The organism is Pedobacter cryoconitis (genome assembly GCF_001590605.1).
Lineage (GTDB): Bacteria > Bacteroidota > Bacteroidia > Sphingobacteriales > Sphingobacteriaceae > Pedobacter > Pedobacter cryoconitis_A.
In genome coordinates, this window is record NZ_CP014504.1 from 3460119 (window position 1) to 3690804 (window position 230686).

A 230686-nucleotide genomic window follows, 5' to 3' on the forward strand; every position below is an offset into this window, starting at 1 on the left:
GAAATGCGAATCAAGCACCGATGGGCAGCATTAGATGCCGAAAATGAAGCGATAGAAAAGGCGAAAAAAGGGAACTATGATTTCCAGTCCAGCTTTCTCCCTAATGGGGATACCCTCAAGCAATTACTGGCCAGAAGCAGATACGTTTTGTATAAACGTGCTGAATATTGGACTCAAAGTCAAAAAGAAAGAGCAGATCTGTTATTTGAGCGTTATCCGGATCTGAAGCAGGCCTATGATTTAAGTATGAACCTCAGCAATATCTTTGAAAAAACTACCGATAAAGTGTATGGTTTGGCCAGGCTGGCCAGATGGCACGAAAAGGTAAGGCAAGCGGGATTTAAAGCTTTTAATACCATTTCAAGAACCATTGAAAATCACTATCAAACGATCTTGAATTATTTCGACAACAGATCTACCAATGCTTCTGCAGAATCTTTTAATGCCAAACTCAAAGCTTTTAGATCCCAATTCAGGGGGGTGAGAAATATCGATTTTTTCTTGTTCAGACTATCTCGGATTTACGCCTAATTTAATTCAGCCCCACAAGTTTTGGTATTGATCCTCTTTTACTCTAACCAACTGAGCTATGAGAGGCAAATATCGTTTCCTTCCAAACAAAAAAGCCGCTTTTCGATGAGAAAAGCGGCTTTTTACGAGTGGGCCATGATGGGCTCGAACCATCGACCAAAAGATTATGAGTCTTCTACTTTGACCGTCCATTAAAGGACAAAAATCATCATTTCTAGCTTACAGAAGCAATATAATCACTTTTTTTAAAACTTCAAAATTTTGCTCCGTAACGTATTTGTAACGGTTTATTCAGAAAAGATGAATAATTATGATACACACTAAATTGCTTTTTGTGGTTAAATACTCCTGTTGAAATATACAGCACTTCTTGATTTCTATAGTTAATTCAAATATTCAAAAATCAAGAGTTATTGAAAAACATATTTAAGTGTTTGCTTAAATAAGAAAACTACTTGTATCTTTATCACTTTATTTAATCCTAAAAAAGGAAATTATGGAAAACAATCAATCGTGTATCAGAGTGTTTGCCGACAAGGTTCAAATAGACAATTGTCGCGAAATACTTCAAGACAACAACAAAGCATTCAACGAGTTGAGCGGACTTTTAGCATTGGCAGGAAACGAAGTAAGGCTGAAAATCTTATTTCTCTTAGAAGAAGAAAACGAACTCTGTCCTTGCGACCTTTCAGACATTCTCGGAATGAGTATCCCAGCCGTTTCACAACATCTCAGAAAACTAAAGGACGGAAACGTTATTGAAGGGAGAAGAGAAGGACAAACCATTTTCTACTCTTTGAAACAAGAGCAACTGACCTTGCTTCGTCCATTTTTTAAACACATCATAAACAATTCAAAAAAGGAGACAGTATGAACAAGAAAAACAACAGACTTGTTGGAGCGGGAGTTCTTTCGGCAGTAGCAGCATCACTTTGCTGCATAACACCTGTATTGGCTCTTATTTCAGGAGCATCAGGAGTGGCATCTACATTTTCGTGGATGGAACCAGCAAGACCTTATCTTATAGGTATTACTGTTTTGGTATTGGGCTTTGCTTGGTATCAGAAACTCAAACCACGAACAGCCGAAGAAATTCAGTGTGATTGCGAAGAAGACGAAAAGAAACCTTTTATGCAGACCAAAACATTTTTGGGAGTTGTAACCGTGTTTGCAGGCTTGATGCTCGCTTTTCCAAACTATTCACACATTTTCTATCCTTCAAACGACAACAAAGAAGTTGTAATCGTCAATGCCTCGGACATCCAAACCGTAACTTTTGATTTAAAAGGAATGACTTGCAATGGATGTGCTTCACACGTACAAAATGCCGTAAATAAGTTGCCGGGTATTGTTAAGATAGATGCGAGTTACGAAGAAGCAACTACCAAAGTGGAATTTGACCAAACCAAAGTGAGCTTGGCTCAAATTGAAGAAGCCATCAACGGTACAGGTTACAAAGTGGTTGGCAAGAAATAGTATTTTTTTGTTTTTTTTATTTAAGAATCTTATTAAATAATTACACAATGAAAAAGAATTTGATTTTATTGAGTGCTTTGTTCCTAATTGGAATTACTCAGGTCAAAGCCCAATGTTGCAAACCGAATGACAGTAAAGCACAAACAGAAAATGTAACACAACAAGTAGGTAAGACCGTGAAACTGAAAATTACGGGGATGACTTGTGCAGGTTGTTCCAACCACATTTCAAATGCCCTTAAAAAAGTGGACGGCATTAATGAACACAAAGTGGAATATCCGGCGATTTGGCAACTATTCAATACGACCCGAAGAAAACAAATCCTGATCCTATCATTAGGATAATTGAAAAAACAGGCTATAAAGCTGAAATCATCAAAGAAACTCAAAAAAAGAAAGCGTAATGAACAAAGAAACCATAAAACTTGACATCACAGGTATGACCTGCGACCATTGTGCCACAGGCATTGAAAAACTTCTTTCAAAAAATGAAGGAGTAACAGAAGCTAAGGTAAACTATCCGAAGGCCAGTTGCGAATGTTCTTATGACCCTTCAAAAACCAGCAAAGAAGAAATCATCAACACCATCAACGGCATGAAAAACTATCGTGTAAAAGGTGAAATTTCAGAAACAGGAAGTTGTAACAACAACCATTTTGACCTGATTATCATCGGTGGTGGTTCGGCAGCATTTTCAGCAGCCATAAAAGCCGAAAGTTTAGGATTATCAACCTTAATGGTAAACGGTGGATTGGATTTTGGCGGAACTTGCGTAAATGTAGGTTGTGTGCCATCTAAGAATTTAATCCGTGCAGGAGAAAATGCTTATCACGCTACACATTCCAACTTTGCAGGTATAAAACCAAAAGGTGTTGATATTGATTTTCCACAAGTTATCAAAGACAAGAAAAAATTGGTTGCCGTACTTCAAGAAAAGAAATATATGGATGTGGTGAGCGATTTTATAAATTTAAAAATGATTACAGGTTGGGCGGAGTTTAAAGACAACAAAACAATTGTTGTTGATAATAAAACAGAGTATACAGCTTTGAAATTTATCATTGCCACTGGTGCCACTACAAATATTCCAAGCATTGAAGGATTGAATGAAATTGGCTATCTGACCAATGTTTCGCTTTTTGATTTAGAAGAAAAACTCGAAAGCATCACTATTATGGGAGCAGGTTACATTGGTTTGGAAATAGCTATGGCATATAATCGTTTAGGTGTAAAGGTACGTATTATAGAATTTACAGACCGAGTATTGCGGAAACAAACCCCTGACATTAGTGAAGTATTGGAAACTCAAATGCGAAAAGAAGGTATTGAGCTCCTCCCTAATTTCCGTGCTGTTAAATTCGAGAAAAAAGGAAGTGAGACAATCATTCATTGCAAATGTCCGGACGGTTCTTTTACGCAAATCACAGAAAAAGGGAGAATAGTAGTTGCGTCAGGAACAAAACCCAATACACAAAGGCTGGGATTGCAAAACATAGGCATAGAATTGAACAAAACGGGTCATGTTTTGGTGAACGAAAAAATGGAAACTAATTTACCTAACATCTATGCAGTAGGCGATGTTGCCAATACACCTGCATTTGTTTACACAGCCGCCTTTGAAGGAAAAATTGCTGTAGAAAATTCTTTTTCAGGAGCTGAAAATAAAGCAGATTATACTTCCTTGCCTTGGGTGGTTTTTACTGACCCACAAATTGCAGGTGCAGGTTTAGACGAAGTACAGGCAGAAGCCAAAGGCATTCCGTTTGAAATTTCAAAATTGGAACTTAAAGACGTACCGAGAGCCATAGCAGCAAACGACACAAGGGGTTTTATCAAACTCATTCGCAACACCGAAACTGACAAATTGATAGGTGCAAGAGTAGTTGCACCTGAAGGCGGAGAACTTATCCAACTATTAAGTATGTCAATCAAACACGGAATAACTGTAAAAGACTTGGCAGACAGTTTCTACCCTTATCTGACTTTGGGAGAAGGCATCAAATTAGCAGCAATAACTTTTGGTAAAGACGTATCGAAATTGAGTTGCTGTGCAAGTTAATATTTAACAATAACGGAAGTTTGCCTATACAATATCAAAATCACTCAAATCATTATTCCTCAAAGTGGAAGAACTGGCTTCTGTTTCAGATGAAAGTGTGCTATCCAAAAGCTCGGCAATTTTTCGGGAAGCACCTTTGATGGAATTTTCCAGCAGGCTGAATAATTCGGCACCCTGCAATCTTTGAACTATCGTAATCGCCATTTCCTTTTGGGCTTGCTCCAAATTTTCCTTTTTGGAATAACGCCCCTACGGAGCTTGGTTCGTCATAGGTAACCCCTTGAGCAAGACTATCATCGCCACCGGATATTCCGTACCTGTTCCATTCTTCTTCCTCTTCCTTTAAATCAGGCATATTTCTGAAAACATCGTCCATTGCCAAAAATTCAGTTCCTTTCGTGGAAATCATACCCTCTAACTTTAACGGTTTACCTTCCATTAAGATTTGTTTCTGGGCATCCTCTAATTTCACGCCCTTAATTTCATCGGGAATTTTTATGAAATCTGTCCGTAATGCAACAAGTTCATTGGTAAGCATGTCCACACTGATAATAGATTGTAATGATTACCATGATTTTGTCGCATTTCCATTTGTTTATGATCTTTATGTTCCATAATACTGTGATTTTATTGTCTTTAATTAAAAACTAGTCGATCTTGGCACTTCTAAGTCTTAAAGAGTTTAGAATAACGGATACTGAACTGAAACTCATGGCAAGCGCAGCTATCATTGGTGATAATAAAATCCCAAAAAATGGATATAAAAGACCTGCTGCAACTGGTATACCTAAAACATTATAACCAAGAGCGAAAAATAGATTACCCTTTATATTGCCCATTACTTTATGGCTCAAAAACCTCGCTTTTGCAATTCCATTGAGGTCTCCTTTCACTAATGTTACTGCTGCACTTTCAATGGCGACATCTGTTCCTGTACCCATAGCAATGCCAATATCTGCCTGTGACAAGGCAGGGGCATCATTTATACCATCACCTGCCATAGCAACCTTTTTACCTTCAGCCTGCAGTTTTTTGATTTCATTTAGCTTGTCCTCTGGAAGCATTCCTGCTTTAAAACCATCTAAATTCAAGGTTCGGCTAACGGCTCTTGCTGTATCTTCATTATCGCCAGTGAACATGATTACTTTTAAACCTTCTTCCTGAAGCTTTTTGATAGCGGTTGCACTAGAGGGCTTGATTTTATCTGAAATAACCACAAAACCAACAGCTTCATCCCCGACGGCCAAATAAGAAACTGTCTTTCCTTGTTTTTGCGCAGACTTAACTAGTTCTTCCAATTCGGGATTAATCTTGGCTTTAACGTGTTCCATTAGTTTCTGGTTACCTAAAGCAAGTTTTTCGTCTTTTAAAGTACCCGTTACACCTTTACCTGTTACAGCTTCAAAATTTGAAATTGGTTGAACTTTTACTTTGTTTTCTTCCCCATAACGTAATGTCGCCTGTGCTAAAGGATGTTCACTGCTACTATTTAACGCTACTATTCTTTCAAGGACTTTCTTTTCATCAAAATCCGGATTTGCACTAACGACCTTTTCAACCGATGGCTTTCCCTCTGTAACCGTTCCAGTCTTATCAATGATGACAACATCAATGACATTCATTTTCTCTAAGGATTCTGCATTTTTGATAAGCACACCAGATTGTGCGCCTTTTCCTACACCTACCATTACCGACATAGGCGTAGCAAGACCAAGCGCACATGGGCAAGCAATGATCAATACTGCAATAGAATTAACGAATGCATAAACATAAGATGGTTCAGGCCCATAGATTGCCCATACCACAAATGTAGCTATTGCAATCAACCCCACTACAGGAACAAAATATCCTGAAATCTTATCAGCCATCTTTTGAATGGGGGCTTTCGATCGGCTTGCCGAGTTTACCATTTCGATGATCTGGGACAGCAAAGTTTCCGAACCCACTTTTTCGGCAAGCATTACAAAAGTTTTATTACCGTTAATTGTACCTGAACTTACGTTATCTCCCGTCTTTTTTTCAACCGGGACAGGTTCACCAGAGATCATGGATTCATCAATTATGGCTTCTCCTGTTTTAATACTGCCATCAACAGGTATTTTTTCCCCAGGTTTCACCCTTAATAAATCTCCCTTTTGGATATCGTCAATGGAAACTGATATTTCTTTATCTCCCACAACCTTTGTCGCCGTATTAGGCGCTAATTTCAATAGTTCTTTAATGGCACTATTAGTCTTACCATGCGCTCGTGCTTCTAAGAGCTGCCCAAGCAATACCAGGGTAAGAATAACTGTTGCAGCTTCAAAATAAACGTAGACTGTACCATGGTGGGTTTTAAACTGATCTGGAAAAACATCAGGAAAAAGCAGGGCGACAAGGCTAAAAAGCCAAGCCACCCCCGCACCAATTCCTATCAACGTAAACATATTTAGTTTCCAGGTTATTAGCGATTGCCATGCACGCTGAAAGAACATCCATGTTGCATAAAAAACTACCGGAATGGAAAAAGCAAACTGAACCCAGTTCCAATATTTCAGTTCCATCAAGTTAAACAACGGATTATTTGGAATCATTTCCGTCATTGCTATGGTAAAAATGGGAATAGTAAAAATTGTAGCAATCTTAAATTTACGCAACAAGGTGTCATAAGTTTTATCTTCCGCTTCCAAGTTCACGCCCGTAGGTACCAAGTCCATCCCACATATTGGGCATGAACCTGGTTGATCTCTAATAATTTCGGGATGCATAGGGCAGGTAAATTGTGTTGTTTGTTTTAATTCAGGCTGTTTTAGTAAATCCATCCCACAAACAGGACAATTTCCTGGTTTGTCATAGGTTTTATCCCCTTCACAATGCATAGGGCAATAATATACACCACCAGTTTCATTTTTATGAGCCTTTAATGGGGCATTATCATGATGGGAATGAGCAGAAGCAGAATGTTCCTGATGGTCGTGATTATGTATTTGTTTATCCTCCGCAGTCTTATGGAATCCAGACATGTGAATCTTGTAATTTCCAGCAACCGAAAGAACTTCCTGCAACTTTTCGGTTGGAATGTGCTTATCCATTGTGATTATTGCTTCAGCAGGCTCCAAAGTAACCTTAGCAGAAATCCCATCAATTGCATTCAAGGCATTCTCAACTTTAGTTTGACAACCTTGGCAGGTCATTCCGGTTATTTTATAAGTATGTTTCATAAGGTGATGATTTTAATAAGTTAATAGTTTAAGGTTAGTCCGGCACCATAGCCCATGTCACTATCATAGTGGGTAGATAGACCAAAATATTTTGTAACTATATATCTAAAACCTGCCATGTATTCCTTATCTGTGTTAACCATAAATTGAAAGCGTAATCTTTTGGAGATAGGAACATCTTCTCTCATCAACTGAAATCTAACATTACCTTTATGATCAACAGAAGCATCAGCTACAACTAACATCGGCAAAGTGTATTGCACCCCTAAATGAAACACCTGTCTAAAGTTTTTGGTATTTTTTTGTCCAAAAAGGTTGTCTCCGGGTGATAATGATTGTCCAAAAATATTTTTGTCCATTAGATCAATCGTTCTTTTACGAAAATCCCATCCCACATAAGGGAAGAGCCATTGATTTCGCCCGATGTACCTTCCAAAATGACTTTCGCTTTCATAGCCCATTTCTTTATCAAAGCCAATTCTCCATTCGGTTGTAAAGCGGTAGCGTGTGTTAGCCAACATAATCTCACCATCACTACCATTTGTTTCTATTCCAATTCTTGCCATTGGATGAAATTCCCTATCATCACTGAACAATTTGCGTTGCGCTAATTTAGGGTTAGGGATTTCGGGATTAGGTGGCGAGTTTTCATAACTGAATACCCTTCCCATTCCACTCATCATGTGGTAAAGGATATGGCAATGAAAAAACCAATCACCTCCAGGTTCTGTAGCCGCAAATTCGATGGTATCCCTCTCCATTGGCATAATGTCTATGATGTTTTTCATAGGTGCATTTTCACCTTGTCCATTCACTACTCTGAAATCATGACCATGTAAGTGCATAGGATGACGCATCATACTATTGTTGAATAAGATGATCCTCACATTTTCGCCTTTCTTAATCAGGATTTTATCACTTTCTGAAACCGTTTTGTTATCCAAAGTCCATACATAACGATTCATATTCCCTGTGAGATCAAACTTTAACTCTTTCCATGGGCCATTAGGTAAAGTTGTTTTCTTTGGATCACGGAGCATTCCATAATTTAAAGTAACGATGTCGGGGTTATCAGCGGCCATGTTCATTCCTGCCATGCTTTTATCGTTTGGCATTTGCATACCTGACATCGCTGCTTTTTTATTTTCTACCTTAGAATTCTCTTCACCTGTTACTTCCGGATACATCACAGTATTCATGTCCATGACCTGATTCTGCATTTTCATGCCTTCCATTTCTACCATGTTACCGTTCATATCCATCATGTCATTCATCATTTTCATTCCGGCAAAATATTTCAGTTTTGGTAGTTTCTGAGCCGGGACTTTTTCTCCTTTACCCAACCAGAGTGATGCCGATTTTGTACGGTCTTCAGGTGTCACCAGAAATTCGTAACTCTTATTTTCTGGAATGGTTACTACCACATCATACGTTTCGGACACAGCTATAATTAATCTGTCCACTTCTACAGGCTCTACATCATTTCCATCCGTAGCTACAACAGTTATTTTACCACCAGAATAAGTCAACCAGAAATAATCAGATGCCCCACCATTGGCAATTCGTAGCCTTACCTTATCACCTCCTTTAAACTGTGGCTGGACATTCTGATTCTTGCCGTTGATCAAAAATGTATCATAATAGACATCACTCACATCCATCGCATTCATACGCTTCCACTCATTAGTCACTTTGGTTTTGAAATGTCCTGTTCTGATCGCCTCCGCATAACTTTGGGTAGTTCCTTTTTTAATTGCAAACCAATCGTTTGCATTCTTCAGACTTCGGTGTACTTCCTCTGGTTTCATATCAGTCCATTCACTGATGACCACTGGAAGAGTTGGAATCTCCCATTCTTTTCTTTTGTTCATAATGAAAGCACCGTACATTCCAATTTGCTCCTGGAGTTCGAAATGACTATGATACCAGTGTGTACCATTCTGAACGATGGGGAATTTATAGATATAGGTTGAATGAGGTTTAATAGGCATTTGCGTAAGGAAAGGAACCCCATCCATTTTGTTTGGTAAAAATAGACCATGCCAGTGCAGGGATGTCTCCTCATTCAGATTATTATGCACATATATCAATGCCGTATCACCTTGCGTAAATGTTAGAGTTGGCATTGGTATCTGTCCATTTACAGCAATTGCCCGCTTTGTTTTCTTTCCATAAGTTACTGTTGTATCTGCAATGTAAAGATCATAGCGAACAGTACGAGGCGGCGCACTATTTGAAATGGTTTTAATTGGCCCTAAATTTAACTTTGCCCTTTTGATGTTTTCCATTGTGGCAGTATTATCTCCCATGTCCATCCCCCCCATGTCATCCATTCCGTCATTCTTTTTGGAATGATCTTTTACAGGCATTTCCATTTGGTCATGCTTAGGTTTAGTCGCCTTAGCTTTTTCCGGCACCAGTTTCATTCCACACTTAGGGCAATTGCCGGGCTTTGTCGCATGGATTTCAGGATGCATCGGACAGGTATAGGTTACCGTTTGCGTTGGTTCATTGTCTCCTTGTTTTTTCATCGGCATATTCATATCACCCATATCTGATGCCTTTACAGGTTGGGACTTTTGATCTGGGACAGAAACCTTCTGTTTAGGAGCTGTTGTTTTTTTAACAACTAGCTTCATACCGCATTTTGGGCAATTTCCAGGTTTACTAGATTGTATTTCCGGATGCATGGGACAAGTATAAATAGTCTCTGCCTGCTTATTACTTTCTTTTTTTGGCATTTTCATTCCTTTCATCTCCTGGGCAGAAACCGTAGAGTATAGAATCAATAAAAAGGCCGTTAATATGTTTTTCATTTCTTTGGTGATTAAGGGTTAGTTAAAGATTCTTTTTGTTTAAACTATCCTTTGAATTTTGAACCCAGCTGATAATTAACGATTTCTCCGCTTCGCTCAAAATGGCATTTCTATGGATCAAGGTATATGACGACAAGGGCATAGTGCCATCTTTTAAACTGTTCTCTATGGAGCGTAATTTACTCTGCTGTCTTCTTGGAGTATAGGTGCCAAATTCATTAAAATTTAATTCTTCTTTACCAGATTGTATATGGTAATCCATAAACCAGTGGAAGGGCTGCACATAAGTATACCATGGATAGTCGGTATTATTACTATGGCAATCATAGCAGGCTTTCTTCAAGATTCCCTGTACATCAGGTGGCATGGTAACCATTTTGGAAATGTCATTTGGCATAGCCTGCCCACTTTTATTGCGGGCAGGGTGTACAAACTGGATAATTATAAGGATTACCAATAACCCAAGAGGTAATTTCTTTATGCCGTTCATGGCTATTATTTTAATTCTTCTTTAACAGTACCGCAAGTTGGCATAGCCTTTCCAAGATAAGGGTTTTTAATATCCTTCACTTCGCTCAACCAGATTGCCCCCTTATTGTTATTGTACATCGGACAGTGGTCAACATATAAAGGTTGATTGGTTCCAAGTAGTTTAACAAGGTCGTACATATCCTTACTCAACATATCAAAATGTTCTCGCTGATGCGCTATGTTTCCTGTATTGGCACCAATATGTTCAGCATGCTCTTTAGCATCATCTTGTATATCAGTATAGGCTTTACTTTGTTCTGGTGTTAAAGATTTCTTATCAAAAGAAGCGAAGCCAGCAACCATTTCATTTCCTGCTGCTGCTGCGTCTTTATCATTATCATTTGTAAAGGCATTTTTTAATTTTAGATATGAACTTAACAATGCGGCAGTAGAAGTGCCTTTTTCTGAAGATTCTGTTACAGCGGACTTAGTTGATGTAGCCTCTGAAGTAGCAGCAGTTTCAGTTTTATTACTACCATTAGAACAAGCAGCTAGAAATAGTAAAGAAAAAGCCATGCTATAAATTAATGTTTTCATCTTATTTTAATTAAAATATTTTTAAATGGTTGATTACCTACTTAAGGACAAAAGCGTATTTCCGTTATCCTTTAGTAGAATTATTTGATAAAATCTGAGAGTCAATTGTACAGTCACGACCCCAGTAAAGGTGAGGCTGTACAATCAACAAACAGAATTACTTTAAAGTTTCCTTTACTTCCCCGCAGGTTAACATTTGTTTACCGAAATAAGGATTTTTAATCGCTGCGTTATCAGAAAGCCAATAACTCTTTTTCATTGGGCAATAGTCATAATAGACTGGGTCTTTAGTAAGCTTTACAGCTTTGGCCAGCTTGAAAAGATTAGTAGAAAAATTAGCGAAATGCTCTCTTTGATGGGAAATCTCTTTTGTTTCCGAGATATGCTTGGCATCAAATGCAAGTTTATCCTGAAATCCCATGAAAGCAGTCATTTCTGCCTTTGGCATTGATTTCATATCTATACTTGCTAAAGCTTTAGAAAACTCACTTGCTTTTGATGCAGCCGCTGTTGCATCGGAGTTTACTAACGCATTTTTGATGTCGTAGTAAGAAGTTAATAATGATTGTGTCTGGCTGCTTTGAGCAAAACCAGGTTTGATCCATGCAGTTGCAATTAAAGCAACTACCAAAAATATCTTTTTCATGATGTAATAATTTAATGTTTATACTTATTCTTAGTCATAGCAATAGCTATGTGAATGTATTTGTAGACGCTAACAGCAGTAAGCTTGCTGTTTAGCAACTCACATTAAATCTTATATCTGAAAACTTTGAATGACAATGCGAATGTCCTCGTTAGGCGGCCTTTCTCTATGGTCTACATAGACGCTTTGATCAAGTTCAACATCCGTTACGGGAACTAATAAGGCATAAGAATAATCAGGAAGCCAAATTATAGGTAAAACTACTTGCACCTTGCCATTTTCAGGAACTAATTTGCTTTGAGTAACCAAATCATTTACTAAAGTTTTACAACAAGGATCTTCCTTTGAGAAATTCTGACCAGATATTGGGCTAGTTTTGTGTTCATGCCCATCTGAATGATGGTGATTATTCGCCATATGAACATGATGAGGAGATTCAGAATGAAAATGATCTTCATGATGATCCTCCTCCATTCCTAAAGCACAGCCAAAACCTACAACAGTATTGAGCAAAAATATAACTAACAGAAAGATAGCTTTACTTTTCATGACTAGGCAAATCTAGTATAAAGATGCAAAAATAAATTTACATAATTCCGAGCTTTTTTTACATCTATTGGTTTCACATTAAAGTTCGTCTAAGCAAAAAAATCGTGATATACGGTTTATAATAATCTATTTTGAGGTAAAAAATAACTTCTATCAAGCTTGAAACTAGTGAATAAAAAATATTCACTAGTTAAATGATCTTATAGCAACTCGTACTCTCCCTTTAATCTCAAGGTAACTAAGATATCTTTACCTTCTTCATTTCTGAAATACCATCCATGTTTCCCTTCAAATGGGGATAGAAAAGTACCTACCATGTTATTTGAATAAGCAATGGTATAGCTATCAAAATAAGTATTCTTACTTGGTTTAAGCTCCTTTGGTTCACCATGAAAATCAAAATAAAGGTCTCCTTTACTAGTTAACCACTCGTATTTCAATTGCCCATATTTCAACATCCGTATCTTATATTCAATACCCTTTCCGGCAGGAATGGTTACCCTAACAGTATCTTCCCTATGTGTATATTGTTGTACCGGAGCAGGTAGGTCGGCCTCCGCTGGCCTTTTTACATCTGGCCCTGAACCGGCCTTTTCCAATTTGATAACAGGGTTGTTTTTTTTTACCGTCATTTGAGACTCTTCACCCATACCATTATCTGGAACATATAGTTTTCCAAAACCAAAAGCCTTCCCTGTTCCTAATGGGTCAAGACCGTATTCAGCAGGTAAGATTGCTGTAACCAATAAGATAGCGGCGACTACTAATGCTATCAATACCGCCTTTATAATTTTACTTTTTTCTATGATTTGATGACTCATTTCTGCCATTGTATGTTTTATTTAAGATGTAAAATAACCTGTTAACTGAAACCCTAATAATAGGAACCCTGCTGCCATGAGCATGGTATTTGTAAAAGTGGAAAATTTCATAAAGCTTGGGTATTTACGCCACACGGTAATCAACGTAAGAACCAGAGCGAGGGCAATAAACTGACCTATTTCCACACCAATATTGAAACCTAGTAAATTGGTAAATAAACCCTCCTTACCGAAATTAAAGTCCTGCAACTTACTCGCCAGACCAAAACCGTGAAATAAACCAAAGATCAGAACTGCTGCTTTAGTGTTTGGCTGTTTACCAAAGAAACGTTGAAAACCTCCAAGATTGTCAAATCCCTTGTAAACAATAGAAAGTGCGATAATTGCATCTATAAGATAAGCATTGATAGCAATATTACACATCACTCCAAGTAACAAAGTGATACTGTGACCTATGGTAAAGAAGCTGACATAAAGCAGGACTTCTTTTGGTTTATATAGAAAGAAAATAACCCCAACCAGGAAAAGCAGGTGATCATATCCGGTAAGCATGTGTTTGGCTCCGATGTAAAGAAAAGGGCCAAAGGCTACGCCGTTATTACCTGTTAAAAAGGTTTGGGTATCACCGTCTACACCATGCGCAAAAAGCTGGTTGCTGACACCACATAAAATGAATAGTACAGCAAGCGTAATTATTTTTTTAAAATTCATATTTTCCATTTAAAAACAGGTCTACCCTAATCTGAGATCAGGATAGACCAATTTTGTGATTAATTAGTGTTTGTGACCATGAGCGGCCTCTGCGCTATCCATTGCTACCGTATCTTTAGCTACAGTTGCACTATCAGTCTTAATAGCTGTAGTATCTACTGCTGGTGCCGTTTCTGTAGCTGAAGAATCTGTAGTTGCTTCTTTCTTAGTTTCATTTGAACAAGCCGCAAATAACATCGAAGACATGGCTGCAATAATTAGTGTTTTTTTCATTTGATTTTTTTAATGATTAATGGATTATAGAATTTATTGTTTATTTGTTTTTGATATAAGAAGAAGCGCAATCGCCAATATCCCCAATGAAATGATGCCCCCATAAAGGAAGTCATTTCCTGGGAAATAGCTTCCGGTGAATCCAGCAATGGGGTAGGCAATCGCCCACCATAAGTGGGAAAAGGCAAAATGAGAGCCGAATACTTTCCCTTGTTCCACTGAGGCTATATTTTCTCCTATCAACGTTTCGGAAGGCATCTCTGCTAAACTTTGACCTAATCCGGCAAACAGCCAAAGGACTAACAAAACAGTATAGCTGACATAATTTGCTCCTGCTATAGCTAGTCCAAGTAGCAATACACCGACGATCAGCGATACACGTCTGCTTTTAGACTTATCCAGATTGCCCGCAACAAAAGCCGCTACCGCTGCGCCGATACCAAAGGCAGCCATAGCCCAACCGTATTGTTTATCACCGAGTAAAAGCCCGCTTTTGATATGGCCAACTGTGTTTACTAAGATTTGTGCCCCTGCAATTGCAGAAATAAATTCAATGGCCAGGGCAAATCGGATCAACTTATTTCCAAAGAGTAGTTTTGCTCCTTTGACTACATCTGCCCATGCAGATAAAGGCTTCTCTGATATTGGATGAGCAGGTCTACTGATCAGTTGAGCTGGAAGCATCAGGATCAATATACCTGCAAGAATAAACGATGCGGCATCAACAAAGAATATATCCCTTGGTCCAAACCATACGGCTATAATTCCGGCTAATCCTGGCCCAAGTACTCCTAACAATTGAAATGTTGCGGTAGATAGACCAATCGCCTGCCTGTAATTCCGTTGGTCAACAACCTGTGGAATTATGGATTTATAAGTTGGCGTAAAAAAAGCATTGAACACATTTAAAAGAAAAACCAGCACATAAATCTGCCATTCGGCATTTACAAAAGGCAAACAACAGATAATTGCCATTCTGATAAAATGTGTGATATACAATATATTTTTTCGGTCAACCCGATCCGCTAGTACTCCGGCAAAGGGGGAAAAAATGATGAAGGCAACCACTCTAAGAGTTAATGCAGAGGCTAGAATTACCGCTGAATTTTCCTTACCAAACTGATAGGATAACAATGCAAGCCCTACCCAGGTAAATGCATCACCTAACAAACTGATAGTTTGTGCGAAATACAAGATAGCAAATGCTTTATGTCTTAGTGCCTGAAAAGGCTCCTTTAACACCGTTATGAGTTTTGCCTGTGCCATTTATTCCTCTACATTTTTCATTGCTGAAAGAAGGGTGTAAGCTCCTTTAAGTACAACAGCAGAATTATGGTCAAAATCCTCTGGCAGGATAACCTCTGTATATCCTTCCTGTTCAATACCTTTTTTCACCGGGATCATTTTGAATGTAGATCCTTTTGCATCTGAAGAGGTAATCTGAATAAATATGTAATCCAGACCATCGGATTGCACAATAGCTTCGTGAGGTAAGGCTGGTACAGACTGATTTGTAGTTTCAATCATTGCTTTGGCATACATACCCGGGAACAAAGCTGCGTTTTCGGTATTAAGCAAACGGCAATGAACAGGTACAGTCCCCTCATTACCAGTCGATTTTCCAATCAGAAAAACTCTCGCATTGCGATTGTATCCGGTTTCATTCGCCAATGCGAATTTAATTGATTGACCTACTTTAATTTTAGAAGCATCTCTTTCGTAAACATTCAATGCGAGGTGCATTTGACTTTTATTGGCCAATTCAAATATTACGTCCGTTGGATTGACATATTTTCCGGTAGTTGCGTTGTTGAGCGTTACATATCCGTTAATAGGTGAATACAAATTACTGGTTTTAGAAATCTTTCCAGATTGAAGGCTTTTCGCATTAATCCCTATCAGCGACAGTTTCTGCTCCAACCCATTCATTCGCGCCTGGATCATTTTATATTCAGAATTTACCTGCTGAAAAGTTTTTGCCGAGTTTACATCTTCTTGCCTAAGTTGTTCCTGCCTCTTGTATTCCAGGGCTAAAAACTCAAAACGGCTTTTGCTTTCCAAATATTCCTGCTGAATATCAATAAATTCAGGATTTTCAATGATGGCAATCACTTGTCCTTTGCTGATTTGTTGACCTAATAATAAACCAGCGCTTTTGATATACCCTCCTAAAGGAGCAGATATGGAAACCATATTCTCTGGGGGTACATCAATAGCACCATTTGCTTTAATGACATCACTCAATGAACGCATTTCTAATTTACCTGTTTGTAGTGCGGCAACTTCGTACTGATCTTTAGACAAGGTTACTTCATCACTAGGTTTAGCGGTCGCCGCCTCCTCTTTCTTTTCTTCTGTGGAAGCCTGATTACAGGCTGTAATGGTTAAAAGTGACAGCGTGAAAGCTGCGATATAATTAAGTGTCTTCATTTTGCTATTTCCTATTTTTACTTTTTACCTGTGATATTTTCTATATCCAATAGATTCTGGTTATAAGCAAAAAGCTCATCCAGGTAATCAGATTTAATTTTAATGGCTAAGGCTAAACTTTGTAAGTATTGCAGGTAAGCAATTTCACCCCCTTTAAACCCTGCTTCTGCATTCTTAATGATCAGATCAGCTTGTTTTAACGCGCCTTGTTCATAATAGGCCAGTGTGCTGGCATGTTTCTGACTCTGTTGTAAGAGCTGACTAAAATTGCCCTGCAAAATACTTTGCTGATCCTGTAGATTTGCTGATGCAATCTGCTGACTTACTTTAGCCGCATTTACCTTAGCCCTGTTTCCCCCAGGCAACAATGGAATACCGACACCTACCTGAAAACCACTAAACCGATCCGAGCCCGTATAGTTCTGTGTCATCCCGTTAAAGTTTTGCAGCCCATTAAAAGACTGGTTGAAATATCCAACCGAAAAATCAGGCAATCCTTTTGCTTTTTGAACCTGTGTTTCCTGTTGCTTAACCCTCAATTCCTGTTTCAAATAATTCAGGTAAGGATTACCCGCTAGTATGGCGCTATCCTGATTAACCTTAACAGGCTTTCTCTGAAGTTTATTTTCAAGAACAATAATCTGCTGGTCGGTATTGAGCAATGTTTGCAGTTCTTTTTGAGCAATATGAATGTCTGCTTCAACTTGTCTACCCGCATTTTTAAGTTCCATTAATTGGGTTTCCGAGGTTACCTTTTCCAATCGGTTACTTTCTCCTGTACGGTAACGCAGGTCACTCGCCTTTAGCAAATTGGTATATAGGCTATCCTGATAATGTATCAGGGTCTTTTTTTCGTCCAGATATACCAGCTTATAGTAAACACTTTTAACCTTATTAATCAATATCAATGCCTGAACATCAAATTGCCCCTGTGCCTTGGTTACATTCTCTGATGCTAACTTGGACTGTCCTGAATAAACGGTTGGAAATTCTATTTTTTGGCTGACACTAATGTGGTTGTCCCTTGTATTACTATTGATCTGTCCCTGCTGATAGATCACATTGGTGCGTTCAAGCGTAAGGCTGCCTTTTTTTAGTTCCTTTTGATAATCAACTCCAAATGCCGCAGCCTTAACACCATTATTATTTTTCAAGGCTAGATCAATCGCTTGTTGAAGGCTCAACTTTTCTACCGGGCCATCTTGGGCAAAAGCACCAGAAGGCATGAACAAAATAGATGACAATGCCAGAATAATAAGTGTGTTCAAGGCAGTACCTGCTTTTGGTTTGTTAAATTTTTTCTCAAAAAAGATATATAACACCGGGAGTACCAACAGCGTAAGCAATGTAGCGGTAAGCAGACCACCGATCACCACTGTGGCCAAAGGACGCTGAATTTCTGCTCCTGATGAATTAGAGATAGCCATAGGAAGAAAGCCCAATGAAGCAACAGCCGCAGTCATGAGTACGGGGCGTAACCTTATTTTGGTTCCTATGAGTACACGTTCGTTAATATCGGTCATTCCTTCTTCTTTTAAGCGGTTAAACTCAGAGATCAAAACAATTCCATTTAATACTGCAACACCAAAGAGTGCAATAAAACCAACACCTGCTGAAATACTGAAAGGCATATCCCGGATCAATAAGGCAAAGACACCACCAATAGCAGAAAGCGGGATGGCGGTAAAAATAAGCAATGTCTGTTTGATAGAATTGAACGTAAAATAGAGTAAGCAAAGGATGAGCAACAACGCCACCGGAAGCGCAAACGCCAATCGTTTGTTGGCTGCCTGAAGGTTTTCAAATTGGCCGCCATAGGTAACATAGTAACCAGCAGGAAACTTTATTTTCTGATCAATCTTAGCTTGAATTTCTTCTACAATGCTGGCCACATCACGGTCACGGACATTAAAACCAATGGTGATCCTTCTCTTGGTATCGTCCCGTTGAATTTGATTTGGGCCATTTTTAAATTCCACTGAAGCGACTTCCTCCAAAGGAATTTGCTGACCTGTTGGTGTAGAAATATATAGTCCTCTAACATTACCAATATCCTGTCTATCTTGTTTGTCTAAGCGTACAACCATATCAAACCGTTTTTCCCCCTCGTAAACCAAACCTGCGGTTTCACCTGCAAATGCGGTTTTAATGGTTCGGTTGATCTCTTCGATATTTAATCCATATTGGGCAATTTTATCCCGGTTAAACTTCACCTGTATCTGAGGCAAACCCGTCACTTCTTCTACATAAGTATCATACACCCCCTGAATAGGCTTGATCAGTTTACCGATCTTTCCTGCCTCAGCGGTCAGTACATCCAGGTCTTCTCCGTAAACCTTCAGCACCACATCCTGTTTTGCACCAGTGATCAGCTCATTAAAACGCATCTGGATAGGCTGCTGAAAGCCAAAGGTAGCCCCTGGTATTACCGCAAGCGCCTTCTGCATCGTATCGGCCAGTTCCTCTCTGGTCTTGGCACTTGTCCACTCGCTTTTATCCTTCAGGATCACCATCATATCACCCGCTTCAATGGGCATAGGGTCGGTTGGGATCTCTCCTGATCCGATTTTATTCACCACCTGTTTGACTTCAGGAAAGCCAAGAATGATCTTTTGCGCCTTTCTGGATACCTCGATCATCTGGTCAATAGAACTTCCGGTCAGCACCCTTGTTTCCACTGCAAAATCTCCTTCATCCAATTGAGGGATAAATTCCCCGCCCAAACGATTAAAGGTTATTACGCTGATCACAAAAAGAACAATTGCCGTGATGACCACAACTGCCTTGTGCTGAATAGCCTTTTTAATTAGCGGACTGTATAATCTCTGGAAGTAATCCATCATTTTATCTGAAAAATTACGCTTGTGAGTAGTGTTCTTGCTTAAACCTAAAGCGGCCATCATAGGCACATAGGTAAGTGACAGAATAAATGCACCTAGAATTGCAAACATCACCGTTTCTGCCATAGGCCTGAACATCTTACCCTCAATACCCACCAATACCAATAAAGGCAGGTATACAATCAGGATTATGATTTCCCCAAATGCGGCACTTGTTCTGATCTTAGAGGAAGCCTGATAAACCTCTTCATCCATTTGCTGCTGATTGAGCCGGGCAATTCCTTTTGCGGCAAAGCTTCCTATGGCAATACGGTGAACGATACTTTCCACTATAATTACTGCCCCATCCACAATAAGTCCAAAATCTATCGCCCCCAGGCTCATCAAATTGCCCGAAACCCCAAACAGGTTCATCATACAGATGGCAAACAGCATAGATAATGGAATTACAGAAGCCACTACCAACCCCGCACGTAGGTTCCCCAAAAACAGGATTAAAATGAAGATCACAATCAATGCTCCTTCAATCAGGTTTTTGGATACCGTACCAATCGCATTATCAACCAACTTTTTACGATCTAAAAAAGGCTCAATAGTTACACCTTCAGGTAAGGTCTTTTTGATCTGCTCAATTCTTTCCTTCACGTTATTGATCACCTCAGAAGAGTTGGCACCTTTCAGCATCATCACAATACCTGTAACTGTTTCACCTTCTCCATTTCGTGTTGCAGCACCATAACGCACACTGTTTCCAAACTGAACAGTAGCCACATCCCGGATTAGTACGGGGATTCTGTTATTGATTTTGATCACGATCTTTCCAATATCGTCCAAACCACCCACTAAGCCTTCACTCCTGATAAAGTAGGCATTTGGTGACTTATTAATGTAAGCACCTCCAGTATTTTGATTATTGGTTTCCAGTGCTTTAAATATGTCGGCAATACTGACATTTACACTACGCAGGCGATCAGGATTTACAGCAATTTCATACTGTTTGACATAACCACCAAAGCCGCTGACCTCGGCAACTCCCGGAGTACCCAATAACTGGCGTTTAACGATCCAATCCTGAATGGTACGTAATTCAGTGGCATCGTATTTCTTTTCATAACCTTTTTTAGGGTGGATCACATACTGGTATATTTCACCCAGACCTGTGGTAAGAGGAGCCATTTCAGGCTTACCCACACCTTCAGGAATTTGTTTGGCGGCATCATTTAAACGTTCTCCAATCTGCTGACGTGCCCAATAGATGTCTACATCTTCTTTGAAAACTACAGTAACTATGGACAGGCCAAAACGGGAAAAGGAACGGATTTGACTAATGCCAGGAATGCTGGCCATTGTTTGCTCTACCGGAAAAGTAATTAACCTTTCGGCTTCCTGGGCGGCCAGACTTGGGGTGACAGTGATGACCATAACCTGATTGTCTGTAATATCAGGTACGGCATCAATAGGTAATCGGGTAATGGAATAAGCACCCCATGCAATCAATGCAAGGGTAAATAAACCAATAACAAGCTTATTCTTAATAGAAAACTCTATGATCTTATTGAGCATTTTGAAAGTTTATTGTAAAAAATCAGAAAAAGAGATTGCATAGGCAATCTTGTTCATTTACTTCAACAGCAAATAATTCCGGTAATTAACAATAAACAGGGGGGCCTCTTAGTGAAGCTGCATCTATATGAAATAGCGCAGGGGGATGCTCAGGTGGTGGTGTACAATACTGTTGAACAATTACAATGGGTTCCTGTGTAAAATTATACAACACCAAAACCAAATTCACAGGTACACTGACATCTAAGTGCTGGAAATCTAATTTCTGAACAAAGTCACCATCAAGTTTTACATTATCAAAAGGGGTCGCTGAGCGGTCTTCATGATGATCGTGGTGATCTCCGGCATACTCAATTGCTTCTTCATCATGATGGTGCGAAATGAGGTTATGAGCCAATAAAAGGCTGAACGCAAAGCCAATAAAAACACGGGCAATCCATAATCTCATGTTGCAAATATATACTTAACTGTTAGAAATCCTGTGCAATTGTATAAATTGCTATCGAAATAGAAATAATTTAACTCAGACATTGCAGGTGAGGCCTGAAAAAAATGCTATAAAAGCCGTCACTGGAAGCACTCCAAAACAAACACCACAAGCAAAAAAAGGTCATGGGCAATTTTCTTGATTCTTTTGACCTTCTAGTTCTTTATTATTATTTCGTTCAAAGCAGATCTCATCAGTACAACAATTATCCTCTAGGTTGCAGGGAACACCAGTTAAAAAGAGTACATAAAATGAAAAAAGGCAAACGAACCATTTCATGGTTTCAAATATATCAAAATTTTAATTCCATTGTATGTTTTTTTGCTTCAAACGAATTGCCCAACTGAGGTCTTTAATCATATATGCTTTAAGTTCTGCACCAATAGTTTTTCACAAGCAATTTCACTTAGAATTTCTGCTGTTCTTTCGTCGTAGCTAAGCTCCCTTGTTCCATCAAATGCTTCTATTAATTGAACAGTAAGTATGGTTCCTAGTTTTAAATTTTTACTGTTTAAAAACTTCAAAAAAACATCAGAAGAGTGAATAACACCAGATAATTGAATAGTTTCTCCAACTTTGCACTCACTTAATTTTCTTTGATCAGGAAAATCTATTTTTCCATTTTTATCAGGTATAGGCGCACCATGAGGATCAAATTTTGGGAAATCGAGGGCTTCATCCATTTTATCAAATAAGGCATTTGACTTTACATGCTCAACCTGTTCTGCTATCTCATGCACTTCATCCCAGCCAAACCCCATTTTTTCCACTAGATACATTTCAGTAAGACGGTGTTTTCGGATAATTGATGCAGCTTCTTTCTTTCCTGTCACCGTAAGGATTACTGGCTTATAGGTTATATACCGAACTAAATTTTTATCTGCTAGACTCTTCATCATGCTAGTCACAGTTGGCATCTTTATTCCTAAAAACTTACTCAATTCATTCACACCAGTCTCTCCGTTTTCATTAGCCAAAATGAAAAGCGCTTTTAGATAGTTTTCTTCTGTTTGGGAAATCATAGAACAAAGTTAAACATAAAACCTTTCCGAATCATCTAATAAAAAATCGAATAGTCGAATTAATTTTGTTAGTGATATCTAACTTTATATATTTGCATATTGAAATATTAAAATTAGACCAATGAAAAAATCTTTACTTGTTACATGTATTTTAGTTGGACTTGTCACAATTATACAATCCTGTTCTAAGCTGGAACCAGCTTCGCCTAAAGACGAGAACTTATTAGATGGGCCGGTTGAAGGGTTAAGTTATGAGGAAAGCCGAAGATTTCTATCAGGAGATGTAGCATTTAATGACGAAATCTTTACTCCTGAAAAAGGCTTAGGGCCAGTTTTTGTAGCTACAAGTTGTGGAAGTTGCCATGCAGGGGATGGCAAGGGACATCCATTTACCACACTTACCCGTTTCGGACAAATTGACGAAACAGGTAACAAGTTTCTAAATCAGGGTGGCCCTCAATTACAGAATAGAGCTATACCTGGATATATGCCAGAACAAATACCCTTAGGAGCTACCTTTTCTAAATTCACACCTCCTGCTAATACTGGATTAGGTCTTTTAGAACTTGTTTCTGATGCAGACATTCTGGCAATGGCAGATCCAGACGACAATGACAACGATGGGATTTCCGGAGTTCCAAACTATGGTAACCTGCCGCAGTATATAATTCCCTTTGCTAATGCAATTCAAAAAGATGGAAAATATATCCATCGATTTGGTAAAAAGGCTGCTGCTTATAGTCTATTACATCAAACTGTAAATGCATATAACCAAGATATAGGAATTACTTCAAGTTACGATCCGGTAGATGTTTATACTCATCTTACCATTGATCCAGAGATTTCGACCCAAACCGTAAATGATGTTGTGTTTTATTTGCAAACGCTTAAAGCCCCCATTCAACGTCAGCAAAATGACTCTGAAGTTAAAAATGGTCGGGTAATATTTGACAGGATAAATTGTTCAGGTTGTCATAAACCCACTTTAAAAACAGGCATATCCACTACAAAGGCACTGTCTAACAAAACTTTCCATCCTTATACTGATCTATTATTGCATGACATGGGAGCAGGACTTGATGATGCTTATACAGAAGGGACTGCAAAAACTTTTGAGTGGAGAACACCACCACTTTGGGGCTTAGGTCTTTCACCAAACTCTCAAGGCGGACAATATCACCTATTACATGACGGGAGAGCAAAAAGTATTGAAGAGGCTATAACCTTACATGGTGGCGAGGCTGCTAATGCAAGAAATGAATATATCCAGCTTTCAGCGGCTGATAAAAATGCACTCATCAAATTTTTAAAGTCACTGTAGCCATGAAAAGAAAAGATTTTATAAAAAACTGTGGTTATGCTTGTTTAGCAGGGCTGGGAATTCCAACCCTGCTAGAAAGTTGTAGTTCTTTACAGATTTTATCAGGAGAAATTGCTGATGATAATTTGGTTGTCCCTATATCAGATTTTATAATCAAGTCTAATAAAAAACAATTTAAGAAATATATCATTGTGACCAATGATCTGCTAAAATTTCCTATATGCATATACCGCTTTAATGAAAACACGTATTCCGCTTTATGGATGGAATGCACTCACTTAGGAGCAGAATTACAAGTATTTGGAGACAAACTGCAATGTCCCGCCCACGGTAGTGAATTTAACAACAAAGGAATAATGCAAAATGGCCCGGCTGATACCAACCTGCGAACATTTGCAATCGTTATCGAAACGAATCAACTAAAAATCTCCCTTAAAGCGATATGAAAAAAGTAATTACTACACTCACAATTATATTAATTGGATACTACATAGCAGAAGCTCAAATTGACCCGAAACTTCTTAAAAGATCAACATTAGACACAGCTAAACAATCCTTAAATATGGATGCCGTTTACGAACGACCATTCATCACTGTGGGGAAATTACCAGTTTCTTTAGGGGGGTATATGGAAGCAAACTGGCAACATTCAGGTACAGATGGTGTTTCCGAGGGACATCAATTTCAGTTTAGAAGAATGACGCTATTTGTTGCTTCCACTATTAGCAAACGCATTAAATTTTTATCTGAAATTGAATTTGAACCAGCCGAAAAGGAAATTGCAATAGAATTTGCCGCCCTCGATCTTGAGCTTCATCCCCTATTGAATTTAAGAGGTGGAATGATTATGAACCCAATAGGTGCCTTCAATCAAAACCATGATGGGCCAAAATGGGAATTTACGGATCGTCCGATTGCGATGACACAAATGTTACCTGCAACATGGAGTAACGCCGGATTTGGCATTTATGGAAAACACTATAATACAAATTGGATGTTTGGTTATGAAATTTATGCATCCAGTGGGTTTGATAATTCGATTATTGCCAACAAAGAGAATAAGACCTTTTTACCAGCTGCAAAAGAGAATACTGAAAGGTTTGAAGAAATGGCCAGCGGTCAACCGCTATTGACAGGAAAAATTGCAGTCCGACATAATAAAATAGGAGAAATCGGATTATCCTATATGGGCGGGATATATAACAAATGGCTAGATGACGGGATTGTAATAGACGACAAAAGAAGGTTAAATATATTTGCTATTGATTTTAACACCACTTTGCCTAACCTTAACACTTTTATTACCGCAGAATGGGCATGGATCAATATAGATGTTCCCACAACATATTCGCAACAATTTGGTAATAAACAACAAGGAGGATATGCCGACATTGTACAGCCAATATTAAAAAGAGAAATTCTGGGTTGGCAAAATGCCACCATCAATCTTGCCTGCCGCTTTGAATATGTTGATTGGAATGTTGGAAAATTCAAAGAAACAGACGAAAATATTGGTGATGAATTATGGAGCATAATGCCTGGGATTAGCTTTAGACCAAGACCACAAACCGTTCTAAGGGCTAATTACAGAATTCAAAGTCAAAAGGATTTGTTAGGCAACCCACCAACCAAAACTGCCGCAATACAATTTGGAGTATCAACTTATTTTTAATTGGAACTTTGAAAATGAAATAGCCAAAATCAATTTACATTATTTAACAGGGCGAAGTACGCATACGCGCCAAAAACCATACTTGAATCGAAATGGTATAGAAGAATAAAAAAATAATGTCTAAGAAAGTAATTGACATTTTTAAATTCTTCTTTTTGTCCCCACGATTTGACTTCGCCGCCATGTTGTTTTTTCCTACGAGTTTGTTACACCTCTACAGAATTTCAGCAACACGATTTGTTTTCTTGTATTGGGGGACATGGAACTGTCCCATAGCTACAGAACACACAGCAGTCTCCATCTTGAGGTTTTAATCTTGTCTTGCATTTTTCGCATTCATAGAAGTACTGGCAAGAATCTGTCGGCATTATCTCCATTTTTTGATGTTGGCAAACAGGGCAAGTTATGGTAGATTCTAGTATTATTGCTTTAGTTGTCATTGGTTGATTTATTTATGATTTTATAACCTGTTTCTTTCTCTACTGCCTCTTCCAATTGTGCTAAAGAAATCTGCGTAGAATCAAATTTTACAACAGCTTGTCCTTCCCCATAAGCAATGCTTTTGGAGTTCCTAGCAAATAATATCCGGATCTCTTCAATACGTCTTCAAATTACACGATTTATCCTACCTTCAACAATAGATGCAAAAATTTTATTTTTCTCTTGTAATACTGAATTATATTTTTATACATTTGGAAAAAATATTTTTTTGTGAAAATAGTTAACTGGCTTATTGTTATTATCATCCTTGTCATGAATTTCGTGCCTTGTAAGGATATGAACAATTCCAGAGCTACTGTAACAAATAGAATTTCTAAAACTATAGCAGACGACGGCCATTCAAAATCTGATCTTGATTCCTGTTCTCCATTTTGTTCTTGCTCCTGCTGCAATACACCTATACCAATCAATCAAGTTGTGCATATAAAAACCATATCCTTAATATTGAAAAAGGAATATGTTGATTTATATTCGGCCAATGCAGCTTCCGTTTCTCTTTCCATTTGGCAACCGCCTCAATTAAGTTAGTTAAATCATCATGTTATTGCTTGCGGTTCATTTCTCATGAAGTGTTGTCGACTATGCATTAATTAGTTTTTTATCTAACATAATTTTAATTCGATGCTGAAAAAAATCATTCAGTTTTCTATACAGAACAAGCTTGTTATTGGACTGTTTACCCTTGCATTAATTGCCTGGGGTATTTATTCCCTTAAACAGCTTCCTATAGATGCAGTACCTGATATTACAAACAATCAGGTGCAAGTTATTACTTTAAGCCCTTCACTGGCCAGCCAGGAAATAGAACGCTTAATATCCTATCCGGTAGAACAGTCCATGTCTACTATTCCTGAAATACAGCAGGTTCGTTCCATATCAAGGTTCGGATTATCCGTAGTGACCATTGTGTTCCACGATGACGTAGATATTTACTGGGCACGTCAACAGGTTAATGAAAAGTTAGCTGAGGCTAAAAATAATATTCCCGGCGGTTTGGGAAACCCTGAGATCTCACCTATATCGACTGGTCTTGGTGAGATATATCAATACGTGATCCATGCCAAGCCGGGATTTGAGAAAAAATATACTGCACTTGAACTTAGAAGCATTCAGGACTGGATTGTAAGAAAGCAACTTTTAGGCACACCCGGCATTGCAGAGGTGAACAGCTTCGGCGGCTTATTAAAACAATATGAAATTGCGCTGGATCCTGATAAGTTAAGAAGCTTTAACTTAAGTATTAATGACGTCTTCACTTCATTAGAACAGAATAATCAAAACACGGGTGGCGCTTATATTGATAAAAAACCTAATGCATACTTCATCCGAAGTGAAGGATTCGTAGGCAGTATCTCTGATATTAACAAGATCGTAGTTAAAAATAGTCCAAGTGGTATACCAGTACTAATCAGGGATATTGCAAACGTCCAGATTGGCAATTCTATTCGTTATGGGGCACTTACCCGTGCTACACCTGAGGCACAAGGAGAAGCGGTTGGTGGTATCGTAATGATGCTTAAAGGCGCCAATGCAAATAACGTAGTAAAACAAGTTAAGCTCAAAATAGAGAGGATCAGCAAAACACTTCCTGAAGGGGTGGTCGTAGAACCATTCCTTGACCGGAGCGCTTTGGTAGATAGAGCAATGGGCACAGTCGCTAAGAACCTGATTGAAGGTGCGTTAATTGTAATCTTTGTATTGGTACTGTTCCTTGGAAACTTCCGGGCCGGACTGGTCGTTGCCTCAGTGATTCCGCTGGCGATGCTGTTTGCCATTTCCATGATGAACCTGTTCGGGGTATCAGGAAACCTAATGAGCCTGGGTGCAATTGACTTTGGTCTGATCGTTGATGGAGCCGTAATTATTGTAGAGGCCACGATGCACCACCTAGGCATGCGTAAAGCAGGCAGAATGACTCAGGAGGAAATGGACAAAGAAGTATATGAATCTGCTGTAAAAATCAGGTCTGCTGCTGCTTTTGGGGAGATCATCATTTTGATCGTTTACCTCCCTATCCTTGCATTGGTAGGTATTGAAGGTAAAATGTTTGGCCCGATGGCCCAAACGGTTTCCTTTGCAATCCTGGGTGCATTTTTACTCTCTATGACGTATGTCCCTATGGTATCTGCATTATTTTTGAGCAAAAACCCAACCCACAAAAGAAACTTTTCTGATCGTATGATGGATTTCTTCCACAAATACTATCACCCAATGATCAAAGGTGCATTAAAACGCAGAATGGCTGTGACGATTACCTCTATCGCATTATTGGTTGTCAGTCTATTCGTCTTTAGCCGAATGGGTGGAGAATTTATCCCAAATCTGGAGGAAGGTGATTTTGCAGTTGAGACCAGATTACTAACAGGAAGTTCCCTATCCCAGACGATTGATAAAGTGAACCAGGCATCAGCCATTCTAGTGAAAAAGTTTCCGGAAGTAAAAGAAGTGGTTGGCAAGATTGGCGCTGCTGAGATTCCTACGGATCCGATGCCGATGGAGGCTTGTGACTTGACCATCATCCTAAAAGACAAAAAGGAATGGACAAGTGCTAAGACCCGCGAAGAACTAACTGAAATGATGAGTGACGCCCTCAAAGAGGTGGCGGGTGTGAGTTTTGGCTTCTCCCAGCCCATTCAGTTACGCTCCAATGAACTTATATCTGGTGTCAGACAGGACATTGGTATTAAAATATTTGGTGATGACTTGACTGCATTAACGGATTTTTCTAAAAAAATCGGGAGCATTGTTTCTTCGGTCGAAGGTGCCAAAGACTTATACCTGGAGCAAGCCGAAGGTCTTCCCCAGATAGTAGTTAAAATAAACAGAGATCGAATTGCACAATACGGATTAAGTGTAGAGACTGTGAACCAGGCTTTAAATGCAGCATTTGCCGGACAATCAGCGGGGCTGGTTTACGAGGGAGAACAGCGTTACGACATGGTAGTTCGCCTGTCTCAGGAAAACCGTCAGGGTATTGATGACGTTAAGAATGTATTTGTTACTGCACCAAATGGCAATCAGGTACCATTGGAGCAACTTGCTGATGTAGAGTTTAAAATTGGCCCGAACCAGATCCAGCGTGAGGACACCAAGCGACGTATTATTGTCGGTTTAAATGTACGCGGTCGCGATATTGCCAGTGTGGTTGAGGAAATACAGACTAAAATAGAGCAGCAGGTTAAGTTGCCGGCCGGTTATTATATTACCTATGGCGGTCAGTTTGAAAATCTTAGAGAAGCAACCAAAAGATTATCAGTAGCAGTACCCGTAGCTTTGTTACTCATCCTGTTGTTATTGTATTTTTCTTTTGGTTCTATTAAACAGTCCTTGCTGATCTTTTCTGCCATCCCAATGGCCGCTATCGGTGGCATCTTCGCTCTACTGCTAAGAGGCATGCCGTTCAGTATTTCGGCGGGTGTTGGTTTTATTGCACTTTTTGGGGTTGCTGTACTTAACGGGATCGTGCTGATCACTGAATTTAACAGGCTCAAAAAAATAGGAAAATATACCTTGAACGAAATTGTACTGAAAGGAACAGAGCTGAGGTTAAGGCCAGTACTAATGACTGCCACTGTGGCTTCCCTTGGATTCCTGCCAATGGCCATTTCAACAGCCGCAGGTGCGGAAGTACAAAAGCCTCTTGCCACAGTTGTGATTGGCGGTCTGCTTACCTCAACAATTTTAACCCTTATTGTATTACCCGTGTTATATACTTATTTTGAAAGCTGGAAGGGCAAAACAAAGTCTATTCCTGCGACTGCAATTGCAATCATCATCAGTTGCCTGTTGTTCTTTAGCCCAACTGCAAAAGCGCAGATACCTGGACAAACTTTAACCATGACCCAGGCGATTGAAACGGCCATTAAAAACAACCAGGCAGTAAAATCTTCAGGATTGCAGATTAACCAGCAACAGGCCTTAAGAGGAAGTTCAACTGACCTGGGCAAAACAAGTTTCGATATCCAATATGGCCAGTTTAACAGCATACGAAAAGACAATAATTTCAGTGTATCCCAAAGTATCCCAAACCCTGGGGTATTCAAAAACCAGAGAGGTCTATACGATGCCCGAATCAAAAGTGCCGAAATTAATCTGGCTGTTACCCAAAAAGAACTGAGTTATCAAGTGAAAAGTGCATATACGCAACTGGCATACTTTGTTGCATTACAGGACTTATATAAAAGCCAGGATTCTGTATACAGTAATTTTGCAAAGGCAGCATCATTGCGCTACAAAGCAGGTGAAACCAATTTATTGGAAAGTACCACTGCCGAAACCCAATATAATGAAGTGTTAAACCAGATGAGTAAGAACCGATCTGATATTCTCGCCTACACAGCTGAGCTGCAAAGACTGCTCAATTCACAGGATATTATTGAAATTGCGAAAGACCAGTTTAAGCAAGACGAATACAATAACTTGGCATTAGACAGTGCAATTTCAGCTAATCCTCTGCTTGCGTTGCAAAAACAGCAGATTGTTGTCGCAGATAAGGCTCTTGCATTAGAAAAAGCACGTTCAGGCCCTGATTTTACCGTCGGTTATTTTAACCAGTCAATTATCGGAACGCAGAATGTCAACGGAAATGACCAGTATTTTAGTGGCAGTAAAAGGTTTCAAGGCGTTCAGGCCGGCATTTCCCTTCCAATTTTCTTTAAACCTTTTTCATCACGTATCAAAGCAGCAAGAATAGAAAAGCAAGTTGCGGAAAGCCAATTTAACTTATTTGAAACTAATCTTCAAGGGCAGTATAAACAGGCATATCAGGATTTACAGAAAAACGCAAGAAGTATTGACTATTACAAAAAGAGTGCTTTACCCAATGTGAATCTAATTCTAAAGCAATCACAAATCGCTTTTCAAAATGGTGAAATTGGTTATGTAGAATACTTGCAGGCCTTACGTACTTATTCAGAGATCCGGTTTAATTACCTGCAGGCCATCAATCAATACAATCAATCAGTTTACACACTTCAATACCTTATGGGTATATAATCAATAAGAAATGAAAAAGACAATTCATAATATCACACGTATCACTTCAGTACTGCTCTTGGCTATTTTAATCGCCTCTTGTGGTGGAAATAAGAAGGAAACTGAGGCAACAGCAGCCCCGGCAGAAGAAGCCCATGAGGAAAATGAGAATTCAGTGGAGATTACCCAATCACAATATAAAGCAATTGGTGTGACCTTAGGCTCACCTGAATTGAAGTCATTAAGCGGACTTTTAAAAGTTAATGGTTACATCGATGTTCCACCGCAGAATTTAGTAAGTATCACCACCCAAATGGGCGGCATAGTAAGGTCAACACCACTTTTGCAAGGCAGTAGCGTTAGCAAAGGACAAGTGATAGCTGTGCTTCAAAACCAGGAATATGTACAGCTTCAGCAAGATTATCTGGAAAGCAAAAGCCAGCTGGAATTAGCCGATTCGGAGTACAAACGTCAGCAGACGCTTGCAAGTCAGAATGTAAATTCACAAAAAACCCTGCAACAGGCAAAATCCCAGTATCAGATCATCCAGGCCAGAGAAAATGCATTAAAGCAACGCCTACGCCTGATCAACATCAATCCCGGCAGCTTGTCTCCTACGAATATCAGAAGTGAGATAAATATCTACGCACCAATCAGCGGTTATGTGACCAAGGTAAATGTGAATAGCGGGAAATTCATAAACCCTAATGATGTCATGTTTGAAATTGTAGACAATTCAAACCTGCACGTTGAGTTAAAGGTCTTTGAAAAAGATGTGGACAAAGTGAAACCGGGACAAGGCGTAAGATTTATCTTAGCGAATGATCCCGATACCATTCAACAGCGGGCCGTAGTTCAGCTGGTAGGAAAGGAAATTGCAACAGACAAAACCGTTACTGTACACGCAATTGCCAAAGGAAGCAAAAATTTTATTCCGGGTACTTATTTAAAAGCTTATATCGAGGCCGGTACCACCCAAGCTATGGCCTTACCACTCAGTGCTGTAGTTGATTTCCAGAATAAAAAATACATTTTCATTGCAAAAGCGGCAGGAAAAGAGGCCGGCCATGCAAAAGAAAAAAATGAAACGGGACATAAGCATGATTCAAAGGAATCAGAGCATGAAAAAGAAGCTGAAGGAGAATCCTTTCACTTTGAGATTCTGGAAGTTACTACTGGAACCAGTGATGGCGGATATATACAGTTGGAATTGCCAAAAGGTATGGATCTTAAAGGAAAGGTTGTTTTAACGGGAGCTTACGATCTGCTATCGAAATTGAAAAATAGCGAAGAACATGAGGGGCATTAGAAAATACTCAAAAAGAACTAAGTAAATAGAATGAAATTATGTGCAGCAAATCTGCGCACATAATTTCTATGTACCCTAATTTAAAAAATGGCTTATGACTTTTAACCCGTTGAAAAGCCGGTATGCGGTACTTTATGCGTTTGCGGTGTTTTTCATAACCGCATCGATATCGCTACGTATTGCTTTTATTTATGTCTCGCTTAAAGATACCGAATTGACTTTAAAAAGCGCCTTAAGTATATTTACGAAAGGTTTGATTTTTGACTTTGGAGTAGTTTTATATTTTGGCCTCTTGTATGCAATTTATCTATTATTACTGCCTCAGAAGTTAAACCGCTCATCTTTTAATAAGGTTGTCAGTTATATAATTGTCTTTTTAATGATCTTAATCTCTGTGTTCTCCTTTTTTGCGGAGTTCACCTTTTGGGGAGAGTTTGAAAGTAGGTTTAATTTTATTGCTGTTGACTATCTGATCTATACGCATGAGGTTGTTAATAATATCAATGAATCTTACCCTTTGCCCTACCTAATTTCTGGTGTAGTTGCCATTACTATTGCAGTTATGGTTCTACTGATCAGGACCAACAATTTTAGTGACAGTTTCAAATCCAACACAAGGTTCAAATGGCGACTTATCCATTCGCTGATCATGGGTTTATTGATTGCTGTTTACGCATTGTACATAAACAATAGCTGGGCGGAAAAAAGTGAAAACCGATATCAGAATGAACTATCTAAGGCGGGAATTTATTCCTTCTTTTCGGCTTTCAAAAACAATGAACTCAATTATGAACAGTTTTATTCACTATTGAGTAATGAGCAGGCTTTTGCCATTACCCGGAGTTTACTTAAGGAGTCAGGCTCCAGATATACAGGTAACTTACAGTCGATTAGAAAAAACATCAAACCGTTAGGCGGTGAACAACAATTACCTAATGTAATCATGGTTGTACTGGAAAGCTTTAGCGCAGATTTTATGGGGAAATTTGGGAATGAACGGAAAATTACCCCAGTATTGGATTCTCTGGCAGATCATAGCTTATTCTTTACGAATATGTATGCCACCGGCACAAGGACAGTACGGGGAATGGAGGCATTAACACTGGCTGTACCCCCAACCCCCGGAAACAGTATAGTCCGGAGGGAAAAGAATAAACAATTGAGCACTATTGGCAGCATTTTCAGAACCAAAGGCTATCAAACAACGTTCTTTTATGGAGGCGACGGTTATTTCGATAACATGAACCAATATTTTGGCAGTAATGGGTTTGACATTGTGGACAGGGGCAGGAAACTCGCCATTGGTGATGATTACAAAACAAGAAGAACGATGATACCCGACAACGAGGTCAATTTTGAAAATGCCTGGGGAATCTGCGATCAAGATTTATTTGGTGCAGTACTTAAGGATGCCGATGCAAAATTTACGGCTAAGCAGTCATTTTACAATTTTGTAATGACCACCTCCAACCATAGGCCGTTCACTTATCCTGAAAGAAAAATTGACATTCCCTCTGGTTCTGGCAGAGACGGCGCGGTAAAATACACTGATTTTGCAATTGGTCAATTTCTAAAACAGGCCAAATCAAAGCCATGGTTCTCCAATACCATATTTATTTTTATAGCGGACCATTGTGCAAGTAGTGCCGGTAAGAACGAGATCGATGTAGCGAAATATCATATCCCCGCATTAGTCTATAATATACCGAATAGTAGGCCAACTCGTATAGATAAGATCTGTTCGCAGATAGACCTTTATCCCACTTTATTTTCCTTACTGAACTGGTCATACATCAATAATAATTATGGCAAAAATGTACTGGACAGTACTTATGTTCCCAGGACAATGATTGCCACTTATCAGAAGTTGGGTTTTATGAAGAATGACAGTTTGGTCATTTTAAGTCCTCGCAGGAAAGTTGAATCCGCTTTTTACAACAGATCAACAAACGAACAAAGGAAGGAAAAAGTTTCTCAGCAACTGATCAATGAGGCGATTGCCTATTACCAGACAGCCTATTATTTATATAGTAAAGGAGGGCTAAAAGAGTAACCTCTCGGCCGCTCAAAGTTTCAACACTAACATCAATCCCATAGTTATGAAAACAGACAAAAAAAATGGAAATCAACCAAAAACCCTACCTGTGAAAAACGGGGCTAAATCAGCGAGCACCAAAGTCGGGGCCGTTGGTAAATCGGATAGTCATGTCGAAGAAAAAGGGCATGAACACAGCGGAGTTTTCGGAAAAAATACAGAGCTGATATTTTCATTGATTTGCGGAACTGCTCTGGGAGCGGGCTTCGGATTATCTTATGTGGCAGGTATGCCTGAACTGGTCAGTCTTATCCTTTATATAATTGCCTATTTCTTTGGGGGCTTCTTTACGGCCAAGGAAGCAATTCAAACCATAATGAAAGGCGGGTTTGAGATTGATTTCCTGATGCTGGTTGCTGCAATCGGGGCTGCCATATTGGGTTCATGGATGGAAGGTGCCCTGTTGCTATTCCTTTTCAGTTTGGGACATGCACTGGAACATTACGCAATGAGTAAAGCACGTAAATCCATTGAGGCGCTGACCAGCCTAGCTCCCCCAACTGCATTGGTGGTTAGGGATGGCAGCCAACAGGAAATTCGTATTGAAGAATTGGTTTTAGGGGATCTCATTGTCATCAAACCCAACAGTAAAATACCGGCGGATGGTGTGGTTATCAAAGGCGAAGGAAGCGTAAATCAGGCACCGATAACCGGGGAAAGTGTACCGGTCGACAAATCGCCTGTTCCTGATCCAAATAAAGATTACACCAATGAAAAAAGCATTAAACCCCAATACCGTGTGTTTGCAGGTACCATAAACGGGGCAGCTGTTCTGGAAGTTAAGGTGATCAAAGAAGCCAAAGATTCAACCATTTCCCGTCTGGTAAAAATGGTCAATGAGGCGGAGAAACAAAAATCTCCAACTCAGTTGTTTACAGATAAATTCGAAAAGTACTTCGTGCCAGTTGTACTGGTACTGGTGGCAGCGCTATGTTTTGCTTTCCTGGTGATCGACGAACCATTTAGCAAAAGCTTTTACCGGGCGATGGCTGTATTGGTGGCCGCTAGTCCTTGTGCGCTTGCCATTTCCACTCCAAGTGCGGTATTAAGCGGTGTCGCCCGTGCTGCCAGAGGTGGGGTTTTGATTAAAGGCGGAAGACCACTAGAAGACCTGGGATCTCTGAATGCTATTGCTTTTGATAAAACCGGCACGCTGACTGAAGGAAAACCTCAGTTAACCAACGTGATCCCGTTAAACGGGATTTCTGAGGAGGATTTACTGGTCGTAGCCATTGCAGTAGAGAAACTAAGTGACCATCCCCTTGCAGAGGCTATCGTCAAAGGAGGTCTTGAAAAACTTAAAAAGCAATCTATTCCAGAGGCCAGTAAAGTGAAAGGCATCACAGGACGGGGCGTACAAGCGGAAGTTGGCGGTAAAAAGATACTCATTGGAAATAAGGCATTGTTTGAAAAAGACAATGTACCAGCGGAGATCATCAAACAAGTGGAAGACCTGGAAAAGGGTGGTCACACCTCTATGCTGGTCAAACAGGATAAGGATTTCATAGGTATTCTATCTCTGATGGATGTACCCCGTAAAGAGGCTAAAAATGTGCTGAAAGAACTTTCTGCGTTAGGTATTAAAAAAATGATCATGCTGACAGGGGATAACCAGCAGGTGGCTGAAGCTGTTGCTAAACAGATCGGCATCACTGATGCGATGGGTAACCTCATGCCAGAGGATAAAGTTAAAGCTGTCCAAAAACTGGATAAATCGGAAAAAATGGTGGCTATGGTTGGTGATGGTGTTAATGATGCTCCGGCAATGGCCAAGAGTACGGTAGGTATTGCTATGGGAGCTGCCGGATCTGATGTCGCTTTAGAAACCGCAGATATTGCCCTAATGGGAGACAAGCTGGAAAGTCTGCCTTTTGCAATAGGCTTAAGCCGCAAGGCAAAGGGTATCATTAAGCAAAACCTTTGGATTAGTCTGGGTGTAGTGGCAGTTTTGATACCGCTTACGATTCTGGGGGTGACCTCTATCGGGCCCGCAGTGATGGCACATGAAGGTTCCACCTTAGTCGTCGTTGGGAATGCACTTCGCCTCCTTGCCTATAAAAACAACCAAAAACAAACCATTAAGTCTGGAAGAAAGAAGAAAGCTTAAAGACAATATCATTCCCTAAAGCCTTATGGCTGGCCATCGTTTTCCGTGCATACGACGGTGGCCAATTGGGAATAACGGATCTATTCTAGCAAACGCTACAAAGATGAAGAATCCAAAAGTTTAACCTGATTATCCAATGAGAATACTAGATACCTATTTTCCCGTTATGGTGACGGTTACGGTTTTTTCTGCCCTGCTTATTGGATTTATCCTTGCAGACCATCACATTTTAAGCGACATCGTAGAAGTTGACGAAACCATTCTTTTTTGGGCAAACGACAACCATAACCAATTTATTGCTAAGCTCATGCTACAATCAGGAAACTTCTATTTATTAATTCTCTTTTATGGTTTCCTGGTATTAATGACACTTTTTTATGATAAGATGAAATTTATGCAGGTACTAGTTTTTATCGGGTTGTATGTTGTGGTTTGCAATGGAATGATCTTCACGGTCAACTTATTGTTTGCACACCTGCGTCCATTATATATGGAAACTATGGCTGGTTCCATGCAAGTAAAAGCCGTCGGGATTGGCAAACAGTTTGGTTGTCTTCCTATGTCTTCAAGCTTAGCGGGAATTGCCTATTTCAGCTGTCTTTATTTCAAGAAACATTACTGGCCGCTCAAAGCAATGGTTGTCGCCTGGGCAATTATCAACTTGTATACTAATTTACATAGTGGTTGGAACTACCCACACGAAATCCTCATTGGGGTAGTAATCAGTCTCGTTATTGCCCATTTTACTTTTAAATTATACCTCTATTATTTAAGAAGGGGAAAATTAACATGGTAGACCGTCTAAGAAAAATAGCCAATTACATCAACCAAGTGGATGCACATCACAAGTTGTATACTTCAATAGGAGTTTCAGTTCTGTTTTTTGTAGCTACTACAGGTAAATTTAAAGATCCGATTCATTACATGCTGACTTGGCTAGCGTATGTTATGAGTACATTAATATTGGCATGGATCACCATTCTAAGCTCCCATCCTGCCGATGTAAAGCATGAGGCTCATGCTCAGGATTCCAGCCGGACAGTGATTTTTTTCTTTGTAATCGCAGCGGCATTCGCCAGTCTATTGGCTGTGCTTTTACTCTTGGAAAATGCCTCATCCCAAACCGAAAAGGAATTTTCCGGAACCGCTATAATCCCTCTTGCTTGCGTTGCAGGCTCTTGGTGGCTCCTACACACCGTATTTACATTGCGCTACGCCCATCTTTATTATTGCGATTTGGACCATCATAAGGGAGGAAAAAACATAAAACCGGAAGGCTTAATATTTCCAGATGAAGAAGAACCCGACTATATGGATTTCACTTACTTCTCTTTTGTTATTGGAATGACCTTTCAGGTTTCAGATGTGCAGATTACTTCTAGAAAAATAAGACGGCTGGCCTGGATGCACGGCATTTTAGCTTTTGCCTTTAACACGTTTATTGTCGCATTAACAATTAATATTATCGCAGGCATTACACAGAAATAAATCAAAATTTTAATACTAAAAAGAAATATTTATGACGTGGACATTAGAAAACTTTCCGCTCGAAATGCAGGATCTGAAACCAATTATAAGGGAAAAAGCGATTGAGATCGCTAACAAGCTAAAACAGGAAAGAACGGTTAATGAACTGGCCATTGTTGAGGAAGCTATAAAACAAGCTGAGGAATGGTTTTTAAATCTTGAGGGATAACCTATGGATTTAATTGGAAAAATGGACTTGGAAAATGAATTAAGCATTGCTTTACGACTTTTGATCGCCCTTCTTCTTGGTGCATGGATTGGATTCGACCGGGAAAAACACGGAGGTAGTGCCGGCATAAGGACCTATGCTGCTGTTTGTTTGGGTGCAACCTTATTTACAGCCATTGGACAGCATTTAAATGATACGGCTGCTGTCTCCAGGATAATAGCTAATGTAATTGTTGGCATTGGCTTTTTGGGTGCAGGAATTATTTATAAAAATGATAAAAGGAACCAGTCTCAGGGGTTGACCACCGCTGCTACAATTTGGTGTACAGCCGCGATCGGTGTTGCAGTTGGGTTGAATATGCTCATTATCGCATTTGCCTCATCGGCGGCGATTTTCTTTTTATTAATCCTTCACCATCAGCAATGGTATTTAAAGTGGAAGAAGAAAATGCAGGAATATCATAAGAATGAAGACTTAGACGATTGAGGGATGAAGTCGAATGCACATAAAAATAAACTGGATAAATCGGTGAAAAACACAATAAATATGCCTAGACCTTCACTTAAACCTAAAACAAAAAAGAAAAAAAAGACTATTAGGCCAGGGCTTTATTCGATGATTTTTTTCTGGATACTGGCAGTTTTACTCGGAGCTGCTATTATCATGAAAATGATCCATTTTTTTAACACCCATTGGTAGTCGTAAAATCAGATCAAATAATTTAAAAAATGAAAAACCACATTACATATACTATTTCAATCCTTTTGATGTTTTGGACTACAAGTTTATTCAGTCAATCTCCTCCGGTAGTTTTCAAATCGATATCTGATACATCAGGTAAAAAGAAAGCAGATCAACAACAAAATTTTAAAAACCCTGTTCGTGTATCGTCAATCATCATTCCTTCAGTTGCGCTAGCTTATGGATTTGTAAAGCTGGGAAACAATGCGCTGACAAATTTGGACGTTGAGGCAAAACATGAATTTTACAGCGAACATCCCCACAAGCAATTTATAGTCGACAACTACCTTCAATTTGCACCTGGGGCAGCAGTGTTTGCACTTAATGGATTAGGCCTTAAAGGTAAAAATAGCCTCTTAGATCAAAGCGGGGTTTATTTATTGTCCAATATCATCTTAAATGCAACTACCCAAAGCCTTAAGGGGATCACCGCTGTCACTAGGCCAGATGGAACTCCGAGAGCATTTCCCTCCGGCCACGCAGCGGAGGCATTTGCCTCGGCTGAATTTCTTCGCAGAGAATATGGTGACCAATCGGTCTGGTACACGATCTCAGGCTATACCGCAGCTGCAACAGTAGGGATTTTGAGAATGTACAACAATAGGCACTGGTTTAGTGATGTGGTGGCGGGAGCTGGACTTGGTGTACTGTCAACCCAGGCCTCGTACTGGTTATACCCCAAAATCAAAAGAATATTCTCCAACAAACCTAAAAATAATGCACTAATTATGCCGACTTACAGATCAGGTACTTTCGGACTCGGGATGGTGAAAACATTTTAATCAATTAGGTGATATGCCATGTCAATCTAAACTCGGTGTCATTAGACAAGTTCCTCCAAAATTGAAAGGAGGTAAAGCACCTAAAAAACGTGAACAAAAGAAAAGAAAAAAATATGCGATCACTTTAATGGATATTATATTTTATTTTTTCTTTATACTGATCATGTCGGTCGTTGTCTTTGGTGCCTATGCGCATATTTCAATTTATTACTTGAAATAGATGATCAGTGATATATAAAATTAGCAGTCTGCAAATTAATATTTCGTGGTTTAAAGGAAAAGCCATTCCGAACTCACAGGTTATCGTTGAAAGGAAATCCGTATCGTCTTGAGCCAACTTTGGAACTCGTCCCTCCCTTGCTTCAAAGCAAACTTTTTTTCCGTAATTATTTAATCCTGTTACATCAATTCCATGTTGAAGAGTAGCTTAGAAAGCTCAATGTGTGCTTGAAAAAAAACGGCTTCTATATAATTTCCTAATTTTTTATTTTGTCCATGTATGAAGTTAGAAGAAAAAGCCATCGAGATAACTTTGCAATCTCCTAGATCTGTATGAATATGTACCTGATCTATATCCAACCCCTAAGCGATAGCACAAAACATAAGAAAGAAAGCAGCTTAAAAAGGCTGCTTTTATCACTTTTTATCTCTAAAGAAGGTATTTAAAACTTTCAGGATCACTAAAAGTAGAAAAAGCAGAAAATGCATTAAAAATAAAATAAGGCCGTTTATCACTTTCAATGGTATGACCCCTCTTTCTTTTTTATATTTGCAGTATTGATTTACAAGGTAATCAAGTGCAGTAAGCACCATTACTAAATCGCTACCGATAAAGTTTCCCACTCTTGTAAACTACTCTTTATTAGCTACTTTTGGTTATAATAATCTTTTTACACAAAAAAGAAGGCTAGATAGCCTCCTTAAAACTTTATCTTTATGCGATGGTGAACGTCGGTATAATTGAATTCCAGTTTGTCCTAAAGCGACCTGCCTTGTGACTTGTTGTGTTCGTTTGTATTTTCCGCTGAATTTATACCATGTTGCCCAATATCCTGAACCAATGGTTTTACATATTGGTCTGCGAAAAGTCCAGCGTTTTTTAAAATGCTTTCAGGGATGTTCGTATTTAAGATCTTAACCCCATCCTTTAGCTCTTTGAATATGTTTTTTGCGATGGTGTTGGTTACGCTCTCGGGGCCTTTGGGATGAGACAACACTTGTTTAAGTGGCACACTGTAGGTTTGGACGCTCCATGAATTATCATTGGGTTTGCCAAATACAATACCTTTTTCCATATCCTTTGCCACCTTCTTCTGGATTTTTTCCAACTCTTTTTTACCTAAGTAATCATTAAGTAGGTCATCAATGTGGTGTTCAAGTGTCATAGGTATAGAAAATGCCTCCATATAATCATCTTTAGGATAATGTTTATCAGGAAGTGCTTTCGCATATTGCTCTGCCTGATGTATAAGTTCTCGTCCCTCTTTATTATCTCCATCGTAATAGGTCGGGCCTCCACGACCATCGTTTTTTGCGGTTCCTACACGTTTGCCTTCGATGTATAGACTCGCCTGGAAAGCAAGTGTTTCTTCGCTAAAGGATTCGTAGTACTTGATATTTTTTAGTTCAATGTTCATAGTGCTGTTGTTTTAAGATTCTCTTTATTTGGTATCGATTTTATTAGGTTAAATTTTAAGCACGGCAATAGAGCCTGGTCCGTAGGAACCAGGCTCTATTGCTGTTAGTTATCTGCTTTTAAGATTCTTACACGTAGTACTTAGTGGTTAAATCAGATTAAACTGTTCGCGAAAAGAACAGTAGCCGTTTTTAGGTTTGTGGGTGCGTATACCTGAGCGTATGCCAACAACTTTTTCAAAACGGTTTAGTGAAAAAGAAGTGGCAGGGATATTGAATTTGCGTTTGCGATAAGTAATCTGTATTAGATCGTCGGTGACCTTGAAAAAAGCGTCTTTCCCCGACTTCCACAATGCGACTTTACAATCTGTGACCCTGCCTGTAAGTTCGGCATCAAATAGCGTATGCACCTTTGCGTTGACAAAGTGTTGTTTCAGAAAAGATATTTGATCCGCACTGGCCAACAACCCTAAAGAAGCAAATGCAACACTGCCTGGAATCTTTAGCCAATCTGGTCGTTTTTGGCAGAAACAAAGAATATCAGTTGCTGAATGGCTTAAAAACAAATGCCTGACCTGTGCGGGTAATCCCTCATACACCAACCACATTCCAGTAGAAACAGGTACAAGGTGCCTCTCGTCCGACCAAAATTCTATCGCTGTATCCCGTTGATTATCCTGATAGGTAAAAAGGATAGTGCCATCCTGAACAGTTATGCGGCTCACAAAAAAAGCCAATGTCTCCGGGTTAATAGAAAGTGGGCACGGATCGGCTAACAAACCCATTAGCGAGATGAGGTGCGCCCGTATCCTCGACTATATTGTGAACCTGTTTCATAGTCTTTATGCTCGCCCACGGTCATTTCCTTTTCTCTTTTAGGTTTTCCTACCATACTATCAGCTAGGGCCTGATTATAACCTTTGGTGTATTCTTCTTTTTGGCCGTCCTTATTCCCGGCAAGGTTGCGAATACCACGGAGCAGTAAATAAGAAATACCGCCGTCCATTAATACCGAAAGTATCAATGCCTTTCTGTCTGACCTGATCCCCTTGCTGTCGGTCGCGCTGTGCTGGATGCGAGTGCCTTCGTCCAATTCTATTACATCTCCGCGTTGGAATGCTTTCTGCTGTTCCTCTGACATCACTTGCCCGTTGACTTTTATAGGAGCTTCAACCTGCTCAGGATGGTAGGAGACAAATTCTCTGGTTTGCTTGTCGTATTCGATAATCAGCATCGCCAGTTTTTTATCGGCCTGCTCATAAACTTTCTGTATCGATTGTAGTTTACCGTCCAGAAGTACCCTGGCTTCTTCCTCACTGAGCAATGGATGTGGTTTGACCTCCTTATAGATGGGGTGCAGGTTCAGCGTGACGGTACTATCAGGGTTGCGATTAAGAGATAGTTTGGCATCCAGTTGTCGGATTTCAAAACCATCCATTTTTAAATGAAACATGCTGCGCATGTCTGTTCTTCGTCCTGCCAGCAAGGCGTCGACATCTTCACTGCTTAGATTCAACTTACCTTCCTGGTAAAGACCGAGCTTTTCGAGTTCTTTAATAGGCAACTCATTTTCCTTGATAAATGTTTCCATAATTAACAGATTGAAATTTTGTGATGATTTAGCGTCTTGCCACATTAGCAATTGCTGTGTCAGCTTCCTTAGAAATGGAAGTATCAGTCCCATCAATTGTGCGGGTTTTGTCCTGAGATTGCTGTTTTACCTGAAGCAAAGAACCGTACAGCATATCATTTTTAGAAAGCACAAAGTTGTGTCCTGTGTTCAAGTCCTCCATGCGTAAACGACCCTGTTTCAGATGACCATTTACTTTGTAAATTGTATTGTTATAAGCAATTTCGTCGCCTGATGACAGATATTTAGAGTTTGTCTGGTTTCTTGATGCCTTCGACTCAGGTATATTTTGCAACTCAGTTTTAACTTCCCTTTTTTGTTCTAAACCTGTGAGGTAATTGAGAATTTTCTCAGCGTCAGCAGCAGCGGCATGTATTTCAAAGGGTGTGTCCTGCAAGACCTTAATCCAACTATCCACATAAGCGGTGTGCTGTCTGGGGTCATGTCCAATCCGCAATTCCTGACCGATCAGCAGAGAAGCGATTTCTGCACGTAATTCCTCACGGGCATATGCTTCGGAGCCAAACTGATTCATTATACTACGGTCCAACCTGTCCTTATGTCCAGTCCAATGGCCCAGTTCATGAAGAGCCGTTGCATAATACTTATCTGGAGCATCAAACTGTTCTTTCAGCGGCATAGTAATCTGATCCTTGAACGGGCTGTAAAATGCATCTTCTCCGGCCCGATGGATGATATCAGCGCCAGAACTCGCAATCAGTTTTTCTGCTCGTTCTAAGGGATTCCAACCTAACTCTTGGATGTCTGGTTTTTGCAGGTTGGGAATCCCATTTACCTGCGCAGCATTGAATACCCAGGCGGTGGTAATGATTGGGCGATCCAGTTTTAAGGAAATCTTGATGGGTTTACCATCATCGTTCAACATAGGTTTACCACTTTCATCCCTTTTGGCCACTAAATCAGTTGTTTTAACAAACTGGATCAGAGAAGCCTTTTCACCTTTCTTAACACTCCACTGGTTGGCGGATGCCTGGTTAAAGGTTATCCATCGAGGATCTTCATAACCGTTAAGCAACAAGGAAAAGGTATTAATACCTTTATAGCGGTTTCCGGTGACGGCATTGTAAGGGAGCTCAAAAGATGGAAGATTATCGCTGTTCCAAGGTTTTTGCCAGGGAGCAGTTCCGGCTTTCAGCTGTTCAATGAGTTTTTCGGCCACCTGTATGTGCATAGCCTTAATCTTATCATTCGCCATCTTCTCCTACCTCCTGAGGGTCATCTTCTTCTGGCAGTTCGTCTGCATAGTCTACGCCATAAATGGCCGCTTCTGCGGCTGTAAGGCCAATAGCCTGGCCAGCTGCAAGTGTATTTAATTTATCTTGCAGGGTTCTTAAATGTTGTTCCATAAGTAATTAATTGATAGTTTGGGCTAACTGTTCGGGCAGTAACAGTGACCTTAAAAAATGTAATGGGTTGATGTATTTGTCCTTAAACCTAATGCTGAAATGCAGGTGTTCTCCGGTCACCCGGCCTGTTGCTCCGGTGACACCTATGATCTGACCTGCTTTTGCAGGCTCGCCTGGTATGACCAAGATCTGGGAAAGGTGTCCGTAAATACTTTGAAAGTCTCCATGAGAAATTCTCACATATTTGCCCAGCATTGGATTAAAACCTGTATCCGTTACAGTTCCGTCCAAAATATTTAGTACCGGATCACAACGGGCAGCAAAGTCAACGCCTCTATGCAGGTCATACTTATTAGTCACCGGATGTACGCGGTATCCAAAACCAGAGGTCACACGTAAATTTATTAACGGTAAGCTACTACGATATTGGTCACTGATTTGTGCTATAGCTACAGCTGAATGAGTCAGTAAAAAATGGACAACGACATGCAACACGAATATTCGAGGGTTCATCGGCTACGAGAAGATTGAATTTCGATTTCATCTGCTAGCCCACGTTTGATGAAATCCTCCAAGGTAACAAGGGAATTTTTGCCAACTTCCTCAAAGCCGATGGCCCACCGAAGTGCTTCTTCAATTGCTCCTGTTTGTCCAATAGTTTGCAGTCTGTAAATATCCAGTAGTATCCTTACATCTTTAGGGTCTAGTTCGAGTAATTTTGTCTGTATAGTTGCCAAAACCATTTCTTTTGGTTGTAAGGAAAGTAGGGCGTTAGTACTATAAACCCCAATATTATTGTAAGGAAATTGTACATGCACTTCATCATTTTTGAGATTGATTTGAGCAATTAACCCGACCTGACCTTGCATACGCATTGGATCATCAGTTAATGGATGTACCATTACTGATTTGTTCAAAAGTTCTTCCATTTCTAATTTTTTTAGCGCCTGTGAATAGGACGTTGTTCAACCTCAACCTGATTATTGTTGACTAAACCCAATTTATCTTGAAGTAAATTCTGGCTATGGGCTCTAACTGCATTATTTGTAGTTGACATTTCAAGAGCAGTTTTGTGGTTTATTGGCAAGATTGACTGTGCCTTCAAACTGATTTCTAAAAGCGTTTTAAAATCTTCCTTTGACAGTTTTTGCAAATTTGAAATTGCATTTGTGCTTATTTCATCAGATTTTTTCAAGACAAATAAGGCGTTACTGCTATATAGTGCCTGTTGTCCTTTTTCAAAGCTTATGTAAACATTGTCTCCCTCAATATCTATATCTGTTATCATACCAATCTGACCCTGCTTGCCTGCCGGGTCGTTTAGTAATGGATGCACCTGCGCATAAGTGCCAAGAAGTTGTTCCATAAAATATAGTTGTTAGGTGATTAATTTGTTATTTGTTAAAGGTTTGCTTCATTATTCCTTTAGGCTGAGGTACACCAACTGATGTCTGAGCAATTCTGAACTGTTTTACAACCTGTTGCACTTCCTCATTAATCTTTTGAAAGTTCTGCCGGAGTATTTCCTCTTTTTTGCCTTTGAAATCGTAATAGATTGGCAAGGACCGATAGCTTTGTTCTTCTTTTTTGATGGACTCTACATCCAGATTTACCCGACAGTTTACTGCCGAGGGCTGGTATTTCCCTGTATAGGTTTCAACGGCATCTGAGGCGATCAAACCCACCATTTCGCCAGCTCGCAGATTCGCGATCTTACCAGCAGGGATCAAAGGTTCGAGTTTTTCACTTAGGGAAACAGAGACCTTCGTCCGGTCGATACTCAGACTTTCACCTTCCTGTTTTACCTTGCCAAATAACCGTTCCAACCAATCTAATGTATCCTTATTCTGGACAGATCCAGAGAGCACATTACCGACCACGGAAGTAATCGTAGCAGCAGTTTCCTTACCATATTGCTGCTGAAATTGCTGGAGGCTTTGGATTCCGAGTACTGAGGCAACCAAATTACTTCTGGCTTGACTTAAAACCTGTTCGACACGAAAAATGTAGAGGCTGGGCGCTTCGTCAATGACAAGTCCAACGGGTAAATTGCCTTTAGTGTTTACCAGTTTCGTTACCCTATTTAGCACAAGGGAATAGCAGGTTGAATTAGTACTTTGTGTCAAAGGATCGTTGGCGAGCACCAAAATTGACGGGTTTTTAGGATCACTTATTTTTAGCTCGAAATCATCCCCGCTGAATACCCAAAAAGTTTCTTTCGTTGCCAATCTGCTGATAAAGATTTTAAGTGTACCTACTTGTCCTTCTAACTGATCGAAAGCTTTGGCCTGATAAGCACTTTTAAATGGGGAAAGTAGTGGTACCAGTTCCGGTTCAGAAAAAAGTGCGGTGAAAATGTCATCATAGGAAAGATTTAAGAACGAAAGAACATGCGGAGGGCTTGAATAACGACCATTTTCGTAGCTGCTGAAAAAATAAATGCATGCGGCCAGAAAATTGATAGCGGATTGTGTAAAGAACTGGTCACTGCCTCCCGAACGGTCACCTTTTTTCATGGCCTCAACTAAGGCTTCCGCTGTTTCAGAGGCATCGGCAAGTGTATTGAGGTATTTTCTTTTCCAGGGGTTTACTCGTTCGCTTTTTTCAACTTCATTTAGATTGATAACGTGGAATTTATAATCAAGGCATTTTCCTTTTTGTTTGGCCAATAAATAATGGTGATAGGCAACCTTGGCTAAATCAGGGTATTTTATATCATAAATGCATAAAGTGAAAGATTTAGCGATGAATTGCTTTATTATTGGGATAATAACAGAAAAAGTTTTACCCCCACCAGGAACTGATATTAAAAGCAAGCTTCTGAATAAATTTGCCAGCGGAATGAATCCTTTATGTACCTTCTTTTTGTAATAGAACAACATTGGTATATTCACCGAATACGGTGTCTCAATCGGTTTGATGGGTTGCATAAAGGATTCTCCCTCAATGTTCCATTTATCTGTACCGAGTTTTGAACTGATGATCTTCGATACATTATCCATAGCGATATGGATCAGTAAGGTTCCGAAAATTGCGGTGACGATGTACAGCAGATCAGACCAGCCAGCACCCATCCAAATGGCCGGTGTATGTTTTCCCTGAAACAAGATTCCCGAAAAGAAAACGATAAGACCAGCTACAAGTGGATAAACAATATGATTTTTGGGATTGAGGTCTTTGTTTTTTCTGCTGAGCGTACCTACTGAAACCAGGCAAATCAACAGTAGAGTAAATAGTTTGCTGTAAATGAGCTGGTGGTAAAATGGTAATCTGGCAAGCCTGATTACAAAAAAGCGTAGGTTAAATTTGTCCGTATAATCCTGTGTTAAAAATTTACTGGCGTAAAAAAACAGGAAAACTTCGATCAAGACGGACAAATAGATACCAAATTGCAGGAACTTGTAAAGGCTCTGCTGTTCCTTGGTTTCTTCCATATATCAAGTTTTGCTTTTAATGGATAAAGGGAGCTCAATGGAGACTCCCATTATTTGGACATTTTATAAACTGTCTGCTTTCAGAATATCACTGTATTTCATTTCTAGGGTAAGCACCCTCCCGGAAATCTGTTTTTCAGTCAGTTCAATATTTAGCAACTTATTACCCGGAAAGGTTACCTTTTTCAGGACATAGATATTTCGGTATTGCTTCTTAAATATGCTGTTTGGATACAGTTGCCATACAGGCTTGATTTCTACAGATTGTAGGTTTGTTGCTTTTGTGATCTTTTTATCTTCGATTTTGAAGCGCTGTTCGTCCACATCGTAAGGCAAGTTGCTATTGTTAAAATAGGTGATATCAAGAAATATGTGATCACCTGCGGCATATACATGGTTCAGTTTGGCCTTTAAACCGAAAGCCTTTGCCTTTCGCACCGACTTACCAGATGGTTTCTGTAGAATCTGAATAGCAAAATCCTGCATCTGCCTGGTTGTTAGTGAAATTCCAGGGACGTCCAGCGGCTGGGTATGTTCCGGTAATATATTCACTTGTGTGGGGACGATAAGTGATTGGTCATCCACATAGCGCAGGTTATATTGAGCAATAAAACTTTCGCCAACAATGGTTACTACACCAGGCCCATCTAAGGGCATCTTGACATCTGGAATTATCTTTAAGCGCAATACATTCTTTAAAGGCAGATCGCCCGCAACTGCGTGGGTGGATATGTCAACATATTGAAGGGGTTCGGGAGAAATAAAGTGCAATGAAATATCCCGACTGATCAGAATATCTGGTAGATCTTTGCGGTATATTCCTGCTGGGATTTGTGCATAAAGCCCCTGGGTCACCCATAAGATGGCCAATAAAAAAAAGATTAATTTTTTCATAAAAAATACGGGTTAATACTTGTTCTGATTGTTTTTGAGTTCTTGCGGGTCAATAAGATAGACCTGGGTGTTATATTTCAGTTTGGCTTTATTGCTACGGATCAGTTTGCTAACCGCCGTTGTAGTAGATTGAAACATTTTTTGAAGCATGCTCATGACTAGCTGGTTATTGTTTTCAGCTTGCTGTTGAATAGTCATACCCTGACTGGCATCGCTACCAAGTACTTTTGAAAATTCACGGAATGCAGATGCGGGGACATAAAGCCCAGGCAGGCCGTCATTATCGTAGATGTCAAGTCTGACAGGTAGTATATTGTTATTTTGAAAAATGGAGCTAATTGATAGGTTTACCCGTTGACCGCTAAAACCTGTTATCTGGGCATATAGGTATGTACCTTTTTTAACTAAAAACCGACCTGCGGTCATGTCATCTAACAGACGGATACGTAGACGCGAACCTGCATAGCCAGTGATGTCCTGATCTACTATGGCACGGATAAAACTATCTTCTCCATTAGCTGAAATGGTATTGAAAAGTGCCGTGGACGCCGAAGTTTTAGAAACGCTGAGTTTTTTTTGATTTTTAAGCTCCCGTTCAGCAAGGGCCATCGCTTTTTCTCTGGCTTGTTCTGATTTGTAATCGGGGTCGTTTGCTTTGCCCATGCTGTCGATCAGTGACATTTGTTCCCGAAAAATTTTCATGGGGTCAGTTTGTCCCTTATTACCAGGCACCTCTGATGTGGTAGGTGCCGATTGTTGATGCTTTAATTTGGAAAGTGCAGTTGCCAAGTCTCGGTCTGTATCGTAAGTTTTTGGTGGCTGTGTTTTAGGGACTGCGTTGGGAAAGGTTGAATGTGATGTGCGTGGTTCTTCGGCTGTGTTACCATATTTCCTTTTCATTTCCCGGTCGATGGAATCCAACATCCTTTTTTCCATTTGATTGTACAGGTCTGGAACTTTTTGCCTGTTGGTTTGTTCGTCTGCGATCCCACCGACTGCTGTGTAACCATCGGCATCTTTGTATTGCTTACGGTAAGCATCCAACTTATCTTCAATACCTTTGTTTTTAACCTCTTCGGAAACATCCACCAATGTTTCCTGTAGCGTATTTCCATTTTGTTGTACGGGTACATCTTTTCCAAAGCTGCTTTTCCATGCGTAAAAAAATAAGCATAGGAAAGGAAGTAGGATCAGCGGTAGCACATATCGCGGTTGCTTGAAATTGATCTTCATAATTAGGGTGTTGGTTTAATATTTAGCTCATTATGGATGATTTCCAACTGCTGAATTGCATCTTTGACAAAAAGGCTATCGGCAGCAGTCAGCTTTTCTTTGTGCAGTACTGTGTTGATCTGATTTTGCAGATCAAGCACTTTCTGAAATGCCTGCCCGGCACCTATGATCTGTCCGAACCCCTGGGCTACATTGGTGCCTGAACTGGAAAGCGATGGCAATGACTTGGGTTCCTTTACCCTCATAACCGTAAAGGCGAATACGCCTGAAAACAGTATAGACGCCAGCATGAGGGCAAATATTTGCGTTGGGTATCTGGAGCTGACGAGTTTCCAAAGAGCCGACAAGCGGAGAAAGTACCCTCCGAACTCTTTTCTGAGCTCGTATAAAAGATTTGGGCGGGGTTTAAAATGAGTTTTTCTGTACATTTTCAATGTCTTTATTTTCCAATGTTTTCCAACGGGTAATAAGTACCGCATGGGGATTGTTATCAGAGCGGATTTTCAGGTCTTTTAGATAACCTTCAGTGACGAGCGAACGAATAATCGTGGAGCTGCGACGGTCTATCTTCTGGCGACCGTAGTAACGGAAATACTTAAGCCCCTCATCAATAAAAATTGAATCGGTCTGAAGTGTCAACACAGCACTGGAGGAGAGAATTGAATTGAAAAATCCTTTTTCTTTAAGGTTGTTATACTGAAGTGCACCACTTTCATCAACCAGGTACATTGCTCTTTTCATCTGATATTCGATATACTTATCATCAGGCGTAAGTGAAAAGAAAAGACTATGGAAAAGGTTGACGTGCGAACGATATTCCGCAGCGCGGTTCATTTGAAGATCAGTTTGCCTGGCTAGCAGCGGAACGCTGTTTGCATCTAGCACGTAGACGCTTCTTCGAGCGTCTGCAACCTGTTTGTAAGCAAACAGGGAAACGATCAGGACGATGACAACGGCCAGGATAAAACTTCCTGCGGACAAAAATGTGGCAAGGCGTACTTTGGCTTCGATATTTTTTACAATCATTATTTCATCATTTTGCTTAAGATTCTGGACATATTTGAAGCACCTCGACCCATCGTGGAAGCAGCAGAACTTATCCCGGATGTAGACACGATCCATGTACTAATGCTGGGAACTGCTAACATGGTAAGACCTCCAATCAAAAAGGTTACTATTACCATCCCGAAAGAGAGTAGGCCATTTCCGGCAAGCCACCCAAGTTTTTCCAAGCGGTCGGCAGAGGTGCCGACAAGCTCTTTGTAGCGGCTTATCTCCGCTTCCATAGCATAATGCTGGAATAAAGAAGCGACGTAAAGAACTAGAAAACCGATACCTGTATAAAGATTAACCGAAATGAACCTTGCAACCCATGTAGTAAAACTGTCCCTGAATGCAGGAAGGATGCTGATTGCTACTGAGAATGGCCCCAGTATAATCAGTATCGTAGAAAAGATAATCTGGATAATGAAGATGAGATATACACAGATCCGAAGTATCCATAAAGCCAATGTTTCCAGAATGGAAGTGGCAAGGAGTTGCAGACCGACTTGCATGCGGTTACGTAACTCTACTATTGGGTTCCATACCTCAGCAAAACCTTCCTTAACCGTAGACTTCACCGATTCCCAGGCATTCTGGTACCAGGTGTCTGCCTCCTGTTTGGCTGTTTCGGTTTGGGCCTGCACAGTGAGCAGATTATCTGCTACCTGTACCATCAGCTGGGCTCTTTCCAGTCGTAAGTTATTCACTTCTGTTTGGCTGCTATTAAACATAATCTCAGTCTTATTTGCAATTATATCTGTGGGAAAGGAGACCACTCTGGTAAAAGGAGACCACCAAAGAATTACCATGACCAGGCCGAATGGACGAAGCAGTGGCATAATTTCCATTTTTTTATCACCCGACATCATTTCATATGACTTAACGGCAAAAAAAATGAGCATGAAAATGGCCGATAGTGCCTGTGCATCTGCAATAAATGCATCATAGTGCGTCCACAGTGTATTTTTCATTTCCTTTAAAAAATGCATCATACCTTCTTCGTAGACCCCGTTGCCTTGCAAAAAATTGAAAGTTTTTTTAAATGAGTCTGGCACATTTCCGGAACCTGATTGCATAAAAAAACCGGCAGTGCCGGTCAGTAAATTGGTTATGTTCATCATGTTAGAGTTTGGATTTCCTTAAAATTTCGTCAGCGATTTGCTGATCGGTTCTGAAACCTTGCCTTTCTACAATGGGCTGGTCCCTGGACTTCATTTTGTTTGTAGATTCACTAAGAGCTAGGAATTTTCTGGCGTACTGTTTTTTTGCCTCCCAGGAAGTATTTAACCGACGATATTCCAAAAGCAGTCTGTGGTAGGTCAGTAGCCTTGAACCACGGTCAAGTGTTGTAGTCATTGCACCGTCCAGGCGTTCCTTAATTCCTGAGGACTCTTCGCGATACCACTCGTAAACGCCGTTGCGAACCAGGTAGTCAATTTCTTTTGCGGGAATTCCAGACATCAAATTTGCATCTTGTTCGTTTAAAAGAGGTTCAAATTCATGACGGTAGTATAGCATCCACAATGGATCGGCAGTAGAAAAAACAGCTGAATAGTTTACCGCTTCGGTTATTGCAGTATTTCTTAAAGTATCAGCATGCAGTTTATAGGCGTTTTCGGTATTTTGCATGGCCGCGGCAAAAGCCAGACGCTGAGTTTGTGGTCCGATAGGTCCCAATGGACGGAGGTCTTTTTTAGGGTAGTTCGGGTGCCACGCCCAGGTAAGCCAGTAGTTTGGATTAAGTCCTAAAAAGCCGCTGGTTGGGGTAAATTTCTTCCTGTCCCATTGTTTGAAAACCATACGTTCTTGCTGGTTAACAATAGACTGGTCTCGAATGATACGCTGGGCTCCTGCAGAAGCGGCCATCCCCAAAATAAGTATGGCTAGAATATAATGTTTCATCGTTTATTGTTTTAAAATTTGATAATTACGGATGATATCATTGGCCATCCGAGTATCTTGATTTATAAAATCTCTATAAGGATTAGCCGTTTTTAACACCCCGTTCATTTTTGCCCAATACATAGATCTACCCATACTATAACATAGTGCCCTCATGACTTTTAATTCCAGGATGACCTTACGTAGTAAAGCATCTCGTTTCTCGTAGTCCATCAACACATTGCCGCCTGCTTTTAAAATAAAATCAGATACTTCGCTAACCAGGTTAATTCCACGGGATTTCAGTTGCCTTGCAACATCCTCGGCAAACAGCAATAAATAGGGCTCGCTGCCTGCAATAGAGATCATGGTATTGCTTTCCTTAATAATCTCTGTACTGATTCGAGCAATCTGTGTGGCGGCTATACCGCTTCTCAATGCTTGATTGACCTGGGTAAGTGAATTATAAATCAAGTTCTGCACCATCACCACTGAAGAGATATTCAGATTGATGTCATCCAAACGATTGTTAATGGTGCCTAGATAATTGTTATGGGTATTTTCTGCTGCCAAACGCACGCTGCCGTTCTCATTAACAATCGCAAAATGACCGCGGTCGAAAACTAATTTTTGCGCATTTGAACTTTCTATACAAACGAGCAGCAAAAAACCTGCGATAAATAGTTGGCACCTCATGGCGTTGTGGCTTTAAGAATAGAGGCATTACGTAATATATTATCAACAAGCTGTTTATCTTGCTCAATAAAATTGGCAAAGGGGTTCAACGAGCGTTTTCGGTTAGCATGGAACATGGCCGTGGCCAAACCTTTACTAGCCCCTTCTATCAAGCGGAGTTCAGTTAATGCATGTGAAAAAAGAATTTTGCGGTCGCTTGCTTTCATCTGGTTGATGTCGCCGATACTTAGGGCCAGACCAATAATATAATTCACCAACATTCTCGCTCTGTCTGCAAGGTCTTTTTCGGTCTGGAACGCTAGTGAAATCAGAATAGGATTATCACTAGCCAGCTGGTAAATTATATTTTGCTGTCGGATGATCTCTGAAACAACTGGGCTGGCTTCCAGTCCGATCTGTGCGGCATCAATAGCCAGTCCCACAGTATGAAAACGGCTTTGTAATTCCCTGTACTTCGTCTTAAGTTTGCTCATTTGTGTTTTATTTACCTCTTCGTTTGCAGAAGTAACTGCCTGTTTATTTTTAGCTTCTTCCTGTCTGCTATTTTCGCTTTTACTTTCGGCTACCAACTGATGAATTAGTTCTACATTGAGCTGGCAAAAAGCATGTTGTAGTATCCCGAAAAGCAGGAAGATTAGGATAATCATTCCTTTCATTTTTTTAGGTATTTAGCGTTTCTGATGATATCATTAGCAATCCTTACATCAATATTTATATAACCGGAATAAGGATTAAGAGAATTAAGAATACCACGCTGCTTCGCCCAAAACATCGTGCGATGCATTCCATAAGCAACACCCCGTAAGATCATCAGTTCGGTCCTGATGCGGTTTAATAATTTTGCTCTTTCGCCAGAATCCATCAGGTTGTTTATGCCACCCTGCAATACAAAGGAGCTGACTTCCGCAGCCAATGCCGTTCCCCTTCGTTTGAACTCGCGAGCACCACCTTCAGCAAAGAGCAGCAGAACCGGGTTACTTTGAGCAATTGAAATAGCCTTGTTTACATCGGAAACAATATCCATGCTGATGTCGGCAATATCCTGAATGGCCAATAAGGATCGTACGGCGGCAGATACCTCACTTAACCCTCGGTAGATTTGTTGCTGCAAATCATTTACGATGACCAGCTGGCCAGTTACTGCCAATTGACCACGTTGGATCAATGTAAGGTTATCATTCGTTCTATTGAGCTGCCCGTTGATAATTCCTGAGTGTGCAGCCATAGCACCCGCCGTGGTTGGGTCCACATAAATCTGGGCAAAAACAGGACAGGCTGTAATAAAAAGTCCTGCAATTAGAAGTGATCGTTTCATACAAAATCGGGTTTAAAATATTCAGTTGAACTTGGGATGGGTATACCATCCTTATTAATCTGGCGGATAAAGGCATCCAAAGGCAATCCGCTTTTTTCCATATCGGAGACAAAAGCTTCCAATCCGCTTTGATAGGTCCCGTAGGTGCGGGTATAGATTTCCACCGCACTTTTTTCGGGTTTTTCGGTAGTATAGGCCAAATACTGAAAAATAGAGACCTCCACGCCGTACACTTCCCCCGAAGCACCTCTTCGGATATATACCTCTTTAAAGCGCCCCCTGTTATCGGTGTTGCTCAGATTATTAATGGTAAATATCTTCTTTTGCTCGATTTCAGTAATGGCCAGGAGTTTGCCGATCTCCTTGTAATTCTCTTTGAACTTGCTCTGGTCTAGCAGGCAAATGGTATCCGAATTGTTCAGTATACTATCCTTGACCACTGCATTGCCGATAATATCCCCCAATTCCTGGGTGACCACGATGGCCTCGCCCCAAAATTTACGGACAGTCTTATAGAGGTACAAAATGTACCCTGCCATTAAAGGTGAGGCGATTGCCTTCCACGCCTCTTCAATTATGAGGGCCTTTCGCTGATCCTTACGATGTCTCATCTTCTGGATGAACACATCCATAATGATCAGGGTCACTATGGGAAACAGAATACGGTTCTCCTTAATGGCATCAATTTCAAAGACAATGAACCGCTCGGAAAAAAGGGATGCGTCGGCAGGCTCGTTTAGGATACTTTCAAACTCTCCGCCACGGTAAAATTTCTTTAACACGTACCTGAACTCGTCCAGGTCGAACGCAATCCTTTCCTCGATTTTGATCTCCGGTATTTTCCCGAGTGCGAACTCGTAAAAACTATTAAAATCAAGAGCGGTAATTCCCGTCCGTTCATGCCTGATACTGCCCAGTTTCTTTTCCTCGTTTACTGCGGAAAAATATTTTTGATTGAAAGCAGCCTTAAACGGAGTCGTATCAGGATCTTCCGCCAGCAAGACTTCATCTAAATCACTGATTTCCAGGTTAATCAGATTATCATCGATCACATCGGAGTCCATATCAAAAAGAGGGTTCTCCTTCATGCTTTCAAAGACACGTTTGCGTATGCTGAAAAGCTGTTTATGGGATAGGCCGGGATACCCCGGATTGAAATATCGGCTATAGTAGGCGGAGATTACATTGGAAATGACATCACGCTCAACCGAGCTTATGGTTCCTTCGGCACCCTTCCACAACAGGCTGACCAGAGTAATCAGAAAATCCTTTTTTTCTATATTGTATTCACTTTCAGCAATGGCAAAGGGGTTCATCGTAATCGGCTTGCTGTCCGACCAGGTAATGTACTTGCCCCGGAAATAATCGCACATCCCGGAATAGGAATGCCCAGTATCCACGATCACCACATCCATGTTATAGAGCATATACTGCTCAATCAAGGCGTTCATAAAAAAACTCTTCCCACTGCCTGATGGGCCGAGCACAAATTTATTTCGGTTATTGATCCGGTTGGTGCGCATGGGCAGGTCTGCAGGGTCTATCCCCACGGGAATACCTTGGCGGTCGGTAAAGCGAACCAGGAAGTCCGAGGGTTCATCTTTTAACAGAGATTCCTTAAAAAAGAAGCAGAGGGCAGCATCGGCGGTTGTCAAAAACCAGTCGTATTTTTTTAGTTCTACACCATTGCCAGGCAATGCGCAGCGGAAAAGTTCTAACTGATTATAGGCGTTTCGTGATGGGATAATTCCCTGTTGAAAAAGTGCTGCATCAATATAATTAACAGCCTTCCTGATTTGTTCTTCCTCTGCACATACGATCATGGAATAATGGGCATTGACGAGCATTTGATTTTCTCTTGCTACATCAACCAGCAACATATCTATATCCTCAACGCAGATGAGGTTGGCCGGATCGGGAACGCCTGAATGGCGTTTACGTTTCAGCTCTAGTTTATTGAGTGTTAGCTGTTGTGGTGGTATCTCTAACAATTGGTTATAAATGATAACACGATATCCAGGAACCTGATGTAAAAAAGAAAGGTTATCTACCGGAAAATCCCGCATTCCTTTGTTATCCTGCTTTTCGGTGTAGGGGCCTAACTTTTCCGGTAGATCCACCGAATCGGTATTGACCATGCTGATACAACGGATGGCCAGATTACCCAAATTCAATTGTTCATCCCCACAACGCATATTATTAAGAGTGGTATGGGACGAGGCAAACTCCATGCTAAGCACCTTACTTATGTATCGGTTGATTTCAACCTCATTCAAAAAGCTTGGGTTGAATCCGGCATTGGCTAGCAGATCTGAAATTTTAATCACGTTCTGAAAGAAATCTGACAATACTTTTTTATCATAAGTATAGAAAGCACCGCGTTTAACCTGCTTGGTAATAATCAGGTAGGATTTAATGTCTGTATATTCTCGTCCTTCAAAATGTGCGTGATACTTCTGTTGTAAAAATTCGCTCTGATTTACACCCTTATATTTCCTACGGATGAAAACATCCTGCTTTTGTATTATGTGTCCTTCGCCTAGAATCTTAATGATGTTTAACAATACACTTTGATAAACATTGTAAGCATCAGGGTCGGCGCCGTATTGCAGCACCGGGTTACTAATGTGCAGGATCATGGAGAAATCACCATTCTCGCCATACAATAGCTGTAAGCCATTATAGGTATCGATCCCAGCAAAAGGAATTTTAAATCCTGTTTTTCTTTCTCGCTGCATAGTTTAGTTTTAAGTGGACTGGATGGATAAAAATCCCTGTGTTTCGGGTTTTGGAGTGGAGGCCGTCTTTCTGTCGAAAAAAGGTATAGGTGAGCCCAGCTGAGATCAGGGCAATGGTCAAAAAACCACCTAAGTACATACTGGTGAGGGCTCCAATAAGGCCTCCGATTATCAGACCTCCAACTAAGGAACCTAATCCCCAATAAATGAATTTTCCTTTGAACCCCCGGTAAATAAGGGGCTTTTGAAGCCCCTTATAGATTGCATACTTAGCGATCATTATACGCCGAAAAATGCTTTGATTACCACCGATACGAGTACCAGGAATAAACAGGAACCGCCCCAGGACATAAGTTCCTTGTTGATGTCCTGGTCCCCCGCGTTCCATTTGATGTACACGCGAACCCCACCGATCAATCCGACTACCGCACCGATAGCCAAAATCAGCGTAGATACTGGATCTACGTAACTTGTCAGGGAAGAAGTGGCGGCGTTTATACCGATGGAACCTCCGCCTTGGGCAAACGAAGATTGAGCCGCAAGCATTGAAAATGCAGCGATTGCAAACAGTTTTTTGTTGTTTACTGTCATGAATTGAGAAATTAAATGGTGAATGAAAAATTGAAAAGGCTGTTTAATGCACCCCGAACAGGGCTTTGAGGGCTGCCCCGATGATAGAAAGGAAGAGGCAGGAAAAGAACCAACCCATGACCTGGGCGTCTATATGATGTTTGCCGGATTGCCAATTGGCATATACCCGAAGACCGCCCAGTATGCCACTGATGGCACCGAGGACAAGAACTAAGTCAGAAAGGCTGAAATACCAACGATGCATTTCTCCACTGACCTCATAAAATTCACTGATACCTGGCGGTGACTGGGCCGTTGCCAAAAAAGGCAGGGCAAAAAAAAAGACAACCGGAGTTGTCTTTAAAAGTGGATACTTGAATTTCATCGTTGCCTTAATAAGGTATGGCTTTGGTGTACTCGATGACCTCGGACTGGGCCAGAGCGAAAAGTTGTTGAAGTCTTACTCCTCCAGTGCTAATAAGTGGGCCAGAAGATATAACCTGCCGGCTTTTTGGTTCGGGTGCTACTTCATCAGAGCCGACCTGTTTGGGTTGTGTTTCTTCAGAGAATACGAGTTCGTCCTGGCTCGTGTCTGTGATCGGTTGGCCTCGTGACTTTATCATGTCAAAGAGGATGTTAAACAGGTAATAAAGGGAATATACAGCGGCAATGCTGAGTAGAAATTGTGTCCAATTCATAATTTGATGGTTTTAATGTTTTCTTTGACGTATTCTATAAGTTCAGGGTGGGTACGAAGAAAATGTTGCAAGCTGAATGCGATTAGTTTGTTCATATCAATTGCCTTGGCAATTTTCAATTGCTTCAACAGGAATACAGTGCGGTCATCCAGGCGGATCAGCAGTTTTTCCCTTCCTGTTAGTTCAAAAGCCAGGATACTTTCAAACAGGGTATCGAGCTTTGCGTCTGGGGGCTTTTTAGTTAATTTGTTTATAGGTGTTTGCTTAACCGCAGACTTGCCGTCCTCTATTTCCTTATCGGGATGTCCATCTTTTTTAATGGTTTCTCTTAGCTCATCGGCCAATGATTTAATCTGGCTCATGTATGGTCCTCCCAATCTAGGTACTGGTTATAGATCAGATCAAGCAACGGCAATACGACTGGGTATAAAATTAGTGGTGTTTGGAAAGTGCTGATCCGCTGAAAATCCACGCGGTCAGCAAGGCTTGGAGCAACCACCCCAAAACGCCGCAGTACATTTTCAATTTCAGTCTTTGTTTCATATTTCACTGTATTTTTAACACGGTTAGGAATAAATATGAATGGGGCCTTATCATTGATCTTCCGTAGCACCATTGCAAACAGTAAGGTCGAATCCACAGAAAATTCATCATAGGCGAAAGGACAAAGGATAAGGTCACATGCAGCAAACAAAGGCAGCAGTCCGTCATCATCCATTTTTCCGGGGAGGTCGATCAATATGATTTCGCCAGATCGGTTGCTCAGTGCATTGTGTAGGGATGGAAAATGTTTAAGATCAGCTGGAACAATTTCATAAAGTGGCTCATTTTCCAAAATTTTTGCCTTTTGAGCTTTTGTGGCCAACGACTGTTGATAATCCATATCCAAGACAGTGACGTTACGCTTTTTGATTTGAGTAAGGTAATTGGCCAAAAGTAGCGTAAGCGTACTTTTGCCCGCACCACCTTTTTGATTGCCTAATAGTATTAGCATAATAATAGTTTTTTAAGTTCTTTTAGGAGGTGTTATTTGAGAAAGGTTAAAGAACCAGGTCGCTTTAAGTTATCGGGTATTGGTTCTGGCTTTACGCTTACGCTGCCTGTTACGACCAAGTATAGCTTCATCGTCGATGTCATCGGCAATTTCCAAATTGATTTCTGGGAACGAGGTTGTAGGAGTTGGTTCTTCTGTAAATCCTGAAACCTCTGAAGACTTGTCTGGGGGAATTGAAGAATCGGTATCATCTTGTTTGACCGTTTCGCTTTGTAGGGTTGGGATTATATCATTATTAATAAAATCCCCGGCTGACTGATCTGGTGCAACATAAAAATCGGAATCTCCCAGTTTGACAGTTTCACTTTCGACAGGTGACTCATTTTCTTGCTGAAGATCGCTTAATGGCTTAATAAATTCGGCAATTGGCATCAGTTCGCCACCTTTGTAAACGGTCTTTCTTGAATGGTCTATTACAGTGTAACCATAAGGAGGCAATCCCGGCTTTCCATGATAAAGGATCTGTAAACCAAACTTTGAAGAAAGTACTTCTGCGAGCTCTGAAGTATATCCTGTAGGCTTGGCTGTAGTGCCTCCGGGGAGTGGTGTTGTTAATGGAACAGCAACTGGACTATGACTTATTCGGTATTTTTCAGTTATTGCTCTTAGCTGTGCTAAGCGATCGATGTTTTGATTGTAAAGACTAATCTTAGCATCAACTTCAGAAACATCAATGTTTCCCTGCAACTTACCATACTTAAAAAGCTGATATTGCCCTCCCGTCAATTTCAGGGAGTAACCTTGGCATTCCAATAGCATCATAAACTGAGGACGGGTTGAAAAATTGTAACTCATTGCCTTTTCCAGGTCTTTGTTTACTGTCTCTTTTTCATCGAGCCCCATTACTTGATTTAAAACCTGGTAAGCGCGGATTTTTTCGTAGCTGTCATTTATCTTTTTTCCATTTTCATCTACGCGGGTGGAGACAATATGAATATGATTATTGTCCGTGTCTTTATGAAAGACCAATAAGTAGGGCTGGTTTTCATAACCCATCCCTTTTAACCAAGCAGTAGCGATTTCAGTGAGTTGTTCCTTGCTATGTGATTTTCCTTTACAGGAAATGACCGCGTGGAACTGCGGTAATTTAATCCTTGCGCTTGTTTTCGATCGAGCTTCGAGGTAATTAATATAATCTTTTGGTTTGAGATGTTCCAAGGCTTGCAAGGCACCGAAATTTTCCACCTTCATCAATTCTCCTTTATCGTTTTCTATTTTGGTTGTGTTGTAACTTACGCCTCTAAACGTAGCAGAGGGCAGAAGGATTTTTACAATCATGGTTAACCTTTCATTAAGCGGATAACTTGGCGAATACTTTTTTCGAGCTCCTGCTGTACGTGGATGTATTTGCCTAAAAGACTATTAAATTCAGTAGAAATACTTTGACTTAGCATGCCCTGTTTGTGAAGTATATTAGCGTGCCTGGCTAATTGATTTATATTATTACCTGATCGGCCAAGTTCTGTTCCGATGTCATCCAGTTGTTTCATCAGTTCTTTACTGTTCACAAGCATTTTGGTTGCATTTTGTAGTACCCGAATGCGAACTATATCGGCACGACTGATACCTAGTGATTTTTCTAACTCTATGAGTTGCTGCAATTCCTGCTCGCTTAATCTTAATTCAAAACGGCGGGTTTTAAGTACAAACCCCTTGTCAGTAGGCTTCTTGCTGTTCCCCATAGTTAATAATTAAAGCTTTTGCTCAATGGATTGGATAGCACGGAATATTTCTAGTGCGACTTGGGGTACAATTGCATTACCGTAAGCTTTTACACTTTCGGCTCGCCAAGCTGAAAAGGTAATTCCGTCCAATTCGCTGGGAAGCCCATCATTGCCGCCACAAAACGGGGGTTCAACTGGCCATGTCTCCCAGCTGGGAATTTGGTGTTGCCAATCTGCGCTGTGGTGGGTAAAATTCGGATCAGACGTTCCAATATGGAGGCTGGCAAATCTCCCGGTATCCGTTTGTACCGTTTCGATTGGGTTTGAAGTGTGTAGTAGACCAGAAAATCTGTCAAAGATACCTGACCTCCGTTTCCCTTTTCGTTTTTGCGGTTCGCCAATTGTCTGCCTTCCTTTACCTGCGCTAGTGTTACCCCCATATTGCTGATCTCTGTCGCTGTTGGAGTGGGCAACAAACCAGACCCGGTCTCTCTGGTGCGGGGCGTTAAGGGCAGCAGCCGGAATACAACAAACGACTGGTGTGCCATCTTTAAGCTGCGGTAATACATATCCTGCTGCGCTGATTTCTGAAATAATGCTTCCGATAACTCTTCGCTGGAGTCTGATAATGGTACTGTCCGCTTGCTGGTTACTGTCCTGACAAAAAAGCTCAACCGCTTTAATTTCCATTTCAGAAAGACTGTCTGGTTCGAGAATGCTGAAGAGGCCAGCAACGTTTTCAAGAACAATCCACTTGGGTCGTGATTCTTTAATAATTCGGCAAGCCTCTGGGAAGAGATAGCGGTCATCCGCTTTGCCCTTTCGCTTTCCGGCCTGACTGAATGGCTGGCAGGGAAATCCCCCGGAGATGATATCAACGTGTCCTCTAAACTGAGCTGCGCTGAATTGAAAGATGTCGTCATAATGATGGGTATTTGGCCAGTAATGTTTTAGAATGGTTTGGCAAAAAGAATTCCTTTCGCAGGAAAAAACATTCTGCCATCCCAGCCAGGTAGCGGCGATATCAAAACCACCGATTCCACTAAAAAGGCTGCCGTGTCTAAACATAGGCGGCTTCTTTAAATTCGTGGCTAAGCGTTGGTAGAAATGGGCACGGCGAAGCCGTGACGACCTTCGTCATGATAGAATTGCTTAACAGCATAGGCTAAATTTTAAGGGTTAGAAATTGGATTTGGGAGATTGTCTTTGGGCGGTGGTATGAACGCTTTGCCGGAAAAAAAGGGAGTTGCGACCTTTTTTCTTCCTTAACTGCCTTTCCCCAACGGGGTTAGGCAGCTTAAGGCAAGTTCGTTTTTGTCCACAGACCAGCCGAAGGCGGGCTGTACGGACAAAAACACAACTTGCCCAATAACAAACAAAAAAAGGCAGTTATACCATTTCGATGAAAATTGGGACGAATGCAATGAAATGTGGGGGTAATTCCAGGATGTATAAACAGCTTGTTGTATAGACAGAATCCTTTATTGTTGCATATTGGTTTAGATGCTTATAAGTATACACAGATAAATAACCATAAACATATATGTCTATATAGGTATTCAGGGTACTGGCTAGTTATTTATAAACTTTCCGTATATACAGATAGATAAATAAACATACAAAGGGATAAGTGTAAATCAAGATTGGTAGATAAATATATATTTGTTTAGCTATATATATAGTGAGCCATATAGGTGGATAGACAGGTAAATATATAGCTGTCTTTAGGAATAATTGCATATCCATAATGTTAGATAAAGGAGTAAACAGATAGATAAATAAACAGATATCCCTATAAGTGGATATGTTTATTTTTGTATATATAGATAACTTAACTGGAAATCGTCAGCGTTTCCTTCCCGTACTATAACTTGCGGTTTCGACTGGAATACTTTCAACTAAGCGTTTAGAACTATTGAGATCGTCTTTTAACTTTTCATTATAATCCTTATAGCCTGCATACTCATATGAACGGTCAACCGCATGGGGTATTTCTTTCTTTAGTAGTTGGGTGCAATTTCGGCCAGGATCATCGTTATCAAAATACACATCTACAGTATGGAAATTCTTAATTCGATCAAGGGCATAACCTAGCATCGTAATCGCGTTAAGTACAATAATTGTGGGTTTTAAATTCGGGTGCAGTAACTGCCAACTTAAATAGTCCATATACCCTTCGAAAACTGCAACATGATCTGGATTGCCCTGGATTACTGAGATGCCTTTTTGACCTATGGTACTTTTAAAGCCCTTTGCGTTGCCAAACTCCCAGGCACCATGTTCGTTCTGCCAACCTACAGCATAGTAAGCAGAGGTATTTTCGGCATTATTTATACGATTGTAATAAACTTCTTTCACCTGTTGACTTTTAGCTATTTCAAACAGCCCCCTGGAATGAAGATATTGGGTAAGAACGTAATTGCTACCCAACTCCCGGACGTTGGTCAAACCCCATTCGTAAGTTCCTTTTTCTGGATCTTTTGGATAAATTTTGGGAGGAACGTATTCAGGAATTAAAGCAGTATCCATGTCACAAACTTGCTGTATCTTGTTTAATACTTCAACAAAGGACAGATCTGGCCAATATGCCGTACCCAGCTGTACAATGCCACCCTTAAAAATACCAGTTGCATTTGCACCACCCCAATCTTTCCAGCAGTTTCCTGCATCCCATACGGTAAATGATGGTGTGTCCTTTTTGGTTTCTCTCAGCATACTATGATAAAAGTGTTCTTTCCCGGTCTTTCTGACTGGATGGTGACCCAGGCGAGCCAAAAAATCCACAATAGAAATATCTTTCAATGTGGCAACATCGATATAATTTGGCATGACAATACAAATTGGTTAGGGATTGTTTACTTTAAAACTTTCGTTCATAATAAGAACTACATTCTTGAATTTTTCAGCCCTTTTTTTTGCAGCAATTGAAAACTCTGGAGAGTTCAAAATCAATATGCTGGGACCAGGTAACTTGTTTTTATATTTCCAGCTGAGATAATTAAGATAGTCATCAAACAGTGCCAGACTGTTTTCTTTGCCTGGAATAAAAGTCATGCCTTTACGACCGAGGCTGCCGGAGAAATTCTTACTAATCACTTCCCATCCTCCATTTTCATTTTGCCAGCCAGCGGCGAAAAAATCCTTACGTCGGTGTTTTTCATCCACGACATAATAATAAACTTCTTTAAGATGGCCGATGGTCATCTCCCATAAACCTTCTGATTTCAAATAGTCTGTTATTTCAGTATTGCAACCTACTGGTCTTGTTTCCTGAATATGATAAAACGGGATTTTTATCGCTCGTCTTTTTCTACCAACGGGCTGTAAGTTTGTTGAAGCAGACAGTTGCGGATAAGTTGTGAATAGCTGGCTAATCTTCTCTGATATCTGGTCCGAATTAAGTTCTGGCCAATAGGCCAAACCAAAGTCAATAATGTTACCGCTTTTCTTTGTTGAGCGGTCGTACCAAACATCCAATTGGGTGTTTACAAGAAATGTAGGTTTAGCTTCGTCAGTTCTTAAAACATTAAGATACAACTGCTCGTCGCCATTGCTTTTGGTCGGTTTGTAGCCGAGGCAAGCTATAAGCCTGCTTAGTGTGACCTGTTCCTTAATGGAACCCGCACTTAAGAATGAAGTTTTCATAGTTTATTGATTGGAATGGTTTCAGATATAGAGTAGAGCGTCAAGCGATTTTCGGATTGTTTCGGCTTCGATACGGTCAATACGCCAAGCTGCCGAATAATTGCCGTCCTTTCTGCGGGTAAGTAGTCCCTGATCAATCCAATGTTCGATATTTGCCCTTCCATAAATCCGGTATGCCTCAGACTTATTCATGTACTGCTTAATTTTTCCGGTCCTGGCAAGGGCGAGCTTGGCGCCCATTTCCGCGGCATCACGTAACAGAATGCTGAGCTGGTGATCAGTTAATAGAATATTCATAAATAGAAAGTTTTATGAGCGATAGAAAAGGGCATAAAATATCCCTAAGAGAACCGGCAACGGGGAACGAACCCGTTGTAATTCGCTTTGCCGGTTTGAAAAATCGGGACTACTAGCGTCGTGTCCTACGACACGGGCCACTTGGGAATTATGCACGATAATTCCCTCGGCCTGCCAATGCGTTTTCAGATTTGGTGCTTGATCCGCTGTTTTTCTCTGGTTATGTTTGCCAGAAAAAATCAACGAATACCTAACCTCACCTTCGCAAAATTTCCCGGTTCTTAGGCGGGTTAATGCTTCATCCCTGTACGTCAAAGACCTTTCGGAAAAGAAGAAGTTTACCGCTCTGCCACAGGCAGGTAGGTGATCCGGTTGCTGGATGCAGCTATTGCTTCCAGTTTTGTCCGGTCCAAGTATTTTCGGGAAGATCTTTCTGGACAATGGGTCGGACAGATCAGTTTTTCGCTGATCCAACGATCCACATTGCCACGGCCAAAAAGCCTGTAAGCTTCGGCCTTGCTGACCTGGGTCTGTAAATGCCCGCTTTGCATTAAGGCGTTTGAAGCGCCTTGCTCGGTAGCATTTTTTAACAGGATAACCAGGTCTTTCAGCTTCATAAGAGTTCCTTTAATGTTGGTTTAACTATCATTTCCGAGACAAAGCAAGAATTTAGAGGAGGGCAAAAACAGGGACAGGGGGTGACTGAAAAACGGTCACCCCCTGTCTGGGATTTGATGTACTTTAATTATAAAAAGCCTTTTAAGAACCTTTATAGTTAGAAAGGTTATAATTTTCGTTCAGCCAATTGAGCATTCCGATTAGATGTGTTTTTAGTTTTTGTGCTGTCGCAAACTCTACATCTGTAGATTTTTTTCTGAGGCTTTCTGCCGATATAAACGGTGCTTGCGGTGTAGAAAAATGGGAAGCAAAAAAAGTAAACTGGTCTCCAATATTCTCTTTAGCCAAAAGTCCCTTTTCAACGAACAAACGGATAAATAGCCCAAGTTGAGCTACAGATAAAAATATTTTTAAACGATGGGTCGATTTAGAAAACTGCTCATCCTGGCTAACAACTCTACGTAAATTGATTAGTTGCTTAAGATGTCGTTCTTTATTAGCAAGGAAAGTTTTAAAATGATCATAAGTTGAGGCATGACAAGGATACATTTTTATTGTACTTCCAGCCAATCCATTAAACCTATCCTGTTCTGCAATAATGGTTAACAGTTGATCGTGCAGATTTGGGATATCTTTGAGCTTAGAATTTAGCTCGTTGCTGTAGAAATCAAAAAAAATCCTAGAGTTAAATTCATTTATAAATAATATATCGATCAGGTCTGAAGTATCTGCTAAGTCAAGATTAGCAATTTGTCTGCTTAGGTTCCAGGTATAGTCTATCTCATATTGATTGATTTCTTTTTTGTTTATAAATAGAAAAAATTCCCTTTCAATCAGATCATATAATTTTTTTTCTATGGGAGAACGTTTTAAGATGTTTAAACTATTTTTGATAATTGTTTTAATTTCCATTTTCAAACCTGAATAATGGTAACGCGTAAGGGGCATTTTTGATCCTACTTTTGGTTCGGATTGTGCTACCGCTGCAATTGTTTTCTCTAAAGCATTAAGTATATTCAAATAAATTAACCTTAACTCCGATGATGTTTTCTTGTGCTTACTTGCTGATGTTAAACAGAAAAGGTACCCGTAAATTGTATTGCTTAGGTTTACCAATAACCTAAGGTGTACAGCAGTATGCCTTCGTGATAATACTGTTCCATTAAAAGCCCATTCTGTGTAATTTTTCAGCTGATTTAAAAAACCATTTTCTAATTTTACAAGGTCTTCTTTGTTGATTTCATTTTTAATTAATGTTTTGGGATGTAAGACTTCATCCACCCATTGTGAGATTTTAAATTTCAAATTCATAGTACAGGGTTTTAGATGTTAATTTCTCCCAAGTTGAAAAGCTCAACTATATAAAAAAAGTGTATTAGGTGACATGCGAAAAGTGTCATATTTGCCCATAATACATGTTATTGGTCATTTTAACCCAGTATTTACCTGACACTATTTATTGTTTTTTTTCTGAAACAGTATACTTACATTAGCATTATGATGTAAAAGAAATTACAAACGAAAATATATTAGCGACAGCTATTTAACCTTGGTACAAGAAACCGACTAAACTTCAAAAAGACACAAGGGAGATGAATGGACTGATCAATCACATCATCGCGTGGCGGTTAGCTCTTCCTGTGGATAGGTTCTAAGTCGGGCCTCTTGTACGGATACGTCTAATTGCACACGCTTTTTTAAATTATGGACGACGATATAAATTTTATATACCTACCAATAAGTGGACTTGAAGTAAGTGAGTACTTCAAGGAAAAATCCAAGCAAATGGGTTTTTATACAATTAAAGAAATAACTGATTTGGGATGGGGAAAAGTTCTGAAAATGGAGAACTTTTGTTACGACTGGTTCAATGAGTTAGTTAGGCTACTAAAGAGCAAAGGTTTATTAGATCTTCTTGAAACAAAATAGCTATAAATCCTAATGTCCATACTTTAAGTTGATCCTTGAAGTTTGTATCAATAAAATTTATAAGTAGAACTAGCGAAAACCGTATTCTTTTTACGATCCTTTCAGGAACATCATTTTTAGGCCCAAATATATTTCTCATATATTGAGGAGATGGTTTTTTTGTACGCGCAGTTCTAATGTGCCTTTCTGTAAAGGTGTAGAGGTTAGATTTAAACTTGGTTTTTATTACATGCGATTCAAGCATAATCCTAATCAGAAAGAAAAGTTCCTCTAGTGTTGCATTGATCTCAAAATAAAAGTTAGGAATTACACCATTCTTTGTGTTTTGGTAATTGGGAAAATGAACAGCTCTCATCCGTTCAATAGTTTCCAATTCTCTCCTAATAGAGCCACTTATTGACTCGCCAATTGGCATTACATCTTTATTATACCCATGTTTACATTCAGGTCGAATATTCTCAATTGTTTTCAGTAAAGCAAGAAGTTCTAGCTCCTGATCTTCATAAGGCATATTTTGAGACGCAACCTTTGCTGAATATTCTAGCATGAACTCATAAAATGCAAGCGGGTTGAAATCATATCCTATAAGCAACTTTATGATTTTTAAAGTATTATCTCCTTCCTTTGGCAAATTGATAAGTGAACTCAGTTCGTTCGCAAGGTTGACCATATAATTAAATTGATGCCAATCTTTTATCTTTGGGTTACTGGTGTCATAAAGAAGCCCTAGGTAATCTGTGATAATTTCAATAAGGCTATAGTCAACATTATTTTGCTGTAAATTCCAAATGATCAAGTTACTTTGGTTTCGTGCTGCTTCATTGGTATATATTTTCCAAAGTGAAATATCAGCAGTCAGGTCAAAGTATTCTGAATGAATATTTTGTAAGTAATCTAAAATTTCGATTGTTTCTGGCCCAATTTCCCTAAACAGTTTTATATTTTTCAGCAAAGAAGCACAATCTGTCGTTTCATTCTTTTTGAATAAAGCAAAAATATCGTTGGAAAATGTAGTCAAATTCTTTTGCAGGCCCTTTATGAAGATAGAGAGCTTATCGGATGTATCTTGTTCTTCTATTTGCTCTTCAAGGCTTTCTCGAAAAGTGCTCCAATTCGTTCTGAATATTGTTGCGTGGTTTTCATCAATGCCTTTTGCAAAATTGAGATTTTTAAGTTCACCTAAAATTTCGGTAAAACTTTTTAGTTGTGAGATTAATTTTTGCAAAACAGTTTCCTTTCACAGTGTTTTCTTAAGCGTTAGACATCTGTACCAAACCAGACAATGTAGACCAGCCTTAAATATTTGGTATGACATTGTTATTGTATTAGTAAATATCACAAAAATGTGGAAAAATTGAAAATTTATTTTTGTCAGGTAAAATCATCCTTTAAGGCACTATAAAGCCACATATTTTTACAGTATGACACTTTTGAAAAAAGATTGTGTCAGGTATTTTTTCAATTAAATGTTTGTTAATTGCCAAATAATTAACGATCATTTAACATGGATGCTCTAATAACGAAACTAGAATCGCTTAATTCGGCCACAAAAAGTACTGTAGATCTGCTAAAGACACTCTTCATCAAAACAGAGTTTAAAAAGGGATGGATGTTTGGGAATGGCACCTGGCAATCTGTGCCAATGCTATATTATATTTCAAGTGGGCTGGTTAGAGGATCAGTTGAATTTAAAGAGGACAGTTATACACTTTGGATGCTTGAAAATGGCTTTTTAATCCCAAGCAATGGCTTCCTTTCGCAAAAAGGTACATCCGAAACCATCGAGTTTTTGAAACCTACACAAGCTTACGTATTAAATCTTATGAGGGCAGAAAAGCTGGCTAAGGAAGATCTAAATCTCTATAAGATGCTTTTAGAAATTTATGAAGGAAATCTTTTAGATGGCCGTAAAAGAGAATTAATGTTACGCATTCCCAATGCGAAGAACCGGTTAGAATATTTTAAAAAGAATAACCCTGAATTGGAAAAGGTAATGACTGATGAACACTTAGCACAAATGCTCAGAATTGATAAAAAGTATTACTATAGCGTTAAAAAGGCGCGCTAAAAAGATTTCAAATTTTCTATTCTTTTTTTTATCAGCGTCCTGATTTGAAGTAAATATTCAAATAACTGTTAATATAATGGAGGTTTGCCAGATGGTATCCTCCATTTCTGCATAGAACCGATCAAAGCAAATTAACCTGTAGCCAAAATCACACAACTGTTGATTTTTCTCAACGAATTACACAACATTTGGCAAACCAAGCTTATAAAACCGTAATTATTTGTTAATATTGACGGAATTTCATAATCCGGATCTCATCCAGATTATAGTATAATAAGCAAACTTATCCGTAAATTAACTGAATATGGCACAAGCTGTACCTTTAAGTGACGATGAATTGTTGCTGGCATTCCAGCAAGGAGAGCTACGCGCTTATGAGCTGATATACGAGCGGTACTGGCAGCAGCTTTACCGGCATGCAAGGGGGTTGCTCGGTAACGACCAGGGAGCCGAAGATGTGGTGCAAGAAGTATTTACCACGCTTTGGATTAAAGGAAGGGATGCTGGAATAAATCCCCCATTGGGTGCTTTTTTATATAAAGCCACGCGTAACCGTGTACTTGACCTGATCAAGCATTTTAAAATAGAGGCTAAATACCTATCACAGGTAACCGAGCTATTTGACCAGCCTTCGCCATTGCCTGATGGTTACCTGATGGAAAAGGAACTGGCCGATAGGATTGAAGCAGAAATCCAGCATTTGCCAAAAAAAATGCGGGAGGTATTCGTAAAAAGCCGTAAGGAACACAAAACCCATCAACAAATCTCAGAAGAACTCAGCATCTCAGCTAAAACAGTAAAAAGACAGGTTAGCAACGCGTTAATCATCCTAAAAAATAAGCTTAGCAGTTTGCTGTTCAATTTATTTTAATTTTTTTATTTAAATCTGCATCCTGGTGTAGAGCTAATCGTTATCCACATAATAATCCCCATTAGGATTATTGCTATACATGGATAAATTAGACAAAAGAACCCAGCAACTACTTGATAAATACCATCAGGGCAAATGCAGCCCTGAAGAAATGCAACAGCTAGTGCAAGTGTATCATTTCGCTTCTTTATCAGCTGATCCTGGAGATATCAACAACGAGGCGCTTTTAGAGACAGGCAAAAGGATTTGGTCAAAGCTCCCAGCTGCGCAGTTACTGAAACCTCAGCTCCGCAGAACAGTACGATTAAAACAATGGGCGGCAGCAGCCGCTGCGATAGCAGCAATTGTATTTGGCATCTGGTTTTTTACCGGTAGGCCAATCGTAAACCGTAATTCGCAAATCGTACATCAAAAAGATATAAAGCCCGGCAAAAACACTGCCACTCTAACCTTGTCTAGTGGCAAAACCATCAACCTGAGCGACACCAAGACCGGGGTGGTAATTGATGCTTCAAACCTGAGATACGATGATGGTAGTCTGGTTAATACTACATCTACCACCCCGCCCGTTGGGCACTCCTCCTTAGCAGGCGGGGAGTTGCAGGGTGCCGATCGTTCAGGTGCAAATTGGTATGATGCAGGTAGGCGCTTTGCAGGTAGGCTCTCTGCAAGCTCTCCTCCTTTTGAAGGAGGAGTACCCGAAGGGGGAGGTGGTAAAATGCAAAACTTTACTTTAAGCACGCCCCGCGGGGGAACCTACCAGGTAAAATTACCTGATGGATCAAAGGTATGGCTTAACGCAGCATCCAGTTTAACTTATACCGCACCACTAAATAGAGCCGGTGTGCGTAAGGCTACTTTAACCGGTGAAGCTTATTTTCAGATTGCAAAAAACAAAGCCCATCCATTTATTGTAGAAACTGGTAAACAGCAGGTTGAAGTGCTGGGTACCCACTTCAATATCAATAGCTATGCAGATGAACCCGCTATTACCACAACACTGGAAGAAGGCTCAATCAAGGTGAACAGCGATGGTTTCGCCAAAATTTTAAAGCCAGGTCAGCAATCTACCGCAACCGCTAATAACATTACGGTGAAATCCGTTAATGTGAAAAATGTAATTGCCTGGAAAGATGGGGATTTTCTTTTTGAAGAGGAATCTTTGGGTAGCATTATGCGTAAAGTATCAAGATGGTATGATGTAGAGGTTGTGTTTCAGAATGTTGATCAGCATGAACTATATGGCGGTGGGGTGTCGAGGTATGATAACATCTCAAAAGTACTAGAGAATTTAGAATTAACAGGGGGCTTACATTTTAAAATTGAAAGGAGGACGATAATCGTTATGAAATAGATTTACCATATTATGCCTAAGTCAAACCATTTTGTTAAACCATCCTTTACTTTACCAGTAAAGAATCAGATCCCGGCAAACCGGAACCTGATTAAAATGTTTTGATCGATCATCCCAAGGGAATTATTTAATGTTTAACCCGACAGCCTGAAAATTTTCGACGATCTGAAGGCTGTCGCAACTCGACCAAACCCAAATTTATGAAATTTATTCATCTATTTAGATGCAATATTCCATATGTCGCATCTAAAAACATGTTGCGTATTATGAAATTAATTATTGTCATCATGACAACCCTATTGATGCAGGTAAGTGCATCCACCTCTGCGCAACTAGTCACACTTAAAGGGACCAATATCCCTCTCAAACAGGCTTTTGAAGAAATCCGTAAACAAACAGGGTACATTGTGCTCTATAAATTGGAGTTAATCAAAAAAGCAAAACCAATTGTGCTTAATCTCTATAATGTACCGCTTGAAGAGGCCGTTAAAAATATGCTGGCTGGTCAAGATCTAGACTTTTCGATCAGAAATAAATCGGTAATTATCAGAAAAAAAGAAGATTCCTACTTAGAGAAAATAATCAACAGTTTCAGCAACATAGACGTTCGCGGCACTGTAGTGGATTCAGAGGGATCCCCCCTACCAGGAGCAACAATCAAAGTAAAAGGAACTACAAATAGCATAATTACTAATGCAAAAGGTGAGTTTTACCTGCAAAACGTAGATGACAAGGCTTTGCTGGTAATTAGCTACCTTGGCTATGAAAGTAAAGAAATACCTGCCGCTAAAGAATTGGGCAATATACAGCTTACTATAGCAACTGGTGAATTAGATGAGGTTAACGTAATTGTTAGTACGGGTTACCAAACCTTACCCAAAGAAAGAGCAACAGGTTCATTCGTACAGATTGATAACAATTTACTTAATAGATCAGTAAGTACAGATATCATTTCAAGGTTAGCTGATGTTGTACCAGGCTTGACTTTCAATACAGTTGGAACGAACTTTAACAATCAGACACAGATTAGTATTCGTGGTCAAAGCACAATTTCATCACGTACTGATCCGTTAATTGTCATCGACAACTTCCCGTATGAAGGTGATATCAAAAACATTAATCCAAATGACGTTGAATCAATTACCATTCTTAAAGATGCAGCGGCTGCATCGATATGGGGATCAAAAGCTGGAAATGGCGTAATTGTAATAACTACCAAAAGAGGACGATTTAATGGGGTTCCAAAAGTGTCTTTAAACTCTAATTTCACAGTTGGCAATAAACCCGATTTGTATTACTTACCAAGTATAAGTCCATCAACTTATATAGATATTGAAAAGGAACTTTTTGCTAAGGGTTTTTATGCTAGCCGCGAGGCTTCTGATAATAAAACCTCATTGACCCCTGTTGTAGAACTACTAATTGCCAAACGCGATGGCAAAATATCTGAAAGTTTGGCAGACGCTAAAATTGAATCGCTAAAGGATTTTGATGTCCGCAATGATTATGAGCGTTATCTTTATCGGCAAAACGTCAATCAACAATATTCATTAAACCTCAATGGGGGTAGCCAATATCAGCGTTATTTTATTTCAGCTGGATTTGACAAGAATTTGGCAGCATTAAAGGGGAATGATTTTGGCCGTATTACATTAAATGCAAATAATACATTTAGCTTACTTAAAAACCAGCTGTCCATAACTTCCCAAATTTATTATACTGAATCCAGTAGTAACCAGAACAATAACCAAGGATTAAATACAACAGCATATAATAAGCTATATCCCTATGCAAGATTAGCTGATAATAGTGGTAATCCTCTTCCTATTGCTTTTGACTACCGTGAAAGCTTCACTGATAATATTGGTAGTAAGGGATTACTGAATTGGGAATACAAACCCTTAGATGAACTAGAATTTGCAAATAACAAAACAAAAGTATCTGATTACCGCATAAATAGTAACATAAGTTATAAAATCGTTCCAGAATTGACTTTAGGTTTATATTACCAATATGGAAGAAATATTAGTTCAGGAAGAAATAATCAATCAGAAAACACCTATTACGCTAGAGACCTAATTAACTCATATACAATTGCAAATGTTGATGGTTCACTAACTAGACCAATACCTTTAGGTGGCATCCTTGATGTAAATAATATGGATGTAACCAGCCATAATGTTCGTGCTCAAGCAAACTATGATAAAAACTGGGGCATGCAGCATGTCTTAACTGCGATATTGGGTACTGAGTTATCTGATAAACACATCCTAACAAATTCCTATCGTTTTTATGGTTATGATGATGAACATGCATCCAGTTTACCAGTGAATTATACTAGCAACTTTACTTCATTTGTTAATCCATCAATTGCATACTTGAAAATTCCCAACAGAGACGGCCTGTCTGACATTAGTGATCGTTTCTTATCTTACTATGCAAACGCTTCGTACACATATAATAATAAGTACACAATTTCGGCTAGTGGACGTATAGACAGAAGCAATCTATTTGGAGTTAATACAAACCAAAAAGGTGTTCCACTTTATTCTGCTGGACTTAGTTGGGATTTTGCCAGTGAAGATTTTTATAAAGCAAGTTGGTTACCATACTTAAAATTAAAATTGACTTATGGATATAACGGAAATATCAACAAGAATTTGTCGGCTTATACAACAGCCAATTATTTTGGCGATAACTCATATAGATTACCTTATGCAATCATTCAAAACCCGCCTAATTCTGAGTTACGTTGGGAGCGTGTGCAAGTCACTAACATTGGGATTGATTTTGGCACAAAAAATGACGTTCTGAAAGGAACATTAGAGTATTTTCTTAAACGAGGCATAGATTTGATTGGAAATACTCCTTATGCGCCTCAAACTGGTATCAGCACATTTACTGGTAATACGGCAAATACGAAGGGTCAGGGTATTGATGTTAATATTAGCACTAAAAACATCAACAGGAAAATTAAATGGAATACTGACTTTCTGTTTAGTTATATAGATGATAAAGTTACCCGCTATTTAGCAAAAAGTACAAATATCTATAACTATTTAAACTCTTACAGCAATGTGCCTACAGAAGGCAGACCTCTTTTTGCAATTTATAGCTTTCGATCAGTGGGCCTAAATGCATCAACTGGAGATCCACAAGGGTATCTAAATGGTGAAGCAAGTACCGATTATTCGGGAATAATTGCAGCCGCAACATCAGAGAATTTGGTTTATCATGGTCCCGCGCGCCCGACTATCTATGGAGCAGTCCGTAATACTTTTCGGTATAAATCCTTTTCAATTTCAGCCAACATTAGTTATCGTTTTGGGTATTATGTTAGAAGAGAATCCATAAATTTTGATAACATCCTTAATGGAAATGGTGGCCATTCAGATTATTATCTCCGGTGGCAAAAACCCGGTGATGAGTCTTCCACTCAAATTCCATCCCTACCTGTTTCAACTAACGCTAATCGGAATACTTTTTTCGCCTATTCATCAACTCTTGTTGAAAAGGGAGATCAAATACGCTTTCAGGATGTCAATATCAGTTATGATTTGTTTAAAGATGTATTGCCAAAGTTGCCTTTTTCACATGTACAGCTTTATATCTATGCGAATAATCTTGGAATTATATGGAAAGCGGCAAAATCAAATTTAGATCCAGATTTTCAAACACGTTATTCCTTACCACCTGTTAGAACGTATGCGGCAGGCATTAAAATAGATTTTTAATTTTTATTCAGAAGATTATGAAAAGAAAAATATTAATTTTTACTTGTTTAGTCATGATTATAGTGGGTCTACAATCATGTAAAAAGGATTTTCTTGAAAAAAAACCAAATAAGGCATTACTTATTCCTACTACCTTGGCGGATTTCCAGGCACTACTAGATTATCCTGATGTTATGAATATGGTTACTGGATTAAGTAATATAGCTAGCGATGACTTTTATAGAATTGATGCCAATCTGCTAACACTTGAAGCGCCAGAACGCAATAGTTACTTATGGAATGTTGATATTTTTGAAGGTTCCTCGACTAAGGACTGGAATACTCCTTACCAGGCTATCTTTTATTCAAATGTCATTTTAGATGGGTTAAAAAAGTTAGACCGAAATGCTGCTAACATTCAAGAATTTGATAGAATAGAAGGAAGTGCTTTGTTTTTCAGAGCTTTGGCCTTATATCATTTAGCACAATTATTTGTTGAACAATATGATGAAAAAACAGCATCATCAGAATTGGGATTACCTATCCGATTAACTTCCGATGTAAATATTATTTCAGGCCGAGGTACCTTACAGCAAACTTATGATAGAATTTTGCAGGATTTTCAAGAAGCAGCATTACTTCTTCCTGAAAAAGGTTCGGCTCCTAATCGCCCCAACAAGTCAGCTGTTTTTGGTTATCTTTCTAGGGTTTTTTTAGTAATGGGAAATTATGTCAAGGCTTCTCAATTCGCTACATCTTATCTCCAAATCAATAGAGAATTAATAGATTACAATACACTTAATGCAAGTGCGGCCCGTCCAATGCCTAATGCAAATATTAATTCCAATGTTGAAGTCCCACTTGTAATCTCTTTAAATGGTTATTCCTATAGTTCTTCAACCACAACTTACGTAAACCCGGTATTATATAATTTATATTCCGATAACGATTTGCGTAAAACATGTTTTTTTGCAAATCGCGGAAATGGAAATTTTAGTTTTAAGGGTAGTTACCTTGCTTCGGCTACATCTTTTGGAGGACCTGCAACCGATGAAATGTATCTAACCAGAGCGGAATGTTTTGCCAGAGATAATAAATTAACGGAAGCGATGGATGATCTTAATACGTTGATGAAAAAACGATGGAAGAATACGGTTGCTTTTCCTGAGTTTAAAGCAACAGAGTTGAAAGAAGGCGTAAAGATTATATTAGCTGAAAGAAGAAAAGGATTATTAAACAGAGGTATTCGTTGGGTAGATTTGAGGCGTTTAAATAAGGACCCAAATTATGCCGTTACTTTAAAGAGAACACTAAATTCTTCGAATTATATATTAGAACCAAATAGTAAAAGATATACTTTCCCTATTCCAAATGATGAGATAAATTCTAGCGGAATTGAACAGAACCCACGCTAAGAAATTAATAGTCAAAATTGTTAAAAAGATCAATGCAGTTGTAAAAACGAACTAATAATCACTATATTTTTTATGAAGGTAACCAACTATAAAAGTCGTCATAACCTATTACACTTTCGTGAAATAATTAAGCACTTATTCTTCTGCCTAGTTATAATGCTGAATGGAAGTCTTGGCATATTTGCACAAGAAAACAAAGCCATTGATATAACAACTAAAGGTATACAGATTAGCCAACAGGTTCCAGATATAATCATTACCAACATTCATAACTACAAGACAAAAACGGCAAAGATTTCAGATTTCAAAGACAAACTGCTCATTATTGACTTTTGGGCCACCTGGTGCAGTCCCTGTGTGGCCATGATCCCCAAAATGGACAGCTTGCAAAAGGCTTTTGGCAATAAGATTCAGTTCCTTTCTGCAACCTATCAAAGTGAGAAAGAAGCTCTACCTTTCCTACATAAGTTTGAAAAGCAACAAAAAAAGCATTATGACCTGCCTGTCGTGTTTGGAGATAAAGAACTGCATAAGTTGTTTCCTCACACAACTTTGCCACATTATGTTTGGGTTGACCAAAATGGAGAAGTCAAAGCCATCACAGAAGGAAAAGAAGTCACAGAAGATAATATAAGAAAGATGGTTTCAGGTAGTGCTGAAATGACTAAAAAAAGTGATTTTAAAATTGCTTATGATAAAAATAAGCCTTTCCTAATTAATGGTAATGGTGGTGACGGAACTGGTTTACTTTACCACTCCACTCTAACTAGGTACATAGAAGGCTTGGAACTAGCCGGAGATTTCACATTGGATAGCCTAAATGGACGAAAGATATCCATTAGAAATGCAAATTTAGCTTGGCTATATCAAGTAGCATTTTCTGAAAAGGGAGCAGTATTCAACGAAATGAATACAGTAATGGAGGTTGATGATGTTTCAAAATTAACATCATCGTTGAGTGGCAAGGCTTATCGTGATTGGTTAAAAGCCGGCAATGGCTTTTGTTACGAACTTATTGTTCCAATGTCAAATATGAGGGAAAGTAATAAAATTATGCAACAAGATCTCTCTAGGTATTTCAGGCAATATTCTGCCTCTATTGAAAATAGAGATGAAAACTGCCTTATACTAAAACGAACTTCCAGTATAGACAAGATAAAAAGCAAAGGTGGGAAAGCGAACATCGACTTAGATCGGTTTGGGTATCATCTAAATAATATAACAATCGGAAACCTCTTCTACAGATTGAACTTTACTCAAAGAACTCCACTTTTTTTAATTGATGAAACAGGCTACAATGGAAAAGTAGATTTAACAATTCTTGCAAGTTTACCTGATATTTCTGGTGTAAATAAAGAACTTGAAAAATACGACCTAAAAATAGAGGAAGCAAAGAGAAAAAGAAATATTTTAGTTATCAAAGACAACCTTTAAGCTATTTAAAAACTAATGGCTGCTAACTAATAAATTCAATAGAAATGATGGAAAACTTTAAGGTAATAGAAACAAAGAGATGGAAAAGATAAATTTATACCCACTTTCATAATACAGGTGAGCAAAAAATTATCGGAGGTTTGCCATCTGGCAAACCTCCATTTTTGCATGAAACCGATCATAGAAAAACATCTTTATTAATTTACCCTATGTGAAATAATTTCAATAACATTGTCAACATCTCGAATGTGGCCATCCCCCCGAACAGGGCAATGCTGCCCTAATAGCTTCCCTTATACTGAATATATACTCCTACGATTTTGAAAAACACACTTTTTGTTAAGTCTATTAAAGCAAAATGAATTAAAATGGAGAGTAATAGAATAAATCTGAAAGAAGTTAAACTATCATCCATAAGTATATCCGTCTGGAAAAAGATCTTACAAATAAAATTAACAATTTCTCGCCAGTTTTATTAAACCTCCATTAACACAGGATGATCGCTATTTTTGTTTCTTTTCACACCAAATCAAGGTTAGATTCCTCACATTAAACCCGTTTGAAATATTCCTAAGGTTTTCTTTTTTGCCTATAGTTTTATAGTCAATCGTCATCTAATTTTACATATCAGCTAATCAAATATGAAAAAGGAAGATGTTTTAAAAGTCGCTGCCATACTCATTGCCTGCCTGCTTGCTTATGCAGCTATAAGTAAATTGGTAGATTATGAAAAGTCAAGTTGGGAAATGAGAAACCAGGTATTTCCAATTTGGGTAGCTTCCATACTTACGTGGTTGATACCGGCAGTTGAGTTGGCACTGGCGGTTCTACTAATTATCCAAATTACAAGAAAAAAAGCCCTATGGGCATCTTTGATTCTTTTGTCATTATTTACAGTTTATATTGGAGTAGTAATGACAGGTGTTTTTGGCAGAGTACCTTGTAGCTGCGGTGGTATTTTAAAAAACATGAGCTACGGAACACATCTAATTTTTAATCTCTTTTTTGTATTACTCGCCTCATTGGGTCTTGCTGTTGACAACGGTTGGACAGGATATAACAGATTGTTAAACCTCAAAAAAAGAAAGGACTCCATACAAAGCAGTGTTTAGATCATACCGCAGAACCAGGGTTTTATCTGCAAAATGAAAAACTTAATAAATCATCCCGAAGACCTGAAGCCCAAGCGGTCCGAAAGAAAGAATCTATTGCACTAAAAATAAGGGTGTAATAACAATAATTTCAATTATGGAAAAATTTAAAAATGCGCTTAAAAGCGTGAATAAATTCGGAATATTAGCAATCGCACTTGTAGCGTTTGCAACAATGGCTTTCACACCTGCAAAAAATTTAGCAGTGAAAAAATGGGGTTATAATCCTTCTACCTCTCAATGGGTAGAAATCACGGGTTTAGAACAATCAGACAGAGAAAACACCAGAGATTACAAATGTACCTCAAGTTTAAACAATTGTTCGGCTGAATTTGATGCGTCCCAAAATCCTAATATCGATGCAAGTTCTCCACAAAATATAGTTCCAGGAACTTTTGCATTTGAATAATTAAAAAAAGTCAAAGCCAAATATAAAAAGTATATGGCTTTGACTTTAAATTATTTATTCTCTGGTATTTTGCTCAATTCCACTACCATCTATTTCATTTTGAGGTATTGGGAATGTATATTTTAAGCTTTGTGGTAAAATTATTATAGTTTGATTATTTAATTGTCTAACTAAAGTCTTTGCATACAAACTGTTTTGATTTAATTTCCTCAAATCCGTCCACCTTGTTCCCCTGCTAATTAATTCTTTTCTTCTCTCCATAAAAATAATTTCTAATGCTTGTTTTTGGGTAGAAGCAGTGTAAGAGATATACTTACCAGCTTTCCATCTTGTTTTCAAAAGTAGATTTAAGTCATCCATTGATCCGTTTAAATCGTTTTCCCACGCCTTACTCTCCGCTCTTATAAGATACATTTCATCTGTAGCCAAACCAGAAAATAAGTAGGCAGTGTTTGTATAAGTGCCTTTAAATGTGATATTTCCATTACCATAATCACGCAAAAAAATTAGACTTCTGAGGTCATCAACATGGTAGCTTTTTATTATCTCCGGATTAACATTCAACGATAAAGAAAATACGAAAGAGTACCCTTCCATAAATCTCTTATGGATAATTTCAACATTATTTGATGCTATTGGTCTTGGTCTAGTGGGAATTAAAGTGTTAAAATCCATTAACTCAGGAGATTGTTTAATGCAATAATCTGAGGCTTCTAATGATTGTTTATGGTTTCCAATTGAGTTATATATTCTTGCCAATAACGCCTTAACTGCAATTTTCCCCGGCCTTGTTAAAATAGCCTGTTTTAATGGGACAAGATTAAATGCTTCATTTAGATCAGCTATAATTTTTTGATAGCAACCGTGTAAATTTCCGCGGCCTGGCCGTTCGTTGACATCTGAACTAAGTTTCAAAGGTATTCCTAAAGTATTTGATGCATCCACTTCATTATAGGGCTGAGCAAATTGTTGGGCTAATTCATAAAACGCAAAAGCCCTTACGAATAATGCACTACCTCTAATTATATTATATTCACTTCTATTTGTGTTATTATTTTCAATTTTTTTTAGGCCATCCAGAACTACGTTTGCATAAAAAACCTGTCGATAAGCTAAATTCCAATCGAAAGATGGTTCACCCTCAAATATATCACTATTCCAGGTATATGAATTTCTCTCAGCTGGTGAATCAAAGGATATCAGAGTTTGGTAAGATAATTCATAGTCATCAGCTGAAATTGCATGTAACCCAATACCTGTATTTATAACATTATCATTATCAAGTAGCGCCTGCATATCCGCTAACGTAGTAGGAATTAATAATTTTTGATCAGGTTTTATCTCTAAAAAGTCCTTTTTGCATGAAATTAAATTCATTATTAGCAGAAGGATTAATATTAAATATATCTTTTTCATAATTTATATTTTAAAAATCAACTTTTAGTCCCACAGCTAAAGTGAATGGAGTGTTGCCAAATTGGTTTTCTGGATCTTTCACTCTATCGGTTGCTTTCCAGATGATACCGAGATTGGTAGCATACAAATAGATTAAGGCAGAATTAAATGGATATCGATTTTTTTTTGATTTTAACAAGTTGTAATCCAGACGCAAGTCTTGAAACCTGATGTTGTCCGCCTTTTCAACAAGAATTGTTGAAAAGGTATAAAGTGCATCACGATTGCCATTACTTCCAAGAGGAATTGATGGAATATTTGTAGTAGTTTCATCTCCGGGGTTTTTCCACCTTAATGCGTAGTCATTGCTATTTGAGTTTAAACCATAGGTGTTTCCATATCCTACTGAACTTCTTCTGAAATAATGTCCAAACTTAAAACCAATATTAAAACTCAATGAGAAATCTTTGATAGAAAAGGTGTTGCGTAAAGCGCCAAAGGTTGTTGGCCTTAATGAGCCACTGAAAATCATGCTTTCAGTAGTTGTTCCATTTAATATGGCCAAATAATCATTGCTAATTTCTCCATTTAAAAACCCTTGTGGATCACCGGTTTCTGGATTTAATCCAGCCCAACTATAACTATATAACGAAAATAATGGTCTTCCAGATAAAGGTAAAAAGCTTCCCGAACGTATATAATTATTTGCAGAAGAAGTCAATGCATAGCCTTTAACCTTTTCATTTAAGTGACTATAGAAGAAATCGGTACTCCATTTAATAAATCCAATTGTATTTTTGGTTGACAAATTTAGGTCAATTCCATTTGTTACCGTTGAGGCTACATTTCCCCTAAATAAACTAATGCCGGATGACGGCGGAAATGGGGTGTCACCAATAAGGTCTACACCTTTTTTATTGTAGTACTCAAGGCTACCACTTATGCGATTGCCTTTGCTTGAAAAGTCAACCCCCATATTGAATATCTTAATTCTTTCCCACCTCAATTCCGGATTTGGCGGATTAATAATAGTTGCATATGGTAATTGATACAGGTTAACACCGGAAATTGAAGCAGTAGTATAAGCTGATACAGACTTGTTTACACTTCCATTATATCCGTAAGTTGCCCTGATTTTAAGTAACGGAATTAATTCACTAGAGTAAAAACTTTCATTATTTATATTCCAGCCAACTCCTGCCGACCAAAGTGGAACTCCTTTTTGGTTTGTTTTTACTCCGAAGAGATTACTCTGATCAATGCGGCCACTAGCTGAAATAGTATATCTTCGGTCGTATGAATATGAGGCATTTGCATAATAGGATCGAAAACGGTCATTAAATATGCCAGTATTATCAATATTAGGAATCTGCGCTTTTCTTGAACTATCGTAATAAAATGGAAAGGTGTTAGTTACATAATTTACCACGCTATTGTTTGCGTGTTCAATATCATATCCATAATATCTATAAGTTCTACTGTCTGTTCTGGTATCACGTATCTCATAACCTCCTATTGCATTAATCTCGTGAATAGTATTGAAGGCTTTGGAATAATCAATCTGACCTCTTAGTGAATGATTTATTGAACTTTGTTCGTTCATATCTAAAATTCCACCAAGAGGTATCGGTCGTATAATATTACTTCCGGTAATTTGGGTGTAACGATTAATCAAATCTCTTGTGAAATAGCTGTCTTGGCTTCTGAAATTTCTTCCTGTGGCTGAAATATCTGTGTACTGATAAAGAATTGAAGCTGACAAACCCTGTAAAATGTTATACTTAAGGGCTGTACTTAACCTTATGTTTCTCCGTTTGGTGGTATTATCTGCAATATTTATTTCATCAAGCGGTGCATAATTCCAATCTAGCAAACCACTTTGGCTCGCTGAACTTATAAAAGAAGTATTGAAGTTTTTGACTAAAGGTAAAGCATTACCATGTTCGTCTGATAATTGAGCATAAGGATAGATGTAACTTCCAGCTGTAGTACCGTTAATGATATCGCTAGGACCACCGTTATTATTTTTGGTGTTGTTATAAATAAAGTTCAAGGAATTATTAATTTCCAATTTGTTGTTAAAAAGATTAATGATATTACCTGCACTAATTGATGCTCTATTATAGTCGTTATGCTGTAAGTTTTCTTTGTTTCTGTCCAATCCCCCTGATACAAAAAAGGAATTATTTTTACCACCACCTCTCAAATTGAGTGAATATTGCTGATAAACACTTTTTTGATATATGTATTTATCTAGATCCTTTCGTATATCATTTTGTTTTAGCGCTTCTATTTCTGCATCAATTTGTGTTCCTAATGAGGGATTATTGCGTTTTTGCAAAAGAAGTTCTACAACGGGTGTTAATGGTTGATATCCTGTTGTGATAGTGGTGTTATAATAACCCTCACTAAAAAGACGCTTTTCAATATTAATGTAATCTGATGATAAAATCGTATTCCTAGCATATAAATCTGGAATAGCACCGATAGTAACATTTGAATTAAATGATATTTTTACTGGACTGTTCAGTTTACCTTTTTTGCTCGTAATCACAATCACACCATTACCGGCCCTTGCCCCCCAAATAGACGCTGCTGCTGCATCCTTCAATACCGTGATGCTTTCCACATCATTTGGATTAATATCTTGAAGATTACCATCAAAGGGAAAGTTGTCAATAACAATAAGGGGGTCGGCATTGCCAAAAATCGTGCTCTGCCCTCTGATACTAAGTTGGCTATTGCCTGTCTTATTAAAAGAAAGTCCTGGGACTACATCTCTTAAGCGGTCAATTATGTTTGTACTAACACTTCTATCTATTAGTTTATTGTCAATCTGAACAAAAGAACCTGTTGCTCTTTCCTTAGGCAAAACCTGATAACCAGTTGATACTACGACCTCCTGTAATGCATTTTCAGCCGGTACAAGTTCAATTAGAAGATGGGTTTTAAGAGGATGTATTATTTGTTGGGGCTGGAACCCAATGAAAGAAACGTTTATCGTATCACCCGAACGAACATTCAAAAAAAAATTTCCATTATTATTACTAATGGCAACTCTGTTGGTTCCTTTTATTTGAATAGATGCTCCGGGAATAGGGTTTTTATCTACAGATGATATAATTGTTCCCTCAATGGGTGTTTGCGCCGACACATTCCCTATAAAAACGTGCAATATTAAAATGAATATATATTTTTTCATTATTAAAGTTCTTAGATCAATTAGTTGGTTGATTTTTGTTTATCTTCTATAATGAGTACATCCGTGATATAATCGTCCACTTCGAACTTTAAGTCATATTTGGAAAGACTTTTGTTTAAAGCCGTTAAATCGGAAATTTTTGCGTCAATCTTTAAATCAACTGTACTGTCGTAATTGGTACCATCAACAATTGGATAAGGTGAGTTTTGCATATACAAAACTTCCAGTCGCATTGCTATAGTAGACAAGCGGCTGTTCTTTACATCAAAACCAAATGGAGAGAATTCAATACTAGGCTGCCCACCACGGCTTTTTATCTTATCTGAATTTGAAGTTCTTTTGAGTACCAGACATTTTACTTTTCTTTTTTCAGCTTTGGAAATGTATTCAGGAAAGAAATTGCTCAAATCATTTTTCATTATTTCAAACATCCTAGCGGAGAGGTTAGGAGGTACTATTAGCTCATAGCAGTATCCATTTCCTTTTCTTAACCAATCCATATACTCCATTCCATTCTTTTCACTTGATAGTGAATTTTTATCAGAAACATTCAAGATACATCTGCTTGGACTATAGTATTTGTCGTAACCGCCATAGGCCATTCTGAAAATTAGTACTAAGGGAATGTTACTTGCAATTATCTTTCCCTGAGAATTATTGTTTAATGATGTTCTGCTATAATTCGGGGAAATCCCTTCTGTAAATTTTGTCAATACCGAGTGATACAGCAAGTTTGAGCCATCGCCACCATTACCGTTAATTAAAAATGGTTTGGACCTGTCGTAAGCAATTTTGAAGTCGCTCTTCTTTGCTATCTCGGCATTGCCAGATAACATTTTAGAAATGTTTGCTATAGTAACTTCCTGACTTTCTGTTATTGCTTTAACCTTTCCGTCAGCACCAACCCACACATAGTGTGGTAAGGTGGTATGAGGGAATTGCTTGTGCAAATCCTTATCGGCCACAACTACAGGGACATTATAATGTCTTTTGTGTTGCTCTTCCAATTTGGCAAGAAATGGCATGGCTTCCTTTTCGATCTGGTAGGTAACAGAAAGGAACTGTATCTTATCGCCAAATTGCTTTTGTAGGCTGTCCATCTTTGGGATCATAGCAATACACGGACTGCACCAAGTTGCCCAAAAATCAATGATTAGAAGCTTTCCTTTGAAATCCGAAATCTTAGCAGAATTAGTTTTGTAATTATGGATACTAGTAATAGTAATATCTGGAACCTGCTGGCCAATCTGGATACCTTTGGTCGTAACATCAACTACTTTATTGTCTTGAGCCTTAGCATTGTAACCCCCTATGATAAGGGTAAATAGACAGATAAATATATATGTTTGCTTATTGGGGAATGGCAATACCATTCCCATACGATGTATATCGTTCATTTTTTTTATGATTTTTATAATTTGATTAAGGAGTTAGGTTGCTTAATTGAAAAAAGCAAACGGCAACGGTGAAAAAACTATTAATTATTAACTTCCTAAATTGTGTTGCCGTTTGCTCAAGACGATTGCCTATTCAGGATGGCAAATGACCAGGCTGATTAGAATAATGAACCTACTGGTAAGTATTTGTATGTTTCTCCTGCAGTGGTAGTGAAAGACAAGGTTGAAAAGCAACTCGCAAAGACTGTTTGGAATTAAAGCAATCGGGTGGACCGATTGTTTTTTAACATTTACAGCAAGGGTTGGATCAGCAATAAAATTGCTGACCCGTTTAGCCGTTCCTAATCTGACCTTCCTTTGCTGCGGTGTGTTTGTTGGATTACGCGTGAATAAAAAATGATGCCCGATTAACCGGACCCATGGTAAATTCCGGTAAGCCTCTGGTAAGGATTGTTTAAAGGTTGGGGGGCTGGCGTGTTTTTTGGTTGTGCAGTTCATTATTTCCCTTGTTTGAGTTAATTAACCGAGCGGTCCTTAAACGCCAAATATGGGTATGGCATCCTAAAACCCGCTATTAGTCCCTGCCAGGAAAATAACGAGCGGAGTGCCGATACCCATTTAAGGCCGCATTCCACTCTAACCATGCTACTAAACTTGGCAGGGACTATAAACATGGTAAAGTAGTATAACTAAAAATCAGCGTTCTAACTATGGTGGTTCGGGGCAAAAATGACCACGCAGGCACTTAATTGCCCTGAACAATGATTTTCGTATTTGTTCTGGCGGTTGGTTATTTAATTCGGCCAACAGTTCTATTGGCTTACCTATGAAAAAAACATCAAAAAACACCGCATAATCATTGCCATTAATTACATCGAAAAATGTTCCTTTGCGATATAAAGCTGTAATTGGTGTGTTCGAATTGGCAATTTCATCGCGTACTGACTGCTGCAATATTTTGAGCAAAAAAAGAAATAGCCGCCCATTACTAGGGTCGAATTGATCTATTGTATTTCGGGCTTTTTCCACAACCCTTTCAAAAACTGCAAACTTTATTTCGTTTACTTCAAACACGTCTGCAATTATTCCATACATGATTGGATTGTACTTATCCAATAATTGATTATTATCCGATAAAGCCGAGTTGGTTACTTCGTCTTTCATGTCAAGGTTTAAATTATTGTAGTTAAATTTTATTTGGTTCAGGCTGAGGTAGAAAAAAAACGAGCGAAGCGGCACACACGCTCTCCTATATTATTTGTGGCCGCTTGCTCGTTATGACATAGTTAAACCGGGCTTTTTGGCATTAATGCAAATAGCCGATTAAAAGGATAAAAAGATGAAAGTTTACGTAAATGAAAAGAAAATTCGGGCCATAGCCAATGTTGATAGCTAAAGGGCCTAAAAGAATGAATGATAATGTTTCTTTCCATTGCTCGTCATATTTAAACGAGTCTTTTTTGGCTATATAGAGCACTATCGCTAGGGTTCTAAAACCACCTCGCCAGGCTTTCGACGGCCTTGAGAATGATTACAATAGAACCCGTAGCATATAGTGTGACCGAAAGTACACAAAATATCGCTACAGGTATAATCTATTGTCTCTTCTCTTGCACTTTGTCGAAATTTGGCGAGTGAGACTCTTTATTATAATACCTGTTATATCAATCTGACTTAATCAATTGATATTCAATATTCAAATATAAATAATTAATTTATATAAATGCAACTATTTGCGGGTTTTTAAATCATTTAGATAAAGAGATTGGCTTCATGAAACATTTTGATGCTAACCTTACAAGAGAAAATATATTTAAATGTATTAGTTATAGCGGCCTAACGGACGAAAACTTTGCAAATATTATAGGAATATCATTAAGAAAATTTCAATATATTAAAGCTAAAAAGTTTGAGTTCACTATTAAGGATATAGAAAAAGCTTGTACATTTTTTAAAATCCCATTTGACAAAATTACAACTACTTCAATTGTTCTACTCAATAACTATAGAGAGTCACTTTTAGATTACCACATAGATAAACTTGAGTTTAAAAAAATACTTCAGGATAAGCCTTCGATTTCATTTGCTATTGAATTTATTTTAATCCATGACTCATCCTTTTTGGATATAAAATTAGAAATCAAGAATATTAAAGCCATACTTGATAAATATGGATACTCTTATACTAGTAGCTCTTTAACCAACGAATTGAAAAAATCGAAGTTCATTAATTTTGAACCCCATCCCCTTAAAAAAGGAACTTTTATCTATAGTAAAAAGTAAATAGTTTCAAACTGATCTTGAAATTTGAAATACTTAAAATAATAGTATGATACATTTTTATTTCCAGGCACCCAACGTATCCGATTGGCTTACATTTATTGTAAGCGTTCTCACGTTTATTGTAAGTGCTGGCACCCTTTATCTTGGTTACCGGGCCTTAAATTCCTGGCGTAACGAAAGGCGATACAATGTTGCCGTCAATGCCCTTGCTATTGCCAATAGGGGCAGATATTATGTGGAGGCTTTGCGTAGTCCAGCACAATTTGAAGGTGAACTTGATGATAAGGTACAGGAAATTTATAGGGGAAAAAATGTTCCGGAAGAAGTCTTACTTATAGAATCAAGGCGAAAAAACTTTGCCGACCTGCTGAAAGAAATATATTTAAACAATGAAATCGCTTTAATTGAGCTTGGTGAAAACCATATTATACATAAATACTTGCAAAAAGTAATAGAAATTGATAATGATGTTTTAAAGGCAGCAGATAGTTACGCAAGGCTTAAAATTATGATTAGTCACGAAGAAATTGAGAGTGATGAAGTAAAGAAAAAGCTTATAAAGCTGCGCAGACGTATGTTTCAATTTACAGACGATCAGCATCACAAAGAATTATCAACCCTTCATGAAAAGCTCATTATTTATAGAACAACGATTAGTTCTAAACTATTCTAAAGCGAGCAGATATAAAAGTAATTATTTGTAGAATATAACTTTAAAAGTTACGTTGTATTGGTTATAACACAAAAAGTTGTTAATTTTGTTTATATTGATAAATATATCAGTTATTAAATGTTACAGTTATGCAAGCATTAAATCCAGTTCACCCCAAAAAGAAGCTTGTACCAAAAGGTGCCCGTTTAAAATGGACGCCATTGGTTAAGGTAGAGTCTGTAAGCCTACAGGGCAAAATAATTGTTGGCAAGGTGGTTAAAGGAAATGTAGGTGTAATAAAAATAGAAGGAAATAACATTAAACACAAATTTTTGATTCCTTGACATTCGATAAATATCCAGGCTACGAGCTTAAATTTATACAAAAAAGAAATTGCAAAGATGGGTCAGCCCATCTTTTTTCATTAATATACAAATTCCGTTCTCCTGTAACCAAACTGGATTACGTACTTACGGCCGATTATCATGAGGAAGATGTATTTGCAGTTAAGTTTTATGCTAAAATGCACCGCAAAAGTGAGTTTAAATATTCTTTAATTGTAAACAGAGGCGATTTGGGCAATATCCTGATGACCTGCTTAAAGGTAATACCATTAATATTGCAAGAATACCCCAATGCATCATTTGGTTTTATTGGCTCACGCTCTTACGATCGGAAATCCAAAACATTGGAGAACTATCAAAATACACAACGATATAATGTATACACTTATCTTGTTAACAAAACCATTGGTCATAAAACCTTCCAACACTATCAGTATGATGAACTGAGCGGGTACTTACTTGTAAACCGAAAAAATTTATGGAACATTCAGGTAAAGGAAAGAGCGATTGCCAAAATGTTTGCTCTTACCTACAACAACCTGCCTGATGTGGTATAACCTTTATCAGGTTTTACTAACCTCTCACTGAATTAAAATAGTTAACCCGGCATTGGAAAAAACTTCTGATGTCGGGTGCAGAATCAGCTAACATTTCTCTTTATGACTTTGATTTACCTAATGACATAGACAGATTAAAGAGAATATCAAAAGTCGTTAATAGCAAGAAAGATCCTAGATTTAAAAAATTAATAAGGTCGATGATAAAAGCCGGTGCACCTGAATATTCTAAACTTGCCCTTTGGGTCAGCTATCTTAAGGAAAAAAATTACCAGGTTAATATAAAAGAACTTAAAGAACTCTATTATCATTAATATTAGATTTATTAGATAGTATAACGCTACTGCAAATCAGTAGCGTTAGTCAATTAGACAAGGCTAAACCTTCATATTTCGCAGCACATAAAAAAGTGTTTAAACGAGCTAAAGAACTATTGTGGATTTTTTTTTAATTTCATTTCTTTGATTTTTGCTCTGGCCGCTTCGTTTGCTCTTTCTAAAAAAATGTTGCTCCGCTTTAGAATTATACCCAATTCATCAGACGAAACATCAATGTTGCCAGTATAACGAACTTTAGTAAAGCCTTCCGCAAGTGTTGTGAACAGTTCTAAATCTTCGGCGTTTGTTCTTGGAAATATTTCCTCTGGAAAACTTAAGAAGCTACAGCAAAGATCCATTAAATGACCAAGACTATTTCTATTTGGTTTATAATCAATAAAAACTTGTAGTAGGCCAAGACATAGCTGTTCTAACCCTTGATTGAACATGGACAATTGGGCTGGTAGAGATTCACCACTAGACAGGTCATTTGCAGATTCAATAAAGCTTTCGGCATTGTTGTATCTGTTGTACCAATCCACCAAAAAACAGTCGAGTTCGTTTTGGGAATATTGCTCTATGTATTGTATTTCTCCAAGGAGTTCGGTAAGATCATCACCATTGGAGAAAAGAATCAATCCATTTTTTAAAGCGCCAAGAAGAAAACGCTGATGCATTTCCAATCCTTTTTGGACTTGTTTTTTTGTAAGGACAATAAAGGAAAACTTGTCAGTGTTGCGTTCGGAGTTATTCATTCCCTGGAGATTGTATAACTCTTGTTGTAAATCATTTTCTGTAATAATCAACAAGTCATATCTTTTTCTTATTCTGCATGTTTGCTCTGCAACTATGAGAAGCTCATTCCTATCGATAGTGCATATCTTTTCTCCAAAACAAATAATGAATTGCACACCAGGAATGTTTTTGATTTTGTCAATGGTAGATTCATCATTTAATTCAGTTCCATCTATTTCAGGGGGTAAACCTTCGGGTTCGGTTGTTTGTCGTATTTCTAAAGTGGGGATTTGACCAGAAAGGATAATTTCCTTTTCTACAGATAAGAGTGTACGCTCAAAGATTTGCAATGTTGCTTCAGTAATTAAGTCTGCTTTGTGCTTAATTTTCATTAACTTTTCTTTATTAATGGCAAATCCAGGTTCGTATCTGACCTCTAAATAGGCCGAGTCCAACTGATCTAGTAAACGGCTTTCTGTTTCATTATTAACATCGAAGACATTTGATAATTCCTGGTGAAATATTGAAACATATTTTTGATGTAATCGTATAGAGTGGGTGACCTTATCTTTTCCCATAGTGGCAATTTCAATGGCCCTATAGGACAATTCTATTTGCTGATGCAGCATAAAAGCGGCCAACGCAGTATATCCATTTTCTATACAAGCTGCGGCGGTTTCTTTAAATTCGTTTACTTTTTTGATTTCGTGCTTAAATGATTTTTTGGCATCCATTATCATCTTTTCTACGTCTAAGTCATCGGAGAACAATATGTTATTGCAAGCTGGTCGGTTATAAAATTGACGTTTTGGACCACAAGCATCGTAAAAGAATAAATTTCCTCTCTTGATGGCTTCCTTTACATGTAGTAGATGATTAACCAGATAATTGTATTCAGGGTAATCCAGCATTATTGCATCTACCAAGGGCATTATTTCGCTAATGTGCTTGGTATACATATTAGAGACAACCACAGTAATTAAATTTCGGTCACCTGCTATTGTATCATTGATCTTTACGTAAATCTGCTCAATCATGGCAATATTGATCAACTTGCTGGTTATGGCAATTAAATCGCCATTTTCTTTTATGGTTTTATAGTTTTCATCCATAACTTAAATGATAGCTTAGGTGTTATTTTGAATTTATTCTAAGTTTTGTTTTTCTGGCCTTAACATCGATAATGGCATCTTTTTCGCTCATTTCAGTTATAATTTTCTTGCGCCAATCATCATAATGAAATACTAAAAATTGGTATCTTTTTTCACGGCTCGGTTCTCCTTTTAACTGTTCTATTAGTTCTTTTAGCTTCTTTATGTACTCTTTATGCACATTTTGAGCCGGTAAAAGTCTTTTATTAAAAAGATGATTATGTGCAACCACAAACTCAGTCGCCATCATCTTAGTATCTTTGGAGGTACTATTATTTTCTGGATTGCCTTCGAGATTAAATCCTGCAAAAAACAATGAACTATTGAAATAAGGGAGCGAAACGCTATCGATGAATGCTTGAAGAAGTTCCTCAGGTTTCAAATACAATATATCACAGGCAATTTCGAACTCGGAGTCGATGTATATATTAATGTTCATATTCTACAATTGTGTAATTTGGTTCATTTCCTTTTAAATCTTTTCTTATGGACAAACACTTATCTCTCCATTTACTAATTTCCTGTCTTAACAGTTGCTCGCATTCTGGCTGTTCTATTTCCATTTGAGCAATTAAGCATAGCCTTTCATGGAAATTTTCATCATTGATTGCGTCAATTAGATCTTGTGTTTCCTCCGTATCGCAGGTTCCAGTATTTTTAAGAAAGAAACCTGTGCGCATTCCCTCGGGGTCCTCAGGATGTACACTCATTTGCCAGGGCAAGGAAATACCATTTAAATAATATTGTATAACTCCTGCTGGTTCGCAACTCATCAGCATGCACATAAGTTGAAAATCTTTAGGAAGCCGAATTTTTATAGTTGTTTTCATTTTTCGCCCTTTGGATATATACTGGCATGCCAGTCTAAGATTATCTTTTTATAAGAGTTTGAATTTGCACCAATACCATTAGCGATTAATTTCACGACTTTCTTCACTGGCTCAACATGCAATTTAGCTTTATCAGCTACCCGCATACCGTCAGTATTTAAAATGGTATTATGGTATTTTTTAAAGATTTGGGTAGCCTGAGAGTTGGGAGACTCATTATGACTAGTAATAAAGTTATAGAGGGTGACATGCTTTATAAAAGCATCTATTGTATGCGCTAACTCAATGTTGAATAGTTCGCTGACCGTTCGAAAATCTTCCGGCAGATTGAGTTCTATGGTAGTTTTCATAGAGTAAAATTTTAGTTTTTTTGATAATGGTTAGTTACCATCAAAATTCAGTAGCTATTTGTGAATTATAAAATCTTTAGGTAACTAAAGAAATCCAAGAAAATGTATGCTTATAATGTTGTAAATCACATATTTCACCATCTTTTGGATGAAAAAATCAGTTGATACATAAAATATTCCCTTTACATGCATTTTTTATACAGGAATATTCTGCCGATTTTGTATTTAAATTGAAGATTTAAACCCTAAATTTGTTTTATGCCCACGATAAAAAAGGAAATTAAAGTACATCATGGACGCAACATCAAGCGTTTCAGAGACATATTAGATATTAAGCAGGAAACAATTGCTCATGAGCTTGGTGACAACTGGAACCAGGGTATGGTGTCCAGATTGGAAAAAAAGGAGACAATTGATAGACCAACAATTGAAAGAATAGCAGCTATTATGAAAATAGAGCCTGATGCAATTGAACGATTCACTGAGGATAATGTCATTCACAACATCAATTCTTTTTATGACAACAGTACTTTTAATTTTCAATGCACCTTTAATCCGGTTGATAAGTTTTTAATTGCATTGGAAGATAATAAGTCACTTTATGAGCGACTTGTGTCAAGTGAACAGGAAAAAGTGAAGATTATGGAAAAATCAAACGTTATGATTCAGGAGCTTATTAAAAACTTAAGTAAATAATTTCCCCAAAAAAATAGGGAAATATAACCTTCAGTAAAATTTACCACGTATAAAATCGTGGTTTAGATATTATATCTCTATGTTTGTTAAGAGAGCGTTAATTTGACGGGGGATTGTATTTTTATATGACCTCCGTCTATTTCCATACTTTTATAGTTAGTAAATTTTTGCCAAACAAAAATATCACAGAGCACTTATTTGTGTTTGCTTTTTTTGGCTTGCTCAAACGCTTCATCGATCATCTGGGCAATAGAGGCTTTAATACGCTCCATACCTTCATTTGAATTAAGATCAATTTCGCAAAACTGTTCTTGTTTGCTTTTTCTATATAGCATAAGTAAGTATATTCCTGCTACAAGTAAAGCCGTTCTGGCACGAATGTCAATATCTGTGTTTTGAAAATCGCTGTCTGTTAATTTAAGAAAAATACTGCCGATCCTCTCTCTTTTTGCATTTATATCTGAGAGCAATGGATTATCCTCACTGAGATGCCACATTAAAATATTTTGCTGCTCTTTATTTATTGAAAAATTCTCTAATTGTCCCAACAATAACGTTTTCATAAGTTCATTCGCATCACCGTTGGTATATTGTTTAACCAATTTTTCTGCTTGATCTTCATAAGCCAGGTAATAATCTTTTCCCTTAATGTAGGTTTCGATAAGTTTATCCACTGTTCCAAAACAATCGTATAGTGTCTTCCTATCGACATTGGCTTTTTCAACAATTTTAGCGATCCTAAGTCCTGTATAACCCTTTTCCTTAATAATTTCGCCTACAGCGGTTAATAATTTGAGTTTTGTACGTTCTTTGTCCCTAATTGGTCCTGCATATTTCCTACTTGGTTTGTCCATTTTTCGACTAATTCCCCTATTAAATTTGCGAATTTTACATGAAATATCCAATTGAATTAATGCAGTTTAAAAAAGAACAGGGAAGTTGATGCTGAACTACTTCTTTTTAAACACGTGAGTAGGTATTAAATTACTCAGTAAATGTGGTATAGCCCGTGTTTTGTATCTTTACTTGATATAAAGTATATTTGATTAATAAGTTGTTTCACTGGCAATTAATTAACGTTTTATTATTTATGAAGATATCTCAATCTATGGGTAGGTTAATTGACAGGTGGCCCGGTAAAATCTCTGGTCTCACATTGCTATGTATGTTTTTCATTAGTAATGTACAAGCACAACTTCCAATAAAGATAGTTGATGGAAAGTTAATTAGGGATGATGGAACTTTTGGAAAATTCCAAACCCAAAAGTATACACCTTTGGTCGACAGTTTAAATAAAAGCTTAAAGTTAAATCCAAAAGACACTACAAGTCTTTTTATACGTTCAACCCTTTACTTGTTTTCCAATGATGTGCAGTCAAAACCGAATCAGCGTGAAAAAGGTACTTTGGAAAATCTTATTCTAGCAAAGGACATGGTTGAAAATGCCGTTTCCTATGGTATGCAGGATATTCGTTTAAAAATTTTGCGAGCTCAGATCTACAGAGAGCTGGTATATAGGTTTACTGGTGACGAATCCTGGATGTTTGACAGTAAACAAACCGCAGTTCGCAGAAAGCAATTTAATAGGTATAAGGAGTTAGTAAATAAATACTATCAAGAGCTGGCTCTTTCTGATTCTAGTCGCGCTTACGATTATAATAAGTTGAAAGTAACATACGTATATCCTTTGTAGATTAGGTTTTTTAAATAAGAAGCCCCAATCTATTTATAAATAAATTAGGGCTTTCAAAATTAAATTGATTTATAGGTATTTGTAAAACTGGGTATGAAAGGCAACAATTAAGCCTATAATAGCCAATATTTACGGCTATTTTTTTCCAATTCGATAAAGGAATAGCATCCAAACACCGAACGCAACCAAGAACGCTGGTAAGGGGTTTTCCATGGTTGTACCAGCCAAAAAAGCTCCGGTTCCAATTATGCAGGTCAGGAAGAACAAAATTAGGTTTTTCATGATGTTCAAATTTAAGATGTTAAATTAATTAAATGCCCGTGCATGGTTTATCAAAAAACCACACAGATGTTTTGTTATGCCGCTTCTTTTAGTAATCTTTCTTTCTTCTTTTTCGCGGCTTGCTTCATATCCAACCGCCTTAATAAGGTTACTACCTTAATTTGTACATCGTCTACGATATTCCAATCTTTTTCGATATAGATATCGGTTGTACTATGCTCGCTGTCTACATGGTTTAATGCCTGAGCTACATCGTCTCTGCTCATCCTACAGGAATTACGGGCTATAGTAGCAAAACTATGTCTTGCCCAATAGAGCGTAAGTTTTTCTATTTCCGTTATCTTTCTTAGCTGTTTCATTCCCATTCCCAGTGCTTTATTGAGGCCATTAGAGTCCACATATCGGGTAGAAAGCTTTTCTATATATTTTTCCAACAATGGTCTGGCTTCATCAATAATTTTGATACTGATAAAGGCATCATCCTTTCTCTGATCCTCGGTTTTTGATCGGTTATAATCTATTCTTCCGTTTCTAATATTTCTTTTTGTTATATGATAAAAATCTACTGCATTCATCCCGCATAGATAAAACGAAAGCATGTAGAGTTCCTTTGCCATTTCTGCCCGGCTTCCTGGCTTTGTTTCACAATCACGGATAGTTCTTATTTGATCCAAAGTATTGTTTCTCTTTTTTGTTAGGGGAGTAGAACCAATTTTATACTTTTTAAAGGGATAATGCTTTATACGATAGATACCGAGGTCTTCATTATTGTACATATTTCGAGCAGCATTAAAAAGAGTTCGTAAATCACGCATATGGTTATAAAGACCACTATCTGACAAACCTTTGCTTGTTGTTTCTTTGGTGATATTCTTCTGCCCACTTTGACGAATCATTGTTCGTTCACTTCTCAAATAACGCTCATAGGAAACAAGCATGTTTGAATTGATTTCCGTTATGGATACCGCTTCTCTTTTAAAATAGTCAATTAAGCTATTACGTATTACGCGATGATTGTGAGCAGTACCCTTTTTTCCTTCCTTGTCGCTTTGAGCAATATGTTCCGAACAAAATTTGATAAAATCTACATCAGCATCTTTTTCGCGTAAATATTCGCTTAAAGATTCTACATTGAAGTAGTTGAGCTTTTCACCCAGTTCACTAATAATTCTTCGATAGCCTTTGAGTTGGTCATCGACTAGATCACTTACAAAACTGTCCTTGATTTTTAGTTTTGCTGTTAACTGTTTCTTGACTACATAGTGAACAGTATCGAAATACTTTCTTTGGCTTTTGTGATGGACGCAGATTTTCACATTGTAGGTTCCATCTGTTTTTTTGTGGTGTTCAAACACCTTGGCGCTAACGGTTGCCATAATTCTTTTAGGTTAGCACGCAGAACCGTAACTATTTCGTAACGATTTTACGTGGAGTTAAACAAAAAATTATGTAAAACCTGCTTTCAAGGCGATTCCTGAAGGCATAGTTGCTGGCAGTAACCAGCACTAAAAAAAATAAAAAAACCGTCCTCAAATTTCTTTGTAGAACGGTTTTATAGTGGGCCCAGCTGGGCTCGAACCAGCGACCAAGAGATTATGAGTCTCCTACTCTAACCAACTGAGCTATAGGCCCATACGCATTTTTTAGCTACCTGCGTGAGGCAAATCTAAACAAAATTTTTAAGACCTTAACATCTTTTTTTTCCTCAGAAAATTTTCGAAAATTTTCTAAACTTTTTTCAAAACGTCAAGCTTAAAAAGCTCATTTTCAATTCATTAGCCCGTAGATTATGAGTCTTCTACTCTAACCAGCTGAGCTAATGGCCCGCGTAAAATCTTATTAGATTTTGCGAGTGCAATGTTACATATTTGTATCGAATTTTAAAAATAGTTTGATGAAAAAAATTAAAAATATAATCTTCGATTACGGAAATGTCATCTTTGAAATAGACTTCAGAATCACACAAGAATCTCTTAAACAACTAGGTATACCAAATATAGAAACTTTTTTCGGGCACTCAGGACATCATAATTTATTTAACGAATTAGAGACCGGAGCCATCACTCCTGCTCAATTTAGAGACGGAATCAGAGAAATTGCACAAAATTCTGAACTAACCGACCAGCAAATTGATGCTGCATGGAACAGTTTATTGATCGGTGTACTCCCTGAAACGCACAACGTGCTGCTCGAAGCAAAGAAAAACTACCGGACTTTTCTTTTGAGTAACACCAACCAGATCCATTACGACTATATTATGGATTATCTTCAAAAAGAACATAACGTGCCTAACAATGATCACCTGTTTGAGAAAACCTATTACTCTCAGCTGATGAAATTCCGTAAGCCACATGTAGAAATATTCGAACAAGTCATCAAAGAAAACAATCTTAATCCAGCAGAGACGTTATTTATAGATGATACCCCAGGTCATTTGGAAGGTGCGAAAAAAGCAGGATTACAAACCTTACTCATGACAGAAAAACCAGAAAACCTGGGCACATTCTTAAAAAGTAATGGTATATTAATATAGATGAACAATACGCAGCAAATGCCCGATCATAAATACAAAACATTAAAAGAATTCTACCCGTTTTACCTGCAGGAACATCAAAATACCACAAACAGGATATTACACTTTACAGGAACAGCACTTATTGGCCTCTGCTTTATTACAGCCATGCTTTTCCACAACTTCATTTTCTTCGCACTGATTCCAGTTGTCGGGTATGGATTCGCCTGGACAGGACACTTCTTTTTTGAGAAGAATAAACCCGCCACCTTTAAATATCCATTGTTTAGCCTGGCAAGTGATTTTTTATTATTCGGTGACTTGATGATGGGCAGGCAGCCCTTCAAAGTTAAATAGCTGATATTGATAATACTTATAAATCTTAATAGACAAAATCTATAGCAGTATAGAAATTAGGTGTTGGGATACCGTAAAAATACGAGCTACTTTTAGCCAGGAAAAATGAAATAACCATGGAAGAAACGAACAAACCAACGCGCAAATTAACTACCGCATCCGGCAGACCTTATGCTGAACATGAAAATAGTCAGTCTGTAGGCAGAAGAGGCCCTTTATTATTACAAGACTTTGTCTTACATGAAAAAATGGCCCACTTTAACCGGGAACGTATCCCTGAAAGAGTGGTACATGCCAAAGGAACAGGCGCATATGGTACATTGACGATTACCCATGATATATCAAAATATACAAAGGCAAAGATTTTCAATCAAATTGGCAATACCTGTAAAATGTTTTTACGCTTCTCTACTGTAGGTGGCGAAAAAGGAAGTGCTGACTCTGAAAGAGATCCGCGTGGCTTTGCGCTTAAATTTTATACAGAAGACGGTAACTGGGATTTAGTAGGCAACAATACGCCTGTTTTCTTTATCAAAGACCCTAAAAAATTCAGTGACTTCATTCATACACAGAAACGCGAGCCAAGAACTAACTTGAAAAGCCCGACGATGATGTGGGATTTCTGGTCATTGAACCCTGAAAGTCTTCACCAGGTAATGATCCTGATGTCTGACAGAGGTACACCATTCTCTTATCGCCATATGGATGGATTTGGTAGCCATACTTATTCGATGATCAATGCTGACAACGAACGTGTATGGGTTAAATTCCACTTTAAAACTCAACAAGGGATCAAAAACTTTACGGGGCCCGAAGCAGATGCGATGCGTACACAGGATATGGATCACTCGCAACGTGATTTAGTAGAAGCAATCGACAACAAACAATTCCCAAAATGGACGATGAAAATCCAGGTGATGACAGAAGAAGAGGCAAAAACCTTTAGATGGAATCCATTCGATCTTTCTAAAATATGGCCACATGGTGAATTTCCACTAATTGAGGTCGGTGAAATTGAATTGAATCAAATTCCAAGAAACTATTTCGCACATGTGGAACAGGCGGCTTTCGCTCCTTCCAATTTGGTTGATGGAATTGGTTTCTCTCCTGACAAGATGTTACAGGGCCGTATATTATCATATGCAGATGCCCACCGTCACCGTTTAGGTGTAAATTATGAGCAGATCCCTGTAAATGCCTGCCCTTTCATGGTCAATAATTATCACCGTGACGGACAAATGCGTGTAGATGACAACGGAAATGAGGAACCTAACTACTATCCAAATAGCTTTGGTGATGTCATTCCTGATGAAAGTTATAAAGAACCAGCCTGGGAATTAGAATCTAATGTGGCTGACTGGTTTGACAGAAATGAAGGTCCAGGCGATAATGACCATTATACACAGCCAGGCGATTTATACCGCAAAGTAATGAGTGATGCAGATCGCAAAAATTTAATCAGTAATATTGTTGGTGCGATGAGCGGCATTAGCGGCCCTAGAAAGGATCAAATCATTAACCTGCAGCTTTGCCATTGGTTCAGAGCTGATATAGGCTTAGGGATGGCTATTGCAAGCGGATTAGGCATTGACGCTAGTCAAGCTATGCAGCAACAAAAACACCAGGCTTAATTTCAGCCAGACCAAACCTTTAAACAGCAAAAACCGCCTTATAAATCAATATAAGGCGGTTTTTCATTTATAATTTCAGGAAACTAACCGTTTCTTCTTTGCTTTTCTCTTGCAATCAGATCAAGTTCTCTGCTGGTTTGTCCGGCAACCGAAGTATTCTCTTGTGCACGTCTGAATAAATACGGCATAACAGCTTTAACAGGGCCGTAAGGCACATATTTAGCCACGTTATACCCTGAATCAGATAAATTAAAACTCAGGTTATCACTCATCCCTAATAACTGAGCGAAATAAACATGAGGGTGACTATGACTAATTTGATGCGCATCAAGCAACTCTGCCAATACCCTGCAACTTGCTTCATTGTGCGTACCACAAACTACACCGATCTGTTCAACATGGTCTGCGCAATAAGTAATAGCCGCATTATAATCTCTGTCTGTAGTTTCTTTATCTGGCTGGATCGGAGAAGAATAACCTCTTTCGGCCGCTCTTTTACGCTCTTTTTCCATATAAGCACCACGAACAATTTTAGCTCCTAAAATAAAGCCTGCCTCTTTAGCGACCAGGTGGTCAGCTTTTAAATGTGCAAGTTTATCATGACGGTACAATTGATAAGTATTGTAAACAATCAGCTTCTCTTTATTGAATAAGATCATCATATCTAAAGCCAGCGCATCGATCGTATCCTGAATCCAGGTTTCTTCCGCATCAATCATTACAGGTACATTTTTTTCAAATGCTGTTCTGCAGATCCGTTCACAACGATGTTTTACTTTTTCAAATTCAGCTTTTTCTTCAGCAGAAAGCGCAGCCTTAGCATCCAGTTTCTCCAATAAGCCGAAACGTCCGATACCTGTTACCTTAAAAACAGTAATTGGTACGCGTTTATCTCCCGCAGCCCGGTCTATCGTTCTGATAATCTCTGCACAGGTAAAATCAAATACATGCTCCTCTTCTTCTCCTTCTACAGAATAATCTAAGATCGTACCTACTTTCCCATCAGCCAGCAAAGCGATTGTACGCTCACACTCTGCGATAGTCTCCCCACCGCAAAACTGTTTGAAGATAGTAGATTTGATAATCCCCTGAATCGGTAATCCGATGTTTAAAAATAAATTCGTCACAGGCGGGCCCACCTGAGTCAAAAAATTGCTACTCATTATTTTGAATAACCAGTAAGCACTGTTTAGTTCTGATTTTGATTTATTACGAAAAGCTATCTCCGTATTGTCAAAATTTAGTTTTTTCCCTGGGGATACTTGCATTTGGATTGATGTATTAGTCAAACGGACGCAAAAATATAAATTCCGGGACTATCATTTGCAAAACCCTTTATAAATAATTGTAAATTTGCAGTACAATGATAGAATTTAAATTAGAAGGCGAATTTATTCCCCTTATTTCTTTGCTAAAAGCGACCGGACTTGTTCAAAGTGGCGGCGAAGCGCAAACAGTAGTAGAAGATGGCCTGGTGAAGTATAACGGCAATGTAGATTACCGCAAGCGTTTAAAAGTACGTATCGGTGATGTTGTTGATTTTATGGGCAACCAAATTAAAATAGTATAATGAATAAACTGGAAAGTGCTGGTCACAACATATATTTTGATACCAGGTTAGCACCATTGGCAGAAATCATTGAAAACGGAAAGTACAGCAATGTATTTGTTTTCGCAGACCGCAATACAGCTGAACTTTGTTTGCCTGTGTTCAGAGAGATGCTGGATGATTTTAGTGGATTTGATCTGATCGAAACTGATCCGGGAGAAGAGAACAAAAACATTGATTTTTGTATCGGTATCTGGAAAACTTTACTTGATTTTGGCGCAGACCGCAAATGCCTGGTTATTAACCTTGGTGGTGGTGTGATTACGGATATGGGTGGCTTTGTAGCCTCTACGTATAAACGTGGGGTAGATTTCATCAATATCCCTACCACGCTGCTTTCGCAGGTTGACGCTTCTGTGGGCGGGAAAACTGGTATTGACATCGATAATGTAAAGAACATGGTCGGTACTTTCAGTTTACCACAAGCCGTATTTATTGAAGCAGAATTCTTGAAAACAGTACCCCAAAGGGAAATGCTTTCAGGATTTGCGGAAATGATTAAACACGGATTAATTGCAGATCAGGAATACTATTATCAATTAAAAGCAGCTGACTATAAAAATATAACAACTGCAGCTATACACCGTTCGGTAGAGATTAAAAATGAGGTCGTAACCGCTGATCCGCAGGAAAAGGGCTTACGCAAGATCTTAAACTTTGGTCATACCATTGGTCATGCTGTGGAAAGTTATTCGTTAAGCAAAGATAAAAAGCCACTTACCCATGGAGAAGCAATTGCTATCGGCATGATCTGTGAAGCCTATCTTTCTCATAAAAACAGTACGCTGACTGCAGAAGAACTGGAAGAAATCCGTCAGTATATCTCCAAAGTTTATCCTGCTTATAAAATTAAAGAAAAATCGTTCGCCCAACTTTCTGTATTCATGCAGAGTGATAAGAAAAATGAACATGGTAATGTACTGTTTTCATTATTGCAAAGCATTGGAAAATGTACTTACAACTGTAGAGTTTCAGAAAGCGACATCGTCGAAAGTTTGGAATATTACAATTTAACTTATGCTAAATGATCCTAGAAATATAACGCTTTCCCTGTTGTTCGGCTTACTGATTGTCATTTCTATAGTGGAAATGTACATCAGTTACATGCACGACAGGAAGTTATATGCCAAAAGAGATACGTTGACAAACGTATACCTGATGGGCCTGGCTTTTTTAATCAATATATCGACTAAAACTGCCACGTTCTTTTTATTAAATTACTGTTATCAGTTCCGCCTGTTCGAAATCAAAAATATTTTTGTTTACTGGATAGTGCTGGTACTTGCACAAGACCTGTTGTATTGGGTATTACATACCTCAGGTCATTATATCAGATTTTTCTGGGCGATGCATGTGACACATCACTCGTCTGCCCTATTTAACCTGACTACAGGGTTCCGGTCCACCGTTTTTGAACCATTGTACCGGGTGTTCTTTTATTTGCCACTTGCATTTATGGGTTTCTCAGCAATAGATATCCTTTTTGCCTACCTGGTTACGCAGTTGTATGGAAATGCAGTCCATACACAGGCAGTCGGAAAATTACATCCGATTTTAGAATACTTCCTGGTTACGCCGTCTCACCACCGTGTACATCATGCCAGTAATATCCGCTATCTGGATAAAAACATGGGCATGGTCTTGATTATCTGGGACAGGATGTTCGGAACCTTCCAGGAAGAACTTCCTGAAGATAAAGTTGTCTATGGTTTGACACACCAGCCAGAGGATACGGGCCCGGTTAATATCGTTTTTCATGAGTTTAAAGCTATGACAGCAGATGTGAAACACGCCCCGGGATTTAAAAATAAACTCAGGTATATGTTTTATCCTCCGGGATGGAGCCATGACGGAAGTACACAAGTCGCGAAAGTGATGCAACAAGAATTAAAAGAGGCTGAAGAACGCGAAAAGCTGATTAAAGCTTAAGACTAGCTAACGCTGGTCATAAAAAATAAGGCCGCTGTAAATCAAATTACAGCGGCCTTATTTTTTATTAATTGTCCAATATTTATACAGTTTGACCAGGCAATCCTGTATATTTTTCCAGAGGCTATCAACAGATATTTATGGATTAAAAAAAAGTTCGCATTAATAATTATTATATAACGCCTTAATCAACACTTAATCGATATTTACAACATTATTTTTCAGAATTACGCAACAAAACGACTTATCTAACTGATAAATAGATCATTATTGGCTTTATATTTGTAGATTAGAGTTCAGGAGTAAAAAACATTCTCTGAATTATTTAACAATTAATCTTAAAATTATGGCTTTCAAAGCACAATTAACATCCATACCAGCAGATTGACTGGTCTTGTTTTCCGGTTCTTACCAAACAATTAATTGGTCAGCATCAATAGCATTTGCTAGGGATGAAGTTAGCGTATTCAGCCAGCAACCCCATTAATACTTGCAGGCTATTAACAACCAAAAAACATGGATGATCAAACAAAGAAAAATCGCGTTATCAAATACCCATGCATAAAAATGCTTGCGGTTATTTTAATTGCAGGCCAGAGCCTGGCCTGTAAACAGCCTAAATCTGAAAATATAAAAGACAGTCAACTGACGACAGTTGTTAAACTGCCGGTCAATGATCAGGTAATTATCTACATAGATAGTATTGCCAGTAAATTTGACAATCAAAAATTCAATGCTGAACAGCTAAAGCTACTTACTGATAGTTTTTCAAGCTATTTTCCAGTAGGAATTTATAAAGATGATCATTCAGTACCAGACAGTAGCATAGCTGCCGATATCAATATAAGTTCTGCTGTTGATCAGTATGATTTCGTCAATCTTTCTATACCAGAAAATATAGGCACAAAACTTTCCTTTAAACAACTGACTGCACATTTTGGCCCGGTAACACCAAGAGATACGATGTTCCCTGCTCCAAAAATGCCTTTTCCGCTTATTATTGAACTAAAAAACCATTTCCCTAATCAAAAAAGCCATGTATTTCTGAATATACAGGCTTCTGATAGCCCGGAATCAATCACTAATCAAATATCATCCATTAAAATAGTCAGATCTAAATAACCGGAGGAATATTTATGGCTTCTTACTCCATTACAAAAATAAATGAATATGATGCGCATGGCGGCCCTTCCAGCGAAAAACCTGGTGGAGATGGCCATGCAAAAACTGCTACCCGCGAAGGCCGTTATGTGATCAATAGTATTGGTAAACACGTAAGTTATGGCAAGTATGCGTATTGGTCAGGTGTAGCATGGGGTACAGAAATGCGTTTGGACGGGGACATTACCATGGTCAAAAATGGAGGTGCCTGGGTTAGATTAACAGACGTTAATGCACAATGGGGCAAATACAAAACCCAGCAAAAACAGGTGACCGAATACATCAGGCAGCAATACACAGCAATTTCTAACAGTAAAGCCTTTCCAAACCGCTGGATTTTTAATGATTTTGGCCATACCTCGGTTAAATATTTCAAAGACAACAATCACAATTGGAAACTGGACGGCAAAGAACAGGTCCTTGGCGATTTTATTCATACTACCCCACCCGATGAATACCTGACCAGTATCAATAAGGGCTCACAAATAAAACTGTCAGAATCTCATGGCTGTATCCATGTCAAACCACTTGATATTGATACGATGATTGGCAATGGTTATCTGAAAAAAGGAAACACCATTGAAGTGCATAGTTATACAGAACGAATGATCCCGGTTAGTTTAACAAGGAGCATTGCAAGACCACCTTTTGAAGTGCATTTTTATCCTGGCTTATTCAAAATCGCGATTTACCGGGTGAGTATAAAGAAATAAAATATCTATAAAGCATTTACAAAACGACTACCATGGAGAATAAAGTAAAAGTAGAAATCAATATTGAAGGTACACCTATACCGACCTTTTCGAGTTTCAATTTATATCAGAAGTTCAATGAGCATCACACGTTCGAACTTCGCTTTAATCAGGATCAGATTGAATTGCCAGGATCAGTTTCGCTGAACCGTTCCAAAGATTTTATAGGTAAAAATATAGCGATAGAGTTTGGCACTATACCAGGTAAAGGAAATCGTTTTTCGGGGATTATTACCAAAGTTGAAATTGCGCAGTCCCATGGTTTAATGGGCGATATCGTTCTTTCAGGATTTAGTCCGACTATCTTAATTGACCGTGGCCCTGATCTGGGATCTTACCTGAATAAAGACCTTAAATCAATCATTGACCAGGCGACAAAAGAAGTCCCTGTCAATGACCTGAATATGAAGGTAAAGCCGAGCCGCACCTCACCTATTGATTATTTAATTCAATACCGGGAAAGTGATTTTGAATTCATCAACAGGCTTGCTGCTCAATATCATGAGTGGTTTTTCTATGATGGGACAACACTGGTTTTTGGAAAGCCAGACGATTTAAAACAAGTAAAGTTGATTTATGGGCGGGATATCAGTAATATTCAATACGGGATACAAATTGCCCCGCTGAAGTATAAAAAGTTCTCTTATAACCCAAAACAAGACGAATTACTAGCTGCCAGTGGCGAAGGTCAGCGTTCCGGATCGCCGGATATGGCCCATGCAATTGCTGCGTCCAATAATGTTTATAGCAAAGCTTTTAATCAGCCACTGGTTACCCGCGTTGATAGTAAAATGGAGATTGACACTTTTGTGAAAAATGAACAGGATTCGCTGATCGCTGGTCTTTTGCATATCAATGGCACGGGTGATAATCCACAGGTAAGCTTAGGCTGCGTAGCTGACATTAGCATGAGCACCAGAAAGTTAAATGATTTTGCAGTAGAAGATTTTGGAAAATTCCTGGTTACTTCTGTTTACCACCATGTAGATGGCGTAGGTCATTATCAGAATTCTTTTGAAGCCATTTCTGCAGATACCGACCGTGTTCCTGTAAAGGATTCGACGAAACCACAACCTGACATACAATTGGCCAATGTGGTAGAAAACAATGATCCTGCTGGCAATGGTAGAATCAAGGTTAAATTTAAATGGGAATGTGGTTGTAATGATGTCACTGAGTGGCTCAGGGTATTAACGCCAGATGCTGGAAGCTCCGAAAAGGTCAGCAAAAACAGAGGTTTTGTTTTTATCCCTGAAATTGGTGACCAGGTAGTGATCGCTTTTGAGGAAGGAAATATTGCGCGTCCGATTGTAATGGGCAGTGTATTCCATGGTAAAAGTGGTAGCGGAGGCAGTGGAAGTAATAATACCAAAAGCCTGACTTCTAAAAGCGGGCATACGATTACCCTCGATGATGGAGGTGGCATGCTGATGAAAGACAAAACGGGATTAAACCATGTTTTGATTGATGGTAATAATGCAATTACAGTTACTTCTGACAATACGGTCAAACTGCAAACAGGGAACGTAATGATCATTATGGATAAGGCAGCTGATAAGATTATTATACAAGCTAAGAATATAGAAATACGTGCAGCAGATGATTTCAAGCTTACTGGTGATGGTGCTCCTGTGAAGAACGGAAGTATGGAGTTCGAGACTAAGTTATCAATCTCATCAAAAAATGAATTATCGATGAGCGGAGAAAGCAAAATCAATGTAAATGGTGAAAATGTAAGCATAGTTGGCAGCAATACAGTTATTGATGGTTCACCAGTAAAAATCAACTCTTAACTTTATGGATAAACTATCAGAAAAGAGTTATCAGTTGGTTGTCAGGGGAAATGTAAAAATGCTGACCATGATGGATAGCTTTTCTACAACCGGAACTTATGTGCTTTCACATTACGGAAAAAATGCATTTAAGCCTGACCTGCAGGAATATGTACTGGAAGAGCGGGACGTGAAGTTAACGGAGTATTATGACCCCAATACATATCAACTGATAGAATATGTAAATAAGTTAGCTTATATCTACAGCAGGCAGCATATCTGTATCAACAGTGGCGGTGTAATCAAAGGGTTATTGAACATGCCTGAGATCAAGACGAAATGGGATAAGCTTAAAAAGGAGCTGATGCAGACCAATCCTATTGCTGCTTTTGAAATTATCAGGCATAAAGAACGTGAACTGGCCAACCCTCCGGAGTTAATTGAAAATCTGGAGAATACACATTTCATGCATTTGTTTTTATATGCGTTTAATTATACGGCCGATGGAGTTGTTTATGAACAGAAAAAGGAGGAAAGAGATCGGATGGGCATTGGCTTTTTAATTCCGGTGAATCAAACTTATACTTCTGAAACGACTGATAATGGCTATAGTATTCATGTGGAGTCTTCATTAGATGAGAAAGGTAAAATTGATAAGCAGATGATATCAAAAGTAACTGGCCAAAAGGAATTTGACATGAAACATTATACAAAGGCCAGTTTCAATTATGACCATACCGGGGTGTTACAATCTGCGGAAATGAAGGTATTCGAGCAAATAAATAATGACTATAAATCAGATTTATATTTAAATCTGGAAAGCATATAAGTTATGGCTGACGAGGAATTACAATGGTTAACGGAAAAGCATTATTTAGTTTGCCCTAAAGGTGCAATGTTCAAACAGATGAAAGTAACCAGCCAAGAGCAGGTTACATTCAGTGGCAATCTTGCGGCAACAACCGAGGATAAGATGATTGGCAATGTATTTATCTGTTTGGGTAGTATGGCATTTATGGCGGGGGCAATTGCAGGTTTGCTAGTTGCTGCTTTAGCATTACTTGCTGTACCAGTAGCAGGCTGGGCATTGGCTTTAATTATCGGCGGTGCTTTATTACTCGCTATAGGTGCTGGTTATATGAAGTGTAAAACAAATGCAGCGGCAAGGATTTGGGTCAACTCCTCTCCTAATTTGGTGATACATCATCATGAAGGGTTGGTTGTTGGTCAAAGTCAGTTAAGCTGCCCTCCGGAAGGTGCGATGATTGATATTAAAGCCACTTTCTGGGAAGCGATGATGAGTACCACGATGAATAATGTGGGGCATATTGCCAACTTTGCTTTTGGATTTTTAGCGGGCAGAGGATTGGGCAGCATGGCGGGAACGTTAGGTACACAAGGTATCAGAGCTGCCGGTGCAGAGTTTTTAACGATAGCGCGAACAGAAATGGGATCCATGTTTAACCCGGCTTCTTTGTTTGGTAAGATGAGTTGGTTTTGCAGAGGAATGCGCGGATTTGGTATGTTCGGCGCTTATAAGGGCCAGGCTGATATCTGGACAAACGATGAGATGAGTGTTACGGACAAGTTATTGGCGAGTGGTCAGGAACTGGTCTTAGCAATTTTTGCAGCCAAAGGAGCTTCACTGGTTTGTTTCCCTGCAGGTACTACGGTACATACAGGAAATGGGGTGATGGCTATTGAGGACATCGCTGTTGGGACATTAGTCTGGACGCTGAATGAAGAAAACGGACAAAGAGAGTTGAAACCGATTACAGCAACACATCGCCGCACAACCTTGAGTATGATGGTTGTTGAATTGGGAAATGGAACTATATTTGAAGTAACACCGGAGCATCGTTTCCTGGTGGAAAATGAGTGGCGCGAGATCCAGTCGATTACTGCGCTGGATGAACTGGAAGGAATTGACGGGGAAAGGGTAAGGATTAAGAATATCGGGTTGATCAGCAAAAGCGCTGTGGTTTATAACTTCGATGTTTTAGACAATGAGAATTACTTTGTTACCGAGGATGGGGTACTGGTACATAATGGGTATGCGAAAAAACTTGATGATGACTCTTATGAAATAGGGGTTAATTATAAAGAAGGTTGGACTCCTCAACAAATAGCTGAAGCTGATGCAAAAATAAAAGCGCTAAACGAGTCTGGAGATTTAATTATATCAACACCTAATAGAGGTAGTAAATCTGCAGCAGATATGTATAGAGATGCCGGATTTGAAATACCTGCTGGAAAAGATGTAGATCATATCAAGGACTTACAATTTGGTGGCCCGGATGCCGTTACAAATATGAATCCACTTGATTTTAGTGTGAATAGAAGTCTGGGACCTCAAATTTACCATCAAACTAAAAACCTGCCTTTGGGCACAAAAGTATCTAAGATTATTATATCACCTATTAAATAATTTATGAAAGAAAGCAAAAAAGTATTAGATACCAGATCAGGCATGTGGTGTATCTGGAACCCAAAAATTGCAAAGGGAGTAAATTCATATGAAGATTGGGAAGAAAATTTTTATGAGGACGATTCTCTTTTAGAACTCATAAAGGAAAAGCTGTTCGTTCCAATTAATTTGCAAAACAATGGAGCTTTAGAATTCATTATTCGAATAGCGCCACAAAAAATATTGAGTGAAAGAGAAGCTAAATATCTTTTAACCACGTCCAACAATTATTTGATTGAGTCTGATGGGATTCTTAACGTTAGTGGAATAGAATATATCGAAGAGACTATAAATGAGTCTCATGTAGCTCAAGTTGAAACAGCGAAAAATATTTATCTGGTAAGTATTGATATCATAGACTGGAAAAAAGAACCTGGAATGACAAAGGAAGATGGATCTCCTGCGGATGGGGCTTTACCTGATCTTATTGTTCATTTAAACACTCTATCAAATGATGTTGTAATAAGTCATAAAATCGAAACATTTAAAAAGTAGCTAATCTGGCCTGTAAGATATACTTATCAAATGATTGAAATTCATCAAAAGATAAAAAGCCTGGGAGATATTATTTTTCGGAAAAAAAGAGAAGAAAGACATAATACCCATCACACTTTAGAATTTATCAAAAGTGTGATGGATGCTTTACCCGAACAACGGGTGATAGATTTCATCAAGGAATATGGATTCTCTACTTTTAAGAATTATGTGATGATAAAGTCATTTGAGAAATCTTCTTTTTTATCTAGCGGAGAGATAAAATTGGGATTAATCTTTGGTTTTGGAGATGGAACAGATAGCGTAAAAGATGCTATTGATACTTACTTTATAGAAGAGCAATTGAATTGGAAGTTTTTCCCTTTATTCGAGGGATATCCCGGAGATATCATATTTTATTCTCTGGAACCAGAAACAAGAGGCAAAATATACTATTGGCATCATGAGGGAGATATCAATGCAGATAAGTCATTGATAGCAAACTCATTTGAAGAGTTTATTAATAACTTATATCTCAAACAAAAAGAGGAGGAAGAAGAAGAGCCAGAATTATCTGCAGATGAACTCGCTTCAGTTAATGAGCGGAGAAAAAGAGTAGGTCTTCCTCTTATTGTTAAAAATAGAAATGAGATTACCTGATTAAGTTTTCAATAAAAAACATGGATACAACCTGGAAGTTCGTAAAGCCCTTAAAAGACAAATCATCTATTCTTTTAGTTGAAAAAGAATGGGGCATAAAACTTCCTGAGATTTTTATTGAGCTGGTAATAAACTATAACTCAGGCGTTCCGGAAAATACAGCATTTAATACAGAGTTTTCAACAGGTAAGAGTTCTGGAGAACTGTTAAATTTTAATCTTGATAGTAAGGATAATGTATTAGCTGAATATAAGAACATTGAAGACAAACTGCCACCTGATATTTTTCCTTTTGCTGCCGATCCGGGGGGAAATTATATATGCTTTGATTACAGAATGAATAAAGAGAATCCACAAATAGTATTTTGGAATCATGAAGAAAGATTTATAATTGAGGGCGATCAGATAGTAAATCCGGATGTTGAAAATGAATTCGATTTACATATTATAGAGCCAGTTTCCAATGATCTCGAAGGATTTTTAAATAAGTTATATACTATTAAAAATGATGAAGATAATGATTTTGAAGGATTTGAATTGTTATAAAAAACACATGTAGAAATACGCTTTAAATGGAATTTGAACAGACTTCACAGAACCTTTCTCTAGAAGATTTAAGAGATTTTGAAACCAAAATCAATTTAACATTACCTGAAGATTTTAAAGAACACTATTTGAAGAGCAATGGTGGTTATCCCCCTTTTGAACATGTCAAAGGAATAAATCACTTATTCACAATAAACGGATTTATACCAATAAAACATGGAACTGCCCCAATTGAAGAAACGATTTCTGATTATAAAAAAAGTGGAATTACCTTTGGCCCAAAAATCCCTTTCGCCTTTGATAATGGTGATAACATTTATTTAATCTCTTTAGATAGCGAGGACTATGAGACTATTTACCTGGTTGAATCCGAATTTTTGAATATAAAGGAAAAACAATATTATAAAGTCTCGAACAATTTCACCGGATTTCTAGCGAGTTTTTACAACGAATAATATCCTAATGTAAAGAGTTTATCTTAACCACTACTCCATCTTCCAGGTTCGGAAACCCCTGAATTTAAGCTCTTAATCGATAACGATTATCGCTGTTACAATTCAACTTCAATCTTAAAAAACTAAAAATCAGCCTTAAAAACTAAGCCTTCATGTTGTCTCGTATGCCCATTCAACACCGTTAAGCCACCATAAATAATTTTTTTTAAATTAAATTTGACAAATTAAATTTTGTTGCTACATTTGAAAAAACAAAGATTAAAAATACAGGGTTCTGTTTTCAGAAGCCAGCAAAGAAAAAAATGAGAAACATCACTACATATTGGTTTAGCTACTTCTACTACTTTAGTAAGAGCCGGGACTGATATGCAATCAAAAAAATCAACATAAATTGTATATGAAAAGTCCCGGCATCCTGCCGGGACTTTTTTTGTTTAAAGCAAAAATTAACGCAGGAGATTATAAGATGAAAAAAGTAACAAGAGTAGCAATACAAGGTATTAAAGCCTCCTTTCATGAAGAAGCTGCTTTCAAATTCTTTGGTAATGACATTAAAACTGTCGAATGCAATTCCTTTAAACAAACATGCGAAGTGCTTGAAGCACGGGAAGTTGACTACGTAGTGATGGCGATTGAAAACTCTATAGCTGGTAGCCTTTTACCAAATTATACCCTGATCAGAGAATATAATTTTGCAGTGACCGGAGAGGTTTATCTTCCTATACAATTGCATTTAATGGCCCTGCCAGGAGTGAAATTGGAAGACGTAAAATATGTAACCTCCCACCCTATTGCTATTCGTCAGTGTATCGATTTCTTTGATGAGTTTCCACACCTTAAGGTAGTGGAAAGTGTAGATACAGCCGCTTGTGCAAAAAAGATCAGAGACGAGCAATTAACTGATACTGTTGCGATTGCAAATACACTGGCTGCCGAGCTTTATGGCTTGAACATTATAGAAAGAAGAATTGAATCTAATAAAAAGAATTACACCCGTTTCCTGATCCTTCAAAACGATAAAACAGAAGATTTGACTGAAATTAATAAATCCTCCATCTGTTTCCAGGTTGGTAACCATGTAGGTGCACTCTCTAAAGTGCTGAACATCTTCGCAGAGCAAAATGTGAATTTAAGCAAGATCCAGTCTATGCCTGTTTTAGGGAAAAGAAGTGAGTATTACTTCTATGTCGATATGGAATGGACAGAAAGCGAGAAATATGACATCGCTATCCGTAAAGCACTGAAATACACAGTAAACTTTAATATAATGGGCGAGTATCTGAAAAACGATATCGTTTAATACAACATCAACAGCATTTAAAATATTTAATACATACCACACACACATTAAATCCCCCTCATCATGAAATTAAACTTAAACATTCAGCCATTATCGAGCTGGATCAACGTTAAAAACGAGCCGCTTATCATCTCTGGACCATGTAGCGCAGAAACTGAAGATCAATTGTTATCTACTGCACATTTATTAGCTGCAACTGGTAAAGTATCTGTATTAAGAGCTGGAATCTGGAAACCACGTACCCGTCCGGGAGAATTCGAAGGAATCGGAAGTATCGGTCTGGAGTGGTTGAAAAAAGCTAAAGCTGAAACCGGATTACCTACAGCTGTAGAAGTAGCAAACGCTAAACATGTGGAAGAAGCATTGGCAGCGGGCGTTGATATCTTATGGATCGGTGCAAGATCAACTGCAAACCCTTTTACAGTACAGGAAATTGCTGACGCTTTAAAAGGTGTTGATATCCCTGTATTAATCAAAAATCCAGTAAATCCTGATATCTCACTATGGATTGGTGCTTTAGAGCGGATCAACAATGCAGGTATCACTAAATTAGGTGCAATTCACCGTGGTTTCTCTTCTTACGAGAAAAGCTCTTTCCGTAACGAACCAATGTGGGAACTTGCGATTCAATTGAAAACGCTTTGCCCTGAATTGCCAATTATTAATGACCCTTCTCATATTTGCGGAAACCGCGAATTAATCCCTTATATCTCTCAAAAAGCATTAGACCTTGACATGCAAGGATTAATGATTGAGTCACATATTGACCCTTCTGTAGCATGGACTGACGCTAAACAACAGGTTACTCCTGCTGCTTTGGAAGAACTGATCGCTAAATTAAGTTTACGTGATCCAGAATCCAACAACGAAGCGTTTGCTGATAAATTAGCCGAATTACGTAAGCAAATTGATAAAATTGATGATGTAATGCTTCAGAAATTAAGTGAGCGTATGGCTATCGTTGAAAAAATCGGTCAGTACAAAAGAGATAGCAAAGTAACCATCTTACAAGTTAACCGTTGGGATGAAATCCTTAAAAAAGGAACTGCTTTTGCTAAAGCCCTTAAATTAGACCTTGGTTTTACAGAGAAATTCTTAGAATTAGTTCATGCTGAGTCTATCAGAAAACAAACTGCAATCATGAACGAAGGCAAAACTGAAGAAGAAATCGTTGAAGCTGCTGCTGCAAAAGCTTAATCATCTGAGTTTTCAAAAGCTTTTCTTAGTCATAGATTAGGAAAAGCTTCCGAAAATTCTGAATACAAAAAATTAACACGAAATGCTCCAATGAAGAAGAATGCACTTGTTTCCTTTAAGGGACAAAAAGATATCCAGGCAACGATAAACCTCACGGGTTCAAAAAGTGAGAGCAACAGGGCATTAATTATTGCTGCAATCAGTAAAGGGTTAGTCAAGGTAAATAATCTTTCTGATGCTGCTGATACAGTGACTTTGAACAGGATTTTGACGGAACTGGGTACAACTGAACCTGAAGGAAGAAGAACGGTAGATGTTGGCCATGCTGGCACTGCAATGCGCTTTTTAACGGCTTATTTGGCTACAATTCCACAGCAATTTTTGCTTACAGGATCTGCCAGAATGCAGGAACGCCCGATTGCTATCTTAGTGGACGCTTTAAAAAGCCTGGGTGCGGATATATCTTATGCTAAAAATGAGGGTTTCCCTCCTTTGTCTATCAATGGAGGTTTAAATAATGTACGTGCAGAGGTTTCTATCAAAGGAAATGTAAGCAGTCAGTATTTATCGGCCTTGCTGATTATTGCGCCAAAATTGCTTGCTGGCCTTTCGCTGAATATTGAGGGTGGATTAACTTCCAGACCCTATGTAGAAATGACGCTGGCTTTATTGGCTTCAGCTGGGGTTTCACATAGCTGGAAAGGCGATAATATCTATATAGGCCCGCAGCAATATCAGGCGGCAACCCTGACTGTTGAACCTGACTGGAGCGCTGCATCTTACTGGTACAGCATTGCTGCACTAGCTGATCAGGCGGCTATTGAACTGCCTAACTTGAAAGAGGAAAGCTTGCAGGGAGATAGTAAAATCCAGGAAATCATGATTGGCCTTGGTGTGAATACACAAAGAACCGCAAATGGCATAGCTTTAAAAGCCAATAAAAACGAAGCACAAACTACAGCTATTCTAAACTTAAAAGACTGTCCTGATCTGGCACAAACTATTATTGTTTGTGCTGCTGCTAAGGGATTAAACCTTGCTTTTACTGGCTTGGAAACGCTTAAAATTAAAGAAACCAACAGAATTCTGGCCTTACAAAATGAGCTGGGTAAAATTGGCGTTACTTTAAATGAAGAAAATGAAGTTTATACGTTAAACTGTGAAGGATTAAACTTCCCGGAAAAGGTAACTTTCGCAACCTATGATGATCACCGGATGGCTATGGCCTTTGCGCCTTTAAGTTTGCTGATTAAAGAAGTAGAAATTGAAGATTTTCAGGTGGTAGAGAAGTCATATCCTGATTTCTGGAAACATCTGCAAAAAGCAGGTTTCACGGTTCAGGAATTAGCCTGATAATTAGAATAGTTTACAAAAAAAATTAAAAACATGGCAGGAAATACCTTCGGACACTTATTCAGGATTTCAACTTTTGGAGAATCACATGGCGAGGCTATTGGCGTTATCGTAGATGGCTGTCCTGCCGGATTGCCTATTGATCTGGAGTTTATCCAGTCAGAGTTAGATAAACGCCGTCCGGGACAATCAAAGATAACCACACAACGTAAAGAGAGCGACACGGTACAAATCTTATCGGGTATTTTCGAAGGACAAAGTACCGGTACACCGATTGCGCTTTTGATTCCGAATGAGGATCACCGTTCAAAAGATTATGAGCATAATAAGACTGTTTATCGTCCTTCGCATGCGGATTATACTTATGATGCTAAATATGGTATCCGCGATCACCGTGGTGGCGGACGTTCCTCTGCCAGAGAAACGGCTGCCCGGGTAGCGGCAGGTGCGATTGCCAAGTTGTTACTTCAACATTACGGAATTGGTATTTTTGCGCATGTTTCTGCTGTAGGTACTATCAATGCACCTAATTTAGCAGCATTGCCAATTGCTGAATTGCTGGCACAGCGCGAAGAAAATATCGTGCGCTGCGCAGATCCGGCAACCGCAAACGAAATGATCGAATTTATAGACAGTGTCAGAAAAGATGGAGATACTGTTGGTGGAAAAATCAGTTGTATCATTCATAATTGCCCTCCAGGATTAGGAGAGCCTGTTTTTGATAAGCTGCATGCCGATTTAGGCAAAGCGATGTTAAGCATTAACGCTGTACATGGTTTTGAATATGGCTCAGGATTTTCAGGGAGTGAGATGAGGGGATCAGCACACAATGATATCTTCCTGACAGATGGAGCAATACCAAAAACACTGACTAATTTCTCTGGTGGTATACAAGGAGGAATTTCTAACGGAATGGAAATCAATTTTACAGTAGCTTTTAAGCCTGTAGCGACCATTATGCATAATCAGCAAACGGTTAATGCTGCTGGTGAAGCGGCAGAGATTAAAGGTAAAGGCAGACATGATCCTTGTGTAGTGCCCAGAGCAGTTGTGATCGTTGAGGCGATGGCAGCTTTAGTGCTTGCCGATCAGTTATTAAGAAATAAATCAAGCAGGTTATAAGTTAGAAACCTGTTTGTACGGACGCCCTGTTATCTAAAAAATAACAGGGCGTTTTTTTATGTTAAATCTTTCACTGAGACTATTTTAATTTAAATTAAATGAATAATTATTTCTATTTTACATATACCTATTTATACCATCAAATCTATCTACTATGAAACCATCATGTGCAGCACTACTCTTATCGAAACGAACAGGACTGGCAAGCACATGATAGCTTCATAACCATTAAAAAAAAATCTATCTACTATGAAAAACAAAAACAGCGTGGCAATTTTGTGCGCCACATTTTTAGTCGTTTTGGTATCCTGTCGTAAGGATAACCTGACCAACAACAGTCAGGATGCGCTCCACCCAAAAGACAAACTTTATTCTGTACAGGAAATTAATGCAGTAATTCAGTCCAGTTTACAGAAAACCGGAGATTTTAAATGGAATGAGCAAAGTGATGAATTGTTATACAGTGCTGTTATCCATGGGGATAGCCTGCTGTCTGTCGGTTATGGAAATCCACAGTCTAACACCATTACTCAAAGTAACAATGCTGAAGCTCAAATGTCAAACATCAGTGTATCTGAAGCAAAGAAAGCCGGAGTAAATATAGACGGCATTAAAAGCGGCATTTTACAGCAGGTAAAGACTGCTGAGGCCAAAGAGAACGTGCTGCAATATGAAAGCCCTGTGTTGACCAATATGGTGGTTAAAATAGGAAATTTAAGTACGCTTCAGGAGCTGCGTAAATCTAAGGCTATCCGCTATGTGGAACCTGCTGATTACAATAAGCATTTATTAAAGAGCAGATCTGCTATTGCTACAGAAAGCCTGAGCTCTGGTGGAGGTGGCGATCCTGCTGAGCTTCCGGGCTGGTTTATCCAAGGCAGCGGAGAGCCTTTAATCCCTAAGAGTTACGGAGATCAGAAAATCCCGGATGCCTGGAAAGTAAGTACTGGAAGAGGTATCACTATTGGCTTAATTGATAACGGGGTTTATCAAGCTCAAACCGCATTCACTTCACAGGAATTTGGTGCAGGGAGAACGATTGCATTATTTGGTACATTTAAGGGCAATTCCAGTTCAAATGATGGCGTATATGCAAATAAAGATGATATGAGCGCCGATCATGGTACTGCTATGGCTTCTTTAATTGCTGCACCGAAAAAGGTAAACCTGCCTGTCGGAATTGCTTATAACTGTAATCTGGTGAGCTACAGGGCAACTGATTTTGTCGCATTATGGGCCTCTAAACAACAACAGGGCGTGTCCACTGCTTTAACCAGGTTAGCTGATGATCAAAATGTAAAGGTGATATCGATGTCTAATGGCTGGATCTTTAATATATCAGCTTTAGCTGACGCTGTGAAATATGCAAAAAGTAAAGGTAAACTAATCTTTGCTGCTGCCGGTACCTCTATTAAACCAATTAATCTGGGCTTCTTCGTGATTGATATCCCTAAAAGTGTGGGAGTAATATTTCCGGCTTCCATGAACGAAACTGTTGCGGTTACAGGCACCGATTACAGCACAACAGGAAACCTGGTGAGTTGTAAAGAGTGTCATGAAGGTAATAAAGTTTATTTTACAACCACTACTGCAACTTCAGCAGGCATCAATAACGCAGTAGCAGTTTATCATGATACCCCGGGTCAATATGGTTTCTCAGGCTCTTCTTCGGCGGCTACAGCAATTAATGCTGGTATCGCAGCACTGGTTTGGGCTGCGCACCCATCGTGGAATGATAAACAGGTTTTACAAAGAATGGTAGAATCTGCTAAATTATATCCTAATAAAGATTCAAAACTGGGCTATGGCCCGATCAATGTTTTAAAAGCTGTTCAGCCTTAAAAAAACCGCTATAAACAAAGCCTGGTCCTTTCCTTAATCTTCAAAGGGGAACCAGGCTTTTTCTTGAAAAAATGAATTTCAAATATCGGATCCTGAATTAGAAAATTGCAGGGTATTTTGCTTCATTATGTGCATTCATCATCTGGTAAATTGTTTCTACTACATCATCTACTGATGGTTTAGTGAAGTAATCCCCGTCAGATCCATATGGAGGACGGTGAGCTTTGGCAGATAATGTTTGTGGTTGTGCATCTAAATGGTAATATCCACCCTGATTCTCTAAAATCTGTTGCAGGATATAAGCTGTTCCGCCACCCGGAACATCTTCATCTACCACTAATAATTTATTCGTTTTCTGTAAAGAAGACGCGCATAAATGGTCTGTATCAAAAGGAAGTAAAGTTTGAGGATCGATGATCTCTACTGAAATTCCGTAAGCTGCCAGTTCTTCAGCTGCTTCTTCTACAATCCTTAAAGTCGAGCCATAAGATACCACAGTAATATCTGTTCCTTCTCTTACAATTTCAGCTTTTCCTAAAGGTACCGTATACTCCCCTACATTATCAGGCAACATCTCTTTTAAGCGATAGCCATTCAGGCATTCAATCATTAAAGCTGGTTCATCTGCTCTGAACAACGTATTGTACATTCCCGCAGCCTGTGTCATATTACGAGGCACACACAGGTGTAAACCACGTAGAGAGCCTAAGATCATACCAATTGGTGAACCTGAATGCCATACCCCTTCCAAACGGTGCCCGCGGGTCCTGATAATTACCGGTGCTTTTTGTCCGCCTTTGGTACGGTAAGACAAACTAGCCAAATCATCACTCAAAACATTCAGTGCATATAACAGATAATCCAGGTATTGAATCTCTGCGATTGGTCTTAAACCACGCAAGGCTAACCCGATACCCTGACCTGCAATAGTCATTTCTCTGATCCCTGTATCAGTAACTCTTAATTCACCATATTTAGCCTGCAAGCCTGCAAAACCCTGGTTCACATCACCAATGTTTCCTAAGTCTTCACCAAATGCCACTAAACGCTGATCGCGTGCAAAGTTAGCATCAAAACAAGCATTCAGTAATTCGCGGCCATCTACCATTTTACTATTATCCTGGTAAGATGCTGGCACAATATTCACTAAAAAAGGGCTTTCCTTACCGTCTGTAAATAGTTTGGAGTTGTAACGTTCTTCGTTGTTTTCTTTCTCTTTCTGATACCAGCTTAGTAACTGGTTTCTTTCTTCAGAAGGTTGATTTAAGGTTAAGCGAAGTGCTTTTCTTGCAGAAGAAACAACTTCTTTGCGCTGTGCATCTGGTGTGCCGCCCAGCGTACCTGCAATTTTTGATAAAGCCTGGCTGGAATCAGAAAGGTTATTGATCAAACTGATCACCTGATCCTTTTCTGTTTTAATATCCCCAAGGAATTCATTCCATGCTTCTTTCTGCGCTTCACGAACCAGTTTTTTAGCAGTATCTTCTAATACAGCTAACTCTTCTTCAGTCACAATAGCAGATTCAAGCATCCAGAGACGCATTTGACGGATACAGTCAAATTCCTTTTCCCACTCTAATCTTGCTTTGTCTTTATAACGTTCATGAGAACCTGAAGTAGAGTGCCCCTGAGGTTGTGTAACTTCAGTTACATGGATCAAAACAGGCACATGTTCATCACGGCAGATCTGAATGGCCTGCTGATAGGTTTCACAAAGCGCAGGATAGTCCCAGCCTTTTACTTTATAGATTTCGTAACCTGCGTTATTTTCATCACGCTGGAAACCTTTTAATATCTCTGAGATATCTTCTTTGGTAGTCTGATATTTTGCCGGAACAGAAATTCCGTAAGCGTCATCCCAAACAGACATCGCCATTGGAATTTGTAAAACCCCAGCTGCATTGATGGCTTCGAAAAACACGCCTTCAGAAGTAGAAGCATTTCCTATGGTACCAAAGCCAACTTCATTTCCATTCACGGAGAAGTTTTTCAGGTAATTTAATTCCGGATTTTGTCTGTATAATTTGGAAGCATAAGCTAAACCTACTAAACGAGCCATCTGGCCGCCTGTTGGTGCAATATCAGAAGAAGAATTCTTCATTTCTGTTAAGTTTTTCCATGAACCGTCTTCGTGAAGTGAACGGGTGGAAAAATGGCAGTTCATTTGACGGCCTGCAGATGCAGGGTCTGCTTCTACGTTTGGATTAGCGTATAATTGAGCAAAAAATTCCTTAATGGTACATATACCTGTAGCAAAAGCAAAAGTCTGATCGCGGTAATAACCAGAACGCCAATCGCCATTTTTAAAGGCTTTAGCCATTGCAATTTGTGGAAGTTCTTTTCCGTCGCCAAAAATGCCAAACTTAGCCTTACCTGTTAAAACCTCTTTACGGCCTAGTAAACTAGCCTGTCTGCTCTCGAATGCAATCCTGTAATCATCGATTACTATAGTCTTGAAGTCGTCAAAACTTAATTCTGAGGCATCGATGGGGTTCGTCGTAAGTTTGTTATTTAGCATCATAAGCACAAAAGTTTATTGGGCAAAGATACGTATTTTCTATTTTCCGTCCCTTACCCAAGTGTAATATATATATTAGCTTTTGACTTTGAAATGTTAATGAAAACATTAAATTTGTTCTGAAGATTTAAATATGAAACCTGCATGAGCCTACAATTCACTGCATTAGATTATCAGGTTCATGTAAGATTCATAACCATTAAAAAAAAATAACTGATGAAAAAGCTAATTATACTATTAACCTTTGTCTTAGGTGTTACCGTTACTTCATTTGCACAAAGCAAACCAGCTGAGTTTAAATTCGAAAAAGAGACACATGATTTTGGAAAAGTTCCATTGACAGGCCCTGTTTCTGTAGAATTTAAGTTTGTAAATGTTGGTGATGCGCCACTTATTTTAACAAAAGTAGAGACTACTTGCGGCTGTACTGTACCAACTTACACACAAACGCCTATTAAAAAAGGAGAATCAGGCCTGATTAAAGTTACTTATACGCCTGCTGGTTCACCATTGCCTTTCAGCAAAAGCATCACAATCAACTCTAATGCAAAAACACCTACTAAAGTGTTATACATTAAAGGAGAAACAGTAGCAGGAAAATAATCCGCAGAAAAATATTATTATCAATAAAACCTCGTTAAATCAACGAGGTTTTTTATTTTTGACCCATGCCACATATTTCAGAAAAAGGGATACAAATGCCCGCATCGCCTATTAGAAAACTAACTCCATTTGCAGATCAGGCAAAAAAGGAAGGTAAAAAAGTTTACCATTTAAATATCGGCCAGCCAGACATTGCCACACCAGAGGGCATGTTAAATGCAATTAAAAATATTGATTTCGATGTTTGGGCTTATACGCCTTCTGAAGGAACATTAAGCTATAGAACAAAACTTACTGAATATTACAATAAACTGGGGTACGATATCACTCCTGAGGATATTTTAGTGACTGTAGGTGGGTCTGAGGCTATCACAATTGCGATGCAGACTTGCGTGAATGAAGGTGACGAAATTATCATTCCTGAGCCTTTTTACGCAAATTATAATGGATTTGCTTGTATGAGTAATGTGGTTGTAAAACCAATCCTATCTTATATTGAGAATGGTTTTGCTTTACCAGCGATTGCAGAATTCGAAAAGCTGATCACTGATAAAACTAAGGCGATCATTATTTGTAACCCAAATAACCCGACAGGATATCTTTATTCAAGAGAAGAGCTTCAGGCTTTGAAAGAATTATGTTTAAAATATGATTTATTCTTATTTTCTGATGAAGCTTACCGTGAGTTCTGCTATGATGGCAGGGAATTCATTTCTCCTATGCACCTGGATGGTTTAGAGGAAAATGTAGTGATCATGGATACTGTTTCTAAAAGGTACAGTGCTTGTGGTGCGCGTTTAGGTTGTTTAATCACTAAAAACAAAGAAGTAATTAAGTCAGGATTGAAGTTTGCACAAGCAAGATTAAGCCCTGGAATGGTAGAACAAATAGCTGGAACTGCTGCTGTTGATACTCCTGATAGCTATTTTGAGGAAGTAAATAAGGAATATACTTTGCGCAGAGATACTTTAGTATCCAGATTAAATGCTATTGATGGTGTTTTCTGCCCTAATCCGGGTGGCGCTTTCTATGTAGTTGCCAAATTCCCTATTGATGACGCAGATGTATTTTGCCAATGGATGCTGGAAAGTTTCGACAACAATGGCGAAACGGTCATGATGGCTCCTGCAACTGGTTTTTACTCTAGCCCTGGCTCAGGTAAAGATGAAGTGAGAATGGCTTATGTATTAAATATTGGTGATTTAAACAAAGCAATGGATTGCTTAACGTTAGCGTTGAAACAATATCCTGGTAAAACGAACTAAGAATATATTTTAAAAAGAAAAGTCCTGCAATTTGATTTGCAGGACTTTTCTTTTTATAACTGCGCAGTTCAGCTAAGTTTTAAATAATAGGCATTTCAGCTAAGTATTAGCGTAAGGTAGCGTAGTTATAAAATTGAATTCCTCCATTCCCATTCACTTTAATGATTTTGGTTTCATCTGCTCCCTGTGCATTTTTAAGTGTTAACGTAATTTCGTTTTCACCTGTTTTCAAGGGTATACGGGCATAAGAAATACTACTGGGAAGTGATTGCCAGTTACGGGTATCAGCCTTCTCAGATAGCAAGCTATAGAGCTGCATGCCATAGCCAAGACCTTCCAGTAAGGTATTATTTTTCTGACCTTCTCTTTTCGCACTTTCGCGTAAAGCATATTCTGCTAATTTCTTAACTGCAAGTCTGGAAAGAACTTTACTCATTTCATTCAGCGTGCGCTGTTGAAGTGTCCTGAAAGCAAGTTCATTGATATCTTCTGCTTTTTCCAGCGTTACATCGCCCTGCGTATTCTTAATGACTGCCGAAGCGTAGTAAGAAGGTTGTGCTACATATTTAGGGAAGGAAGCTCTTAAGCTTTCTACGGCTTTAATATTTAGTTTGTCCCGATCGCCGCTATATACAAATGGAATAAGTAATCCGCCAGCTGCGTTGCTAAAAAATAGATTTCCACCGTCGCCTCTGGTTAAAGTAAAGAATAAGTCTTCTTGTTTTTTAACAGGTGCTAAACCATTTTCCCAAAAGAAAATCAGTTCACCGCCTTCTGGTGCTTTCTCTGGTTTATATTTGATGCCAAATGCGGTTTCAAATTGTACAGCTTCTGAAGTAAATCCATTTAAATAAGCTGTTCTGATTACATCTTGTTGAAGTCCTAAAGGCATTTGTGTACCATAATAGGTCTTATCCGGGCTTTTCTGATAGATCTCAACTGCATTCCTATAAGATATAAATGCATTATTGACATCTTTATTGCTTTCGTAAACCATGCCTTGCAGCATCAAAGAAAAGGAATCCTGAGCGTAACGTTTGTCTTTATTCTTGAATTTATCTCCTTGTTCTTGGGCTTGCAGGGTGATCCGTCTGGCTTCAACGACCGCTTCATCTGTGTTATGCAGATACAAATAGTTGAGTGCCTTATAGTAATGGATCATGAATTTCTCGAAATCCTCCCCTTTATAACGCTGTGTCATTGGGTTTACCAATACACCGACAGTTGCATCCAGCGTACCGGTCAATCCTATTTCCAGCATTTGATCGGCTTCGTTAAAGTACCGGTTACTGTTTTCATAATCTCCAAGCAAATGACTTACTCTTCCCTTCTCCATCAGGAACAGCAGTTTATTTCTTGGTTTCTGGATCAGGCTGTTTTTATCGAGTTCGATTTGTGCCTCTTTGTAATTCCCTGTAGAAATGTTTTTATAATACGGGGTAATACGGTCGTTATAACTTGCGCAACCAAATAAAAAAAGCATCAATCCTACAACTGATGCCCGAAGAGTATACGTACGAATGGTTGTCATATGAGTTATAAATTGTCCTGAACATCAGTGATATGATCTTCAGGACAAGGAGAAATTACGGGATTAGTTTTTAACGTATTTGGCTATTTTCTTCTCACCGATCCAAACCACTTCATTAGTCTGAATGTTGGTCAATTCAAGATTTACCTGATAATAAACTACTTTCTGACGTTTGTGTGCATCTACAATAGAGTTAATTGATCCCTGAAGAATATAATCAGCCCCGTTTTCTAAACCGAACTTTTTGATAGTTGAGTTAGAAGCATTTGTTTGCTGATCTGCTTTTTCTGCACGTAATTCTTCACGTTTTTTACCACCTTGTACTAAACGTACTCTTTGTGTCTGAATGAAAGAACTTTCGATGTCTTTTACAAAAGTCTCTGCATCAATATGTTCATGGCTTTTATTCTGAACAAATCCAACAATTACTACTGGTTTTTTGCCTTGATGTTCATCCTGATGGGTGCCTAACCAGTTTGCAGTCAGGATGTTTTTAGTCAGTTCATCTGCCACCATTCTGGAATCACTGTTATTCCAAGATCCGCTAATGTCAATGGTCTGATCTGTACTCACACGTGTTACTTGTCTGGATGAGCAGGATGCAATCATCATTCCTGAAGCGGCAAGCGCTGTAACCGTTAATAATCTATTGAATTTCATCTGTGTTCTTCTGTTTTTTTATAATTGTAAGATCGTATTTCCGGAAATTTGTTACCAGCCGAACCAGAAATTACTACGTCCCCCGTAATAACCTCCATAGTTATAGCCTCCATATGGGTAATAGCTGCTGCCAAAGCTTAATGAAGGATAAAAATCACCGTAGTAACCATTCATTCTTTCTTCATGTCTCCATTCACGGCGCTGACGACGGCGTTCCAGCTTGGCTTCATACCAGTCGTATGCTTTGTAGGTATTTTGAACAGTAGTTCCCTGAGTACTCGTCAGCGAATCTGCAACCTTAAAATATTTTTCCTGGCTTTCTTTATACCTCGGGTTTTGATCCGGAGCTAAACCTGACTGTTGTGCGCTTGCTGTTCCAGCGTAAAGAGCACCGAACAACAGGCTTGAAATAATGACTAAATTCCTTTTCATGACCTTAAATTTAAAGTATAACAAAAATAAGCATAATTTAGATGGACTGTATCATTCCGCCACTTTGCTTCAGTTAATTTAACGTTTTTTAACGAAACTTTGATAAATATACTGTGTAGTTTTAGTTTTCCGGATCTTCATTCAATTTTGAAGTTTCTTTAGATTCTCTCATGAATACGTACACGACAAGTGAGAGGAATATACAGGTAGTAATATACCAGTAGAAATAAGGTTCATGCCCTATCTTTTTGAACCATAAGGCCAGGTATTCAACTGTTCCTCCAAATATGGCTACCGTGATCCCATAAGGTAAACCAACGCCAAGTGCCCTGATCTGTGCCGGAAACAATTCTGCTTTTACAATTGCATTAATACTGGTATATCCACTTACAATGATCAAACCTGCCAGTAAAAGAAAAAAGGCACTCCATTGTGAAGTTGTATTACTTAAGGTGGTAAGTAATGGAACGGTGAAAATAGCTCCTAGTACACCAAAACCAATGAGTAGCGGTTTACGACCGACACGGTCAGAAAGCGTACCGAAAACAGGCTGTAATAAGGCAAAAATGAGCAGGGAGAAGAAAGATAGCAGCGTAGCATCTCCTTTGGATAAATGAACGGTATTGATGAGGAATTTCTGCATATAGGTCGTATACGTATAAAATGCCAGGGTTCCTCCCAATGTCATTCCTACCACAGTAAGTATAGCCCTGGGGTGTTTAAGTAATTCTCTGATTGTTCCACTATCTTTTTTGCTTTTCCGGGCTTCAAAGGCTTTTGTTTCATGCAGACTTTTACGAAGGTAAAGGGCTACAACAGATAGTAAAGCTCCAATGACGAAAGGAATGCGCCATCCCCAGGAAATCAGCTGGTCTTCCGTGAGGGCTCTTTGAAGTATGATCTGTATACCCAATGCAATCAGTTGTCCTCCGATTAGTGTAACATATTGAAAGCTGGAATAAAAACCCCGCCTGTTTTTGGTTGCCATTTCGCTTAGGTAGGTAGCAGAAACTCCGTATTCACCCCCAACGCTAAGTCCTTGTAATAATCTGGCGGTTAGCAGCAATACCGGAGCTACCAATCCTATTGTTTTGTAGGTAGGCGTTAATGCGATGAGTAATGATCCCATGGACATGAGCAGCACAGATAGCGTCATACTTTGTTTACGTCCTACTTTATCGGCGATACGGCCAAACATCCATCCACCGATTGGGCGCATCAAAAAGCCGAGTGCAAAAATCCCCGTAGTATTCATTAATTGAGCTGTCAAATTACCTGAGGGAAAAAAGGAGGAAGAAAAGTAGATGGAGAAGGCAGAATAGGCGTACCAGTCATACCATTCTACCAGATTCCCTACTGAACCTCCAAATATAGCTTTCAGCCTTTGTTTTGAGATTCTGGACGGTTCTTGATTTTCATCAGTTAATTGTTGAATCACAGCTTGGTCAGTTTGTCGGTTCATACGTTGGTTGTAACAGCAACATAAGAAAAATAATAGATATTGAGGTTAAATCTATCTACAAATCTGTGATACGAAAATAATCAAAGTCTGCCTGGCCGCCCATTGTTTTGGTCGCATAATTAAACAGCCCATAGCGATACCCCATAAACTGAGGGATAGTATATAACATCTTTAATTTGCTGCCAACAGGTATCCATGTGGAGCCATTAAGGCTATAAAAGAAATTTGCTGTATCGTTCCTGTTTTGAAAATCACAGTCAATTTTCAAATAAATCCTGTTTTGACTGACAGGAATATTTTGCTTTTCAACAGGCCTCCCATTTTCTGCAATAATCATGACTACAGCTTTACGGTTACCTGTTATTTTAACGCCAACTTGTCCGTAATTTTTTTGTAACAAACCTAAACCAGCAAAATCGCCATCTTTCATTTTGGATACATCGATGGAAGTTACGCCTGAACAAAATGGGCCTATCGTACGTTGTGTTAGTGTGTTCCTGGCCTGTAAAAAATCCAGCTCAATTCTTCCTGTCTTCAAGCGTAAATAACCGGCCCGGTCGCTCACAGACCAAAGACTGTTTTCAGGATTGTGGTTCCACTGCCAGACAAACGGCAAGTTAGCCTCTCCTTTTTTGCGATTAAATTCATCCGAAGCAACTATACCCGGTATCAGAGATTTTCTTGCTGGTAAGTTAAGCGTATCTGGCAATTTACCGTGATCTCCCAGCACTGGCCATCCTTCTTTCCATTTTACTGGTACCAGGTAAGGGGTACGTCCAACAGCTCCGAAATCTCTGAAAAGATAAGCATACCAATCTCCATTCGCTTTATTGATAAGCCCTCCCTGAGCTATCCCTAAGTCCTGAAACCCTATCTTGCTTTCATAAGGGCCAGTAAGCTGATCAGACCGGTGAATCACCACCGTGCGCATGCCATTCTTTGGCCAGATAATATTAAAAAGATAATACTTACCATTCACTTTAAACAGTTGGGAACCTTCAGCAGGTAAACCTCCGGTATTGCCGGGAGGCAAAACTGCATTTTCTATAATTACCTGTTCGGTGGTACCAGCCTTCAAACCAGAAAGATCCCCATTTAATTCAACCAACTTAATCCTGCCCGATCCGTAAACCATGTAGACACGTCCATCATCATCAAAAAATAAGGAGTGATCATGTAAAACAGGCTTAAAGGAGACAACTTTCCACTTGCCTTTTTCCACATCTTTTGTTGAATAAATATAGGTTTCACCTGTAGTTTGAGAAAAAGTACTGACATAGTATATACCTTTATGATAACGCATGCTACTGGCCCATGAACCTTTCCCGTAAGCATTCCTGTTCTTGTTGAGGCTCATTTCATCTCCATTACCCAAGGTCTGGCAGGCATAACTAACGAGTTTCCAATTGACAAGATCTTTCGACTTCATCACTGGTACGCCGGGAGTCATATGCATGGTCGTACTGCTCATATAATAGGTATCCCCAACACGGATAATTGAAGCATCGGGTACATCAGCAAAAATTACAGGCTGCTTTCCCGCGTATCCTTCCTGTGCTTTTAATTGGTCAAAAAAGGATGGAATAAAAATTGCTAAAATAATAACAGTGAGCTTCTTCATATTTTATATTTTATTCCGGGTTTATATTTGCATAGCCCTGCAATGAAAGCATTTTAGCAGCATACCGTTTCCCTAGTTTTCTATAACCTGCCGCACTAAAATGTAATTTATCTGCAACCCCTTCACAGCCCCTGGAAGAGATCACATAAGCAGTAGGAATAGTGAGCGGAAGCTTTGCTATAATTTTATTCATACCCGCACATGCACCTCCCTGATCTTCACCAACCAATTCACCTGCTAGTAAGGGCACAGTATTGCTTTTAAGGTTCAGATCTTTTAACAAATGATCATAAACCACTTTCACTTTTTTAGTCCATAGGGTGTCGTTATTATTTGATTCGCCCTGATGCAATAAAATTCCTTTGATTACACCCTCTTTTTGCGCAAGCTTTGCCATTTCTACTAACCTGTGGTAAGGATTTCCATCATATGCATTGATCGTATTGATCATCCAGTCTGGTGCCGTAGCCACATAGGATTTATAATTATCCTTATCAAACAATTCAATTTTACATCCGCCTACAGCAACATTAATTACGCCTATGCTAACCTCTCTGGGTGTATTGGCTATCATCGTTTTCCCAAAGTAATCAGCAGGTGTAAGCCCTGTATAGCAACGGGTCAAAGGTGGAACAGCAGGATACCAATGTCCCTTTTTTCTGTTCAGATCCGGACAATCCACAGCTTCTAAAACCTGAAAACGCTGACCTGGTGCAACTGTATCCTGGGGTTCAAATTTCGCATTGCCTTCCATATTAGATTGTCCAAAACAGATATAAATATGGAAATTTTTATCCTGCGAATAAGTCTTGTTAAAAGACAGTACCAAAAGGAATAAAATAAAAATCACCCTGTTCATTTTCAAATTGAATAAGCCAGCCACTCCATACCTTAAATTGATCATCATCTTTAATTTTTTTAATAAAACCATCCTGATAAAACTATCACCTGTCTGTCCGGAAAGGAGAAGCAGGCAGCTTTTCCAAATTATATAAGTTAGGATTGACAGGATTGTCAGCCCAGGCATACCGCACATATTTTGGAACCGGAACTTCAACCGCCGACACCACAACTTTATCGCCGGCTATATAGGCTTTGGCCCATACAAACTTTTTATCTTCACCAGCAATTTCAAATTGAGATAGTGGTTCACCATCAATTGCAGTAAGGCCAGTTCCTGTATGGTTAAAACTGATAACTATAGTATTGCCGTCAATTCTTGAAGACTCAAAAAGAGGTCCTGAATAAACCAGGTTCCGTTCTCCATAGCTAAAATGTCTTGCAATCAGGGAAAGCCGGTCTCCTACAGTTTTCTTATCATCGGGATGAATGTCATTCCACTCCCCAAGATCGATCGTGACCGCCATTCCGGTATAGGGAACTTTCAGGGTTTGTAATGCCGCCTCTCTGATTACAGCCAGATTGCTTTCAACCGGGTGGTAACACATATCACCAAAATTTGGCAACTGTACATAATAAAAAGGGAGCTCTGACTGACCAAAATGGGTTCTCCAATCTTTGATCAGCTCAGGTAAAAATTTCCTGTACGCATTCGCATTTCCAACATTACTTTCTCCCTGGTACCACAAAATCCCTTTTAAAGCAGCGTTTGTAAGTGGTGCAATCATTGCGTTATATAATGCTGCTGGCTGACCTTGCTCTGATATCCTATCCGGGCCGGTTCTGGCGACCGGGAGATAGGATTCTCCAACTTTATACTGCCATTCTCCTTTGAGATCAAGCTTATGGTTGCCGGCCTCAAGATAATAAGGTTTGTCTGGTACAAAACCTCCCTTTCCAGCTGTATTCTCAACCCTGATGACCAGGATGTTTTTTCCAGGTTTCAGAATTCCTGAAGCTAAGTTATATCTTCTTTGTGGGTATTGGTATCCTGTACTGCCGATTAACTGACCGTTTATATAAAATTTATCCGCATCAATGATCCTGCCCATATGGATGCGCACTGTCATTCCAGCCATATCCGCCGGGACATCAAGTTCCCGGCGGTACCAAACCACACCATTTAAATCACGTATCCCCTGATCTTCCCAATATCCTGGTATATTTATATTTCTCCAACCCTTTGGCTGATATTGCGTTTCATACCATTTTACATCGCCTGCCAGCCCCTGATCTGCTTCTTTTCTTTTACCAGGGCTGGCTAAAGCTTTCCGGTTAATTCCATTCACAAACGAGGTGTCTTTATTCCGTGTGATCACTGCTGTTAACTCAGCGTTATTTTTTAACCCTTCTTCACTCGTCCATGCTTCAATTGAGGACCCGCCAACACTTGAATTAATGATGCCTATGGGAATCCCGTATTTGATAAAAAGCTGCTTTGCAAAAAAATACGCGACAACCGAAAATTCATTGATATCCTTTGGATTGGCAGATTTCCAGGAATGCTGTGGCAAACTTTCCTTTGGCCCTGCTAAACTCGTTGTGGTCGGTACCCAATATTGCCGGATAGCAGGATAATTGGCAGCTGCAATATCAGCAGCATAGGTAATGTTATGCAATTTCATCTGATGAACCATATTAGATTGCCCGGAGCATAACCACACATCTCCAATCAAAATATTTTTCAGTACAATTGTATTTTTTCCAATCAGCTTCATTTTAAAAGGGCCGCCTGCTTTCATGGCCGGAAGTTTTGCCATCCATTTTCCACCGGGACCTGTAACAGTTTTTACATTTTTACCATTGAAGCTGATAGACACTTTTTCTCCCGCCGATGCCCAGCCCCAGATTTTAAGGGGTACTTCGCGTTGCAGCACCATGCTATCGGCTATTATACCTGGCAGGGTTATCTGTGAATAACCATGACCGATCAGTAAAAAGTAAAAGAATATAAAAACTGAAATTCGCCTGGTCTGGTCCATAAACTTGTGCTATCGATAAAACTGAATCCTGATTTACAAACTAAAGTATACAGTTCATTTTTGATCAACAAGGAAACGGTCCACAAACAGTACAGATTTGAACATTTGTTATTTTAATTTGTTCAATCGTTTAGATCCGGCTATAATTCATGTTTAAATCATCTTTAAATCCAGGCGGCACCAGGGTCGAAAAAAAAGTCTAATGTCCCACGACTTCTGCTTTCCGTTTTAAATTTTTAAATTCAGAAGGCTGAATGCTGAACTTAGCTTTAAAAGCTTTTGCAAAATAAGTAGGTGTGGCAAAACCAACCATGTAAGCAATTTGTGAAACATTAAGGTCACTCTTTTCGAGCAAAACAATGGCTTTATCAAGCTTAACAGACCGGATATATTCAACTGGTGAGAGTCCTGTTAATTCCAGTATTTTATAGTACAGTGTGCCTCTGCTCATCCCGACATGTTTACTTAAATCCTCCACCGAGAGTTTCGGGTTGGTGAGGTTTTCTTCAATATACAATACGACCTTATTTAATAATTTGTCGCTATGCAATTCAATAAGCAATTCTGGCGCCTGAACCTTGATCTGTTTGGTATAAGTATCTTTCAAAGTCCTGTTTAAGAACAACAGATTTTTAATTTTATTATTAAGGATCTCAAAATTAAATGGCTTAGTCAGATAATCATTAGCACCGGTCTTCAATCCTCTGATCTGCTCGTCTTCTCCAGTTAAAGCAGTCAACAATATAATTGGAATATGATTGGTACGCTTATCTGATTTCACCTTACAGCACAACTCAATTCCGGTCATTAAAGGCATATTGATATCACTTACAATAATTTGCGGATGATGCGCCAGTATTTTTTGCCAGCCTTCCTGTCCGTTTGATGCCTCATAAATCTTATAGAAGGATTTTAAACTATCTTTCAGATAAAATCTGAAATCCTCATTATCTTCTACCAATAAGATGGAAGTTAATTCAACCGGATCAACAAGTGTTTCCTGGAGCTTAAGCACTTCGGGTTTCGATTCAGCCTTAACAGCACCTGAAAAATCTATCCTGATTTCATCTATTGGTTCAACTGGTAAAAATGGAAGATAAATAATAAAACAACTTCCTGCCCCATATTCACTTTGAACAGTTATACTGCCACCATGCATTTTAACAAATTCTTTCGTGATTGACAAACCAATCCCACTGCCCTGATTGAGAATAGTACCGGCTGTATCCGTCTGAAAAAACCGCTCAAATATTTTCTCTTTATCATCAGCACTAATGCCAATACCTGTATCTGACACTTTAATGATTATACCCGGTTCTTCAGTAATAGTCCGGTCACTTTTCTCCACCTCTAAAGTTATCGTTCCACCTGCCGGGGTAAATTTAAAGGCATTTGACAATAAGTTAAATAATACGCGCTCAATTTTATCCTGATCAAAGGAAGTGTAAAACTCTCTGATCTGACTCTTAAATACCAGTTGGATATGTTTGCGCTCACTCAGATCATTAAACGATTCCAAAACTTCTTTAATGAAAGGGACAAGCTCTGCATCAGATGAATTTAACCTCAGCTCATGTTCTTCCATCTTTCTGAAATCAAGGATTTGATTTACTAAATTTAACAGTCTCCTTGCATTTCGCTTAATCATGACCAGCGGGCTGCTATCAACGGCGCCTTTCTCTTCCAGTAATAATTTATCAACGGGCCCCATAATTAATGAAAGCGGAGTCCGGAACTCATGACTTAAATTTGTCAGGAACTTTATCTTAAGTTTATCCAAATCATTTAAACGTTCGGTTTCCTTTCTTTCCTGGTCTGCTTTCATGCGTTCCTGAACTTCGGCAAACTTCTTCTTCAACTTCTGAATCCCTCTGTGCCTGCTATATAACAGTGATCCAATGCTGACAATTACATAAAAGAGATAAGCATATATTGTACGCCAGAACGGAGGCTTTACATGTATGTTGATTACCGTTCCTGCGGTATTCCATAGTCCGTTGTTATTGCTAGCTTTCACATGAAAGACATAATCACCCGGATCAAGATTGGTATAGGATACGGATTTAGAAGTTCCTGCTTCAATCCAGTCCTTATCAAATCCTTCCAGCCGATAGGAATATTTATTTTGTTCCGGAGCGGTATAGTTTACACTCACATAACCAAGTGTAAAATTTTGTTTATAATCCAGATTAATCTCTTTAGCTACAGAAATATGATCCTTAATAGGCCCGTCATCTGATGCTTTTACGGAATTATTATTTATCCTTAAATCAGTAAACATGACGGACGGGACATTTTTGTTTTTTTTAAAGTATTGCGGATTAAAGTAGTTGAAACCTTCGGCACCACCAAAAAAAATCTCTCCATCAGCAGCACTGAAGCCAGCTCCGAGCACGAAATTATTGTTCTGGACACCGTTATAAATGCCATAATTGGTAAACTTCTTAGTTTTCCGGTCAAAACTACTGATCCCTTTATTTGTACTCACCCAAATTTGCCCTTTCAGGTCTTCAACTATCGCATAAACGGTTGCATTATTCAGCCCGCTTTTTTCAGAAAACGTAATAAATTGTTTTGTTTTACGATCGAAAAGGCTCAGGCCTCCGCTAAATGTCCCTACCCAGATATCCCCGGCACGGTCTTTTAGCATACATAATGTCAGATTATTTGGTAATTTACCAGAAGCTTTATCATACTGGGTAAACTTCTGGCTAAGGGGATTAAATACGGCAATTCCTGAACCATAGGAACCTATCCACATATCACCATGATCATCTTCCTCAATAAATCTGATGAAATTATTTATCGGATATTTGGCTTCGTTTGCCCCTTTTGCGTTTTCACAATATCTAAAAACTACTTTATGGGCTGAATTCAAAATATTGACTCCACCGCCATTTGTACCAACCCATATTTTCCCTTTGCTATCTTCTTTGACACAGAATATATCATTGGAATTTAACTCATCTGCGCGGTTCCCTGCTTTAAACTGCTGAATTTTTTCTGTTCCTGTGTCCATGACGAACAGCCCTTTTGAATAAGTGCCGATATACAGCTTTTTAGATCTGGTCATTTCCATCACCATAATCGAGATGCCAGCTGAAGAGGATCCATTTGCCAAAGGCATATTGATGTGCCGGAAAAGTTCTGTTTTGCGGTTGAACAAATTAAGCCCTCCGCCATCTGTTCCCACAAAGATTTCATCAGGAGTATATCCTGCAAAGGAAGTCACCACTGAACCGTTTAATCCCCGCTGGTCGAAAATATTACTTTGTTTTAAGTGAAACAGATTCAGATTATTGTCATACTTATTGATGCCTCCGCGAAAAGGGCCAACCCAATAGGTGCCCTGTTTGTCTATATACATGCAGTTTATAAACTTGCCTGTCAAACTGTAAGTGTTTCTTGAATCCGGCATATACTTTGTAATTTCTCCGGTAGTAATGTCCAGAATATTTAAGCCTTCGTCTGTACCAATCCACAACTGGTTCGTAGCATTGGCTACTACACTGGTTATAGTATTACTGGACAGTGACTGACTATCTCCGGGTTTGTGTCTTAAATTTTGAAATCCTTTCCCATCAGGAAGAAGCATGCTGAGTCCGTTTTTCGTACCTATCCACAAATTCCCGAGACGATCTTCAACAATTCCGGCTATATAGTTATCGCTGATACTGGCAGCATTTGTCGCCGAATGCTGAAAAAATATAAATGAAGTCGTTTTCCGGTTATACAGGTAAAGGCCGTTATTCGTTCCGATCCACATCCTGCGTTTACGGTCTTCATAAAGACAACTGATTATTTTATCAGGGAATACCTGCTGATTTTTAGAACGGATAGAAAATTTTCTGACCTTTTTACTTACTGGATCAACTACATCAAGACCGTTAAAAGTTGCAACCCATATTTTCCCGGTATAATCGCTGCAAATGCTGCGGACAATATCACTGCTCAGGCCAGCAGCGGTATTGGCAGGGAAATTTATAAAAGAGTTTTTTTTCCTGTCATATAAACTAAGCGAACCTCCTGCACTGCCCACCCATAAATTACCTGATTTGTCTTCATGCAGTGTCCTGATATCATTGGCCTGAAGCCCGGTAGAATCATCAGATTTATGTTTATATACCGTAAAATTCGTTCCGTCAAATTTATTGAGACCATCTTCGGTGGCAAACCACATTAACCCATACCGGTCTTTTAAAATAGCATTAACTGTATTGGAAGAAAGTCCGTCTTTTGAATTCAGCGAGGTGAAATTTATTTTCTGCTGTTGTGCATATCCAGCTTGTAGTATACAGATAGCGCTTAGAAATAAGCAGTAAGCTCTTTTAAAAATGACCCGGTTTAACATTGTTGCTCAGTTACCTAAAGTTACATAAAATAATTATACCTGAGGAATATTAATCTGGAAGAAATACAGATTAATAACCATTAAGCATCATTATTCCTAATGAAATCCTTTAATTAGGGAAAACAGATACAAGGTATATTTGGTTAGACAACTAAAGTAACGACAAAACAAGCACCCGACCATCACAAATGTCTATTTTTATGCTACATAAGTTCAAAACACCTCCTGATGGTCATTAATACACCAAAACTGCAGGGAACATTCGTGTTAGCAAAATAAAGAAATGAACTATAAAGGAGAGCTAACTATTTATAGTTTTATAACAAACGTATTCGGTTTTTTTAAATTCAATTATGAAAACTCAACTATTCAAAAGGCTCCTTCTGTTTTCGACTTTGCTTTCCTGCACGTGGTCATTAAGCAGTTATACTTTTTCACTTACTGAAACCAAGGGATTAAAAGATTATTATGAAAAATATTTTCCAATAGGCGTAGCCATTACTCCTGCTAATATCAATGGTGCTGACCGCCAAATGATTTTGCAGCACTTTAATAGCATAACTGCTGAAAACGCCATGAAAATGGGCCCTTTGCATCCGGAGGAAAGCCATTTTTACTGGAAAAATGCGGACTCCATTGTAGCTTTCGGAATAACAAACAAATTAAAAATCCGCGGTCACTGCCTGGTCTGGCATACCCAGGCTCCCCGCTGGCTATTCAGAGGAGCTGACGGAAAATTTGTAAGTAAGGAGATCTTATTAGCAAGACTGAAAAATCATATCAATACTGTTGTCAGCCGCTATAAAGGAAAAATCTATGCCTGGGATGTTGTGAATGAAGTTATTGACGATGATACGGCTTATTTCCGCAAGACACCTCTCTTTGAAATAGCCGGGGAGGAATTTATGGAGCAGGCATTCCGGTATGCACATCAGGCAGATCCAAAAGCCATTTTATTCTATAATGATTACAATACAGAAAACCCTGTAAAAAGAGAAAAGATCTACCGCATGCTTAAAAAACTACTTTCACGCGGTGTCCCGATACATGGGATTGGATTGCAGGCACATTGGTCTGTCAATACACCAAGTCGTGAAGAACTTGAAAAATCAATCAAAATGTTCTCCTCACTAGGATTAACTATTCAATTTACTGAGCTGGATATTTCCGTTTATACGGGTAATCAGGGGGGACAAATCATCAGGGGACAAAGGGATACAACGGCTGCAGTTTTCACCAAAGAGATGGAAGAAAAACAGCTGGAGAAGTACCGGATGGTCTTTGAAGTATTTCGAAAATATAAAAAGAACATTAGTGGCGTAACCTTCTGGAACTTATCCGACAGGTATAGCTGGCTCGACAACCGAGGCAAAAAGAACTTCCCTTTACTATTTGACACCAATTTACAACCCAAAAAGGCCTATTATGAGGTCATCAGATTCTAAAATAAATCACATAAGGAAGGCCCGGATTTTCGTCTAATCCAGGCCTTTTAATGCTGAGAGCGTACTGGATTAGTAAGTATTGTCATTTCCGCTATATCCGAACCACTTGTAAACAGCCTGATTATTTGACTCCTTACCTGCTGAGGTCGCATAAATCCCATACAAAGATCCAACAAAACCTTTAGCAACAGCAGTGCTTAAAAATTTGCCATCCAGTTTATCTGCCAGCAGCTTCCAGTCTTTATCTGACGAGCCATACCAGAATGAATAATGATCTTTATCGGAACTGATTTTGAAATATATTTTACGCTGAGATTTAGGTAAAACAATCTGTTTCAGCAAATCCATTTGATTTGAAGCCGGATTACCTTTGAATAGTTGAATTACATCCTTTTTATTGTCAATGGATTTGCACATATAGTAAAAATGGTTCTCGTTTTGAAATATGATAAGCCCTGCTTTTTCATTTTTATTTTGAGCAGAGAAGTCCATTTCAGTAGATGCTGAGCTGTTCAGATGCTGCTGCCTTCTTCCAATAAAAGCAGGATTTCCTTTTTCAAGAATTGTTTCTGGCAAAAGATTGAGGGTGAGTGCGTTTTTATTTTTCCGGAAACTATACCAGTCAGGATTATCAGTGCGTAAAAACAAAAACTGGGTATTCAAACTGTCTTTAAATGGGATTTTAAGACTAAAGTTCCCGGTAATTGGCAATTGATCCGCATGCTTCTGCTCTTTCCAGTTTACGTTATATTTGTACTGTACTTCTTTGTAATCAGCATTGATAATTGGCCAGCCGTCCACCCATTTTACAGGCGCAATAAAAGTTTCACGTCCCGTATTGTAAAAATCTCCTGCATACGGACGAACACCCAGGAATACAGCATAAGTATTGCCATCAGGTCCCTCTACCAAATCAGCATGACCAACTGAAGATATTGGATTTTTTCTATTGGGGTCCAGATGCCTCTGGGTAAGAATAGGATTTTTCTCGTAGGGAATATAAGGTCCGCGAACATCCTTACTTCTGAAAATTACCTCAGAATGATTGACACTGGTCCCGCCCTCGGCTGCCATCAAATAATAAAAATCATTTCTTTTGTATATATGGGGTGCTTCAATCCAAACAGGTTTTTTACTGAGGTCTACTCCACCATTGACCAGGATCTTTTCAGTACCTTTCACCTTCAGCGTTGTCAGCTCAAGTTCATAAATCCTGACCGTCCTGTGTCCGCTATATAAAGATTTATTTTCCGGTGGATCGCTGTTATAAATGATAAATGCCTGATCACCCTCAAAGAACAAAGAAGGATCAATACCCCTTGCTTCTTTAATATATACGGGATTACTCCATGGACCAGCCGGATTTTTGGCTGTGAGAATAAAATTTCCGCCATGATCAATATCTGTACAAGTGATATAGAAAATCCCGTTATGATAATTTATTGCCGGTGCAAACAAGCCTCTTGATACCTGTTCTCCCATAAAATCCATCTGCGAGGGCCGGTTAATGGCACTGCCAATCTGCTTCCAGTTTTTAAGATCTCTGCTATGTAAAACAGGTATTCCCGGGAAATAAACAAAAGTCGAGGTGACCATGTAATAATCTGAACCTACTTTACATATAGCAGGATCGGGATAAAAACCTGGAAGAATAGGGTTTTCTAAAGTCATCTGAGCCTGGACACTCGAAAAAAAAGTGGTCAATACTACTAAATAAGAAAAAAAGATGCGCATTTTTTTAGGGGTGTAATTTGAATAAAGAAATTGAATCATCCGCTGATTATCCAAAGGTACCGGGCTAAAAAAAAGAAAGCTTGCTCATTTGTTGATTTTAATGTGAAAAATGTATCTGAAAGATCAATTTACACTTCCAGGCGACCGATTTCATCAAATCTTCAGGATAAAGCTCCTATTAAACATTTGTTCTACAATTGATGACAAACGAACACCTCCTGCCCTGTTAAGATCTATATTTTTATCCTCAGGTTATATCAGCCAGTTAATTAACAAACCAAGTATCTAAAGGCAAATTATGTATGAAATTTATTAGCAGATCGATTATAATCCTGTGTGCCTTAAGTGTACTCTGCATTAAAACCAACGCAGAAGATGGCCATCAACTCTGGCTAAACAAGCGGCCCCCAATCTCTGTAAATATCATTTGTGCCAAAAAATCAGCTGTATTGAACATTGCAATAAAAGAGCTGACGGATGGATGGCAAGGACCTTCCGGTAAGAGGTTTACGCTCAATTTATCTCCTGAAAAATCAATCAAAGGAGATGGTTTCATTTTAGACGATGCCGGCATAAGAGCAAATACTGAGTTTGGGATCCTTTATGGCACGTATGAGGTATTGCGCCGTCAAAAGACAGGAAAAATGGCCGGTAATTTAGCGTCTAATCCTTCCTATATGCACCGCATTCTTAACCACTGGGACAACTTAGACGGATCAGTGGAACGCGGGTATGCGGGTTCCTCCATCTTCTGGAGAAATGAAAAAAACGCTATTACAGTTACTGAAAAGGATAAAATGCTTTGGCATGAATATGCCAGGGCCAATGCATCCATAGGAATCAATGGTACCGTAGTTAATAATGTAAATGCCTCTCCGTTAATCTTAACTTCTGTCTATTTGAAAAAAGTGAAAGACATAGCCGGAGTGCTGCGTCCTTATGGCGTGAAGGTTTATCTCTCTGTTAATTTTTCCTCACCCGTAAAAACAGGAGGGCTAAAAACCTCAGATCCTTTGGATCCTGAAGTAAAAAAGTGGTGGGCCATGAAAATAAAGGAAATATACAGTTTGATTCCTGACTTTGGTGGCTTTTTAGTGAAGGCCAATAGTGAAGGACAACCTGGCCCGCAAGACTTTGGCCGCACCCATGCTGATGGTGCCAACATGATTGCCGACGCATTAAAACCTTACAAAGGAATAGTCATGTGGAGGGCTTTTGTCTATAGTCCATCAGATAAGGATCGTGTGATGCAGGCCTATTCGGAATTCTTACCCCTGGACGGACAATTCCGGGAAAATGTTATCATTCAGATCAAAAACGGACCGCTGGACTTCCAGCCACGCGAGCCCTTCAGTCCTCTTTTCGGTGCATTGAAAAAAACAGCTATAATGCCTGAGCTTCAAATCACCCAGGAATATCTGGGTCGTGATATACAATTGGTATACCTGGCTCCCATGTGGGAAGAATTTCTGAAAAGTGATACCTATCAGGAAGGAAGCGGAAGTACAATAGCGCAGCGTACAGCTGGAAATATTTACCCTCAGCAATATACTGCCATTGCTGGCGTAGCTAATATTGGATTAGACTCCAATTGGTGTGGTCATGATTTTGCACAAGCGAACTGGTATGCGTTCGGACGTATGGCCTGGAATAATAAAATGAGCAGCGGAGACATTGCAGAAGAATGGCTGAAACAAACCTTTATACAAAATGAGCCTGAATTCATTGAGCCGGTAAAAGCTATGATGATGGCCAGCCGGGAAGCAGCAGTCAATTATATGATGCCACTGGGTCTGCATCATATTTTTGTGGAGAACCATCATTATGGACCTGCACCATGGTTTGCGAATAAAGATTTACGGCAAGACTGGACCTCTGTATATTACCATCAGGCAGATACCAATGGCATTGGTTTTAACCGGACAAGTAAAGGAAGTAACGCAATAAGTCAATATCGGGAACCTCTGGCCTCAAGGTTTAACCACCCGGATACCTGCCCTGAAATTTACCTGTTATGGTTTCATCACCTCCCCTGGGATTACAAAATGAAAAACGGGCGTATACTATGGAATGAAATGTGCTATCGGTATGCTGATGGATTAAATGAAGTGCGGAAATTCCAGAAGACCTGGGACCAGGTTCAGCCTTACGTTGATCAGCAGCGTTTTTATGCAGTACAGCATAAACTGCAGCGTCAATGCCGTGATGCTCAAATCTGGAAAGATGCCTGTTTACTTTATTTTCAGCAATTCAGCAAACGGCCTGTCCCGTTTGATATAGAGCGTCCAGTTCATGATCTGGAATACTTAAAGAACACTCCGCCATCTGCTATATATAATTAACCTCAATAATCAGAACGATATCAAATCAATGAACGAAAATCAAAACAAGCTAAAAATCGCCATCGTTACGGGTGGCGCTTCGGGAATCGGCCTGGCCATTGCAACAGAATTTATCCGGAACAATATTTATACAATAATTATCGGACGTGACAAATTAAAACTTCAAAAAGCTAAAGAGAAATTGGGGGAATTATGCGAGACGATTACATTTGATTTGAGCCAGCTTGATGGCATTCCTTCACTGATCAAACAAATATCTGCCAGACATCAGCAAATTGATATCCTTGTCAATAACGCTGGTATCAATATGAAAAAGGAATTCTGTGAGGTTACGGATGCTGATTTTATGCAGATCATTCAAACCAATGTCTTATCGGTATTCAGTATATCAAGAGAAGTCGTCAGTACTATGCTTCCATTTAAATCTGGCTGTATCCTCAACATAAGTTCGATGGCTGCACAATATGGCATACCCAAAGTAATCGCGTATACCGCAGCAAAAAGTGCAATAGATGGCATGACTAAAGCTATGGCAGTTGAACTCTCGCCAAAAGGGATCCGTATCAATGCAATTGCGCCAGGTTTTATTTACAGCAACATGTCGGCTAAGGCATTGGATAGTGATCCTGAACGAAAAGCGAAAGTTTACTCCCGCACGCCAATGGGATACCTTGGAGAACCGGAAGACATTGGAACAACAGCAGCTTTTCTGGTTTCTGATGCTGCAAAATACATCACTGGAGTAATATTGCCTGTTGATGGTGGAAATTCAATTGGTTTTTAATACAGTAAAGGAAAATTTATGTTAATGGAACAAACGATGCGCTGGTTCGGCCCAGGCGACCCTGTTAGTCTGCAGGATATCAGACAAGCCGGTTGCAGTGGCGTTGTTACTGCGTTACATCAAATTGCTATTGGGGATATCTGGACGGTCGGTGAAATTGAAAAACGAAAAAAAAATCGTCGAAGCCTCAGGTTTAACCTGGACGGTAACAGAAAGCCTTCCTGTTCATGAAGACATCAAAAAACAAAAAGATAATTTCCAGCATTACATAGAAAACTATAAGCAAAGTCTTGAAAATCTGGCAGCATGCGGGATGAAAGTGGTCACTTATAATTTCATGCCTATTCTTGATTGGATGAGAACAGACTTGAATTATACCCTGGATAACGGAAGTAAAGCTTTACGTTTTGAAAAAGCAGCATTTATTGCTTTTGATTTGTTTTTACTTCAAAGACCTGGCGCCAGTGAAGAATATACTGCTGAAGAGATAGCAAATGCGAAGCAACGCTTGGAGACCATGACTCCAGATGAAAGATCCTCCTTGTTTAAAACTGCGATGCTTGGTTTACCGGGAAGTGATGAGCCTTTTACACGGGACCAAATTCTGACAGCGCTTGAAACTTATCAGGGTATAGATGCTGACCAATTAAAAACTCATTTATTCCATTTTTTAAAAGAGATTACACCGGTAGCTGAATTGGTGGGAATAAAATTAGCTATTCATCCTGACGATCCACCCTATCCCATTCTGGGATTACCCAGAATTGTGAGTACAGAGCAGGATGTCAGCGAACTATTTGAAGCCGTGCCCTCACCTGCAAATGGCTTATGTTTCTGTACAGGTTCATTTGGAGCCAGACCAGACAATGATTTACCAGCTATGGTCAGACATTTAGCCGGGCGTATTCATTTCCTTCATCTGCGGAGCACACAGCGTGATGAGCAAGGAAATTTTTATGAAGCCAATCATTTAGAGGGGAATGCAGGGATGTACGAGGTCGTAAAGGAAGTCGTTTTACTGTCCAAAAGAAAAAACATATCCATTCCTATGCGTCCGGATCATGGACACCAGATGTTGGATGACTTAAAGAAAAAAACTTATCCGGGTTACTCAGCCATAGGAAGGTTAAAAGGCCTTGCCGAATTGCGTGGCCTGGAAATGGGGATTTCGTATTCACTTACAGCAGAACAACTATGATGATGAAACTTATTTTATTCCTGCTGATCATCAGTTTGAATAGCTTTGCCAGGGCTGCCGGTATTGATCCGTTCATCTCTAAAAAACATGTACCAGGCAGTTTCTGCATTGCGCGGGGAGAAAAGACAGCTAACCTTATAGTCAGTGACAATGAATGGAAAGGTGTAGTAAGGGCCGCTAAAGATCTTCAGGATGACTTCAGAAAGGTAACCGGAAAACCCGCAACCTTTAATACCGGCCAGATAGCTCCGATGTCCATCATTATTGGTACTATTGGCCACAGCACAATCATTGATCAGTTAATTAAAACCAATAAAATTAACGTGGCAGGCGTTTCTGGAAAATGGGAGACTACTTTAATTCAAGTGGTAAAAAATCCTGTACCAGGTATAGACAGTGCGCTTGTCATTGCCGGCAGCGATAAGCGGGGAACCATCTATGGAATTTATGAACTGTCAAGCCAGATAGGTGTTTCACCCTGGTATTACTGGGCTGATGTGCCACCGCAAAAGAGCAATACGTTGTATGTTATGTCTGGCCGTCACGTTACCACTACGCCCGCCGTAAAATATAGGGGCATATTTTTAAATGACGAGGCACCAGCTCTATCCGGATGGTCCAAAAAGGAATTTGGTGGTTTTAATCATAAGTTTTATGAAAAGGTCTTTGAACTGATCCTTCGTCTTAAAGGAAATTACCTTTGGCCGGCCATGTGGGGAAGCGCCTTTAACGATGACGACAAGATGAACCCTGTTCTGGCCGATGAATATGGCATCGTAATCGGCACTTCTCACCACGAGCCACTGACAAGGGCACATGATGAATGGAGAAGGTACAAAGGTGGTAAATGGAACTATGAACAGAATCCGGAACAACTCAAAGCATTTTGGGAAAGCGGCCTGAAACGTGTTGCGGATCAAGAGCAAATTATAACTGTTGGCATGCGGGGAGATGGTGATGAACCGATGACTGAAGGAACAGCGACTGCTTTGCTTGAAAAAATCGTCAGGGATCAGCGGGAGATCATTACAAAAGTAACCGGAAAACCAGCAGACCAGACACCACAGCTCTGGGCACTGTATAAGGAAGTCCAGTCTTATTATGATAAAGGCATGCGTGTACCCGATGATGTGACCTTGCTCCTTTGTGATGACAACTGGGGGAATATCAGAAAACTTCCCGCTTTAACGGAAAAACCAAGAACCGGTGGATACGGGATTTACTATCATTTCGATTATGTGGGTGGCCCAAGGAATTATAAATGGATCAATACCAATTCAATCCAAAAAATATGGGAACAAATGAACCTGGCTTATCAGTACAATGCCAACCAGATCTGGATTGTAAATGTTGGTGATTTAAAACCTATGGAGTTTCCAATTCAGTTCTTTTTAGATTATGCCTGGGCACCGGATGCCATTCCGGTTGAAAAACTAAAGCAGTACACGATTAACTGGTGCAGCAGGCAATTTGGAACTAAATACGCTTCAAAAACAGCCGATATCCTGGAAACCTGTTCAAAATACAATAGCAGGATAAAGCCGGAACTACTCAATGAAAACACTTATAGCCTGGTAAACTACCGGGAATTTGAAAACGTCATCAATGATTATAAGACACTTGAAAGAAAGGCCAGACTTATCTTCAATCAGCTGGATGAAGCCCGGAAAGATGCTTATTACCAATTGGTTTTACATCCTATTGAGGCCAGTGCAAACCTGCATGAACTCTACTACACTATTGCGAAAAACAAGCTTTATGCTAAACAAAGCCGGATATGGACAAATAAGCTCGCCGAAAAAGCAGATTCCTTGTTTAAAAGAGATCTAGAGATTACACATTTTTATAACAAGATTATGGCCGGTGGTAAGTGGGACCATATGATGGATCAAACCCATATTGGCTATACAGGCTGGCAGGAACCCAAACAAAACATCATGCCTGAAACTTATAGAATTGCACCAGCAAGTACAAGCCTTGGTTTGGCAATTGAGGGATCAGATACGAGCTGGACAGGAAAAAACAGGATCAACAAAGATTTCCCGGTATTGGATAACCTGAATAATAAAAAACATTATTTTGAGCTTTTTAATACTGGTACCGGTAAGCTGACCTACAGCATTACTGCTCCGTCTTACGTCATCATTGAAGAAAAAAAAGGGATCATTCCAGATGAAAAAAGAATTTATTTAAGTATAGACTGGACAAAAGCCCCCACAGGTAAAGCAGTGACTTTGATCACCATTAATGGAAGTGACGGTGCTGAATTAACCCTTCCGGTCCAAACTTACAACAACAGGATATTTAATAAAACGGGTAATGTATTTTTTCCTCAAAACGGATATATTGCCATAGAGGCTCCCCATTATACAAAGGCTGTCAGCAGCAAAACGGTTTCCTGGAAAACAATTCCGGGTTATGGTAAAACTTTAGCCGGAGTAATTCCGGTTCCGGTCACATCCCCTGTTCAAAAACCTGGTAAAAACAGTCCTCATCTTATTTATGATATTTACCTTGATCATGCAGGTACTTATACGTTGAATTCATTCATTTCACCAACGATAGACTTTACAAATTCTGATGGTTTAAAGTTCGCCATTTCCATAGACAATAATCCTGCAACCATCGTAAATATCAGTACGGATTATCAAACCGAAGCAGCCTGGGGACTATCAGTAGCCAATAGCATTAAAATCTTTAAAACACCTTTAAAATTTGATAAACCAGGAAAACATACCTTAAAATACTGGATGGTGAATCCTGGTGTAGTCCTACAAAAACTCGTACTGGATATTGGTGGGTTAAAACCAAGCTTTCTGGGACCTCCTGAGACATTTAAAAGCAATTAAAAATAAACAAATTATAACCTATCCTAAAATCATGAATAAACTTAAACAGCACTCAGCCCTCGCTATTACCATAGCCATGCTGGCTACAAGTACAAGTTCCTGTCAGCAGCAAACCAGTACGGCAGGCGCGAAAACCACAGATACGACAAAAAAAATAAAATATCTTTCTGAACCTCTGATTTCTGAAATTTACACCGCAGATCCATCTGCCCATGTTTTCAATGGTAAAATATATATTTATCCTTCACATGATATTGAAGCGGGTACACCAGAAAATGACAATGGCGATCATTTTGACATGCGGGATTACCATATTCTGAGTATGGATAGTGTCAATGGTAAAGTTACTGACCACGGTGTGGCCTTAAGCATAAAGGATATTCCATGGGCAGGCCGGCAACTCTGGGCTCCTGACGCTGCCTTTAAAAATGGCACCTATTATCTCTATTTCCCTGCTAAGGATAAACAAGATATATTCAGAATCGGTGTAGCAACCTCAAAAAACCCAGCCGGCCCTTTCAAAGCGGAACCAAAACCAATTGAAGGAAGTTACAGCATAGATCCTGCGGTTTTCACTGACACGGATGGGAATACTTACTTATATTATGGTGGGATATGGGGAGGTCAGCTACAGCGCTGGAATAATGGAAATTATGCTGCTGATGGCTCTAAAACTGATTCAGGAAAAGAAGATGAACCTGCCCTTACCGCTAAGGTAGCAAAGATGAGTGCCGATATGTTAAGTTTTGACGGACCGGTAAAAGATGTGGTAATTTTAGGTAAAACTGGTAAGCCACTGTTAACTAAAGACCATGACAGCAGATTTTTTGAGGGTGCATGGATGCATAAATACAATGGCAAATATTACTTTACTTATTCAACTGGTGACACACATTTTCTTGCTTATGCAATCGGAGATAGTCCTTACGGGCCTTTTATTTACCAGGGAACATTTATGGAACCTGTTCAGGGATGGACTACGCATCATTCCATCATAGAACAAAAAGGCAAGTGGTATATTTATTATCATGACACCCAGCTATCCGGAAAAACACACCTGAGAAATATCAAAGTAACCGAACTGAAGCATAACGCAGATGGAAGTATACAACTGATAAAGCCTGTACTGCAATAAAACAGGAACTTAGCATAAACCCCGTGACCTGCTTTCATTTAAAGCAGGTCACGGGGTTTATGGTTTTAATACCTATTGATAACCGTTATTCTGTGGATATTTCGGCCCCGATAGTACCGCATCAATCAAGGTTTGCGGGATCGGTCTTCTGGCATGAAAATCCTGAACATTAGGTGCACCAATTGCATTGTACATTTTCACACGTCTGACCAGCTGTTTGGTTCTCACCAGATCATACCAGCGACGTGGATCTCCATAGAGTTCCCGGGAATATTCTTCCAAAATCAAATCCATACCATTAAGTGAACCGCCTGAATTGGTATTGTTAGGAATACTCAATTGGGAAAGCTGTTCGCTTGTCAGGGCCATCGCAGCAGCATTTGAAGCATTTGCAGAAGACATCGTTTCCTCAGTTACCCGAAATTGATTTTTAGCAACAGTCTGTGCGTCCGCCGGTGTCCGGTAAGCTGCTCTTTGCCTGAGCACATTAAGTGACGTTGCTGCCGCACTAATATTACCCAGCATATAATTAGCTTCTGCATTCATCAGATAAACCTCAGAAAATCGCATTAAAACAATTGGTCTGCTCGAAAAGTCGAGTATTCCGGTGCGTGCAGGGTCATCAAACTTTTTCACTGTTGGAAAGATAGTGTTGTTAAATTGCTTTGGAGTAACAATTAACCCTTTAAAGGCATCCCGGCGGGCCATGGTAACATCAGTACTGGGCATCAATATAGCAGTATCACCATCTATAGGGCGTTGAAATGCACTTAATGAAACATTAGAAGCAGGTATCAGCTTCCCTTTCACTCCCCCGGTACTGGTTGTACCTGCAGCTACATTTGTATTACAGATCCAGAAGGTCTGGAAAGTCGCATCATATCGCGTGTCATGTACCTGATCTTTGAAGGCTACATTCATTGTATAAGGTACATTTGGTGCCAGACGTGTATAGGGACGCCCGTTATACACATCGCGGAGCATGCCTGATTTAGTAGAGAGTTTTTGCGGGACAGCATCAATTCCAGCAACATTATCTACACCAGGCCCAACGTAATTAAAACGCTGCAATACATAAAGCTGGTTGATCCCATAACCGCCTGAACCTTGTTGAACATATCCGGAATATTGCGGATCTGAGATCCCGTAATCAATGTTGAACATATTTTCCTTACCATAATCGTTGACTGGCTTATGAACATCATTATAGTTTTGCCATAAGTTCAGCCCGTAAGTACCCTTATTGTTAATCAGAGCTGCAGTCAGGTCTGCCGCCTTTTGGAAATCATCAGCATGCTTGGCTTCAGTATAGCCTCTTGTGAGGTAGGCTTTGGCCAGAAAAGCATTCGCTACAGCAACAGTTGCAGTTTTACCAACTCCACCTGCCGAGAACGGATTTGAACTGGTGATAGTATTCGGCAATGCTGCTACCGCCTCTGTAAAATCCTGGATAATCAGGTCGTAAATCTCAGTAAGCTGGGCCGGTTTATCTTCAGAAGAAGCTTGTGTAATAAAAGTTGTGTGTAAGGGAATACCACTTTTCTGTGTAGCCGTTAGTCCGCCATAGGTTTGCACGAGGTAAAAATAGATGAAACCACGAAGAAACTTTGCCTGGGCAACGTATTGAGTTCTCGCAGTAACATCAGTAATCGATGAAGCGTATTGTAATACGCCATTAAGGGTATTAATATCTACATACAGACCCATTATATCAGGTGTATTTGAAGAATTTATGCCGTTATAGGAATTCAGGATCGGGGCAATAGTTCCAGCGCTGCCACCTGAGATATTTTCGTCAGTACCATTATAATAAAAAACGAGACCTTCGCCTGAAAAAGCACCTCTTAAGTCATTGTACACCCCTGTAACGGCTGCCTGAACACCACCTGGTGTACCAAAATAATTAGGATATAGTCCAGCTCTCGGACTTTCGTTTAACACTTTTTTACAACCACTGTCTATCATTAACATTGCTAAAACAGCAATTACAAAGCTGGTTTTATTAAATATTCTCATCTCTATTTCAATTTAGAAGCTTGCATTAATACCAAAAATAAAATCACGTGTTTGTAGTCCCGGGCTGATCCCCACACCACGATAGGGCGATCCGTTAGCATTATTGGGATCAAAACCGCCAATGTTACCGCTTGCTGATACAGCCGCCGGAGCAATTGCATTAGATCCTGCAACATTATAAACAGACTCTGCATCAGGAACGGAAAAACTATGTTTTCTGATCGGTGCATAGATAAAGAACGGATTGGTAACGTTGGCGTAAACCCGCAATGAATTCATACCTAAGCGTTTTACTAGCTTTCCTGGCAAATTATACCCTAAGTTGATACTTTTCGCCCTGATGAACGAGCCATCATAATATTGTAACGTTGAATAATAGCTGCCCTGGTTCTGAGCATTTGGCTGAGGAAATGCATTGGTTGGATTGTCAGGTGTCCAGTAATCAATAACCGGCTGATTGTGACGACCGATATTCAGAAACTGCCATCCGTTTAAGGCAGAGTTAGAAGAAGATACGTAGGGCACAATGGTGGTAAATTTCATTCTGCCCTGGATAACAATACTCAGGTCAAAATTTTTGTAGCTAAACCTGTTAGTTAAACCCAGGGCATACTTAGGCTGAAAATTGCCTATCAGCTGATTATCATTGGCATCAATTTTTCCGTCTTTATTAAAATCCTCAATTTTGATCTGTCCGGGTTTGGCGCCAAAAGCAGCAGCCTGGGCCGCTTCATTACTCTGCCATATCCCTATTTTCTTCAGATCATAAATAACGCTTAACGGCTGCCCGACAAACTGACCTGCTCCTATATTAGTCAACCCACCATTCGGTAACTCTACCACACGCTCGCGGCTAAAGGCAATATTAAAATCTGTTGACCAGTTGAAGCCACCGGCCTTTTGAATATTAACGCTGCTAAGCGTAATCTCCAGCCCTTTATTGGCAGATGTACCTAAGTTAGAAGCCTGGTTACCTGCACCGTTAGTTATCGGTAACCTGTTTCCAAGAATGATATCTGTAGTTTTTGTCTTGTATACCTCTACCGAACCGGTAAGCCTGCTTTTCAGCAATGAAAAATCCAAAGCGATATTGTATTCACCGGTACGCTGCCAGGTCAGATTTTCATTGACCAGTGTAGTTACCCGCACGCCCTGAGCATTTCCTCCAGGGATACCACCATATTGATATTTACTGGAACTTAACTGTCCTAAAGTTCCGTAAGGGTTGATGGTACTTATAGTTGATGTTTGTCCGTAACCGGCACGCAGTTTCAAATTGTCGATAAAGGTGAACTGCTTCATGAAGTTTTCATTGCTGATTATCCAGCCTAAACCTACAGATGGATAAGTGGTACGCTGATGTCCTTTGGCCAGCGCAGAGTTGGCATCAGAACGAATAGTAGCGGTTAAGTTATATTTATCGTTAAAGGTATAGTTTAAACGGCCAAGGAGTGATATCAGCCCCTGTTCACTAAATGTACCGTTTACAGCGGTAATGGTAGAAGCCAGTCCCAGATTAGCATTCCGGTTAGCATCCGAAGGGATACCTGTAGCGTTAATACTGGAGTTTTCATTGTGCTGAAGCTCAGTGGTAAAACCTGCTACAAAATTAATGCTGTGCTTTTGAGCAAAGATGTTGTCATAAGTCAGCAAATGCTCCTGAGCTAAGCGATACTGATAATTGTTAACTGTACTGGCATTGGTTTTGGCTATGTTTACAATGTCTGCTCCGTTGATCCCGTTATAGGTTCCCTGTAATGACTGCGAAAAATTATAATTCAAACTATAGCGGTATTTTAAATGGTCAAACGGAGTCACCTCTGCATAAACGATGTCGTTGTGTATAAATCCACGTGTATTGTTGTAATACTGATCAGGACTGCGCCCTGGCAATAAAGGGTTTATAGTGGTCGCGTCAAGCTGATCAATCTGGGGCAGAATATTTAAACTCCCATCAGCGTTAAAAGGATAAGTTAACGGGCTCATAAATCTTGCATTCTGCAATTGATCTCCTCCTCCTTCATTGATCAGCCGCAGTGTAGTCATCGTACTCAATCCAAACTTGAGATATTTATTTAGTTTATGATCAATAGTACCATTTAATGAGATCCGTTTAGTTGAGTTATTTGGTTGTAGCGCGGTATTTACACGGTAACCTAAACCAACAGTAAACTGCGTTTTTTCCGTTCCGCTTGAGACTCTTAAGCTTTGATCCCAGACCATCGCGCTTTTTAACAATAAATCAGGATAGTTAGTGCTTATTCCTTCGCTCAGTGCCCGCTTTTGTATATCGGTCAAAGCATGAGGATTTGTGCTCCCGCTACCCTGCATGATCGCCCCTTGAAGCGCATCTTCCTGTAGTTTTGCAAATTGTGTTCCATTCAATAGCTTCAGATCTCCCTGAAGCGTGTTAATCCCCACATAAGAATCATAAGAGGTCACAGTTTGTCCCACCCGGCCACGGTTAGTGGTCACCAAAAGTACTCCACCGGAAGCACGGGAACCGTAAATAGCAGTCGCAGAAGCACCTTTCAATACATCAATGCTCTTAATGTTATTCGGGTCAATATTTTCAATGGAGTTATAATAAGGCTGTCCATCCAGAACAATCAGTGGTCCGTCTGTACCAGGAGCTGCTCCTATAGTCCGGTTACCACGCAAGCTGATGATAGGCCCATTACTGCTATTTACCACATCTAAACCAGCTACACGACCTTTCAACTGTTCAATAACATTTGAAGCTGGGATTTCCTGCAAGGTTTTGGCACTAATTGTAGCTATTGTTCCGGTAACATCTTGTCTTTTCAAAGAGCCGTAGCCCACAACAACCACTTCGTTAAGATCACGGTTATTTTTCACAAGAGATATTGTACCAAGATTGCCGGATTGTGGGGTTATTACTTTCTCTAAATCCGTATAACCAATGTAAGAAATGGTTATTTTAGTGGTATTAGCCGGAACCTGTAGTGTAAAATTACCGGTATTGTTTGTACTGACACCAGTGTTTGTACCACTGATTTTAACAGACGCCCCGATCAGGGACTCTCCTTTTTCATCTACAACCTTTCCACGTATGGAGATTGTTTGTGCAAAAAGGGATAAGGAAAATCCATTTACTAATAATATAATCAGTATGATTTTCCAACATTTCATAAATCTAAGTTTTATCATAAAAGCTCATTAATTTGGTTGATAAAAATGAATACCCTGTGTTTATAAGGGTCTTTGATAGCCTGTTTTTTCAGGTTTGTGTTTTGATCATCATACTGGTTTTAATATTTGGTTAAGGTTTATTGAGCTTAGAAAAAAACCATACACAGATTCTTTTTTTGATCAACAAAAAAAAATATCCGGCCAGGTAAGACAATCTATCTGGCTAAACTAAATCATAACTATGGCGATTCAAATTTGCATGGTTTAGTCAAAACCTAATGTTACGTTTCATCAAAATGATATAACTAATGTTCAATAACCGTCAAATTTTGTACGCAATGAAATTATGAGGTTACCAGAATGAATACCTGGCAATAGTAGCCAGGAATAAGATTGCTAAATAGGCCGGCCGGGCAGATGAAAATTTAATTTCTGATCAAAGGTGATGTAAAACATTTGTGGTATAACTATAAACATCAGTAGCACACTTTCTGATATAACTTTTTCAAATTAGCTATAGTGCCATTTTAAGGCCTGACTACATAAAAAATCAACCAAATATTCTTACCGATTATGAAAAAAAAACTTTTACAGATTGCTACGGCAATTTTACTGCTGGCCACCGGTTGTAGTAAAAATCAACCCCAACCAGAATTCACCCGTGAAAACATCGGGAACAAACAACAAAGTACAAACGCAGCAATTTTAGCAACAGCAACCATCGACGCGAATACTGTACAACAAAAAATACAGGGCTTTGGGGGAGCAAGTATTTTAACGTGGATTGCTGATCTTACAAGCGACCAGAGAACTAAAGCCTTTTCTACCAGTTCTGGTATAGGGCTGAGTATACTTCGTGTGATGGTACCTACGAATAGCAGCAGTTTTGCAGCTGAAAAGCCAACCATAGATGTGGCTAAAAGTTTCGGTGCAAAAGTTATTGCACAAGCCTGGAATGCACCACCCAGTATGATGAACGGGGTACATTTAAATACCGCATCATACGCCGCATATGCAGCTCACCTGAAAGCATACAATACAGCTGTGGGTGGTGTTTATGCTATCAGTCCGTTTAACGAACCCAATTACTCCCCATCGGGATGGATGGAAGGTACAGCAACCGAGGTGGCTAATTTCGTTGCGGCACAGGGAAGCAATTGCGGTGCTCCGATAGCAGGACCGGAACCGCTTAACATGGGCCAGACTTTCATCAATACTTACTTAGCAAATACCGCTGCAAAATCCAAAACCAGTTTTGTATCCGGACATATTTATGGTGCTCCTCCTTATAATTTAGGAAACATTGGCAAAGAAGTCTGGATGACTGAACATTATACCAATTCAAGTATTAGCGGTAATGATTGGGGAAATGCAATGAATGCGGCGAAAGAAATACATGATTGTATGAATGTAGGATGGTCTGCTTATGTATGGTGGTATATACGCAGGTCTTACGGGCCCATAGATGAGAGCAGCAATATCACCAAACTTGGCTATGTCTTAGCCCAGTATGCCAGATATGTTCGTCCTGGCTATACTAAAATATCCTGCACATCTAATCCTTCATCCGGTGTATACGTTACGGCATATAAAAGCGGAACAAAATTGGTAATGGTTATTGTCAATCAAAATTCCACAGCGACTTATCAGGACTTTAATTTCAGCGGAGTTAATGTGGCTGGTTTTAATCGCTATTTCACTACCAGTTCAGCGAACCTTAGTACAAATAGTTTTGCTGTAACAGGTAGTAGTTTCGGCGTAAATCTCGCTCCTTCAAGCGTCACTACATTAGTATCCTATTAAGGCTTTCAAGGTTAGTTTGATAGCATTTAAACTTTACTAAGCATAAATTGAAATTAAGAAGGCACCGGATCTGGTGCCTTCTTAATGCTGGAATATCACATAATTACTTTAAATCGAACCTGTCCAGATTCATCACTTTATTCCAGGCGGCTACAAAGTCTTTGGTAAATTTCTGCTGAGCGTCTGCACTTCCGTAGATTTCTGCAACTGCTCTTAATTCCGAATTAGAGCCAAAAACAAGGTCTGCGCGGCTAGCTTTCCATTTGACTTCACCGGTAGTCCGATCGCTGCCTTCATAAAGTTCCTTGTCTGCGGATGTTGCTTTCCATACGGTATTCATATCCAGCAGGTTTACAAAGAAATCGTTGGTAAGTTGTCCCGGTCCCGAGGTAAAAACACCTTTATCAGAGCTATCAAAATTAGTGTTTAATACGCGCAGACCGCCTACTAATACTGTTAATTCTGGTGCTGTAAGTGTAAGCAAATTAGCTTTATCTATCAGTAATTCTTCGGTAGATACCTGAACTTTCGTTTTGCGGTAGTTACGGAAGCCGTCAGCAGCAGGCTCCAGATAACCAAATGACTCTACATCAGTTTGCTCCTGTGAGGCATCCGTACGACCTGGTGTAAAAGGAACTTTAAGGCCATTTTCCGCAGCTGCCTTTTCAACGCCTGCACAACCGGCCAGTACAATCAAATCTGCCAGCGAAACTTTTTTACCGTCTGCCTGAGCGCTGTTAAATTCCTGTTGAATGGCTTCTAGTATATTCAATACTTTTTGTAATTGTGAAGGATTATTCACTTGCCAGTATTTTTGTGGAGCAAGACGGATACGGCTACCATTTGCACCACCGCGTTTATCAGAGCCACGGAAAGTAGAGGCCGATGCCCATGCTGTAGAAACTACTTCAGCTATGCTTAAACCAGATTCCATGACTTTTGCTTTCAGGGTTGCGATATCACTTTCGTTGATCAATACGTGGTCAACTGCTGGAATAGGATCTTGCCAAAGCAATTCTTCTTGCGGCACATCAGGACCCAGATAACGGGCGAGCGGGCCCATATCGCGGTGCGTTAATTTATACCATGCACGCGAAAAAGCATCTGCAAATTGATCTGGATTTTCGAAGAAGCGTCGTGATATCTTTTCATAAGCCGGATCAAGTCTTAAAGCAAGATCGGTAGTAAGCATAGTTGGCAAATGTTTTTTTGAACTATCAAACGCATCTGGAATAATAGCTTCTGCATTTTTAGCTACCCATTGGTGTGCGCCTGCAGGGCTTTTAGACAATTGCCATTCAAAGCCAAACAGGTTTTCAAAAAAGTTATTGCTCCATTGAGTTGGCGTTGTAGTCCAGGTTACTTCCAGCCCGCTGGTAATTGTATCGGCACCTTTACCAGAACCGTAACTGTTGCTCCAGCCTAAGCCTTGCATTTCAGTATCTACAGCTTCGGGCTCTTTACCCACATGATCAGCAGATGCGGCACCATGCGTTTTTCCGAAGCTATGGCCACCTGCTATGAGTGCAACTGTTTCTTCATCGTTCATGGCCATCCTGCCAAATGTATCACGGATATCTTTAGCTGCGGCCACAGGATCAGGATTACCGTCAGGGCCTTCTGGATTCACATAGATCAGCCCCATTTGTACTGCTGCAAGTGGTTTTTCGAGGTTACGGGAGTGGATATCACCGTCGGCATCATCTTCTGATACCAGTACACCATGTCCATCTACACCAGGTGAACCGTGTGCATAACGCAGGTCTCCTCCCAGCCAGGTAGTTTCAGAACCCCAATAAACAGATTCATCTGCTTCCCATACGTCTTCACGTCCACCTGCATAGCCAAAAGTTTTAAAACCCATTGATTCCAATGCGATATTACCGGTAAGGATCATCAGATCTGCCCATGAAATCTTATTGCCATATTTTTGTTTAATTGGCCAAAGTAGTCTGCGGGCTTTATCGAGACTTACATTATCAGGCCAACTGTTAAGGGGTGCAAAACGTTGTAATCCGGCACCGGCACCGCCGCGTCCATCGCCTACACGATAGGTTCCTGCACTATGCCATGCCATACGAATGAATAATCCACCATAGTGGCCAAAGTCTGCTGGCCACCAGTCTTGCGAGTCTGTCATTAGCGCATGAAGATCTTTTTTCACTGCGGCAAGATCGAGGCTGTTGAAAGCTTCGGCATAATTAAAACCTTCACCCATTGGGTTTGATAAAGAAGAATGCTGACGCAGAATACTCAGCTTTAGCTGGTTAGGCCACCAGTCGTTATTGCGGGTGCCGCCACCGCCAACATTATGCTTCATACTGCCGTTATGAAACGGACATTTACTGATGTCATTTGATTCGCTTTCCATAGTTTATAAGTTTATATATCAAATACGTTCTTGTGCTCCAATAATTGCAGTGCAGTATAAATTTATGATATTGGATGAAATAATCACAATCAATTATCTCTATACCTAATAGTCAAAGTCTATAATGTAAGCTACTGATTATTAAATGGATTCCTGAATAATGGACTAAATGACTCTTTTGTATAGAAATTGGCATAATATTTCGTAAATTTGTACTGGATATTTGAAAAGGAGTAGTTAACCACAAATATTTGTACGTATTGGGGCCGTTTTGGATTTGACAGGGCGGAGGTACGTATGTTAGCATGCAGTGCGTTGTACGGGGAGCACTTTAAAGTGAACGTTCACACTTTGATTGGCGAAAATAACTACGCCTTAGCTGCTTAATTTAGAATTAAATAGCTTTTGTCCCTCTGGCTGCCGCGTTTTTAGGCCGGAATCAGGGGCATCGAAATAATTACGCTGGCAATTGTAAGGTATGGTACAGTTGTAAGATAAAATACCTAAGGAGAAAGGCAAGGTAGGTTTCCGGCCCGTCTGATCCCGAAAATAGAGTGGAAAATAAGCATGTAGAAGGCATAATTTGCCACGCAACTGGACAAGGGTTCGAACCCCTTCGGCTCCACAGTTTTAAAAGTAAGGAGTGGCAAAATGTCGCTCCTTTTCTATTTAAACACCTTTTTATATCATATACAAACCACTATCTTCCACTATTAAACAATGCCTATATTTACACTGTACTAATCTATACTATAAATAACCATTTACACCATGCAGGCTAGTCTGAAGCTCCACTTGTATAAACAGAAAACTTATACCGATGGCACACACCCTGTGCTATTACAGTACATAATTGAAGGTCGTGTTAAACGGAAGGTTTTAACGCGGTGTAAATTGGATGATTGGGATATTAAAAATAATAAGGTAAAAACCAAAGTTCAAAATTCAGCAAGAATCAATAACTTTTTGACTACAGAATTTGTGGAATTGCAACTTAAAAGTGGAGACTTTTTTATGCTACTAATAAACTATTAGATTTATAAAATGTTTCCATTTCGTTGGGTGTTCTATTACCTAAAGCAGAGTGTATTCTCTTTTGATGGTAAAACCCTTCTATGTATCTAAATATTTCTAATCTAGCAACTTCCCTGTTCAAAAATTTTCTGTGATAAACTAGTTCACATTTCAGTGTTTTGAAGAAACTTTCGGCCACTGCATTATCCCAGCAATTACCTTTTCTACTCATGCTTTGAATGATTTCATTTTTCCTTAATAAGGACTTAAACTCATTGCATGCATACTGAGCGCCTCTGTCCGAGTGGAAAATCAAACCTTCTTTTACACCTCTTCTCGCAATAGCCATGTTAAGTGCTTTTATAGTTGTATGCTCCGCCGTCATGTCATTGCTGAACGACCATCCTATGATTTTTCTATCGGCAAGATCTATAACAGTAGTAAGATATAGCCATCCTGAACCAGTTTTGATGTAGGTAATATCACCAACCCATTTTTGAGATAGGCCGTCTGTAGAAAAATCTCTTGCAAGGAGGTTTTCAGCAAGTTGAAAGTTGTGTTTGGAATCTGTAGTTACCTTAAATTGCTTCCGAATCTTACTTCGCAGATTTAATTTCCTCATCAACCTGGCAACATAAGAGCGTGATATCTTATGGTTTTTCTTGTTCAGTTCTAAGGTAATTCGAGGACTACCATATATTTGATCCTGGTGCGCTTGTTTTACCAGTAAAATCAATTCTGTTCCTGCTCATTTAAACGGAAGTGATCTTGTTTACCATTTATTCATTGACGGTAAGGCTCATGGAAGCTTGATACCTTATGCAGATGATAATGCTCAGCTCGGATGGAGAACTGACGACAACATAGATCCTATATTAGTTCAAGCTATTGGTCTTATGATCGATGAATATGAGCATTTTGATTCATAAGAATGACTGAAAACCCCGATAAGTGAAGAAGAATGTTACGGGTTTCCGTATTTGATCGATTTTCACCGCGTCAATACCTCATTTGGCGTAAAAAATAAAACTAAGCTTAATTTAATTATGATACTTGATCAAATCTAAATTAAGTATGAGAAAACAATTTTTATTGAAACATCTATTTTTAGTTGTTCCTATAATGCTCTTTTTACATTCATGTAAAAAAGACAATGTACCGGAAGTCACCAAAGACCAAAATTCAACACAATCTCTTGTAGATATTGCTAAGTCTTCACTTGAAAAACAATCACTGGCGGGAAGTCCGCTATTGAGCAACTTAAAATCCATTGGCATGGCGCCAGACTGGTCGAATATCAAGACTAGCATAAATAGTGAAAATAAAACCGTTCTCGCTATTCCTCTTGAACAAACAGCTAATTCATTCTCTGAATTAAATGTGATCGTAACCAATGGATTGCCACATGAGGTAATCAAAAAATATACTGTGTCGAATGACAATTCAATATTATTAGAGTTTTATGCCTTAAATGGTAGGTTACTAAAAGCAGGGCATTATGATGCAACATCAGGCAAGTTCCAATTGGCAAAGTCAATAACTAACAGCGTTATCTTATACGAGCAAAAAAATAAACTCGGTAGTAATGGTAATTTATTTTTGTTGTTAGCTAATAATAAAACAAAAATATCCACGGGAGTCAAAACTGTTGCCATAAACGGCATCCATGACCTTGAAGAAGTTGAAATTGAAGGGCAAGGCCCAGCCACACCAGAAATCGGAGATCCTCAGGGGCCTTCAAATGATAATGGTTATGGGCCTGTTGACTATTATCCTGTCGAACCCGTACCTCCATCAGGTGGATCAGCAGGCGGGGAAGATTCGGATCCATCCGCAAATTTTGTAAACAAAATTGACGATACGAAGCTAAAGGAATGTTTCAAAAAGGTTTTGGAAAATTTAAAGAATATAGATAGAGCTTGTTTACCTAATTTAGTTAAAGTCTTTTCTGGAAATACACCAGGATATAATTGGATAATGCAAGATGGAAACACATCAGTAAATAATGGCGTCACAAACGCTTCGTATAACAGAACTACTGCGAGTGCGACGACAACATTCAATTCCGATAATTTTAAAGGCGGCAGTAACTTGGCTATTGCTAAAACAATTCTTCATGAATCAGTGCATGCTTACTTAGTGGCTTATTTTGGTGTTGATAATATTTCCGCACAACAAACATATTCCCAATATTTTGAAGCGTACAATAAATCGACACGCCCTGATCTCAACGATCTGCAGCATAACGAAATGGTAAGAAACTTTATTGGTAGTGTAGCAGGTAACCTTATATCTTACGGAAAAAATCAAGGATATAATTTGCCCGATCAGTTTTATTATGACCTATCTTGGGGCGGTTTACAAGAAACTTCTGCATTCAAAAATTTAACTCCAGACGTACAGAAAAGAATTCTGAATGTAATTAAAATAGAACAAAGTGGAATAGACGTTGATGGGAATCAAAGTAAACCGAAAGGAAATACTTCTGGTGGATGCTAAATACAAAAACTATGATTAATAGAAATTTAATTCGATCAATAATTTTAACTACTCTAGTGTACACTGCTTTTACAGGATGCGTAACAAAGCAGGGATTAATAAAAAAGACACAAGGTAATTATGATATAAGTATAACAAAATCCAATTCTAATGGAGACCCTTTTTTTTATGGTGTTATAAAGGAATATAAGACAAATGACCCATTGAATGGTGGTATAATCAAAATTGATAATAAGATCATCAACAAAGTAAATAACGCGGGTAAATTTGAGTTCAACATAAAATCCGGAAGACATACTTTCACTAGTATGCTTATGGGATACTATATTCTGAAATCCGAAAATATCAAAGTATTTAATGGAGATACTATTAAAATTGATTTTTATCTTAAACCGGATACTACCACTAAACTTATCGAACCAAAAATAAATAGATAGAGGAAGAGATAATTCATCGGATACGCACTTGCTGGCTGCTTCTTCTTTTTTTCTCAAGCATTAAAATCCATTCCACTGGGTATTGCTTATGCGATCTGGGCTGGATTAGGAATTGTACTAACAGCTGCAGTTTCAGTTGTTATTTTTAAACAGACACTCGACTTACCTGCTATTCTTGGTATTTTATTAATCATCATCGGAGTTATTGTAATGAATGTTTTTTCAAAAACCAACGCACACTAAAAGCTGAAAAGAGGTGATTTAAAAACACGTTCAGAGAATAAGCAGGTTATTCAATCTGCTTATTCAATGCTTTTAAGCCAGTTTAACTCAGAGGATCGCCCTCCTGATCGGTCACCTCATCATTTGTCATTCGTTTTAAAATGTATGACAATAAAGTTTCAAAGACTACGTAAACCACAAATATGAAATATCCAGGTTGCAAAGAGGTATCATTGACCGTTGTCGTGGTCAACAAACTGTTATGGATGTTCAAGTTAGACAATTGACTTTGCAAAATTCCATTCAAACCAATATAGGTCATCAGGATACCTACAACCATCACATCGGCCATATCCCATTTACCAGACTCAAATGTCAAATACTTTACCACTTTATTTTCGGCTACTTTTTCATTGCCCAATAGATGAATACCCTTAGCGGTTATTCTTAATACAGGGAGAATAATAATGAATACAAGCATCAATACACCTACTACAATGGCATCAGGCTTAGGTTGTTTCACTAATACTTCAACGATGTCTAATATACTTTTACTCTGGAAGAATAACACCTGATTCTCAAATGTAATTTTCTCACCCAGCAGCATAAAGTTCAAGGTTTCGATACGCGCATCCACTTCTATGATAGATGCAGTTATACCGACCGCCAACAAGATAAAGGCAAATAATAGCGACATCACAAAAAGCGTAGTTTGCAACTGTACCTGCTTTCTCATAAGCCACCATAAGCCAAGTGCAACTAAAACACAACCCAGCATGGCATAAGCATAGTTGTAAGTAACAGTGCGAATGGCAGCTAAACGGGAATTAATCACTTTATTAAATTCAGTTGGGTTAGCAACGTGATATTTCTTATACATATGTTTGGTAACCGCTGTATTGGCAACAGCAGTACTGTCATAAGTTTGATCTGCAAGCTGGTCAATTTTACTGGTGGCAATCCCCTTTAGCCTCTTGTGACTTGCAGGGCTATTGACCTTATCAATGATTGTTTTTGCAAATGACGGCACTTGTTTTTGTATGTCATCGGCATCTACAAAGCTATTGAATGCGAGTTTTTTTAATTTACCACCCAAAGACTTTTGTGGCTTGTTAATCTCCGCAACTGCCTTGGTGATGAGACCGTGAAGCTGTTCCTCTACTTGTTCCTGTAAGTCTTTCTTTTGCGCGCGGGTCATCGTAAAATCACGTACCTGGTGATTGATAACCTCTGTCATCCTATCACGCCACTGATCAACAGAAAACAGTCCAAATGTGATATTATTCGACATGCTATAGTCTTCTTTAATCTGCTCCTGCTCCATTGAATCTTTATGCAGGCGGTAACCGAAATAAGCCTCGCCACAAAGCAGTATACTCAATCCAAGAATGAGTATCAGATTGGGCAGGCCAAATTTTTTAACCGATGTATTTTTTTGCTGAGTTATCAATGTGTTAATTAATTAGCTTATAATATGATCTATGAATTTGATAGCATTTAATGCGAATCATACGGTGTTATAAATTTCAGAATGGTAGACAAAATAAGTCCGTACAATACAAAACTGATAAATATGATATAACCGGGCTGCAAAGCAGTATTATTGGTTGTAAGGATGGTTAAAAAATCACTTTGAATGTTCAGGCTTGACAATTGACTTTCTAATAAACCATTTAAGCCTATGTAAGTCATCAATATGGCAATAACAATTACGTCTGCCATACTCCATTTCCCGGATTGAAAGGCAAAGTATTTAATGAATTTATTTTCAGCCAGTTTCCTTTTGCTTAATAAATGAATCCCGGTAGAGCTTAATTTCATGATCGGAAACAGGATACTAAAAACAAGGATTAAAATGCCGACTAATATCGAATCAATAGCAGGTTGCTTCACCAAAACTTCTACTACATCAAGGATACTTTTACTTTGAAAAAATAATACCTGGTTTTTGAAGATCACATGCTCTCCTAACAAAACACAGTCGAGCGATTTGATACGTGCGTCAACTTCAATCATTGATGCAGTTAAACCGACCGCCAGAAGAACAAAGGCAAACATGAGCGACATAACAAAAAGAATGGCATGAAGTTCTACCTTTTTACGGAATATCCACCATAACGATAACACAATCACAATGCAGCCTAACATCCCAAAAGAATAATTATAAGTAACCGTCCGGATATTATCTAATGATGCAGTAAGTTTAGCATTAAATTCATCACGATTGGCAACATGATACTTTCGGTACATTTTACTGATCGCCATGTTATTTGCCTTGGTTGTACTGTCTGTTTCCTCAATAGCTGTAAATTTCCCCATAGCCATTGCACTCAACTGCTTCTTACTTTTCGGGTTATCTATCTTTGCTATTATAGTTCTGGCAAAATCAGGAACCTGAGCTTTTATTTTATCAGTATTAACAAACGTTTTGATAGCCAGTTTCTTTATTTTTCCACCTATCGATTTCTGTGGTTTATTGACCATCGCTTCTGCTTTGTTGATCAATGCCAGAATGATTTGTTCAACCTCTACCTTAAGTTGCTTTTTTTGTTTCGGGGTCATGGTAAAATGGCGGACCTGGTGGTTAATAATACCCGCTACTTTGTCGTGCCATTGATCGACTGAAAACAATCCAAAAGTGATATTATTGATATCGGAATAATCTTTTTTGATTTCTTCCTGCTGATCCGAAAGTGTATGCAAACGGAAACCAAAATAGCCTTCGCCAACCAAAAGCAGACCCAGGCCGAGGATTAGTAATAATTTGGTGGCGTTAAATCCCTTAACGACATTTTGATGTTGTGCTGCAGCCAATCGGTTTAGAATTAAATAATGGAATCATCATATAACTAAAATCTGCCGAAAATGTTTGAACACTGCTATAGAGAGATATTGGATTATAATTAATCCGTTAGGTTAACCTAATAGTTCTTACCTCCGCGCTCTACACTTTTAATATCCTCTTCCCGGTTCTTTTTAAAGTCAAAATGTTTAAAATCTTTTGTCGCAGGTGGCTGTATAGTATAACTATCCAATTGCTCTATTTCAATCACAATCTTATCAGTTTTAAAGTCAATGATATGACCACCGGCATCTTTCTGAGTTGATAGAAAATGAAAATGATAACCTGAAATATTAGTGTTATCCATAAAATAAGGCAGACGGTAACCAATCAGATCCCCTTCACAGTCCTTATAGTCAAAAAACCGTTGTAAGGCTAACATTTCGGCAAGTGGTGTATGCTGATGTGCTTTTACAGGTGGAAAAGCTCTTGTTTTAATCGCTTTGAATTTACCACTGATATGGATGGCATACATCCCGTTTACATTAGTCAGCACACTATCCAGATAATGAAATAATGCTATTTTACCCATTCCTGCTGGAGGATTAAATTTTTTGTCCGCATGAAAAAAGTTGACCATTGAAAATGAAGTTGAATCCCGGTCATCGACCAGTGAAGTCTTGCCAGTATGCTGAGTTTTATAAATCTTTCCCTGAAAGATCATCAGCTCACCATCCAGTTTATCGGGAGCACCAAGACCAAAATTACCATGTTTTTTAAGTGATTTATAGGGATAAAAACCATCATAAAGACCACCGATCAGTCCGCCGCCAATACCAACGGTAAATAATGTTTTAGGGATACTATCTTTTGATATAACTTTAACAGAAGATAAGTCTCTGATAGTAACGGAAGCACGGGCTGTAAATGTAATTGCAGCTGCAGCAAAGACAGCAATGGAGATTAAACGATTGATACGCATGATCCTTAGAAGTTATTAGGCAATAAAGGTACAGACAGAATTATATATAGCCTTTAGTTTTTTTAAATTCTTCAAAAGATTTTTTAATATAATGATGAAGATCATAATCACCCCATTTCCGGATATCTTCATTCTTTGGCCAGTAAGCTGACTTAAACTCTTCCAGATCCTCGTCCTTGATAGGAACAAGCAATTTAATTTTCTCCTTATTGAACCTGCTGGCTACTTCGGTATAATCAGATTCGCGTGCGATGAATGCACCCAGTCTCCTGGCCCGTTTACCATCCTGACTAAAAGTTTCATACAAATAAGTCAGCGGGCTACCACCGAGTGGCGACAACATCCCTATTGATGGTTTACCATTATTAAAAATCCCTTTGGCTTTGAAATCAGCTTGAGCCTCACGTAAACCTTGTAACCTGGACTGCCCGGTTATTTTCACTTCCTTTAACCTGGTCGATGAAGCTCTGAGATAAACAATCAGGTCTTTTAGATTACTTACTTCAATTTGTTTATCCAAATACCCATCCAGAGAAATATGAAGTGTATCCCCCTCTTGTGCCAGAATATCGAATAAACCAAAGTTATTAGTTGAATTCGTATAACCAGTTCTTTGATTATGAACTGAGGCTCCTGCAACCCTTGTCCTTGTGCCTTCTTCAAATATGACTCCTTTCAGCATTTGCTGAGACTGACCTTTCGCAGGCAAAAAGACTATGATTACTATAAAGACCGATAAGATTTGAACGAGAATTAATTTCATCCGCTAAAAATAGACAGAAGAAAAAAATAATTTCAATAATTAACACGCTTTAACCTGAATGTTAATTATTGTTAATATTTAGTTTTCAAGCTTTCACAAAAAACCCTGTAACTCACTAAAGATGAATATGCTATAAATCTCATTTGCCATTCAATAAGATAATTCTACTAATTTATTTATAATCATTATAAATAATCTATATTTGGCAGACATTATCTAATCCTGATTTGGCAACAATAAAAGATATAAATTCATCCGGTACGCTTCATATCGACCATCAAATTCTGCGGTAACCAGAGGATTGAAACTGGAAGGTATCTCTTCTTTATCACGTTTAGAAAAACTTTAATTCATAACTCTTCCCGTTTTTTTACTGCCGGGACAGCATAACAAAGATAAAGCGGCTATGAACTGGCCGCTTTATCTTTGACTAATTTCTCTGAGGACTGGGAATGAAGATGAACGTGGAAGAAACCATTAAAACTCCAGGTATTTCCCCTGTTCCGGGAAAACAAGGTTCAAACCCAATTGATTTTTCTGTTTCAGTTCATTAACCAGGTACGCTTCTTCTTTATCCCATGCCTTGATGTGTGTGATTACAATGGAAACTTTTTGCAAAGCTTCAGCCCTTGTTAATTTACTCAGCTTGCTTAATTCTACCATAAGCAAACGCGGTGTTAAATGTCCGAATAATTGATTCTCGGGTTGTTTATCAGAAAAAGAAGTTTCGATGAATATTGCTTTCAGCTGATTCTTTACAATCAGTGGAGCCACTTGTTTCCACAATTTCTCTAATTGCGTGTTTTTCTCTATTTCATCTGCTCCTGTATCTCCCAGATATAATAAAGAACTCTTCTGATAACTGATTAAAAAAGCCGTACTCTCATAACCAGGCCCATGACTCAAAGGGAAAGCAGTTACCTGCATTTCTGTGCCGGTTAATTCCTTCTTTACCTGCGTTTCAAGCGGTACATAAGTATATTTATTCAACCTCGGCATCTCCCCTTCATTTGCAAAGTTAGCCCAGGCTTTCCAGGTAAAGTATTTATCCCTCAAGACTTCAATAACAGATGGGAAGGCATAAATATTTTTTTTGGAATCATCGGGAGCGTTCATGATTAACCCAGCCACATGATCCAGATGTGCATGGGAAACCAGGTAACCTTTAATATTATTTTTCAAAACCTCGTCAGCAGGTCCTTTAAATAATTGATTGCTGATTGCTACGTCTATTCCGTGTCTTATTGTTCCGGCATCTGCTGCAATAAAATTATCGCTTCCTATTGGTGCGATCAGGTATGCTGACAAATTACTTTCATCCAGTCCGCCCTTGGTACCCAGTGGGATAACTTTAAAAGATTTTTGATGCTGTGCATAACCATGGCTAAAAACAAGGTTTAATAACAGCAAAAGGGGAAAATATATTTTCTTATTCATAGGTTGACAACATTTAATAAAATTCCAATTTATATTTATAGTTTTATACATTATTTACGCGGTTTGATTTCAACGTATAGCTAAATTATTGCAGCTTAAAAATACTTGTAACAAAAATGCGTAAATTAATACTAATATTCTGTAGCAGTCATGTTAATCATGGCAAGGTTCATGCGTATATCAATGGGAACCAATTTATGAGCAACCACCTATGAGAAGTTTAAAAATTAATATCGAAGACGACGTATACAGTATATTACACCCAATATCAACCATTAATCTTTACAAAATTGTACATCCAAAGGGCTCATTTGAGATTACAAGAAAAAGATATACCGGAGAATGGAAGGTTTTGCTCCAAACAAATAAGTCTGTAACCTTACCAATTGCGCCAATTGGAAAAGCAATAGAGGAAAAATTGGGTATAGTGAACTAAATCTTAATCAGCTACATAGCGTTGAATTTATTACCCAATCTGTTCGTTGCAATACCCATATTGCATTATTTATGGCGGGGTAATAATTTATATTTATTACCTTCACAAAAAAAAACAATATGACTATTTCCACAGTTTTAGAAAATCACGAGATTTCAGCACACACGGAACGTTTAGGAACGGCAGAAGTTACTTTCATAGTTCTTGCTTTATGCGTAATTATAGCGACTACGGCAATTTACTTTTCTTTTCTTAGAAAAGCTGCTCATACTGAAGACGCAAAACACTAAGCTGTTTTCTGATATTTAGTACTGCTCTTCGGATGGATCTCTAAATAAGTTCTGCGCAAAGTTAACCAGGAATAATTCCTGTTTAGCCCTGGTAATGGCAGTATATAACCAGCGCAGAAACTCAAGATCTACCATTTCGTCGGTCAGGTATCCCTGATCTACAAATACCGCATCCCATTGACCACCCTGTGCTTTATGGCAGGTCACTGCATAAGCAAACTTAATCTGCAATGCATTGTAATAGGGGTCTTCTTTAATCGCCAGCATCCGTTCCCGTTTATTCGAAATATGCTCATAATCTTCTACTAAGCCCTCGAATAACTTTTTACTGTCTTCATAAGGTAAGTTAGGTGTTTCTGCCTGTAAGGTATCCAGCATCACTTTACAAGTGACCTGACCTGCTTCAGGATAATCCAGAAATTCAAGTTGTACCTCAGAAAACCTGAAGCCATACCGCTCCTCTTCATTTCTTACCCTGACAATCCTGGCCATATCACCATTCGCGATAAAAGATGTAGATTCATTATCCGGCAACCAAAAATAATTATTCCGGACGACCATGATCTGATCTCCGCCTGTCAGCTCTTCTTCCCGATACAACAATCTCGCTCTGATTTGCTGGTTATAGACATTTGCAGATTTATTAGAACGACAAACTACCAGAGAATTTTCAATATCGAATTTCCTGTAAGCATATTCCAGCCCTTCGACAAGCTTTACACCTGTCATCCTGAAAATATCTTTGTACCCTTTAGTGAAAAACTGTGGTAAGGCGACTTTTTCCTCTCCATTTCCTGCTGCTATATTTTCAATATGGGTATTGATCAGATCCCGCAGCATGGAAGCATTCGCTAATATTCCAGATTCCCTGCCCTGACGGACAACTTCTCTCAATTCTGTTTCTGTGACTCTTAAGCCAAAATTCTGAGCGACATAATCTTTATTCAATGCTGGAGAATCCAGGCTGCCTACCGGAGGCAACTGTGCAGTATCACCGACAAATAGCACAGCACAGTTTTTACCATTGTAGATAAACTCCATTACATCCTTCAAAAAAGAAGATCCATTCTTGGTATTCCACTCGTCAGCGATCATCGAGGCCTCATCAATAATAAATAAAGTATTTTCTGCAAGGTTCGGTGCCAGCTGAAATGACATATCCAGACCTACTGCAGCCCTTTTTCTATATATTTTTTTGTGAATAGTTAGGGCGGTTCTGCCCGAATAACTGGTCATCACCTTCGCAGCGCGGCCTGTTGGAGCGAGTAAAACCGATCTTAACTTGAATTTCGGTAAAACCTTTACCAGTGCAGCAACAGAAGTAGTTTTACCTGTACCCGCATATCCTCTAAGGATGAAACACCTGTTATCCAGCTCTCCAGACAAAAAATCAGCCATTTGCTGGCAAAAAACAAACTGTTCAGCAGTGGGTTGAAATTGGTAAGACTGGGCAATTATTGAGGCTTTATCCATTTTACAAATATGCAATGGTGTTGTTATAGAAAAAAGAATTAATTTTGCTAAGATGAACAATAGTAAAAACAGCATTTTATTAGTGGATCCGGAATTTGATCCTCATACTGCCTCAGCCTGTAATTTGTTGTTAAAAATTACTGGTGATAGTTTTTCATATGCCATAATTGATAAAAACAGCAAGCAGTTAAAAGCCGTATTTGATCAGCAGGAGTGTGAAGATATCAGTACTGACCTGGCCACTATTTTAAAAAATGACAGTTATCTTAAGTTACCATTCCGGGAAATTAAGGTTTCTGTATATACGCCAAATACTATTGCAGTTCCCAATGAATTTTTCTGTAAACAAGATCTGAATGCCTACGCCAACTTTTTTAGCGAAGACCAGTCAGAAACTTTATATACACGTGCATTTGCGCGCTTTGGATTCACTTCTGTATTCAACCTGGAGAAATTCACAGCGCAGACTTTAAATACTTTCCTGGCCAGTGCTGCACGTTATGAGCAGAATGCGCCAGTTTTGGCATTGGCAACAAGTGTAGAAGGCAATGCTTTATTACTGGACTTCACGGTTGGTTCCTTTAATGCTTTATTACTGGATGAAGGCAAGATGCGCTTCCAGAACACCTATCAGATGGAGAATCCGGACGAATTTAATTATTACCTGGTTTTATTAATTCAGGAATTAAAATTAGATCCGGCAAAAATAGCTGTATTAATCAGTGGGATTATTCATCAGAACGATGGTTACCATACCTGTCTGCATAAATATTTCAATCACATCCATTTTAACCTTCCTCCTGCCAGTGATATTGATCATGCTATCTTAGATGATATGCCTGCTCACTATTACAGCAGCTTATTAGCTCTGGACTTATGCGTATAATTGGCGGTAAATTAAAAGGTATCCGCATGAATGCGCCTGCCAGTCTTCCTGTAAGACCTACTACAGACATGGCCAAAGAGGCCCTTTTCAATATTTTATACAATACTTACGATTTTGACAGTTGCAGTGTACTCGATTTATTCAGCGGCACAGGAAACATCAGTATTGAATTCGCTTCACGCGGGATAAAAGAAGTAACTGCTGTCGATAAACATTCTGGTTGTATCTTCTGGCTCAAATCAGTTATTGAAAAATATGAGCTGAATGAAATCACCCTGCAAAAAGCAGATGTATTTAAATTCCTGGAACAACATACCAAAAGTTATCAGATCATATTTGCAGATCCGCCTTATGATTTGACAAATATCCCACTAATCCCACAGTTGGTAGCAAAAAACAAGTTATTGACTGAAAATGGATTACTAGTGGTAGAACACCCTTCTTTATTAAAATTAAAAGATCAGCCAGGCTATAAAGAAACCCGCCGTTATGGTAATTCTTCTTTCAGCTTTTTTAACTATACACCATAGACTATGAAGATAGCCCTGTTCCCGGGATCGTTTGACCCTTTAACTATTGCGCATGCTGATATCTTAAAGCGTGCTTTGCCTTTGTTTGATAAAGTGATTGTGGGTATAGGGCTGAACAGCTCTAAACAAAGTTTTTTATCCGGACAAGTGCGTGAAGAAATCGTTAAAGCTGTATTTTCAGGTTATGAAAATATTGAAGTTCAATCTTACGAAGGTTTAACGGTTGATTTTTGCAGAAAGATCAATGCGTCTTATATGATCCGTGGGATCCGCTCTGTTGGCGATTTTGAATATGAAAGGGCAATCGCACAGATTAACCAAACAATGATGCCAGAAATGGAGACGATCTTTATTTTGAGTAAACCTGAATATTCGGCCATTAGCTCCACCATAGTACGGGATATTCTCCGTAACCATGGTGATGTAACGCCTTTTCTTCCTAAGGAAGCTTTATTTTTTCTTTAGACACTTTCTCTTTGATGAGCTTGCCTGCTTTCAATACGTCAATGATAGAAGGGTAGGTATTTTTCAGTACTGGCTTAAGGTCAGCTGCGGTAAGCCATTCTGCTTTAGTGATCCCTTCTTCTTTCTGTGGAATCAGTTTAGGGCTTCCTTTAACAGTCATACTATACCAGTTGGTTCTTTTCAGGACTAACTTTGCCCCCATCTCATAAACATGGTAGGTTTTGCATAACCTTTCATCATTTGTATTGATTTTTACTCCGCATTCTTCTTCCACTTCGCGTCTTCCGGCATCTTTAATACCCTCTCCTTTTTCAACTTTACCTTTTGGCAAGTCCCATTTTTTATTTCTAAAAATAAACAGGTATTCATCTTTTGCATTCATCACCAGGCCACCGGCTGCTTTGATCACAGTTAAGCCTGCTTTCATTCGTTTAAAAAGTGATTTTGGGTCAGCAGTAATCAATACGTACTGTTTTGCGGATAGTTTACTCAAGCCTTCATAGAAAGCTTCAAAGTTAAACCCATTTTCTTCCACCAGCTCAACAGGTTCTGTGTGTGATGGCTCTTTGTTAGCAATGAGCAGTGTATTGTCGTTGATGTAAATGGTGTAAGTTTTCATTGGTATGATCGTTAGTATGTCAGCTTTCAAAAGCTGGTTGGGTATGCTTGTTTAGAAAATAAAAGTATAAAAATTATGCACGATACAAAGAGGAATCGAATATTATTTAGTTTAAACTACCCTTGTTTCTAATTATCACATTGATTATCAATCGGTGGCAAAAAAAGGACAAATCCTTTGTGTAATAAAGGTATTATTTTAAGTAATTTTGGAGCATGTATAATAAAAGTGATATTGAATTAAAGGTAGCTGAATTTTTACTTCAAATTAAAGCAATAAAATTACAGCCGAATAACCCTTTTACTTGGGCCTCAGGTTGGAAATCTCCAATTTATTGTGATAATAGGATAACGCTCTCCCATCCGTCAGTTCGAACATACATCAGACAGAAACTTACGCAGTTGATACAGGAAGAATTTGGTTCTGTTGATGTAATTGCCGGAGTTGCAACTGCTGGTATTCCTCAGGGTGTATTAGTTGCTCAGGAATTGGGCTTACCATTTGTTTATGTAAGAGCAAAAGCTAAAGAACATGGAACGGGTAGCCTGATTGAAGGAGAAATCATTGAGGGTCAGCGCGTAGTTGTGGTAGAAGATTTGGTTTCTACTGGTAAAAGTAGTTTACAAGCAATACATGCCTTAAAAAGTGCTGGTTTGTCTGTTGCAGGTTTAGTTTCTATCTTCACCTATGGCTTCGACATTGCTGAAGAAAACTTTAAAGAGGCTAAATGTCGTTTTGCAACGTTATCTAACTACAATACTTTGATACAGTATGCAGCCGAGAATAGCTTTATTGCACAAAGTGATGTAGATATTCTTAATCAGTGGCGCAGAAACCCATCAGAGTGGGGACAGAATTTTGACCAAAACCCAGTATAAAATGACCGTTATTGAAAGTGCCACCACAGTAAACCAACCGGTAGCTAAAGTTTACGCTTTTTTAGCCGATATGAACAATCACCAGCAGTTAATGCCTGAAAACATTTACAACTGGTCTTCTACAACAGATGATGCTAGTTTTACCATCCAGAATATGGCTAAACTGGCGATTAAGATTTCCAGCAGAGTGGAAAACCAGGAGTTGATTGCAATTCCTTCTGAGAAAGCTCCTTTCGATTTAGAATTGAAATGGACAGTAGCGGATAATGGTGATGGTACAACAACAGCTACACATATCATTTCAGCTGACCTGAACATGATGATGAAAATGCTGGCTGCGGGGCCTTTGAAGAAACTTGCAGATCACCAGACTGAACGTTTAAGCGAGATATTAAAATAAAAAATCCCATTTATCAAACAGGATTGTCTAGAAAGAGCAAATAGCTGAAGAAGTTATTTGCTCTTTTTTTACTATTGGGATTTTAGTAAAACATACAGTAAACAACAGTCAGTATGGGACAGATTGTCCGTTCCTGAAAAGAGTTTACATAAGAAAGTTTTTCAAAACAGAAAAATGAGTATAAAAGACGAAAAGCCGAACAAAGGCAAAGGGGGTAGAAAAGCTATCCATTCAGACAGCTTTAAGGTTCAGGTAGCCTTAGAATATTTATCAGGATCTTACAGTTATCCACAGGTAGGAAAAAAATATGGCTTAGCAGAACATACTGTGCTGTGGTTCGTATCTTGGTACCGAAAGAATCAAGATGTTATGATAGCTGAAGAACCAATTGAAGCAGAATATGGAGCCTTAAACCCTTCCCAGATCAGAGCACTTGAAAAACGAGTGGCTTTAGCAGAAATGAAGGTAGCAGTTCTTGAAAAAGTAATTGCTATTGCTAATGCAGAATATGGTACAGATCTTAAAAAAAAAGTTGCTACCAAGTGATTGCTGAGCTAAGAGGTACCCGCAAGTATTATAGTATAGCTAATCTTTGTTGGGTAAATGGTTATACCAGGCAAGCTTGGTATAACCATTTAAAAAGTGTTCAGTTACATTTTTTAGAAGAATATATTGTGCTTGAAAAGATTCAGCAAATCAGGAAAGAACTTCCAAAAACGGGATGTGTAAAGCTACACAAGGAGCTCAATAATGGATTTTTACAAGCTCATGGGATTACTATGGGTAGAGACGCTGTATTTGATTTGGTACGTGCACATGGCCTGCTGATTAAGACCAAAAAGAAATGGGTATATACGACTAATTCATTTCATCGCTACAAAATACATCCTGATTTAGTTCAACGAAGGCCTGCAATTCAAGCAGAAGAAATATGGGTTAGTGATATTACTTACCTGCGTACAGAGAGTTGTTTTGTTTATCTTTCTTTAGTGACTGATGCTTATTCCAGAAAAATTGTGGGCTACCATTTAGCAAGTGATTTAAAGACCATTGGATGTATTAAAGCATTAAAACAAGCTTTAAAAGACAGAAAATATCCTTCACGGCCGCTTATTCATCATTCTGACAGGGGAACTCAATATTGTTGTGATGATTATGTGACTTTATTAAAGGATAGTCATATTCAAATCAGCATGACTCAAACAGGAAGCCCCTATGATAATGCGATTGCTGAAAGAGTGAATGGAATATTAAAAATGGAATTTGATCTTGAAAAAACTTTCAAAAACATGGCGCAGGCAAAAACACAGGTTGATCTGGCTGCTTATAAATATAACAACATCAGGTTACATGCCAGTTGTAATTTCCAGACACCAGAAAACACGCATTTATTAGAGAATGTAAACCCAAAAATCAAAAAAGTAGCCATTTTTGCTCCTATTGTAACCTAAGGGCAGGAAAATGTAATAAACTAGGTAAACATAAATCAGTAATATACTTTCTACTGTAAACTAATCTCAGTACAGGACAGATGCAGAAGTCATCTATGTTGGGAAGGGGTTGGTTAGGCTATTGGCCTAACCAACCCCTTCCCAACATAGATGACTAACCGATGTTAAACTATCCTTCTGTTTTACAGCATTGAAAACTTCAAAAACACAGGCACGTGATCAGAAACACGTCTCGCTTCTTTTAAATCATCAAACGCAGTGTAAAAGGGGATGATCCCTGCATTGATACAATTAACCTTAGCCTGATTATAGAAAAAGTTATCATAAGCAGAGGCCAGACAATTACCATTGATACATTTCTGCTTTAATGAAGTCTTTTGATTGGTCAAAGCAGGAGGATACCCCATACCCTTCAATGGATTAAATACTGAATGTGACTCCGGTAAATTGAAATCTCCACAAAAGATCAATACATCTGAAGGATAATTTTCTGGCAGAAACTTTAAATATTTGAGCTCAGTTTCTGGCTGTTTTGACTTTGGAATGGCATGCATAGTAACCAGTGTAAACTGCTTTTTGCCAAGCTTGAACCTCGCAAAATAAGGTTCTCTGGTAATTTCAAGGTTGTACTTCTTCTCCAGCCAGGCCTCTCCTATTTTTTCAGTTCTGCTGGTTTTCCAGATAAAAGCATAACGCTCTTTGCTATATCTGTCGCTCGAAGTACCGTGGCTGATCGTATAATCCCATTTAGTTCCTGTGCGGTTCAGCGCATCATTCAAACGCGCTACAGCCATTGGCCCACCTGGCCCGGCTACCACTTCCTGAATCGCAATTATATCACAATTTCTTAGTGTTTGTGCTATAAAATCTATTTGTATATCGGTCTTTGATTTTCCAAAATCTTTTAAATTCCACGAACAAACAGTTAATGTCTGTCCAAACGCAGCAAATGAAAAAAGCAGGAAAACCACAATTGTAAATCGTTTCAAATTGTAGTCTCTCTTTTAAAAATGAATAAGTTGTATTAAGCTAACGGTAAAGGCTTTTTCTTTAAATTCTGGACATTCATCAGGACTATTGCACTGATGATCATCAGAATTCCAATCCATTGCAACAGGTTAACAGGCTCTCTTAACAAAATGTAAGCAAACATCACTGATACCGGCAGCTCTACAGAAGCTACAATTGTCCCCAGGCTAATCCCGGTATGCGGCATTCCACTGGTAAAAAGTATCGGAGGGAGAATTGTTCCGAAAAAAGCAAGGAAAAAACCCCAGGGCCAGAAAATACCGAAGTTAAAATTCGAATAAGAGTTGGTACAGAAGATCAAAATGATAGCAACTAATCCGCCGGCAAGCAACCATAGACTCCTTTTTAAAGGACGCATATGGGTGGCAATACTATTTGAAGAATATAAGGATACTGTATATGATATTCCAGCAGCTAAGCCCCAGGCTACCCCTCTCCAATCCAGACTGTGTACACTTGAGAATATATTTGTAGCCAATGCCGTTCCCAATAAAACAATAACTGTTGCTCCTATTTTTCTGCCTGAAGGCACCTTTTTATCCAGTACAGCTTCCAGTAATAGCCCCATCCAAACAGACTGCATCAGTAGAACAATCCCTACAGACACAGGGATATATTTCACAGCGAAATAATAAAATACACTGGTGAGCCCTAAAGAAGTCCCACCCAGCATTAACTTTAAAATTGATCCTTTCTCCTTTTGCGCTTCTTCTTTTGCTTTTGATTTATTCTTGATGAATATATTTAATAAAAGCATTCCCGTAAATCCAATTGTAAACTGCGAGGTGGTGACCTCTGCAGTATTGAATCCATGTTCATATGCCATCTTAACCACTGTCGCCAACGCACCGTAACTTGAGGCGCCAAGCCCTACTAATAAGGCGCCTTTGAGTAAGTTTTTTTCCATTATATTGTATTGGTATTGTTTTTTAGTTTGTATTCGTAATAATTCTGATGCAAAGAAACTCATTCAAAATTTAAATTCATCATATTTCCTGAATACTGGTTTAGCCCTCCAAATTAAAGACAAACCGGAAATCCTACTTTAATAATTTTTAAAATCAGACAAAAATTCAGTACAAAACGTTAAAAATCAGCCATTTATTCAGTAAAAAATATCTTTTAGCGACATTATTTCCGAACTATGCATATCCCGCACTATGGCATTTCTTTTGTTCGGATATTTGCATGAACTTCAACAACTTTACTATAAAAGCCCAGGAAGCAGTTCAACAGGCTTCCGAAATAGCCCAGGGCAATCAGCAACAGGCTATTGAAACGGCCCATTTGCTAAAAGGGTTGCTTACTGTTGATGAAAATGTAGTTTCTTATGTTTTAAAGAAGCTAAATGTTAATTTAAACACGCTCAACATAAATCTGGATGAGCAGATTGCAAAATTCCCTAAGGTAAGTGGCAGCAATGGATATTTATCTTCTGGTGCAAACTCTGCCTTGCAAAAAGCGCAGACTTATTTGAAAGAATTTAAGGATGAATTTGTTTCTGTAGAGCATCTTTTACTGGGTATATTATCCGTTAACGACAATACCTCTAAACTTTTAAAGGATCAGGGCGTAACTGAAAAAGATCTTAAAAAAGCTATTGCTGCTTTACGTGGTGATAACAGAGTAACTGACCAGAATGCTGAAGCAAGTTATAATGCTTTAAATAAATACGCAAGGAATTTAAATGAATATGCAGAATCTGGAAAACTGGATCCTGTGATAGGCCGCGACGAAGAAATTCGCCGCGTAATTCAAATACTTTCCAGAAGAACCAAAAACAACCCAATTTTAATCGGAGAACCTGGTGTAGGTAAAACTGCCATTGCAGAAGGTATCGCTTTCAGGATTATTAAAGGTGACGTACCTGAAAACCTGAAAACAAAAACAGTGTATTCATTGGATATGGGTTCTCTGATTGCCGGTGCAAAATATAAAGGAGAATTTGAAGAACGTCTGAAAGCTGTTGTGAAAGAAGTAACACAGAGTGAAGGGGATATCATTTTATTTATTGATGAGATACATACATTGGTGGGAGCTGGTGGCGGTGAGGGAGCTATGGATGCTGCAAACATCCTGAAACCTGCTTTAGCCCGTGGTGAATTACGTGCAATTGGCGCAACAACCTTAAACGAGTATCAGAAATATCTCGAAAAAGATAAAGCACTGGAACGTCGTTTTCAAAAAGTAGTAGTAGATGAACCTGATACGCAGGATGCGATCTCTATTTTAAGGGGATTGAAAGAAAGATATGAAACGCATCATAAGGTCAGAATCCGCGATGAGGCAATTATTGCTGCTGTAGAATTATCTCAGCGCTATATCAGCGACCGTTTTCTTCCAGATAAAGCGATTGACTTAATGGATGAAGCTGCTTCTAAATTACGTTTAGAAATGGATAGTGTTCCAGAAAATGTTGATGAGCTGGACCGTAAGATTATGCAGCTTGAAATTGAAAGAGAAGCGATCAGAAGAGAAAATGATGATAAAAAAGTAAAATCTCTTGGAGAGGAAATCGCTAACCTTTCTGCGGAACGCGATGAGCTGAAAGCAAAATGGCAGGGAGAGAAAGATGTCGTTGACGGCATTAATACCGAATTGGAGCAGATAGAAAACTATAAACTGGAAGCTGATCAGGCAGAACGTGCAGGAGATTATGGAAAGGTAGCAGAGATCCGTTATGGTAAGATTAAAGAAGCCCAGGATAAAGTAGAGAAATTAAAAGTAGTACTGGAAAGTCAGCAGGGCGAAGGCCGTATGCTGAAAGAAGAAGTGACTGCAGATGATATTGCGGGTGTTGTAGCACGCTGGACAGGCATTCCGGTAACGAAATTAGTATCCAGTGAACGTGAAAAATTGTTAAACCTGGAAGATGAGCTGCATAAGCGCGTAGCTGGACAGGATGAAGCTATTGAAGCGATATCCGATGCAATACGGCGTTCGCGTGCTGGTTTGCAGGATAAACGTAAACCGATTGGCTCATTCATCTTTTTAGGTACAACAGGTGTCGGTAAAACAGAGCTGGCTAAGGCATTGGCAGAATTCCTTTTTAACGATGATAACGCGTTGACAAGAATTGATATGAGTGAATATCAGGAAAGACATTCTGTTTCCAGATTAATTGGGGCGCCTCCGGGATATGTAGGTTATGATGAAGGTGGTCAGCTTACGGAAGCCGTTCGCCGCAAACCTTACTCGGTAGTACTGCTGGATGAAATTGAAAAAGCGCATCCTGATGTATTTAACATTTTACTGCAAGTACTCGATGATGGCCGTTTAACTGATAATAAAGGAAGACTGGTTAATTTTAAGAATACTATTATTATCATGACTTCCAATATTGGTTCTCATTTAATACAAGAGAACTTTAAGAACCTGGATGATGCGAACAGAGATGAGGTAATTGCGAAAACCAAGAATGAGCTGTTTGAATTATTGAAACAGACGATCAGACCGGAGTTTTTAAACAGAATTGATGAACTGATCATGTTCACGCCATTGAACCGTACTGAAGTGAGAAATATTGCAGAATTACAATTCAGACATGTTCAGGATACACTTGCTGAAATGGGTGTTGAAATTGAAGCCACTCCAGAAGCCCTGGATTGGCTGGCAGAACTGGGTTATGATCCGCAGTTTGGAGCACGTCCTTTAAAAAGAGTGATCCAGAAACGTGTATTAAATGAACTATCTAAAGAAATACTAGCTGGAAAGATTGATAAGGATAGTAAAATTAAACTAGATATGTTTGATAACAAGTTCGTATTTCTGAACAATAAAAAGGAAACACCCGCTTCATAAGGACCCTTTTTACAAGAATGCTGGTCAGCTATTCAATAATTTACCACCAGGTGATTTAAAGAATTGCAGACCAGCATTCTTTTTTTCTAAATTGCAGTCCTAATTGATTTAAATAAAGATCGGCAGATGAATAGAATAGAAATTAACAAGGAGGCATATGCTGCCAATTTCATCTATTTATTAAAATGTCTGACTGGAATTATCATTTGTTACGCACTTTACAGCTATTTTCCACAATATCCATTTTACTGGTCGTTGGTTTCTGTCGCGGTCTCCCTTTCTCCCGATCATAGCAATACGTTGGCTTACGACCGGATGAAAGCGAATATGATTGGTTGTGCCGCTGGCATTTGTCTTTACCCAATACATACCTCAAACCTGATTATCTTATGCCTTGGTGTGACTTTAACCATCTTTATTGGCATTGCGCTCCGCATGACTCATACTTTAAAAAGTGCTTTGGCTGCTGTGGTTATTATTACGCTTCAAGAGGAACAAGAGAAGCACTGGTATGTAGCTTTAGAGCGAGTATCTTGCGTAGTAACTGGCTGCATTGTAGCACTTGGTGTCACACTATTGTTTAATCTGCTCCTTAGCAGGAAATATTCAAAACAATAACGCAAAATTTCGCTTTATAAAGAAGAAAGGGATTGAACTAATCTTTTATAAGACAAATACGTTCCAATTAAAAGCTAAAATTGAACAAAAGACATTAATTAATTGTTTTTGTTTAACAATCCTTATCAGATTACTCTTTTTACAACCATTAATCCAAAAACTTAACGTTTAAATGGCTCAATAACCTTAAAAATGAAAATAGCTTATATATCGACTTATCCTCCGCGCGAATGTGGTATTGCTACATTCAATAATAATCTTTTAAAAGCAATCGGTCACCATACAGAAGTAGTTTCCAAAGACAGCTTTGTTGTGGCAATGACAGATACTGAAGATTTGACTACTTACGAATATCCTCCGGAAGTCCAGTTCATCATCAGACAAGAGAATCAAAAAGATTATATCAGGGCAGCCGATTATATCAACACCAGCTTAACAGACGTATGTATATTAGAGCATGAATTTGGCATTTACGGGGGTGATAATGGTGTATATATCTTACCACTGATTGCCCGTTTGCAAAAACCGCTCATTACGATTCTCCATACTATACTTAAAGATCCGTCTTACATGCAGCTGACCATTATCAGAGAAATTGCAAAGTATTCTTCGAAAATCGTGGTCATGAGTAACCGTGCGGTACATTTTCTTACCAGTATCTATGGAATAGCAGAAGATAAAATAAAACTTATTGAACATGGTGTGCCTGATCTTGAACCAAAAGTTGAAAATGAGGTCAAGAACTCTGTTGCTTTCAAAAACAAGAAGGTACTTTTTACATTTGGTCTGATTAGCCGGAATAAAGGGCTTGAAACAGTGATTGAAGCGCTCCCTAAAATAGCAGCTAAAAATCCGGATGTACTTTATGCGATCCTCGGCACTACACATCCTGGGGTAATCAGAAATTCGGGCGAAGAATACAGAGACAGTTTGAAACGTCTGGCAAAAAAACTGAACGTAGAAAATCACCTGATTTTCATTAATAAATTTGTCTCGGAAGATGAATTATATGATTACCTCACTGCAGCCGATATGTATATCACGCCCTATTTGAATGAGGCGCAAATTACTAGTGGGACGCTATCTTATGCCATAGGCGCAGGAGCGGCAGTTATCTCTACTCCTTACTGGCATGCACAGGAATTATTGGCAGATAACCGCGGAAAACTGTTTGATTTCAAAGATTCAGATGCATTAGCAGAGATTGTGAATGATCTTTTTGCAAATCAGGATCAACTCAAAGAACTCAAAGACAATGCTTATAATTATGGTCTGCATCTGCGCTGGCCAACTACGGGTAATGTATTTATTGAAACTTTAAATGAGTCGATACTGAATGCGAACCAGGCAAAAGAGGAAATCAAACCTATTATCGATCCTGATATGATGCCTGCTTTTAGTATGGCACACATCAAGCGTTTGACAGATGATACTGGAATTGTTCAACATGCTAAATATGGTATCCCTAATTTAAAAGAGGGTTATTGCCTGGATGACAATGCCCGTGCGTTGATCATGGTGATTCTGGCATGGCAGCAAAACAAGAGTAAAACTGCTTTAGAATTACTCCCTGTTTATTTGAGTTACATTCAATATATGCAGTGTGATGATGGTAATTTCAGAAATTTCCTGAGCTTTAAGAGAGAGTATCTGGATGAAATAGGGTCAGAAGATTCCTTTGGCAGGACTATCTGGGCATTAGGCTACCTGATTAACAATGCACCAAATAATTCTTACAGAGAGTTCGCGACAGAATTGTTTATCAAGTCTATTCCACATTTTGCGCAGCTCAAACATCTGAGGGGGTTGGCAAATACCATGATTGGGTTAAGTAGTTTCTTAAAAGCTCACCCGAGTGATGAACATATCATAAACGAGCTTAATAAACTGGCTACTCCTTTAAAAGCTTCTTATAAAGCGCACAGAGCAGATCAGTGGAATTGGTTTGAAGAAAAAATGACTTATGACAATGCTATTTTACCGCTGGCTTTACTTTGTCATTATGAGACTACACATGATCAGGATTCTCTGGCCATCGGACTGGAGAGTATGGAATTCCTGACTTCTAAAACATTGGAAAAAGGCTATTTGAATCCAGTAGGTAACGATGGCTGGTTATTCAAAGAAAATAAGGAGATGGCGCAATACGATCAGCAGGCTATAGAAACCATGGCAATCGTGCTCTTGTATTTCAAGGCTTATGAGATTACGCATGATCTTAAATATATCCGTCAGATGTATTTAAGTTATCAATGGTTCTTAGGCGAAAACAGCCTCAGACTGCCACTTTATGATTATGAAACCAAGGGTTGCGGAGATGGCTTGCAAAATAATGGTGTCAACAGAAATCAGGGTGCAGAAAGTACTTTAGCTTATTGGATTTCTCACCTTGTTATCTTGAAATCACTCGAGTTTGAGTATGAATACAGCGTTAAACCCGATGCAGTACCTGTTAAAGAGGAGGTGATTTAATGAAGGTAGCTGTCTTATCGCCCGTAGCCTGGAGAACTCCGCCCCGTCATTATGGTCCATGGGAACAAATGGCTTCTAATTTAACAGAAGGTTTGCACGATGCCGGAATTGAGGTTGTTTTATTTGCCACCGGTGATTCTATCACCTCTGCCGAATTAAGAAGTGTGGTAAAAACTGGTTATGAGGAAGACCGCCATCAGGATGCAAAAGTTATAGAGTGTCTCCATATCAGTAACTTGATGGAGCAGTCAGATGATTTTGATTTAATTCACAATCATTTCGATTTTCTGCCCTTAAGTTATTCTGGATTAATCAGAACTCCGGTGTTAACTACAATTCATGGGTTTTCATCAGAAAAGATTGTGAAGGTTTATCAGAAATATAACCGGCATAACCATTATGTATCCATCAGCAATGCCAATCGCCATCCAGCGCTCAGTTATTTAGGTACTGTATATAATGGTTTAGTGACGGAGGATTTTCAGTTTAATGCTAATCCTGATGATTATCTGTTGTTTTTCGGAAGGATTCATCCCGATAAAGGAACGGCTGAAGCGATACAAATTGCTATAAAGAGTAGAAAAAGACTTTTAATTGCTGGAATTATTCAGGATGAACGCTATTATAAAGAAGCAGTCGAGCCTTATTTAAACGAGGAGATTGTATTTTTAGGTGCTGCCGGCCCTGATCAACGAAACGAGCTGCTGAAAGGTGCTTTAGCTTTATTACATCCGATTAATTTTGCTGAACCTTTCGGATTAAGCGTAGCAGAAGCTATGCTATGCGGAACTCCTGTAATCGCTTTCAATAAAGGTTCTATGCCGGAGCTTATCGAACATGAGAAAACAGGTTTCCTGGTAGAGAATGTAGAAGAGGCTGTAGCCGCAGTGGCTAAAATCTCTAAACTGGAAAGATTGGACTGCCACAAATGGGCAAAACGTAAATTTTCAAAAGAGAAAATGGTAGAGGACTATCTCAGCCTCTACCAGCAAATTCTATAATTTTTCTTCAGGTTTATTTGCTTCTTTACTTTCATTCACATTTTTGCCTTCACTCGCTGAGCTTAATAACTTGGCGAGTAACAATTCGATTTTCACTGAAGCAAAAGAAGAACAGTAGTCTGATAGTCCATAAGGGATAATTAATTCTCCATTGTGGATGATCGAGCCGCAAGAATACAATACATTCGGCACGTAACCTTCTCTTTCATCATTATTAGGGATCACCAAAGGCTCTGTAAGCCTGCCAATCTCTATAGAAGGGTCTTCAAGATCCAATAAGCTTGCGCCTAAGCAATAGCGGCGCATTGGTCCTACGCCATGCGTAATCACTAACCAGCCTGCTTCTGTTTCAATTGGAGATCCGCAATTCCCAATCTGAATAAATTCCCAGGGAAACTGTGGTTGCTGCAGTTTTACCGGATGATCCCATACGGTAAGTTTATCTGAATACATCAGATAGTTATTCCATCCGTCTATCCTTGACATCATGGCATACTTGCCGTTAATTTTCCTTGGGAATAAGGCTAAGTTTTTATTTTGTGCGCCTGCTCCATGAAGCGGGCTTACTTTAAAGTCGTAAAAATCTGTGGTCTGTAAGAGTTTAGGCAAAATCATAGCGCCATCAAATGCAGTATAAGTTGCATAATAGATAACCGACCCATCTTCTTTAATAAACCTGACAAACCGCGCATCCTCTATCCCTTTACGTTCAAATTCTGAGATTGGAAAAATAACACGGTCGGAGATATCAGTATCTCTTGAAAAACTAATCTCATGATAAGTATCAGAAAGCCAGAGTATTTTATCATATTCTAATTTCTTCAAATCATCGGTCTGGAGGTTTTTGGAATCGACGATTACTCTTCTTAAAATGGCATAATCAAACTTCTCTTCTAATTTCAAGCCTACCTCATCCAGAATATTGAGATCGATCATAGCATCTGCAGCTCTTTTGAAAAAGAGTTTCTTGTTGTATACTGCGTTGCGGACTACTTCTGCCTCATCAATATAGTTTCCTGCCGGATTTACTGTGATGTTTCCATTAGAGTCAATTAAAGCTCTTCTGAACACTACAGAAGAGATATGACCTTCTCCTACTGCTCTGAAACTAATGATTAGTCTTTTCTCTCCTTCTACCAGTTCTGACTGGTCCGGATCTTCTACAACTGATGGATTAAAAAAAGCAGCTGATTCGATAGAGTATTCGTGTGTGAAGTAGGACCCTAATAAAAGCCGCTGATATTTGCTCAACGACTCATAATCAACTTCCATTTCCTCTATGCAATGTTTAATCTGTTTACAGTGACGCGCAAGAATCTTGGTAATGTTCCGGTGTCTTTTGGAATACTCTTGTAAAATTGGGGATATCAAACCAAATACTTCCTGATCTGATAAAGTTAAAACCCTTTTGATTACTTCTTTAGCTCTATCCTCACCATTAAAAAAAAACCTGGCTATTACACGTTTCGGATCAGGATATACTTTTATTGGTTTGCGCTCTATTAATAGTCTCATAATTAAATAACGTTTTAAACGGACATAAAGGTTTAATGAATTTAGTTTTTTTTTATCAGAAAGAGGTTTTGTTGGTTATTTATTTAACAACATGTGCCACATTCATGCCAGAGTAAATTGAAATTGTCCCAAAAACTGACATAAATGGCATTAAAAAAACTGACATTCTAACAAAGAAAGTCAAACTGTCTTGCTAATTTTAATGTTAATTTAATGTAAGCATTATGTTAATTGTCATCGTAAAATAATAAAGGGAAACCTAAAACATTTTATCTTACTATCTGATAAGCATTTACAAAAAACCGCATTTCCAGTTTGTACGCTAAACATTTCTTTGGCACCGCTATTGACTATATGACAAACATAGTCAGATACTAAAAACAAAAATTCTGGCTCGGTATAAATTAAAAAAGCAACAAAATGAAAAAATTATTATTATCATTAATCGCAGTTTCAGCATTAGCATTCACAACTCAAGCTCAAACTGAAAAAGGTAAATTCATGTTAGGTGGTAACGTTGAATTTAAATCAATTAAAGAGAACGGTGCATCAAAATCTAATACTAACTTTAATATCGTTCCAAGTGTAGGATATTTCATCTCTGATAACTTTGCAATTGGTACAGGTGTTGGTTTTGGTTTTGCTAAAACTCAAGCTGGTACTACTGCTCTTCCTAATGCAGCAACAAAAACTCAAGAATTCGTAGTTGCTCCATTTGCACGTTACTACAAAGGTATCAATGAGTCATTCAAATTCTTCGGACAATTATCAGTTCCAATGGCTTTCGGTAATAACAAAGTAACTGCTGACGGTGATAACTACGCAAAAATTTCTAAATACAACAATGTAGGTGTTGCTTTATCTCCAGGTTTTGCATTCTTCCCAAGCAAAAAATTCGGTATCGAGTTTTCAGTTCAAGGAATTAGTTACAACAATAACTCTATTAAAGATAACAACGGAACTAAAATTGGTGATAGCGACAAATCTTTCAGCATTGGCGCAAATTTCTTCGCTCCAAAAATCGGTGTTCAGTTCTATTTATAGTATGTAGATACTCTACACAATGTTTTATACGAAAAAGGCCAGGCAATATTGTCTGGCCTTTTTTGCTTTTAATAAAAAAAATATCAGTTGATTTCCTAATTTAGCGATCAATACATAAAATCTCTGAATGAAACACTATATATTATCCTTAACTGCTGCTGCACTATTATTAAGTGCAGGCTGTCAGTCCAAATCTCAAAACAAAAAAGAAGAAACTAAAGACAGCACAGCTGCTGTAGCAACTACTACTTCGAATGAACCTGCTGCTCCAAATAAGGCTGTAGATATTTCAAAGATCAAAGTAGCTGATGCCAAAACAATTCTGGCACGTAAACAAGTTCCAGTATTGTGTTATCATCAAATTCGCGATTGGAGACCTAAAGATTCCAAAGCAGCTAAAGATTATATTATTCCAATTGATGTATTTAAAGGCCATATGAAAATGCTGGCTGATAGTGGCTATCACACCATTTTGCTGGATCAATTATATGATTACCTGAATAACGGTACACCGCTGCCATCTAAACCAATCTTATTAACTTTTGATGACACTGATCTTGATCAATATACCATTGCTGAGCCTACCATGAAAAAATATGGTTTCAAAGGCGCTTTCTTTGTAATGACTGTTTCTTTGGGCAGACCAAATTACATGAGCAAAGCACAAGTTAAAGATCTGTCAGATAAAGGAAACGATATTGGTTCTCATACCTGGGATCACCACAACGTTAAAAAATACCAGGGTAAAGACTGGGAAATCCAGATTGACAAACCAACAAAAACATTACAGGAAATTACTGGTAAAAATATTCATCACTTCGCTTACCCATTTGGTTTATGGAATCCGGAAGCTATCCCTGAATTGAAGAAAAGAGGATTTAAAAGTGCATTTATTTTATCTACGAAACGTGACGAAAAAGATCCGCTGTTTACGATCAGAAGGATTATCGCCAGTGGTTACTGGACACCAAAAACTTTAAGTAATAGCATTAAAAATAGTTTTTAGATAAAAAGAGACAAGCTTATCATGCAATGCCCCATAAAGTGTTTGACTTTATGGGGCATTTTTATTTTGTTACATATCATAATATTTCGGGATTCCTGACCCTACAAACAGCACGTAAATAATTGTAAATTAGAATATTACAACAATAAAACGGGAAAAACCGAAAACCCTGAACAGAGTAGGTTTAAGTAAAGTTTTTATTTGCTTTTTGATCTATAAAAGCAATTCTTAATTATGGCAAGAAATTGGTATACTTATAATGGCACTGGTGAAGAATTATTATGTTCAAGTTATACTTTAGCATCTATTAGACCTAGCTGCTTTAATGGACATAACATTTGTGCAATATATGCAGTTGGCGGAGTATACCCAACCTGCCCATTATCTGCTAATATAAGGAATTATATAGCTACTGTGTTAATAACTTTTCTAGCATCGCCAGATAATTCAAATCTAGCAGTCAAAAAATATGCTTACGGTAGGAACATTTAAAACACATCCAATCCAGTGAAAAATTATGATAGGTATTCAAATAAAAAGACATTAATTAATGCCTCTTCTATTTGAATACCTATCATTCTCATCAATCTATCTTTTTAATCGTATACTCGTTCTTATTAAAACTAAAAGACTCGCCAACTTTCTTACCCACCAGTAACTGTCCAATCGGAGAAACTGCTGAAATCGCAAATACCTGCTGGTCATCAACTTTCAACTGCCCGGCACTAATACTAATATAAAATATCCCGTTAGAAGTATAAACCAATGCTCCATTTCTAACCACATCACTATGGACAGCCTCTTCTAAAGAAGACAACAAAGCCAAATTTTGCTTAGCATCCATCAACAAGCTTTTATTTCTGCCAATATCCTGCTGCATCATTTCCCGTGTAGTCTCAAACTTATCACCCGCACTGCTTTTTGTATCATCATTACTTGCTTCCTGTGCCTGTTCTAAAGCAGTTTCAGCAGTATTAATCCTTTGCATAATAAAATCCATGCAAGATTGATATAATTTCGCTTTTAGTCCTTCCATATTATCCATTGATCCATCTTACTTTTTCTTCCATTGGTGTACGTTTTGGTGCACGCGGCTCTTCATTATGAAAACCCATATAAAATAACCCAAAACATTTCTCGTTCGGTGCCAGTTGCAGATACCCATCCATTTGAGTAATCATTCCCGGCGAACTCCAGTACGCACCAATCTTCAACGCTTCTGCAGTTAATGCCATATTCTGCACCGCACAAGCAAAAGCCGCAATTTCTTCCCACTCTGGAATAAGATCAGGATGCAATTGCGCATTTAATACAATGACACAACTTGACTGCACTGCTTTCTCGATGATCCCATCAAATTTCTTTTGCAGGAATTGCGCATCTGGCGTCCCCTGCTTATACAAACGTGCAAGCTCCATTCCCAGTTTACGTTTTCCCTCATTCCGGTAAACAATAAACCTCCACGGCTGCGTTAATTTATGTGTAGGCGCATAATTTGCACTTTCCAGAACCTGGCTAATCAACTCCTCAGGGATTTCTTCCTTTGTATAACTTGGCGGGAAAATGCTCCGTCTGCGCTGTATAATAGAACTAAGTATATTTATTTCGCTTTCCATAATTGGGTACAAATTTAACAATTTTAACAGGCTCCTGCTTAATGAGGTGAATATTACAATAAATCTATGTAATTCAGACATTCAATCCCCTACCAGACAAAACATTTTATTAAATTATCGTTACCTTTGCGGCTTATTTTTGTGCAATATGATTTCAGTTTCTAATTTATCCCTGCGTTACGGAAAACGTACCTTATTTGAAGATGTTAACCTAAAATTCACTCCTGGCAACTGTTATGGTGTAATCGGAGCTAATGGCGCGGGTAAATCAACTTTCTTAAAAATCCTGTCTGGTGAAGTTAATCAGACCTCGGGCAGCGTAGCTTTTACGCCTGGAGAACGTATGGCGGTTTTAAAACAAAATCACCATGAATATGATGATTTCACAGTAATTGAAACCGTTATGATTGGTCATAAAGAATTATATGACATCATGAAGGAGAAAGATGCCATCTATTTGAAAGAAGATTTTTCTGACAAAGACGGTGAGCGTGCAGGTGAACTGGAAAACAGGTTCGCAGAAATGGACGGCTGGAATATGGAAAGCAATGCAGCAACCATGTTAAGCAATCTTGGGATTAAAGAAGAATTCCATCACAAACAAATCACTGAATTAGACGGTAAACAAAAAGTACGTGTGTTACTTGCACAAGCTCTTTTTGGTAATCCTGACATTTTGTTATTAGATGAGCCAACGAACGATCTGGATATAGAAACTATCGCCTGGTTAGAAAACTTCCTTGCTGATTACCAAAGTACCGTATTGGTTGTATCTCACGATAGACACTTTTTAGATGCTGTATGTACACATATCGTAGATATTGACTTTAGCAAAATGACTACTTACTCTGGTAACTATACCTTCTGGTATGAGTCAAGCCAGCTTGCCTTAAAACAACGTGGTGACCAAAACAAAAAACTAGAAGAAAAAGTAAAGGAACTGCAGGAATTTATTCAGCGTTTCAGTGCGAATGCTTCCAAATCAAAGCAAGCTACTTCCCGTAAGAAAGCCCTTGATAAAATTGACCTGACTGAGATTAAACCATCCAGCCGTAAATACCCTGCTATTATGTTTAACAACGTAGGTGGCAGAGAAGCTGGTGATCAGATCCTTCAGGTAGAAAACCTTGCACTAACCAGCCATGGAGAAGTCTTATTTAAAGGCGTAAACTTTATGGTGAATAAAGGTGATAAAATTGCTATTGTTTCTCAGAACAGTTTAGCGACTACTGCTTTTTACAACGTATTAACAGGTCGTGATAAAAACTATACCGGAGAATTCAAATACGGTGTAACCATCAATACTGCTGATATTCCAAATGATAACTCTTCTTATTTCGAAGGAAAAGATATGAATTTGGTTGACTGGTTAAGAGAATACTCGGACACAGACAAAGATGAACAGTTTGTAAGAAGTTTCCTGGGCAGAATGCTGTTTTCGGGTGAAGAAGTATTAAAGAACTGTAAAGTATTGTCAGGTGGAGAGAAAATGCGTTGTATGTTCTCTCAGATGATGTTAAGACAAGCTAACTTGTTATTATTTGATGAGCCAACGAATCACCTGGATCTGGAATCAATCACAGCATTGAACAACGGTCTTAAAGATTTCAAAGGAACTGTTTTATTTACTTCACGAGATCATGCCTTAACTGAATCCGTAGCGACAAGAGTTATCGAATTGACACCTAACGGATCAATTGATAAAATGATGAGCTATGATGATTATATCAACAGTGAAGACGTAGCACAAATCAGAGCAGAATTGTATAAATAAGCTTATAATTTGATTGTATAAAAAATGGGTAGCTGATAATTTCAGCTACCCATTTTACATTTATAACTTATTAAGAAACCGGAGTAACTATCTTTTTCTTATTGAAACTCTTCTGTAAGCTATTGTACAGATTTTTAGCCGTATAACGTCCCGGATCAATAATCCTTCTGATGGTATAAATAGGATTTGCCTCATCCATTGGCGTAGACAGAATAAATGCCGCCTTAAACCCATGTTCTTTCAACTTATGTAAGTTAGCAGCTTTGAAAACACCATAAGGATAAGCGAAATACTCCACCTTTTTCCCGGTAATCTTCTCTAAAGTCTGCGTAGGTTTATCAATTTGAATCTCCCAGTCCTGGTCTGTAAACTGCGCAAAGTTCTTGTGGTTCCAGGTATGACTTGCAATTACATGTCCATCATCTGATAGCTCTTTAATCTGCGCCTTGCTCATATATCTTGGTCTGCCGATAGATACAGTCATAATAAAAAATACGCCTTTAAACCCATGTTTTTTCAGTTCTGAAGCTCCTACAGTATATTGATCCAAATCTGTATCATCGAAAGATATCATAATCGGTTTTGAAGGTAGTTTCGTACCGTAATTCAAATAATCATACAACTGATCTGGTAAAATAGTATGATAGCCACTATCTGCCAGCATTTTCATATGATCTCTGAAGTTAGCAGGAGGAATAATATCATCATGCGCTCTTTGGGAATCTGAAGCTTTCCAATCCCTGATCTGATGATAACACAATACTGGAACTTCCTTACGTAAAATAATCGTTTTAGCGTCAGCCGGCAAAGATTTCACAGGAACTGTTGATTGCGCATCATGTATTAAAGTATCCTTAGCAGTTTTAGCTAGTTGTTGTTTAGAATCAGAATGACAAGCGAAAAGAAACAATAAAAAAAAGAGGAATAACGAATGGGGGTATGTTTTCATGGACACAAAAATAAATATATTTTGCGAACAGTATTAAAATTACCAAACACCTTGTCCTAAAAATTGTTAAATTTAAGTATGGAAAAAGAAGAAATCAAAAGAATACTGGAAACAGTGGAACAACAAGTAAGCTCTTCTATTCTTGGAGGAATGGAAGACGCTTATGAAGAGTTGGAGCGTCTGGGTTATATCATTATTCATCCGGATAGCGCCCATCCCTCCGCAACAATCACGCAAAAGGGAGAAGATTTCCTGGAGAATTACTAACCCGGAGATAAAATAATAAAGAAGGTCTGATCAGCCTGTCTGCATTCAGGCCTTATTTATTATTTTGCTTGCTGTCCGGTTTGGAGCAGCCATTGTTTATATTTCTCTTCAAGGAAGCCAGACAAATCAGCCATATATCCCGCTGTTTTAACCGTAAAATGATCTCCCGGATAATATTTAAAAAGCATAGCTGCCTGTACCGCTTTCATTTCCTCATTCATTAACCTGACCGGATAATTCAGCATAAAGTTATCCTCATCCCCTATCGATATCCGTATTTTCCCGTCCAGATCTTTTTTTAAATCTTTCCAGTTATTTCTCAGGTATAAAGAAATATCATACTTTTTCCAGTTTTCAACAGTATGCTGATTGATCGAACCGGTTTTAGGATCACAAATCGACTCCGGTATCCCATCTTTTCCTTTTTTACTGAATACCGCTTCAAAAGAACGCTGCTGTTCTCCTCTTGAAATAACATGCTCTACCTGGTACATCTCTTTCAAATAAGAAAAAGGAAATCTGCCGGCAACTGTTCCACCCGGATTGAGCCGCCCCTTAGCATCATAGAACAAGCTACTATCTTTGTATAAGTTCACATTCAGAAACTTGCGGAAATCCACATAATCAGGACTACTGGAAGCTGTAGCCAGGAATAGCTTTGGATAATGCGTTTGTAACCATAAAACAGACCAGCCTCCACTACTATGACCTGTTAACAATCTTGCCCCATTGCAGCGATACTGCTTTTCCAGCAAAGGAATAAACTCCTGGGTCAATGCATCTCCCCATGGGCCATTATTATCACTATTCGCATAAGCAGTATGTCCCAAGGCACAATTACCATCCAAAAACACACGGATAACTGGAGTAGTGCCAATTACTGCAGGCATTTTGCCTGTAACCGACATATAATGATGATCACCGCCAAAGCCAGTCACGATAAATAATACAGGAAATTTAGCTGACGGGTTTTTATAATATTCAGCTGGTAACTGAACAGCTGCATCTAAAGTAAATTTCTTCTGGTAGAAATTACTCAATAACCTGGTGGGAGCTTTGAATTCTTTGATGAATTCCGTTTCCTGAAAAACGAGTTCAGGAACCACCTGATCTGCCAATAAGGTAAAAGACTGCTTTAAATCTTTACCAATTACTATTTTTTGCGGAGTACTAAATATATTACCCGGACTGGCTGCAATAGCTCTTCCTCCGAGATTCAAGTCCCAGACTGCCTGGATATAATAAACTCCACGTTCCATCTCAGAAGGCAGAACAGGATAGGACGTTGCCAGATCATCGATAACAATGCTTTCGCCAGGTTTAATCCCTTTAACCTCCACTGCAAAGCAATTTAATGGTTCTATACCGATAGACGCAGTTAAGGGCTGAGGGTTATTCTTTGATAAGTACAGAAAAACCTTTCCTGTAAAAGACTGATTTAATGAGGCAGGAGAATAAGCTACTTTAAATTGCTGTGCAAAGCTGTTTAAAGTAAAAGCCAGGAAGAAAGATAGTAAACAGCATATCTTTTTGATCATAACGATTTAAAGGATTGATTAAACCTCTAATATACGGGTAGGATCTGATATTAAAATTTAAAAGCACTGTAACAGGGTGATGAATCCCGTTACAAGTGCTTACCTATTAACTAAATAATGAAGATCAAATATAATATTAATGCAACACAATTGCAACTGTATTGCATTAATATTATAAGGCTGTAACCAATTCTTTACGAATACTGATTAACACATCAATACCGGCTATTGAATTACGTTTTCGAAAGGATTAGCAAATACCTCTTTATTCATCTGCTGAAGTTCTTCTTCCACGGTCAGCAAACAAGCAGTCAATTCCTCGTGCAATTGTTCTTTTTGAAGATCCTGCGCAATAAATACCAGTTCATTCATCCGGTCGCCATAATTTGCATCCCAGCGGTTCTCAATTTCTTTTCTATTGTCCGCAAAATCCTGGTAATTCAACCTTTCAGAAGGCAGCATGCTCGCCCACCACGTTCCAGCACTCTCAATCCGCAGCGATCCGCCCGCCTGTGAAAAGTTTAAAGCACGGTCTGGCATTGGCGCTAACCAAAACAACCCTTTTGTTCTGATCACATTTGGTGGGAATTGTTCGTTCAGGTAACGCCATAAACGTTCAGGATGAAAAGGCTTAGAAGAACGGAATACCGTACTGCTGATCCCATATTCTTCAGTTTCGGGTAAATGTTCAGCATTTAACTCTTTAATCCATCCTGCCCCTTGAGAAGCCTCGTCAAAATCGAACAAACCAGTATTTAATATCTCTTTCAGATCAACCTGACTAAAAGAAGTATCAATTAATTTAGCTGAAGAATTCAACTTGCGGATCACAGCTTTCAAAAGCAATAAATCCGCTGCAGAAACCAAATCTGTTTTATTCAGGATAATCACATTTGCAAACTCAATCTGATCAGTTAACAAATTAACTATTGTCCGCTGGTCAGCACTATCATCTACCCATCCCCTATCTACCAGCAATTCATTTGTTCCAAAGTCTTTTTTAAAATTAAAACAGTCTACCACGGTCACCATTGTATCCAGTTTACTAAACTTACTTAAGTCGATATTCATTTCCAGATCTACATAACTAAAAGTTTGGGCTACCGGAACAGGCTCAGATATACCAGTACTCTCAATAACCAGATAATCAAAACGATTTTCCTTCGCAAGCTTTTCTACTTCAGCAATCAAATCTTCCCGCAGCGTGCAACAAATACAACCATTGCTCATCTCTACTAATTTCTCTTCTGTCCGGGATAACATATTATCCCGCTGAATTGCATTCGCATCAATATTTATTTCGCCCATATCATTGACAATCAACGCTACTCTCAAGTTTTGTTTGTTATGTAGAATATGGTTTAGCAAGGTAGTTTTCCCACTTCCAAGAAATCCACTGAGCACAGTTACAGGTAATAATTTAGTCTTCATTTTATGTGTATATTTAATGCAATCAAGTTGCAAATATAATAGAAACAATATAAATGCAATATTATTGCATTTATATTTACCAGGAGATAACAATCCTGAGCACAGCACGTTTACCTATTCAATTGCAGTAGCAAACTCTTTACACATATACTATATGCAATAAACTTGCATATAGTATTTTTGTTAAAAATTAAACAGACCCACACAAATGATATCCATCAAATCAGTTTCACACAGTTATGGTAATGCACTCCGCATTGGCTTTAAAGACTGGGAAATCAATAATGGCGAACAATGGTTACTCTTAGGAGAATCGGGTAGCGGAAAAACGACTCTGCTACACATTCTAACCGGCATATTAAAACCCGTTGCCGGAGCAGTAAATATGGATGGTACCTCCATATATTCCCTATCTTCCCGTGAGCTTGATCAGTTTAGAGGCAGAAATATAGGGATCATCTTTCAGCGCCCGCATTTAATTAAAAGCCTGACAATTGCAGAAAACCTGGTTATGGCTCAGAGTTTTGCCCGTCTTCCAGAAGACCTGAAAAGAGTAAATGAAGTTTTAACCTCCCTGGGCATAGCAGACAAAAAAAATAGTTATCCCAATGAATTAAGTCAGGGACAACTGCAAAGAGTCTCTATCGCAAGGGCTGTCATCAATAAACCAGCCCTGTTAATTGCAGATGAGCCTACTTCCAGTCTGGACGATAAAAATGCACAGGCTGTACTTGAATTATTACTGCAGCAATCTGGTTTAAACCAGGCCACATTAATTGTAGCCACCCATGATAAAAGAGTTAAAGATGCATTTACAAATACCTACGAATTAAAATGAGCCCATTAAAAATCAGCTGGAAAAGTTTATGGTCTAAACCATTATCCTCCGCACTAAATATTATGCTCATTGCCTTCGGTACGGGTATATTGACAATTCTGCTTTTAGCCTCCACACAAATCGGAGAGAAATTAGATAACAATGCTAAAGACATCGATTTGGTAGTTGGTGCCAAAGGAAGCCCGCTCCAGCTTATTCTGAGCAGCATCTATTATATTGATTTCCCGACCGGAAACATTCCTTTAAAAGAAGCACAGGAATTAGCACGCAGCCCATTCGTTAAAAAAGCTGTTCCCTTAGCACAAGGCGATAATTACCAGGGCATCAGAATCGTAGGTACAGACAGCAATTTCGTCAGTATCTATAAACTAAAAACCAGTACAGGCAAATTCTGGAATGCTGATTTTGAAGTCACCATAGGCTCAACTGTCGCTATCAACCAGAAATTAAAAATTGGAGATACCTTTTTCGGTGCCCATGGACTCACAGGCAGTTCAGACATTCATAAAACACACGCCTATAAAGTAGTCGGAATTTTAGCCCCACAGGGGAATGTTACCGACAACCTGATCCTGACTAATATTTCAAGCGTATGGAAAATGCACGAAGACCATGAAAAAGAAGAAGCTACAGAACGTCATGAACACCAGGATCACAGGCCAGACCAAACCGGACACCAGGATGAAAAAGAAATTACAGCCCTGCTTATTCAATACAGGTCACCGATGTCTGTAGTCATGTTTCCAAGAATGGTCAATCAATCTACCAATTTACAAGCCGCTTCGCCTGCGATGGAAAGTACCCGCTTATTCTCATTGATAGGCGTTGGAGTAGATACGCTTCAATGGTTTGCGGCCCTGATTATGCTCATTGCTGCGATTAGTGTATTTGTAAATTTATATAACTCCTTAAAAGAAAGAAGTTACGACCTGGCTATTATGCGGACACTGGGCGCTTCCAGAAGCCAGTTATTCTGTATTGTGATTTTTGAAGGAATCCTGCTTACTTTAGCTGGTACAATTATTGGAATAGTTTTGGGACATCTAATCCTGCAGCTGATCGGAAACTATCAGGAAAGTAGTCAGGCCAGACTCAGTGGGTTTATCTTACTGAAAGATGAAATTTATTTATTTGTTGCCGGGCTGGCGATTGGTATATTTGCAGCTGTAATTCCTGCCATGCAGGCTTACCGGTCAAATATCTCTAAGATATTGTCTAAAAACTAAATATGAACACGCGAATGAAACCACTGCTCGTTATATTCTTACTACTTTCAGGCTATGCTGTGAAAGCTCAGCATAATCCAAATGACCAGATCAGCTCTTCTAATTGGGATGTAATCGGAGGAGTAGATTTTAAGATTGTGAAGGATACACAGATGTTTGCCATTTACAATGCCGATATTAAAAAATACGCAAATAAACCATTTGAACTAGAAGGATACTTAGTCCCGATTAAAGATGGGATGAAACAAACTAAATTTATGCTTTCGACCCTTCCGATTAACCAATGTTATTTCTGCGGAAAAAATGGCGTACCGATTATGGTGATGGTTGAGCTTGCTGAACCGATTAAATTTACTTATCAAACCATAACTATTAAAGGAACGCTGAAACTAAGCACTGGAAATGCAATGGACAATCCACCAATAGCACTAGTTAACGCAAAGTCAATTTAATGAACATGAAAATCGATCCTACTAACATACTCAAAGAACACGCGCTGAAACATACCAAACAAAGAGTTCGTGTTTTAGAAGAGATAGCCTTAGATACTGTCGCTATTTCGCAACCCGAACTGGAAAAAAAGCTCGGTAAAGAAATTGACAGGGTAACACTTTACCGCATCTTAAACATCTATGAGGATAAAGGAATTCTGCACCGGATTATGGATATGAACGGAACGGCTAATTATGCCATTTGTTCTTCTTCCTGTTCAGCCGATCATCACCACGATGAACATATTCACTTTAACTGTACCACATGCAATAAAATATACTGTCTGGATGTTGCAGTGCCACATAGCACGATGCCAAAAGGATTCACAGCCAAAACAGTAAATACAACTGCTTACGGAACCTGCGAAAAGTGCAATCTTGAAGTTAAAAAGAATTAATAAACATAAAAAAAGGTGCGGAAGTTAAGACCTCCGCACCTTTCTTAGTATAATTTATCAGGATTAGTGTCCTGCGTGTCCATCAGCACCATGTGCATGACCATGACTTAATTCTTCTTCAGTTGCTTCACGTACCGAAAGGATTTTACCACCAAAAATCAGGTTTTTACCAGCCATCGGATGGTTTAAATCTACTGAAATAGTAGTATCATGAACAGCAGTAACACCTGCTCTGAAGTGATTTCCTTCGTTATCTTGTAAAGGAATAACATCACCTACATTAGGCAAGTCAACATCTTTGAACATATCTTTTGGTAAGTCAGCGAAAGCTCCCGGATCTAAATCACCGTAACCATCAGCTGCACTTAGCTCAAATTTATACTCATCACCAACATTTAATCCAGTTAAATGCTCTTCAAATTTAGGCAACATCATACCTGCACCGTATAAGAATACCAATGCATTTTGCTCATCAGCTTTTTCTACGAAAACTTGTTGTCCCTCTTCATTAGTCGTATGCAGTTCGTACGTTAATGAAACTACTGTATTGGGTTTAATACTCATTGGAATCTTATTTAGTTAATTAATTTTAATGCTTCTTCAACTGTTGTTACAGGCAGTTGACATGATTTATTTCGGCAAATATATATTTTTGTTTCAATGCTTTGCTTATCTTTTAACAAAGGAAGTATAGAATTTGTTCCTCCTAATATAATTTTGTTTGGGATGTATCTCTCATTCAGCGATTTCCTCACCTGAGTGATAGCATCTCCGGAGAATGCAATTTCATTAATTCCAAACACTTCATTCATCATCTGGATCGCCCAGTTAGAATAAGCAGAGCCATAAGTTTTAATTTGAGGATGTACTGCAGCCAACATCGCATCTGCTCTTTCCGTATAACGGGTCTCATCAAATAATAGGCCCAGATGTTTTAAGTTTTGTGCCATGACTGAGTTCGCAGCAGGAATCACATTATCCATAATCTCATGCTTACGTGCAATCAAAGACTCCCCATTAGCAGGTGTATAAAACAACATTGGGCTGTCCAGATCACGGAAATTGCTGAGCACCCAATCTGTCAGTTTCTTTGCTTCCAGTAACCAGCGATCTTCAAAATCAGCTTCATATAAAGCAATTAAAGCAGCGATAAAGAAAGCATAATCATCAAGGAAACCAGTGATTGAAGCTTTATTATGTTTATAATTCCGGTACAATCCACCGTTTTCGGCCGTTAGGTTAGCCAGGATAAAATCTGCTGCTTTTCTTGCCGCCAGGTAAAACTCTTCCCGGTCAAAAATCTGACTGCTTTCTGACAATGCTTTAATCATCATCGCATTCCACGCAGTCAAACACTTATCATCTAAGCCTGGATGCATTCTTTTACTCCTGACCGCCAGCAATTTTTCCTTAGCCGAATTTAGTTTTTTTGTAAAATCAGCAATCGGAATCCCCTTTAATTCAGCGTATTCTTCAGGTGTATATTTTCTCAGCAGAATATTGATTTCTTCCTCTTCCCAATTCCCCTGTGCTGTAACATTGAAATAATCTGCCAGTAATGCAGCATCAGCACCCAGTATTTTTTCGAACTCCAATAAATCCCATACATAGAATTTACCTTCAACCCCTTCACTGTCGGCATCCAAAGCGGAATAAAATAATCCTTCGGGAGATGTCATTTCACGCTCTATCCAGGCAATTGATTCTATAGCTACTTCTTTAAACAAATGAATACCTGAAAATTGATAAGCTTCCGCATATAAACTGATAAGCTGTGCATTATCATATAACATCTTTTCGAAGTGAGGCACATGCCAGCTGCCATCTACCGAATACCTGGCGAAACCACCACCTATCTGATCATAAATTCCACCAAAAGCCATCTTTTCCAATGTCAGCAGCGTCGCTACATGCGTTGCATTCTCCTTCATTAAATGACTATAACGCAATAAAAACTGCCAGTTATTAGGTAAAGGGAATTTAGGCGCCCTGTTATATCCCCCTTCCATCATATCGAAATTACGCTTCCACGGTGTAGTAATATCCTGTAAGTCTTTTTCTGTATAAGGAGTAGTTCTGATATTAGGAATCACTTTTTCTGAGTTCCGGATACCTTCAGTTAGCTGAACAGCATATTGTTCTGCTTTACCAGGTTCAGTTTGCCATAAACCGGCAACGTTTAACAAGATATTGATCCAATCCTCTTTTTTAAAATAAGTGCCTCCATAGATTGGCCGCTGATCAGGTAAACAAATACAATTTAATGGCCATCCTCCACTACCAGTCATCAATTGGATAGCCAGCATATAAATCTGATCAATATCAGGCCTTTCTTCCCGGTCTACTTTAATACAAACAAAATGTTTATTCATCACCTCTGCTACTTCGTGTAACTCAAAGCTCTCCCGTTCCATCACATGGCACCAGTGACAAGCTGAATAACCAATACTGACCAGAATCAGTTTGTTTTCCTGCTTTGCTTTTGCTAACGCTTCTTCCCCCCATTCATACCAGTTTACAGGATTATAAGCATGCTGCAAAAGGTAAGGCGAAGAGGCGCGGATTAAACTATTAGGTTCCAGATTCATAAGACAAAGATAAAAACAATTCTGTACGGGCACGTCACTTCTTATCCTACATCAACTGATGCGGAAGCGGTTCAAAGTATATTTGTATAACGAAAATCAAAGCAGGTTGTTGTTAAAACATTTTAACACAATCGTTTTGATTACCTCAAAAAAGGAGAAATAAAATGAAGAAGTTAATTGAAAAAATCGTGACAAAACCTGGTCAGCCAGGCATGGTGGGTGATGGGTTCAGAGTCTTTAACTATATACCTGGAGCTGATATTTCTAAAAGAAGGATCAGTCCGTTTTTATTAATGGATTTTAATGCAGCATATGATTTCGGGCCCTCAGATCACGTCAGAGGAGTAGATGTTCACCCACATAAAGGTTTTGAAACCGTTACTATTGCTTATCAAGGCAGCATTGCACATCACGATAGTGCCGGAAACAGTGGAATTATTAATACAGGTGATGTACAATGGATGACTGCCGGAGAAGGGATTCTGCATAAAGAATACCACGAAGAAACCTTTTCTAAAACCGGAGGGCCTTTTGAAATGGTTCAATTGTGGGTAAATCTTCCTAAAAAAGATAAATGTGTTCCTGCGCATTACCAGGAATTAAAAGCTGCCGGAATGGGAAAAGTTGAATTAGCAGACCAGGCAGGTACAGTGAACGTGATTGCTGGAAATTTTAACGGAGTATCCGGGCCAGCTGAGACTTATACCCCGGTAAACCTGTTCGACATTAAATTAAATGAAGGTGGAGAACTGACTACTACCATTACTGCAACGCACAATACTGCTTTGTTAGTTGTAAACGGTAGTATAATTATCAATGATGAAATCGCGACAGAACATAGTTTTGTATTATTTGAGAATAAGGGAGAGGAAATCCATATTAAGGCAAATCAGAAAAGTGTGATCTTGTTATTAAGCGGAGCACCAATTGATGAACCGATAGTAAGTTATGGCCCTTTTGTAATGAATACGGAAGAAGAAATCCATCAGGCAATTGAAGATTTCAATGCCGGCAAATTTGGTGTATTGAATTAAATGTAAAAGACATGAATGAAGAATATGTAAATCTGCCACTGGTTAAAAATCAGGATCAGAACCGTTTCGAACTTAAAGTAGGTGATTATACCGCATTTATAGCTTATAAAGAACGGAGCAAGAAAATCTGGCTCATTCATACCGAAGCACCAGAAGAGTTGAAAGGTAAAGGTGCAGCAACTGCTGTGATCGAAAAGACGTTGACCTACATGGAAGAAAACGAGTATAAACTGATTCCGCTATGTCCTGTAGTGGTAGCTTACCTTAAACGCCATACAGATTGGAACCGGATATTGGATGAAAGCGTTACCCCTTTCTAATTGATCATTCATAAGAAGCCTTTTAAGGGGGCTTCTTATTTCCGGTAGACTGGCGATTAATAAAAATAAATATTAATCCCTGAATGAATTACCTATTTAATCAGCAGTTGCTGAAAAGATAAACTATCTCCCCTGAACGCATTGAAATCTACTACATGATTGATCCCTGTAATCCGGGCTTTATCTGAGTGCTGCCAAAAAGACCATTTAGTATTTGCACCAGCTTTCAATTCTGCTTTATAATAATGTGCAATCCACAAAGGATAGCCATCAAAATGTCCTTTCAGATAATCTTTATAAAAGACCAATCCAGAGTAAATAATAGGTTTTACACCCGTTTTTCTTTCTACATGAGTGATAAAATCCTTCAATTCTATCCGCATTTTCTCAGGAGATACGCCACTTAAGGTTTCAATATCGATAACCGGGGGTAAATCTCCAGACTCATATTTAACAGTCTGCAAGAAAAACCGGGCTTGCCATAAACCCGATTTTTTAGGAATAAAATAATGATATGCACCACAAATAATACCTGCTTTTGGCGCCTCCCTCCAATTGCGCTGAAAATATGAGTCAACACTTGAAACCCCTTCTGTAGCTTTAATAAATGCAAATTTGATACTCACATCATCGTCCTTCATTGCTTTTACCTTCGTCCAGTCAATTTTGCCCTGATAAGAAGAAACATCAATTCCATGAATCGTATACCGTTTAGGAATTTGAATATCAAAACTCTTATAAGTCCTGTAATTCGGATCTTCTCCAATATCCATTATCCATCGGGTTGTCGAAGTAAAAAGCTTCAGCACATAACCATAATATAAAGGAGAAAATAAAATGAGTAATAACCCTGCAATAACAAATTTCCATTGTAATGAAAGCCCTTTTTTCTTCTTCGCAGCAGGCTTTCTCCGCTTTGGAGCTGTTTTTGGAGTTACTTTTGGACTCGCCTTAGGTACAAGAGGCTGATCAAAAATAAGCTTTCCCTGGTTGGCAGGTATTTTCTTTAGAGGTGGAGGCACGGGGTAAAAATACAAAAGGGCAGCCATTTGGCCACCCTTTGTTGATAGAATTATCTAAAATTATTTGCTTAGTTCCGCAAAATACTTGTGGAATAAAGGCAAAGTTTCAATTCCTTTATAGTAATTGAAGATATCATATTTCTCATTTGGTGAGTGTAAAGCATCACTGTCAAGACCAAAGCCTAACAAAACAGATTTAATACCCAGCACATCTTCAAACAAAGCAACGATAGGAATACTACCACCGCCTCTTGTTGGAATTGGCTTTTTACCAAAACTAGTTAAGATCGCTTTTTCAGCAGCACGGTAAGCAATACTATCAGTTGGTGTAACTACCGGCTCACCACCATGATGTGCAGTAACTTTTACCTTCACAAAATCAGGGGCGATACTTTCAAAATGCTGCTGGAAAATAGCAGATATTTCATCTGAACTCTGGTGAGGCACCAGGCGCATAGAAATTTTAGCGCTTGCTTTAGAAGGCAATACTGTTTTAGCACCCTCACCAATATAACCACCCCAGATACCGTTTACCTCTAAGGTTGGTCTTGTACCTGTACGTTCTAAAGTAGAATACCCTTTCTCACCCCATTCAGCATTGATATCAAGGTCTTTTTTATAATCGTTCAAGTCAAAAGGAGCCGAATTTAAAGCAGCTTTTTCATCCGCTGTTAAATCCACCACTTTATCATAAAAAGCAGGAATAGTAATATGGTTATTCTCATCATGTAAAGAAGCAATCATTTTACATAAAATAGTGATTGGATTAGCAACAGCTCCACCATAAACACCCGAATGAAGATCTCTGTTCGGACCTGTCACTTCCACTTCCATGTAAGCTAAACCACGTAATCCGGTTTCAATAGAAGGATTTTCCATGCTGATCATAGAAGTATCAGAAATTAACACGACATCAGCTTTCAAACGTTCAGTATTCGCTTTAACGAAAACACCAAGGTTGCTGGAACCTACTTCTTCTTCCCCCTCAATCATAAACTTCACATTACAAGCCAGTGTATTGGTTTTCATCATCAATTCAAAAGCCTTCACATGCATATAAAACTGTCCTTTATCATCACAAGCACCCCGTGCATAGATTTTACCATCACGAACAGTAGGCTCAAAAGGAGGGGTATGCCATAATTCCAATGGATCTGCTGGCTGCACATCATAATGACCATAAATTAAAACAGTAGGTAATGCTGCATCAATAATTTTCTCTCCATATATGATAGGATATCCGGCAGTCTCACAAATCTCCACTTTATCTGCACCCGCTTCTTTCAGTTTCTCCGCAACAAAAGCAGCGGTTTTCAATACATCACCTTTATATTTTGGGTCTGCACTTACTGAAGGAAAACGTAATAATTCAAACAACTCGTCTAAAAAGCGTTGCTTGTTGTCTTCTACATATTTTTTGATCTCTTGCATAACAAATGATTGTTTATAATTTAAAACCCGCTGCCTTGTTTTTCTTGTCAATCAAGCCCGGTATTTAAGCGGTTAAAACTAGAAAAAAATTCCCAGACTAGCTGTAAAAAGATCCTTTCTTTCCTGAAAACTACTCCTCGTACCTTTTAAAAAAAAGACGGATATCGACTTCTAATTTTTTGGCAATCAGCGTCAGCATCGTAATATTCGAATCCGTCAACCCAAGCTCTATCCTGCTGATCTGGTGAGGGTCTACGCCGCACTTGAAGGCGAATTCAGAAATTGTCCAGCCTTTAATTTTTCGCAATTTCCTGACATTGTTCCCAACGATTAAGATTGCCTCTTGATTTCGCCTTTTCTTAAAAGTTGCTTTAGCCATTTAATACGAATGAAGCAAAAAAATCATAGCTAAAAAGTACAGAACTGTACTTTTTATTAAAAGATAAAAATTATAGGTTTAGTAATTAAATATATAGCATATGGAAATTAAACTAGACCAAAGCAGTTTACCTGCAGACCAACAACACATCCGGTTTCAAATTGTTCTTCAGGAGCTTTACGGTATATGGCATGAGGGAATATATATTGCCGATGAAGATATTTTTAAAGTGAGCGATGAGGTCTGGTATGATCTCTGGTCAGAAATTGTGAGATGGGAACCCATTAACCGCGAGATTGGACCCTATTAATTAAGCCAGACGATACTGTTGTAAGCTTCATCGAAAGACCTGAAATAAAATATGAACTGATTGAAATAAGAAGTATAGTTTTGTTATTTTTGTACCTTTTCATACGCAAAACAGTATTTCAATTTGGATTATTTAGCAGGATTAAACCCTCAGCAACGTGCAGCAGTAGAGAATACTAAAGGACCGGCAATGATTGTCGCTGGTGCGGGATCAGGTAAAACAAGGGTAATAACATATAGAGTAGCACATCTTATTGAAAAAGGTGTGGATGCTTTTAATATTTTAGTATTGACCTTTACGAACAAAGCTTCAAAAGATATGCGTGAACGTATCTCAAAAGTTGTGGGTACAGAGGCAAAAAACTTATGGATGGGAACATTCCACTCTGTTTTTGCCAAAATATTACGTGTTGAAGCAGAAAAGATAGGTTATCCCTCTAACTTTACTATTTATGATACCGACGATAGTAAAAGTCTGATCAGATCTATTTTGCGGGAAATGCAATTAGATGATAAGTTATACAATGCAAATTTCGTCTATAACCGGATATCTTCTGCAAAAAACAACCTGGTCAGTCATGTAGAATACATGAAAAATGCTGAAATTCAGGCAGAGGATATTAGCAATAAACGTCCTTTAATCGGTTCTATCTATGAAACTTATACCAAACGCTGCTTTAAAGCAGGCGCAATGGATTTTGATGATTTACTTTTCAAAACCAATGTCTTGTTGAAAGATCACCCGGATGTACTGAATAAATACCAGCAGAAATTTAAATACCTGATGGTGGATGAGTACCAGGATACTAACTTTTCACAATATACAATTGTAAAAAAACTGGCAGCAGCTTATCAGAATATCTGTGTGGTAGGTGATGATGCGCAAAGTATTTACGGTTTCCGTGGGGCAAACATCCAGAATATCCTGAATTTTGAGAAGGATTATCCTGACTTAAAAGTCTATAAATTAGAACAGAACTACCGCTCTACCCAAAATATCGTTGACGTTGCCAATAGCATCATTGCAAACAACAAAAATCAGCTGGAGAAAAACGTATTTTCTGAAAATGAAGCTGGTGACAGAATTAAAGTATCAAGAGCGTTTACTGACAATGAGGAAGGTAAAATAGTTGCAGAAGCTATTGTTCAGGACAGAACTTCAAAAGGATTAAATTATAGTGATTTTGCTATTCTTTACCGAACCAATGCCCAGTCAAGAGCAATGGAGGAAGGTTTAAGAAAACTCAATATACCTTATAAGATCTTTGGAGGGTTATCTTTCTATCAGCGTAAAGAGATTAAAGATTTAATTGCTTACTTCCGTCTTACTTTCAATCCAAGTGATGAAGAAGCAATCAAAAGGGTTATCAATTATCCAAAAAGAGGATTAGGTGATACTACGGTTGATAAAATTATAGTCGCTGCTGACCAGCATAACATCACGATGTGGCAGGTAGTCTGTGAACCGCAAACCTATATTGCAGGCCGGATTGCTAACCAGTTGAATGATTTCTCTGTATTGATCCAGAGTTTCCAGGCAGAAGCCAAAAAGCTGGATGCCTATGAAACTGCTTTATATATCGCACAGCATTCTGGTATCCTGAAAGAACTGCATACCGATGACAGTGTAGAAGGCCGCAGCAGGTATGAAAACATACAGGAATTATTGAATGGTATTAAAGAATTTGCCGAGCGTGAAGATATTGAAGACAGAAGCCTTGCTATTTTCATGCAGGATATTGCACTGTTAACGAACGATGACCGTCAGGACGATAAAGAGAAAGATACCGTTTCAATGATGACGATCCACTCTGCAAAAGGACTGGAATTCAAGAATGTTTTTGTAGTAGGATTGGAAGAGAACCTGTTTCCTTCGCAAATGTCATTGAATTCAAGAACTGATCTGGAAGAAGAGCGCCGTTTATTTTATGTCGCCATTACCCGTGCAGAAAAAAAGCTGACCCTAACTTATGCAACTTCCCGGTACCGATGGGGAACACTGACCAATTGTGAACCGAGTCGTTTTATCAGTGAAATCAGTGCAAAATTTCTCGAACTGGAAGTGGTTAAAGCCCCTAAAACAAGTCTGTCATCTGATAGCTTTGACGGGGAACGCAGGTCATGGACACAGCAGAGAGATTCCTTCAGCAAGCCCAAACCAGCATCCTCAGGTTCAGCTACCCAGACTGCTCCTATAAGACCAAAAACCAGTACGATGCTGCCTACTGCGCACATCCCTACCCCAGGTTTTGCACCTGATGCAGCAAGTGCATTTCAGAATGGTATGGAAGTTGAGCATGAGAAGTTTGGATTTGGTAAAATTATCAATCTGGAAGGTACTTTACCAGACGTAAAAGCAACCGTATTTTTCCAGGGATTAGGAAACAAGCAATTGTTATTAAAATTTGCTAAATTGCGGATTGTAAAATAAACTTTATCTTTAAAGAGCTTATTACAATAAACAGGGCCAGAGCTCTGATAATCCTCCTTCAGCGAATACCACAAGAAATAAATAGAATGAATTTCGATTACAATACCACAAGAAACGAGTTAATTCTTGCAGAATACGGACGTAATGTACAAAACATGGTGAAGTACATTTGTGAATTGCCGGATCTGGAAGAGCGCAATAAATATGCTCAGGCAGTGATAGATCTGATGGGTTTCTTAAACCCTCATCTAAGGGATGTTGCCGATTTCAAGCATAAATTATGGGATCATTTACACATTATCTCCGGTTATAAAATAGACGTAGATAGTCCCTATCCAAAACCAACTCCAGAAATGGCATTGGTTAAACCTGCACATATCGGTTACCCGCAACAAAGGATCAAATACAAGCATTACGGTAAAACTGTTGAGGTGATGATCGAAAGAGCTATCGCAGTAGAAGAACCTGAACGCAGAGCAGCCCTGGTACAAGGCATCGCTAACTTTATGAAAATGGCTTATGTAACCTGGAATAAAGACAGTGTTGCTGATGAGACTATTCTAAAGAACCTGAGCGAATTGTCAGGTGGTCTGTTGCAACTGGAAGAAAACATTAACCTGAACAAGGTTGAATTCAGGCCTCCGGTAAACAGAACCTCTACAAATACCAACCGCGGACGCAACAATAACAACAACAATAATAAGGGAAGGCAAAACAACAATAACAACAACAATAACCGCCCGCGCAGTAGCAATCCCAATCCAAAACAAAGACATTAAACGAGCAGATTTAAATAATATACGTTAATAGCACATGAACGCATTTGAAATTATAGGTGGGAAGAAGTTAAAAGGCGAAATCCATCCGCAGGGGGCTAAAAATGAAGCGCTGCAGATTATATCTGCCGTTTTACTAACAGAAGAGAAAATCACTGTAAGTAATATCCCTGACATCAAAGATGTAAATAAACTGATTGAACTTCTGGGTGACCTGGGCGTTGAAGTAAACCGTTTATCAAAAGACACTTACACATTTGAAGCCAAAAACATCAATCTTGAATTCTTTAAATCAGCTACTTTTAAAGCTAAAGGTGGAAGTTTAAGAGGTTCAATCATGATTGTAGGTCCACTTCTTGCACGTTTCGGACAAGCCGCCATCCCTAAACCGGGTGGTGATAAAATTGGACGAAGAAGATTGGACACTCATTTTCTTGGCTTTGAGAAACTAGGAGCTAAATTTGTATATGACGCTAAAGAATCTTTCTTTAATGTAGATGCAACTAACCTTAAAGGTGCTTATATCCTGTTGGATGAAGCTTCTGTTACTGGTACAGCAAATATTGTCATGGCTGCAGTCCTGGCAAAAGGGATTACAACGATTTATAACGCTGCCTGTGAGCCTTATTTACAGCAGTTATGTAAAATGCTTAACCGCATGGGTGCCAAAATAACCGGAATTGGTTCTAATCTGCTGACTATCGAAGGGGTGACCAAATTAGGTGGTACTGAACACAGAATGTTACCTGATATGATTGAAATTGGTTCTTTCATCGGCCTTGCCGCCATGACAGAATCAGAAATCACGATCAAAAACGTATGCTATGATGAATTGGGGGTTATACCTGATGTATTCAGAAAGTTAGGGATCAACTTTGAACGCAGAGGTGATGATATTTACATCCCTTCTCAAAAACACTATATCATTGATACTTTCATTGATGGATCTATCCTGACTATTGCAGATTCACCATGGCCAGGCTTCACTCCTGACCTGTTGAGTATTGTATTAGTAATTGCAACTCAGGCAAAAGGTTCGATCCTGATTCACCAGAAAATGTTCGAAAGCCGTTTATTCTTCGTGGATAAACTGATTGAAATGGGTGCACAGATTATTTTATGTGATCCACACAGAGCTACTGTAAACGGAATCAACAAACAATATAAACTAAGAGGTATCAGCATGACTTCTCCTGACATCAGAGCTGGAGTTTCATTGCTAATTGCAGCATTATCTGCTGAAGGTACTTCAACGATCTATAATATCGAACAAATTGAACGTGGTTACCAGGATATTGACACACGTTTACGTGCATTAGGTGCGCAGATTAAACGTGTTGATGCAAATTCTCCATCACACTAATTTAATTCAAAAATCAGCAAAAAATCTCTGTCTGGACAATCAGGCAGGGATTTTTTTATTACCTTTTGTAACTTCATTAACACCTCGTTGTCTTAATATAAAAGATAAGACCAGATGCGTTTCAATTCTACACCTCAGACTACTACACTCCTTATTTTCCTGTTTGCCCTGATCAGTCTTGTACTTCATTTAATTGGCTTAAATAACTACGGTATTGGCCGGGATGAATTTTTACATATCGCTCTTGGTAATCATCCCGCGCCTGGCTATATGGAAGTCCCTCCCTTTATAGCGTGGATAGCGAAATTTTCCATCACTTTTTTTGGTGACAGTGCTTTTGCGATCAGAATAATCCCCGCTACTTTTGCTGCATTAACTATTCTGACTGCAGGTTTCATCGTTAAAGAAATTGGTGGCAGAAACTTTGCCATCACCATCAACGGTGTGGCATTATGTTTATCACCTGCATTTCTGGCTTCAGGGTATCTTTTACAACCTGTAGTATTTGATCAGTTCTGGTGGGTGCTCACCTACTTTTTGCTGATCAAATATACCTATACCCGGCAAAGCAAATACTTACTCTTCCTTGGCCCTGTTATCGGCCTTGGTTTATTAACAAAATATGCAATCCTGTTTGTGATTATTGCAATGATTGCGGGCCTTTTACTTACTACACAACGAAAATTACTAGTTAAAAAGCAGCTTTATATGGCTGTATTAATTGCATTCCTGATTTTCTTGCCGAATATCATCTGGCAATACCTGCACCACTGGCCGGTACTTACCCACATGAAAGAGCTTACCTCAACTCAATTGGTTCACAATACAGCCGGAGGATTTATTAAAGCGCAGCTGATCTCTAACGGAACTGCACTATTGCTATGGATACCGGGTTTACTTCTACTATTCTTCCATCAAAGTTTAAAACAACTCAGATGGGTAGGATTCAGTTTCCTGCTACTTTTAGCCTTATTGATCTATTTCAAAGGGAAACCTTATTATGCTTTCGGCGTATATCCTGTACTATTTGCCTTGAGTGCTTATGGTATTGAACTTGTAACCCAGCGCACAAATAATTCACTAAAATATGTGATTGCTTTTCTGCTGCTCTTACCGAATGCGGTTTTCATGCCTATGTTTATTCCGATCTTACCCATTGACCGGGCTGTAGTCTATTTCAAATCTCTGCATATGGATGATTTCCTTTATTGGGAAGATGGAAAAAAGCATCAGACTACACAAGATTACGGAGATATGTTCGGTTGGGAAGAAATGACCGCAATCACAGCTAAAGCTTATGCTATGATCCCTGAAAATCAACGCAAAGGGACTACAATTTTTGTCGAAAACTACGGAGAAGCCGGTGCAATTGATCATCTGGGCAAAAAATATAAACTTCCTCCTGTGGTATCCTTAAGCAGTAGTTTTACCCTATGGGCACCCGAACGCATTCCCTATCAATATATTATTTATGTGGATGATAAAGGACAGGTAGAAAAAACTAAACCAGCCTACGCCAAAGCTGAACTAATTGGGGCAGTCGCTAATAAATTATCCAGAGAATACGACACAAAAATATGGCTGCTTACCGGACCAAAAGCCGATATCAATCCGGGTTATCAGTCCGCACTGAAAGATAAAAGGCAATAATACTATACAAAAATAGCTTGCCGGATATCCGGCAAGCTATGCTATAAAACTTTAATACTATATCTTATGCAGAGATTGCATTGATAATATCATACTGCGTAATAATTTCAAAATTACCGTTCTCATCTTCAACCAGTACCGCACTGTTCTCTTTATTGATTAACGAAGAGATTTTATCGATAGAAGTATTCATATCTACAAAAGGAAAAGTAGCAGACATAATTTCTTTTACCGGAGCAGATTTCAATGAAGGGTTTTCTAACAACGCTCTCAGGATATCTCCTTCAGCTAATTTACCAACAACCATTCCCTGCTGTGTAACCGGGATCTGAGAAATATTCAGCATGTTCATCGTATTGATAGCCTCCACGATTGTTTTTTCACAATCAATAGTTACAATCTCAGACTGCTCTTTCTTAGCCAGAATAGATTTAGCAGTTAACTTTTCATCGGTAAGGAAACCGCGTTCTCTTAACCAGTCTTCATTATACATTTTACCCATATAACGGCTCCCATGATCATGAAAAATCACGACAACCACGTCTTCAGGTTTCAGCTTATCTTTTAACTGTAATAATCCGGCAATTGCAGAACCAGCAGAGTTACCCACAAATATCCCTTCTTTACGCGCAATATCACGGGTCATTAACGCTGCATCTTTATCCGTTACTTTTTCAAAAAGATCAATGATATCAAAGTTCACATTCTTAGGGAGAAAATCTTCTCCGATCCCTTCAGTGATATAAGGATAGATCTCATTTTTATCTAAAATACCAGTCTCTTTGTATTTTTTAAAAACTGACCCATAAGTATCAATTCCCCATACTTTAATATCAGGATTTTGTTCTTTCAAGTATTTTCCTGTACCGGATATCGTTCCGCCAGTACCCACACCTACTACAAGGTGTGTGATCTTACCTTCAGTCTGTGCCCAGATCTCTGGTCCGGTCTGCTCATAATGCGCTTCGGTATTAGCCAGGTTATCGTATTGATTCGGCTTCCATGAATTTGGTACTTCACGCTCTAAACGCGAAGAAACTGAGTAATAAGAACGTGGGTCTTCTGGCTCTACGTTAGTAGGACATACAATTACTTCAGCACCAAAAGCACGTAAAGCATCCACTTTTTCCTTAGATTGTTTATCTGTAGTGGTGAAAATACACTTGTATCCTTTAATAATGGCAGCCATAGCAAGGCCCATCCCGGTATTTCCAGAAGTTCCTTCAATGATTGTTCCACCAGGTTTAAGCTTACCGCTTTTTTCTGCGTCTTCTATCATTTTTAAAGCCATACGGTCTTTAATAGAGTTACCTGGATTGGTGGTTTCCACCTTAGCCAGTACAGTCGCCTGAATTTCTTTCGTCACGTTATTCAATCGCACCAATGGTGTATTGCCAATAGTTTCTAATATATTATTATACCACATGTTACAAAAGTACGACTTGATTCCTAGAATTTTATTTCTATTAAATATTCATAATCATATTTTGAATATTTAATAGAAATAAAATTATATTCTGAATTGATACTAAGAAAACGTCCTTCACCTAGCTATTATATGGCAAAACAACCTATAACCAGACGCTAAATTAGCTGATAAATCTTTCCGGGAAGAGAAATCAGGACACCTTTCATCTCTAAGTTCAGCAAATGCAATGCAAGCTTACCCTGCTGGATATCAGCTTTTAGCCCAAGATCATCTATGCTGTGCGGTGCCGTTTTAAGGAGGTTAATCAGCACATGCTCTATACCCGAAAGTCCGGGAGGTAAATTCTCCTGTCTGACAAGGCTAACCGTTTCTGTAGCTTCCCAGCCCATATAATAAACCAGATCTCTAGCCTCGTTAATCATTCCTGCCCGGTTCGTCTTAATCAGAAAATTGCAGCCCTGACTATATTCATCAGTGGTACGGCCAGGAAAAGCATAGACTTCCCGGTGGTAAGAATTTGCAATTCCGGCAGTAATTAATGCCCCGCCTTTAATTGCAGCCTCGATCACCACCACTACATCGGCCAGTCCTGCTACAATCCTGTTTCGCTTCGGAAAGTTCCCTTTTTCAGCAGGGGTATTGAAAGGATACTCAGACAGCAGACCACCCTGCTCAAGCATGGTTTTTGCAATTTGATGATGGGCAGCAGGATAAATACGATCCAGCCCATGCCCTAATACGCCCACAGTCGGAATGCCATACGCCAAACTTTGCTGATGTGCTGCCACATCGATTCCATAAGCCAGTCCGCTCACGACCAGCACATCATAATGTTGTAATAAAGCAACCAGCTGCTGACAGAGCATTTTCCCATAAGGCGTGGCATTTCTGGAGCCTACAATACTGACTATTCTCTGATGATTAAGGTTAGCCGTCCCTTTATAATATAAAAGTACCGGGGCATCAGTACATTCTTTCAGTCGCTGAGGGTAGTTTTCATCGGTGTAAAAAAGAACCTTAACCTGATTTTGCTGCAGTAAATCCAATTGCCCCGCAGCCAGTTGAAGTGCATTGGTCTGAAGAATAGCAGTGACTTTCGAAATGCTTAAACCTTCCACCTCCGCTAATTGAGCCTTGCTGGCAGCAAAGATAGCTTCGGCAGTTCCGAAATGGGACAGCAAGTGTTTAGCGGTTACTGCCCCCACATTCTTAATGAGGGTCAGTGCGATTTGATAGATTAAACTCATGGGCTAAATTAATACTTAGCCCACTGATACTGGTAATTTATTATCCCTTAATTAACAAGGGATATAAACCACGAACTTAGTCTCGAAGAAATCTTCTTCAAAATAAGCAGCTAAAGGATATAACTCAGCTTTTAATCTTGACTCTTTAATTTCCTCTTCTAATTCTCCACCTTTTAAATATAAAATGCCGTTGGCAATTGCATTTTTAGAGTTTTTATTGAATTTATCTTTGATCCATGGATAAAAATCTATCAGGCGGGTAACCGCACGGGACACCACGAAATCATATTTATCATCCACTTGCTCTGCTCTTAAATGCGATGCTTTCACATTCTTCAAGCCCAGTGCAGCAGCAACTTCAGTAACCACCTTAATCTTTTTACCAATAGAATCTACCAGGTGAAACTCTGTTTCAGGAAATAATATCGCTAAAGGAATACCCGGAAAACCACCACCAGTACCTACATCAAGGACTTTCTCTCCTGGTTTGAAGGTACAGAATTTAGCGATCCCTAAAGAATGCAGGATATGACGTTCATATAATTCTTCAATATCCTTCCTGGAGATCACATTGATCTGCGCATTCCAGAAACTATATAAATCAAACAACTGGTCAAACTTGCTGATCTGATCTGCGCTGAGATCTTTAAAATACTTTTGTATGAGGGTTGAACTTATTTCCACTTTACTTTTTTAACAAATATAGACAGAATGCCATTAAACACTAAGAAAATGAACAGTAGAATATCCAAAAAAGGAAACCACCATCTCAAATCAGGATAATTCAAGCGTTTAAGCAAACGGGGATAGATAAAACTTCTAATGATCAGGCTTAGTGCAAAAATACCACCGGCCAGATAGTTAGCAGGTTTAAAAAACAGTAATGCGATGAACAGGGCATAGAACAAAAATTGAAATATGATCTGTACCGATAAAATAAATTTATGTTTGGCCTTGTAAAATTTACCGGCACCAAAATGTCTTTTCTTTTGTCTCAGATAAGCTGAGAAGCTCGTATTCGGCGCAGACCACACCTGTGTGCTCCGGTTCAGACGAATTTCTGTATTATGACGGGTGGCATGTGCATTCACGAATAAATCGTCATCCCCCGATGGGATATGCATATGCGCTGCGAAACCTTTATTCTTAAAAAAGAGAGACTTTTTATAGGCCATATTCCTGCCCACCCCCATATAAGGCATCCCCTGAATGGCGAATGCAAGATAGTTGACAGCAGTAAAAAAGGTTTCAAAACGGATCAGGCTATTCAATAAGCCACGTCTGCGGATATAAGGGGAATAACCCAGTACAATGGCAGTCTCGTCATTTTCGGGCTGCTGCATTCCTGATAACCAGTTTTCTGAAGCAGGTACACAATCTGCATCGGTAAAGACCAGCCACTCATTGGAAGCGGCCTTAATTCCCATAGTCACAGCGAATTTTTTACCAGCAATGAACTTTTCTCCTTCAGCAACCGTTACTACTTTCAGCTGTTTATATTGTGCAACGAATCCTTTCAATACCTCGCGGGTCTGATCCCAGGAACGGTCGTTCACGACAATAACTTCAAAATCAGGGTAGTTCTGTTGTAATACTGCAGGCAGGTACTGCGTCAGATTTTCTGCCTCATTACGTGCGCAAATAATTACACTCAATGGCTTAGAAGCCTGTGCTGGCAGCTCTTCTACTTTAATAAGGGCCAGTTTTAAATGTATAAATAAACTAAAATACAGCTGAACGGCAAAACAAAAAACGAGGGCACCCAGCAGGCAACTCTCTAGTAAGGTTAATTCCACGATGGTTTTTTTGACAAGCGTCAAATTTCTGATTTTTAATCTGTAATGCAGCCATATATTGATAAAAAAATCGAGAACCGGGTGTTTTTTCATACTTTTGCCGAGATTTTTTGAAGCGTACACACATTTATGAAATTTACCTTACAGGCAAACGACCCTCAGTCAAAAGCAAGAGCAGGAACAGTTACTACTGCTCATGGAGACATCCAAACACCGATTTTTATGCCCGTGGGCACCGCAGGAACGGTAAAAGCAGTGCATCAGCGCGAGCTTAAAAATGATATTGATGCACAGATTATTTTAGGAAATACTTATCATTTATACTTGCGGCCAGGACTTGATGTACTGGAAGGTGCGGGTGGACTGCATAAATTTATAGGCTGGGACCGCCCTATTTTAACAGATAGCGGAGGCTACCAGGTTTATTCTTTAAGTAAAGTAAACAAGATCAAGGAAGAAGGAGTTACTTTCCGTTCACATATTGATGGCTCAAAACACCTTTTTACTCCTGAATATGCAATGGATATTCAACGGACCATTGGTGCCGATATTATTATGGCATTTGATGAATGTACACCTTATCCATGTGATTATAAATATGCAGCGAATTCCATCAACATGACGCACCGCTGGTTAAAACGTTGCTGCGCACGCTTTGATACCACTGAGCCTAAATATGGTTTCGATCAGACCCTGTTCCCTATTGTTCAAGGATCTGTTTATAAAGACCTGAGAAAGAAATCTGCAGAATTTATTGCCTCAATGGGTCGTGAAGGAAATGCGATTGGTGGTCTTTCGGTAGGAGAACCTGCAGAAGAAATGTATGGCATGACCGAAGTAGTCTGCGACATTTTACCTGCTGATAAACCTCGTTATTTAATGGGTGTAGGTACTCCGATCAATATTTTAGAAAATATAGCGTTAGGAGTAGATATGTTCGACTGTGTAATGCCGACCAGAAATGCAAGAAACGGAATGCTTTTCACCAGAAACGGGATCATTAACATTGGCAACAAAAAATGGGCTGATGACTTTTCTCCTATTGATGCAGAAAGTGATTTATACGCTGACCAGGTTTATTCAAAAGCATACCTGAGACACTTAATGCACTCTAAAGAGATGTTAGGTGCACAGATTGCAACTTTGCATAATCTTCACTTCTATCTTTGGTTAGTTAAAGAAGCCAGAGAAAAGATCATCAGCGGCGAGTTTTACGCCTGGAAGAATAAAATGGTGACTATATTAGGGAATAAATTATAAATGAATATCCTCAAGGGCAGATTTAAAATTATTGACCGTTATATTATTGGGAAATACCTGGGTACATTCATTTATACCCTGAGTATTTTCGTGGTCATTATTGTAATTTTTGATTTATCAGAAAAGATGGACGACTTTTTAAGAAGTAAGTTGTCTGCCTGGCAGGTCCTTTCTCAATATTACGCGGGCTCTATTCCGTTTTACGTGAATATGCTCTCACCACTGATCAACTTTATTGCAGTAATTTTCTTTACCGCAAAGATGGCCGATCAGACAGAGATTGTTCCGATTTTAAGCGGAGGTGTAAGTTTCAATCGTTTTTTACAACCTTATTTCATTTCCGCATTTATCATATTTGCAGCCAATCTGGGCTCCAATTTATATGTCCTCCCCTATACCAACCAGCTCAAAAACACGTTCGAAAATACTTATGTAAAAAAGAACGACCCCACAAGTAAACTCCAGATTCACATGAAACTGGATGACAATACTTACATCTACATGGAAAGTTTTGAGAATAAAACCAAAACGGGCTATCGTTTTATGCTGGACAATTTTAAGGGAGATGTACTGACCAAAAAAGTTATTGCGGATCAGATTAAATGGGATTCCTTAAAACGCAGCTGGAAATTAACCAATTATTCGATCAGAACGATCAACGGACTGAAAGAAAACATGTTTAAAAGCATTGATAAACCAAAAGATACGATTCTGGATATGCGTCCGGATGATTTCTCTGCTTATGATAACATTTATGAAATTTTAACAAACAAGGAGCTTTCTGATAAGATCAAGAAAGAAAAAACCAGGGGTACAGGTATAGAAAATGATTTACTTTTTGAACAGTATAAACGCTGGTTACAACCCTTATCTGCTTTTGTATTAACACTGATTGGTGTCGCCCTGTCTTCCCGTAAGGTAAGAGGCGGGGTTGGTCTTCCTTTAGGAATAGGGATTATTCTGAGTTTCCTGTATATTGTTATGAACCAGTTCGCGAAGATGTTTTCGCTGAAAGGCGGAATTCCCCCGCTGCTGGCTGTTCTGATCCCCACTATTTTCTTCGGATTACTGGGCCTTTATCTGTTAAAAAAAGCACCTAAATAATGAAACCGCTCTCTCCCTCAGCAATCAACAGAAATCTGCTGATCCTTCACGCTACTGTTTTTATCTGGGGGTTCACCGGAATTCTGGGTGCATTGATTTCAGTAGGTTCTGTAGAAATGGTCTGGTACAGAGTTTTAATTGCCAGCATTACTTTACTGATTTATTTTAAAGCCACAAAGTTTAGTATCAAGGTAACTAAAAAAGAGTTTCTGCAATTTTTCTTTACGGGAAGTATTGTGGCCCTTCACTGGATTCTTTTCTTTCAGGCCATCAAAGTATCAACAGTATCAGTCACCTTGGTGTGCCTGTCCTCTTTCACCTTATTTACCGCTATCCTTGAACCTATCATCAAAAGGACAGCCGTTCAAATCAGCGATATCTTTATTGGAATAGTGATCATTTTTGGAATTTATCTGATCTTTCATTTCGAATCCAACTATACAGCCGGTATTATTTTTGGTCTTTCGGCAGCGGTAGCTTCGAGTTTATTCTCTATTATCAATTCTAATTTCGCACAAAAAAGCGACGCCAAACTGATTAGCTTTTATGAGCTTTCCGGTGCTTTTTTCTGGATTACAATTTACCGTTTATTTGACCATAGCCTGCTGCAGGAGAGTTTCAATCTGAGTGTATCCGATTGGATTTACCTGATGATATTAGGCACAGTCTGCACTGCACTTGCTTACATTGCAGGAGTCTCTGTAATGCGCACACTTTCGGCATTCCGGGTTGCACTCATCAGTAATCTTGAACCTGTTTATGGAATCATTTTAGCCTTTCTTTTCTTTGGGCACAAAGAGACGATGTCGGCCGGGTTCTATATGGGCTCTGCCTTGATTTTAGGTGCCGTATTTTTATACCCTATCTACAAGAAACGTCAGAGCAAAAGCTAATTACGCTCCCGGATTACCAGTACTTCCATTAAATTTAGCTGATAAATTTGTTTATAAATTGTGAGGAATAACTGTATCTTGAGCACAAAGAAAAAGGACCACTCAAAAACACAATTCTTTTAGTACAACAACATAATGCACTATAAAACAAAGAATAATAAATTTATAATCACCGCCTTCATACTACTAATTTCAATAGCTCTCACAGATAAAGCCACCGCTCAGATTTTTGGTGGGCTACAGAACCCTTTAGGTGTAAATTGGAGGCAAATTAATACCTCAGGCTTCCAAATCATTTATCCTGTAGAAATGGAATCTGAAGCACAGCGGATGGCCAATAATATCCGTTATATTTTCCCCAAGGTAGGCCGCAGCCTGAACGTCAGGAAAACTACGATCCCGATTGTGTTTCAAAACCAGGGCGTGATTGCGAATGGCTTCGTTCAACTTGGCCCTAAAAAATCAGAATTCAATACCACCCCGCCTCAACAATTTGACAGTCAGGATTGGTTGAACAACCTGGCCGTTCACGAACTGCGTCACGCGGCACAGTTTGATAAACTGACCAATGGCCGGGCTTATCCATTTCCCGAACAAGTATACTTTGCATGGATGGGTATAAGTATCCCTTTATGGTTCTTTGAAGGAGATGCAGTATCTAATGAAACATCCCTTACACACGCAGGGCGCGGACGCCAGCCCAACTGGATTATGCCTTACCGGACCGCACTGCTCCAGGGGAAAAACCTTTCTTATAGTAAAGCAAATTTCGGTTCCCAAAAGGATGTGGCCCCTGGTTATTATCAGATCGGCTATCTGATGGCTTCTCAAATCAGACAAGCTGCCGGAAAGTTTGTTTTTGACAGTGTATTAACTGACATTAAAGATCGTCCGGTACGCATTTATCCATTTGCCAAAAGTCTTAAAAAATATAGTGGTAAAAACGGGAAGGACTGGTACGAATATACATCAGCAAAAGTTAAAGCAGATTGGGAAAAGCAAGCTGAACTCAGCCCTGCTAAAGATTATCCAGTATTAAATCAGGAGGCAAAATATGCAACAGATTATTCTCTTCCTGTGAAAATGACAGACGGAAAAATTCTCGTACTTAAACAAAGTAAAGCTATGCCAGCAGCATTTGTGCTGATAGACCAGGACAAGAGAGAACAAAGAATACAAGGAATTGGCCAACAAGAACAGCCCTGGTTCAGCTATGCGAATAATTTGATCGTTTGGGACGAAGTCAGACTTGATCCGAGATTTCAACAAAGGAGTTACAGTGTAATCTGCACTTATAACCTGCAAACCAGGAAATTGAATAAGTTAAGTTCCAAATCCAGGATCTTTTCCCCTACGCTTTCTGCGGATGGTTCCAAGATCGTTGCCGTTCAAATTGACTTCAGCAATAAAGTACAATTAATCGTCATGGATGCTGCTAACGGTAAAATCATCCGGACCTATCCAAATCCTGAAAACCTGTTAATACAAACGCCATCTTTTAACAATGATGGCTCAGTGATTACTTACGTCAGTGTTAAAGAAGCAGGTAAAGCACTCTGGACAGTAGATGCCAGTGGTAAAACTACCAAACTGATCAACGAAACCCCGCAACAGTTAAGCAGACCAATATTCTTAGGCGCAAATATCGCGTTTAACGCGCATTACAATGGCATCAACAACATTTACAGCATAGACGTCAATTCTAAAAAAATAAGTGCGCTGAGCGCTTCAAAATACGGTGCATTTAACCCTTCGGTCATTAAAGGAACAGATAGTATCTTATTCAATAATTATAACCTGTTTGGTTATGAGATTGCCCAAACGAAAATCGAGGAACAAAAACCGGGTAAAGACAATTTCGTTTTCTTTGGCGCTGCCGCCGAAAAGCAGGAAAACACAGGTAATGTATTTGATAACATTCCTGACAGCAGCTTTACCTCTACCCCTTACCACAAACTGGGCCATCTGATTAATATACATAGCCTGATCCCAGTAATCGAAGATGAATATAAAGGAGGCTTACAATTCAACTCAAATAATCTGCTGAATACTTTTGATGCTTATGCAGGGGTAAATTACCAGCGCGATCTTGGCCGCTTTGAATATAATGCCGGGGCAAGTTTTAAAAGTTTGTATCCTATTTTTAACCTGACTTACAGTAACCGCCCACGCAGAACTTTTTATGCTACAGGCGCAGGTACAAGACAAGGAGACTGGAGAGAGAATTATGTAAGGCTTCAGGCGGTTGTCCCAATCAATCTGAGTGCACAAAATCACAATTACAATTTTTCAGTGAATGCCGGAACCAGTTATACGCAAAGGTATGATACGCAAAATTTACCTGCCAATTTCGTCACAGCTATCCACTTTCCATTAGAAACAGGTTTCACATTTACGCATACCACCAGAACTGCCGAAAGGGACATTGCCCCTAAATGGGCTCAGATCGTAAGGTTCTCTTATTACAGTCAGCCTTTCGATAAACAGTTAAGTGGTGATTTATTTGCAGTCGCAGGCTTCCTTTATTTTCCCGGACTGGCTAAAAACCATTCTTTCCTGGCCAACTTTAATTACCAGGAAGCTACTGGGATCCGGACTTACAATAACGATATCAATACCGTTTATGGTTACAACAATATCATGGCGAAAAGCAGGCTTAAAAACACTTTACTTTTCAATTATCGTTTCCCGCTTTTTTATCCTGATGCAGAACTCGGCCCACTGGCTTATATCAGAAATGTAAGAGGAGGTGTGTTCTGTCACTATGAGAATGTGGGTACAGATAGCAACCTTTCGCAGCCCAAAACATATGGATTTGAATTACACGGTAATATGAATCTGCTGCGTTATCAGCCAAATGTTGATTTAGGTACAAGATTTGTGTTTGTGAACAAGGAATATCATCATAACCCTATCTTTGAATTAATTGTTAACTATACTTTCTAAGCTCATGCGTACTAAAACTATCCTCATCATCATTCTCACCGTATTAATCACCATTTTTCTGATGATGAATACAGACGCAGTACAATTCGACTTTATATTCGTTAAAAAGGACATTTCTAAATTACTGGTTGTAGGAATATGCACTTTTGCTGGCTTTCTGCTAGGTTATTGGGCGGGCCGTCCGAGAACTGTCATCAGTACTTATGATAGAAATGAAGATGAAACCCTTCCCGTTAATTCACCTCCTGTAAAAGGTGCTTTGAGTGACGAAGACAGAGATTATATCAGCTAATCCTTTTTACAATTCAAATACGTCATTATACCTTGCAATATGGAACCCGCTTTTAAGGACGATTTTCGTTTGTCCACTTTCCGGGTTCAATAAAGGATTGGTATGGTTCAAATGGATAAAGTAGATTTTATCTTTTTCCTTTAAAGGCAGGTTTTTAAATAGTTCCATACTCTCCACGACCAAAGGATGCGGAATTTCAGTAATCGGTCTGTTGTTCATCTCTATGGCATCATAAAATGTAGCGTCAATAAACGCATAATCTACCTTCTTGATTTCATCCAGGATATTTTTATCCCATTTTGACCATTTGTCTATGTCCGGGATAAACAATGCTTTTTTATTTGGCCCTTCGATCTGATACCCTGCTGTTTCAGAAAACTCATCCCGGTGCGGGACTTTAAAAGCTGTTACTTTAATATTAGAAGACAAAGTGTTTATCTGTCCGTCCTGAATAGGTTTGATACTGATATTATTCAGGGAGACGAGTTGACTCCATGGCCCGTTATGTTCCAAAAATGACTTCATTTTTGGCATGGCATAAACAGGTACTTGTTTAGCGTTCAGTGCTTCCCTGCCCAGATACATTAAACCAGTATAATGCCCAATATGTGCATGTGTAATAAAAATGCCGTCAGGAACTTCTTTGGTACTGAATCCTGAGGCTTTCCCAAGTGCTTTCAACTGAAAAGTAAAATCTGGAGTAGCATCAAATAACCAGTTTAATTTGTTCTCAGGGTCAATAACCCCAAGCGAGGAAACCATACGGGTTGGATCTGGATTAAGGAACAGCTCTTTACAACAAGCCTTCGTACAACCAATATGTGGTGATCCTCCATCCTGCACATTACCCAATACAATAATCGATGGGTTAACAATTTTTAATTTAGCTTGTGGATGGATGATAGACTGTCCGTTTGCCTGGATAAAAATCAATGAAAGTAGTACTATAGCAGCTGATATTTTCATAGTTTCGCCAAAGTAGATAAAAATAATTATTTAACCTATGTCACACAGAGTATACTTGTATAACACCAGTGAACCCGATGCGTATAATGCGCAAAGCATAGAAATGATGGAATGGGGGTATGAACTTTCTATTCTGCTTCACCCCTTGTTAGTCAGTGACGGTCGTATCATTGCAGACGGTAGCTTTGATGTCCATCTTAGTTTTAATCCAGAGGAACCAGAAGATAGCCCTGTTCTTTTTTACCACGCTGCGGCAGGTATAGAAAACTTCAAAAGGTTCTACAATTTCATCGAAAAGTATCAGGATGAATTAATTGATAATGTTGAAGCTTTTCGACTCGCTAAAGAGCGGCTCTTTACATACCTGGATGGCTTAGACCAGCCTTACTTCTTGCTCAATGCTTCTGATGTATTTAACATGAGCGAAGAAACACATGGCGATCAGGCACAGGAATGGTTGGAAAACATCAGATACAACAATGCAATTCTCACCAATGCGATGGATACTGATGATTTCACGCAGTTAAAGCTTTCCTTGTTCTCCGAGTTCACAGGCCAGGGTTTCAAAGATTTCAAAGCACTGTTGAATTACGAAGGATTTGATTATGGATGGGCCATGATTGACCATCCTGAACCCGAAGATGCCGGGATTTTCGAAGAAAATGGACTGAAAGGTTTAAAAGATGGGGATGGAAAAATTTTAATTGCTCCGGTTTATGAGCACATTTATGATTTTAGCTATGATGATATTGCTGTGGTCTCCACGGGCGGTCAGTTTGGCTATATAAACAAAAGTGGTCAGGAATTTATAAAGCCTCAGTTTGACGATGCTTTTGATTTTGAAGGAGATTATGCGGCTGTAGTCAAAGCAGACCAGTATGGCTTAATTGATAAAAATGGATTAATCGTTGTTGATTTTCAATACCAGGATCTGACAGATATACTTTCAGACGGCAGCTATTTCACGGCCAGGCTAAATGATAAATGGGGAGTGATTGATATCAAAAATACAATCCTCATTCCTTTTGAACATGAAGAGCCTATAACTTCGGATGATTACGGATCTACCTTTACAACTCCTGTTCCAGCTAAAGAGACAAAGTTCATCTATACTAACCGCTTTGTGTGGCTAACTGAGGGTGACCCGCATTTTGTGAACAGCTTTAATATTCCTGTGGAATCCTACCTCTATGAACTGATCAAAAGCGAGAACACAACAGAGAATTTATTATACAATGATCAGGCACAACTGCTCATCAGCGGTTATGAGAAGATAAAAGAGAACCTCTACACCATTTTCATCCTTAAAAAGCAGAAAAAACAAGGTTTAATAAATTACAAAGGAGAACTGCTACTTGATTTTATATATGATAAAATTGAAAAACTTGACTTGGTTTTAAATGAACCAAGTCAAGTTTTATATCCGGCTATACCTGATGAAGCGAAAGATGAATATTGCACATTTCTAAAAATCAAGAAAGGTAAGAAATATGGAATTTATCTTTCAGTGGGTAATTTTAATCAGCAAATCACAGAAATCTGCTACGACCAGATTGATGTCTTGAATCAGACTACCCTTGCTGTTCAGCAAAATGGTTTATGGGGTATGATCAATCCATTCGGAAAATCTCAATCACCTGTTATTTATGACTTTATCATCAGTAGCAATGATCACGAAGATTCTTGTTATGCTTATAAAGACAATAAAGTTTACTTGATTCATCAAGAGAAGATCACTGATGCTGACCCGCAAATATTGCAGGATTATATTGATTCAAATAGTGAATATGGCTATTATTATTTCAATGCAGATCAGGCCACGCAGCTTCAAGCCTTCATCAATAAAGATCTTCCTCCGGGAGATTCGCTTTATAAACAGGCAAAAACATTGCTGGCAACAGCAAAAAAAGCGGATATAGCAAAAGCTGTCAAACTTTTTCAGGAGGCCGTAGCACTGAATCATGCGTATTCAATGAATGATCTGGCTCTTATTTATGAAGATGCAGATGATCTTTATCCGGAATATAAAAACGAAGAAGCATCCTTTCAATTATTTCTGGGTTCAGCAAAAGCAGGTTCTGTCGTCGGAATGTACAACACAGGTCTTTGTTATTCGGCTGGTATGGGAATTCCGCCAGATGAGTTGCAAATGTGCTATTGGTATACAAAGGCCTTTGAGGCAGGTTATCAACCAGCAGCTTTTAAGCTCGGAACCTATTACTATGACCTTATGCCAAGAAGCCCTGAAAATTACGAACTGGCTTTAAAGTATTATTTGATAGCAGAAAAAGAAGGTGAAAGCGTAGCTGTTGAATTAGGCTGGCTATATAACCATCTTGGCAACACCGTTAAGGCATTGTCTTATTTAGTCAAAGCAGCTGCCGATAATGAAAGTTACGCGCATTGGCAACTCGGTACTTATGCACAAGATGGAATAGAGATGAAAGTCAATATCCCCCTGGCCATTGACCGCTATAAAAAAGCAGCAGAATTAGGTTATGAAGAGGCTAACCTGAATTTATATGAAGTTTACACCTATGTACCTGGTTTTGAAAACAAGGTTCTGGCAGAAGAATATAGCAGAAAATTAAAAGCCTCAGGATTTGAAATCCCGGTCGCGAAACAAACCCTTCTGGATAAATTTATCAATATCTTCAAAGGTAAAAAGTAACAGGTTAAAAATGGTTATCCTCCAAACGACGATAACCATTTCCATATTATTATTAACTCAATGCCTGCTCAATATCAGCAATAATATCATTGATATGTTCCAATCCGATAGAAAGGCGGACAGTTCCCTGCTCGATACCCACCTGCAATCTTTCTTCTTCAGTCAGTTTCGCATGCGTACTTGTTGCCGGATGTGTAGCAATAGAACGGGTATCACCAAGGTTCGCTGAAATAGAAAACATTTTCAGTTTATCCATAAAACTACCAGCTGCTTTGACACCGCCATTGATAGTCAAGGTCACAATACCACCACCCAATTTCATTTGCTTTTTAGCAATATCATACTGCGGGTGCGAAGGTAAAAACGGATATCTAACCTGTTTAACTTTAGCATGTGCTTCTAAAAATTCAGCTACTTTTAAAGCACTTTCACAATGTCTGTCCATACGCACAGCCAGTGTTTCTAAACTCTTAGACAAGATCCAGGCATTAAACGGTGACATTGCTGGTCCGCTATGTCTCGCGAAACCTTCAATTTGTCTGATCAATTTATCAGAACCTAAAATCACACCACCTAAAGTACGCCCCTGTCCATCAATAAATTTCGTCGCAGAGTGTATAGAAATATCAGCACCATATTTTAGTGGCTGCTGTAAATAAGGAGTTGCAAAACAGTTATCAACGATCAATAATATACCATGTTTCTTAGCCAGCTGACCAATCCACTCTAAATCGATAATATCAATTCCAGGATTAGAAGGTGTTTCAACAAAAATTACTTTAGTATTTGCCTGAATACCATTTTCCCACTGTTCTTTTTTATCCAGGTCAGCATAAGTATAGGAAATATTCCATTTAGGAAAAATCCCGTTCAGCAACTGGTGAGAAGAACCGAAAACAGAACGGCTTGATAAAATATGATCCCCTGCACTCAGAAACGTAGCAAATGTGGTAAAAATAGCAGCCATCCCTGTCGCAGTTACCCAACCTGTTTCTGCCCCTTCCAGCGCTGCCATCTTTTCAATCAGCTCTGAAGTATTCGGATTGGCATAACGACTGTAAACATTTCCTTCTTTTTCATTTGCAAACAATGCCCGCATCTCTTCGGAATCATCAAACTTATAACTTGAAGTTAAGTAAAGGGGTACTGAATGTTCTTTATACTGGCTGCGCTCAGTTTGCAAACGGATGGCCAGGGTTTCAAAATTATCTTCTTGCATGATATTAATTATGGATAGTATATGAAAAGTTGATGGTCGCTGAACGGCCTAAAATATTTGAAACCGAACAGTATTTATCAAAAGTCAGCGCTAAAGCTCTTTCTACCTTTTGTTCGTTCAGGTTTCCGTAAAGATCAAAATGGATATCGATTACCTCAAATATCGGAGGGACTTCTTCATCCTTACGTGTGGCATTTATTTTAATTTTAATATCGTTTAATGGCTCTTTCTGTTTAGTCAGTACATTCACCACATCAATCCCGCTGCATCCACCCAGGCCAACCAGTAACATTTCCATAGGCCTGAAACCTTTACCTTCACCACCTATCTTAGGGTTTGCATCCAGTTCGACAGTTTTTCCTCCCGAATTTTCGGCTTCAAAATTGAATAGACCGCTCTTACGTATTAAGTTGATTTCCATTGCTCGCTAAATATTATAAAACACTTTATTATCTTTTTCCAGTTGCGGTAATGTTACTGCCTCCTCAAATATCGCAAATACACTTGAACCACTGCCACTCATGAGTGCAAATGTAGCACCCGCAAGATAAAGCTGCTCTTTTATTTGAGAAATTTCAGGGTATTTGGAGAAAACGGATTGCTCAAAATCATTTTTCAGTGATTTCTTCCATTCACTGACAGGCAGTTGGATCAATTCTTTTAATCCTGTTTCCGGAAAAGCAGGTTGTAATGTACCGAATGCTGCTGCTGTAGAAACGTGTACCGCAGGCTTAACCAAAACCATAAAGTATCCGGACAAATCTATGTTTACAGGTGAAAACTGATCTCCTTTACCTGTTGCAAATACGGGTTCATTTTTGATAAAGAAAGGACAATCCGCACCGAGTTCCCCTGCATAATCTTCCATCACCTGAGCTGTCAAACCCAGTTTAAACTTCGCATTCAACAATTTAATCAGAAAAGCAGCATCAGCTGACCCCCCTCCCAAACCAGCACCCACGGGAATATTCTTTAACAAAGTGATCTGCTGGGCTGGTATATCAAAATTTTTCTGAATCAGATTAAATGCGCTCAAACAAATATTATCTGTCATTTCCCCGGGAATATCAATCCCCCTGATCTGACAGGAAACCTCCGCAGCATCAGTAATTTCTACTACATCATATAGCTTTACCGGGTAAAAAACTGTTTCCAGGTTATGGTATCCGTCAGCTCTTTTCTCAATAACATTTAAGCCGAGATTTATTTTAGCATTGGCAAATGCGAGCATTAGCGTGTTTTTAAAGGTATGGATCACAAACTTACAAAAGGAAGGAATATTCTGCCCTATTATATTCGCCTATTTTTTACATTATTTGTTTTAGTTTTGTATTTTAAGCGAAATTATCCTCCAACATGAAACAATATCTGGACTTAATGCAATACGTGCTGGACCATGGGGCACAGAAACACGACCGGACGGGAACAGGGACCATCAGTACATTTGGCTATCAGATGCGTTTTAACCTTCAGGAAGGTTTTCCTATGGTGACCACAAAAAAATTACACCTTAAATCAATCATCCACGAACTGATCTGGTTTTTAAAAGGGGATACCAATATCAAATACCTCAAAGACAACAATGTCAAAATATGGGATGAATGGGCAGATGAGAACGGCAATTTAGGGCCGGTTTATGGTTCGCAATGGCGGTCATGGCCAACACCAGACGGCAGGCTTATCGATCAGATCAGCAATATCATCCATACCCTCAAAACAAATCCGGATTCAAGAAGAATTATTGTTTCCGCATGGAATGTAGCTGATATTGACCAGATGGCTCTTCCTCCTTGTCATGCGCTCTTTCAATTTTATGTGGCCGACGGCAAATTAAGCTGTCAGCTTTATCAGCGCAGCGCAGATATATTTTTAGGTGTACCTTTCAATATAGCTTCTTATGCCCTTTTAACGATGATGGTCGCACAGGTATGCAATCTTGAATATGGTGAATTCATCCACACCCTGGGTGATGCACATTTATATAATAATCATATTGAACAGGCAAAACTGCAATTAAGCAGGGATACCAAAACTTTACCTGTCATGGAAATCAACCCGGAAGTCAAAGACATTTTCAGTTTCAGGTTTGAAGACTTCAACCTGAAAAACTACGAACCACACCCGCACATTAAAGGAGCTGTTGCCGTATGATCGTCTCAATCATTGTTGCCATTGCTGAAAATAATGGAATAGGAAAGAATAATCAACTGTTATGGCACCTGCCAGGTGATCTGAAACATTTTAAGGATACCACCAGCGGTCATACAGTGATCATGGGCCGCAAAACATTCGATTCGGTAGGGAAACCGCTTCCCAAACGCCGTAACCTGGTAATTACCCGCACTGCCGGTCTGGAAATACCAGGGGTAGAAGTAGTGAATACACTGGAAGAGGCTATAGCGCTTTGCGATCCTGATGAAGAAGTGTTTATTGTAGGCGGGGCACAGATTTATAAGATGGCAATGGATATCACCGATAAAATCTATCTGACGGTTGTTAAAGGCCATTTTGATGCAGATACATTTTTCCCGGCCATAGACCCGGATAACTGGAAAGAGGAAAGCAGCAACAGCTACGGGCCGGACGAAAAAAACAACATTGGTTATACAATTTCAACCCTTGTTCGAAAATAGTTCCCAAACCTCAATAAATATTATATAAGGCTGACTATTAATTAAAAAATTAATTAGATTTGCCGACTTGTTGAAAAAAATATACAGCATAGACAAATAATTACAAACAAAAATGCAAGGTAAAGGTTTCATTAAATTTATGGCAATACTATTAGGTATTGTCTGCGTGTATTCCCTCTCGTTCAATTTCGTTACGTCGAAGGTAGAAAAAGACGCTAAAGCGTATGCTAAAGGCGATCTGACTAAGGAAAAAGCTTATTTGGACTCCATGTCAACCGTCCCGGTTTATCCAATATTCGGATTTGACTATCAGTTCTGTAAAGGGAAAGAAATCAATTTAGGTCTTGACCTTAAAGGTGGTATGAACGTAACGATGGAAATATCGTTAGGAGAGTTAGTAAAATCTTTAGCTAATCACACAGATGATGCTAATTTTAACAAAGCACTCGCTACTGCCCAAACTCAGCTGAATGCTGGTGGTAAAGATTTCATCAGTTTGTTTGTCAATGAATTTGAAAAAATCAGCCCGAACGTAAAACTTGCAGATTATTTCTCTAACCAGGATAACGCGCAACAGTTAAAAGCAAATGCAAGCAATGCTGACGTTAAGAATTACTTATCGAAAGAAGCTACAAGCGCGATTGACCGTTCATTTATCATTATCAGAAGCCGTATCGACGGATTTGGTGTGGTAAGTCCTAACATGCAGAAACAAGAAGGTACTAA

At 38.8% G+C, this 230686-nt stretch carries 206 protein-coding genes, 1 tRNA gene, 1 other RNA gene and 2 pseudogenes (2 of these 210 only partly in view); 105 read left to right on the forward strand and 105 right to left on the reverse strand.

What is annotated here, in order from left to right; translation table 11 throughout:
* The 5 genes from AY601_RS14100 to merA form a co-directional block, all read left to right on the forward strand.
* On the forward strand, positions 1-531 hold the 3' portion of the coding sequence (locus AY601_RS14100) for a transposase (RefSeq protein WP_068402180.1). The gene continues 423 nt to the left of window position 1, outside the view; 531 of the gene's 954 nt are visible here — the last part of the coding sequence; its start codon lies beyond the left edge, outside the window; the stop codon is at positions 529-531.
* Positions 532-1027: 496 nt separating this feature from the next.
* Positions 1028-1405 (forward strand): ArsR/SmtB family transcription factor, encoded by a 378-nt coding sequence (locus AY601_RS14110; RefSeq protein ID WP_068402182.1) that lies wholly within the window; start codon positions 1028-1030, stop codon positions 1403-1405.
* Entirely contained in the window at positions 1402-2007 is a 606-nt protein-coding gene (gene merTP / locus AY601_RS14115; protein WP_068402185.1) for a mercuric transport protein MerTP, read from the forward strand. Before AY601_RS14110 ends, merTP begins: the two co-directional genes overlap by 4 nt.
* 47 nt (positions 2008-2054) lie before the next feature.
* The gene (locus tag AY601_RS14120; protein ID WP_232324601.1) at positions 2055-2351 is read left to right on the forward strand and encodes a cation transporter; all 297 of its coding nucleotides are present in this window, start codon (positions 2055-2057) and stop codon (positions 2349-2351) included.
* 58 nt (positions 2352-2409) lie between these two features.
* Positions 2410-4065, forward strand: a complete 1656-nt coding sequence (gene merA, locus AY601_RS14125; RefSeq protein ID WP_068402187.1) for a mercury(II) reductase — start codon at positions 2410-2412, stop codon at positions 4063-4065.
* A 24-nt stretch (positions 4066-4089) separates the two neighbouring features.
* On the opposite strand, the pseudogene AY601_RS26260 reads toward merA, so the two are convergent.
* The 16 genes and pseudogenes from AY601_RS26260 to AY601_RS14200 form a co-directional block, all read right to left on the reverse strand.
* Positions 4090-4441: pseudogene (locus AY601_RS26260) on the reverse strand (conjugal transfer protein TraD); the annotation flags it as partial.
* Positions 4442-4627, reverse strand: a pseudogene (locus AY601_RS26265) (DUF3945 domain-containing protein); the annotation flags it as partial. It abuts the pseudogene before it with no gap.
* A gap of 85 nt (positions 4628-4712) precedes the next feature.
* Positions 4713-7265: a heavy metal translocating P-type ATPase gene (locus AY601_RS14135; protein ID WP_068402191.1), complete on the reverse strand. Its 2553-nt coding sequence runs from the start codon at positions 7263-7265 to the stop codon at positions 4713-4715.
* 20 nt (positions 7266-7285) lie between these two features.
* Entirely contained in the window at positions 7286-10081 is a 2796-nt protein-coding gene (locus AY601_RS14140; RefSeq protein ID WP_084359276.1) for a multicopper oxidase domain-containing protein, read from the reverse strand.
* Positions 10082-10103: 22 nt separating this feature from the next.
* Positions 10104-10571 carry a heme-binding domain-containing protein gene (locus AY601_RS14145; protein WP_068402194.1) on the reverse strand — a complete coding sequence of 156 codons (468 nt, stop codon included), beginning with the start codon at positions 10569-10571 and terminating at the stop codon, positions 10104-10106.
* 5 nt (positions 10572-10576) lie between these two features.
* A complete protein-coding gene (locus AY601_RS14150) occupies positions 10577-11149 on the reverse strand; it encodes a DUF3347 domain-containing protein (protein ID WP_068402196.1) in 573 nt (190 codons plus the stop codon).
* A gap of 157 nt (positions 11150-11306) precedes the next feature.
* On the reverse strand, positions 11307-11795 hold the full coding sequence (locus AY601_RS14155; protein WP_068402198.1) for a DUF3347 domain-containing protein: 489 nt from the start codon (positions 11793-11795) through the stop codon (positions 11307-11309).
* Between the two features lie 111 nt (positions 11796-11906).
* Positions 11907-12344: a hypothetical protein gene (locus AY601_RS14160; protein ID WP_068402200.1), complete on the reverse strand. Its 438-nt coding sequence runs from the start codon at positions 12342-12344 to the stop codon at positions 11907-11909.
* A gap of 200 nt (positions 12345-12544) precedes the next feature.
* Positions 12545-13165 carry a hypothetical protein gene (locus AY601_RS14165; RefSeq protein ID WP_232324602.1) on the reverse strand — a complete coding sequence of 207 codons (621 nt, stop codon included), beginning with the start codon at positions 13163-13165 and terminating at the stop codon, positions 12545-12547.
* Positions 13166-13186: 21 nt separating this feature from the next.
* Positions 13187-13885: a HupE/UreJ family protein gene (locus AY601_RS14170; RefSeq protein WP_255607461.1), complete on the reverse strand. Its 699-nt coding sequence runs from the start codon at positions 13883-13885 to the stop codon at positions 13187-13189.
* Positions 13886-13939: 54 nt separating this feature from the next.
* A complete protein-coding gene (locus AY601_RS14175; protein ID WP_068402203.1) occupies positions 13940-14149 on the reverse strand; it encodes a hypothetical protein in 210 nt (69 codons plus the stop codon).
* Between the two features lie 33 nt (positions 14150-14182).
* On the reverse strand, positions 14183-15415 hold the full coding sequence (locus AY601_RS14180) for an MFS transporter (RefSeq protein ID WP_068402205.1): 1233 nt from the start codon (positions 15413-15415) through the stop codon (positions 14183-14185).
* On the reverse strand, positions 15416-16579 hold the full coding sequence (locus tag AY601_RS14185; RefSeq protein ID WP_068402207.1) for an efflux RND transporter periplasmic adaptor subunit: 1164 nt from the start codon (positions 16577-16579) through the stop codon (positions 15416-15418).
* A 17-nt stretch (positions 16580-16596) separates the two neighbouring features.
* Positions 16597-20982, reverse strand: coding sequence for a CusA/CzcA family heavy metal efflux RND transporter (locus AY601_RS14190; protein WP_068402209.1), 4386 nt, complete (start codon positions 20980-20982; stop codon positions 16597-16599).
* Between the two features lie 85 nt (positions 20983-21067).
* A complete protein-coding gene (locus tag AY601_RS14195) occupies positions 21068-21430 on the reverse strand; it encodes a hypothetical protein (RefSeq protein WP_068402211.1) in 363 nt (120 codons plus the stop codon).
* 395 nt (positions 21431-21825) lie between these two features.
* Positions 21826-22491: a metal-dependent transcriptional regulator gene (locus AY601_RS14200; protein WP_068402213.1), complete on the reverse strand. Its 666-nt coding sequence runs from the start codon at positions 22489-22491 to the stop codon at positions 21826-21828.
* Between the two features lie 121 nt (positions 22492-22612).
* Between AY601_RS14200 and AY601_RS14205 the strand changes: the two genes are divergently transcribed.
* Genes AY601_RS14205 through AY601_RS14215 form a run of 3 tightly spaced genes read left to right on the forward strand, consistent with a single transcriptional unit; the run spans position 22613 to position 25484 of the window.
* Positions 22613-23812 (forward strand): di-heme oxidoredictase family protein, encoded by a 1200-nt coding sequence (locus AY601_RS14205; protein WP_068402215.1) that lies wholly within the window; start codon positions 22613-22615, stop codon positions 23810-23812.
* Between the two features lie 2 nt (positions 23813-23814).
* On the forward strand, positions 23815-24258 hold the full coding sequence (locus tag AY601_RS14210) for a ubiquinol-cytochrome c reductase iron-sulfur subunit (RefSeq protein ID WP_068402217.1): 444 nt from the start codon (positions 23815-23817) through the stop codon (positions 24256-24258).
* Entirely contained in the window at positions 24255-25484 is a 1230-nt protein-coding gene (locus AY601_RS14215; RefSeq protein ID WP_068402219.1) for a hypothetical protein, read from the forward strand. Before AY601_RS14210 ends, AY601_RS14215 begins: the two co-directional genes overlap by 4 nt.
* A 224-nt stretch (positions 25485-25708) precedes the next feature.
* Here the strand turns inward: AY601_RS14215 and AY601_RS26240 are convergent, their stop codons facing one another.
* A complete protein-coding gene (locus tag AY601_RS26240; protein WP_073233006.1) occupies positions 25709-25924 on the reverse strand; it encodes a GDCCVxC domain-containing (seleno)protein in 216 nt (71 codons plus the stop codon).
* Positions 25925-26195: 271 nt separating this feature from the next.
* On the opposite strand from AY601_RS26240, the gene AY601_RS26375 reads away from it, so the two are divergent.
* The 10 genes from AY601_RS26375 to AY601_RS14265 all read left to right on the forward strand — a co-directional run bounded on the left by AY601_RS26375 (position 26196) and on the right by AY601_RS14265 (position 39689).
* The gene (locus AY601_RS26375; RefSeq protein WP_368388870.1) at positions 26196-26513 is read left to right on the forward strand and encodes a DUF6660 family protein; all 318 of its coding nucleotides are present in this window, start codon (positions 26196-26198) and stop codon (positions 26511-26513) included.
* Positions 26514-26606: 93 nt separating this feature from the next.
* Positions 26607-30980, forward strand: a complete 4374-nt coding sequence (locus AY601_RS14225) for a CusA/CzcA family heavy metal efflux RND transporter (RefSeq protein WP_068402223.1) — start codon at positions 26607-26609, stop codon at positions 30978-30980.
* A gap of 10 nt (positions 30981-30990) precedes the next feature.
* On the forward strand, positions 30991-32268 hold the full coding sequence (locus AY601_RS14230) for an efflux RND transporter periplasmic adaptor subunit (protein WP_068402225.1): 1278 nt from the start codon (positions 30991-30993) through the stop codon (positions 32266-32268).
* 94 nt (positions 32269-32362) lie between these two features.
* Positions 32363-34321, forward strand: a complete 1959-nt coding sequence (locus tag AY601_RS14235) for an LTA synthase family protein (protein ID WP_068402227.1) — start codon at positions 32363-32365, stop codon at positions 34319-34321.
* Between the two features lie 46 nt (positions 34322-34367).
* The gene (locus AY601_RS14240; protein WP_084359278.1) at positions 34368-36470 is read left to right on the forward strand and encodes a heavy metal translocating P-type ATPase; all 2103 of its coding nucleotides are present in this window, start codon (positions 34368-34370) and stop codon (positions 36468-36470) included.
* 136 nt (positions 36471-36606) lie between these two features.
* Positions 36607-37266, forward strand: a complete 660-nt coding sequence (locus tag AY601_RS14245) for a hypothetical protein (protein ID WP_124558626.1) — start codon at positions 36607-36609, stop codon at positions 37264-37266.
* A complete protein-coding gene (locus AY601_RS14250; RefSeq protein WP_073233008.1) occupies positions 37260-37958 on the forward strand; it encodes a DUF1345 domain-containing protein in 699 nt (232 codons plus the stop codon). The genes AY601_RS14245 and AY601_RS14250 overlap by 7 nt, the downstream gene beginning before the upstream one ends.
* A gap of 31 nt (positions 37959-37989) precedes the next feature.
* A complete protein-coding gene (locus AY601_RS25950) occupies positions 37990-38166 on the forward strand; it encodes a hypothetical protein (protein ID WP_170123288.1) in 177 nt (58 codons plus the stop codon).
* 3 nt (positions 38167-38169) lie between these two features.
* On the forward strand, positions 38170-38652 hold the full coding sequence (locus AY601_RS14255; protein WP_198163530.1) for an MgtC/SapB family protein: 483 nt from the start codon (positions 38170-38172) through the stop codon (positions 38650-38652).
* 242 nt (positions 38653-38894) lie between these two features.
* Positions 38895-39689 (forward strand): phosphatase PAP2 family protein, encoded by a 795-nt coding sequence (locus AY601_RS14265; protein ID WP_068402233.1) that lies wholly within the window; start codon positions 38895-38897, stop codon positions 39687-39689.
* Positions 39690-40666: 977 nt separating this feature from the next.
* On the opposite strand, the gene AY601_RS14275 is transcribed toward AY601_RS14265, so the two are convergent.
* The 33 genes from AY601_RS14275 to AY601_RS14435 form a co-directional block, all read right to left on the reverse strand.
* A complete protein-coding gene (locus tag AY601_RS14275) occupies positions 40667-41326 on the reverse strand; it encodes a hypothetical protein (protein WP_068402237.1) in 660 nt (219 codons plus the stop codon).
* Between the two features lie 147 nt (positions 41327-41473).
* On the reverse strand, positions 41474-42049 hold the full coding sequence (locus tag AY601_RS14280; protein ID WP_157287928.1) for a hypothetical protein: 576 nt from the start codon (positions 42047-42049) through the stop codon (positions 41474-41476).
* 59 nt (positions 42050-42108) lie between these two features.
* Positions 42109-42915, reverse strand: coding sequence for a DUF4099 domain-containing protein (locus AY601_RS14285; RefSeq protein ID WP_198163531.1), 807 nt, complete (start codon positions 42913-42915; stop codon positions 42109-42111).
* 28 nt (positions 42916-42943) lie between these two features.
* Positions 42944-44146, reverse strand: coding sequence for an ArdC family protein (locus AY601_RS14290; protein ID WP_232324603.1), 1203 nt, complete (start codon positions 44144-44146; stop codon positions 42944-42946).
* A gap of 13 nt (positions 44147-44159) precedes the next feature.
* The gene (locus tag AY601_RS25730) at positions 44160-44321 is read right to left on the reverse strand and encodes a hypothetical protein (protein WP_157287930.1); all 162 of its coding nucleotides are present in this window, start codon (positions 44319-44321) and stop codon (positions 44160-44162) included.
* Between the two features lie 6 nt (positions 44322-44327).
* On the reverse strand, positions 44328-44834 hold the full coding sequence (locus AY601_RS14295; RefSeq protein WP_084359284.1) for a M23 family metallopeptidase: 507 nt from the start codon (positions 44832-44834) through the stop codon (positions 44328-44330).
* A complete protein-coding gene (locus AY601_RS14300; RefSeq protein ID WP_157287932.1) occupies positions 44831-45250 on the reverse strand; it encodes a hypothetical protein in 420 nt (139 codons plus the stop codon). Before AY601_RS14300 ends, AY601_RS14295 begins: the two co-directional genes overlap by 4 nt.
* An 11-nt stretch (positions 45251-45261) precedes the next feature.
* Positions 45262-45687 carry a hypothetical protein gene (locus tag AY601_RS14305; protein WP_068402247.1) on the reverse strand — a complete coding sequence of 142 codons (426 nt, stop codon included), beginning with the start codon at positions 45685-45687 and terminating at the stop codon, positions 45262-45264.
* A 28-nt stretch (positions 45688-45715) separates the two neighbouring features.
* Entirely contained in the window at positions 45716-47755 is a 2040-nt protein-coding gene (locus AY601_RS14310) for a TraM recognition domain-containing protein (protein ID WP_068402249.1), read from the reverse strand.
* Between the two features lie 63 nt (positions 47756-47818).
* Positions 47819-48649: a conjugative transposon protein TraN gene (gene traN, locus AY601_RS14315; RefSeq protein ID WP_068402251.1), complete on the reverse strand. Its 831-nt coding sequence runs from the start codon at positions 48647-48649 to the stop codon at positions 47819-47821.
* Between the two features lie 12 nt (positions 48650-48661).
* Positions 48662-49882: a conjugative transposon protein TraM gene (gene traM, locus AY601_RS14320; protein ID WP_068402253.1), complete on the reverse strand. Its 1221-nt coding sequence runs from the start codon at positions 49880-49882 to the stop codon at positions 48662-48664.
* Positions 49883-49884: 2 nt separating this feature from the next.
* Positions 49885-50310: a hypothetical protein gene (locus tag AY601_RS14325; RefSeq protein WP_124558628.1), complete on the reverse strand. Its 426-nt coding sequence runs from the start codon at positions 50308-50310 to the stop codon at positions 49885-49887.
* Positions 50288-50908, reverse strand: a complete 621-nt coding sequence (gene traK, locus AY601_RS14330; protein ID WP_198163532.1) for a conjugative transposon protein TraK — start codon at positions 50906-50908, stop codon at positions 50288-50290. Before traK ends, AY601_RS14325 begins: the two co-directional genes overlap by 23 nt.
* Positions 50908-52047, reverse strand: coding sequence for a plasmid transfer protein (locus AY601_RS14335; RefSeq protein ID WP_232324604.1), 1140 nt, complete (start codon positions 52045-52047; stop codon positions 50908-50910). The genes traK and AY601_RS14335 overlap by 1 nt, the downstream gene beginning before the upstream one ends.
* A 1-nt stretch (position 52048) precedes the next feature.
* Positions 52049-52828, reverse strand: coding sequence for a hypothetical protein (locus tag AY601_RS14340; RefSeq protein WP_068402258.1), 780 nt, complete (start codon positions 52826-52828; stop codon positions 52049-52051).
* Positions 52829-52831: 3 nt separating this feature from the next.
* Positions 52832-53503 (reverse strand): hypothetical protein, encoded by a 672-nt coding sequence (locus AY601_RS14345; RefSeq protein WP_068402260.1) that lies wholly within the window; start codon positions 53501-53503, stop codon positions 52832-52834.
* Complete coding sequence (locus tag AY601_RS14350) at positions 53500-54150, reverse strand: hypothetical protein (RefSeq protein WP_124558629.1); 651 nt, start codon at positions 54148-54150, stop codon at positions 53500-53502. Before AY601_RS14350 ends, AY601_RS14345 begins: the two co-directional genes overlap by 4 nt.
* A 5-nt stretch (positions 54151-54155) precedes the next feature.
* Entirely contained in the window at positions 54156-54818 is a 663-nt protein-coding gene (locus tag AY601_RS14355; RefSeq protein ID WP_068402265.1) for a hypothetical protein, read from the reverse strand.
* Positions 54815-57556, reverse strand: a complete 2742-nt coding sequence (locus tag AY601_RS26095) for a TraG family conjugative transposon ATPase (RefSeq protein ID WP_068402267.1) — start codon at positions 57554-57556, stop codon at positions 54815-54817. The genes AY601_RS14355 and AY601_RS26095 overlap by 4 nt, the downstream gene beginning before the upstream one ends.
* A gap of 279 nt (positions 57557-57835) precedes the next feature.
* Complete coding sequence (locus AY601_RS14370) at positions 57836-58147, reverse strand: DUF4134 domain-containing protein (protein ID WP_068402271.1); 312 nt, start codon at positions 58145-58147, stop codon at positions 57836-57838.
* 43 nt (positions 58148-58190) lie between these two features.
* Complete coding sequence (locus tag AY601_RS14375; RefSeq protein ID WP_068402273.1) at positions 58191-58511, reverse strand: DUF4134 domain-containing protein; 321 nt, start codon at positions 58509-58511, stop codon at positions 58191-58193.
* Between the two features lie 7 nt (positions 58512-58518).
* The gene (locus AY601_RS14380) at positions 58519-58824 is read right to left on the reverse strand and encodes a hypothetical protein (RefSeq protein WP_068402275.1); all 306 of its coding nucleotides are present in this window, start codon (positions 58822-58824) and stop codon (positions 58519-58521) included.
* Complete coding sequence (locus tag AY601_RS14385; protein ID WP_068402277.1) at positions 58821-59186, reverse strand: hypothetical protein; 366 nt, start codon at positions 59184-59186, stop codon at positions 58821-58823. The genes AY601_RS14380 and AY601_RS14385 overlap by 4 nt, the downstream gene beginning before the upstream one ends.
* The gene (locus AY601_RS14390; protein ID WP_068402279.1) at positions 59183-59818 is read right to left on the reverse strand and encodes a ParA family protein; all 636 of its coding nucleotides are present in this window, start codon (positions 59816-59818) and stop codon (positions 59183-59185) included. The genes AY601_RS14385 and AY601_RS14390 overlap by 4 nt, the downstream gene beginning before the upstream one ends.
* Positions 59819-59887: 69 nt before the next feature.
* Complete coding sequence (locus AY601_RS14395; RefSeq protein ID WP_068402281.1) at positions 59888-61156, reverse strand: relaxase/mobilization nuclease domain-containing protein; 1269 nt, start codon at positions 61154-61156, stop codon at positions 59888-59890.
* 2 nt (positions 61157-61158) lie between these two features.
* Positions 61159-61560: a plasmid mobilization relaxosome protein MobC gene (gene mobC, locus AY601_RS14400; RefSeq protein WP_068402283.1), complete on the reverse strand. Its 402-nt coding sequence runs from the start codon at positions 61558-61560 to the stop codon at positions 61159-61161.
* A gap of 9 nt (positions 61561-61569) precedes the next feature.
* A complete protein-coding gene (locus AY601_RS14405; protein WP_068402285.1) occupies positions 61570-62610 on the reverse strand; it encodes a DNA cytosine methyltransferase in 1041 nt (346 codons plus the stop codon).
* A 777-nt stretch (positions 62611-63387) separates the two neighbouring features.
* Positions 63388-64371, reverse strand: a complete 984-nt coding sequence (locus tag AY601_RS14410; protein WP_068402287.1) for a toprim domain-containing protein — start codon at positions 64369-64371, stop codon at positions 63388-63390.
* A gap of 15 nt (positions 64372-64386) precedes the next feature.
* Positions 64387-65187: a hypothetical protein gene (locus AY601_RS14415; protein WP_068402289.1), complete on the reverse strand. Its 801-nt coding sequence runs from the start codon at positions 65185-65187 to the stop codon at positions 64387-64389.
* A 21-nt stretch (positions 65188-65208) separates the two neighbouring features.
* Positions 65209-65484 (reverse strand): hypothetical protein, encoded by a 276-nt coding sequence (locus AY601_RS14420; RefSeq protein ID WP_068402291.1) that lies wholly within the window; start codon positions 65482-65484, stop codon positions 65209-65211.
* Positions 65485-65822: 338 nt separating this feature from the next.
* Complete coding sequence (locus AY601_RS14425) at positions 65823-66101, reverse strand: hypothetical protein (RefSeq protein WP_068402293.1); 279 nt, start codon at positions 66099-66101, stop codon at positions 65823-65825.
* A 142-nt stretch (positions 66102-66243) separates the two neighbouring features.
* The gene (locus tag AY601_RS14430; protein WP_157287936.1) at positions 66244-67407 is read right to left on the reverse strand and encodes a hypothetical protein; all 1164 of its coding nucleotides are present in this window, start codon (positions 67405-67407) and stop codon (positions 66244-66246) included.
* Positions 67408-67981: 574 nt separating this feature from the next.
* Positions 67982-69256, reverse strand: coding sequence for a hypothetical protein (locus AY601_RS14435; RefSeq protein WP_068402297.1), 1275 nt, complete (start codon positions 69254-69256; stop codon positions 67982-67984).
* A gap of 279 nt (positions 69257-69535) precedes the next feature.
* Between AY601_RS14435 and AY601_RS14440 the strand changes: the two genes are divergently transcribed.
* From AY601_RS14440 to AY601_RS14475, 8 genes are all read left to right on the forward strand, one after another.
* Positions 69536-70099, forward strand: a complete 564-nt coding sequence (locus tag AY601_RS14440; protein ID WP_068402299.1) for a hypothetical protein — start codon at positions 69536-69538, stop codon at positions 70097-70099.
* A gap of 304 nt (positions 70100-70403) precedes the next feature.
* Positions 70404-70970 (forward strand): RNA polymerase sigma factor, encoded by a 567-nt coding sequence (locus AY601_RS14445; protein ID WP_068402301.1) that lies wholly within the window; start codon positions 70404-70406, stop codon positions 70968-70970.
* A 79-nt stretch (positions 70971-71049) separates the two neighbouring features.
* Positions 71050-72324: a FecR family protein gene (locus AY601_RS14450; protein WP_068402303.1), complete on the forward strand. Its 1275-nt coding sequence runs from the start codon at positions 71050-71052 to the stop codon at positions 72322-72324.
* 266 nt (positions 72325-72590) lie between these two features.
* Entirely contained in the window at positions 72591-76058 is a 3468-nt protein-coding gene (locus AY601_RS14455) for a SusC/RagA family TonB-linked outer membrane protein (protein WP_198163533.1), read from the forward strand.
* Positions 76059-76075: 17 nt separating this feature from the next.
* Positions 76076-77452, forward strand: coding sequence for a RagB/SusD family nutrient uptake outer membrane protein (locus tag AY601_RS14460; protein WP_068402308.1), 1377 nt, complete (start codon positions 76076-76078; stop codon positions 77450-77452).
* Positions 77453-77524: 72 nt separating this feature from the next.
* The gene (locus tag AY601_RS14465; protein WP_084359288.1) at positions 77525-78886 is read left to right on the forward strand and encodes a TlpA family protein disulfide reductase; all 1362 of its coding nucleotides are present in this window, start codon (positions 77525-77527) and stop codon (positions 78884-78886) included.
* Between the two features lie 641 nt (positions 78887-79527).
* Positions 79528-79998: a MauE/DoxX family redox-associated membrane protein gene (locus tag AY601_RS14470; RefSeq protein WP_068402312.1), complete on the forward strand. Its 471-nt coding sequence runs from the start codon at positions 79528-79530 to the stop codon at positions 79996-79998.
* Positions 79999-80134: 136 nt separating this feature from the next.
* Positions 80135-80446 (forward strand): hypothetical protein, encoded by a 312-nt coding sequence (locus AY601_RS14475; RefSeq protein ID WP_068402314.1) that lies wholly within the window; start codon positions 80135-80137, stop codon positions 80444-80446.
* Between the two features lie 54 nt (positions 80447-80500).
* Here AY601_RS14475 and AY601_RS14480 read toward each other — a convergent pair whose 3' ends face one another.
* The 5 genes from AY601_RS14480 to AY601_RS14495 form a co-directional block, all read right to left on the reverse strand.
* Positions 80501-81862: a RagB/SusD family nutrient uptake outer membrane protein gene (locus tag AY601_RS14480; protein ID WP_068402316.1), complete on the reverse strand. Its 1362-nt coding sequence runs from the start codon at positions 81860-81862 to the stop codon at positions 80501-80503.
* A 10-nt stretch (positions 81863-81872) separates the two neighbouring features.
* Positions 81873-85043: a SusC/RagA family TonB-linked outer membrane protein gene (locus AY601_RS14485; protein WP_068402318.1), complete on the reverse strand. Its 3171-nt coding sequence runs from the start codon at positions 85041-85043 to the stop codon at positions 81873-81875.
* 20 nt (positions 85044-85063) lie between these two features.
* Positions 85064-86440 carry a TlpA family protein disulfide reductase gene (locus tag AY601_RS14490; RefSeq protein WP_084359290.1) on the reverse strand — a complete coding sequence of 459 codons (1377 nt, stop codon included), beginning with the start codon at positions 86438-86440 and terminating at the stop codon, positions 85064-85066.
* A gap of 129 nt (positions 86441-86569) precedes the next feature.
* Positions 86570-86938 carry a hypothetical protein gene (locus AY601_RS25740; protein WP_157287938.1) on the reverse strand — a complete coding sequence of 123 codons (369 nt, stop codon included), beginning with the start codon at positions 86936-86938 and terminating at the stop codon, positions 86570-86572.
* Positions 86939-87148: 210 nt separating this feature from the next.
* Positions 87149-87604 carry a hypothetical protein gene (locus AY601_RS14495; protein WP_068402322.1) on the reverse strand — a complete coding sequence of 152 codons (456 nt, stop codon included), beginning with the start codon at positions 87602-87604 and terminating at the stop codon, positions 87149-87151.
* Positions 87605-88213: 609 nt separating this feature from the next.
* Here AY601_RS14495 and AY601_RS14500 point away from each other — a divergent pair.
* From AY601_RS14500 to AY601_RS14520, 5 genes are all read left to right on the forward strand, one after another.
* Entirely contained in the window at positions 88214-88723 is a 510-nt protein-coding gene (locus AY601_RS14500; protein WP_068402325.1) for a hypothetical protein, read from the forward strand.
* Positions 88724-88769: 46 nt separating this feature from the next.
* Positions 88770-89396, forward strand: a complete 627-nt coding sequence (locus tag AY601_RS14505) for a hypothetical protein (protein ID WP_068402327.1) — start codon at positions 88770-88772, stop codon at positions 89394-89396.
* Positions 89397-89524: 128 nt separating this feature from the next.
* Positions 89525-89719: a hypothetical protein gene (locus AY601_RS14510; RefSeq protein ID WP_068402329.1), complete on the forward strand. Its 195-nt coding sequence runs from the start codon at positions 89525-89527 to the stop codon at positions 89717-89719.
* Positions 89716-90276 carry a hypothetical protein gene (locus AY601_RS14515; RefSeq protein ID WP_068402331.1) on the forward strand — a complete coding sequence of 187 codons (561 nt, stop codon included), beginning with the start codon at positions 89716-89718 and terminating at the stop codon, positions 90274-90276. The genes AY601_RS14510 and AY601_RS14515 overlap by 4 nt, the downstream gene beginning before the upstream one ends.
* 68 nt (positions 90277-90344) lie before the next feature.
* Positions 90345-90590, forward strand: a complete 246-nt coding sequence (locus AY601_RS14520) for a hypothetical protein (RefSeq protein WP_068402333.1) — start codon at positions 90345-90347, stop codon at positions 90588-90590.
* A gap of 116 nt (positions 90591-90706) precedes the next feature.
* Here the strand turns inward: AY601_RS14520 and AY601_RS14525 are convergent, their stop codons facing one another.
* From AY601_RS14525 to AY601_RS14540, 4 genes are read right to left on the reverse strand one after another with little or no spacing between them, the layout of a single operon-like run.
* On the reverse strand, positions 90707-92440 hold the full coding sequence (locus tag AY601_RS14525; protein WP_068402335.1) for a HEPN domain-containing protein: 1734 nt from the start codon (positions 92438-92440) through the stop codon (positions 90707-90709).
* 22 nt (positions 92441-92462) lie between these two features.
* Positions 92463-92861, reverse strand: coding sequence for a hypothetical protein (locus AY601_RS14530; RefSeq protein WP_198163534.1), 399 nt, complete (start codon positions 92859-92861; stop codon positions 92463-92465).
* 46 nt (positions 92862-92907) lie between these two features.
* On the reverse strand, positions 92908-93309 hold the full coding sequence (locus tag AY601_RS14535; protein WP_068402339.1) for a hypothetical protein: 402 nt from the start codon (positions 93307-93309) through the stop codon (positions 92908-92910).
* The gene (locus AY601_RS14540) at positions 93306-93659 is read right to left on the reverse strand and encodes a hypothetical protein (RefSeq protein ID WP_068402341.1); all 354 of its coding nucleotides are present in this window, start codon (positions 93657-93659) and stop codon (positions 93306-93308) included. Before AY601_RS14540 ends, AY601_RS14535 begins: the two co-directional genes overlap by 4 nt.
* 258 nt (positions 93660-93917) lie before the next feature.
* On the opposite strand from AY601_RS14540, the gene AY601_RS14545 reads away from it, so the two are divergent.
* Positions 93918-94355, forward strand: a complete 438-nt coding sequence (locus AY601_RS14545) for a helix-turn-helix domain-containing protein (protein ID WP_068402344.1) — start codon at positions 93918-93920, stop codon at positions 94353-94355.
* 194 nt (positions 94356-94549) lie between these two features.
* On the opposite strand, the gene AY601_RS14550 is transcribed toward AY601_RS14545, so the two are convergent.
* On the reverse strand, positions 94550-95209 hold the full coding sequence (locus AY601_RS14550; protein ID WP_068402346.1) for a TetR/AcrR family transcriptional regulator: 660 nt from the start codon (positions 95207-95209) through the stop codon (positions 94550-94552).
* A 311-nt stretch (positions 95210-95520) separates the two neighbouring features.
* Between AY601_RS14550 and AY601_RS14555 the strand changes: the two genes are divergently transcribed.
* Entirely contained in the window at positions 95521-96048 is a 528-nt protein-coding gene (locus AY601_RS14555; RefSeq protein ID WP_157287939.1) for a hypothetical protein, read from the forward strand.
* Positions 96049-96404: 356 nt separating this feature from the next.
* Here AY601_RS14555 and AY601_RS14560 read toward each other — a convergent pair whose 3' ends face one another.
* Positions 96405-97706, reverse strand: a complete 1302-nt coding sequence (locus tag AY601_RS14560) for a site-specific integrase (RefSeq protein ID WP_068402350.1) — start codon at positions 97704-97706, stop codon at positions 96405-96407.
* A gap of 182 nt (positions 97707-97888) precedes the next feature.
* A tRNA-Ile gene (locus AY601_RS14565) sits at positions 97889-97962 on the reverse strand.
* Positions 97963-98224: 262 nt separating this feature from the next.
* Between AY601_RS14565 and AY601_RS14570 the strand changes: the two genes are divergently transcribed.
* From AY601_RS14570 to AY601_RS14580, 3 genes are all read left to right on the forward strand, one after another.
* Positions 98225-98863: an HAD family hydrolase gene (locus AY601_RS14570; protein WP_198163535.1), complete on the forward strand. Its 639-nt coding sequence runs from the start codon at positions 98225-98227 to the stop codon at positions 98861-98863.
* Positions 98864-99199: a DUF962 domain-containing protein gene (locus AY601_RS14575; RefSeq protein WP_232324605.1), complete on the forward strand. Its 336-nt coding sequence runs from the start codon at positions 98864-98866 to the stop codon at positions 99197-99199.
* Between the two features lie 116 nt (positions 99200-99315).
* Positions 99316-100830 (forward strand): catalase, encoded by a 1515-nt coding sequence (locus AY601_RS14580; protein ID WP_068402354.1) that lies wholly within the window; start codon positions 99316-99318, stop codon positions 100828-100830.
* A gap of 83 nt (positions 100831-100913) precedes the next feature.
* Here the strand turns inward: AY601_RS14580 and AY601_RS14585 are convergent, their stop codons facing one another.
* Positions 100914-102098: a proline dehydrogenase family protein gene (locus tag AY601_RS14585; protein WP_198163536.1), complete on the reverse strand. Its 1185-nt coding sequence runs from the start codon at positions 102096-102098 to the stop codon at positions 100914-100916.
* Positions 102099-102193: 95 nt separating this feature from the next.
* On the opposite strand from AY601_RS14585, the gene AY601_RS14590 reads away from it, so the two are divergent.
* The 17 genes from AY601_RS14590 (at position 102194) to AY601_RS14670 (ending at position 119468) form a co-directional block, all read left to right on the forward strand.
* Positions 102194-102400 carry an RNA-binding S4 domain-containing protein gene (locus AY601_RS14590; RefSeq protein WP_068402357.1) on the forward strand — a complete coding sequence of 69 codons (207 nt, stop codon included), beginning with the start codon at positions 102194-102196 and terminating at the stop codon, positions 102398-102400.
* A complete protein-coding gene (aroB, locus tag AY601_RS14595; RefSeq protein ID WP_068402359.1) occupies positions 102400-103467 on the forward strand; it encodes a 3-dehydroquinate synthase in 1068 nt (355 codons plus the stop codon). Before AY601_RS14590 ends, aroB begins: the two co-directional genes overlap by 1 nt.
* The gene (locus AY601_RS14600; RefSeq protein WP_068402361.1) at positions 103457-104368 is read left to right on the forward strand and encodes a sterol desaturase family protein; all 912 of its coding nucleotides are present in this window, start codon (positions 103457-103459) and stop codon (positions 104366-104368) included. The genes aroB and AY601_RS14600 overlap by 11 nt, the downstream gene beginning before the upstream one ends.
* A 516-nt stretch (positions 104369-104884) precedes the next feature.
* The gene (locus AY601_RS14605) at positions 104885-105490 is read left to right on the forward strand and encodes a hypothetical protein (RefSeq protein WP_068402363.1); all 606 of its coding nucleotides are present in this window, start codon (positions 104885-104887) and stop codon (positions 105488-105490) included.
* 14 nt (positions 105491-105504) lie between these two features.
* A complete protein-coding gene (locus AY601_RS14610) occupies positions 105505-106242 on the forward strand; it encodes a hypothetical protein (protein ID WP_068402365.1) in 738 nt (245 codons plus the stop codon).
* A gap of 32 nt (positions 106243-106274) precedes the next feature.
* Positions 106275-108074 carry a type VI secretion system Vgr family protein gene (locus AY601_RS14615; protein ID WP_068402367.1) on the forward strand — a complete coding sequence of 600 codons (1800 nt, stop codon included), beginning with the start codon at positions 106275-106277 and terminating at the stop codon, positions 108072-108074.
* A gap of 4 nt (positions 108075-108078) precedes the next feature.
* Positions 108079-108882: a hypothetical protein gene (locus AY601_RS14620; protein ID WP_068402369.1), complete on the forward strand. Its 804-nt coding sequence runs from the start codon at positions 108079-108081 to the stop codon at positions 108880-108882.
* 3 nt (positions 108883-108885) lie between these two features.
* Positions 108886-110481: a Hint domain-containing protein gene (locus AY601_RS14625; RefSeq protein ID WP_084359292.1), complete on the forward strand. Its 1596-nt coding sequence runs from the start codon at positions 108886-108888 to the stop codon at positions 110479-110481.
* Positions 110482-110484: 3 nt separating this feature from the next.
* Positions 110485-111015: a hypothetical protein gene (locus AY601_RS14630; protein WP_068402371.1), complete on the forward strand. Its 531-nt coding sequence runs from the start codon at positions 110485-110487 to the stop codon at positions 111013-111015.
* Between the two features lie 30 nt (positions 111016-111045).
* Positions 111046-111654 (forward strand): SMI1/KNR4 family protein, encoded by a 609-nt coding sequence (locus AY601_RS14635; RefSeq protein WP_068402373.1) that lies wholly within the window; start codon positions 111046-111048, stop codon positions 111652-111654.
* Positions 111655-111674: 20 nt separating this feature from the next.
* Complete coding sequence (locus AY601_RS14640; protein ID WP_068402375.1) at positions 111675-112199, forward strand: SMI1/KNR4 family protein; 525 nt, start codon at positions 111675-111677, stop codon at positions 112197-112199.
* 26 nt (positions 112200-112225) lie between these two features.
* The gene (locus AY601_RS14645) at positions 112226-112654 is read left to right on the forward strand and encodes an SMI1/KNR4 family protein (RefSeq protein WP_068402377.1); all 429 of its coding nucleotides are present in this window, start codon (positions 112226-112228) and stop codon (positions 112652-112654) included.
* 466 nt (positions 112655-113120) lie between these two features.
* On the forward strand, positions 113121-113954 hold the full coding sequence (locus AY601_RS14650) for a prephenate dehydratase (RefSeq protein WP_068407569.1): 834 nt from the start codon (positions 113121-113123) through the stop codon (positions 113952-113954).
* Between the two features lie 63 nt (positions 113955-114017).
* The gene (locus AY601_RS14655) at positions 114018-115151 is read left to right on the forward strand and encodes a chorismate mutase (protein WP_068402379.1); all 1134 of its coding nucleotides are present in this window, start codon (positions 114018-114020) and stop codon (positions 115149-115151) included.
* 90 nt (positions 115152-115241) lie between these two features.
* Positions 115242-116504: a 3-phosphoshikimate 1-carboxyvinyltransferase gene (gene aroA / locus AY601_RS14660; protein ID WP_068402381.1), complete on the forward strand. Its 1263-nt coding sequence runs from the start codon at positions 115242-115244 to the stop codon at positions 116502-116504.
* 33 nt (positions 116505-116537) lie between these two features.
* Positions 116538-117626 (forward strand): chorismate synthase, encoded by a 1089-nt coding sequence (aroC, locus tag AY601_RS14665; protein ID WP_068402383.1) that lies wholly within the window; start codon positions 116538-116540, stop codon positions 117624-117626.
* 249 nt (positions 117627-117875) lie between these two features.
* Positions 117876-119468 (forward strand): S8/S53 family peptidase, encoded by a 1593-nt coding sequence (locus AY601_RS14670; protein WP_068402385.1) that lies wholly within the window; start codon positions 117876-117878, stop codon positions 119466-119468.
* A 97-nt stretch (positions 119469-119565) separates the two neighbouring features.
* On the opposite strand, the gene AY601_RS14675 is transcribed toward AY601_RS14670, so the two are convergent.
* Positions 119566-121989 (reverse strand): alpha-ketoacid dehydrogenase subunit alpha/beta, encoded by a 2424-nt coding sequence (locus AY601_RS14675; protein ID WP_068402388.1) that lies wholly within the window; start codon positions 121987-121989, stop codon positions 119566-119568.
* Positions 121990-122202: 213 nt separating this feature from the next.
* Here AY601_RS14675 and AY601_RS14680 point away from each other — a divergent pair, with 213 nt between their 5' ends.
* Together AY601_RS14680 and AY601_RS14685 are read left to right on the forward strand one after the other, a co-directional pair.
* The gene (locus tag AY601_RS14680) at positions 122203-122589 is read left to right on the forward strand and encodes a DUF1573 domain-containing protein (RefSeq protein ID WP_068402390.1); all 387 of its coding nucleotides are present in this window, start codon (positions 122203-122205) and stop codon (positions 122587-122589) included.
* A 65-nt stretch (positions 122590-122654) separates the two neighbouring features.
* On the forward strand, positions 122655-123854 hold the full coding sequence (locus AY601_RS14685; protein WP_068402392.1) for a pyridoxal phosphate-dependent aminotransferase: 1200 nt from the start codon (positions 122655-122657) through the stop codon (positions 123852-123854).
* A 106-nt stretch (positions 123855-123960) separates the two neighbouring features.
* Here AY601_RS14685 and AY601_RS14690 read toward each other — a convergent pair whose 3' ends face one another.
* The 8 genes from AY601_RS14690 to AY601_RS14725 all read right to left on the reverse strand — a co-directional run bounded on the left by AY601_RS14690 (position 123961) and on the right by AY601_RS14725 (position 136793).
* Positions 123961-125385: a COG3014 family protein gene (locus AY601_RS14690; RefSeq protein WP_068402394.1), complete on the reverse strand. Its 1425-nt coding sequence runs from the start codon at positions 125383-125385 to the stop codon at positions 123961-123963.
* 63 nt (positions 125386-125448) lie between these two features.
* Positions 125449-126045, reverse strand: coding sequence for a penicillin-binding protein activator LpoB (locus AY601_RS14695; protein WP_068402396.1), 597 nt, complete (start codon positions 126043-126045; stop codon positions 125449-125451).
* Between the two features lie 51 nt (positions 126046-126096).
* Positions 126097-126477: a hypothetical protein gene (locus tag AY601_RS14700; protein ID WP_068402398.1), complete on the reverse strand. Its 381-nt coding sequence runs from the start codon at positions 126475-126477 to the stop codon at positions 126097-126099.
* Positions 126478-126598: 121 nt separating this feature from the next.
* The gene (locus tag AY601_RS14705) at positions 126599-127939 is read right to left on the reverse strand and encodes an MFS transporter (RefSeq protein WP_068402400.1); all 1341 of its coding nucleotides are present in this window, start codon (positions 127937-127939) and stop codon (positions 126599-126601) included.
* Positions 127940-127994: 55 nt separating this feature from the next.
* Positions 127995-129560 carry a glycoside hydrolase 43 family protein gene (locus tag AY601_RS14710; protein ID WP_068402402.1) on the reverse strand — a complete coding sequence of 522 codons (1566 nt, stop codon included), beginning with the start codon at positions 129558-129560 and terminating at the stop codon, positions 127995-127997.
* Positions 129561-129570: 10 nt separating this feature from the next.
* A complete protein-coding gene (locus tag AY601_RS14715; protein ID WP_232324606.1) occupies positions 129571-130467 on the reverse strand; it encodes a sialate O-acetylesterase in 897 nt (298 codons plus the stop codon).
* 37 nt (positions 130468-130504) lie between these two features.
* Entirely contained in the window at positions 130505-132442 is a 1938-nt protein-coding gene (locus AY601_RS14720; RefSeq protein WP_068402404.1) for a sialate O-acetylesterase, read from the reverse strand.
* Between the two features lie 199 nt (positions 132443-132641).
* Positions 132642-136793 carry a hybrid sensor histidine kinase/response regulator transcription factor gene (locus AY601_RS14725; protein ID WP_068402406.1) on the reverse strand — a complete coding sequence of 1384 codons (4152 nt, stop codon included), beginning with the start codon at positions 136791-136793 and terminating at the stop codon, positions 132642-132644.
* A gap of 353 nt (positions 136794-137146) precedes the next feature.
* Between AY601_RS14725 and AY601_RS14730 the strand changes: the two genes are divergently transcribed.
* Complete coding sequence (locus AY601_RS14730; RefSeq protein ID WP_068402408.1) at positions 137147-138238, forward strand: endo-1,4-beta-xylanase; 1092 nt, start codon at positions 137147-137149, stop codon at positions 138236-138238.
* Between the two features lie 69 nt (positions 138239-138307).
* Here AY601_RS14730 and AY601_RS14735 read toward each other — a convergent pair whose 3' ends face one another.
* Positions 138308-139972, reverse strand: coding sequence for a glycoside hydrolase family 43 protein (locus tag AY601_RS14735; RefSeq protein WP_068407575.1), 1665 nt, complete (start codon positions 139970-139972; stop codon positions 138308-138310).
* Positions 139973-140274: 302 nt separating this feature from the next.
* Between AY601_RS14735 and AY601_RS14740 the strand changes: the two genes are divergently transcribed.
* Genes AY601_RS14740 through AY601_RS14760 form a run of 6 tightly spaced genes read left to right on the forward strand, consistent with a single transcriptional unit; the run spans position 140275 to position 148280 of the window.
* Positions 140275-142314 (forward strand): alpha-glucuronidase, encoded by a 2040-nt coding sequence (locus AY601_RS14740; RefSeq protein ID WP_068402410.1) that lies wholly within the window; start codon positions 140275-140277, stop codon positions 142312-142314.
* Between the two features lie 28 nt (positions 142315-142342).
* Positions 142343-143098: an SDR family NAD(P)-dependent oxidoreductase gene (locus AY601_RS14745; protein ID WP_068402412.1), complete on the forward strand. Its 756-nt coding sequence runs from the start codon at positions 142343-142345 to the stop codon at positions 143096-143098.
* A 36-nt stretch (positions 143099-143134) separates the two neighbouring features.
* Positions 143135-143329, forward strand: a complete 195-nt coding sequence (locus AY601_RS26270) for a mannonate dehydratase (protein ID WP_335340593.1) — start codon at positions 143135-143137, stop codon at positions 143327-143329.
* Positions 143256-144296: a mannonate dehydratase gene (uxuA, locus tag AY601_RS14750; RefSeq protein WP_335340579.1), complete on the forward strand. Its 1041-nt coding sequence runs from the start codon at positions 143256-143258 to the stop codon at positions 144294-144296. Before AY601_RS26270 ends, uxuA begins: the two co-directional genes overlap by 74 nt.
* Entirely contained in the window at positions 144293-147145 is a 2853-nt protein-coding gene (locus AY601_RS14755) for a glycosyl hydrolase 115 family protein (protein WP_232324607.1), read from the forward strand. Before uxuA ends, AY601_RS14755 begins: the two co-directional genes overlap by 4 nt.
* Positions 147146-147176: 31 nt before the next feature.
* Complete coding sequence (locus AY601_RS14760) at positions 147177-148280, forward strand: glycoside hydrolase family 43 protein (RefSeq protein ID WP_068402414.1); 1104 nt, start codon at positions 147177-147179, stop codon at positions 148278-148280.
* A 72-nt stretch (positions 148281-148352) separates the two neighbouring features.
* Here AY601_RS14760 and AY601_RS14765 read toward each other — a convergent pair whose 3' ends face one another.
* Complete coding sequence (locus AY601_RS14765) at positions 148353-150296, reverse strand: RagB/SusD family nutrient uptake outer membrane protein (RefSeq protein ID WP_068402416.1); 1944 nt, start codon at positions 150294-150296, stop codon at positions 148353-148355.
* Between the two features lie 12 nt (positions 150297-150308).
* Positions 150309-153449, reverse strand: a complete 3141-nt coding sequence (locus AY601_RS14770) for a SusC/RagA family TonB-linked outer membrane protein (protein WP_068402418.1) — start codon at positions 153447-153449, stop codon at positions 150309-150311.
* A 573-nt stretch (positions 153450-154022) separates the two neighbouring features.
* Between AY601_RS14770 and AY601_RS14775 the strand changes: the two genes are divergently transcribed.
* Entirely contained in the window at positions 154023-155252 is a 1230-nt protein-coding gene (locus AY601_RS14775) for a hypothetical protein (protein WP_068402420.1), read from the forward strand.
* 103 nt (positions 155253-155355) lie between these two features.
* On the opposite strand, the gene katG is transcribed toward AY601_RS14775, so the two are convergent.
* Positions 155356-157623 carry a catalase/peroxidase HPI gene (gene katG, locus AY601_RS14780; RefSeq protein ID WP_068402422.1) on the reverse strand — a complete coding sequence of 756 codons (2268 nt, stop codon included), beginning with the start codon at positions 157621-157623 and terminating at the stop codon, positions 155356-155358.
* Positions 157624-157885: 262 nt separating this feature from the next.
* Between katG and ssrA the strand changes: the two genes are divergently transcribed.
* Both ssrA and AY601_RS26380 read left to right on the forward strand, forming a co-directional pair.
* Positions 157886-158251, forward strand: a transfer-messenger RNA (tmRNA) gene (ssrA, locus tag AY601_RS14785).
* A gap of 143 nt (positions 158252-158394) precedes the next feature.
* Positions 158395-158658 (forward strand): Arm DNA-binding domain-containing protein, encoded by a 264-nt coding sequence (locus AY601_RS26380; RefSeq protein WP_068402424.1) that lies wholly within the window; start codon positions 158395-158397, stop codon positions 158656-158658.
* On the opposite strand, the gene AY601_RS14795 is transcribed toward AY601_RS26380, so the two are convergent.
* Positions 158636-159373, reverse strand: coding sequence for an IS3 family transposase (locus AY601_RS14795; protein WP_068402426.1), 738 nt, complete (start codon positions 159371-159373; stop codon positions 158636-158638). The genes AY601_RS26380 and AY601_RS14795 overlap by 23 nt on opposite strands.
* A 338-nt stretch (positions 159374-159711) precedes the next feature.
* On the opposite strand from AY601_RS14795, the gene AY601_RS14800 reads away from it, so the two are divergent.
* The 3 genes from AY601_RS14800 to AY601_RS25390 are packed head-to-tail and all read left to right on the forward strand — an operon-like array spanning position 159712 to position 161816.
* A complete protein-coding gene (locus AY601_RS14800) occupies positions 159712-161136 on the forward strand; it encodes a hypothetical protein (RefSeq protein WP_068402428.1) in 1425 nt (474 codons plus the stop codon).
* 11 nt (positions 161137-161147) lie between these two features.
* The gene (locus AY601_RS14805; RefSeq protein WP_157287942.1) at positions 161148-161573 is read left to right on the forward strand and encodes a hypothetical protein; all 426 of its coding nucleotides are present in this window, start codon (positions 161148-161150) and stop codon (positions 161571-161573) included.
* Between the two features lie 15 nt (positions 161574-161588).
* The gene (locus tag AY601_RS25390; protein ID WP_084359569.1) at positions 161589-161816 is read left to right on the forward strand and encodes a DMT family transporter; all 228 of its coding nucleotides are present in this window, start codon (positions 161589-161591) and stop codon (positions 161814-161816) included.
* An 82-nt stretch (positions 161817-161898) separates the two neighbouring features.
* Here the strand turns inward: AY601_RS25390 and AY601_RS14810 are convergent, their stop codons facing one another.
* The 5 genes from AY601_RS14810 to AY601_RS14830 all read right to left on the reverse strand — a co-directional run bounded on the left by AY601_RS14810 (position 161899) and on the right by AY601_RS14830 (position 167759).
* Positions 161899-163245 carry a paraquat-inducible protein A gene (locus AY601_RS14810; protein ID WP_232324608.1) on the reverse strand — a complete coding sequence of 449 codons (1347 nt, stop codon included), beginning with the start codon at positions 163243-163245 and terminating at the stop codon, positions 161899-161901.
* A 47-nt stretch (positions 163246-163292) separates the two neighbouring features.
* Positions 163293-164609 (reverse strand): paraquat-inducible protein A, encoded by a 1317-nt coding sequence (locus tag AY601_RS14815; protein WP_068402431.1) that lies wholly within the window; start codon positions 164607-164609, stop codon positions 163293-163295.
* Positions 164610-164716: 107 nt separating this feature from the next.
* Positions 164717-165559, reverse strand: coding sequence for an acetolactate decarboxylase (locus AY601_RS14820; protein ID WP_068402433.1), 843 nt, complete (start codon positions 165557-165559; stop codon positions 164717-164719).
* Between the two features lie 40 nt (positions 165560-165599).
* The gene (locus AY601_RS14825; protein ID WP_157287944.1) at positions 165600-166322 is read right to left on the reverse strand and encodes a hypothetical protein; all 723 of its coding nucleotides are present in this window, start codon (positions 166320-166322) and stop codon (positions 165600-165602) included.
* Positions 166323-166799: 477 nt separating this feature from the next.
* A complete protein-coding gene (locus tag AY601_RS14830) occupies positions 166800-167759 on the reverse strand; it encodes an MBL fold metallo-hydrolase (protein ID WP_068402437.1) in 960 nt (319 codons plus the stop codon).
* A gap of 211 nt (positions 167760-167970) precedes the next feature.
* Here AY601_RS14830 and AY601_RS14835 point away from each other — a divergent pair, with 211 nt between their 5' ends.
* Positions 167971-168195 (forward strand): hypothetical protein, encoded by a 225-nt coding sequence (locus AY601_RS14835; protein ID WP_068402439.1) that lies wholly within the window; start codon positions 167971-167973, stop codon positions 168193-168195.
* 119 nt (positions 168196-168314) lie between these two features.
* Entirely contained in the window at positions 168315-168485 is a 171-nt protein-coding gene (locus AY601_RS25745; RefSeq protein WP_157287946.1) for a hypothetical protein, read from the forward strand.
* Between the two features lie 15 nt (positions 168486-168500).
* Here AY601_RS25745 and AY601_RS14840 read toward each other — a convergent pair whose 3' ends face one another.
* Positions 168501-169958 carry an ATP-dependent DNA helicase gene (locus AY601_RS14840; protein WP_068402441.1) on the reverse strand — a complete coding sequence of 486 codons (1458 nt, stop codon included), beginning with the start codon at positions 169956-169958 and terminating at the stop codon, positions 168501-168503.
* A gap of 52 nt (positions 169959-170010) precedes the next feature.
* Here AY601_RS14840 and AY601_RS14845 point away from each other — a divergent pair, with 52 nt between their 5' ends.
* Genes AY601_RS14845 through coaD form a run of 3 tightly spaced genes read left to right on the forward strand, consistent with a single transcriptional unit; the run spans position 170011 to position 171839 of the window.
* Positions 170011-170844 (forward strand): DUF3822 family protein, encoded by an 834-nt coding sequence (locus tag AY601_RS14845; protein ID WP_068402443.1) that lies wholly within the window; start codon positions 170011-170013, stop codon positions 170842-170844.
* Positions 170835-171374 carry an RsmD family RNA methyltransferase gene (locus AY601_RS14850; RefSeq protein WP_068402444.1) on the forward strand — a complete coding sequence of 180 codons (540 nt, stop codon included), beginning with the start codon at positions 170835-170837 and terminating at the stop codon, positions 171372-171374. Before AY601_RS14845 ends, AY601_RS14850 begins: the two co-directional genes overlap by 10 nt.
* Positions 171375-171377: 3 nt before the next feature.
* Entirely contained in the window at positions 171378-171839 is a 462-nt protein-coding gene (coaD, locus tag AY601_RS14855; RefSeq protein WP_068402446.1) for a pantetheine-phosphate adenylyltransferase, read from the forward strand.
* On the opposite strand, the gene AY601_RS14860 is transcribed toward coaD, so the two are convergent.
* Positions 171814-172458, reverse strand: a complete 645-nt coding sequence (locus AY601_RS14860) for an NUDIX hydrolase (protein WP_068402448.1) — start codon at positions 172456-172458, stop codon at positions 171814-171816. The two genes, coaD and AY601_RS14860, sit on opposite strands and share 26 nt — an antisense overlap.
* 215 nt (positions 172459-172673) lie before the next feature.
* Here AY601_RS14860 and pyrE point away from each other — a divergent pair, with 215 nt between their 5' ends.
* The 4 genes from pyrE to AY601_RS14880 all read left to right on the forward strand — a co-directional run bounded on the left by pyrE (position 172674) and on the right by AY601_RS14880 (position 175187).
* The gene (gene pyrE / locus AY601_RS14865) at positions 172674-173336 is read left to right on the forward strand and encodes an orotate phosphoribosyltransferase (RefSeq protein WP_068402450.1); all 663 of its coding nucleotides are present in this window, start codon (positions 172674-172676) and stop codon (positions 173334-173336) included.
* 1 nt (position 173337) lies between these two features.
* Positions 173338-173736 carry an SRPBCC family protein gene (locus AY601_RS14870; RefSeq protein ID WP_068402453.1) on the forward strand — a complete coding sequence of 133 codons (399 nt, stop codon included), beginning with the start codon at positions 173338-173340 and terminating at the stop codon, positions 173734-173736.
* A gap of 174 nt (positions 173737-173910) precedes the next feature.
* The gene (locus AY601_RS14875) at positions 173911-174282 is read left to right on the forward strand and encodes a transposase (protein WP_068402455.1); all 372 of its coding nucleotides are present in this window, start codon (positions 173911-173913) and stop codon (positions 174280-174282) included.
* Positions 174279-175187: an IS3 family transposase gene (locus AY601_RS14880; protein ID WP_068402457.1), complete on the forward strand. Its 909-nt coding sequence runs from the start codon at positions 174279-174281 to the stop codon at positions 175185-175187. The genes AY601_RS14875 and AY601_RS14880 overlap by 4 nt, the downstream gene beginning before the upstream one ends.
* Before the next feature lie 182 nt (positions 175188-175369).
* Here the strand turns inward: AY601_RS14880 and AY601_RS14885 are convergent, their stop codons facing one another.
* Together AY601_RS14885 and AY601_RS14890 are read right to left on the reverse strand one after the other, a co-directional pair.
* Positions 175370-176176: an endonuclease/exonuclease/phosphatase family protein gene (locus AY601_RS14885; protein ID WP_068402458.1), complete on the reverse strand. Its 807-nt coding sequence runs from the start codon at positions 176174-176176 to the stop codon at positions 175370-175372.
* Positions 176177-176211: 35 nt separating this feature from the next.
* Positions 176212-177123, reverse strand: a complete 912-nt coding sequence (locus AY601_RS14890; protein WP_068402460.1) for an EamA family transporter — start codon at positions 177121-177123, stop codon at positions 176212-176214.
* A gap of 281 nt (positions 177124-177404) precedes the next feature.
* Here AY601_RS14890 and clpB point away from each other — a divergent pair, with 281 nt between their 5' ends.
* The 4 genes from clpB (at position 177405) to AY601_RS14910 (ending at position 184108) form a co-directional block, all read left to right on the forward strand.
* Positions 177405-180017 (forward strand): ATP-dependent chaperone ClpB, encoded by a 2613-nt coding sequence (gene clpB / locus AY601_RS14895; RefSeq protein ID WP_068402463.1) that lies wholly within the window; start codon positions 177405-177407, stop codon positions 180015-180017.
* 126 nt (positions 180018-180143) lie between these two features.
* Positions 180144-180635 (forward strand): FUSC family protein, encoded by a 492-nt coding sequence (locus AY601_RS14900; RefSeq protein ID WP_068402465.1) that lies wholly within the window; start codon positions 180144-180146, stop codon positions 180633-180635.
* A gap of 192 nt (positions 180636-180827) precedes the next feature.
* Positions 180828-183107, forward strand: a complete 2280-nt coding sequence (locus AY601_RS14905; protein ID WP_068402467.1) for a glycosyltransferase family 4 protein — start codon at positions 180828-180830, stop codon at positions 183105-183107.
* Positions 183107-184108 (forward strand): glycosyltransferase family 4 protein, encoded by a 1002-nt coding sequence (locus AY601_RS14910; RefSeq protein ID WP_068402469.1) that lies wholly within the window; start codon positions 183107-183109, stop codon positions 184106-184108. Before AY601_RS14905 ends, AY601_RS14910 begins: the two co-directional genes overlap by 1 nt.
* Here the strand turns inward: AY601_RS14910 and AY601_RS14915 are convergent.
* Positions 184103-185623 (reverse strand): glycoside hydrolase family 130 protein, encoded by a 1521-nt coding sequence (locus AY601_RS14915; RefSeq protein ID WP_068402471.1) that lies wholly within the window; start codon positions 185621-185623, stop codon positions 184103-184105. The genes AY601_RS14910 and AY601_RS14915 overlap by 6 nt on opposite strands.
* A 420-nt stretch (positions 185624-186043) precedes the next feature.
* On the opposite strand from AY601_RS14915, the gene AY601_RS14920 reads away from it, so the two are divergent.
* Positions 186044-186667 (forward strand): outer membrane beta-barrel protein, encoded by a 624-nt coding sequence (locus AY601_RS14920; protein ID WP_068402473.1) that lies wholly within the window; start codon positions 186044-186046, stop codon positions 186665-186667.
* A 127-nt stretch (positions 186668-186794) separates the two neighbouring features.
* Positions 186795-187673, forward strand: coding sequence for a polysaccharide deacetylase family protein (locus tag AY601_RS14925; RefSeq protein ID WP_068402476.1), 879 nt, complete (start codon positions 186795-186797; stop codon positions 187671-187673).
* A 583-nt stretch (positions 187674-188256) separates the two neighbouring features.
* Here AY601_RS14925 and AY601_RS14935 read toward each other — a convergent pair.
* Together AY601_RS14935 and AY601_RS14940 are read right to left on the reverse strand one after the other, a co-directional pair.
* The gene (locus tag AY601_RS14935; protein ID WP_068402480.1) at positions 188257-188718 is read right to left on the reverse strand and encodes a GreA/GreB family elongation factor; all 462 of its coding nucleotides are present in this window, start codon (positions 188716-188718) and stop codon (positions 188257-188259) included.
* Complete coding sequence (locus AY601_RS14940) at positions 188711-189289, reverse strand: nitroreductase family protein (RefSeq protein ID WP_068407584.1); 579 nt, start codon at positions 189287-189289, stop codon at positions 188711-188713. The genes AY601_RS14935 and AY601_RS14940 overlap by 8 nt, the downstream gene beginning before the upstream one ends.
* 148 nt (positions 189290-189437) lie before the next feature.
* Between AY601_RS14940 and AY601_RS14945 the strand changes: the two genes are divergently transcribed.
* Positions 189438-191063 carry an ABC-F family ATP-binding cassette domain-containing protein gene (locus AY601_RS14945; RefSeq protein WP_068402482.1) on the forward strand — a complete coding sequence of 542 codons (1626 nt, stop codon included), beginning with the start codon at positions 189438-189440 and terminating at the stop codon, positions 191061-191063.
* 70 nt (positions 191064-191133) lie between these two features.
* Here the strand turns inward: AY601_RS14945 and AY601_RS14950 are convergent, their stop codons facing one another.
* Positions 191134-192012: a polysaccharide deacetylase family protein gene (locus AY601_RS14950; RefSeq protein ID WP_068402484.1), complete on the reverse strand. Its 879-nt coding sequence runs from the start codon at positions 192010-192012 to the stop codon at positions 191134-191136.
* Between the two features lie 78 nt (positions 192013-192090).
* On the opposite strand from AY601_RS14950, the gene AY601_RS14955 reads away from it, so the two are divergent.
* Entirely contained in the window at positions 192091-192279 is a 189-nt protein-coding gene (locus tag AY601_RS14955; protein ID WP_068402486.1) for a hypothetical protein, read from the forward strand.
* Positions 192280-192338: 59 nt separating this feature from the next.
* Here the strand turns inward: AY601_RS14955 and AY601_RS14960 are convergent, their stop codons facing one another.
* Together AY601_RS14960 and AY601_RS14965 are read right to left on the reverse strand one after the other, a co-directional pair.
* Positions 192339-193817, reverse strand: a complete 1479-nt coding sequence (locus tag AY601_RS14960; protein ID WP_068402488.1) for an alpha/beta hydrolase-fold protein — start codon at positions 193815-193817, stop codon at positions 192339-192341.
* 225 nt (positions 193818-194042) lie between these two features.
* Complete coding sequence (locus tag AY601_RS14965) at positions 194043-195248, reverse strand: GTP-binding protein (RefSeq protein WP_068402490.1); 1206 nt, start codon at positions 195246-195248, stop codon at positions 194043-194045.
* Between the two features lie 208 nt (positions 195249-195456).
* Here AY601_RS14965 and AY601_RS14970 point away from each other — a divergent pair, with 208 nt between their 5' ends.
* Genes AY601_RS14970 through AY601_RS14985 form a run of 4 tightly spaced genes read left to right on the forward strand, consistent with a single transcriptional unit; the run spans position 195457 to position 198201 of the window.
* The gene (locus AY601_RS14970) at positions 195457-196086 is read left to right on the forward strand and encodes an ABC transporter ATP-binding protein (RefSeq protein ID WP_068402492.1); all 630 of its coding nucleotides are present in this window, start codon (positions 195457-195459) and stop codon (positions 196084-196086) included.
* On the forward strand, positions 196083-197312 hold the full coding sequence (locus AY601_RS14975; protein WP_068402494.1) for an ABC transporter permease: 1230 nt from the start codon (positions 196083-196085) through the stop codon (positions 197310-197312). Before AY601_RS14970 ends, AY601_RS14975 begins: the two co-directional genes overlap by 4 nt.
* Before the next feature lie 14 nt (positions 197313-197326).
* Positions 197327-197764 carry a hypothetical protein gene (locus tag AY601_RS14980; protein ID WP_068402497.1) on the forward strand — a complete coding sequence of 146 codons (438 nt, stop codon included), beginning with the start codon at positions 197327-197329 and terminating at the stop codon, positions 197762-197764.
* Positions 197764-198201 carry a Fur family transcriptional regulator gene (locus tag AY601_RS14985; protein ID WP_232324609.1) on the forward strand — a complete coding sequence of 146 codons (438 nt, stop codon included), beginning with the start codon at positions 197764-197766 and terminating at the stop codon, positions 198199-198201. The genes AY601_RS14980 and AY601_RS14985 overlap by 1 nt, the downstream gene beginning before the upstream one ends.
* A 63-nt stretch (positions 198202-198264) precedes the next feature.
* On the opposite strand, the gene AY601_RS14990 is transcribed toward AY601_RS14985, so the two are convergent.
* Together AY601_RS14990 and AY601_RS14995 are read right to left on the reverse strand one after the other, a co-directional pair.
* The gene (locus AY601_RS14990) at positions 198265-198765 is read right to left on the reverse strand and encodes an FKBP-type peptidyl-prolyl cis-trans isomerase (protein WP_068402501.1); all 501 of its coding nucleotides are present in this window, start codon (positions 198763-198765) and stop codon (positions 198265-198267) included.
* Positions 198766-198776: 11 nt separating this feature from the next.
* Entirely contained in the window at positions 198777-200789 is a 2013-nt protein-coding gene (locus tag AY601_RS14995) for a thioredoxin domain-containing protein (protein WP_068402503.1), read from the reverse strand.
* Positions 200790-200953: 164 nt separating this feature from the next.
* Between AY601_RS14995 and AY601_RS15000 the strand changes: the two genes are divergently transcribed.
* Both AY601_RS15000 and AY601_RS15005 read left to right on the forward strand, forming a co-directional pair.
* Complete coding sequence (locus AY601_RS15000) at positions 200954-201823, forward strand: pirin family protein (protein WP_068402505.1); 870 nt, start codon at positions 200954-200956, stop codon at positions 201821-201823.
* An 11-nt stretch (positions 201824-201834) separates the two neighbouring features.
* Positions 201835-202143: a GNAT family N-acetyltransferase gene (locus tag AY601_RS15005; protein WP_068402507.1), complete on the forward strand. Its 309-nt coding sequence runs from the start codon at positions 201835-201837 to the stop codon at positions 202141-202143.
* 92 nt (positions 202144-202235) lie between these two features.
* Here the strand turns inward: AY601_RS15005 and AY601_RS15010 are convergent, their stop codons facing one another.
* From AY601_RS15010 to AY601_RS15020, 3 genes are all read right to left on the reverse strand, one after another.
* Positions 202236-203192, reverse strand: a complete 957-nt coding sequence (locus tag AY601_RS15010) for a glycoside hydrolase family 25 protein (RefSeq protein ID WP_084359296.1) — start codon at positions 203190-203192, stop codon at positions 202236-202238.
* 33 nt (positions 203193-203225) lie between these two features.
* Complete coding sequence (locus AY601_RS15015) at positions 203226-204596, reverse strand: dipeptidase (protein ID WP_068402509.1); 1371 nt, start codon at positions 204594-204596, stop codon at positions 203226-203228.
* Between the two features lie 130 nt (positions 204597-204726).
* Positions 204727-204975 carry a helix-turn-helix domain-containing protein gene (locus AY601_RS15020; protein WP_068402511.1) on the reverse strand — a complete coding sequence of 83 codons (249 nt, stop codon included), beginning with the start codon at positions 204973-204975 and terminating at the stop codon, positions 204727-204729.
* Between the two features lie 100 nt (positions 204976-205075).
* On the opposite strand from AY601_RS15020, the gene AY601_RS15025 reads away from it, so the two are divergent.
* From AY601_RS15025 to AY601_RS15045, 5 genes are all read left to right on the forward strand, one after another.
* Entirely contained in the window at positions 205076-205285 is a 210-nt protein-coding gene (locus AY601_RS15025; protein ID WP_068402513.1) for a hypothetical protein, read from the forward strand.
* 123 nt (positions 205286-205408) lie between these two features.
* Complete coding sequence (locus AY601_RS15030) at positions 205409-207715, forward strand: ATP-dependent helicase (protein WP_068402515.1); 2307 nt, start codon at positions 205409-205411, stop codon at positions 207713-207715.
* Positions 207716-207801: 86 nt separating this feature from the next.
* A complete protein-coding gene (locus AY601_RS15035) occupies positions 207802-208494 on the forward strand; it encodes a DUF4290 domain-containing protein (RefSeq protein ID WP_068402517.1) in 693 nt (230 codons plus the stop codon).
* Between the two features lie 34 nt (positions 208495-208528).
* Positions 208529-209854 carry a UDP-N-acetylglucosamine 1-carboxyvinyltransferase gene (murA, locus tag AY601_RS15040; protein WP_068402519.1) on the forward strand — a complete coding sequence of 442 codons (1326 nt, stop codon included), beginning with the start codon at positions 208529-208531 and terminating at the stop codon, positions 209852-209854.
* Between the two features lie 114 nt (positions 209855-209968).
* Positions 209969-211504, forward strand: coding sequence for a glycosyltransferase family 39 protein (locus tag AY601_RS15045; RefSeq protein WP_068402521.1), 1536 nt, complete (start codon positions 209969-209971; stop codon positions 211502-211504).
* Positions 211505-211568: 64 nt separating this feature from the next.
* On the opposite strand, the gene AY601_RS15050 is transcribed toward AY601_RS15045, so the two are convergent.
* The 4 genes from AY601_RS15050 to AY601_RS15065 all read right to left on the reverse strand — a co-directional run bounded on the left by AY601_RS15050 (position 211569) and on the right by AY601_RS15065 (position 216069).
* Complete coding sequence (locus AY601_RS15050; protein ID WP_068402523.1) at positions 211569-212930, reverse strand: pyridoxal-phosphate dependent enzyme; 1362 nt, start codon at positions 212928-212930, stop codon at positions 211569-211571.
* 158 nt (positions 212931-213088) lie between these two features.
* Positions 213089-214180 carry a DNA-processing protein DprA gene (dprA, locus tag AY601_RS15055; RefSeq protein ID WP_068402525.1) on the reverse strand — a complete coding sequence of 364 codons (1092 nt, stop codon included), beginning with the start codon at positions 214178-214180 and terminating at the stop codon, positions 213089-213091.
* A gap of 51 nt (positions 214181-214231) precedes the next feature.
* The gene (gene rsmG / locus AY601_RS15060; RefSeq protein WP_084359298.1) at positions 214232-214864 is read right to left on the reverse strand and encodes a 16S rRNA (guanine(527)-N(7))-methyltransferase RsmG; all 633 of its coding nucleotides are present in this window, start codon (positions 214862-214864) and stop codon (positions 214232-214234) included.
* On the reverse strand, positions 214855-216069 hold the full coding sequence (locus AY601_RS15065; RefSeq protein ID WP_084359573.1) for a glycosyltransferase: 1215 nt from the start codon (positions 216067-216069) through the stop codon (positions 214855-214857). Before AY601_RS15065 ends, rsmG begins: the two co-directional genes overlap by 10 nt.
* Positions 216070-216105: 36 nt before the next feature.
* Here AY601_RS15065 and tgt point away from each other — a divergent pair, with 36 nt between their 5' ends.
* From tgt to AY601_RS15090, 5 genes are all read left to right on the forward strand, one after another.
* Positions 216106-217236, forward strand: a complete 1131-nt coding sequence (gene tgt, locus AY601_RS15070; protein ID WP_068402527.1) for a tRNA guanosine(34) transglycosylase Tgt — start codon at positions 216106-216108, stop codon at positions 217234-217236.
* Positions 217237-218340: an LptF/LptG family permease gene (locus AY601_RS15075; protein WP_068402529.1), complete on the forward strand. Its 1104-nt coding sequence runs from the start codon at positions 217237-217239 to the stop codon at positions 218338-218340.
* Complete coding sequence (locus AY601_RS15080) at positions 218340-219233, forward strand: DMT family transporter (RefSeq protein WP_068402531.1); 894 nt, start codon at positions 218340-218342, stop codon at positions 219231-219233. Before AY601_RS15075 ends, AY601_RS15080 begins: the two co-directional genes overlap by 1 nt.
* 309 nt (positions 219234-219542) lie before the next feature.
* Positions 219543-222179, forward strand: a complete 2637-nt coding sequence (locus AY601_RS15085; protein ID WP_232324610.1) for a TolB family protein — start codon at positions 219543-219545, stop codon at positions 222177-222179.
* Positions 222180-222183: 4 nt separating this feature from the next.
* On the forward strand, positions 222184-222471 hold the full coding sequence (locus AY601_RS15090) for a LapA family protein (RefSeq protein WP_068402535.1): 288 nt from the start codon (positions 222184-222186) through the stop codon (positions 222469-222471).
* A 6-nt stretch (positions 222472-222477) separates the two neighbouring features.
* Here the strand turns inward: AY601_RS15090 and AY601_RS15095 are convergent, their stop codons facing one another.
* Entirely contained in the window at positions 222478-223437 is a 960-nt protein-coding gene (locus AY601_RS15095; protein WP_068402537.1) for an MBL fold metallo-hydrolase, read from the reverse strand.
* Positions 223438-223474: 37 nt separating this feature from the next.
* Here AY601_RS15095 and AY601_RS15100 point away from each other — a divergent pair, with 37 nt between their 5' ends.
* Positions 223475-226108, forward strand: a complete 2634-nt coding sequence (locus tag AY601_RS15100; RefSeq protein ID WP_068402539.1) for an SEL1-like repeat protein — start codon at positions 223475-223477, stop codon at positions 226106-226108.
* A 52-nt stretch (positions 226109-226160) separates the two neighbouring features.
* Here the strand turns inward: AY601_RS15100 and AY601_RS15105 are convergent, their stop codons facing one another.
* The 3 genes from AY601_RS15105 to ispE are packed head-to-tail and all read right to left on the reverse strand — an operon-like array spanning position 226161 to position 228558.
* A complete protein-coding gene (locus AY601_RS15105; RefSeq protein ID WP_068402541.1) occupies positions 226161-227327 on the reverse strand; it encodes a trans-sulfuration enzyme family protein in 1167 nt (388 codons plus the stop codon).
* 4 nt (positions 227328-227331) lie between these two features.
* The gene (locus AY601_RS15110) at positions 227332-227748 is read right to left on the reverse strand and encodes an OsmC family protein (protein WP_068402543.1); all 417 of its coding nucleotides are present in this window, start codon (positions 227746-227748) and stop codon (positions 227332-227334) included.
* Between the two features lie 6 nt (positions 227749-227754).
* A complete protein-coding gene (gene ispE / locus AY601_RS15115; RefSeq protein ID WP_068402545.1) occupies positions 227755-228558 on the reverse strand; it encodes a 4-(cytidine 5'-diphospho)-2-C-methyl-D-erythritol kinase in 804 nt (267 codons plus the stop codon).
* 125 nt (positions 228559-228683) lie between these two features.
* Between ispE and AY601_RS15120 the strand changes: the two genes are divergently transcribed.
* The 3 genes from AY601_RS15120 to secDF form a co-directional block, all read left to right on the forward strand.
* On the forward strand, positions 228684-229478 hold the full coding sequence (locus tag AY601_RS15120; RefSeq protein WP_068402547.1) for a thymidylate synthase: 795 nt from the start codon (positions 228684-228686) through the stop codon (positions 229476-229478).
* The gene (locus tag AY601_RS15125; RefSeq protein ID WP_068402549.1) at positions 229475-229960 is read left to right on the forward strand and encodes a dihydrofolate reductase; all 486 of its coding nucleotides are present in this window, start codon (positions 229475-229477) and stop codon (positions 229958-229960) included. Before AY601_RS15120 ends, AY601_RS15125 begins: the two co-directional genes overlap by 4 nt.
* A gap of 112 nt (positions 229961-230072) precedes the next feature.
* Positions 230073-230686, forward strand: the 5' end (the start) of a protein-coding gene (secDF, locus tag AY601_RS15130; protein WP_068402551.1) for a protein translocase subunit SecDF. Its footprint extends 2332 nt past the window's final position; the window shows 614 of its 2946 coding nt (coding positions 1-614); its start codon is at positions 230073-230075; its stop codon lies beyond the right edge, outside the window.

Excerpts from the sequence above, each read along its gene's own strand:
- AY601_RS14110 (WP_068402182.1), top strand. The coding sequence starts at position 1,028 with ATGGAAAACAATCAATCGTGTATCAGAGTGTTTGCCGACAAGGTTCAA.
- merTP (WP_068402185.1), top strand. The coding sequence starts at position 1,402 with ATGAACAAGAAAAACAACAGACTTGTTGGAGCGGGAGTTCTTTCGGCA.
- AY601_RS14120 (WP_232324601.1), top strand. The coding sequence starts at position 2,055 with ATGAAAAAGAATTTGATTTTATTGAGTGCTTTGTTCCTAATTGGAATT.
- merA (WP_068402187.1), top strand. The coding sequence starts at position 2,410 with ATGAACAAAGAAACCATAAAACTTGACATCACAGGTATGACCTGCGAC.
- AY601_RS14135 (WP_068402191.1), bottom strand. The coding sequence starts at position 7,265 with ATGAAACATACTTATAAAATAACCGGAATGACCTGCCAAGGTTGTCAA.
- AY601_RS14140 (WP_084359276.1), bottom strand. The coding sequence starts at position 10,081 with ATGAAAAACATATTAACGGCCTTTTTATTGATTCTATACTCTACGGTT.
- AY601_RS14145 (WP_068402194.1), bottom strand. The coding sequence starts at position 10,571 with ATGAACGGCATAAAGAAATTACCTCTTGGGTTATTGGTAATCCTTATA.
- AY601_RS14150 (WP_068402196.1), bottom strand. The coding sequence starts at position 11,149 with ATGAAAACATTAATTTATAGCATGGCTTTTTCTTTACTATTTCTAGCT.
- AY601_RS14155 (WP_068402198.1), bottom strand. The coding sequence starts at position 11,795 with ATGAAAAAGATATTTTTGGTAGTTGCTTTAATTGCAACTGCATGGATC.
- AY601_RS14160 (WP_068402200.1), bottom strand. The coding sequence starts at position 12,344 with ATGAAAAGTAAAGCTATCTTTCTGTTAGTTATATTTTTGCTCAATACT.
- AY601_RS14165 (WP_232324602.1), bottom strand. The coding sequence starts at position 13,165 with ATGAGTCATCAAATCATAGAAAAAAGTAAAATTATAAAGGCGGTATTG.
- AY601_RS14170 (WP_255607461.1), bottom strand. The coding sequence starts at position 13,885 with ATGGAAAATATGAATTTTAAAAAAATAATTACGCTTGCTGTACTATTC.
- AY601_RS14175 (WP_068402203.1), bottom strand. The coding sequence starts at position 14,149 with ATGAAAAAAACACTAATTATTGCAGCCATGTCTTCGATGTTATTTGCG.
- AY601_RS14180 (WP_068402205.1), bottom strand. The coding sequence starts at position 15,415 with ATGGCACAGGCAAAACTCATAACGGTGTTAAAGGAGCCTTTTCAGGCA.
- AY601_RS14185 (WP_068402207.1), bottom strand. The coding sequence starts at position 16,579 with ATGAAGACACTTAATTATATCGCAGCTTTCACGCTGTCACTTTTAACC.
- AY601_RS14190 (WP_068402209.1), bottom strand. The coding sequence starts at position 20,982 with ATGCTCAATAAGATCATAGAGTTTTCTATTAAGAATAAGCTTGTTATT.
- AY601_RS14195 (WP_068402211.1), bottom strand. The coding sequence starts at position 21,430 with ATGAGATTATGGATTGCCCGTGTTTTTATTGGCTTTGCGTTCAGCCTT.
- AY601_RS14200 (WP_068402213.1), bottom strand. The coding sequence starts at position 22,491 with ATGATTTCCCAAACAGAAGAAAACTATCTAAAAGCGCTTTTCATTTTG.
- AY601_RS14205 (WP_068402215.1), top strand. The coding sequence starts at position 22,613 with ATGAAAAAATCTTTACTTGTTACATGTATTTTAGTTGGACTTGTCACA.
- AY601_RS14210 (WP_068402217.1), top strand. The coding sequence starts at position 23,815 with ATGAAAAGAAAAGATTTTATAAAAAACTGTGGTTATGCTTGTTTAGCA.
- AY601_RS14215 (WP_068402219.1), top strand. The coding sequence starts at position 24,255 with ATGAAAAAAGTAATTACTACACTCACAATTATATTAATTGGATACTAC.
- AY601_RS26240 (WP_073233006.1), bottom strand. The coding sequence starts at position 25,924 with ATGACAACTAAAGCAATAATACTAGAATCTACCATAACTTGCCCTGTT.
- AY601_RS14225 (WP_068402223.1), top strand. The coding sequence starts at position 26,607 with ATGCTGAAAAAAATCATTCAGTTTTCTATACAGAACAAGCTTGTTATT.
- AY601_RS14230 (WP_068402225.1), top strand. The coding sequence starts at position 30,991 with ATGAAAAAGACAATTCATAATATCACACGTATCACTTCAGTACTGCTC.
- AY601_RS14235 (WP_068402227.1), top strand. The coding sequence starts at position 32,363 with ATGACTTTTAACCCGTTGAAAAGCCGGTATGCGGTACTTTATGCGTTT.
- AY601_RS14240 (WP_084359278.1), top strand. The coding sequence starts at position 34,368 with ATGAAAACAGACAAAAAAAATGGAAATCAACCAAAAACCCTACCTGTG.
- AY601_RS14245 (WP_124558626.1), top strand. The coding sequence starts at position 36,607 with ATGAGAATACTAGATACCTATTTTCCCGTTATGGTGACGGTTACGGTT.
- AY601_RS14250 (WP_073233008.1), top strand. The coding sequence starts at position 37,260 with ATGGTAGACCGTCTAAGAAAAATAGCCAATTACATCAACCAAGTGGAT.
- AY601_RS25950 (WP_170123288.1), top strand. The coding sequence starts at position 37,990 with ATGACGTGGACATTAGAAAACTTTCCGCTCGAAATGCAGGATCTGAAA.
- AY601_RS14255 (WP_198163530.1), top strand. The coding sequence starts at position 38,170 with ATGGATTTAATTGGAAAAATGGACTTGGAAAATGAATTAAGCATTGCT.
- AY601_RS14265 (WP_068402233.1), top strand. The coding sequence starts at position 38,895 with ATGAAAAACCACATTACATATACTATTTCAATCCTTTTGATGTTTTGG.
- AY601_RS14275 (WP_068402237.1), bottom strand. The coding sequence starts at position 41,326 with ATGAACATTGAACTAAAAAATATCAAGTACTACGAATCCTTTAGCGAA.
- AY601_RS14285 (WP_198163531.1), bottom strand. The coding sequence starts at position 42,915 with ATGGAAACATTTATCAAGGAAAATGAGTTGCCTATTAAAGAACTCGAA.
- AY601_RS14290 (WP_232324603.1), bottom strand. The coding sequence starts at position 44,146 with ATGCACATACAGGTGGCCGAAAAACTCATTGAACAGCTGAAAGCCGGA.
- AY601_RS25730 (WP_157287930.1), bottom strand. The coding sequence starts at position 44,321 with ATGGAACAACATTTAAGAACCCTGCAAGATAAATTAAATACACTTGCA.
- AY601_RS14295 (WP_084359284.1), bottom strand. The coding sequence starts at position 44,834 with ATGAACCCTCGAATATTCGTGTTGCATGTCGTTGTCCATTTTTTACTG.
- AY601_RS14300 (WP_157287932.1), bottom strand. The coding sequence starts at position 45,250 with ATGGAAGAACTTTTGAACAAATCAGTAATGGTACATCCATTAACTGAT.
- AY601_RS14305 (WP_068402247.1), bottom strand. The coding sequence starts at position 45,687 with ATGGAACAACTTCTTGGCACTTATGCGCAGGTGCATCCATTACTAAAC.
- AY601_RS14310 (WP_068402249.1), bottom strand. The coding sequence starts at position 47,755 with ATGGAAGAAACCAAGGAACAGCAGAGCCTTTACAAGTTCCTGCAATTT.
- traN (WP_068402251.1), bottom strand. The coding sequence starts at position 48,649 with ATGAAAAAATTAATCTTTTTTTTATTGGCCATCTTATGGGTGACCCAG.
- traM (WP_068402253.1), bottom strand. The coding sequence starts at position 49,882 with ATGAAGATCAATTTCAAGCAACCGCGATATGTGCTACCGCTGATCCTA.
- AY601_RS14325 (WP_124558628.1), bottom strand. The coding sequence starts at position 50,310 with ATGTACAGAAAAACTCATTTTAAACCCCGCCCAAATCTTTTATACGAG.
- traK (WP_198163532.1), bottom strand. The coding sequence starts at position 50,908 with ATGATTGTAAAAAATATCGAAGCCAAAGTACGCCTTGCCACATTTTTG.
- AY601_RS14335 (WP_232324604.1), bottom strand. The coding sequence starts at position 52,047 with ATGATGAACATAACCAATTTACTGACCGGCACTGCCGGTTTTTTTATG.
- AY601_RS14340 (WP_068402258.1), bottom strand. The coding sequence starts at position 52,828 with ATGAAACATTATATTCTAGCCATACTTATTTTGGGGATGGCCGCTTCT.
- AY601_RS14345 (WP_068402260.1), bottom strand. The coding sequence starts at position 53,503 with ATGAGGTGCCAACTATTTATCGCAGGTTTTTTGCTGCTCGTTTGTATA.
- AY601_RS14350 (WP_124558629.1), bottom strand. The coding sequence starts at position 54,150 with ATGATTATCCTAATCTTCCTGCTTTTCGGGATACTACAACATGCTTTT.
- AY601_RS14355 (WP_068402265.1), bottom strand. The coding sequence starts at position 54,818 with ATGAAACGATCACTTCTAATTGCAGGACTTTTTATTACAGCCTGTCCT.
- AY601_RS26095 (WP_068402267.1), bottom strand. The coding sequence starts at position 57,556 with ATGCAGCGAGAAAGAAAAACAGGATTTAAAATTCCTTTTGCTGGGATC.
- AY601_RS14370 (WP_068402271.1), bottom strand. The coding sequence starts at position 58,147 with ATGACAGTAAACAACAAAAAACTGTTTGCAATCGCTGCATTTTCAATG.
- AY601_RS14375 (WP_068402273.1), bottom strand. The coding sequence starts at position 58,511 with ATGAAATTCAAGTATCCACTTTTAAAGACAACTCCGGTTGTCTTTTTT.
- AY601_RS14380 (WP_068402275.1), bottom strand. The coding sequence starts at position 58,824 with ATGAATTGGACACAATTTCTACTCAGCATTGCCGCTGTATATTCCCTT.
- AY601_RS14385 (WP_068402277.1), bottom strand. The coding sequence starts at position 59,186 with ATGAGCCAGATTAAATCATTGGCCGATGAGCTAAGAGAAACCATTAAA.
- AY601_RS14390 (WP_068402279.1), bottom strand. The coding sequence starts at position 59,818 with ATGCTAATACTATTAGGCAATCAAAAAGGTGGTGCGGGCAAAAGTACG.
- AY601_RS14395 (WP_068402281.1), bottom strand. The coding sequence starts at position 61,156 with ATGATTGTAAAAATCCTTCTGCCCTCTGCTACGTTTAGAGGCGTAAGT.
- mobC (WP_068402283.1), bottom strand. The coding sequence starts at position 61,560 with ATGGGGAACAGCAAGAAGCCTACTGACAAGGGGTTTGTACTTAAAACC.
- AY601_RS14405 (WP_068402285.1), bottom strand. The coding sequence starts at position 62,610 with ATGTTTAGACACGGCAGCCTTTTTAGTGGAATCGGTGGTTTTGATATC.
- AY601_RS14410 (WP_068402287.1), bottom strand. The coding sequence starts at position 64,371 with ATGCCAAATTATATCGATGTTGCCACATTGAAAGATATTTCTATTGTG.
- AY601_RS14415 (WP_068402289.1), bottom strand. The coding sequence starts at position 65,187 with ATGAAAACTTCATTCTTAAGTGCGGGTTCCATTAAGGAACAGGTCACA.
- AY601_RS14420 (WP_068402291.1), bottom strand. The coding sequence starts at position 65,484 with ATGAATATTCTATTAACTGATCACCAGCTCAGCATTCTGTTACGTGAT.
- AY601_RS14425 (WP_068402293.1), bottom strand. The coding sequence starts at position 66,101 with ATGAAGCTGAAAGACCTGGTTATCCTGTTAAAAAATGCTACCGAGCAA.
- AY601_RS14440 (WP_068402299.1), top strand. The coding sequence starts at position 69,536 with ATGGATGCTCTAATAACGAAACTAGAATCGCTTAATTCGGCCACAAAA.
- AY601_RS14445 (WP_068402301.1), top strand. The coding sequence starts at position 70,404 with ATGGCACAAGCTGTACCTTTAAGTGACGATGAATTGTTGCTGGCATTC.
- AY601_RS14450 (WP_068402303.1), top strand. The coding sequence starts at position 71,050 with ATGGATAAATTAGACAAAAGAACCCAGCAACTACTTGATAAATACCAT.
- AY601_RS14455 (WP_198163533.1), top strand. The coding sequence starts at position 72,591 with ATGAAATTAATTATTGTCATCATGACAACCCTATTGATGCAGGTAAGT.
- AY601_RS14460 (WP_068402308.1), top strand. The coding sequence starts at position 76,076 with ATGAAAAGAAAAATATTAATTTTTACTTGTTTAGTCATGATTATAGTG.
- AY601_RS14465 (WP_084359288.1), top strand. The coding sequence starts at position 77,525 with ATGAAGGTAACCAACTATAAAAGTCGTCATAACCTATTACACTTTCGT.
- AY601_RS14470 (WP_068402312.1), top strand. The coding sequence starts at position 79,528 with ATGAAAAAGGAAGATGTTTTAAAAGTCGCTGCCATACTCATTGCCTGC.
- AY601_RS14475 (WP_068402314.1), top strand. The coding sequence starts at position 80,135 with ATGGAAAAATTTAAAAATGCGCTTAAAAGCGTGAATAAATTCGGAATA.
- AY601_RS14480 (WP_068402316.1), bottom strand. The coding sequence starts at position 81,862 with ATGAAAAAGATATATTTAATATTAATCCTTCTGCTAATAATGAATTTA.
- AY601_RS14485 (WP_068402318.1), bottom strand. The coding sequence starts at position 85,043 with ATGAAAAAATATATATTCATTTTAATATTGCACGTTTTTATAGGGAAT.
- AY601_RS14490 (WP_084359290.1), bottom strand. The coding sequence starts at position 86,440 with ATGAACGATATACATCGTATGGGAATGGTATTGCCATTCCCCAATAAG.
- AY601_RS25740 (WP_157287938.1), bottom strand. The coding sequence starts at position 86,938 with ATGAACTGCACAACCAAAAAACACGCCAGCCCCCCAACCTTTAAACAA.
- AY601_RS14495 (WP_068402322.1), bottom strand. The coding sequence starts at position 87,604 with ATGAAAGACGAAGTAACCAACTCGGCTTTATCGGATAATAATCAATTA.
- AY601_RS14500 (WP_068402325.1), top strand. The coding sequence starts at position 88,214 with ATGAAACATTTTGATGCTAACCTTACAAGAGAAAATATATTTAAATGT.
- AY601_RS14505 (WP_068402327.1), top strand. The coding sequence starts at position 88,770 with ATGATACATTTTTATTTCCAGGCACCCAACGTATCCGATTGGCTTACA.
- AY601_RS14510 (WP_068402329.1), top strand. The coding sequence starts at position 89,525 with ATGCAAGCATTAAATCCAGTTCACCCCAAAAAGAAGCTTGTACCAAAA.
- AY601_RS14520 (WP_068402333.1), top strand. The coding sequence starts at position 90,345 with ATGTCGGGTGCAGAATCAGCTAACATTTCTCTTTATGACTTTGATTTA.
- AY601_RS14525 (WP_068402335.1), bottom strand. The coding sequence starts at position 92,440 with ATGGATGAAAACTATAAAACCATAAAAGAAAATGGCGATTTAATTGCC.
- AY601_RS14535 (WP_068402339.1), bottom strand. The coding sequence starts at position 93,309 with ATGAAAACAACTATAAAAATTCGGCTTCCTAAAGATTTTCAACTTATG.
- AY601_RS14540 (WP_068402341.1), bottom strand. The coding sequence starts at position 93,659 with ATGAAAACTACCATAGAACTCAATCTGCCGGAAGATTTTCGAACGGTC.
- AY601_RS14545 (WP_068402344.1), top strand. The coding sequence starts at position 93,918 with ATGCCCACGATAAAAAAGGAAATTAAAGTACATCATGGACGCAACATC.
- AY601_RS14550 (WP_068402346.1), bottom strand. The coding sequence starts at position 95,209 with ATGGACAAACCAAGTAGGAAATATGCAGGACCAATTAGGGACAAAGAA.
- AY601_RS14555 (WP_157287939.1), top strand. The coding sequence starts at position 95,521 with ATGTTTTTCATTAGTAATGTACAAGCACAACTTCCAATAAAGATAGTT.
- AY601_RS14560 (WP_068402350.1), bottom strand. The coding sequence starts at position 97,706 with ATGGCAACCGTTAGCGCCAAGGTGTTTGAACACCACAAAAAAACAGAT.
- AY601_RS14570 (WP_198163535.1), top strand. The coding sequence starts at position 98,225 with ATGAAAAAAATTAAAAATATAATCTTCGATTACGGAAATGTCATCTTT.
- AY601_RS14575 (WP_232324605.1), top strand. The coding sequence starts at position 98,864 with ATGAACAATACGCAGCAAATGCCCGATCATAAATACAAAACATTAAAA.
- AY601_RS14580 (WP_068402354.1), top strand. The coding sequence starts at position 99,316 with ATGGAAGAAACGAACAAACCAACGCGCAAATTAACTACCGCATCCGGC.
- AY601_RS14585 (WP_198163536.1), bottom strand. The coding sequence starts at position 102,098 with ATGCAAGTATCCCCAGGGAAAAAACTAAATTTTGACAATACGGAGATA.
- AY601_RS14590 (WP_068402357.1), top strand. The coding sequence starts at position 102,194 with ATGATAGAATTTAAATTAGAAGGCGAATTTATTCCCCTTATTTCTTTG.
- aroB (WP_068402359.1), top strand. The coding sequence starts at position 102,400 with ATGAATAAACTGGAAAGTGCTGGTCACAACATATATTTTGATACCAGG.
- AY601_RS14600 (WP_068402361.1), top strand. The coding sequence starts at position 103,457 with ATGCTAAATGATCCTAGAAATATAACGCTTTCCCTGTTGTTCGGCTTA.
- AY601_RS14605 (WP_068402363.1), top strand. The coding sequence starts at position 104,885 with ATGGATGATCAAACAAAGAAAAATCGCGTTATCAAATACCCATGCATA.
- AY601_RS14610 (WP_068402365.1), top strand. The coding sequence starts at position 105,505 with ATGGCTTCTTACTCCATTACAAAAATAAATGAATATGATGCGCATGGC.
- AY601_RS14615 (WP_068402367.1), top strand. The coding sequence starts at position 106,275 with ATGGAGAATAAAGTAAAAGTAGAAATCAATATTGAAGGTACACCTATA.
- AY601_RS14620 (WP_068402369.1), top strand. The coding sequence starts at position 108,079 with ATGGATAAACTATCAGAAAAGAGTTATCAGTTGGTTGTCAGGGGAAAT.
- AY601_RS14625 (WP_084359292.1), top strand. The coding sequence starts at position 108,886 with ATGGCTGACGAGGAATTACAATGGTTAACGGAAAAGCATTATTTAGTT.
- AY601_RS14630 (WP_068402371.1), top strand. The coding sequence starts at position 110,485 with ATGAAAGAAAGCAAAAAAGTATTAGATACCAGATCAGGCATGTGGTGT.
- AY601_RS14635 (WP_068402373.1), top strand. The coding sequence starts at position 111,046 with ATGATTGAAATTCATCAAAAGATAAAAAGCCTGGGAGATATTATTTTT.
- AY601_RS14640 (WP_068402375.1), top strand. The coding sequence starts at position 111,675 with ATGGATACAACCTGGAAGTTCGTAAAGCCCTTAAAAGACAAATCATCT.
- AY601_RS14645 (WP_068402377.1), top strand. The coding sequence starts at position 112,226 with ATGGAATTTGAACAGACTTCACAGAACCTTTCTCTAGAAGATTTAAGA.
- AY601_RS14650 (WP_068407569.1), top strand. The coding sequence starts at position 113,121 with ATGAAAAAAGTAACAAGAGTAGCAATACAAGGTATTAAAGCCTCCTTT.
- AY601_RS14655 (WP_068402379.1), top strand. The coding sequence starts at position 114,018 with ATGAAATTAAACTTAAACATTCAGCCATTATCGAGCTGGATCAACGTT.
- aroA (WP_068402381.1), top strand. The coding sequence starts at position 115,242 with ATGAAGAAGAATGCACTTGTTTCCTTTAAGGGACAAAAAGATATCCAG.
- aroC (WP_068402383.1), top strand. The coding sequence starts at position 116,538 with ATGGCAGGAAATACCTTCGGACACTTATTCAGGATTTCAACTTTTGGA.
- AY601_RS14670 (WP_068402385.1), top strand. The coding sequence starts at position 117,876 with ATGAAAAACAAAAACAGCGTGGCAATTTTGTGCGCCACATTTTTAGTC.
- AY601_RS14675 (WP_068402388.1), bottom strand. The coding sequence starts at position 121,989 with ATGATGCTAAATAACAAACTTACGACGAACCCCATCGATGCCTCAGAA.
- AY601_RS14680 (WP_068402390.1), top strand. The coding sequence starts at position 122,203 with ATGAAAAAGCTAATTATACTATTAACCTTTGTCTTAGGTGTTACCGTT.
- AY601_RS14685 (WP_068402392.1), top strand. The coding sequence starts at position 122,655 with ATGCCACATATTTCAGAAAAAGGGATACAAATGCCCGCATCGCCTATT.
- AY601_RS14690 (WP_068402394.1), bottom strand. The coding sequence starts at position 125,385 with ATGACAACCATTCGTACGTATACTCTTCGGGCATCAGTTGTAGGATTG.
- AY601_RS14695 (WP_068402396.1), bottom strand. The coding sequence starts at position 126,045 with ATGAAATTCAATAGATTATTAACGGTTACAGCGCTTGCCGCTTCAGGA.
- AY601_RS14700 (WP_068402398.1), bottom strand. The coding sequence starts at position 126,477 with ATGAAAAGGAATTTAGTCATTATTTCAAGCCTGTTGTTCGGTGCTCTT.
- AY601_RS14705 (WP_068402400.1), bottom strand. The coding sequence starts at position 127,939 with ATGAACCGACAAACTGACCAAGCTGTGATTCAACAATTAACTGATGAA.
- AY601_RS14710 (WP_068402402.1), bottom strand. The coding sequence starts at position 129,560 with ATGAAGAAGCTCACTGTTATTATTTTAGCAATTTTTATTCCATCCTTT.
- AY601_RS14715 (WP_232324606.1), bottom strand. The coding sequence starts at position 130,467 with ATGATGATCAATTTAAGGTATGGAGTGGCTGGCTTATTCAATTTGAAA.
- AY601_RS14720 (WP_068402404.1), bottom strand. The coding sequence starts at position 132,442 with ATGGACCAGACCAGGCGAATTTCAGTTTTTATATTCTTTTACTTTTTA.
- AY601_RS14725 (WP_068402406.1), bottom strand. The coding sequence starts at position 136,793 with ATGTTAAACCGGGTCATTTTTAAAAGAGCTTACTGCTTATTTCTAAGC.
- AY601_RS14730 (WP_068402408.1), top strand. The coding sequence starts at position 137,147 with ATGAAAACTCAACTATTCAAAAGGCTCCTTCTGTTTTCGACTTTGCTT.
- AY601_RS14735 (WP_068407575.1), bottom strand. The coding sequence starts at position 139,972 with ATGCGCATCTTTTTTTCTTATTTAGTAGTATTGACCACTTTTTTTTCG.
- AY601_RS14740 (WP_068402410.1), top strand. The coding sequence starts at position 140,275 with ATGAAATTTATTAGCAGATCGATTATAATCCTGTGTGCCTTAAGTGTA.
- AY601_RS14745 (WP_068402412.1), top strand. The coding sequence starts at position 142,343 with ATGAACGAAAATCAAAACAAGCTAAAAATCGCCATCGTTACGGGTGGC.
- AY601_RS26270 (WP_335340593.1), top strand. The coding sequence starts at position 143,135 with ATGCGCTGGTTCGGCCCAGGCGACCCTGTTAGTCTGCAGGATATCAGA.
- AY601_RS14755 (WP_232324607.1), top strand. The coding sequence starts at position 144,293 with ATGATGATGAAACTTATTTTATTCCTGCTGATCATCAGTTTGAATAGC.
- AY601_RS14760 (WP_068402414.1), top strand. The coding sequence starts at position 147,177 with ATGAATAAACTTAAACAGCACTCAGCCCTCGCTATTACCATAGCCATG.
- AY601_RS14765 (WP_068402416.1), bottom strand. The coding sequence starts at position 150,296 with ATGAGAATATTTAATAAAACCAGCTTTGTAATTGCTGTTTTAGCAATG.
- AY601_RS14770 (WP_068402418.1), bottom strand. The coding sequence starts at position 153,449 with ATGAAATGTTGGAAAATCATACTGATTATATTATTAGTAAATGGATTT.
- AY601_RS14775 (WP_068402420.1), top strand. The coding sequence starts at position 154,023 with ATGAAAAAAAAACTTTTACAGATTGCTACGGCAATTTTACTGCTGGCC.
- katG (WP_068402422.1), bottom strand. The coding sequence starts at position 157,623 with ATGGAAAGCGAATCAAATGACATCAGTAAATGTCCGTTTCATAACGGC.
- AY601_RS26380 (WP_068402424.1), top strand. The coding sequence starts at position 158,395 with ATGCAGGCTAGTCTGAAGCTCCACTTGTATAAACAGAAAACTTATACC.
- AY601_RS14800 (WP_068402428.1), top strand. The coding sequence starts at position 159,712 with ATGAGAAAACAATTTTTATTGAAACATCTATTTTTAGTTGTTCCTATA.
- AY601_RS14805 (WP_157287942.1), top strand. The coding sequence starts at position 161,148 with ATGATTAATAGAAATTTAATTCGATCAATAATTTTAACTACTCTAGTG.
- AY601_RS14820 (WP_068402433.1), bottom strand. The coding sequence starts at position 165,559 with ATGCGTATCAATCGTTTAATCTCCATTGCTGTCTTTGCTGCAGCTGCA.
- AY601_RS14825 (WP_157287944.1), bottom strand. The coding sequence starts at position 166,322 with ATGAAATTAATTCTCGTTCAAATCTTATCGGTCTTTATAGTAATCATA.
- AY601_RS14830 (WP_068402437.1), bottom strand. The coding sequence starts at position 167,759 with ATGAATAAGAAAATATATTTTCCCCTTTTGCTGTTATTAAACCTTGTT.
- AY601_RS14835 (WP_068402439.1), top strand. The coding sequence starts at position 167,971 with ATGAGAAGTTTAAAAATTAATATCGAAGACGACGTATACAGTATATTA.
- AY601_RS25745 (WP_157287946.1), top strand. The coding sequence starts at position 168,315 with ATGACTATTTCCACAGTTTTAGAAAATCACGAGATTTCAGCACACACG.
- AY601_RS14840 (WP_068402441.1), bottom strand. The coding sequence starts at position 169,958 with ATGGATAAAGCCTCAATAATTGCCCAGTCTTACCAATTTCAACCCACT.
- AY601_RS14845 (WP_068402443.1), top strand. The coding sequence starts at position 170,011 with ATGAACAATAGTAAAAACAGCATTTTATTAGTGGATCCGGAATTTGAT.
- AY601_RS14850 (WP_068402444.1), top strand. The coding sequence starts at position 170,835 with ATGCGTATAATTGGCGGTAAATTAAAAGGTATCCGCATGAATGCGCCT.
- coaD (WP_068402446.1), top strand. The coding sequence starts at position 171,378 with ATGAAGATAGCCCTGTTCCCGGGATCGTTTGACCCTTTAACTATTGCG.
- AY601_RS14860 (WP_068402448.1), bottom strand. The coding sequence starts at position 172,458 with ATGAAAACTTACACCATTTACATCAACGACAATACACTGCTCATTGCT.
- pyrE (WP_068402450.1), top strand. The coding sequence starts at position 172,674 with ATGTATAATAAAAGTGATATTGAATTAAAGGTAGCTGAATTTTTACTT.
- AY601_RS14870 (WP_068402453.1), top strand. The coding sequence starts at position 173,338 with ATGACCGTTATTGAAAGTGCCACCACAGTAAACCAACCGGTAGCTAAA.
- AY601_RS14875 (WP_068402455.1), top strand. The coding sequence starts at position 173,911 with ATGAGTATAAAAGACGAAAAGCCGAACAAAGGCAAAGGGGGTAGAAAA.
- AY601_RS14890 (WP_068402460.1), bottom strand. The coding sequence starts at position 177,123 with ATGGAAAAAAACTTACTCAAAGGCGCCTTATTAGTAGGGCTTGGCGCC.
- clpB (WP_068402463.1), top strand. The coding sequence starts at position 177,405 with ATGAACTTCAACAACTTTACTATAAAAGCCCAGGAAGCAGTTCAACAG.
- AY601_RS14900 (WP_068402465.1), top strand. The coding sequence starts at position 180,144 with ATGAATAGAATAGAAATTAACAAGGAGGCATATGCTGCCAATTTCATC.
- AY601_RS14905 (WP_068402467.1), top strand. The coding sequence starts at position 180,828 with ATGAAAATAGCTTATATATCGACTTATCCTCCGCGCGAATGTGGTATT.
- AY601_RS14910 (WP_068402469.1), top strand. The coding sequence starts at position 183,107 with ATGAAGGTAGCTGTCTTATCGCCCGTAGCCTGGAGAACTCCGCCCCGT.
- AY601_RS14915 (WP_068402471.1), bottom strand. The coding sequence starts at position 185,623 with ATGAGACTATTAATAGAGCGCAAACCAATAAAAGTATATCCTGATCCG.
- AY601_RS14920 (WP_068402473.1), top strand. The coding sequence starts at position 186,044 with ATGAAAAAATTATTATTATCATTAATCGCAGTTTCAGCATTAGCATTC.
- AY601_RS14925 (WP_068402476.1), top strand. The coding sequence starts at position 186,795 with ATGAAACACTATATATTATCCTTAACTGCTGCTGCACTATTATTAAGT.
- AY601_RS14935 (WP_068402480.1), bottom strand. The coding sequence starts at position 188,718 with ATGGATAATATGGAAGGACTAAAAGCGAAATTATATCAATCTTGCATG.
- AY601_RS14940 (WP_068407584.1), bottom strand. The coding sequence starts at position 189,289 with ATGGAAAGCGAAATAAATATACTTAGTTCTATTATACAGCGCAGACGG.
- AY601_RS14945 (WP_068402482.1), top strand. The coding sequence starts at position 189,438 with ATGATTTCAGTTTCTAATTTATCCCTGCGTTACGGAAAACGTACCTTA.
- AY601_RS14950 (WP_068402484.1), bottom strand. The coding sequence starts at position 192,012 with ATGAAAACATACCCCCATTCGTTATTCCTCTTTTTTTTATTGTTTCTT.
- AY601_RS14955 (WP_068402486.1), top strand. The coding sequence starts at position 192,091 with ATGGAAAAAGAAGAAATCAAAAGAATACTGGAAACAGTGGAACAACAA.
- AY601_RS14960 (WP_068402488.1), bottom strand. The coding sequence starts at position 193,817 with ATGATCAAAAAGATATGCTGTTTACTATCTTTCTTCCTGGCTTTTACT.
- AY601_RS14965 (WP_068402490.1), bottom strand. The coding sequence starts at position 195,248 with ATGAAGACTAAATTATTACCTGTAACTGTGCTCAGTGGATTTCTTGGA.
- AY601_RS14970 (WP_068402492.1), top strand. The coding sequence starts at position 195,457 with ATGATATCCATCAAATCAGTTTCACACAGTTATGGTAATGCACTCCGC.
- AY601_RS14975 (WP_068402494.1), top strand. The coding sequence starts at position 196,083 with ATGAGCCCATTAAAAATCAGCTGGAAAAGTTTATGGTCTAAACCATTA.
- AY601_RS14980 (WP_068402497.1), top strand. The coding sequence starts at position 197,327 with ATGAAACCACTGCTCGTTATATTCTTACTACTTTCAGGCTATGCTGTG.
- AY601_RS14985 (WP_232324609.1), top strand. The coding sequence starts at position 197,764 with ATGAACATGAAAATCGATCCTACTAACATACTCAAAGAACACGCGCTG.
- AY601_RS14990 (WP_068402501.1), bottom strand. The coding sequence starts at position 198,765 with ATGAGTATTAAACCCAATACAGTAGTTTCATTAACGTACGAACTGCAT.
- AY601_RS14995 (WP_068402503.1), bottom strand. The coding sequence starts at position 200,789 with ATGAATCTGGAACCTAATAGTTTAATCCGCGCCTCTTCGCCTTACCTT.
- AY601_RS15000 (WP_068402505.1), top strand. The coding sequence starts at position 200,954 with ATGAAGAAGTTAATTGAAAAAATCGTGACAAAACCTGGTCAGCCAGGC.
- AY601_RS15005 (WP_068402507.1), top strand. The coding sequence starts at position 201,835 with ATGAATGAAGAATATGTAAATCTGCCACTGGTTAAAAATCAGGATCAG.
- AY601_RS15010 (WP_084359296.1), bottom strand. The coding sequence starts at position 203,192 with ATGGCTGCCCTTTTGTATTTTTACCCCGTGCCTCCACCTCTAAAGAAA.
- AY601_RS15015 (WP_068402509.1), bottom strand. The coding sequence starts at position 204,596 with ATGCAAGAGATCAAAAAATATGTAGAAGACAACAAGCAACGCTTTTTA.
- AY601_RS15020 (WP_068402511.1), bottom strand. The coding sequence starts at position 204,975 with ATGGCTAAAGCAACTTTTAAGAAAAGGCGAAATCAAGAGGCAATCTTA.
- AY601_RS15025 (WP_068402513.1), top strand. The coding sequence starts at position 205,076 with ATGGAAATTAAACTAGACCAAAGCAGTTTACCTGCAGACCAACAACAC.
- AY601_RS15035 (WP_068402517.1), top strand. The coding sequence starts at position 207,802 with ATGAATTTCGATTACAATACCACAAGAAACGAGTTAATTCTTGCAGAA.
- murA (WP_068402519.1), top strand. The coding sequence starts at position 208,529 with ATGAACGCATTTGAAATTATAGGTGGGAAGAAGTTAAAAGGCGAAATC.
- AY601_RS15045 (WP_068402521.1), top strand. The coding sequence starts at position 209,969 with ATGCGTTTCAATTCTACACCTCAGACTACTACACTCCTTATTTTCCTG.
- AY601_RS15050 (WP_068402523.1), bottom strand. The coding sequence starts at position 212,930 with ATGTGGTATAATAATATATTAGAAACTATTGGCAATACACCATTGGTG.
- dprA (WP_068402525.1), bottom strand. The coding sequence starts at position 214,180 with ATGAGTTTAATCTATCAAATCGCACTGACCCTCATTAAGAATGTGGGG.
- AY601_RS15065 (WP_084359573.1), bottom strand. The coding sequence starts at position 216,069 with ATGAAAAAACACCCGGTTCTCGATTTTTTTATCAATATATGGCTGCAT.
- tgt (WP_068402527.1), top strand. The coding sequence starts at position 216,106 with ATGAAATTTACCTTACAGGCAAACGACCCTCAGTCAAAAGCAAGAGCA.
- AY601_RS15075 (WP_068402529.1), top strand. The coding sequence starts at position 217,237 with ATGAATATCCTCAAGGGCAGATTTAAAATTATTGACCGTTATATTATT.
- AY601_RS15080 (WP_068402531.1), top strand. The coding sequence starts at position 218,340 with ATGAAACCGCTCTCTCCCTCAGCAATCAACAGAAATCTGCTGATCCTT.
- AY601_RS15085 (WP_232324610.1), top strand. The coding sequence starts at position 219,543 with ATGGAATCTGAAGCACAGCGGATGGCCAATAATATCCGTTATATTTTC.
- AY601_RS15090 (WP_068402535.1), top strand. The coding sequence starts at position 222,184 with ATGCGTACTAAAACTATCCTCATCATCATTCTCACCGTATTAATCACC.
- AY601_RS15095 (WP_068402537.1), bottom strand. The coding sequence starts at position 223,437 with ATGAAAATATCAGCTGCTATAGTACTACTTTCATTGATTTTTATCCAG.
- AY601_RS15100 (WP_068402539.1), top strand. The coding sequence starts at position 223,475 with ATGTCACACAGAGTATACTTGTATAACACCAGTGAACCCGATGCGTAT.
- AY601_RS15105 (WP_068402541.1), bottom strand. The coding sequence starts at position 227,327 with ATGCAAGAAGATAATTTTGAAACCCTGGCCATCCGTTTGCAAACTGAG.
- AY601_RS15110 (WP_068402543.1), bottom strand. The coding sequence starts at position 227,748 with ATGGAAATCAACTTAATACGTAAGAGCGGTCTATTCAATTTTGAAGCC.
- ispE (WP_068402545.1), bottom strand. The coding sequence starts at position 228,558 with ATGCTCGCATTTGCCAATGCTAAAATAAATCTCGGCTTAAATGTTATT.
- AY601_RS15120 (WP_068402547.1), top strand. The coding sequence starts at position 228,684 with ATGAAACAATATCTGGACTTAATGCAATACGTGCTGGACCATGGGGCA.
- AY601_RS15125 (WP_068402549.1), top strand. The coding sequence starts at position 229,475 with ATGATCGTCTCAATCATTGTTGCCATTGCTGAAAATAATGGAATAGGA.